This window comes from Ectothiorhodospira shaposhnikovii, assembly GCF_022227765.1.
In the GTDB taxonomy this organism is placed as follows: Bacteria; Pseudomonadota; Gammaproteobacteria; order Ectothiorhodospirales; family Ectothiorhodospiraceae; genus Ectothiorhodospira.
On record NZ_JAJMLZ010000002.1, the window covers coordinates 285291 to 499085 of the forward strand.

Below are 213795 nucleotides of genomic sequence, written 5' to 3' on the forward strand. Positions count from 1 at the left end.
GCGGTCAGCACATCGGCCAGCAGGGTTTCCTCATCCGACTGCAGCGGCCGGGGGTCATCGATGCAGCGGGCCTGGATCACGTCCCGCAGTCCGTGCAAGAGGGTCACTTCGTCCGCCAGATTCAGCCAGGCCAGCACACCCGACAGACCATCCAGGGTGCGGGGCACCTCGCCCACCACGGCGGTATTTCCGGGGTCATGCACGAAGGTATTGAGGGCGTCCTTGACCCGGGCAAGATCGGCCAGCGCCTCTCCCATGAGGGAGTGCATGAGGGCGCGTGACTCCGTCGGCGACAGGGCCCCGAGCGTGCCGGGCAGCCCCTCCTCCCCCCCTTCGTCTCCCCGACCTTCCGCCGCGGAACGGATCGCCGCTTCCATGTTGAGCATGTCGGCGGCGGCCTGCATCAGGACCGTCTCTTCCGGGGCGGCATCGCCGTTCATGATGGCTTCAAGAATGTCCGCCTCGCGCAATGCAATCTCGCGGGGCTCCGCCATCCCCACCATGGCCAGGGTGTCGGCCATGCTGCGCAGCTTGCCCACCAGGGGCCGCAGAGCCTCCCGCTGTCGTCCGCCGGTGTGCATGAACACGTCCAGGTTGTCCTTGACGTCCGCCAGATCCTCCCGAATGGCGCGGGATACGGTCAGCATGAGTTCCCGGTTGGGTGCGCTGAGCCCTTCCTGGGCGGCGCGCAGCTCCGCCTCGTCGGGCAGCAGTTCCCCGAGACGATATGCCTCCCGCACGGCGGTGACCAGGGGGCCGCGGGAAGTGGCCCGCCCCGCGTAATACAGCAGATTGCGCAGCAGATCGTCGGGAATCCCCGCCGCCATGGCGGCTTCATCGTTCTCGATCAGGAAACGTATCTGGCGATCCACCTGCCCCAGCAACTGCTTGACGGCAGCGCCGGGCTCCAGCCCGCCGGAGCGGAGTGCCTCGCTGATCGCTCCCACCACCCAGAAGAAACGTTGCACCTCGGCCCGCCGGGCACAGCGGCGCAACCCGGCCACGGCCTTGTCGATACGCTGCGCCCCCGCCTCGATCTGCGCCCCCCTGAGCAGGCTGACCAGGCCGAGTTGATACTGATGCCGATAGACACGGGCCAAGGTCTGGATATCCACCCCTTGCTCGGTCGGCAGGAGCGGTTCTTCCAGCGGCTTGGCGCTGATCGAGGCCAGGTCAGGGAAGAAGAAGACGGTTTCGCTCAGCAGCGATGCCTTGCGGACGGTGCGCAGGTCATTGAGCAAGGGCAGCAGGACCAGCGGCACATCCCGGTGGCCGGTCCGCAGGTGTTCCAGATAATCCGGCAGCTGGAGCATGGCCCTGGTCACGGTTTCCAGGGCCTCTTCCCGCCCGGTCACCTCGCCGGCGAGCAGTGCCCCGACCAACGCGGACATCTCCCGTGCCAGCATGGCGGCACCGTGGAGATCCAGCATCCGTAGGGTGCCTTCCACCTGATCCAGCAACCTGCGGGCCTCTTCCAGGCTGTCCGTCCGCCCGGCATCATCGCTGAAGGTCTCAAGGGCAGCCCGTGCTTCCGTCAACAGGGCATCCAGTTCCTTCTTGACCCAGCGCAGTGCAGTAAGTTGTTGGCTGTCTACTGTCATGGTCCACCCTGTGCCCATGATCATGGGCCTATGCCGATCCAGACCTCAAGTTCAGGACTTGCCGGAAGCGGCGGTATCCGTCGGCCCGAGCACCACCGTTTCCAGCTGTTCGGACTGCGGCAGCTTGAAACCGGAGACCGACTTGCGCAATTCCGAGGCCAGATTGGCCAGATTGCCGATGGAGACCGCCGTCTCGTTGGTGCCGTCGGAGGTCTGCATGGTGATTTCCTGGATGACCGTCATGGTATTGGAGATGTTCTGGGCCGCTTCGGCCTGCTGACGGGCAGCCTTGGAAATGGTGGCGATCAGCTCCGCCAGCTGATGGGACACCCCTTCGATTTCGGCCAGGGCATCGCCGGCATCAAAGGCCAGCTTGGCGCCACTGACGACGTTGGCGGTGGAATGCTCCATGGAGATGACCGCCTCGTTGGTATCGGCCTGAATGGTCTTGACCAGGGCCTCGATCTGCCTGGAAGCATTGGAGGAACGCTCGGCAAGCCGCTGAACCTCGTCCGCCACCACCGCAAAGCCGCGTCCCGCCTCGCCGGCGGAGGAGGCCTGGATGGCGGCATTGAGGGCCAGGATATTGGTCTGGTCGGCGATGTCGGTGATCAGACTCACGATATCCCCGATCTCCTGGGAGGACTCACCCAGCCGCTTGATGCGCTTGGAGGTCTCCTGGATCTGCTCGCGGATGGTGTCCATGCCATCGATGGTCTTGCGCACCGTCAGGGCGCCCTTGGAGGCAATGGCCACGGACTTCTTCGCCACGTCGGCGGAGGATTCCGCGGAGCGGGAAACCTGCTCGATGGAGTCGGCCATGTCGGTGATGGCGCCGGAGGCGGAAGCGATCTCACGGGCCTGGAGATTGGAGGCATCCGCCAGACGCAGGGCGGTGGCCTGGGTCTTGACGGCGGAGCCGGAGACCTGCATCGCGGTCTGGTTGATCGTGGTCACCAGGCTGCGCAGGGCGTCGATGGCATAGTTGACCGAGTCGGCAATGGCACCGGTGATGTCCTCGGTCACCGTGGCATGGACCGTCAGATCCCCCTCAGCCAGGTTGGTCATCTCGTCCAGAAGACGCAGGATAGCCCGCTGGTTGCGCCGGTTCTGCTCCGTGGTGACCGCCAGGCGGCGCTGGGCATCCTGGTAGAACAGGTAGGCCAGCAGGCCCAGCACCAGCACGGCGGCCAGGGCGAACAGATAGCCGGCATACATCCAGAGGCTGCCGCTCCTGGCCCGCTGATCCAGATCCTGCTGCAGCGCCGCAACGGCATTGAGCAGGGCCGGCGACTGCGCCTGAATGCGACGGGAGGCCTCGGCCACCTGGCCCAGCCGGCCCGTCTGGGCCAGCAGGGCCTCCACGTCGGGACGCACGCCGCTGAACACGGCGGCAATCTCCTGCACCAGGTCCCGCACGTCGGCCGGCAGACCGGCCCCGGTCTGCAGTCGGCCAAGTCCGGTCTGGAAATCGGCGGCATCCCGCTCCAGGCGGCCGGCGGTCACGGCCAGGTCGTCACCGGCCAGGATCCGGTTCAGATCCCGCTCCATGCGCTGGGCCAGGATGGCCTGTCGCGCGGCCAGATGGACCAGCCGGGCATCAATCCCCGACTCCGCCAGCCGGTCGGTCAGGGTATCGGCACGGAGCTGCAGCCGGGGCAGTCCCTGCGCCAGGGCGGCGGCATGGGTGGTGACGGCGGCAATGACGGTTTCATTATCCACCAAGACATTGACATGGCCCCGATACGTGCTCCAGGCGGATTCGGCGTTCCGCAAGGCATCGGCCACGGCCTCCGGTGCCGGTGGCAATCCCCGCCCGGAATCTCCCTCGCGCAAGTAGGTCAATCCCAGATCCAGTCGATCCCGCAGCCGGCGCAGCTCCACAAACACCGCCGGCTGGCCCGTCATCGCATCCCGCGACAACGCCGCCAGTCGCTGGGACATCAGTCGTTGTTCGGAGGCCAAGGCGGCATGCTCGCGGCTGTTGCCCACCTGCCCCGTATGCAGCACGAAAGCCATCACGGTCAGCAGCATCAGGACGACCAGCAGGCCGGCAAGCAACAGCATCCCCCGGCTGATTCCCAGCCGACCTGTCGCGTCACTTGAAGACGATTTCATCAGATTGATTCCTCGACCCATTGCGCCGCGGAAGACGGCTCAACACCCTGCATGTATCCGCGGCTACGCGGAGATGTTCATGAAATCCGGATCATCCACCAGCTTCCAGGGGCTGAACACGGCCAGATGCTCGGCACCTCGCCGGCATGCCCCCGTCAGGTAGGGCCTGAACGGCTCGTCCACCAGCGGCAGATCTTCCGTGCGCTCCTGTTTCCAGTAATGCTTCATTCCCAGCACCGCCTCCACCATGAGACCGGCATACACGCCCTGATGACTCATCACCAACAGACGGTGACGCCGCGTTTCGCCGGCAAGGTTCTCGCCGAACAGGAAACCGTGCAGGTCCATCATAGGCAGCAGATTGCCGCGCATGTTGGCGACGCCCAGGGCCCAGTGCTTGACGCCCGGCACACGGGTGCAGGGAGGCGGGGTCACGATTTCCGCCACCTGATCCATGGGCGCCAGCAACAACCGGCCATGCAACTGGAACATGACGCCTTTCCAAGCACCGCGCAGCTCGTCCTGGATCGGAAACTGCCCGCCCAGGGAACGCCCCTTGCGCTCCACTTCGAGCAGATAGGAGAACGGGTCCGTCATCGCGTTCGTGGTCACGCCGCCCCCTTCAGGACAGGATTTCCTTGAGGCTTCTGATCAGTTCCTTCTCGCGTACCGGCTTGACGATGTAATCCCGAGCCCCCTGCCGCATGGCCCAGACCTTGTCGGTTTCCTGATCCTTCGTGGTCACCATGACGATGGGAATATCGGCGGTGAGCGGATCCTGGGAAAGCTGGCGGGTGGCCTGGAATCCGTTCAGGCCCGGCATGACCACATCCATCAGCACCAGATCGGGCTTGATCTCCCGGGCGCGGGACATGCCTTCCTCACCGGAGGAGGCCGTGACCACCGTATAGCCATGCCTTGCCAGCATGGTGCTGATCACATGAAGTTCGGTGGGGGAGTCATCGACCACCAGGATGCACGTCATGACAACGTCTCCGAATTGAAATTCCGCCCCGGATCAGGTTACGCGGGGCCTGTACATGCATGAACCTTTACTGTTTCCGGACGTGCTGGCGAATGGCCCCCAGCAGATCATCCCGGGTGAAGGGCTTGGTCAGGTACTGCTCCGAACCCACGATCCGGCCCCGGGCCTTGTCAAAGATGCTGTCCTTGCTCGACAGCATGATCACGGGCGTCTGCCGAAATACCCGGTTATGCTTGATCAGCGCGCAGGTCTGATAGCCGTCCAGGCGGGGCATCATGATGTCCACGAAAATGATGTCCGGCTTATGCTCGGCGATCTTGGCCAGGGCCTCGAAACCGTCCGTGGCGGTCACCACCTCGCAGCCGTGTTTCTTCAGCAGCGTCTCGGCGGTGCGACGGATGGTCTTGCTGTCGTCGATCACCATGACCTTGAGGCCGGAAAGATCCTCTTGGCCGGCGTTGTCATCCTGGGTGTATTCGTTCACACCGCCCCCGATACATCAATGTTTGCAGACAGGGTCTTGAATTTACTCCATGGTCTGGAGGGTATCAAACAAAACTGCCGGCGTGGATCACGGGGCCAGGTGGTGAGAAATCCCGCTCAGTCATTTATCTTGTGCGCATGTCGAACGAATTGCACCCACTCCCCCCCAGATCGTGCGAGGTTGCCCGATGAACGGCTCTCAGGTCCGCCTGGGCGTGGTCATGGACCCCATCCAGACCATCCAGGTCAAGAAGGACTCCACCCTGGCCATGCTGTTGGCCGCCCAGGCAAGGGGCTGGCAACTGCATTACATGGAACCGCAGGACCTGTGGCTGACCGATGGCCGGGTCCATGCCACCTCCCGACCGCTGACGGTCAGGGACGACCCTCGCCGCTGGTTCGAACTGGGCAGTCCCGAAGAACATCCCCTGGCGACACTGGACGTGGTGCTGATGCGCAAGGATCCCCCGTTCGACATGGAGTATGTCTACAGCACCTATCTGTTGGAACTGGCGGCTGCCGAGGGTTGCCTGGTGGTGAACCGACCCGCCAGCCTGAGGGATGCCAACGAAAAGCTCTATACCGCCTGGTTTCCCCAGTGCTGCCCCCCCAGCCTGGTCACCCGCAACCCGGCCCGCATTCGCGACTTCATGGCCCGGCAGGGCGAGATCGTGGTCAAGCCCCTGGACGGCATGGGTGGGGCATCGGTATTCCGCCTGATCCCCGGCGACACCAACATCGGGGTGATCCTGGAAACCGTCACCGACCATGGGCGTCGCAGCGTCATGGCTCAGCGTTTCCTGCCCGAATATCGCCAGGGCGACAAGCGCATCCTGCTGGTGGATGGCGAACCCGTGCCCTATGCCCTGGCCCGCATTCCGGCGGAGGGCGAGGGGCGCGCCAACCTGGCCGCCGGCGGCCGGGGCGAAGGGGTGCCGCTGACCGAGCGGGACCGCTGGATCTGCAGCCAGGTGGGGCCGACCCTCAGGGAAAAGGGGCTGATGTTCGTGGGTCTGGACGTGATCGGCGATTATCTCACGGAGATCAACGTCACCAGCCCCACCTGCATCCGGGAACTGGATGCCCAGTTCGGACTCGATATCGGTGGCCAACTGATGGACGCCATCGCCGGCCACCTGGGGGCCCGTACATGAGCCCTCGTCACGCACTGTCAGCCGGCATGCACGGCCTCCGGGCACTGGCGATCCTGGGCCTGATCCTGCTGCTCGGCGCCTGCGAGCGTCCGGAGATCCATCGGGACCGATTCATTGCCTTCGGCACCCTGGTGGAACTGAACATCTATACATCGGACCGGGATCTGGCTGCCCGGGCCGCCGAGTCGGTTCGGGCCGACCTGGAGTACATGCACCGGGCCTGGCATGCCTGGGAACCCGGTCCCATGGGCCGGACCAATGAACTGCTGGCCACCGGCCTGCCGTTTTCCGCCAACCCCTCCGTCCTGCCCCTGATCCTGGACGCCCAGCGCCTGTATGCAGCCAGTGATGGCCTGTTCAATCCGGCCATGGGCGCCCTGTTCGCTCTCTGGGGCTTCCAGACGGACGAACCCCAGGGGCCACCCCCGGCGCCGGAACAGATCCGGGCCATCCTGGAGCAGGCGCCGAGCATGGCCGATATCGAGATCGACGGCATCCGCATGCGCAGCCACAACCCGGCGGTACGGCTGGACCTGGGCGCCTACGCCAAGGGCTACGGCATCCATCAGGCCATGGAACACTTGCGCGGGATGGGCGTGGAAAACGCCATTCTCAATGCCGGCGGCGACCTGCGGGCCATCGGCCGTCCGGGTAACCGTCCCTGGCGCATCGGTGTCCGCGCCCCGGACGGACAGGGCGTACTGGCCTCCATCGAGACCCGGGGAGACGAGGCGATCTTCACTTCAGGAGATTACGAGCGCTACTACCTCCACGAGGGGGAGCGCTACCACCATATTCTGGACCCCCGCAGCGGACAGCCGGCCCGCGGCACCCATTCCGTGACCGTCATCCATGACAATGCCGCCGAGGCCGATGTCGCCAGCACCGCCCTGTTCATTGCCGGCCCCGGGGACTGGCCCCGGATCGCCGCGCAACTGGGCGTCGACAAGGTGATGCTGATCGATCACGCCGGCATCGCCCACCTGACGCCGGCCATGGAGAAGCGGGTGAAATTCGAAGGGACGCCGCCGGAGATCCGCGTCACTCCGCTGCCATGATGACCCGCGCCGATGCCTTCGTGATCCTGATGGCCGTCCTGCTGGTGGCGGGCAGTTATGCCTGGCTGTGGACGCCGGCCACCCCCGCCACCCAGGTGCGGGTGGTGGCCGGCGACCGGGAAATCGCCCGCCTGCCCCTGGATCAGCCCCGGCAACTGGAAGTCTCCGGACCCGCCGGCATCACTGTGGTGGAAATCCGGGACGGCGCCGCCCGCTGCGCCGCCTCCCCCGGCTCCCAGGGCATCTGCCAGCAGGCCGGCTGGCTGCGCCAGGCCGGCGACATGGCCGTGAGCCTGCCCAACCGGGTCATCATCGAGGTACTGGGAGACGAGTGGGTGTTCGACAGCGTGAATTATTGATGCAGCTGCCGACCACCCGGGAAGATCATCGCATTGCCTGGCTGGCCGCACTGGCCATCGCCGTGCACATCCTGGAGGCCGCGATTCCAAGCCCCCTGCCCGGCGTCAAGCCGGGGCTGGCCAACGTCATCACGGTGCTGGTGCTGATGCTGTTCGGCTGGCGCATGGCGGTCTGGGTCACCCTGCTGCGGGTACTGGCGGGCAGCCTGGTGATCGGCACTTTCCTCAGCCCCACCTTCCTGCTCAGTGCCGCCGGCGCCGGATGCAGCCTGGCCGTGCTGGGCCTGGCCCATCGCCTGGCGGGCGCCCGGCTCAGCCCCCTGGGCCTGTGCGTGCTGGCGGCGCTGGCCCACATGACGGGGCAGTTCCTGCTGGCCTGGTGGTTGTTCATCCCCCACCCGGCCTTGCTCAAGCTACTGCCGGTGCTGCTGAGCTTTTCCCTGGTGTTCGGCCTGGTGAGCGGTACAATAGCCGCCATGATGTACCAGCAGGTGTCCCGATCCCCGTGAACGCCATGACGGCCAACGCCGCTCCCATCACCGCCACCGACCGACTGGGCCTGGCCCTGTTCGTGGCCGCCGCCCTCCACGGCATCCTGATCTTCGGTCTGGGGTTCCAGTTTTCCCCCGGTCAGCCCCAGGTACACAGCCCCGCCGTGGATGTGGTCCTGGTCCGGACTCGGTCGGAGACACCACCGGATACGGCGGAACTGCTGGCCCAGGCGGACCAGCAGGCCAGCGGCAGGGAAGATCCCGAAGGCCGCCCCGGTAGCCCGGTCACCGCGCCCCTCCCCCTGCCCACCGACGGCCTGGCCCAAGAGCAGATGCGGGCGGCCGCGCCCGATCCGGTACCCTTGGAGCAGACCGAGGTGATCATGACACCCGCCCCCCAGGCCCCGCCGCAGCCCGAACAGATCACGCAAGCCCCCATGCCCGAACAGCCCCTGAGTGCGCGGGAGCTGATGGAACGCAGCCTGGAGATGGCCCGGCTCAGCTCGGAACTGACCGAACGGGACCGCTACCAGGCCCCGCGTGCCCGCACCCACTATGTGGACGCCCTGAGCGCCAAGTCGGCGGTGGAGGCCGCCTATGTGGATGCCTGGGTACGCAAGGTGGAACAGGTCGGCAATCTCAACTACCCGGACGAGGCCCGCCGTCAGCGCCTCAACGGCTCCCTGGTGCTGAGTGTCCTCATCGACCAGGAAGGCCGGGTCCTGAGCATCGAGGTCGGCGCCAGTTCCGGTGAGCGGGTCCTGGATGACGCCGCCCGCCGCATCGTGGAACTGGCAGGCCCCTACGCCCCCTTCCCCGCCGAGATGCGCAGGGCCTACGACCAGCTGATGATCACACGCACCTGGGTATTCCAGGGCAACCAGGGGGTCAGAACCCGCTAAGACAACCGGCGCAACGGACTAGATCCGGAATCGCCCTACCCGATCCTGTAGTTCCGCGGCAAGCCGGGCCAGCTCGTCGCTAGCGGCGGCGATCTGGGTGGAACCATCCGCCGCCTGTTCCACCCCGCTACTGATGCGGACCAGGGAGCGGTTGACATCCTCCGCCACCGCCGACTGCTCCTCGGCCGCGCTGGCGATCTGGGTGTTCATGTCATTGATGGTGCCGATGGTCTGAGTGATGGTCCGCAGGGCCTCGGCGGCCCGCTCGGCCGAGGCCACGCCGTCACTGGCCTTGGCATGCCCCGCATCCATCACCCGGGCGGCGGCCCGGGCGGCGGACTGGAGCTTTTCGATGATCCCATGGATCTCCTGGGTGGAAGCCTGGGTCCGGGTGGCCAGGCTGCGTACTTCGTCCGCCACCACGGCGAACCCCCTTCCCTGCTCCCCGGCCCGGGCCGCTTCGATGGCGGCGTTCAGGGCCAGCAGGTTGGTCTGTTCGGCAATGCCGCGGATCACTTCCAGCACAGTGCCGATGGACTCGGCATCGTCCTGAAGGTGATGGATCACCGCCGCCGCCTCCTGGACCTCCCGAGCCAGTTCCCCCACCTCCCGGGCGGTCTGCCGCACCACCCGGGCGCCATCCTGGGCGGCCCGGTCCGAAGACGAGGCCGCATCCGCGGCCAGGGAGGCGTTGCCTGCCACCTGGGTGACGGTGGCGGCCATCTGGGTCATGGCGGTGGCCACCTGCTCGGTCTCCGACTGCTGCCGCAAAACCTGCTCGCTGGTCTGGCGACTGGACACCGCCAACTGCTCCGCCGCCGCGCCCAACTGGCCGGTGGCCACGGAGACCTGCCTCACCAGGGTATGCACCCCGCTCACGAAGGTGTTGAAGCTGCGCGCCAGATCGCCGAATTCATCGTGGCGGTTGTCCCGCAACCTCTGGGTCAGGTCCCCATCTCCGGCGGCAATCCGGTCCAGAGCCAGCCGGGTTTCCGTCACCGGGCTGACAATCATCCGCGCCACCAGAAGAATGATGCCCGCCAGTAACAGCAATGTGATCACGAATACCAGTGCCAGGGTCAGCGTCAGCTCCCGGGCCGTGGCCATCAGGTAGTCGGCGGGAATGGCCACGGCCATGGACCAGCCCGGCGTATGGGGAATCGAGTGATAAGCGACCTTATAGGCACGCCCGTCATGCAACGCCAGGTCCGCCAACCCCTGCTCACCGTCCACCATGCGCCGGGCCAACCCCGCATAGTCCTGTCGGCGGGACTCCAGGGCATTGGAGGTCATGCGCAGATCGGCATCGGGGTGGGCCATGTAAACGCCCTGGGAACCCAGCGCCCAGGCAATGGCGCCGGGCTGATCCACGGCGCCACCGACGATATCCGTCAGGGTATCCAGTGTCACCGTCACCGCCACCAGACCGATGACTTCACCCCGGTCATCCTTGACGGCGTGAGCAAATACCGTGATGGCATTCCCTGTGCTGCGGGAGTAGACCGGATCGGTCACCAGCGCCTCGCGGGCCCTGTCACGCACGATCTGCTGAAAATAGGCCCGATCGGCCAGATTGGAGCGGTGACGATTGTGGTAAAAGGCTTCCCCTTGCGTGTTCACGAAGAACAGCACCTCGTACTCATCGCTCATATGCGCGCCGAAATGTTCCAGCAGCCGCGAGATGGCGTCCGTATCTCCCGTACTCAGAATTTGAGTCCGGGCCAGGGTGCGCACCACCGCCATGTGGGATTCCACCCACCAGCCCACGCTTTCGGCACCCCCCGACGCCATGCCCGCGGCAGAGTCCTCCATGATCGCCACCACCCGGTGATTAACCTGGGAAATGACGATGACCGCCACCAGTCCAAAAGCCAGCGCCATCGGCACACCGAAAAGAACCAGCATTTTGGGCAAAAGCCGGAGTCGATTAAGCATGTCACCATCCTGAAAAAAAGCGCCGCTCAACACATGGCGGCACCAGGGCCGCGGATGCCATCGAACATCCTTAGTGACACTGTCGGCCCCACGACCGGAATCTTGAGATTCGGGCAATATCCTCGTCGAACGTCAAGAGGGGACACGCCGTGGCCGACGGCGTCGAGCCGAACCGGACCGGCCGACAATCATCGGTGACGCTACGACCGGACATGGGGAAAGTGTACACTAGGTGTCGTACTCAGCCGCGACACCCGACTCATGCGTAGCGCGAACTTCACAGACCAGTTCCTGATCGCCATGCCCACCCTGGCGGACCCCAATTTCCACCATGCCGTCACCTACCTGTGCGAACACACGGACGAGGGGGCCATGGGCATCGTCATCAACCATCCCACGGACCTCACCCTGGAGATGGTGCTGGACCACATGGGCATCAGTCCCAAGGTGCCCACCGACCGGATTCCGGTCTATAACGGCGGCCCGGTACAGCCGGACCGGGGCTTCATCCTGCATCCGGCCGACCGCCTGTGGACCTCCACCATGCAGGTCAGCGAACACATCGCCGTCACCACCTCCCGGGACATCCTGGAAGCCATGGCCGAGGGCAGCGGTCCCGACGCCTACCTGATCGCCCTGGGCTATGCCGGCTGGGGTCCGGGACAGCTGGAACAGGAGATCGGCGACAACGCCTGGCTCACCTGCCAGGCGGATGCGGACATCCTGTTCCGGCAGCCGGCGGAAAAACGCTGGCAGGCCGCCGCCGGCCAGTTGGGGGTGGACCTGTCCCTCATGAGCGGCCAGGCAGGTCATGCCTGATACCCGCGCCCGGCGCGGCAAAAGGGAGCGGGACATCGGCATACCGGACACGGTCCTGGCTCTGGACTACGGGGAAAGACGGATCGGCGTGGCCGTGGGCAACGGCATCACCCGCACCAGCACCCCCCTGGAGACTCTGACCGCCGGCAACGGCATCCCCGACTGGCAACGTCTGGACGCCCTGATTCGGGAATGGCGGCCGGCCCTGCTGGTGGTGGGCCTGCCCGGCACCCCGGATGGCAGCGAGCACCCCCTGGCCCGCCGCATCCAGGCCTTCTGTGATCGCCTGCGGGCCCGTTATGCCCTGCCGGTACGGCAGGTGGACGAACAGTTCAGCTCCGCCGAGGCGGAGTCCCATCTCAAGTCCCGGCGCCGGGAAGGCCGGCGCGGGCGCATTCGCAAGGAAGACATCGACGCCGTCGCGGCGGCCGTCTTCCTGGAACACTGGCTTGCCCAAGAGACCGCTTCATGACCGAACCTGTCAGCACCCTTCTGGACCGCATGGCCGATGCCCTGCGCCACCACCTGTCGGAGCAGCACGTCACCGACCCCGCCCTGGTGGGTATCCATACCGGCGGGGTCTGGGTGGCCGAGCAATTGCACCAGCGCCTGGGTCTGAACGAGCCCCTGGGAAAACTGGACATCTCCTTCTACCGGGATGACTTCAGCCGCATGGGCATGCATCCCCAGGTGCGCCCCTCCTCCCTGCCCTTCGCCGTGGATGGCCGCCACATCCTGCTGGTGGACGATGTGCTGTTCACCGGTCGCACCATCCGCGCCGCCATGAACGAACTGTTCGACTACGGTCGCCCGGCCTCGGTGGTGCTGGCCGTGCTGGTGGAACGGGACGGACGGGAACTGCCGATCCAGGCCCAGGTGGTGGGCCGGCATCTCGAACTTCGAAGCGACGAGCAGGTGAAGCTGCGGGGACCCGATCCCCTGCGTCTGGACATCGTCAAACTGGAGCCCGAGTCATGATCGATCAGGATAGCCCGGCCAGATCCCGGCTCGCCGCCGGTCCCCTGCCCCCCTCCCTGCAGTTCAATGCCCAGGGACGGCTACGGCATCTGCTCACCATCGAGGGACTCTCCGGTGCCCTGATCACCGAGATCCTGGACACCGCCGAGTCCTTTGCCGGCATGAATGCCCAGGCGGTAAAGAAGGTGCCCCTGCTGCGTGGCAAGACGGTGATGAACCTGTTCTTCGAGGCCAGCACCCGGACCCGCACCACCTTCGAACTGGCGGCCAAGCGTCTGTCGGCGGACGTGCTGAACATCAACATCAGCACCTCGGCCACGGTCAAGGGCGAGAGCCTGCTGGACACCCTCAGAAACCTCCAGGCCATGTATGTGGACATGTTCGTGGTGCGTCACGCGGACAGCGGCGCGGCCCACTTCATCGCCCGCCACGTGGCGCCCCATGTGAGCGTGCTCAACGCCGGCGATGGTCGCCACGCCCACCCCACCCAGGCCCTGCTGGACATGTTCACCATTCGCCGCCACAAGGGGGACTTCACCCGCCTGAAGGTGGCCATCGTGGGCGACATCCTGCATTCCCGGGTGGCTCGCTCCCAGATCCATGCCCTCAACCTGCTCAATACCGGAGAAGTCCGGGTGATCGGCCCCAAGACCCTGCTGCCCGCCTACGTGGAGGACCTGGGGGTGCATGTGTTTCACGACATCCGCGCCGGCCTCAGGGACGTGGACGTGATCATCATGCTGCGGCTGCAGAAGGAACGCATGGAAAGCGGCCTGCTGCCCTCCGAGCACGAATTCTTCCAGCTCTGGGGACTGACCGAGGAACGCCTGGCCCTGGCGGCGCCGGACTGCATCGTCATGCATCCGGGCCCCGCCAATCGCGGGGTGGAGATCGACTCCCGGGTGGCGGACGGTCCCCAGTCGGTCATTCTGGAACAGGTCAGCAACGGTATCGCCGTGCGCATGGCGGTCATGTCCACCATCATGGGCGGCAGTATGAATCAGGGGTCTGGCGCATGAAACTGCTGATCGAACAAGGCCGGGTGATCGACCCGGAAAACGGCGTGGACCAGGTCACGGACCTCTACATCCAGGGCGAGGAGATCGTCGCCCTGGGCGCCCCCCCCAGCGAGGATTACAGCCCGGACCGGCGCATCAACGCCCGCGGCCGCTGGGTGCTGCCCGGCCTGGTGGATCTGTCCGCCCGCCTGGGAGAGCCGGGGCACGAACAGAAGGCCACCATCGCCTCGGAAACCCGCGCCGCCGCCAGCGCCGGCATCACCACCCTGGCATGCCCACCGGACACCAGCCCGGTGGTGGACTCCCCGGCCCAGATCGAGTTGATCAACCGCCGCGCCCGTCAGGCCTGCGGCGTCCGGGTCCATGCCCTGGGCGCCCTGACGGCGGGCCTCAAGGGGCAGCAGCTGTCCGACATGGCGGCCCTGAAACGGGCCGGCGCCCTGGGCATGAGCCAGGCCCTGCGGCCCATGGGCAGCCACCTACTGCTGCGCCGAGCCCTGGAATACGCCGCCAGCCACGACATCACGGTCTATCTGCACCCCATCGACTGGTCCCTGGCGGGCCAGGGTTGTGCCCACGAAGGTGCCGTGGCGACCCGTCTGGGCCTGCCGGGCATCCCGGAAGCCGCGGAAACCGCCGCCCTGGGCGTGCTGCTGGCCCTGGCGGCCCAGACCGAAGCCCGCATCCATGTCTGCCGGCTGTCCACGGCGCGGGGAGCCGCCATGGTGGCCCGGGCCGTGGAGGACGGCTTGCCGGTCAGCGCCGATGTCTGCGCCCATCAGCTGTTCCTGACCGAAATGGACGTGGCGGATTTCAACAGCCTGTGTCACGTGATCCCCCCCCTGCGCACCCTGCGGGACCGGGACGGGCTGCGCAAGGCCGTGGCGGAAGGGGCCATCGAGGCGGTCTGCTCGGACCATCAACCCCATGAGGCGGACGCCAAGCTGGCCCCTTTCCCGGCCACCCTGCCGGGTATGTCCACCCTGGAGACCCTGCTGCCCCTGGTATTGCGACTGGCGGAAGAAGGGGTGCTGCCCCTGCCCGAGGCGGTGCGCCGGGTCACCGCCGGTCCGGCCCGCATCCTGGGCCTGAAGGTGGGTACCCTGGGTGTGGGTGCCCGGGCGGACATCGCCATCGTGGACCCGGAACGGGGGCATGCGCCAGGGCCGGACAACTGGCTCAGCGCCGGGCGTAACAGCGCCTTCTTCGGCTGGGACTTCCGGCCCCGGGTAACCCACACCCTGGTGGCGGGACGGGTGATCTTTGAATTGCAGGCCCGGCAGATCTGAGCAGGGCCTTTTGCGGAGAAACATGATGAACAAATCCCATCGCGGCACCATCTTCGTGGAAGATGCCCCGATCCTGTCCCATACCGCCCACCCGGGCGACCAGCACATCCTGCGGGTCCAAGCCCCTCAGTGCGCCGCCCACGCCCGGCCGGGCTGCTTCGCCCATCTGCAGTGCGACCCCCAACTGCCCATGCGCCGCCCCCTGTCCCTCATGCGGGTGGACCCGCATGAGGGCTGGGTGGAATTTCTCTACAAGGCGGTGGGCAAGGGGACGCGTCTACTGGCCCGGCGCCAGGTGGGCGAGAAGATCAACCTGATGGGTCCCATCGGCAAGCCCTTCACCCTGCCCCATGGGGACCGCCCCCGCGCCCTGCTGCTGGGCGGCGGCGTGGGTATCCCGCCCATGGTATTCCTGGCGGATGCCATGCGCAGGGATCCGGTGAGCGAGCCGTTCGTGATCATGGGATCGGAAGTGCCCTTTCCCTTCAAGGCCTCGCCCTCCCGCATCCTGGTGCCGGGCATGCCGGACGGGGTGATTGCCGCCATGCCCCTGCTGGAGGACTGGGGGGTGCCCTCCCGGCTCACCAGTCTGGCGGGCTTTCCCGGTTGCCATGAGGGCTATGTGACCGATCTTGCCCGTCACTGGCTGGACGCCCTGTCACCGGAACAGCGGCGCCAGGTCCAGGTCTATGCCTGCGGCCCCCATGCCATGCTGGACGCCTGTGCCGCCCTGGCTCGGGAGTACCATCTGCCCTGCCAGGTCTCCCTGGAGGAGTACATGGCCTGCGCCGTGGGCGGCTGCGCCGGTTGCGTGGTCAAGGTGCAAACGGATCAGGGCAGCAACATGAAACGGGTCTGCGTGGACGGACCGGTATTCGAGGCGGAATCCGTGTTCGGCTGAACGGGACCCTGTCGCCGCCACCCGCTAGTCCTTGATCTTGGTTTCGGACAATGGCCGCAGGGTTTCTTCAAAGCCCTTGCGGCCATCGTTCCTGCCGCGGACGGCGGGATCGGCGTCTCCCGGCAGCAACAGGTCATCATCTTCCTTCTTGAGGCTCTTCACCCCGCCACCGAAGTGGATGCGCCACTCCAGATCACCGCGGGAGTCGGCCTTGGCCAGGGCTTCGGGCAGGGTCACCAGTCCGGCCTTGTAGAGCTCGAACAGAGACTGGTCAAAGGTCTGCATGCCCACCGAGCCCCCCTTTTCCATGACATGCTTGATGGCGTTGATCTCTCCCTTGCGGATGAGTTCGGAGATGTAGGGGGTGTTGACCAGCACCTCCACCGCCGGCAGCCGGTTGCCATCCTTGCCCACCAGCAGACGCTGGGACACGATACCCCGCAGATTGAGGGACAGATCCATCAGGATCTGCTGCTTGGACTCCGGCGGGAAGAAGTTGATGATGCGATCCAGGGCCTGGTTGGCGTTCACGGCGTGCAGGGTGGACAGGGCCAGGTGACCGGTATCGGCATAGGCGATGGCGGCCTTCATGGTATTGAGATCCCGCACCTCGCCGATCATGATCATGTCCGGGGCCTCGCGCATGGCTTCGCGCAGCGCATTGTCATAGGACAGGGTATCCAGGCCCACTTCCCGCTGACCGATGATGGACTTCTTGTGGGTGAAGCTGTATTCGATGGGGTCCTCGATGGTCAGGATGTGACCGGAAACCATGGTGTTGCGATGATCGATCATGGAGGCCAGGGTGGTGGACTTGCCCGAGCCGGTGGCCCCCACCACCAGGATCAGGCCGTTGTCATGCATCACCAGCTCCTTGAGCACCGGCGGTAGCTTGAGCTGCTCGATGGTGGGGATCTCGCTCTTGATGAAGCGGATCACCATGGAGACCTCGCTGCGCTGCACGTAGATGTTCACCCGGAATCGTCCCAGCCCCTCCACCGAGATCCCCAGGTTCATTTCCTTTTCCCGCTCGAAGGTCTCGATCTGGCGCTCATCCATGATGTCGTAGGCCATCTCCTTGACGGCCCCCGGCTGCAGGGGTTGCCGACTGATGGGCCGGATGTCCCCTTCGATCTTGACGCTGGCGGATGCCCCCGTGGTGAAGAACAGATCGGAGGCGTTTTTCTGGGCCATCAACTTCAGATAGGGTTCGATCAGCATGGTCTTTCAGGCACCGTTCATTTGAGCAGCCCGGACTCCTCCGGGGTGGCCTCCATCTCCAGACCTTCCGTGTCGTCCAGCAGGTTCTGGCTGCGGGCGCGCTTGCTGTCCAGCTTGATGCGCAGACGCAGGTCGTTGACGGAGTCGGCGTTGCGCAGGGCATCCTCGTAGGTGATCCTGCCGGTCTCGAAGAGCTGGAACAGGGCCTGGTCGAAGGTTTGCATGCCCGCCTCGTTGGACTTGGCCATCAGCGCCTTCATCTCGTGGATCTCGCCCTTGAAGATCAGATCCGACATCAGCGGGCTGTTGATCATGATCTCCACCGCCGGCACCCGCCCCTTGCCGGTGGCCAGCGGGATCAGACGCTGGGACACCACCGCCTTCAGGTTCAACGACAAATCCATCAGCAGCTGCTGGCGGCGTTCCTCGGGGAAGAAGTTGATGATGCGGTCCAGGGCCTGGTTGGTGCTGTTGGCATGCAGGGTGCTCAGGCACAGGTGACCGGTCTCGGCGAAGGCAATGGCGTAATCCATGGTTTCGCGGTCGCGGATCTCGCCGATGAGGATCACGTCGGGGGCCTGGCGCAGGGTGTTCTTGAGGGCGATCTCGTAGTTTTCCGTATCCACCCCCACCTCCCGCTGGGTCACCAGGCAGTTGACGTGGGAGTGAACGAACTCGATGGGATCCTCGATGGTGACGATGTGCCCGTAACTGTTCTGATTGCGATAACCCACCATGGCGGCCAGGGAGGTGGACTTGCCGGAACCGGTCCCCCCCACGAAAATGACCAGACCGCGCCGGGTCATGGAGATGTCCTTGAGCTGCATCGGCAGACCCAGATCGTCCAGAGACGGGATCTCCGAGGTGATCACCCGCAGCACCATGCCGGAAGAACCCCGCTGGGTGAAGGCATTCACGCGAAAGCGGGAAATCCCGGGCAGACTGATGGCGAAGTTGCACTCCTGGGTCCGTTCGAATTCCGCCGCCTGGCGGTCATTCATGATGGAACGCACCAGCACCTGGGTATGGGCCGGCGACAGCGGCTGATTGGTGATGGGGGTCATCTTGCCGTCGATCTTCATGGACGGCGGCGCACCCACGGTAATGAACAGGTCGGAGCCCTTCTTGCTCAGGAGGGTCTTGAGCAAGTCGTGCATGAAGCGTATGGCCTTGTCGCGATCCATGGAACTGCACCTCGTGCGATCAATTGCGGGTGGCCGGGGCGGGTTGCTACAGGTTGTCCGGGTTGGCGGCCTTGCGGCGGGCCTCTTCCTTGCTGATCAGGCCCCGCTGCAGGAGCTCCTTGAGACTCTGATCCAGGGTCTGCATGCCCACGCCCTGGCTGGTCTGGATGGCGGAATACATCTGCGCGATCTTGTTCTCGCGGATGAGGTTTCGCACCGCCGGGGTACCCAACATGATCTCGTGGGCGGCGCAGCGACCGCCGCCGATCTTCTTCATCAGGGTCTGGGAAATGACCGCCCGCAGGGATTCGGACAGCATCGCCCGCACCATGTCCTTTTCCGCCGCGGGGAAGACGTCGACGATACGGTCGATGGTCTTGGCGGCGGAACTGGTGTGCAGGGTACCGAAGACCAGGTGACCGGTCTCCGCTGCCGTCAGGGCCAGACGGATGGTTTCCAGATCCCGCATTTCCCCCACCAGGATGGTGTCCGGGTCCTCGCGCAAGGCGGAGCGCAGGGCCTCGTTGAAACCCAGGGTATCCCGGTGCACTTCGCGCTGGTTCACCAGGCATTTCTTGGACTCGTGGACGAACTCGATGGGATCTTCCACCGTCAGGATGTGGCCGTACTCGGTCTCGTTCTTGTGATTGATCATGGCCGCCAGGGTGGTGGACTTGCCCGAACCGGTGGGGCCGGTCACCAGCACGATGCCGCGGGGATATTCGGAAATCTTCTCGAAGATCTTGGGACAGCCCAACTCTTCCAGGGTGAGGATCTTGGTGGGAATGGTACGGAAGACGGCGCCGGCGCCCCGGTTGTGATTGAAGGCATTGACACGGAACCGGGCCAGCCCCGGAATCTCGAAGGAGAAGTCGGTTTCCATCCGCTCCTCGTAGTCCTTGCGCTGCTTGTCGTTCATGATGTCGTACACCATGCCGTGGACGTCCTTGTGCTCCATGGCGGGCACATTGATGCGGCGAACATCGCCGTCCACGCGGATCATGGGCGGCAGGCCCGCGGACAGGTGCAGGTCGGAGGCACCGTTCTTGACGCTGAACGCCAGCAATTGGGTGATATCCATCCAGCCCTCCATGTAGGATTCGACGCCCCGTGCCGCACCGTATCCGCGAGGCCCGATCACGGACCCTTCGGGACCCGACAGGTGCAGTGCAACAGGTGACGCAAGTTTCAGGCGAATATAGCATAGCCCCATGAACCAGATATGCGAACGTATCCAGGCCATGCATGGCCGTATTCAGACAGCCGCCGAACGGTTCGGACGGCGCCCCGAGGACATCCGGCTGCTGGCGGTGAGCAAGACCCAGCCGGCGGAGGCAGTGGCCGCCGCCCTGGCCTGCGGACAGCAGGCCTTTGGCGAGAACTACGTCTCGGAACTGACGGACAAGGCCCGCGCCCTGGCGGACCGGGGCGTGACCTGGCATTTCATCGGCCCGATCCAGGGCAACAAGACCCGCGCCATCGCTGAGACCGCCCAGTGGGTCCACTCCGTGGATCGGGAGCGGATCGCCCGTCGCCTCAACGATCAGCGCCCCGAGTCGCTCCCGCCCCTGCAGGTCTGCATCCAGGTGAACATCAGCGGTGAAGCCACCAAGTCCGGTGTCGACGAAGCGGCCCTGCCGGCCCTGGCCGAGACGGTGGCCGGCCTGCCCCGGCTGCGGCTGCGCGGCCTGATGGCCATCCCCGCCCCCAGTGACGACTTCGACACCCAGCGACGGGCCTTTGCCCGCCTGCGAGAGGCCCGGGAAGACCTGATACGGCGTGGTCACACCCTGGACACGCTCTCCATGGGCATGAGTGACGACCTGGAGGCCGCCATTGCCGAAGGCGCCACGCTGGTGCGCGTGGGAACGGCGATCTTCGGCAGCCGTTCAGGTTAACATTGCCCCACACCCATCCCGCGGTCCAAGGAAACAATGAACGAAAACATCGCCTTTATCGGGGCCGGCAACATGGCCCGCAGCCTGATCGGCGGACTGGTGGCGGACGGCTGGAACCCCAGTGCCCTGTGGGCCGCCGATCCCAGCGAAGATCAGCGCGCCCTCGTCGGCCGGCACTGGCCGGACATCCACGTCACGGACGTCAATGCGGAGGCCATCGCCCACTGCGAGGTGCTGGTACTGGCGGTCAAGCCCCAGGTCATGGCCGAGGTGGCCCGGGCCATGGCCCCCCAGGTACAGGCCCGCAAGCCGCTGGTGGTCTCCATCGCCGCCGGCGTGCGCAGCGAGGATATCGAGCGCTGGCTGGGCGGCGACCTGGCCGTGGTTCGTTGCATGCCCAACACGCCGGCCCTGGTGGGCAGCGGTGCCACCGGACTGGCGGCCAATACCCGGGTGGATGCCCGGCAGCGGGATCTGGCGGAATCCCTGCTGCGCGCCGTGGGCATGACCGTATGGCTGGAGGATGAAGCCCAGTTGGACGCCGTCACCGCCCTCTCCGGCAGCGGCCCGGCCTATTGCTTCCTGTTCATCGAAGCCCTGGAAGACGCCGGTACGGCCCTGGGCCTGCCCCGGGAAACGGCTCGCCTGCTGGCCCTGCAGACCGCCTTCGGCGCCGCCAAACTGGCGCTGGAATCCGATGAGGACGCCGCCACCCTGCGCGCCCGGGTGACCTCCAGGGGCGGCACCACCGAGCGGGCCCTGGCGGTGCTGGAAGCCGGCGAACTGCGCGAACTCATGCAGCGCGCCCTCACCGCCGCACGGGACCGTTCCCATGAACTGGCCGACCAGTTGGGTCGGGACTGAGGATCATCCATGTCACACGCCTTTCAAAACGCCGCCGTCTTCCTGATCGGCACCCTGTTCAGCCTCTACATCCTGGCCCTGATGCTGCGCACCCTGCTGGCGCTGTCCCGGGCGGATTTCTACAACCCCATCTCCCAGTTCCTGGTGACCATCACCAATCCGCCGCTGCGCATCCTGCGCCGGTTCATCCCGCCCATCGGTCCGGTGGACAGTGCGGCCCTGGTGCTGATCCTGGTCCTGAAAATGCTGGAACTGTTCATCGTCGGCGTCATCCTCGGCGTGATGATTCATCCCTTCACCCTCTTCATCGCCGGCATCCTGGCCATCCTGCGGCTGGTGATCTGGATCTACATCATCAGCATCATCATCCAGGCGGTGATGAGCTGGTTCCAGGCCGGCGGCATGAGTCAGAACCCGGTGGCAGGCCTGGTCTACAGCCTGAACCGCCCCCTGCTCAACCCCATCCGCAAGGTGATGCCGCAGACGGGCATGGTGGATCTGTCTCCCCTGGTGGCCATCATCGGCCTGAACGTGCTGCTGATCTTCATCAGTGCACTCTGAAGCGGCAGGCAGCAATCGCTGGTGGCAATGGCGGCACGACACCTTGGTGCTGCGGCTGAAGCTGCAGCCCCGGGCCTCCCGGGACAAGCTGGGAGAGCCCCTGGGTGACCGGCTCAAGGTCTACGTCACCGCCCCGCCGGTGGAGGGGGCCGCCAACGAGCGGCTCCTGAAACTGATCGCCCGCCACTGCGGCGTGGCCCGGTCCCGGGTCACGCTGGAGGCAGGCGCGACGAGCCGGGAAAAAAGCGTCGCCGTGGATGCCCCCGAACACCTGCCGCCGCCACTGGATGTCTGCCGCCCCGCTACCAGGTAACCAGCAGCATGTAGATCCCGTAACCGGCTACGGCCGCCCCCGCCAGCCCCCGCACCCAGGCCTTTTGCACCACCGTTGCCAGACGGGCCGCAAACACACCCATCAACAAAAGGTTGGGCAGGGTGCCCACGCCAAAGGCCAGCATCAGGGCCGCCCCCTGGGCGGCACCACCGGCGGCCAGGGACCAGAACAGCACGCTATAGACCAGACCGCAGGGCAACCAGCCCCAGACCAGCCCCAGGCCCAGGGCCTGAGCCGGGGAACGCACCGGCATCACCCGTCGCCCCAGGGGTTCCAGTCGCCGCCACAGCAGGCCGCCGGCCCGCTCCAGGTACACCAGCCCGTGCCACCAACCGGCGAGATACAACCCCAGTGCGATCATGAACAGACCCGCCAGGACCTGCAGCACCTGCTGCGCCTGGTTCACGTCGGCAAGGTGAGCGGCAAACCAGCCCACACCGCCGGCCAGGGCACCGGCCAGGGTATAGCTTGTCATCCGCCCCAGGTTGTAGGCCAGCAAAAAGGGCGCGGGCCGGGCCCGCTCACCGGGCACTGGACCACGAATCCCCAGGGTGAGCGCGCCGACGATGCCGCCGCACATCCCCATGCAGTGCACCCCGCCCAGCAGGCCGATGACGAAAGCGGCAATCAAAGTCCCCGCTTCCATGCCCCTCTACTCCGGCATCAGGTCGCGAAAATCCCGGATGGCGGCAAACTCACCGGTATCCACCTCCGCGGCCCGGGAATCCGGACGACGCACCGCCCGCAAATGCGCAATCCCGTAGCGCTCCGCGGACCGAAGCACATCCAGATTGTCGTCCACGAACAGGGTACGACGGGGATCGAAAGGCTCCCGCCCCTGCAGACAATCCCAGAAACGGGGGTCTTCCTTGGGGCGTCCCAGTTCATGGGCGCAGATCACCCGATGAAAATGTCCCTCCAGGGCAGTCAGGGTCAGCTTCAGGTCCAGCCCACCCCGATGGGCATTGGTCACCAGCACCAGCCGCCGCCCCAGGCGCCGCACGGCGGCCAGAAAATCCGGCACATGCTCGTGGACGGCGATCAGATGGGCCATCTCCCGTTTCAGGGCGATGATGTCCATGTCCAGTTCATGACGCCAGTAATCCAGACAGTACCAGTCGAGGGTACCGCGAACGCCGGCATAGCGCGCCATCAGCTCGGACCGTGCCCGGGCGGGTTCCAGTCCACGAATGTCCCCGTAGCGCCGGGGCAGGTACTCCAGCCAGAAATGATTGTCGAAGTGAAGATCCAGCAGGGTGCCGTCCATGTCCAGGAAAACGCTGTCCACCGACTCCCACGCCAGGGGAGCGGCCGAGGGTGATCTGCTTGTCATCATCATTGATGTCCATGGTGTCTGAAAAACCTGACCTTGGGTGATTCTTCCCAAGCCGGACTGAGATAGTACAATCCCCAGGATATCCCGTTCCCGACGGAGGGCGACAGCATGCCGATCCACCCCCGCCAGCCGCGGCTCGCCCGAGCCCCGAGCCTGCCCAGCCGGTATTGCCGTCATGCCTGAAAAACCCAGCATCCTCACCCGCCGCACCGTGGCCCGCAGCCGACTCTTCCACGTGGAGGAGATGGAACTGCTGTTCGCCAATGGCGCCCGGCGCTGCTTTGAGCGGCTGGTGGGCTCCGGGCATGGCGCGGTGCTGATCGTGCCCATGCTGGACTCGGACACGGTACTGATGATCCGTGAATATGCCGCCGGCACCCAGCGCTATGAACTGGCCCTGCCCAAGGGGCTGGTGGAACCGGGAGAGGACCTGCTCGACGCCGCCAACCGGGAGATCATGGAAGAAGTGGGCCACGGCGCCCATCAACTCACCCATCTGACGTCCTTCAGCATTGCCCCGGGCTACCTCAGCCACACCACCCACATCATCCTGGCTCAGGATCTCTATCCGGAGCGCCGGCCGGGAGATGAACCCGAGGATATCGAAGTCGTTCCCTGGCGTCTGAGCGATCTGGACAGTCTCGTCGGCCGGGAAGATTGCACTGAAGCCCGTTCCATCGCCGCCCTGTACCTGGTACGCGACCGACTCAAGAGATAAGCCATGTCCCTGGATGACCTGAACCTGGAATACCTGCTCAACAATGCCTGCCGCATCGCCCGGGAAGCGGGCGACCGCATCATGGAGATCTACGACGAAGGGTTCCAGGTGGAGCAGAAGTCCGACCGTACCCCCCTCACCGAGGCCGACATGGCCGCCCATCGCCACATCGTCGCCGGTCTGCGGGACCTGAGTCCCTGCCTGCCCATCCTGTCGGAAGAATCGGACCGGATTCCCTTCAGTGAGCGCGCCCGCTGGCAAACCTACTGGCTGGTGGACCCGCTGGACGGCACCCGGGAATTCATCAAGCGCAACGGCGAGTTCACGGTGAACATCGCCCTGATCCACGAGCATGAACCGGTGCTCGGTGTGGTGGCGGCCCCGGCTCTGGATCGGCTTTACAGTGCCGCCCGGGGCATGGGGGCCCATCGCCATGAACCGGCGGCGACCGTCGGGGAACGGATCCAGGTCAACCGGGACCGGCGCACGAAACCGGTCATTGCCGGCAGCCGTTCCCACGGGACCGAACGCATGCAGCAGTTCCTGGAGCGGGTGGGTGAACACGAACTCGTCAGCATGGGCAGTTCGCTCAAGTTCTGCCTGGTGGCGGAAGGCAAGGCCGATCTCTATCCCCGACTGGGTCCCACCAGCGAGTGGGATACCGCCGCGGCCCAGTGCGTGGTCCACGAGGCCGGCGGGGTGGTCACGGATCTCCATCTGAGCCCACTGCGGTACAACACCCATGAAGGCATACTCAATCCGGAGTTCCTGGTCATGGCCGACCCGACACGGGGCTGGGAAAGACATCTGCCGGATTGAAAAGCGCCCCGTGGGAGCGGCCCCTGGCCGCGAAGGGATGTGTCGGCCCTGACGGCACGGAGCAATAACAGCCTCAGATACGCCGCATCAGCGCCGCCTGCTGCATCAGCTGGGCGGCGATCTCCTCCACGGACATCTGAGTGATGTTCAGGCAGGGAATCCCCTCCCGCTTGAGCATCCGCTCCACCGCCTTGAGTTCCTTGTTGCACTGCTCCACGCTGGCATACTGACTATTGGGGCGACGCTCGGTGCGAATCTGATGCAACCGCTCCGCGTCCACGGTCAACCCGAACAACTTCTTGCGATAGGGTTCCAGGGAGGCCGGCAGCGTGCCCCGGTCAAAATCATCATCCGCCAGGGGGTAATTGGCCGCCCGGATGCCGTAATTGAGTGCCAGGTACATGCAGGTCGGGGTCTTGCCGGTCCGGGAGACGCCCATCACCACCACATCGGCGTTGGGATAGTCCCGGGTGGTCGCGCCGTCATCGTTCTGGATGGCGAAATGCAGGGCATCCATGCGCTCGGCATAGGTCCGCATGTTGCCCATGCCATGGGAACGCCCGGCCACATGCTGGGCGGTCACCCCCAGTACCTCTTCCAGGCGGGGCGTAAAGGCATCGAAGAAATCGAAGATCAGACCCCGACAGTGGGCCAGTTCTTCCCGACGCCGGGCATCCACCAGGGTCGAAAACACCAGGGGCGGCTCGCCGTCACTCTGGGCGGCCCGGTTGATGCGCTGCACCGCCCAGTCCATCTTCTCCTTCGAGTTGATGAAGGGCAGGCTGACGGTGTTGAAGTGAATCTGCTCGAACTGGGTCAGCAGGGTGTGTCCCAGGGTCTCGGCGGTGATGCCGGTCCCATCGGAGACATAGAAGACGGAGCGGGTCATGGAACGAAACGGGCCTCGTCAAGGACCGGGCCTTAAGGCCCGATCCCGGAAAGATGCGGGCATCCGGTGCCCGGCTGAGCCGGGAGCCGGATGCCCTGGGGACGTACTCAGGCGTCCTGACGACCGTTGGCATCCCCGGCCAGACGCAGCCAGGTTTCCACCACGGTGTCCGGGTTCAGGGAGATGGACTCGATCCCCTGCGCCATCAGCCACTCGGCCAGATCCGGGTAGTCGGACGGTCCCTGACCGCAGATACCCACATACTTGCCGGCCTTGCGGGCCGCCTGGATGGCCAGGGACAGCAGCTTCTTCACCGCCGGATCCCGCTCGTCGAAGGTGGCCGCCACCAGGCCGGAATCCCGGTCCAGACCCAGGGTCAGCTGGGTCAGGTCGTTGGAGCCGATGGAAAAACCGTCGAAGAACTGCAGGAACTCGTCGGCCATCACCGCGTTGGAGGGGATCTCGCACATCATGTAGACCTTGAGGCCGTTCTCGCCCCGCTTCAGGCCCATCTCGGCCAGCAGGTTGATCACGCCCTCGGCCTCGGCCAGGGTCCGCACAAAGGGCACCATGACCACCACGTTGGTCAGGCCCATCTCGTCACGCACCCGACGCACGGCACGGCATTCCAACTCGAAGCAATCGCGGAAATCGTCGGACAGATAACGGGAGGTGCCCCGGTAGCCGATCATGGGGTTCTCTTCGTCCGGCTCGTAGCGCTCGCCCGCCAGCAGGTTGGCGTACTCGTTGGACTTGAAGTCGGACAGGCGCACGATCACCGGCTCGGGATGGAAGGAGGCCCCCAGGGTGGCGATGCCTTCCGCCAGCTTGTCCACGTAGAAGCTGACCGGGTCCGGATAGCCGGCAAAGCGCCGGGCCACTTCATCCTTCAAGTCCGCCGGCAGGGTGTCGAAGTTGAGTAGCGCCTTGGGGTGCACGCCGATCATGCTGTTGATGATGAACTCCAGACGGGCCAGACCCACCCCGGCGTTGGGGATGTTGCGGAAGTGGAAGGCGCGACCGGGGTTGCCCACGTTCATCATCACCTTCACCGGCACCTCGGGCATGGAGTCGGTACGGGTACGCAGCACCTCGAACTCCAGCTCACCCTTGTAGATGCGGCCTTCGTCGCCTTCGGCACAGCACACGGTCACGGCATCGCCTTCCTTGAGGCGGGCCGAACCATCGCCGCAGCCCACCACTGCCGGGATGCCCAGTTCACGGGCGATGATGGCGGCATGGCAGGTGCGGCCACCGCGGTCGGTGACGATGGCGGCGGCCCGCTTCATCACCGGCTCCCAGTCGGGGTCGGTCATGTCGGTCACCAGCACGTCGCCGGGCTGCACCCGGTCCATCTCGTCCAGGTTCATCACCACGCGCACCTTGCCGGCGCCGATCTTCTGGCCGATGGCACGGCCGCGCACCAGCACTTCGGTACGGGGGGAGCGGATGCGATAGCGCTCGATCACCTGACCGTCGGCCCGGCTCTCCACGGTCTCGGGACGGGCCTGCACGATGTAGAGCTGGCCATCCACGCCGTCCAGGGCCCATTCGATGTCCATGGGACGGCCGTAGTGCTGCTCGATGATCATGGCCTGACGGCCCAGCTCTTCCAGCTGCGCGTCGGTAATGCAGAAACGCAGGCGGTCATCCTCGCCGACCTGTACGGTGCGGGTGGACTGCCCGTTCTCGCCGAAGACCATCTTGATGGCCTTGCTGCCCAGATGACGGCGCAGCACGGCGGGGCGGCCGGCCTTCAGGGCCGGCTTGTAGAGATGGAATTCATCCGGGTTGACGGAACCCTGCACCACGGTCTCGCCCAGGCCCCAGGAGGCGGTGACGAAGACCACGTCGCGGAAACCGGACTCGGTGTCCAGGGTGAACATCACGCCGCTGGCGCCGATGTCCGACCGGACCATGCGCTGGACGCCGGCGGACAGGGCCACGTCGGCGTGATCAAAACCCTGATGAACCCGATAGGAAATGGCGCGGTCGTTGTAAAGGGAGGCAAACACCTCATGGATGGCCTTGAGAACGCCGTCCAGCCCGCTGACATTGAGGAAGGTTTCCTGCTGCCCCGCAAAGGAGGCATCCGGCAGGTCTTCCGCGGTGGCGGAGGAGCGCACGGCGACGGTGAACTCGCCCTCGGTCTCGGCCACCATTTTATTCCAGGCCTCGGTGATGGCCTCGTTCAGGGCCGGCGGGAACGGGGTTTCCACCACCCAGCGGCGAATCCGGGCACCGGCTTCCCGCAGGGCGCTGATGTTGTCCACGTCCAGATCGGCCAGCAGGCCGTTGATGCGATCCGCCAGGCCCTCATGCTGGAGAAACTCGCGGAAGGCGTGGGCGGTGGTGGCAAAACCACCCGGGACGCGAACCCCGGCTTCGGACAGGCCATGAATCATTTCGCCCAGCGAGGCATTCTTGCCGCCCACGCGGGGGACATCGTTCATTCCCAGGTCCTGAAACCAGATAACGTACTTATCCATACTCCTGCCCTATGCATACGTGAAACGGCAATTGTAGCCGGGACCATGGCCTCAAGACGAGTATTCAGCGAAGCTATCAGCCCCAAAAAGACACTTTTGACCTTTAATACTAACAATCGACCGGGGAAGATTCATGGGGTCCGTCCCGAATCTCTATTACAAGCAGAATCGCCTCAAACAGCTCAGGGCCTTCTGCCGTGCCGCCCGCCTGGGCAGCATTTCCATGGCGGCGGAGTCCCTCTTTCTAAGTCAGCCCGCCGTCTCCCTGCAGATCCAGGCCCTGGAACGGGAGTTCGAGACCGTGCTGTTCGAGCGGCGCGGCCCTCAGATCCGGCTGACCCCCGAAGGCGAGACCCTCTACAAACTGGCCGACCCCTTGGTGGAAGGCATCGACAGACTCCAGGAAACCTTCGCCGCCAGCTTCGGTCGCCTGGAGTCGGGAGAGCTGAACGTGGCAGCCGGGGAGTCCACCATCCTCTATGTGCTGCCGGAACCCCTGCGCCGTTTCGCGGAGGTCTATCCGCACATCCGCATCAAGCTGCATAATGTGACGGGCCGTGACGGTCTGGCCATGCTGCACCGGGATGAGGTGGACTTCGCCGTGGGCTCCATGCTGGAGGTTCCGGAGGACATCACCTACCAGCCCATCGTGACTTACCACCCCAAGCTCATCACCCCGAAGAACCATCCTCTGGCGTCCCTGGGTGAGCGGATCGAGCTGGAGGACATCAGCCCCTATGGACTCATCCTGCCGCCCCGCCATCTGTCCACCTGGCGTATCGTGGACCTGGTGTTCCGGCAGCATAACGTGGACTACCACGTTTCCCTGGAGGCCGGCGGCTGGGAAGTGATCAAGAAGTATGTGGAACTGGGTCTGGGCATTTCCATCGTCACCGATGTCTGCCTGACGGGCAAGGAACAGCTGGCGGCCATACCGCTGGACCGTTTCTTCCCGGCCCGCAGCTATGGGGTCGTGCAGCGGATCGGTCGGCACCTGTCCCCCCAGGCCAAGCGCTTCATCACCATGATGGAAGCCGCCTATGCCGGCCCGAAAATGGGGTCCTCGTCACCGTCCGGGCGGGGAGAGAGCGTTTAAAATTGTGAACCATTACCGAAATTACCGGAGGCATTCATGCATTACCCCCTGCTCCCCGCACTTGCCGCCCTGCTCCTGTTCCTGATACCGGTACAGGCCCCGGCCGACGCAGAGCAGGTCCACCCGACACAACAGCAGATCATGGGCTGGGTGGAGCGGGTGGAGATTTTCCCCGAAGGTATCCAGCTCAAGGCCAAGATGGACACCGGCGCCACCACATCCTCGCTCAACGCCCTCAACAAGAAGATCTTCGAACGGGACGGTCGGGAGTGGATCGCCTTCGACATCATCGACCCGGAAAACGAGCAAAACACCGTTCGCATCGAACGCGAGATCAGCCGCTACGTGCGCATCATCCGCCACGACGGCAATCATCAGCGTCGCCCCGTGGTCCGCATCGGCCTGTGCATGGGCGAAGTCTACCGCGAGGCGGAGATGAGCCTGATCGATCGCACCCAACTCACCTACCAGGCCCTGGTGGGCCGCAACCACATGCGGGGGGCCATCCTGGTGGATTCCTCCCGCACCCGCACCCAGCCGCCGGCCTGCGTACCGCCGGACTTGCCGACCACGGACGAACCATCGGACGAAGACACCCCAGACATGGATATGGACATCGAGCAGGATGAAGAAGACCCTGAAGACCGCTGATCACAACAAGGACCGCCCATGTTGAAGCGTTTCCACCTCCCCCTGGTGATATTGGTGCTCTGCAGCGCCAGCCTGGGCATGTTTTTCCACAAGGTCTACAACCTCGGCTTCCCCCTGCTGCCGGCGCAGACCGCCGATAACTGGATTGTGGAGGCGCGCGTGAGCTTCGAGCCCACCGGCGGGGCCGTGACCGCCCGGGTCTTCATCCCCAACGAGCCCAAGCGTTTCGCCCTGCTGGACGAGAACTTCATCTCCCGGGGCTACGGCCTCACCACGGATCTCTCCGGCGAGAACCGGGAAGCCATCTGGACCACCCGCCATCCCAGTGGCCGCCAGACCCTGTACTATCGCACCACGGTGTCCCAGCTGGAACGCGAACGTCGGATGGAAGCGCCCTACCCCGGCCCGGTCAGCATGCCCAACCTGGAAGAACCCTATCGCTCCGCCGCCGACGCCGTGGTCCAGCGGGTGAGGGAACGTTCCGCCGACATCACCAGCTTTGCCACGGTGCTGATCCGGGACATGAACAACACCCCGGACGAGAACATGGCCCTGTTCGTCTCTCGCGCCGATACGGATCGGGACAAGGTCCGGACCGCCATCCAACTGCTGGCCGGCGCCCGCATTCCCGCCCGCATGGTGCACGGCATTCCCCTCACCGACCGTGCCCGCGACCTCCAGCCCCAGGTCTGGCTGGAAGTCCACAATACCCGGCAGTGGGTGGCCATCAATCCCAATACCGGTGCCGTGGGTTACCCCCCCAACTTCCTGGTCTGGTGGTACGGGGATCAGGATCCGGTCCGCCTGCAGCGGGCCCGCAACCCCCAGATCAGCTTCGCGGTGACGCAGAACTTCCAGGATGCCGTGGACGTGGCCCAGCAACGGGCCCAGATGATGGACTCCCGGGTGGTGGACTTCTCCCTGTTCGGCCTGCCGATCCAGACCCAGAACATGTACCGGGTGCTGCTGCTGGTGCCCGTCGGGGCCATGCTCATCGTCCTGCTGCGCAACATCGTCGGTGTCCAGACCTTCGGCACCTTCATGCCCATCCTCATCGCCCTCTCCTTCCGGGAAACGCAGCTGCTGGGAGGGGTGATCCTGTTCACCCTCATCGTCTCCCTGGGACTGGCCATCCGCTTCTACCTGGAACGGCTCAAGCTGCTCCTGGTGCCACGACTGGCGGCGGTGGTGATCGTGGTCATCATGATCATGCTCGCCCTCAGCATCCTCAGCCATAACCTGGGCATCGAGCACGGCCTGTCCATCGCTCTGTTCCCCATGGTCATCCTGGCCATGACCATCGAGCGCATGTCACTGGTGTGGGAAGAACACGGCCCCTCGGATGCCATCCGGCAGGGCATCGGCAGCCTGGCGGTGGCGGTGGCAGGCTACCTGCTGATGATCAACCCCTACATCGATCATCTGTTCTTCGTCTTCCCCGAACTGCTGCTGATCGTGCTGGCCGTGACCCTACTGCTGGGCCGCTACACCGGCTACCGGCTCTCGGAACTGCTGCGCTTCCGGGCCCTGTCCGGCAGGGGTAACCCATGAAGTGGTTCATCAGCCCGAAGGAACTGCGACGGCGTGGGGTCGTCGGCATGAACCAGCGCAACGCCTGGTTCATTGCCGAACTCAATCCCCGCCGCAACTACCCCCTGGTGGACGACAAGCTCCTCACCAAGAAGCTGGCACTGGACGCGGGCATCGCGGTGCCCGAACTCTACGGCGTGATCGAGACCAACCACGACATCCGCAATCTGGCCAGGATCGTGGGTAAACATGACGACTTCGTCATCAAGCCGGCCCACGGCTCCGGCGGTAACGGCATCATGGTGATCGTCGGCCGCATGCGGGGGCATTTCCGCAAGGCCAGCGGCCAGATCGTGGATCAGGCCAGCATGGCTCACCATGTCTCCAACATCCTCAGCGGCATGCACAGTCTGGGGGGGCAGCCGGACAAGGCGATGATCGAGTATCGGGTGCACTTCCACCCCATGTTCGAGGAAGTCAGCTTCCAGGGCGTGCCCGACATCCGCACCGTGGTCTACAAAGGCTACCCGGTGATGGCCATGGTACGACTGCCCACCCGGGACTCGGACGGCAAGGCCAACCTGCACCAGGGCGCCGTGGGGGCCGGCATCGACATGGGTAGCGGGCGCACCGAACACGGGGTCTGGCACAACCAGATCATCGACCTGCACCCGGACACCGGCGCCCCCATCGGCGGATTGGAAATTCCGGGCTGGGACCGTCTGCTGGAACTGGCCGCCGGGTGCTTCGAACTGACGGGTCTGGGCTATCTGGGCGTGGACCTGGTGCTGGACCGGGATCGCGGCCCGCTGATGCTGGAACTCAACGCCCGCCCCGGCCTGGCGGTCCAGCTGGCCAACGGCATCGGCCTGGGCCACCGCATTGCCATGATCGATGCCGCCATCGGCAGGGACGGTAAGCCGACCGCCTCGCCGGCGGAGCGGGCGGCCTTTGCCCAGGCCCGCTTCAGCGCCGAAGCCGCCCGACACTTCACCCCCTGAGTCGGCCTAAAATTCACCGTGGCCCAAGACCGAAGCCGCCGGGCAGGCTATCATGTGCCCACCCCGCCATCTGCGTGCCATCGGAGATCGCGGGCAGGGTCCGGTCTGGCGAGGCACTTTTGCGACGTCAGGAAGGCTTGTACCTGACAGCAACGCTCAAGTATGTTAAGGCCGTGTCCACCCGGCAGGGACCCTCCCTGCCGTTTCCGCGGCCGTTCTAAGGTGAATCCATGTCCTCGACCAACGTGATGAACATCAAGGAACTCAAGCAGGCGTGCAAGGCCTGCAGCCTGCGCGACCTGTGCCTGCCCCTGGGTGTGTCCGTGGAAGACCTGTCCATGCTGGAAGGCATCATCAGTCGCAAGCGCCCGGTGCAGCGGCGAGACGTGATCTACCAAGCCGGAGATCCACTGACCTGCCTCTACGCGGTGCGAACCGGCTCGGTCAAGACCTTCGTGCTGACCAACGACGGCGAAGAACAGGTCACCGGCTTCCACCTGCCCGGCGAGTTGCTGGGCCTGGATGCCATCAACGACGGAGTTCATCCCTGCACGGCCCTGGCACTGGAGACGGCCAGTGTCTGCGAGATTCCCTTCGACCGACTGGAAGAACTGGCCGGGCGCACCCCCGGTCTGCAGCATCAGCTGCTGCGCATCATGAGCCGGGAAATCCAGACCGACGAACACCTGATGACCCTGCTGGGACACCGCACCTCCGATGCCCGGCTGGCGGCCTTCCTGCTGAACCTGTCACGGCGCTTCGGCATGCGGGGCTTCTCCCGCCATGAATTCAACCTCACCATGTCCCGCTGCGAGATCGGCAACTACCTGGGCCTGGCGGTGGAAACCGTGAGTCGCATGCTCAGCCGGTTCCAGGAGCAGGGGCTGATCCAGGTACAGCGCAAGTTCATCACCATCCTCGATGCCGACGGCCTGCGGGAGATCGCCGGCATCCATGGCCATGATGCCCGTCACCAGGAACAGGCGTCAGGTCACTGAACCGATGGCTCAGTCCAGGCTGGAAGCCAGCACCTGCCAGGCGATGTTGCCGAAGGCCACTTCATACTCCAGCAACATGCGCCCCCGGATGTGGCCGTCCTCGAAGGCGGCCAGCACCCAGCGGTCACTGAGCACATGGATTTCCTCCGGCACGAAGTGCATGCTCCCCCCGAGCACGCCCCCGTGACCGATCAGCTCGGGCTGGGCGGCCAGATCCGCCACCAGCTGCACCCGGGGATCATTCAGCCCCAGGCGTTGCAGCCGCCTGGCCTCGCCTTGCGTCAGCCCCACGGGCGCGGATTCAAGCACCTGCCCGGCGGTCAGGGAGGCCAGACGCATCTGCAGCGCCAGCACCTCCTGATTGGCGGCCGACACATCCCGCTCCAGGCCGAAGCCCCGGTAGATGTGGATCATGGCAACGATGAGCAGGAACAGCATGAAGCCGAACCAGACCAGACGTTCGGCATGGGGCAGGAAGCGAGAGGACGTTGTCATGGAATTTCCCTATGGGGTCAACGAGTCGGGAAAGCGGATCTCCAGCTGACGCCTGGCGCGGCCGGCCGCATCGGATTGACCCAGGGCTTCATGGGCCTCCACCATCACGGCCAGGGCACCGGCCAGGGCCTGCGTACCACCGAAATGCTCGCGCACATACTCCGCCCGCGCCAGGGCCTGGCGGGGATTTCCCTGGGCCAGCTGTGATCGGGCCTGGCGGATCTCGGCTGCCGCCATGCCCTCGCGCAGGGCCATCAGATAGGCGGCCACTTCGTCACGGTAACGGGAATCAGGGAAACGCTGCACCAGCTCCCGGAACAGGATGAAGGACTCCCGCGCCAACGCAATGTCCTGTCGGGGTTCCGGCGGCATCTCACCCTCCGCGTGCAGCGCCTTCCAGCTGCCGTAACGGGCCATGGCCCGCAGATAGAACCCGTAATCCAGATCCGGATGGGCGGGGAACGCCTGAATGAAACGACGGCTTTGCTCGTAGGCCGAATCCGGCATATCGGATACCAGGCACAGGAATGCGGTCTCCAGACGGGCCCGAGCCACCCCATCACCCGGCGAATCATGACGGGCCAACCCATCCACCGCCTCCTGAGCTGCCGCGCAGTCCTGGCCTGCCAGTGCCCTTTGCAGCGCGCGCCGATCCCCATCAGGGTCGGGGCCGGCGGGCAGCGAGGCACAGCCCGACAGCATCACGATCGAGACAAGCAAAGTCGACGCTGGATATTTGAGCAAGCGGATGTATGGTGTCATAAGATTCATCGGTGTCGGAACATCATCATGCAAACGTTATCATGCCTGGAGTTTGATGACGCCGGACTATCCACCCCGAAGGTGCATCAAACTCCCCGCAGATAGCAGACCGCCGCCCTCAAGTCATGCAAAGATATCTCTCCCGACGCAAGCATTCATTCGGCCCTCCCGTCACCAAGGGACCTCCAGCCTTGACAAGACCCCTGCAATGCCTGGCCCTGTGCCTGGGCCTGCTGGCACCCGTCCTTTCCGGACAGGTGTCGCAGCCTCCGCCCCACTTGGACACCCCACATCCCCCGCAGGCCCGGGATGACACGAGGATCGAAGCTGAGGATATCCTCATCCAGCTCAAGAATGATCCCGACGCGGCCTTTGTCATTGCCGCCCGCAAGGATGACCTCGGCCCCAGAACCCTGCGCCGGGGATGGCGTCGGGCGCACATCCCCCCCGGCATGGATCTGGAATCGGCAATCCTCTGGTACCGCCAGCAACCCGGTGTCGCCCATGCCGAACCCAACTACCGTGTTCGCCTGACCTCCCTGTATCCCAATGACCCCCTGTTCAATGAGCAGTGGGCCCTGTTCGACAGTGACAATCCTCATCATATCCGGGCACCGGAAGCCTGGGGCCTGTCCACGGATGCGGCGCGGATCGTGGTCGGTGTGCTCGACTCAGGGATCGACTACGAACACGAAGACCTACGCGACAACATCTGGCAAAACCCGAATCCACAGACCGAATTCGACTGCCCCGGGCGTCGGTCCGAAGGACTGGAGTGCTATCCGGATGACCGTAATGGCTGGAACTTCGTCAGCAATCGTTCAGCCACCCCTCCCGGCAACGATCCAATGGATGACAACGGGCATGGCACCCATGTCGCCGGCATCATCGGCGCACGGGGCGACAACGCACAGGGGATCACAGGCATCAACTGGCGGGCAAGCCTGCTCCCGCTCAAATTCCTCGCGGCGGACGGCACCGGCCTGGTCTCTGACGCAATCGAAGCGATCTACTATGCCGCCGAGAACGGCCGAACGCACATCATCAATGCCAGCTACGAGTATCGCGGTAGCTCTCAGGCCGAATATGAGGCCATCGCCTACGCCCGCGAACAAGGGGTCATCCTGGTGGCGGCGGCCGGCAACAGCGGCCTGGATCTGGATCGGAGCCCCGTCTTCCCCGCCGCCCACCGACTGGACAACATCATCGTGGTTGCAGCCAGCACACGGGATGGCGCCAGGCTACGCTCCAGCAACTACGGCGCCGGCACCGTCCACCTCTCCGCGCCCGGCCAGGACATCCTCAGCGCCTGGCCGGTGACAAGAAGCTGCGGCAACTCACCGGCACCGGGCTACTGCCGCCAGACCGGCACTTCCATGGCCGCCCCCATGGTCACCGGCGCGGCCGCCCTGCTCTGGGCTCATGACCCGGCGCTGACCCGGGCGGACTGGAAGCTGGTGCGGGAGCGGGTATTACTGACGGTCGCGCCCATGGCCCCCCCGCATCCCACCCTAAGCGGCGGCCTGCTTGATCTCTCCGCACTGCTCCACACCGATCCTGCCACCCTGCCCCCGTTTCAACCCACCCACCTGCAAGGTGCCGGTACCTCATCGGGCATACAACTGGAATGGCTGACTAACAGCACGCGGGCGGATCACCTGGAAATCCAGCGCTGCCTTCGTCATGGGACAACCGAGGGTCGCTGCGAAACCAACGATTTTCTGCCCCTGGTGACACACGCAGATGGTCAGATGACACACTACCTTGACCCATCCGCCCAGCTCTCGGAAGCCACCGCCTACGAATATCGGATACGTGTCGGGAACAACGCGGGCCTGTCGGACTGGTCCCCGGTCCTGAGCCTTGAAACGCCGCCCCTGCCCCCCTCCGCACTGACGGTGGAATCCACCCGTGACGGCATTCGGTTGCGCTGGCGCAACCATTCCGAACACGCCCAGTGGCTGCAAGTGGATCGACGCATCGGGAACGGTGCCTATCAGGCGCTGGCCCGCCTCTCACCCCGAAACGACACCTATCTGGATCCAGCGGGCGACATGGGCGATGTCCAATTACGCTACCGACTCTGTGCCGGCCATGACGCCACCGGCTGCTCCGAATACCTGTTCAGCCGTTCCGTTTCCACCCTGCACGGTGATGACGGCAAGATCGGTGGTAACCGCAGTGATGATCGCCAGCGATGCCTGGCATCCGCCGCGCTAGGAGGTAGTCAGCATGCCCGGGCGGAAACCGCACTGACCGAGCTTCGCAGCTTCCGGGATGAAAGACTGGCCTCGACAGCCTGGGGTAGACGGATCATCGCGGAGTACTACCGCATCAGCCCGACTCTGGTCCGCTGGATGGACAGACATGAGACCCTGGAAACCCTGGTCGGCGGCGGACTCATCGCGGCAGGAGTCAGCCTTAGTAAAATTCCCTGAATTTTCAAAATCATGCATCCAAGGGTTTACAAAAGGTCGACACCCTGAGCCATCAGGGTGACACCCAGTCGACTGTCCGGATTTGCCGTCCAGGCCCATAGTCATGGGCAATGATCATCTTCCATGACATCGAGGGGGTCATACCGATTCGGATCGGCACCAGGCCGGATTCGGATACCTGCCTCTTATCCTCAGACACCCCACCGACAGCACCGCTTATCGGTGCGACCGACCCTTTTGTCCACAGTTCATGGGGATATGGGGAACTCGGTGCTAGCTATTTAGCAGAGTCCGGCTTTTTCGGCGCTTTTTCACGCTCGCTCCCGCGTTTTTCTCAAAGACACCCGCTTTCGCCAGACAAAATCGGGTGTCGTACATGCCTCGGCCATTAAGGAGACACACCCGATGACCGTACCAAATCAAAGAAACAGGGCAAGATTCACGCCCCATGGCGCGATCACCGCGCTCAAGATCAGCAGCTCACTGGCGCTGATGGTCACACTGGCCGCGTGTGGCGGCGGTGGTGGTGGTAATGACCCAAAACCAGAGACCCCCACTCCGGGAGAACCGCCGGTATCATCGGCCGGCACCGCATTCCAGGTATCCGGCCAGATCATCGCGGGGGATGATCGCAGTGGTGCCGCCGGCGCCACCGGTGCCATTGCCTCCCAAGCCACGATGGGCGCGCGCAATCTGCGCGCGGCGCCCATCGAGGATGCCACCATCCGCGTCTGGCTCTACAACGGCTCCACCAGGGATCCGGCCAATCGGCTCAACGATGAGCCCGTCACCGGCACCACCGACGAGAACGGTCGCTTCACCCTGATCGTACCCGAAGCGTTTGGCAACGCCGACCGGATCCTGGCGGAAGTCGTTCGTGAAGGCTACATCCAGACCAGCCGAATCTTCCGCGACCTGCAGCCCGGCACCCAAGTCACCCTGGATCTGGCACTGGCGGCAGAGCAGGTGGCCGTGCAGGCCGTGGACAACGTGGTCTTCAATGCCAGCGGACAGGCCGTCCTGCAGTTCGGCGTGGTACGCCGGGGTGACGGCAGTCGTGCCGTCGTGGCCGGCGGGGCCTTGGCCGCCGCCAGCGACGATGATGTCGAGGTACAGCTGGAAATTCCGGCAGCCCGAGTGGGTGAGGGTACCAGCGCGGTGACCGCCGCCATGGCCTACTTTGATCCCAGCGTGGCCGCCGACGCGGAGGCCTTCCCCGGCGACTTTGTCGGCACCGGTAATTTCGGGGCCGAACTGGACGGCGTCACCCTGGACCCGGACGCCATCGGCAGCGGTAGCGCTTCCGGGGCACAGGAAGTGCCTGAAGAGTATCGTCTGATTTCCACCGCCTTCACCCAGCTGCGTCTGTCGGATCAGGACGGCAACAATCTGGCGGTGGACTTCGGCAACAACGACCCGGCCATCGCGTCGGAGGGCAACCCGTCGGTGCTGCTGCGCGTCCCCCCCGGCACCTACAACACCATCACCCAGGACCATGATGAAGACATGGCAGGCATCCAGGTCCCCATCTACCTGTACACCGGCGGAAGCTGGAAATATGCCGGGCCGGCCACCCTGGAGACGGACCGTGACGGCACCCTGTACGACGGTGGCGTCGATCCGGTGGCCTTCGATGGCACCCTCTACGCCCGCCTGGAGATCAACGACGGCAACAGCTGGGTCAGCTGGCTGAACATCGACTGGCCCATCGTGGTCGGTGATGTCACCGATTACTGCGCCGCGGCCGACATCCGCTTTGGCCAAGGCGATGCCACCACGCCCTTCAGCGGCACGGTGAACATCTCGCTGCCGGATGGGGGCCGCCAGTGGACCCATGTGAGCAACGGGCAGCTGCGCTTCACCACCCTGGCCGCCGACAATCTCTCCCTGGATGGCTGGGAGTTCACCCTCTGGAACCCCAGAGCCCTGCGGACGGAAACCCTGGCGATCACGCCGATCCAGGGTACTGACTGCGCAGCGTCGACCATCACCCTGGAAAACCCCTATACCTGTCGTCTGGAAGGTCAGGTCCTGCGAGGGGACACACCGGTCGCCAACCGCTCCGTCACCGCCCAGGGCGGCCGTTTCTGGCAATCCACTCGTTCCGGTCAGGATGGGGGATTTGACTTTGATGTGCCCTGCGGCGTGGACATGAACGTACGTACGGGCAATGTCCAGGCAGACTTCAACGTCAACGGCACACTCACCAATCCGGAGCTGACCGACGACGGCATCACCGTCGAAGTGGCCCTGGAGGTGCCCAATCAGGCGCCGACCCTGAGCATGTCCGCTCCCGCCACGGGCATTGTGGGCCAGTCCCTTGGCCTGCAGGTGACCGCCTGGGACGCCGACGGCGACACGATCACTCTGACCTGCGTCAGCAATAATTGCGGTGATTTCACCTCGCAGACCGCGGAAGGCGGCTACCTCAGCCGTACCATCCGGTTTGCACCAGACGCGGCGGGTGGACTGGATGTGGTGCTGGAAGCCACCGACAGCCAGGGCGCCAGCTCCGGCGAACTCAGCCGCACGATCCAGATCGATCCAGTGGGTAACCGCACCCCGCGCATCACCCGAGTCAGCCGGACCGTCGACGGACAGACCGCGGACCTGCGCTGCAGCGGCACCAGCTTCAACCTGAGCTGTGTGGACAACGGCGTCCGTGAAGGCCGCGATGTCACCTACACCGCCTATGCCCATGACCCGGATGGCGACACCCTGAGCTTTGACTGGACTCAGGGTGAACAGCCCATGGCGGTTTCGGTTCAGAGCGATGCCTTCACGATCATCGATGCCGCCAGCGGACGGATCACGGTGACGGCCAACGATGGCCAGGCTACCGCCACGGCCAACATCAACCTCACCGTAGTAGAAAATCAGCCACCGGAGATCCTCTCCGCCTCGGTCACCCCCAACACCGTTCCCGCCACGGAAACGGCGCCCGAGCGCAACGCACAGGCCATCCACCTGCGGGCACGGGCCATTGATGATTTCACCCCGGATGACGCCCTGGACTACTTCTGGGACGTGATGCTGGATGACGTCGTGGCCTGGCAGGGTGAAGGCGCCGAAACCACTATCCCGACCGGAGAACTGGCGCCGGGTCGTTACACCGTCAGACTCACCGCGGTCGACGGCGACGAGGCCGAAACCACCCGCGATCTCAGCCTGCGGGTCACCGCCGACCGGGCCGATGTGGAGGTGATCATCCAATGAGCATCCATACACAGACACCGCCCACTCTGAAAGCTCAGAACAAGGAGACAAGGGCCATGCAGACGCAGATCCCTTTCCGCAAGACCCTGCTGGCCACCCTGGTGGCCGCCGGGATCGGCCTGACCGGGTGCAACTCCGACACCGGCAACACCCAGGCACAGTCAAACGCCAACCTGCCGGGCAGTGCCGTGGTGGCGGTCAGCGCCAGGCTGCCGGGCAGCGGCGATGCCCAGGCAAGCTACATCGATCCCGCAACCCAACTGATCGAGGTCCGTGCCTTCCCCTTCCCCTACGGCTCCTGGGATGAACTGGCGGAGCGCCTCGGCGACTTCGACCGTGGCTACCATGGTGATCAGGAAGGGCTTTGGATAGACTGGGAAAATCCAGTCAACAGCACGACCCTCACTGCCGACAACCCCCGAGGCGAGATCGCCCTTACCCCGGGTACCTACCTGATTGTGGCCGGCAGCTGGTCTGATGGCGACACATCGGGCGACCCCCTCTCGGGCAGCGCGACCCTGGTGAACCTGGACAAGGGCGAGCATCAGGTGGCGTTGAACATGCTGCGTGCCACCTGGGACATCGACGGCACCCTCAACCTGCAGGAACTGAACAATGCCCGGGGGTTTGACTGGGCGCCGGGCCGCGCCGGCACCCAGAGCCCGGCGGCGATGCTGGGCCTGGGCAACCGGCTCACCGGAGTGCACATCCTGTTCAAGGGCGGGGACGAGCACCATTACGACTGGGAAGACAGCTTCTTCGGCCTGGGATTCCTGCCGGGCCTGTCCCAGGGCGTGGTCTGGGGCACCAACACCGACCAGGGCTGGGTGACACCCGGCTGGGGCTGGGATGAGGCATGGGACGAAGACGACGAATTCAACGATGAAGAATCCGTCGGAATCGACTGGTACGTGGGCAGTACCGGCGCCCTGCTCCAGGACTATGCCCCGGAATCCGGCAACCGGGCCTTCGTGGTGCTGCCCGAGATGTATATCGAGGCCTATCGCGACAACTGGCAAGAGGATGAATGGCAATGGCGGGAAGCCGGCCTGTTCGCCCTGAGCCTCCCCATGCTGGAAATGCTTGATGGAGACAACGAGTACTCCAGTACCTACCAGACCCAGGTCTGCGACCCGGACGGTCTCAACTGTGAATTACGCTGGGTCGCCTGGCAGTCGGTGGATCAGGACCTGTCGGATCTTCCCTTCGATCCGGCCACCTTGCCGGCAGGGGCCATCACCAATGGTGACACCATCGAGGTGACCTTGGTCGAATGGCAGGACCTTGACTGGGTCACGGACGGAACATGGGTGGAAAGGGACGCCCCCCCCACCCTGGATCGGGATGCCCCGAGCCCTGCCCGAGCCACGGCCGCCGCCCAGCGCCAGGCCCATCAGGCAGACAAGCAGACGCGTCTTGGCCAGGCCCTACAACGGGCCAGGTTTGCCCAACAGCAGACCCCCGGCAGTGCCGTCACCACCAATTGCTACACCATCGCGTTCGAGGACCTTTACTGGAACGCGCAGTTCATCTGGGACGAGGAACGTGGCCAGTGGATACCCGGCACACTGGAGTGGACATCCTTCGGTCAGGCTTTTTTCCATGAAAACCAGTTCCGTGACCCGGAAACCGGTGAACTGCAGGACACGTTCTTCGCCGAGACCAGCAGTGGCGAGACCCGTGCCTGTGTCCACGAAGTCACCCTCAAGGCCAGACAGCTGGATGCCGGCTTCCAGGAGAGCTTCCCCGGATTTTTCGGTGACGGCTCTGACACCACCCCGATACTTCGGTGACGCCGCCCCTGAAACCTCACGGGGCTAGCCACTGACATTCCGACGACACCAGGCCCGGCTCAGTCCGGGCCTTTTTTGCGCCTGAATTCACGCATGAAAAAAGCCCCGACACTTTCGTGTCGGGGCTTTTTCGATACTGGTCGGAGTGAAAGGATTCGAACCTTCGACCCCCGCCTCCCGAAGACGGTGCTCTACCAGGCTGAGCTACACTCCGTAAACTGACTCTCGGGCCGTTGGCCCCGGGAAGCTGCGTATTCTGCTACGAGATGCGTAAAAAGTCCAACATCTCATTCAATGCTAGAACACACGCCCCACGGAAAAATGGGCCAGGGCAGCCATGGCATCCCGGTGGGGGCTGGGGGGCAGCACCGACAGGCTCTCCACCGCCCGCCGGGCCTCGGCCTCGGCCACCTGGCGGGTGTAGTCGATGGAGCCAGTGGACTGGATGACTTTCAGCACCCGGTCCGCATGCTCCCGCCCGCCCTGCTCGATGGCTTCGCGGATCACGGCGGCGTCTTCGGCATTGCCCACTCGCATGGCATGGATCAGCGGCAGGGTGGGCTTGCCTTCGGCCAGGTCGTCGCCCATGTTCTTGCCCATCTCCTCCTTGCTGCTGCTGTAGTCCATCACGTCGTCGATGAGCTGGAAGGCGGTGCCCAGATGCATGCCGTAGGCCGCAAGGGACGCTTCCGCCGGATCCGGCAACTCCGCCAGCACCGGCCCCAGACGACTGGCGGCATCGAACAGCTTGGCCGTCTTGGACTGGATCACGTGCATGTAGCGCGCTTCCGTGGTGTCCGCGTCGTGGCAGTTGATGAGCTGCATCACCTCGCCCTCGGCGATGGTGCTGGTGGTATGGGAGAGGATCTGCATGGCACGCATGTTGCCGATGGCCACCAGACGCTCGAAGGAACGGGAATAGAGATAATCCCCCACCAGGACGCTGGCCTCGTTGCCGAACAGGGCGTTGGCCGTCTCGCGCCCCCGGCGCAGTTCCGAAGCGTCCACTACGTCGTCATGCAGCAGCGTGGCGGTGTGAATGAACTCGATCACCGCCGCCAACTCGATGTGATGTCGGCCCTGGTAGCCACAGGCACCGGCGGAAAGCAGCACCATCATGGGCCGCAGCCGCTTGCCGCCGCCACTGATGATGTAGTGGCCCAGCTGGTTGATGAGCACCACCGGAGAGGACAGCAGCTCCAGGATGCAGGCATCCACCGCCTTCATGTCATCGGCGATCAGGTCGCGAATCTGGTTAAGGTCCATGGGTGGTAATCGTTCGCTCGGGCAGGAAACCTCGGGCATGCTAGGAAGCGAGCTGTTCAGTGTCAAGGCGTGTCCTGGGGTTTTGGTGTTTTCAGTATTTGACCACTGCTTGCGGTCAAGGTAAACTTCCGCGTCTTTGGATTCGACCCTTTCTGGAGATCAACAAGATGTACGCGGTTATCGCTACCGGTGGCAAGCAGTACCGGGTTGCCCAAGGTGACGTGATCCGGGTCGAGAAGCTCGACGCGGAATCCGGCGCCTCAGTGGAATTCGACAACGTCCTGCTGGTCGGCAGCGGCGAAGACGTCAAGGTTGGCGCACCCTTCGTGGAAGGCGGCAAGGTGACCGCGTCCGTCAAGTCCCATGGACGTGCCGACAAGGTGGAAATCATCAAGTTCCGTCGTCGCAAGCACTCCCGCAAGCGCATGGGGCATCGCCAGCATTTCACCGAGGTGGAGATCACTTCCATCTCCGGTTGATGAAGAGGTAACTTGAAATGGCACACAAGAAGGCAGGCGGCAGCACTCGTAACGGCCGCGACTCAGAAAGCAAGCGCCTTGGCGTCAAGCGCTTCGGCGGTCAGATCGTGCTCGCGGGCAACATCCTGGTCCGTCAGCGCGGCACCCAGTTCCACCCCGGCGTGAACGTGGGCTGCGGCAAGGATCACACCCTGTTCGCCAAGACCGACGGCAAAGTGGTGTTCGAGACCAAGGGTCCGAAGAACCGCAGGTTCGTGAGCGTGGTACCGGCCTGACCGGTCACCCGCAGGGTCGAGACATACCCTCGAAAAGCCCCGGTTTCCGGGGCTTTTTTCGTCACGGACCTCGACCCGACGGCCTGACAGGACCGGCCGATGGGACTATCATCCCGACTCAAGTATCGCGCCTTACCCACCCAACCCAACCGGTCATGCCATGAAATTCGTCGACGAAGCCACCATCAAGGTCAAAGCCGGTGACGGCGGTAACGGCTGCGTCAGCTTTCGCCGTGAAAAATACGTGCCCTTCGGCGGCCCCGACGGCGGCGACGGCGGCGACGGCGGCTCCGTCTACCTGGTGGCCAGCCACGACCTGAACACCCTGGCGGACTTTCGCTTCCAGCGCTTTTATGAAGCCCAGCGGGGCGAGAACGGCCGCAGCCGCAACATGACCGGCCAGTCCGGCGCCGACCTGGAGGTATCCGTCCCCGTGGGCACCCTGTGCCACGACGCGGAAACCGACGAGCTCATCGGCGACCTGGTGGAGCACGGCCAGCGCCTGCTGGTGGCCCAGGGCGGCTTTCACGGCCTGGGCAATGCCCGCTACAAGAGCTCGGTGAATCGCGCCCCGCGCCAGTCCAAGCCCGGCACTCCCGGAGAGTTGCGCCAGCTGCGCCTGGAGCTGAAGGTACTGGCGGACGTGGGCCTGCTGGGTCTGCCCAACGCCGGCAAGTCCACCCTGATATCCCAGGTCTCCGGCGCCCACCCCAAGGTGGCCGATTACCCCTTCACCACCCTGCACCCCAACCTGGGCGTGGTGCGGGTGGGCCCCCTGCAGAGCTTCGTCATGGCCGACATCCCCGGCCTGATCGAAGGCGCCGCGGACGGGGCCGGCCTGGGCATCCAGTTCCTCAAGCACCTGTCCCGCAATCGGCTGTTGCTGCACCTGGTGGATATCGACCCACCGAACCCGGACGATACCCCGGAGCGGGCCGTCCGGATCATCGAGCACGAGATGCAGCAGTACGACCCGGAATTGCTGGAACGCCCTCGCTGGCTGGTGATCAACAAGGTCGACCTGATCCCCGCCGAAGCGCGGGAGGCACGCTGCCGGGCACTGGTGGAAGCCCTGGAGTGGACCGGCCCGGTATTCACCCTCTCCGCAGCCACCGGAGAGGGCACCGAAGCCCTGATTCAACATGTCATGAGATACCTGGAAGAACATGGCACCGACACGTCAACAGCTGGGTAAGGCCCGCCGCTGGGTCGTCAAGATCGGCTCGGCCCTGATCACCGATGAAGGCCGGGGCCTGGATCTGCCGGCCCTGGAAGACTGGGCCGAGCAGGTGGCCCGGCTGACCCAGGCCGGCCACGAAGTGGTGCTGGTGTCATCCGGCGCCGTGGCCGAAGGGATGAGCCGCCTGGGATGGATCGAGCGCCCCCACGCCCTGCACGAACTGCAGGCCGCCGCCGCCGTGGGCCAGATGGGCCTGGTGCAGGCCTACGAAAGCCGCTTCCAGCGTCACGGCCTGCATGCCGCCCAGGTGCTGCTCACCCACGAAGACCTGGCGGATCGGCGCCGCTACCTCAACGCCCGCAGCACCCTGCGCACCCTGCTGCGCCTGGGGGCCATTCCGGTGGTGAATGAAAACGACACCGTGGCCACGGAAGAAATCCGCTTCGGTGACAACGACACCCTGGCGGCCCTGGTCTGCAATCTGGTGGAAGCCTCGCTGCTGGTGATCCTCACCGATCAGCAGGGCCTGTATGACCGTGACCCCCGCACCCGGCCCGACGCCCAGCTGGTTTCCGAGGGGCTGGCTTCGGACCCGGAACTGCTCAAGCTGGTGGCCCCTACCTTCGGTCGCCTGGGCCGGGGCGGGATGGCCACCAAGCTCACCGCCGCCTCCCGCGCCGCCCGCTCCGGCACCCACACCCTGATCACCTCCGGCCGCAACCCGGCGGTGCTGGAGCGGATCGCCGCCGGCGAGGCGCTGGGCACCCTGCTGCGTCCGGACCGGGAGCCCATGGCGGCCCGCAAGCAGTGGATTGCAGGGCAACTGGTGTCCAAGGGTGAGCTGATCCTGGATGCCGGGGCCGCCCGGGTGATCCGCGAAGCCGGTCGCAGCCTGCTGCCGGTGGGCGTGACCCATGTGAAGGGTCGCTTCTCCCGGGGAGACGTGGTGACCTGCCTGGACCCGGATGGGCGGGCGGTGGCACGCGGGCTGGTGAACTATGCCGCGGACGAGGCGCGCCGGATCATGCGCCGCAAGGCGGAAGAGATCGAGTCCATCCTGGGCTATGTGGATGAGCCGGAGCTGATCCACCGGGACAACCTGGTCCTGGTTTAGGGCGGGCCGAAGGAAGAAGAGACAAAGAAAAAGCCCGGCATCAGCCGGGCTTTTTCCGAGAGATCCATCGTGACGGCCGGTAGAAACCGGCCCGCCGGCATCACATCTGGCGGATGCGGGCGTTCAGGCGGCTCTTGTGACGCGCAGCCTTGTTGGCATGAATGATACCCTTGGTGACGGTCTTGTCGATCACCGGCACGGCGGCCTGGTAGGCGGATGCCGCACCGTCCTTGTCGCCGGCACGCACGGCCTTCAGCACCTTCTTGACGGCGGTGCGGAAGCGCGAACGCGTAGCCATGTTGCGCTGGCGATTGGTCTCGGCCTGGCGGGCACGCTTGCGAGCGGAGGCGATGTTAGCCAAGGTGAATCTCCTGAAAAATCGGGTCAGTTCCGGAAAAGGACGGAAGTTTGCATGGAATGCAAGGGGATGTCAACCGCGAGCCATGCTGGGCGGGGTTATCGCGGCAGCATAACGCAATCACGGGCGGCATGGCTATCGTCCCGATGCCCGCAAGCCGACATGACCCGAACCTGAACCAAGGACAACAACACCCATGGAAGGTCATCACCACCAGAGGAGCACATACATGTCATACACCCTGTCATCCCCGGCCACCCGGCACCGGCGCGCCATCCCGGCCTGGCTGCTGCTCGGCCTGCTGGTCATTCCCCTGGCATTACCGACCTGGCAGGCCCGGGCGGCGGAGCCGGAGGCCCGCGTGGTCTATCACGCGGATTTTGCCGATCCGCGCCGCTTCAGCGCCATGCTCACCAGCATCAACAACATGGCGGTACATTATGAAAATCAGCTGACCGATCACGACATCCGTATCGTCTTCGTCGCCCACGGCATCCGCTTCCTCACCGACGATCCCATGACCGACACCCCGTTTGCCGAGGACGAGGCCCTGGCCGCCCAGCGGGAGAACCTGAAGGGACGGCTGGGCAGCCTGGTGGCGGTGCATGGGGTCAAACTGGAGCTGTGCGACATCACCCGATCCTCGGTGAACCTGCATCGTGACGCGCTCCACGAAGGCGTCACCCTGGTGCCTTCCGGCGTGGTGCGGATCGTCGAACTGCAGAACCGCAAGGGATTTGCCTACCTCAAGATCGAATGACCGGCTGACCGGGTGTGCCCCGCGTCCCGCGGGCGCACCCGACACACCGAACCCGTGATCCTGTATCGTATCGCCCCGGTCCCAGCCACCCTCCACCCCGATGAGCCGACTCCTCAAATCCACCGCCGTGGTCAGCGGCATGACCCTGATCTCCCGCCTGTTCGGCTATCTGCGGGACATGGTGCTGGCGGTGAATTTCGGCGCCAGCGGGGCCACCGACGCCTTCTTCGTCGCCTTTCGCATCCCCAATTTTCTGCGCCGCCTGTTCGCGGAAGGGGCGTTTTCCCAGGCCTTCGTGCCGGTGTTCGCCGAATACCGGGAAAAGCGCGGGGCCAAGGAACTCAAGGATCTGCTCGATCATGTCAGTGGCGCCCTCACCCTGGTGCTGTTCCTGGTCACCCTGCTGGGCGTGCTGGCGGCACCCTTGCTGATCAGCCTGTTCGCCCCGGGGTTTCACGGCGAAGACGGACGCCATGCCCTGGCCTCGGAGATGCTGCGCATCACCTTCCCCTACCTGCTGTTCATTTCCCTCACCGCCATGGCCGGCGGCATTCTGAACAGCGTGGGTCGCTTTGCCGTGCCCGCCTTCACTCCCGTGTTCCTGAACCTCTCCCTCATCGCCGCCGCCATCTGGGGCGCCCCCCTGTTCGCGGAACCGGTGGTCGCCCTGGCCTGGGGTGTATTCATCGCCGGCGCGGTACAGCTGGCCTTCCAGATCCCGTTCCTGATGCGCGTGGGCCTGCTGCCCCGCCCTCGCCTGAAACGGGCCCATGACGGGGTCCGGCGCATCGGCCGGCTCATGTTGCCGGCCATCTTCGGTACTTCGGTGGTGCAGATCAACCTGCTGGTGGACACCCTGATCGCCTCCTTCCTGGCGGCCGGTTCCATCACCTGGCTGTATTTCTCGGACCGGTTCGTGGAGCTGCCCCTGGCCCTGTTCGGCATCGCCATCGCCACGGTGATTCTGCCCCGCCTGTCCCGGGAGCATGCCGGGGAGGACCCCATGGCCTTCAGCCGCACCCTGGACTGGGCACTGCGGCTGTCGCTGCTCATCGCCATCCCCTGTGCCCTGGGCCTGATCCTGCTGGCGGCGCCGATCCTGTCCAGCCTGATCCAGTACCAGGAATTCCTGGAGAGCGACACCCGCATGGCGGCCATGTCCCTGATGGCCTACGCCGCGGGCCTGCCGGCCTTCATCCTCATCAAGATCCTGGCCCCGGGCTATTTTTCCCGGCAGGACACGAAGACACCGGTGAAGGTGGGCATCATTGCCATGGTGGCCAACATGGTGCTGAACCTGGTCATCGTGGTGCCCTGGGTCTGGATGGACTGGCCGGGTCCCCATGCCGGCCTGGCCCTGGCCACCGCTCTGTCGGCTTACCTGAACGCCGCCCTGCTCTATCGGGGCCTACGGCGGGACAAGGTGCTGCACATCCTGCCGGGCTGGACGGGGCTGTGGTGGCGGTTGCTCCTGGCGACGGGTCTGATGACGGGGCTGCTGCTGATGTTCACCCCGGAGTTGTCCCAGTGGAGTGCCTGGATCGCCCGGGAACGGGTGCTGATGCTGCTGGGCCTGATCGGCCTGGGTGCGGCCACCTATGGCGCGGCACTGCTCGCCATGGGGGTCCGACCCAGGGCCTTCCTGCTGAAATGACCGCGCAAGCCTGTCAAAGCCCGGCCGCTCCTGAGTATACTCAGCACTTTTGCGACCAACTCCCATGGAACTGATTCGCGGTGCCCACAATCTGAGGCCCCGCCACCGGGGCTCAGTAGTCACCATCGGCAATTTCGACGGCGTCCACCTGGGGCACCAGGCCGTGCTCGGGCAACTGGCCGAGAAGGGGGCGGAACTGGGCCTGCCCACCACGGTGGTGAGCTTTGAACCCCTGCCCCGGGAATATTTCACGGGCGGCGGCGCGCCGCCCCGGCTGCAGCGTTTTCGGGACAAGCTCCTGGCCATGCGGCGCTTCTCCGTGGACCGTCTGCTGTGTCTGCGCTTCAATGCCGCCCTGGCGCGGATGTCCCCGGAAGATTTCATCCGCATCCTGCTGGTGGAAAAACTGGGGGTGCGCTACCTGGTGGTGGGAGACGATTTCCGCTTCGGCAGGCAGCGCGGTGGGGATTTCCAGACCCTGAAGGATGCCGGCAGGGTCCATGGCTTCGAGGTGGCCCACATGCACACCTTTCACATCGACGGCGAACGGGTCAGCAGCACCCGCATCCGGCGGGCGCTGGAACTGGGCCGGATGGCGGAGGCGGAAAAACTGCTGGGACGCCCCTACCGCATCAACGGCCGGGTGATCCACGGCGACAAGCGAGGCAGGCCCCTGGGCTTTCCCACCGCCAACCTGCGCCTGGGACCAAGCCCCATGGCGGTGCGTGGGGTCTACGCGGTCGAGGTCTTCGGCCTGCCGGGGGAACCCCTGCAGGGGGTGGCCAACGCGGGCACCCGCCCCACCCTGGGCGGGGTACAGAACCGGCTGGAGGTCCATCTGTTCGATTTCGACGGGGATCTCTACGGCCGTCACCTGCACGTGGATCTGCTGCACCGCCTGCGGGACGAACAACGCTTTCCTTCACTGGATGCCCTGCGCGCGCAGATCACCCTGGACGCGGCACGGGCCCGGCAATTCTTCGCGGCCCCCACATCACCGGCGCCACGCGGGACCGACTGAGGTAATACGACATTGGCTGACTACAAAGACACCCTGAACCTGCCGCAGACCGACTTCCCCATGCGGGGCAACCTGGCCCAGCGGGAACCCAAGATGCTGGCGGACTGGCAGCAGCAGGATCTGTACCGGCAGATCCGCCAGGTCAGCGCGGGGCGTCCCCGCTTCGTCCTGGCGGACGGCCCGCCCTACGCCAACGGCGACATCCACATCGGCCACGCGGTCAACAAGATCCTCAAGGACATCATCGTCAAGAGCCGCACCCTGGCGGGTTTCGACGCCCCCTACGTCCCCGGTTGGGACTGCCACGGCCTGCCCATCGAACTGCAGGTGGAACGCAAGCTGGGCAAGACCGCCCGCGGCGCCGATGCCGCCAGCTTCCGTCAGGCCTGCCGCGCCTATGCCCATGAGCAGGTGGATCGCCAGCGGGAGGACTTCAAGCGCCTGGGCGTGCTGGGCGACTGGGACAACCCCTATCTGACCATGGACTATCCGGTGGAAGCGGACATCATCCGTGCCCTGGGGACGATCATCGAGCGGGGGCACCTGCTCAAGGGCGACAAACCGGTGCACTGGTGCGTGGACTGCGGCTCCGCCCTGGCCGAGGCGGAAGTGGAATACGAGGACAAGACCTCCCCCGCCATCGACGTGCGGTTCCGCACCCTGGACGACGAGGACGTCCTGCGGCGCCTCACCGTGCTGGATGACGCCGCCACCGGCCCTGTCTCGGTGGTGATCTGGACCACCACCCCCTGGACCCTGCCCGCCAACCAGGCGGTGGCCCTGCACCCGGAACTGGAATACGCCCTGGTGGCGGTCAACGGCGAGCGCCTGCTGCTGGCCAGAGACCTGGTGGAAACCGCCATGGGGCGCTACGGCTTCGAAGACTGGCGCATCGTCGGCCATGCCCGGGGCGCCCTGTTCGAGGGGATGCTGCTGCAACACCCCTTCTATGACCGCCAGGTACCGGTGATCCTGGGCGATCACGTCACCCTGGAAGCGGGGACCGGCGCCGTTCACACCGCCCCCGGCCATGGTCAGGACGACTACGTGGTGGGCAGTCGCTACAACCTGCCGGTGGATAACCCGGTGGGCGGCGACGGTCGCTTCCTGCCCACCACCGAGCTGTTCGCCGGTCAATCCGTGAACGAGGCCAACGGCCACATCCTCCAGCTGCTGCAAGACCGGGGCATGCTGGTGAAGATGGAGAAGATCCGCCACAGCTACCCCCATTGCTGGCGCCACAAGACCCCCATCATCTTCCGCGCCACCCCCCAGTGGTTCATCAGCATGGACAAGGCGGAGCTGCGGGAAACCGCCCTGACCGCCATCGACAAGGTGCGCTGGGTGCCCGACTGGGGCCGCGCCCGCATCGAGGGCATGGTGGCCAACCGCCCCGACTGGTGCATCTCCCGTCAGCGCAACTGGGGCGTGCCCATCCCCCTGTTCGTCAACAAGGAAACCGGCGCCCTGCACCCGGATACCCCTGCCCTGATCGAGGCCGTGGCCCGGCGGGTGGAACAGGCCGGCATCGAGGCCTGGTTCAGTCTGGACCCGCGAGAGCTGCTGGGTGAGGACGCGGACCGCTTCGACAAGCTTGGCGACACCCTGGACGTGTGGTTCGACTCCGGCGTCACCCACGCCACCGTCACCGAGCGCCGGGCCGGGCTGGGACTGCCGGCGGACCTCTACCTGGAAGGCTCCGACCAGCACCGGGGCTGGTTCCAGTCCTCCCTGCTCACCGCCGTGGCCATGCGGGGCGAAGCCCCCTACAAGGCGGTGCTGACCCATGGTTTCACGGTGGACGCCCAGGGCCAGAAGATGTCCAAGTCCAAGGGCAATGTGGTGGCGCCGCAGAAGGTGATGGACACCCTGGGGGCGGACATCCTGCGCCTGTGGGTGGCAGCCACCGACTACAGCGGCGAGATGGCGGTGTCCGACGAGATCCTCAAGCGTACCGCCGACGCCTACCGGCGCATGCGCAATACCACCCGTTTCCTGCTGGCCAACCTCAACGGCTTCGATCCGGCCCGGGATCTGCTGCCGCCGGAACAGATGCTGCCGCTGGATCGCTGGGCGGTGGACCAGGCCCTCAAGGTGCAGCGGCACGTGACCCAGGCCTACGAGCGCTACCAGTTCCACCAGATCTACCAGCGGGTCCACAACTTCTGCTCGGTGGAGATGGGCAGCTTCTACCTGGACGTGATCAAGGACCGCCAGTACACCACCCAGGCGGACAGCCGCGCCCGCCGTTCGGCCCAGACCGCCATGTACCACGTGGTGGAGGCCATGACCCGCTGGCTGGCCCCCATCCTGAGCTTCACCGCCGAGGAGATCTGGCAGCACATCCCCGGGGAGCGTCCGGCCTCGGTGCTGCTCACCACCTGGTATGAACACCTCTCCCCACTGCCGGAGGACGGCCCCCTGAGCGCTGCCGACTGGCACCGGGTGCTGGAAGTGCGTCAGCTCGTCAGTCGGGAACTGGAGAAGCTGCGGGCCGACGGTGGCATCGGCGCCTCCCTGGATGCCGAGGTGGACCTGTACTGTGACGGCCCCCTGGGGGAGATCCTGTCCCGTCTGGGCGATGAACTTCGGTTCGTGCTGATCACCTCCTATGCCCGGGTACAGGGCCGCGACCAAGCCCCCGCGGATGCCGTGACCACCACCCTCCCGGAGGGAGACGACCTGGCCATCCGGGTATCCCGGTGCGAACATCCCAAGTGCCCCCGCTGCTGGCATCACCGGGCAGATGTGGGAGCCGATGCCGGGCATCCCGAACTGTGCGGACGCTGCGTGGAGAATGTCGCGGGCGCAGGGGAACGCAGGACCTTTGCCTGATCGACACATCAGCCCTCACCCCACCCCCTCTCCCGCCCGCGTGAGAGGGGCGCCAACGGAAAGCGGAAAAAACATGATCAAATGGCTATGGCTGTCTTTTGCCGTGATCGTCCTGGACCAGATCACCAAGCGGATCGCGGAATACCAGCTGGTGCAGTTCGCACCCATGGAGATCCTGCCGTTTTTGAACTTCACCCTGGTCTACAACCAGGGGGCGGCGTTCAGCTTCCTTAGTGACGCCGGCGGCTGGCAGCGCTGGTTCTTCACCGTGCTTGCCATCGGCGTCAGCGTGATCCTGGTGTGGTGGATGGCCAAGCTCAAGCGGGAGGAAGTCGGAACCGCCGTGGGCCTGGCTCTGGTGGTCGGCGGCGCCATCGGCAATGTCATCGACCGGATCTGGCATGGTCATGTGATCGACTTCATCGACATGCACTATGCCGGCTACCACTGGCCCGTGTTCAACATCGCCGACAGCGCCATCACCGTGGGCGCCGTCTGGCTGATTGCCGCCAACCTGCTGCAGGGGGTCAAGCCTCCGCCCAAGGCCTCATGATCCGCCCCGGCAGCCGGGTCCGCATGCATGTCCGCCTGTGTCTGGACGACGGCACCGTGGCGGACGATACCCGCGCCGACGGGGATGAACCGGTCACCTTTACCGTGGGCGCGGGCGAACTGCTGCCGGGCCTGGAGGCCGTGGTCATGGGTCTGGCCACCGGTGACCGCCACACGGTCACCCTGCCCCCGGAACAGGCCTACGGCTTTGCCTCGCCCCGGGCGGTGCAGACCCTGCCCCACGATGATTTCCCCCGGGACCTGCCCCTCAAAGAAGGCTTGGTGCTGGGTTTCGATACCCCCACCGGGGAGCAGATCCCGGGACTGATCCGCCGGATCGGGGAAGACGGCGTCACAGTGGACTTCAATCACCCGCTGGCGGGACAGGCCGTGACGGTGACGGTGGAGATCCTGGCCGTGGACACCACCTGTTTATAACCCCTCTCTCCCCTGACAAAGGACCAATTTCAAGCAGTAAGCTGAAGAGAGTGTTTGAAGCGTCTGATGGTAAGCTGTGTAGTCTGAAGTACAATCCTACCCTACGGGTCCGGTCTCTCGGAGCCCAGGGGAAGGAGTGAAGGTTCCCCTGCTTTAGCTCAGGCCCAATCGCAGATTCTCGCGCCAAAACCCCGGCTTGATTTTATCGTATCCAATGTGATCGTCAGTTTACGTCACCCTTGGAAGACTAAATTTCGTGGGAGGGGATCTCAGTTCTGCCGCCGCTCTGTCCGAGAGCGCTACCGATTTTAGGTGAGAACTCGTAGAGCCTAAAATTTACACATATCCGAGCCTATTCCCCTTCCTCATTCCTTAAGTCGATAATCGTCGATACACTGTCTCAAGAGCGCCACTCCTTGCCATGAAGGCGGATGCCCGTGCGCCAGAGCGTTTCGCAATCGAAAAGCACGTTCGTCTCGAGGGACTACTTGTCCGTAGCTGAGAAATCCTGGCCAGTCATCAGGCCCACAGGGTGCTATTCGGCTAGTACTTGGATAAAGCAAGCGCTCCACAATGAAATCACGATCGCAAAATTCTGAATGCATTTTCTTGGCTTTATCAATAATGGCTTGATCAAGCCTGTCGATCGCGTTTTTTGTGTGTTTGGGCCGCTGTCTATATTCAATTTCGAGCGTGGCCGAGAAAAGGCATCCAATCAAAGGTTGACATACGGTTGCCGATCGAATCGCGTCTTTCAGGTCGCTTGCAATTGATATCGATCTGTTCAGTAAAATCGCTCTCGCAACATATGGCTTGAGATATCTTGTGGTTGCCTGGGGGCGCCATGTTAACAAGTCACGATGCTCCTGAGTGATAAAAGCGTCCTGCCCACGAAGCCAACGCTCCAATATCCGAATGCAGGCATCGGCGGAAAGGCCATGCTTGGACAACGCAATGCTTGCCTGGCGATTCAGTAGCTCCTCAAAGGCATTGTCATCCCCAATTTCCATTCCTGCAGTCATTGAGGCAAGCTCACTTGCGCTATCTACCTGACCACCCACTTCCCAGGCAACACGGTGGTGCAGGTAGGCGTTCCACGCGAATTCGTCAGGACCTGAAAGGAGAGGGTCGGGACTGACTACTGGCAGTCCACGGGTGACATCGAGCTGATAATTGTCATGAGTCGGGCAAAAACAGACGAGGCCTAGGCTCAGGCCTGTCTGGTCGGCAGCGCGGATTTTGTCCAGGTCTGAGTAAAGTTGTGAAAAAACGCCAGATATCTCCTCTGACTCATCCTGAGAGGTTAGGATGGCAATAATTGCGGTTGGGCCGTTCCCGCGTAACTCACGGTCCATGTGATGGAGAAGTTCAATCTTCGAACTCGAATCACAGCCGTGAAGTTGCCGGTTGAGGGATTGAATCGGGGAGACCGTAGAATTGATATCCCATGGGATGGAGAGGCATGTCCAGTCCAGGTTGCGCACAATACGGATCACCTGATTGACGATGTCGTTCTTGGGAGAATGGCCAATCTGGACGGTAGACAAGAATAGCTGCCCTGATCCGCATTTTGATGCAGCCGAGTGAAAAAAATTGAATGATCCAGGAAAACGCCAGGGAAGACGAATTCCAGCCAGGGACTGCTCAATCAGCACTCTGAGACCTCTGCTTGATCACGGCACGGATGGGATCGTCCATCGCGATCTTTCCGAGAGACTCCCAAGGGAGCATGTGGGAAAAGGACGCAGACTGTGATACAGGGAGCAGGCCGAGTCGGAGGAGCACTACAAGCTGATCCTTCCTACGATCTGTATCGATTGGCTCGGCCGCAAGAGCTTTATCGATGCAGAATCCTTTGAGCATCTCTGCGTCACTCAGAACCGACTGGATGCTTGGGCCATCAAAGTCTCCATCCTGAATGGCGCAGATTCGCACCAGCAGATCCAATTCTTGGTCGGTCAAACCAAGCGAAGACGCACCGCTCAGTTGCTGCCAGGCAGACCGGTACATTTCATCCTTGTAATCCAAAATCTGTTGCAGGCTGTCATTGGAAATAGAGCACTCATCAATAAGCCTGGAATCGAGGGACTTACAGAGGACTGGAATTCCACCGGTCAGACCATAAAGTTGCTCCCTTAGGCTGGCGTCGTCGAACAGGATACCTCTGTCCCTGGCGAGGCGTCGCTCGAACAATCCGCGACTAAGGCGCCCGAGAAATGGGATGTAGTCTGAGTCTGTAGGCGACCGAATAATGCTAGGCCCCCCAATGAAAATTCGGAAGCCATCAGGATTCTCGCGATGTTCCTTGATGTTTTCGAAGGATGCATTCTCTGTGATGTGGTCGCCGATGAGGTCGATGCCCTCACAGGACTTGATTCCACAGGAACCGTCGATTCCGCTGTAGAGTTCTGGCCATTGCGAGGCGATAATCGATCGCTGACAGATGCCATCTAGCCCATTATTGGCAAGATCCACGATGTCTCTCAGTGATTGGCCATCGAGAGAGCGCGGAAGTGGGCCTCTGGTTTCAGCCGATTTACCAAGGGCAGCGATCTGACGTTGGATGTCTCTTTCGATGGTGGTGGACCACAAGCTGGGCAGGTGATGAGGGAATTTCAGTGCGTACCCGCTTGCGAGGGAGTTGGAGTCCTTCACTGGGATGATCAGATTGCGTTCAACAAACGCGGTAAGTAGTCGATCAATCCGACCTCTTGGATCCTCAGATCCAAGCCAGGAAAGATCTTCGCCCCCAATTGACTGCAGGCGGTCAATGACATCACTGACGGCATCGTAGATCGGCTCAAAGGCGGGCATCTCATGGAAAGCATGGATCATAGCCAAAAAGACGGCGCGCGCTGCAAGGTCATCCTGGAAATTATTCAGTGTAACATTACGAATCTCGGACTGGACGTCGATTGAATGGAAAATAGCGTCTGCCAGCTCGGTCGAGATCCGCGGCCTTGAGCCTGGCTTTCTGGCTATCCTCTTGTCCAGAGACTCAATCAGCGATCGACCAAAGGCATGGATGATTGCTGGCTGGTATCCGCACAAAAAGGCGACCGAATCGGCAATTTCACTGGCATCGATACCAATCTTGGCCAAGGGTTCGGCCACGAGCTCCCTGCCATCGGATTCGTCGAGTGGACTGAGGCGAAGAATTCGCCCCCAGTTGATCCAGGGTCCATCGCTCGTGTTGGTTGTCACGTAGCCCGCAACCAGGAAGCGCACGGAACGATGTGCGCGGGACATTGCCATTGAGAGCGTCTGATTCTGGTTGACTCCCTTGTGGTATATGCTTTCAAGCTGCGCCCGGACAAACTCGTCGGCCTCGTCAAGTACAAAGAGTACATGTTGATCAGGTTTTTTCTCGCTGAACTTGGTGATAAGTGCGGTAAGTTTTTCAAATGGCCTCTGCTCAGCGGCATGACTGTCGAGGTTGATGCCATATCGCTCGGAAAATGCGCGGGCGATGTTTTCGAGGATCGTTGATTCGCTTTCAAGTCCGAGAATCTGAAGATAGACAACTCCAAGAGTTATCTCGGAGGACAACTTGTGGCCATCGTAGGTATCAGAGACGTATCGCAAAAGTGCTGACTTGCCGAGTTTTCGTCCCGAAAATATTCGGCTGAAATCTTGAGTTTGAGCAATGTCGCGAGCTTGCTCTCTACGTCCCACGAACACTTCGGTGCGCATTTTGGATCCGTCAACCATGCTGAATGGATGAAGAAGCCCGAAGCGAATCTGCTCAAAGACACATTCCATGAGACCTGCGAGGCGATTGTCGCAGTACATCAGCCGCCTAAAGTCGATGTCGTCGATTATGGCGCCGAAGAACGATTTTTCCTGCATCCAGCTGATAGTAGTTGCGCGAAGTTGAGCAGGTATTCGCGGGGCAATACAAACGGTAATGGAGCGGGCGCCAGTCGCTTGTGACTTTAAGTACTGAGAGACATCCCGGGAAAAGGTCTCGCTGCAATACTGGTGTGTACAGCTCACTAGCACGATGTTATCAAAGTCGTGAAGTTCTGGCAGATGGCACGCTCGGTCTTGGCTGAACCTGTTAAGGAGTTCCAATAGCTTTTTAGCAGCGAGCGTCGCCTTGGTTTTCGTGCTCTTCAACTCTGCCGCCTGTTCGCTGAAGTCTCTCCTGAGTAGATCGACGATGATCGTATGTGCTTGCTTCCCAGATGGCTTGCCTTGATTCCATCCCCGCCAATCATCAACAATTGATTGATCGCCAGAGGTGTCAGGCGGCGCCACGGGCGTGTCGCCATTCCATTCGCGCTCAGCCTCATCTCGCCACATGGTAGATCGATAGCGAGCCTTGATCTGGTTGCTGGTGCCTGTCTGGCTGATCGCAATTGCATCAACATAGCGCTTATCTGCCAGCGCGACCTCCGCAGCCTTGCGCTCGCTGACGGATTCGATGCGTGCTATGCAATCGCGGATACGTTCCACTTGAAGTGAAATGCGACCCTGCGCCCATATCTTGGTTACAGAGCACCAAGCATCAACCAGTGATGGCTCCGGGAACCTCGGGCAGGTGTCTGTATCGGGAAAGAGGCCCGTCTCGAATCCAGTGATGATCTGTTCACAATCACTGAGAGGCTGTTCATGCTCAGAATCAGCAAGACCGCGTAGCGCCTGAATCTCGTGCTTGAGCTGAACACATGCCTCGCGTGACTTGAAGATCGCCGCATTGGTCTGGAGCTGGAGTTCCTGGATCTCAGTGCCAACCTGACTCATGCCACGGATGAGGCGACTAGCTAGCGCATGCATGCGAGCATGTCGGGCCAGATTGGTAACAACATTGCCAATCAAATGCTGTTGGTCGACGGTGAAATCCTCGACGCCATCATCAAGGCCCTTTATGAGAAGGCTGCTAGCTACCCACTGAGGTTGAATCATGTCTGCAGTGAGGTCTGGAAGGCTGCGAGCCGAGCTGTCTTCAATAAAATACTCAGCGGCTCCCGGAGTCATTCCACCGAGTATATGGGGAAGAGAGCAGACGACGGGCGCATTAATGGTGAGGGACGGAGGTGTGTAATTAAAGCCCTTGTAGACAAGTGAGGCAACCAGATTGCGTAGCGTGCACTCGAGCGGATCAGAAATATCCTCATCGCGCATGGCAAGCCACGCGTCATGATCAACATCAATTTCCTCCTCCTCCTTGGTGCTCCTTTCAAATGCAATGGCATGATCCCACAGGGCGTCGTATTGTTTCAGCAGGAGAGCAGATCGCTTGTCCATCTTGCCACGGGATTGGTACTTTGCCTGCATCTTGTCGAAGGTCTTCTTGCCGTCACTGGCAATCTTCTTCGAGCGCACGAGGGATCCATCGTCAAATGTGTACTCTGAGATCAGGCGTTGAACCGCAGCACTTAACCCCTCGAAAGAGGTCCTCCAGGTAGTCATCCAAGTTTCCCATGCCTCTCGGCAATGGGTTTGGTGTACAACAGCACCAATGGAGCGGTTCTCGTTAAGAGCCTTTTTCCATTGAGTAAGTTCGGCCTGGAGTCGGTCAACCCGTTTCTCGATGCGTTCCTTGGGAGCTTGCTGGAGCTTCTGCGATACGGTGGTCAGAGCAGACGAACCAGCACGGGATATCTTAAGAAGTTCACAAAGGGAGGATCGGAGTGCTTGCGACTTGAATTTGGCAGCACCGACGAACTCATCAGGGTCGATCTTTGGCGGACAAGAACCATGCAAGGCCAGTGCGGTGCAGCAGATCTTGCACCCATCATGGTAAGCCAACGCATTGTCATCCAGGTCTGAGCGCCCAGTAATGAGATGCTCAATGGCTCCGCTTGGGGTGGGCAGCTTTATGCCAGAATCCTCGGCAGCACGGCAGTAGATGTAGGACCGCCAGAGATCGCCCGCTTCCAGTGATGTACGGAACTGTTCTTCAAACGAGGTTTGCCATTTCTCTGAAGACCAGGGAGCCAACTCAACCTCGCCTGATGGTGAGATCCAGTGGCGCTTTGAGAATTCAGCCCAGGACTGGTAGTGCGTAGAAGTTGCTTTGGATGGAGGTGGCTCGGGAGTTGCTCGGGAATGGGTCGGGTCGCAAATCTTCTCATTCGATTCGCCGGATTGGATGATCTTTTCTTTCGTCTCTGGCAAATCATTTTTCTGTGGGCTCTGTGCCGCTCTGACTTGGTCGGATTCGACAAGAGACTCTTCCTCATCATGGAGTTCGATCGGCGGCTCCGCTATTTCGGGTATCTCTGGCACCTCATAGACAGCCTCGATTGCATGATCTTCCTCGGCCGCATCGATTTCGTCCGTCGACGGATTGTTGTCACCTTCTTGTTTATCATCCGAGTTGTCATTCGCGATGGCCTTGGTCTCTCGCATGCCACCAACGTCACGGACAGCATGCTCAATATCGTCGATTTTGGCCTCCAGTTGCGCGAAAAGTGGTTTCTGCTCCTTGCGAGAGGCGGCACGATGTTTCGTGTCAAGTTCGACGGCTTGGTCGATGCAGTCAATGATATGCTGGGTCTGCTCTATGACTGTCTTCAATGCATGAGGATGGAAGTCAGTGGTCCGCCATTCCAGGCAATCATAGAGGCAATCAACCTCAAGAGATTCGGCTCGTGGAATAGAGTTTTCCTGCAGCTGCTCTAGGACTTCTTCGAGTTGAAGCTTCACTTGGTTGGCGGCCTTCGATTCGCGTAAGTTGGCTGCCTTCTTCTTCAGTTCCCCCAGTAATTTCTCTAATTGCTCTTGGTCCCAAGCCTCGCTTTCAGTAGGTACATTTCGGTCGATGTATTCAAAAACCTGAGACCAATCAGAGTGGAGTCCCTGTTTCGGATTGGACGCTGGACCTGATGTGCCGGCATTTGAATCTGATGCAACTTCTGGCGGGCTCGCCTTCTGTATCGTGTGCTCCTTAGGCGAGGAGTAGCCTCCTATGAGCCCAGTGCCAAGAGGTGCGGACCTAGCTGGAAATATACCATCTTGAACAACCGACTGGATTAAATGCGCCATGCTTGCCTTCTTCATGCCCGCTTCTAATAGTTCCTTCTCGATATCGCTGCGGCTGTCGTCGTTGCTCATAGCCTGCCTTCCGTTTGTTCGATTGTAGCTGTTCACGCTGTCGCAGCCAGCCGGAGAAATTTGAAGGGGTTCTGTCCGCGTAGCTTGCTGGTTTCCCATACCGAGCGAATGATGCAGAAAGCCCGAGTGCCACCCATGGCCCGGAAGCCGCCGATGACTTTCAGCTTCACCTTGATGGGGCGCACCATCCGCTCGGCGAGGTTGTTGGTGAAGGGGATTCGCCAATCAGTCAGGAAGCGCCAGATGGACTCGCGAAAGTCACGCAGCCTCACGAGCAGGTTGGTGGCGGGATGCTGCTTGATACGGCGCCGGCTGCCATCATCAGGCACTTTGACCGGCTTGGCCGCCAATCCCTCGGCCACCTGCTCGTCGTAGGCCTTGAGAAAGGCCGCGACCTGGTCGCTTGGCAAGCGGGTCAGGCCTTTTGCCTTGGCCTGTGTCACGGCGTCGTTGGCCTGGATCAGCGACTCTCGGAGCCGTCGCGGCCAAAGATGGCCGGTGAGTTCATCGCTGTAGTTCAATTCTCGAAGATGATGGGCATTGCACAGAACATGCGCGCAGTCCTTGTAGCGCCAGTAGGGAGCCCAGTGATCATGCACCGCCACCCCTTTAAAATGGGGAAGGATACCGGCCTCATTCATGGCCTCATGCCCCCGCTTGGTGTGGGCCGTGTAGTACACCGCATCGGTCGTAGCCGCGACGTGGAGCCAGTGCAGCCGACCCTGCACCCGCAACCCACTCTCATCGAAATGGGCCACGGCGGCCCGACGAATCTGCTCACCGGCCGCCTGATAGGTCGCCTCCAGTCCATCGGCCATCCCCAGAATCCAGTTCTGCAACGTCCCTGCGGACGGCGCCACGCCATACTGGTCTCCCAGAATCTGACGGGTACGCTGCAAGGCGACAAAATGCCCCTGGTTCAGGCCAATCGCATAGGCCTTCAGGCGCGGACCATAGCTCACGTTGGGCGTTACCCCCGCCGGAAACTCACCCAGATGACGGCGGCCACAGCCGCACACCACCTGCATCCGGCGGAATTCGGTACAAATGGACCGGAGTTCGGGAATTTCAATCTGCTGGCGACGTTCCTTCATCGTGGCCGGCAAGACTCCCAGTTCGCAACCACACGCGCAGCGACCCCGGGGCAGCAGCTCCTCCACCGCATCGGGGTTATCCACCATCTGCCGGGTAGCGCCTTTGTGGCCTTTTTGGCCGCCATTGGCTCTTTGGCCCTTTTGCCGCAGCTGCGCCGGACCTTTGCGCAGGCCATCCGAGGATGGCGGCTTGCTGGAGTTGCGGTGTTCTTCTCGACCTTCGCCTCCAGGGCCGTCAATCGGGCACTAAGCATCTCCAAGGCATCGAACAACTGCACGATCAGCGCATCCTTCTGCGCATGGGTCATGCCGTCGAGTTCTGCTTGCGTGGGGCGTTTGAACTTCATGCAGGACAAGATAGCCTATCGAAGGAGAAATGGGCAGACTGCGGGCGGGGAGCCTGAACAGCTACCTGAACCGTGACCTGAAAGCGGGCTTTCACAAAGGTCCGCCAGCACATCCTTGTTTGAAACAAGGATCAATTGAAACAGAAAGCACTGTCCCATCTTCGCAAACTGCAAAAACTGCCCAAGCGGGTTGCGAGCTATTTTCAAGCAAAAACAATTCAGCACGCAGCAGCGTAGCTATTTGGCTGCCGGGTTAATAACTGCTTGGTCGACCATAATGACACCCCTGTTGAGTAGGGCTATCATCAGGACACCGCAGATTTCCCAACATTATGAGAAATCCTGCCTTCCGACGCAGACAAACTAGGGTTAAACGGTGCATCACCCCGCCCACAGAGGGAATGGGGCCATTCGAAGCCCATGGGGCAATGTTGTACACTCATCCCCCTGCCAACACACCCACCGGGTCTGACCATGCATATCCTCCTCGCCAATCCCCGCGGATTCTGCGCCGGCGTCGACCGGGCCATCGAGATCGTCGAACGGGCCCTGGATCTGTTCGGCACCCCCATCTACGTTCGTCACGAAGTGGTCCACAACCGCTACGTGGTCAATGAACTGCGGGAAAAGGGCGCCATCTTCGTCGAGGAACTGGATCAGGTCCCGGATGGGGCCACGGTCATCTTCAGCGCCCACGGCGTACCCCGCACCGTGCGCGACGAGGCCCGTCGCCGGGGCCTGCGGGTCTTCGACGCCACCTGTCCGCTGGTGACCAAGGTCCACATGCAGGTGGCCCGTCATGCCGCCCGGGGCGAGGAAGTGGTCCTTATCGGCCATGCCGGTCATCCCGAGGTGGACGGCACCCTGGGCCAGTATGACCGCAGCCAGGGCGGCGAGATCTATCTGGTGGAAAACGTCGAGGCCGCCTCCCGGCTGGACGTGAAACACCCCGAAACCCTGGCCTACGTGACCCAGACCACCCTCTCCATGGACGACACCCAGGGCATCGTGGACGCCCTGCGGGCGCGCTTTCCCCACATCCAGGGCCAGCGCCGGGACGACATCTGCTACGCCACCCAGAACCGGCAGGACGCCATCAAGGCCCTGGCCGCCGAATGCGACCTGATCCTGGTGGTGGGTTCTCCCAACAGTTCCAACTCCAACCGGCTGCGGGAGATCGCCGAAAAGCTGGGGGTGGAGGCCTACCTGATCGACGGCGCCGAGGACATCCAGCCCCAGTGGCTGGAAGGCCGTCGGCGGATCGGCGTCAGTGCCGGCGCCTCCGCGCCGGAGCTGCTGGTGCAGCAGGTGCTGGATCACCTGCGGCCCCTGGGGGTGGAGACCATCGTGGAACACGAGGGACGCCCGGAAAAGGTGACCTTCTCCCTGCCCAGGGAACTGCGTCTCAAGGAGGGCTGAGGGCAGGTTACCGCCGATGCCCGGCCCGGCACCATGAAAAAAAGCGGGCGCCGATGGCGCCCGCGATCACTACACTGCCTGCAGGGATGGGACGGTTACTTGCGTCCGGCGGTGAACTCCGGATAGGCCTCCAGACCGCACTCGGCGATGTCCACGCCCTTCAGTTCGTCTTCCTCGCTCACCCGGATACCCATGGTGTACTTGAGGATCAACCAGAAGAGGATACTCATGGTGAAGACGAAGGCGAAGATGGACAGGATGCCCACCAACTGGGCCACGAAGCTGGCGTCCGGGTTGGACAGCAGCACCGCGAACACACCCCAGATACCCGCCGTACCGTGGGCGGAGATGGCGCCGGCCGGATCGTCGATCTTGATCTTGTCCAGCAGGACGATGGAGAACACCACCAGCACGCCACCGATGAAGCCGATGGTGGTGGCCAGCAACGGATGGGGCATCAGCGGTTCCGCCGTGATGGCCACCAGGCCGGCCAGGGCGCCGTTCAGACCCATGGTGAGGTCGGTCTTGCCGAACAGCAGACGGGAGGTGATCAGGGCCGCCACCACGCCGCCGGCGGCGGACAGGTTGGTGTTGGTAAAGACGCGAGCCACGGCGTTGGCGGATTCCACGTCGGACACCTTCAGCTCCGAGCCGCCGTTGAAACCGAACCAGCCCAGCCAGAGGATGAAGATACCCAGGGTGGCCAGGGGCATGTTGGCACCCGGCAGGGCGTTGATCTGCCCCTTGGGACCGTACTTGCCCTTACGAGCGCCAAGGAGCAGCACACCGGCCAGGGCCGCCACCGCACCGGTCATGTGCACGATGCCGGAACCGGCGTAGTCCAGGTAACCCAGTTCGTCCAGGAAGCCGCCGCCCCAGCTCCAGAAACCCTGGAAGGGATAGATGAAGCCGGTGAGGATCACGGCGAAGATGAGGAACGCCCAGAGCTTCATGCGCTCTGCCACGGCACCGGAGACGATGGACATGGCGGTGGCAACGAAGACCACCTGGAAGAAGAAGTCCGACAGATTGGAGTAGTAGATTTCCCCGTCGCTCAGCAGCACCTCTTCGACGGAGTTGTCCACGCTGCTCAGGATCGGCATGAAGCTCGGGATGAGGGAATTGAAGCCGTCTCCGTACATGATGTTGTAGCCGATCAGCATGTACATGATACAGGCGATGGAATACAGCGCGATGTTCTTGGTGAGAATCTCCACGGTGCTCTTGGAGCGGACCAGACCCGCCTCCAGCATCGTGAACCCTGCGGCCATCCACATGACCAGTGCGCCGGATACGAGGAAATAGAACGTATCCAGGGCGTATGCGATTTCTATGACTTGGCTTTCCACGGTATGTCCCCCGCCGACGTTGATCGGCTTATGGTTTTACAGTGCGTCGGAACCGGTCTCTCCGGTACGGATGCGGATGGCCTGCTCCAGCGGGAAGACGAAGATCTTGCCGTCCCCGATCTTGCCCGTGTTGGCCGACTTGCTGATGGCCTCGATGACCTGATCCACCAGGGCATTGTCCACGGCCACTTCCAGCTTGACCTTGGGCAGGAAGTCCACCACGTACTCGGCCCCCCGATACAGTTCCGTATGACCCTTCTGACGCCCGAAGCCCTTGACCTCCGTGACGGTGATGCCCTGCACCCCGATCTCGGAAAGCGCCTCGCGCACGTCGTCCAGCTTGAACGGCTTGATGATGGCAGTGACTAGTTTCATGTCGGGTGCTCCCGGGAAACGGCCCGCGTCCGGCGGGCCGTGTCCTGATGTGATTGAGAGGTTCCTGGTTCTCAGAAGCTCATGACGAAGGAGACGTTGAAGCGCGGATCGTCGTCCTCGTCGGTATCGTTCTGGGTGTAGGCGAAGGTGAAGTCACCCATGGAGGTGGCCTTGGTCAGGTAGAGGGACCACCAGGTGTAGTCTTCCCCATCGCTATAATCCCAGTCCACGTAACCGATGGTGGCACCCAGGGCAATGTCCGGGGTTGCATCGAAGCTGTAACCGATCTCGTAAGCGAGAGAGCTTTCCAGATCACTGTCGTCGGCATTGGTCACGTAGTTGATCATGCCGTACAGCCCCATGAAATCCAGGGCGCCGTAAATTTCACCAAAATTGGCATCGTCGGCGCTTTCGGCACCCGGATAGGCGTAGTAGATATAACCCACATCAAAGCCCACGCCGGAAGCGCCCACTTCGCCGGTGACACCAAAATAGACGTCCACTTCATAGCCGCCCCGGTCCTCGGAGCCATCCAGGCTGGAGGTCCAGGTACCGATGTAGAACCCACCCTCATGTTCAAAATCGATACCACCCTGAACAGCGGCCCGGTCATCACTTTCGCTCGCGCCCCGGAACAGGTAGTTGCTGGTGAAGCCGATATTGGCGCTGATCTCGGCGGAAGCCGTGGACGTCACCAGCCCACCGGCCAGCAGGGCGGCGGTCACGGCGCTGGTGATGGCGGCCTTCTTGAACGTGCTGTGCATGTGTCGATCTCCTGAGCAAGGGTTTTGCTGTGGTTGAAAAACTGCTTCAACGGAGCATAAGCAGGGAGCATGCCAGTTTTTTTTATCAGCCATTTCAATGGATTGGCCACATACCGCAGAAAACAGTCCCGGCAGGCGCGCCGTTTTGGGCAAATGCACCCCATGAGCGCACCAAAATGGGGCGCCCGCCCACCACTCGCCCATCCCCTACCGGGACGACTAGAATAGGGTTCAATACACAAAAGACCACGGAGGAAACGGCCATGATCGACAGCAAAAGCCTGGATGAGATGGCACGCAAGCTGAGCAGCATGATGCCCGAGTCGGTGCAGCACGTTCAGGCGGACATCGAGAAGAACCTCAAGGCGGGCCTGTCCGGTGCCCTGCAGCGGATGGATCTGGTGACCCGGGAGGAATTCGAGGTGCAGGCCGCCCTGCTGGAGCGCACCCGCGAGCGCCTCTCCGCCATGGAGGCCAGGGTCAAGGCCCTGGAGAAGGAATTCCTGGTCCCCCGCACCCGGGGGGACGACACCGTGGGCGAGGTGTAACGGCGGCGTTTTCCCCTCACCCCAACCCCTCTCCCCCAGGGGGAGAGGGGAACCCACCACTCATTTACGCTCCTCCTGATACCCGGTCACCATGGACTTGAGATAGGCATACCAGGGATGACCGGTGGTGGAGGCCATGTAGATGTGGCCGATCAGGAACACCATCAGGGCGAAGGTGGCCGCCACGTGGGCGTAGGCCACCCAGGCCAGGGGCAACAGATCGCCCATGAACGTCCCCTTCCAGGCGGCATAGGTCAGCAGCAGCAGACCGGATACCCACAACGCCGGTGCAATCGCCGCCTTGAAACCGAAATAGGCCAGTCGCTGCAGCGGATTATGCTTGCTGGACGGTGATGTCACGAAGGGCTTGGCTTCGCCGGAGAAGATCCCGTAGGCGTAGTACAGCATCACCGCCGGCAAGCCCCGGTGGGTGGGCACATACTGGCGCCACTCCCCCGTCACCACATGCCAGAAGATGGCAAAGGCCCACAGACCGATCAGGCTCAGGGCCATGACGATATGGACCTTGAGGGCCGTGTCATAGGCCATCAGGCCATGACTGCCATGCAGTGCCAGCCCGGTGAACAACAGGCCGAAGATCAGGATCGTCTGCGCCCAGTGCCAGAAACGCTCGAACAGCGTGAAGATGCGTACCTTGCTCATGCAGCCCCCCTCATCCGGCGACGGTGGATCAGATAGCGTCCCAGGCCGTGAGCCACCACCGACAGCAGGGTCAGCCATACCGCGAGCCAGCCGAAGGGTTCCCAGGGATGCCGGTCACGGCCGGGGATATAGACCCCCGGCAGATCCGCCAGCCGACCGTCCACGCTGTGGCAGGATTCACAGCTCAGGGCATCCTCCCTGGGCGCCACCATGTGATTGACCGGCCAGTACATGCGGGTGTCCACAAATCCGTACTCGCCGCTGAACCCGGCCTCGGTCTGGCCCGTGCGGCGGGCGGTGGCCATGCCCGATGCCAACGCCGCATCCCAGTCGTAACCCCGCCAGAAGGCGTTTTCGTCCCGTCCGAACAGGTGCGCCACCAACAGGGTGTTGTAGTGGGTATCGTAGGGTTGACGCCCCGCCATGATCTTGAAAGGCCAGATCCGGGCGCCGGGCTGCCCCGGTTCCCCCAGGGGCCGGTTCACGGGCACCGGCGCGGAGGGATCAATGGGATCCCCCAACAGGGTGTAGTGCATGTTGCCATCGAACCAGCGGTACTCCGGCACCAGATTTTCCTCCCACTGGAAGGCGCCCTTCATGCCGTCATAGACCACCAGACCGTCTTCCATTTCCACCACGGGGCGCCCCTGTTCGTCCCGGCGCCCGGCCACGGACCAATCCCAGAGGGTCTTGGTGGGCAGCCCGCCCCGGGCAATGGCCGGTACATGGCAGGTCTGACAGGCAATGAATTCGGCATGTTGGTTGAGCTTGTTGTGGATGACGGTGTCATGGGGCGCGGCGCCGTGGCAGGATTGACAGGCCGGTCGGTCGCTCTCCCGCCCCGGCACCGCAACACCCGCCTCAGGGGCGGCCTTGAGCTGGTAGCGGCTGCCCTGCTGGATATGGCCGGTAAATTCATGGCAGGTGGCACAGGAAAAATTCAGGCCGTCGGGATCCATGTGCACATCCACATGGCGGGGTGGCGCCAGCAGGGAGCTGTCCAGATCGCCGTGCTTGACCGCGTCGCCCCCGCCCCCTTCAAAGTGGCAGGTGCCACAGGTTTCCCGGCTGGATCGACCCACATGGCGGGCCACATGGGCCAGATCCGGGGCCTTGAACAGTCGACCCCGGAACGGGGTATCCTCGTAGGGGGGATGACCGGCCCCGGTGGGAAATTTCACATAGGTGCCCGTGGTGTCGTGACAGACCAGGCAGTCCACCCGATCCTCGGCGGTGAAATCGAAATGCTCGTCCTCCCAACCGTAGCCCACGTGGCAACTGCTGCAGCGCTCATAACTGCCGGCAATGCCCTGGCACAGATTGTTCAGGGCAAACCGCTTGCCCAGGGTCTGGCCGGTTTCCGGCTGCTCGAAGCGCCAGGTCCAGTGGATGCTGCGGTGAACCTGCAGCGCGGCTTCCGTGTGGCATTCCAGACAGGCCCGGGTGACTTCCGGGCCACTATGGAACGGACCGGCCAGTTGCTCGAACTTGCGATGATCCGCCGTGGAGGACAAGGATGTCTCCGCGGGCAGGGCGGGGATCTCGTCGGCCGGTATCTGCAAGGGGAGCAGTACCAGCGAAAGGATGAGAAGACCTGAGCGTATCGACACGTGTCACTCCGGGACGTGAATGGCAAACCGGAGACCATTAGCAGGCACTAATAATCTAAAGTGAGTGTGACACAACCGCCACGCCTGCGTCCTTGATAATCATCAGGACGCCCTCAGCCGGGCCGGCACCAGTCATCGCCGGCGGCATCCTCGCGGTTGCGTTCACGCACCACATAGGAGCGGATCCGCCCCGACTCGAAATAGGTCCGCGCCATCAGTTCGCTCAGCACCCCGGTGGTGAGCAGCTGCACCGAGACCAGCACGCACATCACCCCCACGAACAACAGCGGCCGGGTGCCGATATCCGCTTGCAACAGCACCTTGATCAGCAGCAGATAGCCCAGAATGGCCGAGCCCAGGGCGCCAAAGAACAGGCCGATGGAACCGAAGAAGTGTCCCGGGCGCGCCTTGTAGCGCATGAAGAAGTACACCGACAAAAGGTCCAGGATCACCCGGAAGGTGCGGGAGATCCCGTACTTGGAGTCGCCGTGGGCACGGGGGTGGTGGGTCACCACGTGCTCGCGGATGCGCCGCGGCGAGGTCTGGGTGGCGAACCAGGCCGGGATGAAGCGATGCATCTCGCCGTAGAGACGGACCCCCTTGAGAACCTGGGCCCGGAACACCTTGAGGCTGCAACCGTAGTCGTGCAGGTTCACCTTGGTGGTCCAGCGGATCAGCTTGTTGGCGATGCGGGACGGTACCTTGCGTTTCCACAGATCGTCATGGCGGTCCTTGCGCCAGCCCGCCACCATGTCCAGATCCTCGTCCAGCAGTCGGCGCACCATGACGGGGATATCCGCCGGATCGTTCTGCAGGTCGCCATCCAGGGTGGCGATGACGCTGCCGCGGGCATGGTCGATCCCCGCCTGCATGGCCGCGGTCTGGCCGAAATTGCGCTGTAACGTGAGTACCCGCACATGGCGTCCATACTGTTCCCGGGCCGCCAGCATGCGGTCCGGCGTGGCGTCGGCACTGCCGTCATCCACCAGCACCACCTCCCAGGGCATGGACAGGTCACCCAGGGCCTCATGGATACGGGCCACCAGGGGGGCCACGTTATCCTCTTCGTTGTACATGGGAATGACCAGGGACAGGCTCAGGGCCTCCTCGGTGCGGTAGACGGCGTAGCCCTGATCATCGGTGACGGCCTGCGCCGTCGCGGCATCGCCTTCGGGTTTGACGGACATGATGGTCTATTTCTCTTTGTTGGCCGCCGGCAGCCAGGGCAACAACAGCCCGCCGGCAAGCGTGGATCCAAGCAGGAAAAGATGCAGGTTGACGGCGCCCACCAGGGCCTGTTCCGCCGATACGCCGAAAGGCAGCAGGGCCGCCATCACACCGGCTTCATAGGTACCGGCCCCTCCGACCCCGTGTACCGGCAGGACACTGGTCAGATCACCGGCGATGACCGCCAGCCACAGGGCGGCGGCGGGGGCCTCCAGGAACAGGGCCAGCACCCAGACAAAGACGGCCAGTTTGACGCTCCAGTTCAGCGCCGTCCAGGCCCAGGCACGCCAGAAGTCCCGGGGAGAGGACGGCAAGGCCTCCAGGGCCCGCAGGACCCAGTCCCCCCATCGCCCCCGGACACGCGGCGCCAGCCAGTGCCGCAGCAGGGGCGAGACGCGGCGCACCAGCGGCAGGCCCGACAACCACAGGACCGTGGCCGCCAAGGCCGCCGGCCATCCCACCAGCCAGGTACCGACCGCCGCCAGGCCGAAGGCGGCGAGCACATGCAGGTCCATGAGGCGAAACCAGAGCAGCACCGGCACGGAATGCACCGCCGGTACCTGGAAGTAGCGTGCCATCAACACCGGAAAGCTCAACTCGCCGGTACGCATGGGCAGCAGATTGTTGAGCAGATTGTGAATCAGCGTCAGGCGCAGACAGGCCGGGAAACGGCCCCGCATCGCCGACCGGTAAAAGTCATAGACCCGCCAGGCACGCAGGGCATAGGTGAGCAGGGTGAGCAGACCGGCCACCAGCAGGGCCATCGGCGACAGATCCCGCCAGGGTGCCAGGATGCCCCCCCAACCATGGAAGACTTCCACCAACCCGACAAAGACCAGGAAGATGGCGATGGAAACGAGGGTTCTGGCGCGAGGCCTCAACATCCGGAAATATCCCAACACACCCGCCACCCGTCGACAAAGCAAAACCCTGCCGCCGACACCACGACCGGGTTACACTGCGCACATTCCATCCAAGCCCCGCAAGCCGACATCGTGCCACGCATCCATACCTATTACCCGACGGACCTGCAGGAACTGTCACCCCGCATCCTCTGGGCCTTCCTGACGGCGGCCCTGTTCACGGCCTTCTTCTACAACCTGCACGGCGTGCCGCTATTCGACCTGGACGAAGGGGCATTCAGTGAAGCGACCCGGGACATGCTGGCCCGGGGTGACTTCATCGCCACTTACCTCTATGGCGAGCCGCGGTATGATAAGCCTATCCTGATTTACTGGCTACAGGCCCTGAGCGTGAGCGCCTTCGGGCTCAACGAACTGGCCCTGCGACTGCCCTCGGCCCTCGCCGCCACCGGCTGGATGCTGCTGACATTCGCCTTCGCGCGGCGGGTCTGTGACCGTCATACCGCCCTGGCGGCCGCCATCATCGGCGCCACGTCCCTGGGGGTGATCATCATCGGCAAGGCGGCCATCGCCGATGCCGCCCTGCATCTGTTCATCGTCGGCGCCATGTTCGCCATCTACCTGCATTTCAAGGAAGGCGGGGTTCGCTGGGTCTATCTGGCATTCCTGTGCATGGGCCTGGGCTTTCTGACCAAGGGACCGGTGGCGGTGGTGATCCCGCTGGCGGTCAGCCTGATCTTCTATGGTCTCAAGGGCGAGTGGCGGTCCTGGCTGCGAGCGGCCTTCAATCCCCTGGGGATCATGCTGTTCCTGCTCATCGTGCTGCCCTGGTATCTGGCCATCACCTGGCGGGAAGGGCCGGGGTTCCTGATGGGCTTTTTCCTGGAGCACAACCTGGGCCGTTTCCAGGCCCCCATGCATGGCCATGCCGGTCCCTTCTACTTTTATTTGCCGGTGCTGCTGGTGGCCCTGCTGCCCTATACCACGGTGCTGATCCGGACCCTGTGGGAAGTGAGGGAGAGCTTCCGCGAGGACCTGCACGGGTATCTGCTGACCTGGTTCCTGTTCGTGCTGGTGCTGTTCTCGGCGGCCGGCACCAAGCTGCCCCATTACATCTTCTACGGCATCACCCCCCTGTTCATCCTGATGGCCCTGCACCTGGACCGGGTCCGCGGCCGGTTCTGGCTGTTCCTGCCCCCGGCCCTGCTGTTTGCCGGGTTGCTGGCCCTGCCCCATCTGGTGGACCTGATCAAGCCCCATCTGGACGACCCCTTCATTCTCGCCCTGCTGACGGACCACCATGTGCATTTCGGCCCCCTCTGGCATGCCTTCTTCGTCATCGCCCTGGCGGCCTGCCTGTTCTTCATGCTGGATCGACGCATCCAGCGCGGCTATCGCCTGTTCCTGATCGGCCTGACCCTGAACGTGGGCGTGGCGGGACTCCTGCTGCCGGCGGTGGCCGGTGTACAGCAGTCCCCCATCCGCGATGCCGGCCTGGCGGCCAGGGATCTGCCGGAAACGGTGGTGATGTGGCGCCTGAACAACCCCAGTTTCAGCATCTATGCCAACCGGGGCGTGGAGCGGCGCATGCCGGAGCCGGGAGAAGTGGCGGTCACCAAGGAGGACTCCCTGGACAGGCTGGCGCACCTCCCCCATGAAGTGCTGCACGCGCGCAACGGGGTGATCCTGGTGCGGATACTCGAAGCCCCATAGGGAGTTCGCTCGGGTACCGGCTTTGGGTTATAGTCCGGGCATCAGGGACGAGCCCCATGGAAGGAGCCATGCAACTTGCCGTCATCCGCAGCCGTGCCCAACTGGGCATCCAGGCCCCGCCGGTTCACATCGAAGTCCATCTGGCCAACGGCCTGCCCAGCTTTGCCATGGTGGGCCTGCCGGAAGTGGCCGTGAAGGAAAGCCGCGACCGGGTCCGGGCCGCCATCCAGACCAGCGGCTTCGAATTCCCGGCCCGCCGCATCACCGTCAATCTAGCACCGGCGGATCTGCCCAAGGAGGGCGGTCGCTTCGACCTGGGGATCGCCCTGGGCATCCTCGCCGCCTCCGGACAGATCCCTCTCAAGGCCTGCAATGGCCTGGAATTCCTGGGAGAACTGGGCCTGACCGGTGAACTGCGCCCGGTACGCGGCGTACTGCCCGCGGCCATGGCGGCGGCGCAAGCCGGACGCACCCTGATGCTGTCCCGGGGCGATGCGGACGAGGCGGTGCTGGTGGACGGTGTGGTCGTGATACCGGCGGACCATCTGCTGGAAGTCTGTGCCCACCTGCGCGACGAAGCGCCCCTCTCCCCCCATGCACGGATCCCCTCGACCACGGATGACCCGGCCACGCAACCGGATCTGACGGACGTGCGCGGCCAGCCCCAGGCCCGCCGCGCCCTGGAAGCCGCCGCCGCCGGCGGCCATCACCTGCTGATGATCGGACCACCCGGCACCGGCAAGACCATGCTGGCCAGCCGCTTGCCGGGACTGCTGCCGCCCATGAGCGAAACCGAAGCCCTGGAAACCGCGGCCCTGCATGCCATCAGTCACCACGGCATCGACCCCGCCCGATGGCGTACCCGTCCCTTCCGTACCCCCCATCACACCTGTTCGGGGATTGCGCTGGTGGGTGGTGGTTGTCATTTCCAGAAATAATTGCGACACTTTAGAAATAGATGCGACATGGTGGCCGCGTGAAAATCTCGCTCATTCCAACCAAAACATTCGAACTCAATGACTCGTCGGTGCGCGAGGCTGAAAATTGGGTCGTTTGGTGGTATGGCCCGATTACCAAGAATGTCCGAGATCGAACGGTACCAAAAGTGGATGTTGTCTTTCGGATTCTTGATCCTGATGGGAACCTGACTCAAGCAACACGATGTCGTAAAACGGGCCTCACTCACCTTGGTTTTCTTCGGATCGGGTCAGTTTGGAACAAAGGAGTCAGTCATTCGCAAATACGCTATGAGGCAAGAACATTCGATGTCTCATTTTCACCAGGCGACTGGGAAATAATTTCACCTAGTAGATCAGCCGATTATAAAAGTGGACGCCCGCTAATTCCTGCCCCTGAATGCCCCCAGTATCTTCGCAGTGAAAATAACTACATCATTCGATTCAAGCTACCGGACGGGAAGGTGTTATTTGTTCCCTGCATGGAATTCTTTATCCGTTGCTACGGGCGATCAAAAGAAATACAGCGAGTATTGACCGTATACCCATGGGAAGAGGCTAAACAGCGCCTCTATGAGGCTGATGACCTACCCAAACTAGAAGATGCATGGCCAATAAGGCTGGGAAAGCACCTAACCAGACATGATGCGGTATTTCTTGCCCACCTTCTTTATGACCCCTATGCACAGAAGGTGGCGAGAGGGATCTACAATCAATTAGTTTCCGCTTTAAATGATGCAGATGATTACGTATTTTTGAAGGTTGCTCCCTGGTTCCAGGGACCAGCAAAACTCAAGGTGTATGGAACTGCTTCAAATGACGGCCAAACCTTTAAAGCCAACTGTATTCTTGGCTGCAGCGATCCACTCGGGAAACTGGTTTTATACGAGCAAGTGAGCAAAATCAGAACACAGGGTGACGAAACCTCGGAAGGTGACTATCAAGAAGAGATATCGAAACCTGTAGTAAAGATTCAACGCAAGTTTCCGGAAATCATCAATCTAACAGCTGATGATGCGCCCGACCATGGTTCATCCTTACAGGAGTTCCTTGACCATGACTTCGAGGTGCTTGGGCCACCGCGCCCGGTCAAATATGTTCGTAAAATAAGCAAAGGTAGCCAAGGCAAATACCGCGCCATAGAAGCAAATGATGATGTATCATCTACCGGCGAACCTTATGGCACGGGCAAAGGCGTTGGACAAGCATTAGTTCAGGCACCCATATTATTGGACTCAAAAGGGGTTCTGCGGGACATGTGGAACGCGGTATGCCACTTGAGAGACGAATGGCCAGATGTCTTTCATTCCGCTGAGTGGTTTACCTTCGAAGACGGCTTTCAAGACGACCCCGAACCGAGACTCATTGCACTGAAACCCTTCGACCAAAAAGATGAAGTGAGTGGCGCGACTCAAAAGTGGGTGTATTACAACCTGGATACCCAGACACCGAGAGGAGCGCTAGTGATTAAAGTTGAAACAAGTCATAAGACGGTCTACATCTTAGAGATCCAACGCAGGCCAATACGATCCAAAAATGACGAAAGCGATGAAAAAAATAAGGAAGAAGCTTTCAAGGGGCTTGTATTTGTGCTTGATGATCCGCAAGCATTGGCCGACTGGCTGAGGCTTTTTCTGGCCGAAATACGTTTAACTAGGGGTATTATTATGGCTCAACTGACGACTGCATGCCCTGGCACCGCGCTGACATTCAAGCATGCGCCCTCCATCCATGATAATGTCCCCTGTGAGGCAGCGGTTAAAAACGCTCTGGGGAAGGCAGGTGTGTCCTGGTGAGTCAGTTTTGGGCTCGATAGCCTCTTAACACCTCAGTATTGTTGCTGCACAGAGGTTGGCGGCGGACTAGATGTATGTGATCGAGGAGAGGCGAGCCTCGAAGTCTAGTGGGAGCGTCCGATGCCTTGACCCAAGAACAAAAGCGGGCTCAGGGCTCCGGTTATCCTTTAACAAGGAAAATAAGGAGATCATCTGTGGCACTCAAACCGCTCGAAGGTGGCCTGAATAAAGTACAACGTGAAAGCATTGAAATCGAACGTTTTATCTTCCATATCATCGATCAGGAAGCTGAGAGTCATTACAATGTCGTCCACCTCGACGAAGTTGTCCTCCAACCCAAGCAAAAGCAGTTCTTTATCGAACGAATGCGCGACATCGCCGAAGGCGCACAATATGTATTCAAGCAGGATGCCGTGCATTTAAAAGAAAAGTGTAACCAACTGTTTGCCGAACCCGATAATTTTATTCAACTCTCACGTCAGATCACGACAGACTTCGCGGGGCGCCATAAGGGATCGATGTCGGCTGGCGTCTTCATCGTCTCGGTGGCGAGGTTTTTAGTCTCCGCACATCACTGGCATCAACTTGTTTTCCTGGTGAAGATGGATAAGCAATCCACCTTCAGCTATAGCTACAGGGAAGAAGGTGGTCGGCGCATTGCAACAATTGAAGAAAACGAAAATTCTCTCATCGAAAGCAAGAGCGCAATTCAAAAGAGCGCACTGATCGATCCATCCAGTCTGTTTGCATGGGACGCTTTGGCCTTCGACCGGGTCAGCAAGCCCGATCTTGGCCACTACTACCAAGCGTTTTTGGGGGTGATCCCGCGCCAACAGGATTCCGACCTGACCAGGGTAGCTCACGGAACAGTTCGCCGATGGATTAAGAAACTGCCGAAAGAGGACCTTCCTGAAGACGAAAATATGAATACCTTTGCGGGGCGGGCGCTCGACTATCTCAAGGCGCATGAGGTTTTCGACACCGACAGCTATTTGGAGGCTGTTGTTCGCGGCAAAAATTCAGAGCATAAGGCGAAGCTCACGGAGTCCTTGCGCGACGCGCTTGCCGAGGCGGGTGTCGCCGGGCAACAATTCAGACCCATGCCTGGCTCGCTCAGAAAGGGTGAAACGAAACAGGTCTATCAGACTGCTGAGGGTGTTATGATCACTTTTGAAGGCGATCAAGCGCGTGCAGGCATGACTATCCAAAATCTTCCCAATGGACGCACACGTATTACGATTGAAACCCTTCGACTGGATGTTCAAGGCTGATTGATCATGACTACAATCGCAGAACTCCTGTCTGCCCTTGATGATCTGCGGCAGTATGCTTCGGAAGTGGTTGAGGAGAGTTACAGGCTTACCATTGTCGGCGAACAGCTCGATAGCCGTGTGCGAATTGAATTGCTTCGCGTATTCAGCATCGTTTCTCATCTTGTCGGAGAGAGGCCCTCCCTCCTGGCTTCGGATGGAATGGTGGATGAACACGATCTTTCGGGGGTAGATTACGATAATGAGCCTTGGCGACTGATTGTTTCCAAAAAGATGCTTGCACAATCTATACGTGCACGCGATGAGGAAAACACACTGCTGTTTTTCTCGGTAGAAGGTTTTCACCAGTGGCTGCGTTGGTTTGATCCCTTCCTATTTCCAACCTCCGATCTTGAACCCGACCTAACCCAACCAACGACAATCAGAGTGCATGGTCTCACGGAAGGGTTTGGCGGACCCATGCTTTGGGTGCTACCTCCTGGTGCTTCCGCGCCCCAGCCCGAGCCAATGAAGCTGCCCGATGCCACCAAGGTACGGAACATAATTCATATCAGCGCGAACAAGGCCTTGCGGGTGCATCCTGCTGCTTTTTCCTTAAGCTGGGGCAAGCTGGACTCGTCCGCCGCTACCCCCATGCTCCGCATGAGCGCCAGTGTGCTTGCCGCATCCATAGTTCATGAACTGAAGTTGGCCGATGACGGTTATTCGGTAATATTGCGCGGAGCCAAACGCATCGAGCTTAAGCTTGTTAATGAGGATGAGGCTATTTCGGAAGAGACCCTGCGCAAGTTGATCGAGACCGTACAGTGGGCCTACGCTGAGCGTGAAGAGACGCGCTTAAGCTTGCTTATGGACCGTCTATCGATTGACATTGAGCAGGGAGTTTCCTTACTTTCAGGTGTCGAAAAATTCCTTGATCCTGCCCTTCAGCAAGCGCGAGACAGTTATGCCTTTGTGATTCTTGAACGCAAGGATGCCTACCACAAGGAAATTCGGGACTTGATGAAGGACATGAAGTCTCAGGCCGACCTGTATGCTTCCAAGGTCCGCGATCTAATCAGCGGCCTTACGCGAGACATACTTGGCATACTGGCCTTCATCAGCCTTACTTTCATTGCTAGGTTCGATCACAACAACCTTGAATCGCTACTGAGAAGTTCGGAGCTTGGCCTGCTGACCAAAGCTCTGGCGGGCTATCTAGCTTTGTCATGTGTGCTTCAGTTCAGTGCCCACGCCCGCGATGCCAAGCTGGCCTATGATGAAAGCCGGGGCTGGTTGGACGTGCTGCAGCACTACGCTTCTCAAAGAGACAAGGCTGAACGATTCCTAGAGCCCATCGAAAAACGCCGGGATGCCCTTTTCTCAGTGATGTACATCATCGGCTTCATATATGTCATGTTGATTGCCACTACATGGCATCTTCCAGCGCTCGTTCTATCGTTGATCGGTGCTTGATTCATCATTTGCAGTTTCAATTCTGATGCCCCACCAACACAATATTCATCGATGCGTTTCCCCTGCCACAAAGCCGACTTTCTACGCATTACTAGTGAGGGGTGCATGCTGGCGATTTTCTTAGGTCCTCACCAGAACATCCCATATCACCCCGAACATCGGGAAGAATAGTATGGTGATGCCGACCCACAAGGCCAACGATTCCGGCGCAAGCCGAAACATGACTCGCCCCACGGAAACCCAGTGCAAAAATAAGACGATCACGCTGATTGCCAACAAAATATCCAGCACGGTTTTCCATCCATGGGTTGCCGCAAAGAAAATAATGGCCACGCAAGACACGAAATAGATGAAAACCAAACCAAGAACTTCGTTGCCCCACTGCCTTTTGAGCCCGTGAAGTCTTGCGGTTCTATCCTTCTTATAAATATGATAAAGAACCAGGATGGGCGTTACAAAAAACATAAAGCCTAGCATGAACCAGCTTAAAGGAGGCTCCACCACCAAATACAAGGGAGGCGTTAAAAGGTTGTGCATGGTCTGCTCAGAACTGAATGTGCCAATCCATGCGATCAGATCAGCAATCCAGGGTTCGCCTTGAAATAATTGATTGTCGGTATTCATCATATTGGTCCTTAAAATGAAATGACGGCCACCTTCAGGCCAGATTGTTTGGCTCGCTCAATCATGTTTTTCGTGTCCGAAGACTGGCCATCCCAAAACGCGCATAAACGCGCATAAACGCGTGCTGTCCCAAGCCATCAAGTCGTTTCTCCAATGACCAGCGGCCTTCCCACATTCCCAGTCAGCCGGGAATCGCTTGAAGGGAAGTCCCCGCGCAATGGCGTATAACTCGCCCAGGGTATCGGCACCCCTGGCTCCCCCGGAGATCACCACCACGATCACACGGAGAAGAGCACCCGAAATCAGCAAGAATTGCCATATTGCAGGCTGGATGACGTTCTCTGGCGCGCGCTCCAGTGGAGCGGTCTTGCCTGCCCATGAATCACTCACGGGTTTCTTAGGACCCCTCTGCAGACTGGGGCCACACCATTGGATTATGCTGAATGTTACTGTACATTGCAGTACATTATTAGTCCGCTCGTTCGAGGACGAAAAATGGCCACCACCAAGACCGCGACGCTGACATTCCGTATCGAGCCCAACTTGAAAGAAGCGCTGCGCGAGGCCGCAAATCGTGAACACCGATCAATCGCCAATATGGTGGAGTTCTTAATCCGAGATTATTGCGACCGGAAGGGGATCGCGATTCACAGGCAGGGAGCTTTGTTCGATGGTGAAAAAAAGTCCACCGACGACGGCAGGTGAAGTGGGAAGGCGGCGTGCCCCCTAACGTATTGCAGGATAAACAATGACCGACGAAAGCAAGACCATCGTATCCCCGAACCCAGCCGACGAGCGCCGCGCGAAGCTGGCCGAGCTGATTCCCGACGCATTTTCTGAAGGCAAGCTTGACGTGGCTGCCCTCAAGCGAGCGCTGGGCGAATCCGCTGTCATTGAAGGCGGGGAACGCTATGCGTTGACCTGGGCTGGGAAGGCCGGCGCCTATAAAGTCCTGCAAACACCTTCTACCTCCACACTCCGGCCGGAGCGCGTCAAGTCGGTGAACTTCGATACGGCGCAACACGTATTCATCGAAGGTGAGAACCTGGAAGTGCTCAAGGTCTTGCAGAAGGCCTATTTCGGAAAGGTCAAGCTGATCTACATCGACCCGCCCTACAACACCGGTTCCGACAGTTTCATCTACCCCGACCGCTTTCAGGAGAGCAAGGAAGAATACCTGCGACGCATCAATGAACTGGCCGACGACGGCACCCTGATGCGCGAGGGCTTCTTCCGCAAAAACAGTAAGGAAAACGGCCACTATCACAGCAACTGGCTGTCGATGATGCTACCACGCTTGTACATCGCACGGAATCTGCTGCGCGAGGATGGGGTCATCTTAGTGTCCATCGACGACAATGAGGCGGCCAATCTAAAATTGCTAATGGACGAAGTGTTTGGCTCGGAAAATTTCATTACTAAATTGGTCTGGGAAAAAGGAAGAAAGAACGACGCAAAGCTCGTGTCTGTCGGCCATGAATACATGCTGATCTATGCCCGTAGCATGACCAAACTGAAAGAAAACAAGACGGTCTGGCGCGAACCCAAGCCGGGTGCCAAGGAAATAATAGAGAAGTGGCGAGAGTTGAAGGCTAAACACGGTGAGGCCAATTACGAAGCGCAGCAGGAAAGTCTTCGTGAGTGGTATAAGTCCCTACCTGACTCTCATCCCTCGAAGAAACTCAGCCGCCATAAATGGGTGGACAAGTGGGGTCCCTGGCGCGATCGCGACATTTCATGGCCTGGAGGTGGCGGCCCTCGTTACGATGTTCTTCACCCTGTTACGAAGCAACCATGCAAAGTTCCTGAACGCGGCTGGGTCTATTCTTCGGTAGAAGAAATGAAGCGTCAAATCAAGCTAGGGATTGTCGAGTTCCGCGATGATCATACTGAACCGCCATATCGAAAGGCACATCTACTACCGTTATCTTACGAGCTACTTGAGGATGAAGGTGCTGATTTCGATGATGACGAGGTGTCTGACGATGATATCGGGTTGCAGGTTCTAGGTAGCGTCATCTACAAGCAGTCGCAGGTTTCGGTGAAGTACCTGCGGAAATTGATGGGCGGGAAGCTCTTCAATAACCCTAAGGATCATGAAGTGCTCGCACGACTGATCCGTTACTGCATGGGTGACGATGACAACGGCCTAGTGCTAGATTTTTTTGCCGGTTCCGCAAGCACAGTCGAAGCCGTACTCGCCCTGAATGCGAAAGAAGGTGGGAATCGGCGCGTAGTGGCGGTTCAGCTCCCGGAACCGTGCGATGAAAAGAGCGCGGCATTCAAGGCCGGCTATCCAACGATTGCCGCATTGAGCAGGGATCGCATTAATCGCGTCATTCAGAAACTCTTGAACGAAGCGGGTCTGGTGGCACCAATACCTGCCGATCTTGGTTTCAAGTCATTCCTTCTCGCCCCTTCCAACTTCAAGCAGTGGCGCGGCGACGGCCTCGACACACCGGATCAACTGGCCGAGCAGATTCAACTGTTCGCCAAGTCCGAGAAGGAAGGTGCGGCCGTCGAGGACATGCTCTACGAACTGTTGCTGAAGTTCGGCCAAGAGCTGACCACGCCCGTCCAAGCGCTGGAGGTAAACGGCGGCAAGGTGTTTGCCATCCACGAGCGCAAGATGCTGTTCGTCCTAGAGTCATTCAGCGAAGCCATGATTCAGCCATTGGTGGAATTGAAGCCCCGCGAGATCATCGCCATCGACGGGGTGTTTCTCGACTCGGATACGCTGAAGACCAATCTGGACCTGCAATGCCGCGACGCGGGCATTAAGTTTACCTGTCTGTGAGGTGGTGATGAAATTACAGTTCGACGCTAATCAAGACTACCAGCTCGAAGCGATTCAAGCGGTTGTGGATTTGTTCGATGGCCAGCCGGACGCCTCGCAGAGTGCGGTGACGCGAGACGATGAACTATCCAGCCTGAAGCTAACCGAAGTTGGGGTAGCCAATCACCGGGTCATTACCGATGAACAATGGCTGGAAAATCTGCGCGCGGTACAGAAGACGCACGGTATCGATCCGTCCGAGGCGCTGGAGATGATGACGTTGGAGGACGGGACGTCTATCGGCGCCTTTCCTAATTTTACCGTGGAGATGGAGACCGGGACGGGCAAGACCTACGTTTACCTGCGAACCATTCACGAGCTTGCCAGGACCTACGGCTTTCGGAAATTCGTTATCGTAGTGCCGTCGGTAGCGATCCGCGAGGGCGTGCTTGAAGAGCCTGCAAATCACCAAGGAGCACTTCCAGACGCTCTACGACTACGAGCGCACCGAGTTCATGGTGTACGACTCCACCCGCATCAGCCAGCTTCGTAATTTCGTCCTGTCCGACTCCATCCAGATTCTGGTGATCAATATCGACGCCTTTGCCAAGGATGCGAGCGTGAACGGTAACGAGACAGGCAAGAGTGCCAAGAAATCCAAGGGAAATGTAATCAACCAGGTGCGGGAAACCGGTGTCGCCCCCATCGAGTTCATTCAGGCGACCAATCCGATTGTGATTCTGGACGAGCCGCAAAACCTGGAGACGGATATTCGCAAACAGGCCATTGCCCGACTCAACCCTATGTGCACGCTGCGCTACTCCGCGACCCATCGCAACAGCTACAACCTGATTCATTCGCTGGACCCGATTCGGGCCTACGAGTTAGGGTTGGTGAAGCAGATCGGCGTGGACTCGGTGATCGAACTCAAGGACGCCAATCAGGTGTATGTGGAAATCGACAGTTTCAAGACCGGCAAGCGCAGTGTCTCCGCCAAGCTGATCATCTGGAAGAACGAAGCCGGCGGGCCAGTCAAGAAGAAGGTGACGGTCCAGAACGGTGACGATCTCTACGCGGAGAGGTTCTCCAACAAGCGGGAGATTTATCGCGACGGCTTCATCGTCAACGAGATCGATGCCGGAGAGGGCTTCGTGACCTTTGCCAATGACGTTCGTGTGCGACTGGGGCAGCCGCACGGCGCTCTTACCGACGCAATCCTGCGCATGCAAATCGAGGCCACCGTGCGCCGTCATTTCGAGAAGGCTTTGCGGCTGCATCCCATGGGTATCAAGGTGCTTTCGGTGTTCTTTATCGACCGGGTAGCGAACTATCGAATCTACGAAGAAGACGGCTCGGTCGGTAAGGGCAAGTTTGCGGAGTGGTTCGAAGAGATTTTCGAGCAGTACCGCCAGCATCCGGATTTTTCCGGCCTGATGGAGCACGATGCCGAACAGGTTCACAACGGCTATTTTTCCCAGGACAAGCGCGCCGTTTCACCCTTCGAGACGGTGACCAACAAGACCAAGGCCGATGCAGAAGCAAGTACCTTCGAGCTGATCATGCGGGACAAGGAACGGTTGTTGGATTTGAACGAACCGCTGGCGTTTATTTTCAGCCATTCCGCGCTGCGCGAGGGTTGGGACAACCCGAACGTGTTCCAAATATGCACCCTCGCCGAATCGAGTTCCGACATCAAGAAGCGCCAGGAGATCGGCCGGGGGCTACGCCTGTGCGTCAACGAGAACGGCGAGCGCGTGCGTGATCGGGCGATAAACTGCCTGACGGTGATCGCCAATGAGAGCTACGAGGACTTCGCCAACCAGTTGCAGACCGAAATGATGGATGCTGGTGTGAAGTTCAAGCGTGAGATGGTGCAGAACGAACGCGAGAAAGTCTCCATACGACTGAAGAAGGGCTACGACACAGACAACCGTTTTCTGGAACTTTGGGAGAAGATCCGATCACGAACGCGCTACCGAGTTCATTACAGCACGGCGGAGTTGATCACCAAGGCGGCAAAACGAATCAAGGACAAAATGCCCACGATTGAACGGCCAAAGATCGCGCTCACCCGAGCTAACATCAAAATCAGCCAATCAGGCATCAAGGGCACACAGACTGGCTTTCGTACTCAGACCATTGAAGCGAAATACGTTATGCCGGATTTCGTGGGCCAGGTTCAGGCTAAAACCGGCCTAGCCAAGTCAACAGTCGCAAGCATCCTCATGAACTCCGGGCGCCTTGCCGATGCGATGAATAATCCCCAAGCATTCATCGACCATGCAGCCCAAGTAATCAACGGTGTCAAGCGTGAGTTTCTGGTGTACGGGGATGGCTCCGAGGATAGTGGGGTCAAGTACCTGAAGCAGGATAATGCTTACTACGAGATGCGCCGCTTCGAGAACGATGATCTAATGGAGGCGTTCAAATCGAATGTTAAAGCGGTGAACGAGCAGGACAAGACGCTGTTCTCGCATATCGTCATCGACTCCAACTCCAGCCCTGAGCGCCAATTTGCGGAAGCCTGTGAAGACAACGAGGACGTGCTTTTCTATATCAAACTTCCTCGCTGGTTCCAGATCGAAACGCCGGTGGGGCCGTACAACCCGGACTGGGCAGTCACCTATCGGAACGACCAAGTACTTTACTTTGTGGCGGAAACAAAAGGAACGGGCGGGGATCATGTAGATCAGTCGATGTTGCGGCCAATAGAGGACTTGAAGATTGAATGTGGTAAGCGGCACTTCAAGAATTTCGAGGAAGTTCAATTCCGCGTGGTCAACTCGTTGACTGCGCTCGTGAGTTAATCGTAGGATGCACGCCGTCACTGGGGCCGCTAGTTGGCCTCCGAACAGTTTTCTCCAGTTAGTAGAAGCTGCTGTATCTAGGCACCCAAAACCGCCCTCCTTCCCACACAATGGCCCATCCTTCACGGTCTTTTCTGATATCCGTGTCTTTCACCTTGGCGCCTACACACACCGGAAGCCCATGGAAGTACGCCAGCGTGATAGAGATCCAGCGTCGAAAGGGAATCTCGCCGTCTCGTGCCTGCCGCATCATCTCCAACATTTCCTGCTCCAGTTTCTTGCGTTGCGCTCGTTTGGCACCCACTGCTGTAACGCTCGGCAGCTCAATCTCGACACCATGATGGTCACGCAGGTGCCGGACAAAACCAGAAATAGCAGCCCGCTGGCCGGGTTTGCCTGACAGGTAGCAGTTCAATATCGACTGGTCGGGTGGAAACAGGCTCTCCTCCCTGGCAAGCTGTAGAAGCGCAATCGCCGGGGTCAATGCGAGCCGAATAGATCTTACCGAGGTGTTGGTCTTGCCGGCCATGTGCTGGTAGTAGCCCTGCAGTATTTTGCCTTCGGGACTATCTTCGTCAAAGACGGACAGCTTCTCTCGAATGCGGCGCTGATCCGCAGCGTCATATTTTTGCTCCCGACTCAGGCTAATTCCTTCGCTTTCCAGCCATTGGCCAATCAAGAGCACCTTGCGTAATCTGATGGTACCGAAATGCTCAAGCAATTCTTCCGCTTTTGGTAGATTGCTGCTCCAGGTCTTCTCCATTTCCAGGAAAAACGGCACATATCGCTTGAGTGAAATTGCCGCTTTGTTCGGCCCAACTTGATCGCCCAGCCACTGAGAAAACTTCTGCATTTGGTCAGCCATCTCGGGGTGGCTGAAAGCGGCTCGATTGACATCAATGCGCTTGGTAAGAAGTGCTTTCCAATAGCAGATATTGCACTGTTTGCCACAGCCTGCGGGCATCAGCTCACCGCAAACAGGACAGGGGATCTTGCCCTGGTCCTTGCATTTTTTGCATTTTTTCTTCCCATCGTCTGATTCGTAGAGCAGTCGATGCTTGTGACAACTCGTACAGGTGCCATGGTGCGCACTGGCACATTGAGGACATAGGCGAAGGTCATGGCCTTGCCGGGCAACTCTCGACAAGCGTGGCGAGAGGGTGCCGCAGACTTCACAAGGTTCCGGCTCCTTGAAGTAAGGTGCGCAGGAGGCGCAGGCTGGGCCATAGGGCGTGATCTTGCCAAGCCGGTACTCTGTTTTTCCGCATCGCACACAAGGCTTGTTGTTCTCGCATCGTCGGCAGACCGCCGAAGGATCATTCTTGGGCAACCGTGCCATCTCTGCACATTGAGGACACGCACGGTGCTTGAAAACACGGTTGTAGCATGCGCCACAATAACGATGACCTTTACGAATCCGCCAGATTTTATTTACCTTGCGACCACATTCATCGCACATGATTGCAGGTTTGCTTGATTGCGAGGGAGCGGTCACAGTGAGCTATTCTCAACCTTCCGGACCAGACGTTTCATCATCCGGACCACTTCATGCCGTGGACGGGGTGTCGGGAGCCGGGTTGTTCTGGCTTGGCGAGTTACAGACCGGTCCAAAAGATCTTGAGCCAGGCCCTCAATAATTTCTGGTGGTGAGAAACCCTTTGGGATAAGGGCCTGTCGGCTGACGCCGTGCTCCAGTAAAGAGCGAACCAGTTCACCGCGACGGCTCGACATGAACCGAAAGAGAATCTGCAGGATCAATTGACGGTCTGAGTTGCGGAGTCCCTCAAGGGGTGTCCCGGGGTGAAGGCTAAGATCCTGGGGACTGACACCACCCACCTCCTTCATAAAATCGGACAACGCATTTTCTCCAATACTCCGACTCGCGGGTCTAACCAGCATCCCCATGTAATGGGCCAACTCAAACCATCGCGATGCACTGATCTGCTCGCCAAGGACTCTCCCATAACCGGTTCGGATAACCCGGTCTGCCCAGCGCTGGAATGCCATGGCATCTTCAGAAAACAGTCGAGGGTGCGTCTGTCGAAGGTCTGCTCCGCAGCTCGCACAGATCGCTAGGTTACCATCCTCTGGCTGTAGTCGATGAGGTTCTAAAGGCGAATCGCAGTGCCAGCAGCGATCCAACAAAGAGTTACCGTGTCGCTCACAGCCGACATGCCACACAAGACGCCAATGAACCCGATAAAACGGCGCGTGATCTTCAGTCAGGCAGTGAGGGCAATATTGGAGGCCCCCTTTACGCGAATGCCCCCGCGTACCCAGTGTAAGTAGCCATCGCCACTTCATTTTTTCGCTAGGCGGAGTGGGAACAACGCGATCTGCGATCCATCGTAAGGCGGCTTGCTCGATGGCTTCTTCCGAGACGCCCGACACCGCGGCCAGGGCAGATGTGCGTTCCTCGTTGTACCCTCGGTCCGGATCGGCAGTCCATACCCGCCAGGTAGGCCATATTTGCTGGGTCAGTGTCTTGGGGTCACAACCAAATGTCATAGCCGCGCGAATCAGCCAGGACGACAGCAGTTCGTCCGGATTTAGGGCAGGCATCAGCGGCCACTGTGGGTTTACAGGGCGACTTCCCGAATGCCACGAGTCGGTCGTACCCATGTATTGCCCTCAATGATGGTCTTGTCGATCTGCTCTTGGCCATTGTTGATTGCATCCGTTGCGCAGACAACCAGTAGGCGATGCAGGTCGCCTAAGTTACCTCCACTGAGAGCATGAAGCCGCTGAGCCAGCTCAGGACGGTGGAGCATGGATCGTTTTTTAAGCGGCAGCACCCTCTCAAAGCCCGCCAATAAATGCTGAAAATCCTTATCCAGCTTCCATGCCGACAACGCAATGACATCGAATCGGCTAGCGTGTTGCGGATCGGTGTGAAGGACTCGAACTGCATCCCGTGTCCCAACCCCGACAATGGGAATGGCCAGCTCATTGCAAAGCAGTTTGAGCGTATTCATGACCTCACGCTGCTTGATGGCCGATCCGGTCAGCAGTGAGTGAAATTCGTCGATGACCAGCACTCGGGTTTGGCACAGCCGCAGCAAGTGAATTACCTGGTATCGCAGGCGGGATTTGGAATCTGTGGGGCGATAGGGGGTGAAGAATCGCTCCAGGATTGAAATGTACAAACCCTTTTCGTCGGCGCTAGGCGGTGCTTCTGCCAAGACCACGGGCTTTACCGGCTCTGAGTTTTCATCCACATAGCCTTCGCCGTGCAATTCCTTAAATCTTCGGACAATCGTGGTTTTACCATTATTGGAATCCCCCACAATTAATAAATTTGGCATCCGAGGACGCTTGGGCTTTTCCATCAGTCCCCGCAGAGTATCCAGGATGTTGTTGGCTAAAGGGTAGGAAATCCATCGAGGCTGATCCATGAAGGCAATTCGATCCGCATTAGACATACCCATGATATGACGGAAGTCGGAGTGAATATGATCAAAGTCCATCATGAAATATCACCCATGAAGTCAATCTCTCCGTCAATTAGCCCGTCCAAAATTGGCTGCTGCACGGTATCCGATTTCTCCTTTACAATGGGGGCGGCAGGAGTGGTTTTCTTTTCATGCTCCACACGCCGTTGGGCTTGCCTGCGGGCCTTCTTAGTTTTCCCCTTTGCCTCATCCACTTTGCCGCGCAACTCCGTGAGAGCGGCGAAGATCTGTTGTTCATTCACGCTTTCGGCACCTTGTTTTTTGAGCAATTCACGCGCTTGGCGATATTCCCAAATACTCATGGCAGGCAGCGTCAAATCAGCAAAGGGGATCTTGAAGTATTGCTTCAAGTCAGGATCAAAGAACCAGATCGCACTGATATCCCGGGGATCTCTGCGAAAAACAAACTCACGTTTCTTTTTGGGATCGTTTGCGCTGGTTGCGTTGATCCATGGGCGCAATGCCTCATCGTAATAGTGCATCCCATCAATGGTGACCCCGAAGGTCTGGATGGTACGATGAAAGGAGGGCAAGAAATCCAGGTAGACCGTATGACGATCTGCCGGGCGCGGTGGAATGCCAATGCCTGCCAAGTCGCCAACACCAAAAACACCAATTTCCCACTTCTTGAGAGGCGACATCCCAATCCCCGAATGCAGTCGATGGTGGTAGACCTTGCAGATAAGGGTGACAAGCCATTCTTCAAATTCCGAAAGAGTCATCGCTGCATGCTTTTCGGATTCGTAGCCTTCTTTGTGTTTCACCGATGAGAAAGTGGTTCCCGGTAGGTCGTGAATATCTCGAAGCAACGTGCCAAGCAGTCGTTCGATGTGTCCACCGTACTGGGGCTGCCCGACGGGCCGAAACTCCAGTTGGATGCCATGTGCCAAGCATGACTTCTGGAAGTTGTCGGATCGAAAATCTGCGCCATTATCGACATGGATCTTCTTTGGGTAACCCCATACGGGCCAATCGGCGTCCACTTTGTGAAGTAGAAGCCATTCTTCCTTGGGCAACATGGACTGGGATACGCACATAGCCACGGAAGTTTCCGAGGGTGGGTCAAAGGAGAGGTAGTAGCCAGTGACCATGCGGCTATAGATATCCATGGCAAGGGTAATCCACGGCCTGCCAATGGGCTTACGATGTGCATCATCCACCAGAATGATGTCTGCTGGGGTATGGTCAATCTGGATCACCGCCAAAGGGTAGTCCGCATCTGGGAAGCGCCCCGGGGTGGGTATGAACTTGTTTTTTGCTCGTTCCCTGTATCCGCGTTTACGCAGCCGCTCTTTTTCTGGAATGCGGCTGATTCGTGAGCGGATCGTTCCGGGGCTGGGGGGCGATACACCCCGTTCGGCGCAGATTCTTTGCACCTCAGTGACCGCCTTCTGATCAGTTGAACGCTGGTGGGTTAAGTAATAATTTTGAATCACCTCTTCGATGATTTTTTCAGCAAATTCACCAATTCGACTTTTGCCGCGTTTCCACCCTCGGGTCATCGGGATGAGTGCGGTCATGGACCCGTAGGCGTTGTAACGCTTGATCCATCGATACAGAGTGGCTGTGTCCACCCCCACCTCTTGGGCGCGTTTACTGACCTCGGATCGCCCTAACAGAGTACCCTGCCTCAGCAATGGCTTGATAGCCTCAAATCGTCGTTCCGCCTCACGCCAATCCTTATCTCCTATTTCTAATAAGTCGTTGCGCTGCTGTGAGTGGCTGTTATTCTCCAGAGGACGCAGATCAGAGATGCGTAACGGTTGGCTTTGAAGGGTTTCGACATCGACACCGATCACCGATGAGAAATCCAGTATCTCAGTAATTCGATAAACTTTCCCATTGATTTGAACATAGGCCCCTATCTTGACATCGACCTTTTGCCGCTTGGGCGCAAAATCTGGACCATCAAACGCCATATCTATTTCGTATCCACAGGAATCACTCATCGTTGGCCACCCACAATACGGTGTGTTCATTCAGTGGTCGGTAAATGTCGCAATCAAGCTGGCGGGTCGCCAACAAGTGCCATAGGTGAGAAATCCCCTCGGCTCGATACAGGCCCATGAAGTATCGTGCCAAAAGATAATGAAAAGGAGCCGACCCCATACGGGCCAAGCCTTGGATAATCCAATCGCTTTCCTCCCTCGGAAATACCATACGCTTATATCGTTCCAGAAACTGGATATTGGCAAACATCTGATCCCGGATTCTGGATTCATCGTGGATATGAAACTCCCACTCTTCCTGCTTGGCGTACCGGTAAGCGGCTTTCCATTTGGGTAGCCAGTCTCGCCAATGCTCGCGCCACTGTGATTCCGGTTTGACTTCAACCAATAACGGCCTGGGGAAGTCAGAGTGCGTCCGATTTCCGAGGCGGAAGTACACGAGGAAGTCCGGCGTGTAGGTATACTCTCGACCGCCCCGAAGGCTAAAGCGGATTTGGCAGGGCTGGGGGATGATGTCCAGAACCGTCCGGTTAAACTCATTTCGTGCGATAAAATCACGCTCTAACGTCGATTCGTAAGGAATGGCGGTCTCACCCCGAAAGGGGTAAATACCCGAAACACTTCGTCGGGTCGGTTTAATGGTTCGAGCCTGTGTCGGGATCATGGCTGTCGCACCTATTTTTGGAAAAAAGCAACGAAGTCGCGCCTATTTCTAGCAAATTCGTCGCATTAATTTCTGAAAAAGCGCCCTAAGCTGTTGATTTTTGGTTACGCCTGTCGCACTTTATCTAGTATATGACAGTGGTTCACGCCCCAAACCCGGAGAGATTTCCCTGGCCCATAACGGAATTCTGTTCCTGGACGAACTGGCGGAGTTCGACCGCAAGGCCCTGGACGTGCTGCGTGAACCCCTGGAGACCGGCCGCATCTCCATCTCCCGCGCCGCCCGGCAGGCGGAGTTTCCGGCCCGTTTCCAACTGGTGGCGGCGATGAATCCCTGCCCCCAGGGCTATGACTGCGACCTGGGACCCCACTGCCGCTGCACGCCGGAACAGCGTCGGCGGCACCGGGGGCGCATCTCGGCCCCGCTGCTGGACCGGATCGACCTGTCCATCGAGGTGCCCCGGCTGCCGCGGGATGTGCTGATGGATCCGGGACCGCCCCCGGAATCCACCGAGCAGGTCAGGTCGAGGGTGGCCGCCTGCCGGGACCGGCAACTGGCACGGCAGGGGAAACTGAACGCGGCCCTGTCCGGGCGGGAAGCGGAAGGAATCTGTACGCTGGCCCCGGCCCACCAACAGTTGCTGGAAACGGCCATGGACCGTTTCAGGCTCTCGGCTCGGGCCTATCACCGCATCCTGAGGGTTGCCCGCACCCTGGCGGACATGGATGGCGCGCCCCGGATCGAGGCGCACCACCTGATGGAAGCCCTGAGCTACCGGGCCATGGACCGCTGGCGGGCCAGTGAGGCCTGAGCATTCACGGCCGGGACTGGACGGATCAGCCGCCGCTGGCGCGGGAGGCGCGCTTGCGCTCGTGCTCCAGCAACAGCTTCTTGCGCACCCGGATCGCCTTGGGGGTGACTTCCACCAGTTCATCGTCCTCGATGAATTCCAGGGCCTGCTCCAGGGACAGGCGCAGGGGCGGCGTCAGGATGATGTTCTCGTCGGAACCGGCGGCGCGGATGTTGGTGAGCTGCTTGGCCTTGAGGGGGTTCACCACCAGGTCGTTGTCCCGGGTGTGGATGCCGATGACCATGCCCTCATAGACCTCTTCACCGGGGCCGATGAACATGCGGCCACGCTCCTGCAGGTTGAACAGGGCAAAACCCAAGGCCTTGCCGTTGCCGTTGGCGATCAGTACCCCGTTGTTGCGGGGGGCCACCGCGCCGGCGCGGAACTCGCCGTAACTGTCGAACACATGATGCAGGATGCCGGTGCCGGAGGTGGCGGTCAGGAATTCGGTCTGGAAACCGATCAGGCCGCGGGAAGGCACCCGGTAGTCCAGACGCACCCGGCCCTTGCCGTCGGGGATCATGTCCAGCAGTTCGCCGCGGCGGCTGCCCAGCTTTTCCATAATGCCCCCCTGGTGCTGCTCCTCCACGTCCACCGTCACCATCTCATAGGGCTCTTCCTTGATTCCGTCGCGGGTGCGCACGATGACTTCCGGGCGGGACACGCCCAGCTCGTAGCCCTCGCGGCGCATGTTCTCGATCAGGATGGACAGGTGCAGCTCTCCCCGGCCGGACACCCGGAACTTGTCCGGATCGTCGGTCTCTTCCACCCGCAGGGCCACATTGTGCTTGAGCTCCTCCATCAGACGCTCGCGCAGGTTGCGGGAGGTGACGTACTTGCCGTCACGTCCGGCGAAGGGCGAGGTGTTGACCTGGAAGGTCATGCTCACGGTAGGCTCGTCCACCGTCAGGGCCTTGAGGGGCTCCACCGCAGCCGGGTCGCAAATGGTATCGGAGATATAGAGTTCATCCATGCCGGTGAAGGCGATGATGTCACCGGCACGGGCCTCGGGCACTTCCATCCGGTCCAGCCCCCGGAAGCCCAGGATCTGGAGCACGCGCCCGTTACGCACGTTGCTTTCCCGGTCCATGACCTTGACGGCGGTATTGGTCCTGATCTTGCCGCGGGTGATACGGCCGATCCCGATCAAACCCTGATAGGTGTTGTAATCCAGGGAGGACACCTGCATCTGGAACGGGCCTTCCGGGTCCACGCTGGGGGACGGCACCTTGTCGATGATGGTCTGGAACAGAGGATCCATGTTGCCTTCGGTCACACCCGGCTCCAGGCCGGCGAAACCCTTGAGAGCGGAGCAATACACCACGGGGAAGTCGAGTTGTTCCTCGCTGGCGCCCAGGCGGTCGAAGAGGTCGAAGATCTGATCCACCACCCAGTCGGGACGGGCGCCGGGGCGGTCGATCTTGTTCACCACCACGATGGGGCGAAAGCCCATGGCGAAGGCCTTGGCGGTGACGAAGCGGGTCTGGGGCATGGGGCCGTCGACCGCATCCACCAGCAACAGCACGGAATCCACCATGGACAGCACCCGCTCCACCTCGCCGCCGAAATCGGCGTGGCCGGGGGTATCCACCACATTGATCCGGTAGCCGTTCCACTCCAGGGCGGTGTTCTTCGCCAGGATGGTGATGCCCCGCTCCTTTTCCAGCGCGTTGGAGTCCATCATCCGCTCCACCACCTGAGCCCGGGCGTCCAGGGTCCCCGAATGCTGCAGCAGCTTGTCCACGAGGGTGGTCTTGCCATGGTCCACGTGGGCGATGATGGCGATGTTGCGAAGCTTGTCGGTCATGGGGAAAACGGCCTGCCGCCGGGGGATTGTTGGGCAAAGGGGGCGAGGATTATACAGCCCGCGGGGTTGCGCGGATATGGCAAGGCCATGGATTATCCGCACGAAAACGGGTATTCCGCGGGGAAATTGGGCATCATGAGGCCCTGCAACCCCTGTGCACAGGAGGCCTTCCCATGAAGACCCGTTATCAGGACATTGCCCCCTATCAGACGCTGGACGGATCGGAAATCCGGGAACTCATGCATCCCCGCCTGAATGGGGAGGGCGCGCTGAGCCTGGCGGAAGCCCTGGTACAGCCCGGCGCCGACACCCGCCTGCACCGCCACATGCAGACCGAGGAGCATTATCACTTCACCCAGGGCGAGGGGATGATGTATCTGGGAGATCAGGCCTTCCCGGTCAATGCGGGAGATACGGTCAGGATACCGCCCGGGGTCGCCCACAAGGTCCGGAATACCGGTGATGTGCCCCTGCGCATCCTGTGTGCCTGCGCGCCCCCCTATCGCCATGAGGACACGCAGGTTCTGGACTGATCAGGCCGGTGTCTCGTTCTCCGCCGGCATCTGCAGATGAAATCCCCGGCTTCTGAGGTTTTCCATTACCTGGGCGGCATCCTCCCGGGCCAGCCTGCGTTCGGGGGTCAGTTCGAACTCCAGGGCAAACACCGGCGCGCCGAACACCCTCATCAGGGCCTCCGGCAGGGATGAAAAATCATCCTTGGCGGGCAGGTAGAGATAGGTATCCTGCTTGCGGCTGCTGCGATAGACGTAGCATGGCATGCCGTGGGTGTCGTGACTCAAACCATGTTCTCCTTCGCTCAAGCATCAATACGTTGGCAATCATACATTGGCAATCCCGCAACCGCCCGTCATTCCCCCCCGCATCTGACCCGGCGCAAATTCCGTGCAAACCACGACAAGGACTCAATCCGCCTCGAAGATCACATCAGGCTCATCGGACGGGGGCTGCACTTCAGCCGGCGGCGGTAACCGGGGCGCGGCGCCCACCCGGTCCCAGACCTCCATGCGCTGAATATCCCGGCGCCGGTACTCAAAGGCCACGTGGCCGCCCATGACGACCTGCTGCAGGTAGAGACTGGTGGGGGTGGTCGCAATCAGATTGCCCTCCCGAACCACCCCGTCACCCAGTACCAGCCGCATGCGCGCGCCCTCAAGCCGGGGCAGTTCGGCCGGCAAGGCCGTGCGATAGGCCCTGGGCACGGGCGCGGGATCGGCCTCCAGCCGGAAGCTGGAAGCCGGCGGCAGGGGCTGGACCGGTGCAAAGGGGTCGTACTCGGCAATCTCCAGCGGTTGCCCGATTTCTTCCTCAATCCGACGGATCAGGGCCTGATTGGGTAACTCCACATCCCAGGGGCGGGTGACGGGCATCTGGATTTCCACCCCCACGCCGAACCGATCCAGGGTTTGCTCCACGGTCCGATCCGCACCGCCGTACAGGGCTCCACCGAGTACCAGCAGCCCCATCACCGACACCAGAAAGCCGGTCCGGGCCCGACGCCAGTGCAGCAACACGAAGGCCAGCGAGACAATAGGGACGAGATTGATCACGCCCCAGATGAATTCCCGGCGAAATCCGGCCCGGACCACCAGCAGGTAACCCAGGAGCACCAGTGCCGACCCTGCCAGCAGGGCGCCGTCCAGTACCGTCATGCGCAGACCCTCGAACCGCCACTCAATCGCAGGATTATAACAGCGCCCATACCGGCCATTGTCGCTTGTCCCTACCACCCGCCCGGGTTAAGCTGCCGATCAGCGGTCAGAACCTCAAGGAGAGAGGCGCATGTCCAGGGAATACGGCCTGACACTCACCGAACTGCTCATCACGCTCGCCGTTGCCGCGGTGCTTGCCACCCTTGCCATCCCCGGTTTTGCGGGCATGGTGCGGGAGCAGCAGTTGATTACCACCACCAACACCTTCATCAGTGCCCTCCACACGGCCCGCTGGGAAGCCGTGAAGCGAGGTCGCCACGCCCTGCTCTGCCCGTCCACGGACGGGCAGCAATGTACCGACACCTCCTATGCGGAAGGCTGGATCGTCGGCGTGGTGGAACACCCGGTCACCGGACCGGTGATCCAGCCCGCCACGGTCATTCGTCATTTTGGCCCCGTGCCCGCGTCGGTGACCATCCACACCAATGGCACAATGGGGGAATACATTGCCTATCGCAACGACGGCCAGACCCGTCGTCTGAACGGCGCGCTGCAGATGGGGTCGGTGTGGCTATGCCATGGGGAGACGGGGCGGCGGATCGTCATCAGCCGAACCGGACGGGCGAGAGTGGAAATCACGTCCTGCTAAGTGAGGCAGGCTCATCGGAACCGCCCGGGCCTTGGGCCGGGCGGTTCCTGTCGGGGATTTAACGGGCCACCCAGGCGGTGCACCAGCCGTTGGCGGATACCAGTTTGCCGGGGAACACGGAGCAAGGACCCCAGTCCTGGGCGCTGGCATCCGTGTACAGCAGGCAGTTCAGGCAGGTCTGCCCTTCCTCATAAGCGGGATGCTGCACACTTGAGGCATCGTGCCGGTATTCCAGGGCCTGAGCAGCGGGATCATCCTCGCTCAGGCGCTCCATGGCCTTGGCCGTCGTAGTCCAGCCCAGGCCTGCCACTGGCACGGCCAGCAGACCATAACTGCCGAACTTCAGAAAACGGCGCCGACTCAGGGTATTGTCGCGATCTTTCATCGTCTCTTCTCCTGTGTGTTCGTCGTGTCAGTCTCGCAGCATGCCCCTGGCATTCGAGTCCCGCGCCGGTCCCTGATATTCTGTTGTCCCGCCTTGGCAGCGCAGGCTTACCACCTACATAAGCTGGGGGCACCGGATTCACCCTAGCGAACCCCGGCCATGGGCGCAAGTCTCCCGGAGACCACCTTCACGACCCTTATAATGAATCGATTTCGCTCCTCGGAACCTCATCCCTCCCCTACCCTCACGGAAGATTCGCCGGACACGCCCTTGCTGCTCCAGATCCAACAACTTCACACCCCCCAGGTCGGCCCCCTGGACCTCGCCCTTGGCGCCGGAGAACTGGCCCAGGTGGCCGGTCCGTCCGGTGCCGGCAAGTCCCTGCTGCTGCGCGCCATCGCCGACCTGGATCGCAATGAAGGCCTGATCCGACTGGAAGGACAACCCCGACAGGCCCTGAGCGGGTCCGACTGGCGACGCCGGGTGGGCTACCTGCCGGCGGACCCGGCCTGGTGGGCGGACACGGTGGGTGAACATCTGCAACCGGGCGGTGAACACTGGCTGGAAGCCCTGGGTTTCGGCCCGGATGTGCGCACCTGGACCGTGGACCGGCTCTCCAGCGGAGAACGGCAACGTCTGGCGCTGGTGCGGGTACTGCAGAACCGGCCCCGGGTCCTGCTGCTGGACGAACCCACCGCCAATCTGGACCCGGACAACACCCTGATCATGGAAGGCCTGATCCGGGATTATCTGCGCGACAGCGATGCCGCCGCCCTGTGGGTCAGCCATGACGCGGAGCAGCGTAGCCGCCTGGGCGGCCGCCTCCTCCTGATGGAAAGCGGTCAACTGATGGAGTCAAACGGATGAACGTCATCGCCCTGTCACCCCTGGACCTTACTCTGGCGGCCCTGCTGGTGATTGCCCTGGCGGCGCTGACCAGCCGGGTGGGCATGGGGCTGTCGAAGAGCCTGCTGGTCTCGGCCGCCCGCACGGTGGTGCAACTGCTGCTGATCGGCCTGGTGCTCAAGACCCTGTTCGAGCATGCCGCCCTGCACTGGGTGGCCATCATGGCACTGGTGATGCTGCTGGTGGCGGGCCGGGAAGTGGTGGCCCGACAGGGGCGACGATTCACCGGCTGGTGGGCCTACGGCATCGGTACCCTGGCCATGTTCGTGTCCGCCTTCACCGCCACGGTGTTTGCGTTGACCGTCATCATCGGCCCGGCACCCTGGTGGGAGCCCCAGTACGCCATCCCCCTGCTGGGCATGCTGCTAGGCAACACCATGACCGGGATCGCCCTGGGCCTGGACCGTCTCACCCAGTCCGCCTGGCAACAACGCCGGGTGATCGAGGGCCGCCTGATCCTGGGGCAGACCTGGACCGAGGCGATTCGGGACATTCGCCGGGATGCCGCCCGTAGCGGCCTGATGCCCATCATCAATGCGATGGCGGCGGCGGGCATCGTCAGTCTGCCCGGCATGATGACCGGTCAGATCCTGGCGGGCACACCGCCCATGGAAGCGGTGAAATACCAGATTCTGGTGATGTTTCTCATCACCGCGGGCACCGGATTCGGTACCCTGGGGGCCATTTGGCTGGGATCCCGGCGCCTGTTCGACGAGCGGGAGCGACTGCGGCTGGACCGCCTGAAGGCCGGATGAAACCCATCGAGCCACCGGCTGTCGAAAAGCCCGTTGCAGGCTCCCCGGCGGCACGGCATAGGGAGTATCATACGCCCGCTTTACCGGGTCGGCGTCCCAGCGAGGCCGCCCCTTCATTCGCGCTGATCGACAAGGCCCATCATGACAGATTGGACGACGGATAACGCCCGCCAGACCTACAATATCCCCCACTGGAACGGCGACTACTTTCACATCAATGAGCAGGGCCGCGTGATCGTCCGGCCGCCCGCCCATGCCCGGCATCCGGGCGTGGACCTGTTCGAACTGGTGAACCATGTATCCGGCCTGAACATCGACGTGCCGGTGCTGGTGCGCTTTCCGGACATCCTCTGCGACCGCGTGAAGCGACTCACCGAGGCCTTCGATCAGGCCATCGAGGACAACGAGTTCCCCGGCCGCTACACCGCCGTCTATCCCATCAAGGTGAATCAGCAACGCAGCGTGGTGGAGCGCATCCTCACTTGTGGCGGCGAGCGGGTGGGCCTGGAGGCAGGCAGCAAACCGGAACTGATGGCGGTGCTGGCCCTGGCCCGCCCCGGCGGGGTGATCGTCTGCAACGGCTACAAGGACCGGGAATACCTGCGTCTGGCCATGATCGGCCAGCTGCTGGGACACCGGGTCTACATCGTCATCGAAAAACCCTCGGAGCTGAACGGCGTCATCGAGGCCGCCCGCGACCTGGGGGTCCGCCCCTCCCTGGGCATGCGGGTGCGGCTGGCCTCCATGGGCAAGGGCAAGTGGCAGAACACCGGTGGCGAAAAGGCCAAGTTCGGCCTCTCCGCCGCCCAGGCCCTGAAGCTGCTGGACCAGCTGCGGGACCACGACATGCTGGACTGCATGCAGCTGCTGCATTTCCACATGGGTTCCCAGATCGCCAACATCCGCGACATCCAGTCAGGCATGTACGAAGCCTCCCGCTTCTTTGCCGAACTGCATCGTCTGGGCGCCCCCATCCAGGTGGTGGACGCCGGCGGCGGCCTGGGGGTGGACTACGAGGGCACCCGCTCCCGCAACCTGTGTTCCATCAATTACAGCCTGCAGGACTATGCCGACAGCCTGGTGCGCATCCTGGCCAACACCTGCCGGGAATACGACCTGCCGCCACCGGAGATCTTCACCGAGTCCGGTCGTGCCATGACCGCCCATCACGCGGTGCTGATCACCAATGTGATCGACACCGAGCGTGCGCCGGTGGCCGCCGACATCCAGCCCCCCGACGAGGAGGCCCCGGCGGTACTGCTGGACATGTGGAGCCTGTTCGAACGCACTGCCGAGAGCGCCCCCACCGAAGTCTTCCACACCATGGTGGACTGGCTGCGGGAAGTGCAGTCCATGTTCACCCACGGCCTGCTGGACCTGGAGCACCGGGCCTTGGCGGAGCAGATCTACTTCGCCACCTGCCGACGCCTGCTGACCCGGCATGCCCAGCGCCTGCCCCGGGATATCGCCGACGAACTCACGGAAAAGCTCTCGGACAAGTATTTCTGCAACTTCTCCGTGTTTCAGTCCATCCCGGACGTCTGGGCCATCGACCAGATCTTCCCCATCATGCCCCTGCACCGGCTGGACGAGCGCCCCACCCGGTTGGGGGTGCTGCAGGATCTCACCTGCGACTCCGACGGCCACGTGGACCGCTACGTGGACGGCGAGACCATCGTCCCCAGTCTGCCCCTGCACGAGTTCCGCCCCGGGGAACAATATCTGCTGGGGATCTTCATGGTCGGGGCCTACCAGGAAATCCTGGGCGACCTGCACAATCTGTTCGGCGACACCGACGCCATCAACGTGGTGCTGACCCGGGACGGCGGCTACGAGGTGGTGGAACCGGAACAGGGAGACACGGTGGAGGAGCTGCTGCGCTACGTGCACTTCGACACCGAGTTGCTGGCGAGCGCCTATCGCACCAAGGTGGCGGCCGCGGGCCTGGACGAAGCCACGCAGCGGCAGATCCTCCAGGAACTGGACAACGGCCTGTCCGGGTACACCTACCTGGAAGACTGATCCGGCGCGGGACACCCCCCGTCAGTGGGCGGTCATGCCCCCGTCCACCAGATAATGGGCGCCGGTGATGCCACTGCCGGCGTCGGACAGAAGCAGCGCGGCCACGGCGGCGATCTCCTCGTTGGTGGAATAGCGCCCCAAGGGGATGCGGGTGACGAAGTCGTGCTTGACCTCGTCGCCGTGTCCCGGGTTTGCCTGCTCCTCGATGGAGCGCATCATCCGGTTGTCCACCGGACCGGGGTTGACCGTGTTCACCCGGATGCCCTCCGGCCCCAGTTCCACGGCGGCGCAGCGCATCATCCCCATCACCGCGTGCTTGCTGCTGACATAGGGCGCCAGCCCGGCCGCTCCCCGTACTCCGGCCACGCTGGCGGTGATCAGGATGGCGCCCCCTCCGGCCCGACGCAGCGCCGGTACCGCCGCCTGCAGGCCATGACGCACCCCGTGCAGATTGACCGCGAAGACCCGCTCCCAATCCTCATCGGTGGTGGATGCCAGCGGCCCCACACGGCCCTCGATGCCGGCATTGAGGAATACGCCGTGCACCGCCCCGAAACGCTGTTCCGCCGCCTGGATCATGGCCTGGTTCTCCTCCCGTCGACTGACATCCACGGCCATCCCCGCCGCCCGCTCCCCCAGCGCCGCGGCCAGCGCCTCCACCCCATCCGCCTCCCGGTCCGTCAGCAGCAGCCTGGCCCCCTGGGCGTACAGCAGACGGGCGGTGGCCTCACCGATGCCCCCCGCCGCGCCGGTGATGACGATAACCTTGTCATTGAATTGGCTCATGGTGATGCCTCCTCCGTTGAACGGTCTGTGTTGAGTCCTGACGCCTCATGCACTAAACTTAGCAGCCTTTCCACGCACCTGCCGCGCCCCTTCCGGCGGTCTGTGCAAGGATCCAACCGGTTTCGGTGCCCGCCGGCATAGCTCAGTTGGTAGAGCAGCGCATTCGTAATGCGAAGGTCGTAGGTTCGACTCCTATTGCCGGCACCATTTGCAGTGATGAAAAGCCCGGCAATGCCGGGTTTTTTTTCGCTCCGTGACCAGGATATGCTGCGGGAAACCCATGCCTTTCCCCCTCTCTCACGGAGCGCTCCCCATGGCCGCCGCACCCGGCACTGTCCATACCTTCGAGGCCGACGACATTCAGGGCCGGACCCGCGCCCTGTCAGAATTCCAAGGCCGCGTCCTGCTGATCGTCAACGTCGCCAGCCACTGTGGATTCACCAAACAGTACAACGGCCTGCAGGCCCTGCAGGATCGTTTCCATGACCGGGGATTCGACGTACTGGGCTTTCCCTGCAATCAGTTCGGCAACCAGGAACCGGGCAACGAGGCCCGGATCGCCGACTTCTGCACCACCCGCTTCCAGGTGAGCTTTCCCATGTTCGCCAAGGTGGAGGTCAACGGCGCCGGCGCCCATCCCCTGTTCCGTCACCTCAAGGCCGCCGCGCCAGGTCTGCTGGGCTCCCAGGGCATCAAGTGGAACTTCACCAAGTTTCTGGTGGACCGCCACGGCCGGACCGTCCGGCGCTATGCCCCCAATGTGCCGCCGGAAGCCATCGCGGGGGACATCGAGCGACTGCTCGAAGCGCCACCGACCTAGTCGGCGCGAGGTTGTCACGCGCAACCGGTTTGGTTCATATTCCAAAAAACAACATCACAATGAACCCACCACCGAGGAGCATCAAGGCCATGTCCATCAAGCGTCGTGATTTTCTCAAGGCCGGCACCGCCGTGGCCACCGGAGCCGCCATCATCGGGGCACCGGCCATCGTCAAGGCCCAGGAGCGTTTCAACTGGCGCATGACCACCACCTGGCCCGCCGGCCTGCCCTTCTTCCAGACCGGCCCCGGCAGCGCCACCGACTTCGCCCGACGGGTGGAGGAGATGTCCAATGGCCGTATCCGCATCCGGGTCTATTCCGCCAATGAACTGGTGCCCGCCTTCGAGGGCTTCGATGCCGCTTCCTCCGGCCGCCAGGTCCAGCTCAATCACGGCTGCGCCTATTACTGGGCCGGCAAATCCTTCGCCGCCCAGTATTTCACCACCGTCCCCTTCGGCATGACCTTCCAGGGTCACAACGCCTGGCTCAACGAGGGGGGCGGCTATGAACTGTACGAGGAAGTCTACAAGCCCTTTGACCTGGTCCCCCTGGTGGTGGGCTGCACCGGGGTGCAGCCGGTGGGCTGGTTCCGGCGCCCGGTCGAGGGTCTGCGGGATTTTCGCGGCCTGAACATCCGCATGCCGGGACTGGCCGGAGACATCTACAATGCCATCGGCGCCAATGCCCGCCTGCTGCCGGGCGGTGAGCTGTTTGCCGCCCTGGAGCGGGGCGCCATCGACGCGGCGGAGTGGGTGGGTCCCTACTCCGATCGTGAACTGGGGCTGCACCGGGCCGCCAAGTTCTACTATTCCTCCGGCTGGCACGAACCGGCCACCAGCACCGAGGTGGTGGTCAACCGCCGTGCCTGGGAGTCCCTGCCCAAGGACCTGCAGGCCATCATGCGCAATGCCGCCGCGGCCTGCAACATCACCTCCCACACCTGGCTGGAGGCCAGAAACGCCGATGCCCTGGACGACCTGGTGACCAATCACGGGGTGCAGTTCGGACCGCTGCCCGACGACGTGATTCAGGCCTTGCTGGAGGCCACCCGGGACATCCTCGGCGACCGGGCAGCCAGGGATCCCCTGGTGCGCAAGGTGCACGAGAGCTATTTCCGCTTCAAGGCCCGCCATGACCGCTGGCAGCAGAACTCGGAAACGGCCTTCCAGACCCAAATCCGGGACCTGGGAGGAAAGATCCTGGCCTGAGCCTGCTCCGGAGCCCCACCCACGGGGTGGGGCTCCTCCGACCCACTGACGGGATCATCGGAGATCGTCATGTCCCGCCTCCTCCTTCGCTTCGAGCATGTGCTGTACCGGATCACCAGTCTGGCCGGTGGAATCTCGGCCATCGCCATGGCTGCCATGATCCTGCTGATCTTCGGCAACATGACCGCCCGCTACGCCCTCGGCACCGGCGCCGTGTGGCTGCAGGAACTGGAGTGGTATCTGCTCTCCCTGAGCGTGATGACCGGCATTGCCTATGCCATGCGTTCCGATGAACACGTTCGGGTGGACGTCTTTTCCCATCGTCTGAGCCGCGTGGGCAAGCTGTGGCTCAACGGCATCACCATGGTGCTGGTGGCCATCCCCATCGCGGCCCTGGTCCTGTTCTACACCTGGCCCTTCGTCAGCATCTCCTATGTACGCGGCGAGGGCTCGCCCAACGCCGGCGGCATGCCCTGGCTGTTCCTGCCCAAGGCCATGATCCTGCTGGGCTTTGCCCTCATTATCAGCGAGGCCCTGCGGCAGACCCTGAGCATCGGCCGCCGCCTGCTTTTCCATTACCGTCGCCCCGGGTCCCGCCGGAGGATTGCCCATGCCCCTTGAGTACATCGCGCTGATGATGGTGGGCGCCTTTTTCATCCTGGTGCTCACGGGGATGCCGGTGGCCTTCGCCATTGCCGCCGTGGGGTTCGTGTTCGGCTTCATCGGGTTCGAGGGCTGGCTATTCGAGCTGCTGCCCTCACGGATCTTCGGCACCATCACCAACTACACCCTGCTGGCCATCCCGCTGTTCGTGTTCATGGGGGTGATGCTGGACAAGACCCGGGTGGCGGAACGCATGCTGGAAGTGATCGGCCATGCCAGCGGCGCCCTGCCCGGCGGCATGGCCCTGGCGGTGATCCTGGTGGGCGTGCTCATGGGCGCGGCCACGGGCATCGTCGGGGCGGCCATCGTTACCCTCACCCTCATGGCCCTGCCCACCCTGATCCGACGGGGCTACAAGCCGTCGGTGGCCTGCGGCACCATCTGTGCCTCGGGCACCCTGGGGCAGATCATCCCCCCCAGCCTGGTACTGCTGGTGCTGGCGGATACCATGAACCTGTCCGTGGGCAGCCTGTTCGCCGCCGCCCTGGTGCCGGGCCTGCTGCTGGCCGGACTCTACGTGCTCTACCTCCTGTTCCTGGCCTGGTACAACGCGGCGGACGTACCGGCCATTGACGCCGCGGAACGGGCCACCATGAGCAAGGCCCAGCTCTGGAAGGATCTTTTCACCTCGGTACTGCCGCCCCTGGCCCTGGTGGGGGCGGTGCTGGGGGCCATCATCGGCGGCATCGCCGCCCCCACCGAAGCCGCCGCCGTGGGAGCCGTGGGCGCGGTGGTGGTGGCGGCGCTGATGCGGCGCCTGAGCCTGCCGGTGTTCAATGAGGCACTGATCATCACGGTGCGCATCACCGCCATGGTGTTCTTCGTGCTGATTGCCTCCCAGGTGTTCGCCCTGGCGTTCCGGGGGCTGGACGGGGAGTTCCTGGTGGAGGCCATGTTCGACTGGGTGCCCGGCGGCCCCTACGGCACCCTGCTGTTCATGATGCTGCTGATCTTCCTGCTGGGGTTCTTCCTGGAGTGGATCCAGATCACCTACATCGCCGTTCCCCTGTTCATGCCCTTCCTGGCCGGCTATCCGGAATTCTCCATGGTGTGGATTGCCATCCTCATCGCCATGAACCTGCAGACCTCGTTCCTGACACCGCCCTTCGGGTGGTCGCTGATCTTCATGAAGGGGGTGGCGCCCAGGGGGATACGAACCGCGGACATCTACCGGGGGGCGATCCCCTTCGTGATCATCCAGCTGCTGGCCCTGGGGCTGCTGATCCTGTTCCCGGGAATCGTGCTGTGGCTGCCGGGGGCGATCGGGTGGTAGGCCGCGGTTTGACGTCGAATCAATGTAAAAAGAACAGCACCGTGGTCACCGCGCCGACCACCACGATGCCGTTGCGCAGGAGTGCCGGCGGCAGTACCCGGCCGATGCGGGCACCGGCCAGGCCACCCAGGACCGCCGCCAGGGCCATGGGGGGGATCTCGGGCCAGGAGATGGCGCCGCCCCAGGCATAGATGACCACCGCCATCAAGGTGAGCACGGCGGAGAGCAGGTTCTTCAGCCCGTTGGCCACGTTCAGGTCATTGACCCCCAGCAGGCGGAACATGGCCAGCATGACAATGCCCATGCCGCCGTTGAAATAGCCGCCGTAGCCGCACACGCCCAGCACGCCGAGTCGCCCCCAGAAGCCGCCGGTGCCGTGGCTGCGTCGCGCCAGGTACTGGTTCAGACGCGGCCCGAAGGCAAACAGCAGGGTGGCAAAGAGCAACAGCCAGGGCACGATCACCCGGAAGGCCTCGTTGGAGGTCGCCAGCAGCAGCAAGGCCCCCACCGCGCCCCCGGCCGTACCGATGAGCACCACCCCCAGCACGGTCATTCCCCGGGGCGCCCGGATCAGGTCCCGGTAGGCCCAGGCGCTGGCCAGATAACCGGGCAACAGCGCCGCAGTGCCGGTGGCGTTGGCGGCCACCGGGGGCACGCCGGTAAAGACCAGGGCCGGCAGGGTGAGAAAACTCCCCCCTCCCGCCAGGGCGTTGATGATGCCGGCCACAAAGGCGGCGATCACGATCAGGGCAAGATCAAGCAGTTCCAGTGTCACGGGAATGGACATCCTTCAGGGGGCGGCGGCGGCCGGGAGGGAACAACGCCCGGCAAGATGCGCTCCAATGATAACAAGCCCGGAGGACCTTCCCATGGACATCCCCCTGTTGATCATCGGCGCCCTGCTGCTGGGCACATTGACGGCCTGGCACGTGGGGATGTTCCCCTACCCGGTCGGCTGGCTGCTGCTGAGCGTGTTCTTCATCGCACGCTTGATCCAGATCAGCCAGGGCTGAACCCGGTAAACGGGCAAATCTTCCGCAAAGCCTTTATAATCATCCACAATCACCCGCACGGCCTTTCGTCTGTCAAGCAGGCCATACTGCCGGTCAGGCCTTGAAAGACCACGGACAAGGCACCATGAATCATCAGACCGTCGAGTCCCGGACCCGACGGTGATGCGGCCCCGCCTTCCCGGACGGGAAATGCTGTATTGCCGCCCGGGCGGCGTTAGGCGGATCATGACGTCCGCATACCGGTGACACCGGCACCCCAACAGAATCTCCCAGTCGGACCCGGCCCTGTCCGGGATAACGGGGTGTCAGCCCAGCCGATGGGCACCGTTCGTCCACATCATGAATGGCGACACGATGAACCCTTGTACCACCCAACCAGCCCCTGGAGCGATGCCATGTCCCTGAGCCGACGCCGTTTCAACCAATTGCTTGCCGGTGGCCTGGGGGTCGCCCTGGCGCCCAACGTCCTGGCGGGACTGGTGGAAGGACAGGACTGGCGCGCCATCGCCCGGCCCCAGTCGGAAGCCCCCGAAGGCAAGATCGAGCTGGCCAAGTTCTTTTCCTACGGCTGCCCCTTCTGCGGCCAGCTGGCCCGGGTGATGAAGCCTTGGCTGGCGGAACTGCCCGACGACGTGGTGTTCCGACGCATCCCCATCTCCTTCAACCGTGCCGCCTGGGCCAATCTGGCCCGCCTGGCACTGGCCCTGGAGGAAACCGGCCTGGCCGCTGAACTGGATCAGGCGGTATTCGACGCCGTCGGCGTGGACCGGGAACCCCTGTTCACCGAAACCGCCATTCTGGACTGGCTGGCGGACAAGGACGTGGATACCGAGGCATTCCGCCAGGTGTTCAATGCCTCCCATATTCGTGCCCAGGTGGCCCGCAACGATCGCCTGCAGGCCCGCTTCGGCATCAACAGCGTCCCCACTCTGGTGGTCGACGGCCGTTTCGTCGTGGTCGGCGAACAGGCCCGCAGCTTCGACGACATCCTTGAGATTGCCGGGGAACTCATTGACAAGGCCCGGGCCTGACCCGGACCGCTCTTCCTCCGATGAACAGGAGTCATGACCATGACAGATGCCCTGTCCCAGTCTTTTCCCGCAGCGCCCCAGGCGCCCAACCCCATGATGTCCTAGCCATGAACGATACTTCCCAAGCGATTTCACCCCGTCGACGCCTGCAGACCCTGCTGGCAATCCCCGACAACCAGCGCACTGAGGAGCAATGGGACGAGATCATCGAACTGGAGATCTCCCTGGCGCCCGTCAACCAGGTCTCCGGCGGTGAGAAGCAAGCCGCCGAAACACGCGGCAGCAGTCCGCGTCAGGCCCGCGGGGCCAGACAGCCAAGATCAGGAAGCAGCGGGAACGGTCCCCGCGCCAAAAAGACCTTCAAGAAGCCGGCGGGCGCCTCCAAGGGCGCGGCCCGAGGCGCCGTCAGCAGCGAATGACGGCTGGGTGACAGCCAGCGGGGCCAGGACACCCTGCCCGGCCCCGAAAACCCCGCCCTCATCTCGCCCGGCTCGTCAGCCTCTGGCGCGAGCGATGCGCAGGACCTCGGGAATACGCCTCAGGCGACGCATGATGTCCGCCAGATGCTTGCGGTTACGGACGCTCAGGGTGAAGGTGATGGTGGTGGCGTGACCATCCCGTTCGTCGAAGGAAACGTGCTCGATATTGGAGCCCATGTCCGCGATCCCCGCCGCCAGACTGGCCAGCACGCCCCGCTTGTTGGCGGTCTGGATACGCACGCTGGCGGCATATTCCTGGCTGCCGTCCGGCGCCCACTCCACCGTGATCCACTTGTCCGGCTTGTCCCGGTAATCGGCCACGTTGCGGCAGTGTTCCCGGTGGACCACCAGGCCGCGCCCGGTGCTCATGACCCCGACGATGGGATCGCCGGGGATGGGATTGCAGCACTTGGCAAAGGACAGCACCATGCCTTCGGTGCCCTTCACGGCCAGGGGCCGCCCCATGCCCGCCGGAGTGGTTTCCATGGCCGAGGCATCGGCATCCTCCGTCACGGACAGGCGTCGGGCCACCAAGGCGGCCATGCGATTGCCCAGCCCCACGTCCGCCAGCAACGCCTTGACGTCCGGTAGCTGTAATTCTTCGAGCAACGCCCTCAGGCGTTCCTCGGGCACCTGTTCCAGGGACAGTTCATAGACCGACAGGGCCTTTTCCAGCAGCCGGCGGCCAAGGCCGACCGCCTCGTCCTGCTGCAGGTTCTTGAGGTAATGCCGAATGGCCGTGCGGGCCTTGCCGGTGACCACGAAGTTCAGCCAGGCGGGATTGGGGCGAGCACCGGGAGCGGTGATGATCTGTACCGTGCGACCACTCTCCAGCGGGGTGGAAAGCGGTGCCAGGCGACGGTCGATCTTGGCCGCCACGCAGGTGTTGCCCACGTCGGAATGTACGGCGTAGGCAAAATCCACCACGGTGGCGCCCCGGGGCAGTTCCATGATGTCTCCCTGCGGGGTGAAGATGTAGACCTCCTCGGGGAACAGGTCCACCTTGACGTTTTCCAGGAACTCCATGGAGTTGCCGGCGGCCTGCTGGATCTCCAGCACCCCCTTGAGCCACTCCCGAGCCCGGTCCTGGGCGGTGGCGGAGTGCCGGTCCCCGGCCTTGTAGAGCCAGTGGGCGGCGATGCCGGTCTCCGCCACCCGGTCCATCTCCTCGGTGCGGATCTGCACCTCGATGGGGATGCCGTGAGGCCCGAACAACACCGTGTGCAGGCTCTGATAACCGTTGGCCTTGGGAATGGCGATGTAGTCCTTGAAGCGCCCCGGTACCGGCTTGTAAAGATTGTGCGCCACCCCCAGGGCCCGGTAACAGGTATCCACGTCGGCGACGATGATGCGGATGGCGAAGACGTCATAGACCTCCGAGAAGGACAGACGTTTCTGCTTCATCTTGCGGTAGATGCTGTAGAGGTTCTTTTCCCGGCCGACGATGCGGGCCTCGATCCCCACTTCCTCCATGCGACCGCAGATGGCGGTCTCGATCTTCTGCATCACCTCCTTGCGATGGCCCCGGGATTTCTTGACCGCGGCATCCAGCACCTTGTGGCGCATGGGATAGTGGGCGGCAAAACCGAGCAGCTCCAGTTCCCGACGAATGGCATTCATGCCCAGGCGCTGGGCGATGGGGGCGTAGATATCCAGGGTCTCCCGGGCCACCCGCCGGCTCTTGTCCGGCCGCAGTGCGCCCAAGGTGCGCATGTTGTGCAGACGGTCGGCCAGCTTCACCAGGATCACCCGCAGGTCGCGGGTGATCGCCAGCATCATCTTGCGGAAATTCTCGGCCTGGGCCTCGGCCTTGGAGCGAAACTTGAGGTGGGTGAGCTTGGAAACACCGTCCACCAGCTCGGCCACGTCCTCGCCGAACTCCTCGATGATGCGTTCCTTGCTGATGTGGGTATCCTCCATGACATCATGGAGGATGGCGGCGATGATGCTCTTGTAGTCCATCCGCATCTCGGCCATGGTCTTGGCCACGGCCAGGGGATGGAAGATGTAGGGCTCGCCGCTCTGACGGGTCTGCCCTTCGTGGGCCTCCGCTCCGAACAGATAGGCCCGATAGACTTCCTTGATCTGCTCCGGCTCCAGATAGCATTCCAGATACGCGCACAGGTCGCCGGCCATGAATCGGGTGGAATCCAACGGCTGCGGGCTGGGTATCGTGGGGGTGGGGGCGCTCTCGACCATGGCGGCTGTCACGCGGAGTGGCCCTGTTGCGGTTCCCGGAGCAATCCGCAGACGGGGCTAGATCTCCGAGTTGACCTCCTCGTCACTGATCTTGGACTGTGCGGCGTGGTCACGGGCGGCCACTTCGTCCAGGACTTCCGGCCCCACCAGACCGGCGGCGATCTCCCGCAGGGCGACCACGGTGGGCTTGTCGTTCTCCCACTCCACCTGGGGGTTGGTGCCTCCGGCAAGCTGACGGGCACGCTTGGCGGCCACCAGTACCAGGTGGAAACGGTTTTCCACGTTGTCGAGACAGTCTTCTACGGTCACTCGTGCCATGGCCGGCAGTACTCCTGAAAAAACGGCGGGAAAACGTTCAATATTAGGGGTTCGGGCACCGGGATGCCAGCAATTCGCTCAGCAACGCCCGTTTGCTGTGGTGCTGGGGCCACATGCGCAGCCGGTTGGCGGTAAAGATGGCCTTCAGGTCCGCCAGGGCATCCTCGAAGCAGTCGTTGACCACCAAGTAGTCGTATTCCACATAGTGAGTCATTTCTTTGACCGCGTCCTGCATGCGCCGTTCGATCACGGCGGCGCTGTCCTTGCCCCGGGCCTGGAGTCGGGCACGCAGGGTGTCCCGGGAGGGCGGAATGATGAAAATGGACTGGCAGTCGGGCATCAGCTGACGGACCTGCTGGGCGCCCTGCCAGTCGATCTCCAGGATCACGTCCCGGCCCTGATCCAGTTCCGCCTCCACCGCGGCCCGGGACGTGCCGTAATAATGGTCAAAGACCCGGGCATGCTCCAGAAAGGCCTTGTCCTCGATCATGCCCAGGAACTGCTCCGCATTGACGAAGTGATAGTGGGTACCGTCCACCTCCCCCTGCCGGGGCGGACGGGTGGTGTGGGAGACGGACACCACCAGATCCGGACGGGCCTCCAGCAAGGCAGCCACCAAGCTGGTCTTGCCGGCCCCGGAGGGTGCGGACACGATGAAGAGGGTTCCCTTGACCAAGATGCAGACTCCCGGCTTGACGACTGGATGACCCGCTAGGGTAACTCAAGGCGGGGGACCGATGCAGCCCGGACAGGGATCAGTCCATCAGATCCACCTCGATCCCCTGCTCATAGAGGGACTGGGCGCGCCGGTCCAGGTAGCGCTGCAGCTCCGGCTCGTCCCGGTAGGCGCCGGTGAGCACATATTCCATCAGGGATTGCACATGGAAGGTCCGCAGATAGCCTTCGGCCCGGATCACCTCGCCGTCCTCGGGGGTGTAGAAAGCCAGCGTGGGGGTGTAGAGCACACCGCTGTCCCGTGCCCAGGCCGCCGCGCTGGTCTGCTCGCCCTCGGGGGTGATGACCCTGTCACGGCCGGCGACATCGATCTGCGCCACCTGGAACCGGGCCAGCAGCGCCTCGCTGTCGGGGCGGGCCAGGATATCCAGGTGCAGTTCATCGCAGGCGGAGCACTGGGCCTGCTCGAACAACACCAGCAGGGGCCGGCCATCCTCTCTCAGGGCCGAGGCCAGGTCATGGGGCGGCTGCAGCCAGCCGTCGCGGGCATGCAGCACCCCCGTGGCGGGCTCCGGCGACAGTTGTTCGAAATACGCCTGGAAGCTGATGTCGTTTTCCCGCCGCTCCCCGATCCAGGATAGCGCCGCGCGGAATCGATGGGGCTCGAAATAGCCGTTGATCCGTCCGACCACCTGGAACTCCTCGTTGAACATCAGCAGGGTGGGGGTGAACTGGACATTCAGATCCCGGGCAAAATCCTTCTCGGTGGTGTCGTGCCCGGCCATGTCGGTGACTTCCCGATCCCCCCACATGTTGATGGCAATGACGTTGAAATGCCGCCGGGTCAAGTCGGCGATGTCGCGCTGGCCGAAATTGTCCCGCACCAGCTTTTCGCAGTAGGGACAACCGTCCTGATAGAAATACAGCATGAGTCGCCGACCGGCATCCGTGGCCTCCTGAACGTCTTCCCGAATATCCAGAAAGGACTCATGGAACCAGGGCGGCGGTTCAACCCAGCCCGGGTTGACCATGCCCGGCTCCAGACGGGCTTCCTGGGCCGGTGCGACGCTCCAGGCGGACAGCGCGACCAGCAGCAACACCGGGATGAGCGTGAACGATCGAACAGGGTTCATGGCAACCTCCTGGCCCGCTCGGGGCCGCTACGGTGGATGTTCCCCAAAACGGCGGGACCCGGCAAAAGCCGGGTCCCGGTGACATCATTCGTGGTGATAGGCGGTCACCCGCTCCACCTCGTGGCGCGACCCCAGCACCACCGGCACCCGCTGGTGGATGTCCTCGGGGTTCAGGGACATGATGCGCTCCCGTCCCGTGGTGGCGGCGCCTCCGGCCTGCTCGATGATGAAGCCCATGGGATTGGCCTCATACATCAGGCGCAACTTGCCGCCCTGGCCCTTGGCCTGAATTTTGGTATCCATGGGGTACATGAAGATGCCGCCCCGGGTGAGGATGCGATGCACCTCGGCCACCATGGAGGCGATCCAGCGCATGTTGAAGTCCTTGCCGCGGGGACCGTCCTTGCCTTCCAGGCACTCGCTGATGTAGCGCTTCACCGGCGCCTCCCAGAACCGCATGTTGGAGGTGTTGATGGCAAATTCCTGAGTATCCGCCGGGATCTGCACGTTGGAATGGGTGAGCAGGAATTCACCGAAATCCCGGTCCAGGGTGAACATGTTGGTACCCCGCCCCGTGGTCAGCACCATCATGGTGGAAGGGCCGTAGAGACAGTAACCGGCGGCCACCTGCTCGGTGCCGGGCTTGAGGAAGTCCTCCTTGGAAGGATTCTTCACCCCCGGCGGGGCCTTGAGGATGGAGAAGATGGTCCCCACCGAGACATTGACGTCGATATTGGAGGAACCGTCCAGGGGATCGAACAGCACCAGGTACTTGCCCCTGGGGGCGCTCTCCGGCAGGTGATGGACATCATCCATCTCCTCCGAGGCCAGGCCGGCCACATGGCCGTTGTGGGCCAGGGCCTCGATGAAGATCTCGTTGGAGATGATGTCCAGCTTCTTCTGCTGCTCCCCCTGGACGTTCTCGGACCCGGCGGTGCCCAGCACCCCCACCAGATCCCCCTTGTTGACGAGATCGGAGATCTTCTTGCAGGCCACCGCGATGTCGTTCAGAAGGCCGGTGAACTCGCCGGTGGCCCCCTCGAACTGGCGCTGGGTCTCGATGATGAAATTGGTCAGCGTGGTACCGATATACATGGATGGTGTTCCCTTGGTGGTGTTGAAGCCGTCCGGCGCGGCACTGTTATTGTGATGTTCCCCTATCGGGGAGCCGCGCCTTTGTGACGGTTATACTATCAGAACCATCCGGCAGAACCATCCGGGCTTACGCCTATTCCACGGTCACCGTGATCTGCTCGGACACCACCGGCGGATCAAAGCTGGCATGGCGATAATCCATGAACAGCAACTGCAGGGTATGCCGGCCCGGCGGCAGACTCACCTCGGCCTCGGTCTGCCCGCCGCCGAAATGCAGGGTGTGGTCGGTGAACGGCAGCGGCATGTCCAGATTCACCGCGTCCAGATCCTTGTTGACCAGCAGATGGTGATGACCGGTATCGGGACGATCCACACCGGCGGGCGCCACGCCGGCCCCCTTGAGCCCCATGCGCACGGTAAAGGGCGAAGTGACCGTATCACCGTCGGCCGGGCTGATGAAGTAGACCGAGGCCCCCTCGGGCGGAGCGATGCGCCCCAGGTCCGCCTGGGCGGTGCCCAGTGTCAATAGAGCCGGTATCGACAAGATGATCAATGCGGTCAGGATTTGACGATGCATGGAGAAAACCTCCCGGGATTGATGAACCATCAAAAGTTGATCATGCCGCCAGGATTATAGCCCTTCTCCTGATTTTGGCCGACGTCGCTTGAGAAACCCCCGGCACCCATGGATACTCCCAGGCTTCAAGAAGATCATTGATGAGGGGATCCCCCCTCGGTCAGCCAACGCATCCGCAGGAGTTGCCGCCATGTCCAGGACGATCACGTCACAGCCCTCGATCCAGTTTGCCCAGGCCGTCACGGGCGCTGCCGACAAGACCGGCACCCAGGCCCCACCGTCCCCACTGCCGTCGGCCCTGAGCGGCGAGCGACGCACCCTGGACAGCAAGGCGGGCTTGCTCTGTTACTACCAGGGTGGCCCGGCCCGATCCGAGGCACAGCACACCGTGCCCCTGCTGCTCATTCACAGCGTGAATGCCGCCGGCTCCGCCTACGAAATGAAACCCCTCTATGACCACTACAGCCGCCTGCGGCCCGTCTTTGCCCTGGATCTGCCCGGCTTCGGCGGCTCGGACCGCAGCGACCGGCCCTACACGCCCCGCCTCATGACCGATGCCGTTCATGCCATGGTGCAGGAGATCCGCCGGCTGATGGGCGACGGCCCCATCGATGCCATCGCCCTGTCCCTGGGCTCGGAGTTCCTGGCCCGGGCCGCCGCCGAATCCGCCGACGATTTTCGTACCGTGGCCCTGGTCAGCCCCACCGGCTTCCGGGGTACCGGTCGCCTGGACGGCCCACCGGAAAGCACCCGGGGCATGCCCTGGCTGCACACCCTGCTCACTCGGGGTCCCTGGAACCAGGGCCTGTTCAACGCCCTGACCAAGCGCAGCGTGATCCGCTACTTCCTCAACAAGGCCTGGGGTTCCCGTCGCATCGACCTGGGCCTGCTGGAGTACAGCGTGGCCACCACCCGCCAGCCCGGCGCCCAGCATGCGCCCTATCATTTCCTGGCGGGCAACCTGTTCAGCAAGGACATCACCCGGGTCTACGAATCCCTGACCCTGCCGGTGTTCATGTGCCACGGCGAGCGGGGCGACTTCGTGGATTATCGCGGCAAGGCCGCGGTGGAACGCCTGCCCAACTGGCAGGTGGAAGAACTGCCGACCGGCGCCCTGCCCTTCTATGAACTGCCCGACGAGTTCACGCAGAAGTATGATGCCTTCGTGGAAAAGACCCTGGGCACCACGGGCGAAGCCTGATCGGGACTGAGCACCGATGGAATTCCTGTACGAGTACGGCCTGTTCCTGGCCAAAGCGGTCACCTTCGTGGTGGCCGCCCTGATCCTGCTGGGCAGCATCACCGCCGCCGCCGGCGGATCCCGGGAACGGGGCCAGGAACACCTGAACGTCCGGCATCTCAACCAGCGCTACCGGGACATGGAAAAGACCCTGGGCGAGCATCTCAAGACGCCCCGCAGCCTGGGTCAGCGCCTGCGGCGACTGGGCCGGAAACAGGATGACAAGAAGCCCTCCCCGCCGCCGGACCCGGATCGCAGCCGCATCTTCGTGCTGCGCTTTCACGGCGACATTCGCGCCTCCCGGGTGGAAAACCTGCGGGAAGAGGTGTCCGCCATCCTGACCCAGGCCCGCAAGGACCTGGACCAGGTGGTGGTCTGCCTGGAGAGCGGCGGCGGCATGGTGCCCCACTACGGCCTGGCGGCCTCCCAGCTGGTCCGGCTGCGGGACGCGGGACTGCATCTCACCGTCACCGTGGACCGGGTGGCCGCCAGCGGCGGCTATCTGATGGCGGCGGTGGCCCACCGCATCGTCGCCGCGCCCTTCGCCATCGTCGGCTCCATCGGCGTGGTGGCCCAGCTACCCAACCTGCACCGCTGGCTCAAGCGCCGGGAGGTGGACGTGGAACTGCTCACCGCCGGCGAATACAAGCGCACCCTCACCGTCCTGGGTCAGAACACCCCGGAGGGACGGGCCAAGTTCCAGCAGGAGCTGGACGAGGCCCATGCCCTGTTCAAGGCATTCCTGGGCCGTTACCGGCCCCAGCTGCACCTGGAAACAGTGGCCACCGGGGAGCACTGGTACGGGGAGCAGGCCCTGCCCCTGAATCTGGTGGACGCCCTGAGTACCAGCGACGATGAACTCATGCGCCTGTCCAGGGAGTTCGACCTGTACGAGGTCACCTACCGCCGCAAGCAGCCCCTGGGCAAGCGCTTCAGCGGCGCCGTGGACGGGGCGCTGGACCGCGTGATGCGGCTTCTCGGCAGAACCTGAGATTCCAACCAACCCATGACCCAGACCAGCAACCCACCTTCCGCGGTGAAAACCCACCGGATCGGTCCCATCTATCTGGCACCGGGCATCCTGCCCCTCCACGGCTGGACCTTCTTCTACGGTGGCTTCGTCTCCATCGGTCTGCTGGTGTTCATCACCATCGGCCAGACCTACATCCTCAACGAGCACCTGAACATCCCCCTGGACCAGCAGGGCACCCTCACCGGGGATCTGGTGTTCTGGACCGAGGTGGTGGCCCTGCTGCTGTTCATACCGGCGGGGATCCTCATCGATCGCATCGGCCGAAGGCCCATCTTCATTGCCGGCTTCATGCTGCTGGCGGCCACCTATGTGCTCTATCCGCTGGCGGGCTCCAGCGATGACCTGTTCCTGTATCGGGCCATCTATGCCATGGGCATCGTCGCCATTGCCGGCGCCCTGTCCACGGTGCTGGCGGATTACCCGGCGGAGCGTTCCCGGGGCAAGCTGGTGGCCATCATCGGCATGCTCAACGGCCTGGGGATCGTCATGATCGGCCAGATGTTCGGGGTGCTGCCGGAGGTGTTCACCGCCCGCGGGGTCAGCGGCACCGATGCCGGGCTCTACACCCATCTGCTGGTGGCGGGGCTGGCGGTGGTCTCCGCCATCATCATCGGCTTCGGTCTCAAGGGCGGGGTGCCACCCACCCGGGAGGCCCGCCCGCCGGTGCGCAAGCTGCTGGTCACCGGGGTGACCGAGGCCCGCAACCCGCGCATCCTGCTGGCCTACGGCGCGGCCTTCATCGCCCGGGGCGACCAGTCCATCAATGCCGCCTTCGTCGTGCTCTGGGGCACCACGGTGGGCATCGGCATGGGCATGAGTTCGCCCGAGGCCATCAAGCAGGCCACCCTCATCTTCGTCATCACCCAGGTGGCGGCCCTGCTCTCGGCGCCGCTGCTGGGGCCGCTGGTGGATCGCCTGAACCGGGTCACCGCCCTCGGCGTCTGCATGGGCCTGGCGGCCCTGGGCAACTTGGCGGTGATCTTCATGGACAATCCCCTGGGCGGCGGCACCACCTGGATCTTCTTCGTGCTGCTGGGCATCGGCCAGATGAGCGTGTTCCTGGGCGGGCAGTCCCTGATCGGCCAGGAAGCCCCCAAGGCCACCCGCGGCTCGGTACTGGCCATGTTCAACATCAGCGGCGCCCTGGGCATCCTGCTGATCATGATGATCGGCGGCCGCCTGTTCGACCACATCGATCCCCGCGCCCCCTTCGTCCTGGTGGGCGTCATCAACATCCTGATGATGCTGGCCAGCTTCTATGTCCGGGCCAAGGCCCCCGGCATGAGCATCTCCCAGGTGGAAGCGGAGCGGGACGGCATGACCTCCATGGAGTCCCAGGACCCATGGATCGACCCGGCCCACCGGCCGCGGGATCGCAAGACCTGACCTTTTTCGGAGCACTTTCCATGAGCATCACCCAACAGTTCGACAACGTCACCCTGAACACCCAGGCCAATGTGTACTTTGACGGCAAGTGCGTCAGCCACGGCTTCACCCTGGCGGACGGCACCCGCAAGTCGGTGGGGGTGATCCTGCCCGCCCGCCTGACCTTCAACACCGGGGCGCCGGAGATCATGGAATGCGTGGCCGGTGCTTGCCGGGTCCGCCTGCCGGGAGAGGATGCATGGCGCAGCATCGCTGCCGGAGAGTCATTCCCGGTGCCCGGCGACGCCAGCTTCGATATCGAAGTGGACGGCGAGCCCTTCCACTACATCTGCCACTTCGGATAATCGTTGCCGCGACGGCGGCTCAGAAGCGTCCGGACAGGTTCAGGGGAACCCTGCCTTCCGCGTCCGGCCGCCCCATGAAGCCCAGGGCCTGGGACAGCTCCCGACGGGCGCCTTCCCGCGTCCCCAGGCGCAGACGCAGCTGGTAGGCCCCGTCCGGGGCCAGTCCCGCCGTGCCTTCCGCGAACAACGGCCCGCCCTGATCGCGGATGACGGCCTCCAGATGACCCGCCTCGGTGGCGGTCAGGGTGGCCCGCAGATCCCCCAGGGGGAGGGGTTCGGGCAGTCCCGAGGCGGCATTGAGCCAGCCCACCACGCCCTCCACCTGACTGAAACGCCCCTGCCGGTCAAGCCGCAGGCTGGGGATGTCCGCCAGGACCCGCCCCTGCACGATCACCGGCAGGGTCAGATAGGCCTCGGCCAGTGCCGCCGCCGGCAGGTCGGCCCGCAGATCCCGCAGGCGCAGGCCCGAAGGGTGAAGACCCAGGCGGCCGGCGGCCGTCCCGCCCGCCGGCCGCAGGGTGACATCCACCCGCAACTCCCCGCGCAGCCCCGCCAGGGGACGTACCCGCCATTGCAGATCCGACAGCATCAGTTCATCCAGCCGGACCTGTCGCGCCTGCCCCTGCCAGAGGGTGCCGGACATCCCCGCCGGCTCCACCCCGTCAGGCACCAGTCCCCGGTCACGGGCCAGTTGCCAGGCGAAGGATGCCGGCAGGGTCACCAGCAGGAAGATCAGATAGGCGATTCCCCCCAGTACCAGGTAATGCCACGACTTCAGACCCGACTTCACGCCCCCTGCCCCTCCAGCACCAGTCGTGCATTGACCCGGCCGGCGGCCGGCTGGCGGTCCACGACCAGACCGCTGACCTGAATCCCGTACTGCTGCCCCAGCCCGTCCAGCCAGCGTAACAGGTCATCGAAGGCGACATTCTCCATCCACACACGGACCGTCCCCGTCCCCTCCGGCTGGACCCGCCGCAGACTGGAGGCCAGGTTCGCCTGCCTGGCCGTGGCATCCACCAGCCCCAGCAGGGACTGGGTGCCCTGGGCCGCGGGCGCGGGACCGGACTGCCCCCTGGCGGCCCGCACCTGCGCCGAGGCCGCCTCCATCCAGCCCAGATCCCCCTGCAGTCGCTCCACCGTTCGCGCCGTGGCCTCCACCCGGTCATTGAGAGGTAGCCAGATCAGGCCATAGGGCAGGATCAGCGCCAGGCACAGACCTCCCAGGGTCAGGATCCGCCGGTCGCGGGATGAGAGTGTTTGCCACCACGGGATCATGACTCGTTGCTCCGGATCAGGATGCGGCTGTCCACCCGGTCTTCCCGGGTGCTGGCGGACTGGATCTCCACGCTCCAGCCGGGATTCGACTCCAGTTGCCGTCGCAGGCGGTCCAGACTCTGGAGGTCGGCCAGATGCAGGTCCAGATCCAGTCGACCCGGCTGGTAGCGCAGACTCTGGATCATCAGCCCCTGCTCGGCGGCCAGGGCCGGGCCGGCCACCGTCAGCAGGGCCTCCAGGCCGGAGGCTGTCGGGCCGCCGCCCTGGCCCTGGTGCAGGCTGTTGAGGGCGCTCTGCATCTGGCGCCGGGGGTCCACCACGCGGCTGCCGGGGAAAGTCCGCTCAAAAACCTGAGTGATCTCCCGCTCCAGCCGGTCCCGCTCCGCCTGCAGGGTGTGCAATTCCCACCCCAGGGCAATGAACTGGACCACGACCAGCGCCAGCAACAGGGCCGCCGCCGGACGCCAGGGGCGCCACCACCGGCCCAGGCCGTCGCGGGGACTGAAGGCACCACTGGCCAGATTGAAGGGTGCCGATTTCGGCCAGGCTTCGACAATGGCGGCCGCCAGACCCGCGGCGGCAACAGGGCGTGCGACCGGTATCCCGAGCGCCGGCTCCAGGCGTTCCAGGGCCTGATCCTCGGGCAGTGCCGATCCATGACGGCGGATCTCCAGGCGCTCGGGACGCCGCTCCGGCGGGGTTTCATCCCAGTGCAGTTGCAGCAGGAAGGCAGCGTTGTCCCGCTCCATGGCCATGCCGTCGCCCTCGGCCGTGGCCAGCCAGGCCAGGCTTCCTTCCAGCCAGATCGTCCAGGCATCCGGCGCCGTGGGCAGGACGGCGGTCTCGGGCACCATCAGCCGAGGTTCCAGCCCCTGCCCGCGCAAGGCTTCCCGCCAGGCCCGCATGTCCTCCACGGACACCACGGCCACCCGCAGGCGTCCATCCGGGTCCCGGGCGCCGGGGACGAAATGCAGGCTTTCCACATCGTCCGCCAGCTGGTCCTCCAGGGCATAGGGCAACGCCTTCATCATCGCCCGGCTGTTGCGAGTGGGCATTTCCACGCGGGTGAGCAGGACCCGCGATCCGGGAACCAGCATGATCAGACGACCGGCCGGGAGCTGCCCCGCCAGCACCTCCAGCCCCGCCGGGGACAGGGCCTGCACGGTGCCGTCCGTCATCTGCAGCAGGGCTTCCCAGGGCGCCCCGGGATTGCCGGCATCGGTGGGTCTCAAAAAGACCTGGCTGGGGTTCACGGATCGTCTCCGGTGATCGGGCAAGAAGGCATCATCATGGCAAATTTCATCAGGATCTGCAGGGGGCTTCAGGGCCCGCAGGCGGTCTGCTCCCGCAACACCACCCGCTGTTCCCGGGTATCCAGCACACTGCAGAGCAGGAAACGCCGCCCGGCCAGCTCCGTGCGAACCGCCAGACGGAAGTACCGGGACTCCACCGTCGTGTCCTCGGCGGTGCCGAAGGCCCGCTGCAGGATTTCCGGGGCCTCGTGCAGATTCATGATGGAGGTGGTCTCCGGCAGGGCGGTCACATAGGGGGCCACGGCCCACCAGACCGGTGTCGTCACCCCCAGCACCAGCCGCAGTTCGCTGGGGCTGAGCATGGACCGGTTCCCGCTCAGGTAGGGCGGGTCCAGGGCCCGATAGGCGGGGTCATCGGTCTCCGGATCGAGCCAGTCGGTGAGATGGACCAGCAGGCGTTCGGGATCCAGGCGCAGGTCCGGGGTTTCCCGGGCAATCTCCTCCAACAGCCGGACAAATCCCTGCCGCAGTTCCTCGTCTTCCCGGGCCAGGGCATTGAGATTGAAGCGGCAATGCAGGTCTTCCAGCAGGACGACCAGCTCCGCCCCTTCCAGATAGACGGGAATCGCCGGAGACACACACCCCTCCCAGGGCAGTTCATCATCCTCGTCGCGCTCCCCCAGCAGGCGCAGGGCATAGGCTTCCGCCCCCAGGGAGAGCTGATAGGCCTGGTCATGGGTGAAGACATTGGTGGTCCGGCGGATATCCAGATGCTGCCGGGTGGCCATGGAGACGGCGGCGATGGTGGCCAGGGCCACCACCAGCAGTGCGGTGATCAGGGCGACGCCCCGTTGACGGCGATACATGGCGGCGGTCACCGGCGGGTCATGAATGGGTCACGGGAAACAGCCGCGATACCCGGCCGATCCCTTCCAGGTCCAGGATGATCTCCACCGCCAACGGCAGGGCCATGTCCTGTGAATCCCCCCCCAGGGGCGGCCAGAAGGCCGATGTGGTCAGGCCCTCGATCCCGTCCCGATGATGGAAGCGCAGCTCCCAGTCCCGCAACCCGAACCCCTCCCGGCGCAGGATCACGGGCATGCGGCCGACGGGAGTCTCCCCGCCCCCGTCCAATGCGGACCAGTAAAGCCGATACAAACTGCCCTCATCCATCTCCCAGGCCACCCGCTGCAGGCTGCTGCGACCGGCACCGCCCCGCACCCCGGCGCGGATCACCTCCAGCCGCGGCGGCACCCGGAGGCCGTCATGACGGATCGGCGGCTGGAACTCTCCCAGGCCGTCCCGGGCCGGGCGACGGGCCACCTGCTCCAGATCCCGCCCCAGCAGGGTCATGGCCATCTGCACCTCCGCCAGACGGGCGGCGGACTCATCCGTCAGGGCCCGCGCCTCCAGTACCGCCCGCAGGCCGCCGTAGGCCATCACCGAGACCAGGGCAAACACGGCCAGGGAGACGATCAGCTCCAGCAGGGTGAAACCGCGTCCGTAGCGTGCAGAAGGGGGGCGACGGAGGCTCATTGCCAATTCAGGTACCCCACCAACCGGGCCAGGGGGGAGGTGTCCGGATCATCCCGGTCACGGACGCTGATCTCGATCCGGGGCACGGGTCCCAGTTCAAAACCGCCCACATCCAGCATGGCCGGATCCAGACGCGCCTCCCAGAACCATTCCCGTTCCGCCATCATGCTGCTCCCCCGCACCACGGCCTCGGCCGGGGCATCCAGCCCGGCCCGATAGCGGTCCATGACGTTGGAGGCCACCCAGTGGGCATAGGTGCGGTCACGCAGTTCGGCGGCGATGCGGGCGTTGTCACTGCCCAGCTTGATCACCGCGCCCAGGGCCACCGCCAGGATGGTGACCGCCACCAGCACCTCCAGCAGGGTGAAACCCTGTTGCGGCCTCAGCGCCATGGCCGCAATTCCCTGCCGTGAGGGTCCGCCGGTTCCAGTATCTCGATCCGCCCCCCGGGATGACCTCGAATGACGAAGCGGGGTGTGCGGGCCTGATCGGTCAGCCACTGCAGTTCAAAGGGGGTGATCTCGCCGCTGATGCCCAGGTATACATGGGGCGCCGGATTGGCCGGCTCCCGCTCCAGGCTCACCGGCTGCCCCTCCAGAGACAGGGCCAGCTCGATGCCCAGCCCCCCGAGCTCGCGCCATTGCAACGGTCGATCCCCCGGCACCGGGAGCCACTCGTAGCTGCGGGCATCCACCTGATATTCGCGCAGAAAGCCGTACCCGTGCCGACCCACGCTCAGGGCGGTCTCCTCGGCGGTGAGGATGCCCTCGTCCCGGGCCAGGTCGACCAGGGCGACAAAGCGGCGCATTTCCTGTTCGATGTGACGATCGCGGCCGCCGTCGCCCACCGCGATCACCGCAAAGGTGACCATGATGCCGACGATGAACAGCACCACCACCACCTCCAGCAGGGTGAAGCCGCGACAGGAATGGTCGGGGCCGGACGGGGACATCCGGATCACTGACCCCAGTTGCCGATCTCTGCGTTGATGCCTTCACCGCCCGGACGGCCGTCGGCGCCGAAGCTGTAGAGATCGAAATCGCCCCGGGTACCTGGATGCAGATACTGGTAAGGGTTGCCCCAGGGGTCCATGGGCAGGCGGTCGATATACCCGCCCTGGCGCCAGTTGCGCGGTTCCGGCTGGCCCGAGGGCCGCTGCACCAGAGCCTGCAGGCCCTGATCCGTGCTGGGGTAGACGAAATTGTCCAGACGGTAGAGGTTGAGGGCACTCTCCAGGGCGCGAATGTCGTTCTGCACCTTGGTGATACGGGCCTCGTCGGGACGATCCATGATCCGGGGCACGACGATGGCCGCCAGGATCCCCAGGATCACCACCACCACCATGACTTCGATGAGGGTGAAACCGCCTTGTCTGTGTGGATGGATGTTCATGCGCATGCAATCCCCTTGTTGAATATGACCACTAATTGACCAGCTGGTTGAGTTCGAAAATGGGCAACAGGATGGCCAGCACGATGACCAGCACCACCAGCCCCATCACCAGGATCAGCACCGGCTCCAGGATGCCCATGATCATGGCGATGCGGGTTTCCAGTTCCCGCTCCTGGTTCACCGCCGCCCGCTCCAGCATCTCGTCCAGGGAGCCGCCGGCCTCGCCGCTACGGATCAGGTGGACGGTCATGGGCGGGAAATAGCCGGACCGCTCCAGGGCCACGCCGATGCCGGAGCCCTCCCGCACCCGCTGGGCCACCGCCTGTACGGCTTCGCGCATGGGCCGATTGGAGATCACCTCGGCGGCGATGCGCAGGGATTCCAGCACCGCCACGCCGCTGGCCGAAAGAATGGACAGGGTGCGGGCGAAGCGGGCGGTATTCATGCCCCTGGTGAGGCGCCCCACCAGAGGCAGGCGCAGCAACAGGCGGTGCCAGGCCCGTAGCGGACCGGGCCGGCGCAGCAGATACCGAAACAGCAGACCGGCCGCCACCAGTGCCGCCAGCAGGATCAGACCATAATCCCGCAGGGCATCACTCACCGCGATCAGGGTGCGGGTGAGCCAGGGCAATTCCTGACCGATGCCGCTGAACACCTGGACCACCTCGGGGACCACGTAGGTGAGCAGGGCCACGGTCACCAGCACCGCCATGGTGGTGAGGATGGCCGGATAGAATAGGGCCAGCTGTATCTTCTGGCGCATCTGCTGACGATTTTCCGTGTAGTCGGCCAGACGCTCCAATACCACATCCAGGTGCCCGGACTGCTCCCCGGCGGCGACCGTGGTGCGATAGATATCGGGAAAGACATGGGGGAAATCCCCCAGGCCGCGGGCCAGGGAATGGCCTTCCATCACCCGGGTGCGCACGGCCATGAGCATGCTGCGAATGCGGGCCTTCTCACTCTGGCGGGCCACCGTGCCCAGGGCCTCCTCCAGGGGCAGCCCCGAACGCACCAGGGTGGCCAGCTGACGGGTGAGCAGGGCCAGATCCATGGCACTGATGCCCCGAGACAGGCCCGGCAACCGTTGCCGCCGGCGTTCCCGCAACTGCACCGCCTCCACCGACAGCGGGGTCAGACCGCTCTCCCGCAGTTGCTGGCGGACCTGGCGGGGGGTATCCCCTTCCAGCACCCCGCGGACCTGACGTCCGGTGGGTTTCAGGGCTGTGTATTCAAAGGCGGGCATGATTCGGTACGGGTATCCAGGGACGCATCGGCGGTCAATCTTCCTTGGTGACCCGCAGGACCTCCTCCGGCGTGGTGTGGCCGGCCAGGATGCGACGAATGCCGTCCTGGCGGATGCTGGCCGTACACTGGCGGGCGTGGCGTTCCATGGCCTGCTCGCCGGCGCCGTCATGGATCAGGGTGCGGAGGGTCTCGTCCACCTCCACCAGTTCGTAGATGCCGGTACGGCCCCGGTAGCCCAGGTGATTGCATTCGGGGCAACCCACGGCACGGAACAGGGTGTGTTCCCCCGGCGGCAACCCCAGCAGACGGCTGTCGGCCGCGGAGGCCCGGTACGGGGCCTTGCAGTGATCGCAGAGCAGGCGCACCAGGCGCTGGGCCAGCAGGCCCACCAGGGTGGAGGACAGCAGGAAGGGCTCCACGCCCATGTCCCGCAGCCGGGTCACCGCCCCCACCGCGGTATTGGTATGCAGGGTGGAAAAGACCAGATGGCCGGTGAGACTGGCCTGGACGGCGATGTGGACCGTATCCACGTCACGGATCTCCCCCACCATCACCACGTCCGGGTCCTGCCGCAGGATGGCCCGCAACCCCCGGGCGAAGGTCATGTCCACCTTGCTGTTGATCTGGGTCTGGCCGATGCCGTCCAGATAGTATTCGATGGGATCTTCCACCGTGAGGATGTTGCGCTTGCGGTCATTGAGCTGGGACAGGGCCGCATAGAGGGTCGTGGTCTTGCCCGAACCGGTGGGGCCGGTGACCAGGATGATGCCGTGGGGCCGTGCAATCACCCGCTGCATCACCGTCAGGGTGGCGGGGTCCATGCCCAGATGGCTCAGGTCAAGGCGCCCGGCCTGCTTGTCCAGCAGGCGCAGCACCACCCGCTCGCCGTGGCCGCAGGGCAGCGTGGAGACGCGCACGTCCACCGCCCGGCCCGCCAGCTTCAGGGAGATGCGCCCATCCTGGGGCAGACGTTTTTCCGCAATGTCCAGACGGGCCATGACCTTGATCCGCGAGGTGATCAGCGGTGCCAGGACCCTGGGCGGTTCCAGCACTTCACGCAACACCCCGTCCACCCGGAAACGCACGGTAAGACGGTTCTCGAAGGGCTCGATATGGATGTCCGAGGCGTTTTCCTTGATGGCCTCGGTGAGCAGGGCATTGATGAGACGAATGATGGGGGCGTCATCTTCCGTCTCCAGCAGATCTTCCGGTTCGGCCAGGCTCTGGGCGACGCTGTCCAGGTCCTCGTCTTCTCCCATGCCTTCCATCAGCTGCATGGCGTCGTTGCTGCTGCTCTCGTAGCGGGTGCGCAGCAGGAGGTCGAACTGTTCCGCCGGCACCGTTTCCAGGATCAGGGGGCGCCCCAGATGGCGACGCAGCTCGGCCAGGGTCTGACTGGCGACACCCGGTCGACAGACCACCCGCGGGACTCCGCCCGAGTCTTCCATGACCACGACCCCGTGACGCCGGGCAAAGCCGAAACTCACCCCCCGCACCGGGGACGGAGCCGAGGCATCCCCATCCAGTGGAGTGACGGACAGCGCGTCCACGGCCTCCAGCGCGCCGCGGGCGTTCATTGACGCCCCGGTGGCGGCTGGATGGACAGGCCCCGCACCGTGGCGGCCGCGGAGGCCTCGAAGGGCGGTGGCAGATGCAGCAACGCTTCCCAGTCAGGCAGCACCGGCACCGTGTCGTCGGGCATCATCAACACCCCCTGGGCACGGGACCGCAGCTGCTCGGCCCGGATGTAGTTGTACTTGGCCGCCGTCTGTCCGGTCATGTCATTGTGGTCCCGAATGATCACCGGATGCAGGAAGACCATCAGATTGCGTTTTTCCTTGCTGGAGGTGTCGTAACGGAACAGCCGCCCGAGGCCGGGAATGTCGCCCAGGCCCGGCACCTTGTTGCGGGTCTGTACCAGGACATCATCGATCAGCCCGCCCAACACCACCATCTGCCCGTCGTCCACCATCACGCTGGTGCGCAGGCTGCGTTTGTTGGTGATCAGATCCGCGGCATCCTGGCCGCTGATCCTGGGGGCCACCTGGGAGACTTCCTGCTCGATCTCCAGTTTCACCGCATTGCCCTCGTTGATCTGGGGACGGACCGTGAGCTTCACCCCCACGTCCTGGCGCTGGATGGTGTCGAAGGCCTGACCGGACTGTTCGATGGCCCGACCGGAACGAAAGGGGACGTTCTGGCCGACGATGATCTCGGCCTCCTCGTTGTCCATGGTCAGCAGGCTGGGGGTGGAGAGGATGTTGCTGGCGGAATCTCCGGCCAAGGCCCGGATCAGGGTGGCGATGGTGGTCCCGCCGGACTGGCCGATGCCCCCCAGGGTCAGGCCATCCCCCAGGCTGGGCAGGTCCGTGCCGCCGGCCAGGAAACCCCGGGTCAGCTGATAAAGCCCGGAACCGGAGCTGCCGAAGTTGATGATCCCGACGCCGTCGCGCTCGGAGCCGATACCCCACTGAACCCCCAGTTCCCGGGCGCGCTCGGTGGACACTTCGGCGATGATCGCCTCCACCAGGACCTGGGCGCGGCGCACGTCCAGCTGCTGGATCACCGCGCGCATGTCCCGGATCACATCCGGCGGCGCACTGATCACCACCGCATTGGTGCTCTCATGGGCTTGCACATGAATGCTGCCTCCTCGCCCGGCACCGGCCCCACCGCCGCCGGCCGCCTCCATGGAGGCGGCCAGCCCCCGAAGGACCTCGGCCACGTCCTCGGCCTTGGCGTAGCGCAGATAGATGACCCGGGTGTTGCCTCCCTCCATGGGAATATCCAGATGGGAAATCACCGCCCGCACGGGGATGCGGCGCTTGGGATCGCCGCTCAGCAGGATGCTGTTGGTGCGCTCGTCCGCCATCACCTGCAGGCGCGAGCCGGGGCGTTGACGACCTTCGGCCCCCTCCATGGTACTGATGATCCGCGCCACCTCCGCGGCGGCGGCATGCTGAAGCGGAATCACCTCCATGTCCTCCCGGCTTTCCTGGTCGATCCGGCCGATGATGCCCACCAACCGATTGACGTTGGCGGCGGTATCGGAGATGACCAGGGTATTGGATTCCGGGGACGCGGCCAGATGACCGCTCTGGGGGATCAGGGGCCGGAGGATGGGTACCAGCTGGGCCGCGTCCACGTGGGTCACCGAAATCACCCGGGTGACGTACTCATCCCCCTGCAACGGACTGCGCTCGGAGGCGGTGGGGACTTCCGCCTGCTTGGCGATGGCATCGGGTACCAGCTTGATCACTCCGTCGGTCTGGACGGCGGCAAAGCCATGAACCCGCAGTACCGACAGGAAGATCTCGTACAGTTCCGCGCGACTGACCGGACGACCCGAGACCAGGGTGACCCGACCGCGGACCCGGGGATCCACGATGAAATTGGTCTGGGTCTCCTCGGAGACGTAGTTGATCAGGGCCTGGATATCCACGTCCCGGAAATTGAGGGTGGCGCCGTTTTCCTCGGCCACCGGCACGACCGGCAGCAGGCAGGTGATCGCCAGCAGGCACAGGATCAAACACTTTCGGCAACGTCCACTCATGTAATGCAGCTCTCCATCACTGCCCGATGGGCAGGGTCAATGACATGGCGCGGCCCTGACGCTCAAGGTCCAGGGTGACCTCGGTGACCTGTGCCAACTCGGCCATCAGGGCCTGGGGATCGCTGATGGCGTTGACCGGGGTGCCGTTGATCCCGGTTACCACATCGCCGGGGCGAAGTCCCGCCTGGCGGAACAGGGCCGGATCCCTGCGGGGGGAAACGGCAAACCCCTTCATCACCCCCTGCTCCATCACCGGCCGCACCCGGATGCTTTCCATGAACTGGGAAGGTTCCTGCAGCCAAGTATCCCGTCGCGTTGCCAGGCTGGCCGCCAGCCCCGCATCCCGCAACGGCGGTGCCGGCGCGGCGGTGCCGACCTGGGCGGGTTGAGAGGCCGGCACCACCGCCGCACTGTCCAGGGTCTCTCTGGGCAGGCGCAGCATTTCAAAGCGGCCTTCACGGGAGAGGATCACCCGATCACTGAAAATCTGTTCCAGCCGGGCACCTCCCGGCAACTCCGCGCCCACCCGGTAATGCCGCTCATTCTGGCGATCATCGGCGATCAAGGCCACGCCCAGGACGGGCTCGGCAGAGGAGGCCACCACGCCCTTCAGCGTCAGGCGCAGGCGGGTTTCCGGTGCCTCCGTGGGCACCACCGGGGCTTCGGCCACGGCTTGCGCATGGCCGAACAGTTGCAAATCGGCCACGGCGGCCAAGCGGTGGACCTCATCGGCTCGGGACGTCGCGGCAAGGGGGTATGAAGGCAAGTCCCGCGCCACCGGCAGGGGCCCCGTCTCCCGCGGCGCAAACAAGGTCCAGGTGAGCTGCGCCAGTGTCCAGGCCAACATCACCACCAGCAACAGGGCCAGCCACTTCCCCAGGCGAGCCATGACCTCCGGGGTCGGGCCGGCGCCGTGTGCGGAAATGATCCTGGATGCGCTCAACATGGCGATAACCTGATGAGAAATAAGGCCAAGTGCAGCCGATCCTAGCATGGGGACGGACCCTGCCACCATGCCAAGTCCGTGACAGCGCCCCAGGTTTGCCCACGGACGATTGGTTTATACTGAGACGGTTTACATCTTGTCGCGGAGCACACGGGCATGGATCTCAGAAGAAAGGGAGAGCGACGTCGCTACGAAAGACGCCCCAACTACCCGTTTCGGGACAGCTCCGGTGAATGGGTCACCAAGAATCGGCGCCGTCTGGTGGATCGCCGCAGCGGTGACGTCACCGAGGATCGGGAACACACAACAGCCCCAGTCAGTGCACCCAAGCCCTCAAAGTCCGCCGAACAGCCGTCCGGCGGCAGCCTGCTCCTGCATTACCGTGACGCGGTGGTCAATCTCCAGCCCACGGATGAGAGTTTCATGATGGGACGGAACCGGCAGTGCGACCTGGTCGTGCCCAAGGAATTCGTCTCCCGCCGCCATGCCCGGGTCGAATGCCGCGATGGCGGGTTCGTACTCATTGACCAGAGCCTCAACGGCACCTACCTGCAGGACAAGACCGGCAAGATCCGTTTCCTCCACCAGGATGCCGCCCCCCTCACCGGATCCGGCTATCTGAGTCTGGGCTCTCCACTGACGGAAAACGCCGACAACCTGGTGTATTTCTACTGTCGGGAAAGCGCGCTCGTCACCTGACGAAGGTATCGAGCAGCAACGACCTGCCGGTCATCTCCCGGGGCTGATCCAGCCCCATGAGCTGCAGCACAGTGGGTGCGATGGCGCTCAGGCCCGCGCCGGTCAGCAGATGCTTGACTCCGCTGTCGATGATCAGACAGGGCACCGGATACATGCTGTGCTGGGTGTGGGGTTCGCCGGTGGCGGGATCGATCAATTCCTCGCAGTTGCCGTGGTCGGCGGTGAGGATCACGGAATACCCCTTTGCCACGGCCACGTCCAGCACCCGTCCCACGGCGGTATCCAAGGCTTCCACCGCGCTCACCACCGCTTCATAGACCGCGGTATGCCCCACCATGTCGCCATTGGCGAAGTTCACCAGGATGAAATCGTACTGACCGCTTTCCAGGGCCTGGATGGTGGCGTCGGCCACCTCGGGGGCACTCATCTCCGGCTTGAGATCGTAGGTGGCCACCTTGGGCGAAGGGATCATGACATGTTCTTCACCTTCAGCGGGGGCCTCCACGCCACCATTGAAGAAGAAGGTGACATGGGCGTATTTCTCCGTCTCGGCGCAATGAAACTGTTTCAGGCCCGCCTCGCTCAGGACCCGTGACAGGGTCACCCGGGGACGCTCGGGCAGAAAGGCCACCGGCAGTTCATAGCGGGCATCATAGAGGGTCAGGCAGGTCACGGCGGCCGGGGTGAAATCGCCCCGATCGAAGTGGGCGAAATTCGGGCCGCTCAGGGCTTCCGTGAGCTGGCGGGGACGGTCATTGCGGAAGTTGAAGAACAGCACCGGGTCGCCGCCGCGAATCAGACCACTCTTGTCGATGACCCGGGGCTTGATGAATTCATCGGTTTCGCCCGCCTCGTGGGCGGCGGACAGGGCCGCGGCCGCACTGGAGGCCCGCGCACCCTTGCCGTGCACCATGGCATCAAAGGCCAGCTGGGTACGGTCCCAGCGCTTGTCGCGGTCCATGGCGTAATACCGGCCCGTCACGGTGGCGATCTGACCACCGCAGGATTTCAAGGCCTTTTCCAGCGCGGGAACATAACCGGGAGATGACTTGGGCGCGGTATCGCGGCCGTCGGTGATCATGTGGATCGCCGGCCGGGCACGATGGCGGGCGCACAGATCGATCAGGGCGTGCAGGTGACGAAGGTGGCTATGCACCCCACCGTCGGACACCAGCCCCACCAGATGCAGGGGACGGCCGGCAGCGGCAGCGGCCTTTGCGGCTGCCGTCAGGGCCTCATTGTCCATGAAACTGCCGTCCTCGATGGCATCATCGATGCGCACCAGGTCCTGCCGGATGACGGCGCCGCAACCCAGGGTCAGGTGCCCCACCTCGGAATTGCCCATCTGCCCGTCCGGCAACCCCACGGCCCGGCCCGACGCCTCCAGCAAGGTATGGGGGTGGTTGGCGAAATACTGATCCAGCCGGGGCGTGGCGGCATCGTGATAGGCGTTGTTGAGCTTGCCCGGATTGACCCCCACCCCGTCCATGATGACCAGCAACGTGGGACGACGGGGGGTGTTGAGGGAAGGCTGCGTCATTCAGTTGTCCTGTTTTGGCTTGGGATTATCCGAACCACCCCGTAGCCGACGCTCCTCCGCCTCGGCCTGATCCAGGGCTTCATCCATCTCAGACGCCGAAAGTGGCTGATCGGTTTCATTTCCGCGACCTTGGCGGGCACGGGCGGCGGCGGTGGCGGCCTTGGCGCGGGCCTTGGCGGCGGCCGCCGCGGCCCTGGCCGACAGGTCGGATGCCTCTTGCGCGGCGGCGGGGCGACCCGGCGGATCATCGGCGGGCGGAGGGTCTTCCCCTTCCGCTGCCTCCCGGGCTGCCTTCTTCTTGACCAGAATCTTCGACAACACGATCCCGATCTCGAACAGCAACCACATGGGCAACGCCAGCAGGGTCTGGGAAATGATGTCCGGCGGGGTGAGGATCATGCCGACCACGAACACGCCGACGATGACATAGGGCCGCTTGGCCGCCAGCTGCTGAGGCGTGGTCAGCCCCATGGCCACCAGCAGGATGGTGGCGATGGGCACTTCGAAGGCGATGCCAAAAGCCAAAAACAGCAGGATGACAAAATCCAGGTAGCGGGAAATGTCCGTCATCACCGCGACCCCTTCCGGGGCCGAGGCGGTGAAGAAGGCGAAGATCAGCGGGAAAACCACGAAATAGGCAAAAGCCATCCCCAGATAGAACAGGATGGTGCTGGAGATGAGCAGGGGCATGGCCAGCCGCTTCTCGTGCCGGTACAACCCCGGAGCGATGAACGCCCAGGCCTGATACAGCAGGAAGGGCACCGAGATCACGATCGCCAGCATCAATACCAGCTTGAAGGGGATCAGGAACGGCGCCGCCACCTCGATGGCGATCATGCTGCTGCCTTCCGGCAGGTGCACCATCAGCGGCCCGGCCAGGAAGGTGTAGATGGGATTGGCAAAGGGGAACAGCACCAGGAAGACCAGCAGGATTGCCAGCACGCTGCGCAGCAGCCGGGTACGCAGTTCCACCAGATGGGACAGCAGGGTCCCCTCGGCCTCGTTCCCGGCCTGGGGGGACTCGGAATTATGATTCATGGTCTGATTTCCGGGTCTGATCGGACTCGGGGGGCGTCGACGAGGCGGGAGGTTTACCGGCCCCGGCATCACCAGACGCCGCCGGAGCGTTGCCTTCCTTGACCTCATCCTCCACGGACCTGACCCGATCCCGGGTCTTGTCCACCGACCGACGCAGATCCTGCTCCGTATCCTGCATCATGGTCTTGAGGCGGCCGATCTCCCGCTCCTGGTCCTCAAGCATCTTCTTGAGTTCTTCGGTCCGCAACTCCTGTTCGATATCGGAGCGCACGCTGCTGACGAAACGACGGATCTTGCCGACCCAGCGACCGATTTCACGGGCCAGCTTGGGCAGGCGTTCCGGCCCCACGACCAGAAGCGCCACCAGGCCGATGACGATGAGTTCCCAGAATCCGAAATCGAACATGCGTCCGTATCAACCGCCGCGGTTATGAGGATGGGTCGGGCGGGGCCTGACGGCCGCCGCCCGGCATGAAGACCTGTCGGGAATCAGGAGTGACGCTCGCCTTCCCGGGTCTTGTTCTCGGTGGTGGCCTCGGCCTCGAATACGCGACCGGGCTTGTCTTCCAGGGGCTTGTGCTGCGTATCTTCATTACCCTTGTCGGCCTCGGCTTCGCCTTCACGGACCGATTGCCGGAAATTCTTGATGGCGCTGCCCAGATCGCCGCCCATGTTGCGCAGCTTCTTGGTCCCGAACAGCAGGACCACGATGACCAGGATGATGAGCAATTGCCAGATGCTGATGCCGCCAAAACCCATGAGATGCCTCCAGATGTGTCAGTAATGTATCCGCTGTGATCCGTATCGTGAGCGGCGGACTAGCGGGCGCCGCGCGCCGCCTTCTCCTCCAACCCCGACAGACCGAAACGCCGTTCCAGTTCCGCCAGCACCTGGCCCGGACCCAGCCCCTGCTGTGCCAGCATCACCAGGGTGTGGAACCACAGATCGGCGGTCTCATGGATCAGCTGCTCGGGATCGCCGTTCTTGGCGGCCACCACCGTCTCGGTGGCTTCCTCGCCCACCTTCTTGAGGATGCTGTCCAGCCCCTTGGCATACAGACTCGCCACATAGGAACTGGAGGCATCCGCGCCCTTGCGGGACTCCAGCACCCGAGCCAGCTGTTCGAGGATGCGATCATCGGCCATGGGAAGGGGCCTCCTCACCGTAGATGGCCGCCGGATCCTTGAGAACCGGATCGACTTCCACCCATTCACCGTCCCGATACTGATGATAGAAACAATGGCGCCGACCGGTATGACAGGCGATGCCGCCTTTCTGCTCCACCTTCAGCAGGATCACGTCGCGATCGCAGTCCAGCCGCAGGTCATGCACCACCTGCACATGCCCCGAGCTTTCCCCCTTGTGCCACAGCCGGGCCCGGGAGCGCGACCAGTAGACCGCCTCGCCGATTTCCAGGGTACGGGCCAGGGCCTCGCGGTTCATCCAGGCGACCATCAGCACGCAGCCATCGGCATGGTCCTGGGCGATGACGGGGACAAGACCGTCGGCATTCCATCGAATCATGTCCAGGGGAGTTTTCAGGGTCATGCACCAAGTCTGGGGATATAGGTATCGGGCATGTACTTTAAACCGTTGGCGGGGGAATTTACCAGCAACCGGGGAACATGCCCCCAAGGAAGTTCTACCCCGAAGGCCCTTTTGCCGTCCTCCCGCGAAGGCGGGAGTCCAGGATGTTCAATCCGCCGCTGGATTCCCGCTTTCGCGGGAACGACATGCCCAGAGGCGCCGATGACCTGCCCCGAAACGAAAATGACCTCTTCAGGTCACCCTACAGGCGAATCTCGACACCCCGTTCGGCCATGTATTGCTTGGCCTCGCCCACGGTGTGCTCACCGAAATGAAAGATGCTGGCGGCCAGTACCGCGTCCGCGTGCCCCTCGGTGACCCCCTCCACCAGATGCTGAAGATGCCCCACGCCGCCGGAGGCGATCACCGGTACCGTCACCGCGTCGGCGATGGCCCGGGTGAGCGGCAGGTCGAAGCCCTGACGGGTGCCGTCCCGGTCCATGCTGGTGAGCAGGATCTCGCCCGCTCCGTTGTCCACCATGCGCCGGGCCCAATCGATGGCATCCAGCCCGGTGGGCTTGCGACCGCCGTGGGTGAAGATCTCCCAGCGCAGGGGCTCCCCCGGCGCGGACACCTGCTTGGCGTCGATGGCCACGACGATGCACTGGGAACCGACCCGGTCCGCCGCCTCGCGCACGAAATCCGGGTTGAAGACCGCAGCGGTATTGATGGACACCTTGTCCGCCCCCGCATTGAGCAGGCGCCGGATGTCTTCGACCCGGCGAATGCCGCCCCCCACCGTCAGGGGGATGAACACTTGTTCGGCCACCTGCTCCACCACGTGCACGATGGTTTCGCGCTCATCGGAACTGGCGGTGATGTCCAGGAAGGTGAGTTCATCGGCCCCTTCGGCATCATAGCGCCGGGCGATCTCCACCGGATCACCGGCATCCCGGATCTCGACGAAGTTGACGCCCTTGACCACGCGGCCACGGTCCACGTCCAGACAGGGGATGATTCTCTTGGCAAGCATGGTCGACCCTGGGCTCAGGCGGCGTTCTGGTCCGCCAGGGCCTGGGCCTCGGCAAGACTGAGGGTACCTTCGTAAAGGGCGCGCCCGACGATGACGCCAGTGACTCCCTCGTCTTCCACCGCGCACAGACGGCGGATATCCTCAATATTGGTGACGCCGCCGGAGGCGAATACCGGGATGTTCACCGAACGGGCCAGGCTCACGGTGGAGTCCACGTTCACCCCCTGCATCATGCCGTCGCGGGAGATGTCGGTGAAGATGATGCCGGCCACGCCGTCCTGCTCAAAGTGCCTGGCCATGTCTTCCACATCGTGATGGGACAGCTTGGACCAGCCGTCGATGGCCACCTTGCCGTTCTTGGCATCCAGCCCGACGATGATGCGTCCGGGAAACTCCAGGCACAGGTCATTGACGAAGTGGGGAGCGCTGACGGCCTTGGTGCCGATGATCACCCACTGTACGCCCGCATCCAGATAGGCCTGCACCGTGTCGTCGTCACGGATGCCGCCACCCACCTGCACCGGCAGGTCGGGGAAGCGCGACACGATCTCGCCGATGATGTCCGCGTTGCGGGGACGGCCGGCGATGGCGCCGTCCAGATCCACCAGATGCAGCCTTCTTGCACCTTCGTCCACCCAGCGCGCCGCCATCTCCACCGGGCTTTCGGAAAATATCGTCGAGTCATCCATGCGCCCCTGGCGCAGCCGCACACACTTGCCGTCCTTGAGGTCGATGGCCGGGATCACCAGCATGATCTAATTCCCCTGATTGACTGATTTCAGACGCCGCCGGTCCAGTGCATGAAATTGCGCAGCAGGGTCAGACCCGTGGCGGCGCTCTTTTCCGGATGACACTGGATGGCGAAGATATGGTCCTTGGCGATGGCCGAGGTGAACGGCATCCCGTAGTCCGTGGTACCCGCCACCACCTGGAGGGCGGCCGGCTCGACATAATAGCTGTGCACAAAATAGAAACGACTGTCCTGCTCGATGCCGGCCCACAGTGGATGGGCATGGACCTGGTGGACCCGATTCCAGCCCATGTGGGGGATCTTCAGGCGCTCGCCCCGGGCATCGGTCAGATCGACGCCAAACCAGTGCACCCGCCCCGGGACGATCCCCAGGCACCGGGTACCCCCGTTTTCCTCACTGTGATCCATGAGCACCTGCATGCCCATGCAGATGCCCAGGAACGGCCGGGTCAGCGCCGTCTCGCGCAATACCCCCGACAATCCCCGCTGATCAAGGGCCTGCATGCAGTCACGGGCCGCCCCCTGGCCGGGGAAGACCACCCTGTCCGCTTCCAGGATGTCAGCGGGGCGATCCGTAAGCAGCACCCGGGTGCCGGCCGGGGCCGCGTGCTCCAGGGCCTTGACCACGGAGCGCAGGTTGCCCATGCCGTAATCCACCACCGCAACAGTATTCATAAAGGGTTCTTCGAAAGTCGGGCCGGGAAGACGGATACGTTCAGAGCACGCCCTTGGTGGAGGGCATCACCCCCTGCATGCGGGGGTCCGGCTCCAGCGCCATGCGCAGGGCGCGGCCGAAGGCCTTGAACAGGGTTTCGGCGATATGATGGGCGTTCCTGCCCCGCAGACAGTCCAGGTGCAGGGTGACGCGGGCATGATTGACGAAGCCCTGGAAGAACTCCTCGAACAACTCCACCTCGAACCGGCCGATGCGATCCCTGGGGTAGGTCACGTGATACTGCAGGCCCGGGCGACCGGAAAAGTCGACAACCACCCGGGACAGGGCTTCATCCAGGGGCACATAGGCATGGCCGTAACGGCGTATCCCCTGCTTGTCCCCCACCGCCTGGGCCATGGCCTGCCCCAGGGCGATACCGATGTCTTCCACCGTATGATGGTCATCGATATGGCGATCGCCGTCCGCCTGAATGGACAGGTCGATACAGCCGTGGCGGGCCACCTGATCCAGCATGTGGTCCAGGAAGGGGACGCCGGTGGCGAATTCGCCGCGACCCTGGCCGTCCAGGTTGAGGGTGACCTGGATCCGGGTTTCCAGGGTATCGCGCGTGATCTGGGCTGTACGGGAAGTCATGGGCGCTGAAGCACTAATGAAGATTCAATGGGCCATCCTACCACAGCCTTGCGCCCACGGTGAGTCCTGCCGGCTTGTCTCCCGGCCCGGCTTTGGGTAAGGTGCCGAGTCAGTGCGTACCGAACCTCGGCAATGAGCTGGCGGCCGAAAGGCTGCAGGAGTGGTTGAACCCGCATGTCCGCCCCGAAGATCCTTGATCTAGGCAGTCTCAAGCAAGCCTGCAAGAGCTGCAGTCTCCACGATCTGTGCCTGCCCCTGGGGGTCGGCGATGAAGAGCTGCAGTTGCTCGAACGGATCATCAACCGAAAACGACCCCTGCAGCGCAAGGATCACCTCTATCGCCCCGGCGACCGTATGACATCCATTTACGCCGTTCGTTCCGGCACGGTGAAGACCTACACCCTCACCGATGACGGCCAGGAACAGATCACGGGCTTTCACCTGCCCGGCGAACTGCTGGGCCTGGACGCCATCAGCGACGGCGTCCATCCCTGCGCCGCCCGCGCCCTGGAAACCACCAGCATCTGCGAAATCCCCTTCGACCGTCTCGAGGAGCTTTCGGTTCGCATCCCGGGACTCCAACACCAGCTTTTTCGCATCATGAGCCGGGAAATCCAGACCGACGAGCACTTCATGATGCTGCTGGGCAAGAAGGCCTCCGATGCCCGGCTTGCCGCCTTCCTCCTCAGCCTTTCCAACCGCCTGGGCATACGTGGGTTCTCGCGCACGGAATTCAACCTCACCATGTCGAGAAACGACATCGCCAACTACCTGGGCCTGGCGGTGGAGACGGTGAGTCGACTCTTCACCCGCTTCCAGGCCGCCGGACTGATCCAGGTACGACGCAAGTTGATCACCATCTACGACCTGGATGGACTCTATACCGTGGCAGGCACCCAGCCGGTGGAAGACCTGCGCAACCACCACAACGGTAACGGCAAGTCGCCCCCGGCATGAGGGACGGCCAACGGCTCAAGGTGATCTAGCGGGCCTCGATCCAGAAGGTCACGGGGCCGTCGTTGGTGAGGGATACGGCCATGTCGGCGCCGAACCGGCCGGTGGCCACCCGCGGCCAGACTTCCCGCGCCCGGACCACCAGTTGATCGAACAGAACCTCCCCGGCCCGCGGATCCGCCGCCGGGGTAAAGCTGGCCCGCATGCCCTTGCGGGTATCCGCCGCCAGGGTGAACTGAGGCACCAGCAACAGGCCGCCCCCGGTCTCCCGCAGACTCAGGTTCATGCGCCCCTGCTCGTCCTCGAACAGGCGATAACCCAGCATCCGCTCCAGCAGACGCTCCACCTGGGCGGGACCATCCTCCCGCACCACCCCCACCAGGGCCAGGATGCCGGGGCCGATCTCGCCGACGGTCTCGCCGCTCACCACCACCCGGGCCTGACTCACCCGCTGCAGCAGGGCGATCATGTCAGGCGATCCGCCAGCGCCTGGGTTGCCCTCACCAGCGCCTGGGCAATCCCCGGCTCACCGGCGGAATGGCCGGCGTCCGGCACGATGGTGAACTCCGCCCGGGGCCAGGCATGGTGCAGAGCCCAGGCCTGATCCACCGGGCACACCACGTCATAACGTCCATGGACGATGTAACCCGGAATCTCCGCCAGACGATGGGCGTCGCGCAGTAGCTGCCCCGGCGCCAGGAAGGCCTGATGCCGGAAATAATGGCACTCGATGCGGGCCAGACTCAGGGCGGTGAAAGGGTTCTGAAAATGCCCCACCACGGCGGGATTGGTGATCAGGGTCGCCGTGCGCCCTTCCCACTCCGACCAGGCCTTGGCGGCCGCCATGCGGGCCACCTCGTCCGCACCGGTCAGACGCTGGTAATAGGCGGCCACCATGTCACTGCGCTCCGCTTCGGGAATCGGCGTCAGATAGTCGGCCCAGTAGTCGGGGAACAGGCGTCCGGCGCCCTCCTGGTAGAACCATCGGATATCCTCGTCACGGCACAGGAAGATGCCCCGCAACACCATGCCCAGCACCCGCTCGGGATGGGTCTGCGCATAGGCCAGGGCCAGGGTGGAACCCCAGGAACCGCCGAACAGGACCCAGCGATCGATCCCGAGCGACTCGCGAATGCGCTCCATGTCCGCCACCAGATCCCAGGTGGTGTTGCTTTCCAGGCAGGCATGCGGCGTGGAACGTCCGCACCCCCGCTGATCAAACAACACGATGCGATAACGGTTGGGGTCGAAGAAACGCCGATGCCAGGGTTCACACCCGGAGCCGGGTCCCCCATGAAGAAACACCACCGGCAAACCCGCTTCAGACCCGCACTCTTCCAGATAGAGACGATGGGGAGGATCCACATCCAGATGCCGGGTGCGATAGGGGCGAATGTCGGGGAACAGGGAATCAACGGACATGGGCACAAACCTTCTCCGGGTTCAGAGGGAGGCTCAAGGCACGCGTGTAAGAAAATCCCTACAGGTTTTCCGCCCTGAACCTCGTTTTTCATGGCTTTTGGGGAGTGTTCGCCGCCCCCGCCATTGTGAAATCATATACCCATGGTGCACGAAGCGCCTCCCAGGGATCCTGGGTTGATGGGGTAAGGGATGTCTCCGGACCAGGCGTGGAATGGATCCACCAGGCAGGCAGGGAGCGCCGCTTCAATCACCGGACCCGGGATGGTCTCGCTCCCACCAGGGATGGTGGGAGTTTTTTTTCCCACGGAAAGACTTGCCATGGATTCCGCCCAGTGGGTATCTTCGGCGGCCATGTCCAGCCCGATTCAACCCCCTCGTTCCCTGATCCGGGATACCGGTCGCGCCATCGGCGATTTCCGCATGATCCGGGACGGCGACCGCATTCTCCTTGGCCTGTCCGGCGGCAAGGACTCCCTGACCCTGCTGCACCTGTTGTTGTATTTCCGGCAACGGGCACCGGTTCGTTTCGAGGTCGGTGCCGTCACCATCGATCCCCAGACAGGTCTGACCGACAAACGCGCCCTGATCCCCTACCTCCAGGCACTGGGCGTACCCTATGCCTATGTGAGCGAGCCTATCCTGGCGCGGGCCGAAAAGCACCTGGACAACCACTCCTACTGTTCCTTCTGCTCCCGCATGCGGCGGGGCCTGATTTACCGCACGGCCCGGGAACAGGGCTACAACGTCATCGCCCTGGGACAGCACCTGGATGATCTGGCGGAGAGCTTTCTCATGAGCGCCTTCCACGGCGGCCGACTCAAGACCATGAAGGCCCATTACCGGATCGAGGCCGGAGACCTGCGCGTGATCAGACCTCTGGTCTACGCCCGGGAGCGGCGGATCCGCGACTTTGCACACAAGGCGGGACTGCCCATCATGGAGGAAAACTGCCCCACCCGATTCGGCAAACCCACCCAGCGGCCCCACATGAAGGCCCTGCTGGCCCGGGAGGAGCAGGACAATCCGGGACTGTTCAAGAGCCTGATCCGCACCCTGACGCCGCTCATGTCGGTGGGACTGGAGGATGTCCCCGACACCGCCGGGGCTCTTGCGAACGCCCCCCAGGCGGAATCGCCATGGAATTCCTGATCCGCCTCCTGTTTGCCCTGCTGGCCCGCATGCCCTTGCGGATGAACCATGCCCTGGGCGCCCTGCTGGGCTGGCTGGCCTGGATACTGAGAACCGAGCTACGCCGCATCTCCCTGATCAACGTGGCCGCCTGCTTCCCGGAACAGGATGCCGACTGGCATCACCGCATCGCCCGTCAGAGCCTCATGGAAACCGGCAAGGCACTGACGGAGGCCCCCTGGCTCTGGCATGCCGGCAGCGCGCGGGTACAGGCCCTACTGAGGGGGGTGGAGGGCGAGGAACACCTGAATCAGGCACTGGCACGGGGCCGGGGCGCCTTCCTGGTCTCGCCCCACCTGGGGAGCTGGGAGTTCGCGGGGCTGCACGCGGCCGGCTTCGGCACCATGACCAGCCTGTTTCGCCCCCCCCGACTGGCCGCCCTGGACCGCCCCCTGAGGGAGGCCAGGGCAGCCACCGGCGCCCGCCTGGTGCCGACGACGATGGCCGGCATCAAGGAAATCCAGCGGTCAGTCGCCCGCGGTGAGCTCATCGGCATGCTGCCGGACCAGACACCCAAGGGCGCCCGCGGCATCTTTGCCCCCTTCTTCGGGCGCCCCGCCCTCACCATGACCCTGCTCAACCGGCTGGCAGGGCCACGACGGGTGCCGATCGTGTTCGCGTTTGCGCAGCGCCTGCCGGCCGGAAAAGGATACCGCTATCGCTGCATTCCGGTGCCGGAAGCCGTGTACGCAGCGGATCCGCAAGTCGCGGCCCGCGCCATCAACGAGGCCGTGGAAACGTTGATCAGGCTGTGTCCCGAACAATACGTCTGGAGCTACAAGCGCTTCGCCACCCGCCCGCCCGGAGTGGACCGAATCTACTAGGGAAGGAACTCCACCGCCACCCCTTCCGGCAGGCGCCTGACCACCCGGGCGTTGACCAGAGGCGGCGCCTCGCCATCCCCGAGCTGCCCGCAGACCCTCACCTTCACTTCGGCCCCTTCCGCGGGAACCGATCCCTCCGGGATCAGCAGCATCACGCCGCCACCACTCAGATCAATGGTCTGCACGCGCCGGGGCGGTTCATCATCACAGTGAAGCTCCACCGTGATTTCCATGGGTACCCGTGGGTGTCTGCGCTGATCATGACTCATGGGTAGGCGTCTCTTGCATCCGCGGTCTGTGGAAAACTCATGCCCATAGGTTCTTATATCCGGATTATTGTGTATTAGCGGTATTTACCAGAGCAAATATATATTGCCCTTGAAGCCGTCCGCCGCCGGGACCATGACCCCGCATCAGTTGACACAAATCAATTCCCAAATGCCATGAAAGATTAAGTATATGTCTCGAAGTTATCATCAAGGAACGGAAGCGGATACACGGAGCCCGCCACCTTACATAAGGAGGACACTGAATTCCATGAAACAGACCGTTTTGCGCCACACAGGCCGCGCCCTCGCAATCTTCCTGGTCGGCATGGGGCTGACCCAGACAGCAACCGCCGAAATCTCCCGCGGGGCCCTCATGGCCACCACATGCTATGCCTGCCACGGCACCGACGGACACAGTGCCGGCAGCATCCCCAGCATCTACGGGTATCCTCCGGAGATCATGATCTCGCAGATGAAGGCATTCCGGGACGGCACCCGGCCCGCCACCGTCATGGATCGCCATGCCACCGGTTACACGGATGAGGAAATCAAGCTCATCGCCGAATATCTCAGCACCCTGCGCTAGGAGAGGCACAGCGACCATGAGACAGATGTCACGCAGAAATTTCCTCCGCGCCCTGGGCGCCGGCGGTGCCGCCACCGCACTGGCCGCCTGCGGCACCCTCCCGGACGGCCGCAAGGGCAAGGACCAGGTCGTGGTGATCGGGGGCGGCTCGGGGGGCGCCACGGCCGCCAAATATCTGAAGCGATTCGAGCCCGGCCTCAGGGTCGTGCTCATCGAGCCGAATGCACGCTATCACACCTGTTACGGCTCCAACTGGTATCTGGGTGGGCTGACCCGCATGGAAAACCTGGAGCAGACCTACGGGGCGCTTCGTGACAAGCACGGCGTCGAGATCATCCATGACACCGTCACCGCCATCGACCGTGATGCCCATACCGTGCATCTGGCCGGCGGCGAGCGGCTCAGCTACCGGAAACTGGTGCTCTCGCCGGGTATCGACTTCCGCTACGATGCGGTGGAAGGTTACAGCCGGGACGTGGCGGAGGAGATCCCCCATGCCTGGAAGGCCGGTCCCCAGACCGTGACCCTGCGTCGCCAGCTGGAAGCCATGCCGGACGGTGGGGTCTTCGTCATGGTGGCGCCGGGCAACCCATTCCGCTGCCCGCCCGGGCCCTATGAGCGGGCCGGCATGGTGGCCCACTATTTCAAGCAGCACAAGCCGCGCGCCAAGATCATCATCCTGGACAACAAGGAAGCCTTCTCCAAGCAAGGCCTGTTCATGGACGGCTGGAAACAGCTTTACGGCGACATGATCGAATGGGTGCCCAGTTCCCAGGGCGGGCAGGTGGAGCGGATGGACCCGGCCACCCGGACCGTCTACTCGGACGGCGGCCTCACCCGCTTCCGGGCGGATGTGCTGAACTTCATCCCTCCCCAGATGGCGGGCAGTATCGCCCGGGAGGCGGGGCTGACCGGCGCCACCGGCTGGTGCCCGGTCAACCAACTCACCTTCCAGTCGGAGATGGACCCGGACATCTACGTGATCGGGGATGCCTGCATTGCCGGGGAGATGCCCAAGTCCGGCCATTCCGCCAATACCCAGGGCAAGACCGCCGCCGCCGCCATTGTCCGCGCCATGGCCGACCAGGACATGCTCGCCCTGTCGACGGTGAATACCTGCTACAGCCTGGTGGGACCGGAGTACGGTATCAGCATTGCCGCCGTCTACCGGTTCACCGACGGCACCATCACCGGCGTCCCCGGCTCCGGCGGCGTCAGCCCCGCCGACGCGGGTCCCAACTTCCGGCGCCAGGAAGCACGCTATGCCCAGGGCTGGTACGACAGCATCACCGCGGATATCTGGGGATGACGCCCTGAGGACACCGGTCGTCGGTGGTTCCACCGACGACCGGCATTTCAGGCATTCAGATCAGGGATGAGACGACTCTCCAGCCGGGCGATCACATCCCTGAGCTGAAGCTTGCGTTTTTTGAGGCGGGTCAGCCGGATCTGATCCACAAACGGCCCCTCCGCCAGACGGTGAATCGCATCGTCCAGCGCACGATGTTCTTCCTTGAGTTCGGCCAACCGGCCGCGCAGCGGCTCCAGATCTTCTGTATTCAAACCGTTCTCTCCGGCAACACTGACCCGGACATCATCCCAAAACCGGCATCTGGGCGCCATGTTCAGGCGCTCACTCGCCCCAGGACTGACGCAAAGCACCCCTCGGCGCGCCTGGCCCAGGCCTCGGCCTGCTCCGCCTCCACCGCTGGAGAAAACAGGTAGCCCTGGCCGACGGTACACCCCAAATCCAGCAGACGGGCCACCTGCTCGGGGGTTTCCACGCCCTCGGCCACCAGTGACTTGTCCAGTTCCCGGGCAATCGCCGTCACGCCCCTGACAATACCCACATGACGAGGATCGCTGGTCAACCGATGCACGAAGGACCGATCGATCTTGACCACATCGAAGGGCAGATCCCGCAACTGGCTCAAAGAAGAATAGCCGGTACCAAAATCGTCCATGCACAGGTCGATACCGATGTCCTTCAGGGCTCCCATGACCTCAAGGGCCTGGGCTCCGTTCTCCATCACGGCACTTTCGGTGAGTTCCACTTTCAGACAGCGCCCGGAGATGCCGTGGTGCTTCAGGGATTGCTGAATGACGGATACCAGCTCCGGATCACGGAACTGCTTGCCGGAAACATTGATGTTGATGGGAAGAACGCCTCCGGCGGAAGGGAGTCCCATCCGTTGCCAACGTGCAGCCTGTTCAATCGCAAGCTCCACGACCCACCGTCCCATGGGAATGATGAGACCGGTCTGCTCCGCCAAGGGGATGAAATCCGCTGGTGATACCGGCCTGTCTCCCAGACGAGGCCAGCGCAGCAGGGCTTCGAAACCCAGCAGGCGCCCATCCTCCATGGAAACCAGCGGTTGATAATGCAGAACGAACTGATGTCGCTCCAGGGCATGGCGCATCGCGGTTTCCAGACTGAGCCTACGGACCGCACTGGCCCGCATGCTGCCGCTGAAGAACATGCTGTTCCCGGGGTTGTGGATCTTGGCCTGGTACATGGCGGTATCCGCATTGCGCAGTACATCATCCGCGCTCCGGTCCTCGGGACTTCCCAGAGCGATACCCACGCTGAAACCGACGAAGATGTCCTGATCACCCACCCGGACGGGTGTCTGCATGGCGGACTGCAGCCGGGCAACCACCTGCCTCACTTCCTCCTCGGACGTGATGTCCTCCAGCAGCAGCACGAACTCGTCGCCGCCAAAGCGAGCCACGGAATCCCCTGGACGCAGGCACTGCTGCAGACGCCGGCCCAGCTGGATGAGCATCTGGTCGCCGAGGATATGCCCCAGGCTGTCATTGACCGTCTTGAAGTTGTCCAGGTCCAGAAACACGACGGCATACCCGTTGCCGGATCGACGGTAACGGGAAATGGCGCGCTGCAAACGATCCACGAACAGGGTGCGATTGGGCAACCGGGTCAGATGATCATGCAATGCGTCATGGCGCAGCTGCTCCTCGATGCGACGACGCTCGGTCACATCGCTCATGGAACCGGCGATGCGGTGGACCTTGCCGGCGCCATTGCGCACTCCAAGTCCCCGGAAATGCATCCAGCGATAGCCATCGATCGCATGACGCATGCGACACTCCATTTCCAGGCAGGGGCTACGGCCGGTCAGATGCGATTCCAGTTCCTGCTGCAGCTGGAGCCGATCATCCGGATGCAGGCGCCCAAACCATTCGTCGGGATGGCTCGTCAACTCACCCGCCTCATACCCCAGCATGGTCTGCCAGCGGGGAGAATAGAAGATTTCATCGGTTTCCAGGTTCCAGTCCCAAATCCCGTCATTGGTGCCGGCCGCCGCCAAGGCGTAGCGCTCCCGCTCGATGGAAAGCTCCCGTACCTTCAGGTCCAGGGAGTCCCGCTGGCGGCGAACATCGGCCTCCAGCCGCTCCAACCGGTCTGCCAGCCTGAGCGTGGTACTTTCCAACAGACTCAGTTCGTCCGGGAAGAAGGGGCGCAGGGGACTTGCCAACCCGTTTCGGAACGCATCAAAACGCCGTTCGGCCAGCAACGGCAACTGACGCGCCACACGACGCAGACGCACAAGCGGCGTTCGTGTCATTGCCACGACCGCCATGGCAAAGAGCATCAGCCCGGCCACGCCCATGAGCACATTCTGGCGCTGGGCGATGGTGATCTGGCGCCGTGCCTGTGTCACATCGGTGATCACCACGGCGAGGATCTGGTGGGCCGAAGCATCGTCCAGCAACAGAAAGGGGGTCAATTCCAGCTCACGACGACCATCCAGCTGAAATAACGTCACCACGCCAGGCGACAACGACTCCAGGACACCGGATTGCAGCAGGGGCTCCAATCGGTCACGGCTGGTAATCCCCATCAACCGGGGTTGCCGGGCACCGGCCTCCACCTCTGCCGCGGCATTCAGGCTGAACATGGCCACGTCCAGGGCGGACAACTCGTTGAAGGACACCACCAGGTGAGACATGGGACGCGCCAGCACCACGGCCCCGACCGTCCGGCCATTGGCCAGCACCGGCGCCACGGCGTAGCTCAGGCAGAGAGGGTTGCAATCGGTGAACGTACTGGGTACTTCCGCCAGAAGCGCCTGGTCCACCGCGGACCACAGGCGTGGCGGCCATTCATGAGCCGCATCCAGGATCTGCACTTCCACCAGGAACCGGCCGTGAGCATCGATAAAACCCGCCATGACCAGATCCGTATCCACCTGCAGACTGGCCCACTGGGGTGCAAACAATCGACCCAGTTCCCCGGCATCTCCCAGTTTTAGCGCCTGCCGAAGCCCGGACAAAGACGGAATGAGGTGCGCCAGGTTGAGCAGATCCGTCTGAGACTGCTGCAACAGACCCTGCAACTGCATGCGGGAACGCTGCTGCTCCATGGCCCGAAGTTCCTCGTACTGGCCTTGCAGACTCTGGTGATTGAGCACGGCAAAGCCGGTGAACAGCCCCGCAAGCAGCACCCCCATCACCAGCAGCAGTTTCCATTTCAGACTCAAGACCTCGCCATCCTTTTATCGGTCAGGGAACTCATGCTCAGAAGGTGAAAGATGCCTGCAAGGCAAACAGATTCCAGCGCGCCCGTCCGCCGGCCTCATCGAATACCGGATTATCGGCCAGGGGAGTCAGCGCCGTACCGTCCACATGGTGCCACTCGGCCCGCAGCAGCCATTGCGGCGTGATCCGCCAACCCGTGCCCAGGGTCCACTGATGCTGATAGAAACGATGGGGCGCCTGCGGGGCCAGGGAGCCCGGCCCCAGCGACTCCAGGGACTGACGCCGCCCCGAGCGGTCCGTGCGGTCGTTCCAGTGGGTGTCGTAGCGCAAAAAGGCCTCCCAGCCGTTGCCCAGACGATAGGTCCCCTGGATGTAATAACCCTGTTCATAGCGGGTGGCATCGGGTGCGGCCGGGATAAAGCCGCTGCGGCGGATGCGGCGATGGACCGCCTCGGCCATGAGGCTGAAGTCTTCCCGGTTCCATTCCACGCTCAGCACCAGGGCATCCACCGGCGCAAGCCCGCGCTGCAGAAAGTCCGGCTCGGCCGGCCGGTACTCGGTGCGCACCCGCGAATAGGTGGCCGCCAGCCTGAGCTGACCTCCATCCTGTTCATAGAGTGCCCGAAGACTCTGTCCCGAGGTGAGACGCAGATCGCCCGGCGCCGATACGGTGCGCAGGAAAGCGGCCTGCGTCTCGTCCTGCAGGGTGGTCGGCACGGCAATGCCGAAATCCAGCTGCAGGGTGGATCTGGGCAGGAACCACTCTCCGTAAGCGGCCAGACCATCCACACCGATATAGAAGTCGCGGATGCCCAGACCCTCGACATAGATGGACTGAGGCAACAAGATACCCGGACGGGTGGTGGCCACGTCCCGGGTCTCGTTGTGGAAGCCGATGGGAATCTTGACCCTGCCGAGCCGGACGCCGCCGTAACCCTCCAGCGAGGAATAAAGACGATAATCCACAAAGGCGTAGTCGATCCGGGGATCGCCGTCATACAGTTCCCCGGCCCGGCGGCTGACCACCTGGGCCGCCAGGGACACGGGCGCGACGGGAGAGTGGAAGACATTCACCCCCAATTCCGTCAGATCGAAACTGCCCTGGGTGCTGTTGCCGTAATAATTGTTATGGGTGGAATACAGATAGCCCTGACTGACAAAGCCGTGGACATGAAGCGGCCGATCCGCGGCCTGCAGCGGTGGCACACACACCACCGACATGAATACTGCCATGGACCAGGACGCTGCCTTCCAGGGGCAAATCATGGATGACTCCCTTCAATGTTCAGAACCCGGATACCGGCACCGGTGACCGGTTGACTCAGATATCCGATGCCGCCCACGGTATTGGCCACGCGACGGCGCATTTCCGCTTCGGAACCCACGATCACCGGTCCCCTGCTGGCACCGGAAAAGATGCTTCGGTTCCAGGCGGCCTCAAGCTGGTAGGGAAAGACGCCCAAGACATCCTTGCTGAAGGCCGCATGAACCGGATCCCTTGAATCCAGGACGAACACAGTGACCTTGTGCCCGTTGAGTGACTGTACGCGCAGACTGAAGATGGCCCGCACCGTGGCCAGGGGCAAGGCATTCTGTGTGATGGAGTCATTGACCACAACGACCTGGGCGGCGGCAATGGTGCCGGGCAGCAGGGCCGTGCCGACCCACAGCAGGCAGGTCAGGGTGACCAATCGCCGACCGGAGGCCCCCCATCCCCGACACCTCCGATATAAAACATCCCTCATGTCCCCTGCCACCCCGCAACACCCACTTCCCTCACTCCATCACCTATAGCACATGCCTCAAGCGCTTTTGCCAATCACAATAGCCCGGCGTCAGAGTCGAGTCCATACCGGGGATCCGGCGTATTGCCCCTGATATCCCATGATCTGTGATATACCCTGGCGACACCGTCGCAGGCACACACCCGTTGGACATGACCATGCCAGACATCGCCGATCCCGGCCACAACCATGCGGCCTGCATCACCCAGGCCCTTGAATCCGCCGAACGCCTGTGCTCGGCGCGCGGAGCCAGACTGACGCCCCTGCGACGCCGGGTACTGGAACAGATCTGGCAGAACCACGAGGCCATCAAGGCTTATGACCTGATCCATCAATTAAGTTCTGATGACCATACGGTGAAACCACCCACCGTGTACCGGGCCCTGGACTTCCTGCTGGCCCAGGGCCTGATTCACCGCATCGAAAGCCTCAACGGCTATGTGGGCTGCGCAAGGCCCGAGCACGAACATCGCTGCCTGCTGCTGATCTGCCGACGCTGCGGCGTGGTCACGGAGATGGAAAACCCGGCCATCAACCGGGCGCTGGAAGACCAGGCGCGCAGGCAGGGTTTCCTGCTGGAGCATCAGATCATGGAAGGGCGGGGGCTATGCGCCCATTGCCGGGAACAGGGGCAGGCGCACGCCGGAGGGCAGGAAAACGCGGCGCTGAAAAGGTAAGCCCCATGACTGGATTCCCGCTTGCGCGGGAGTGACGGACGGTTTCGGGCATGACCCGGGATATCCCAAGGTCACCGCGCCCCGCGTCTACCAGTAGTTTTCCGTGGTGATGTGACCGGGTTCACGACGCCGGTTCCTGGTCATGCCCCGTCCCTTGAGGACCTCGCTGGTATCCCGGACCATGTCCGGGTTGCCGCAGATCATGACCTGGGCGGCATCCGGGGTCAGCGGCAGTCCCGTATGCCGCTCCAGCAGGCCAGACTCGATGGCGGCGGGGATACGCCCGGGCAGGGCCCCCGGACTTTCCTCACGACTGACGAAGGGCACGAACTGGAACCGTGCTCCATGATCACGAAATGCGTCGATGGTGTCCTGATAGGTCAGTTCCTCCCGGGTCCTGACCGCGTGTACCAGCACGATGCGCTGAAAACGCCGCCAGGGCGCCTCGGTCTTGAGGATGGACAGGTGGGGACCCAGCGCGGTCCCGGTGGCGAACATCCACAGCACCTCACCATCGGGAACCTCTTCCAGGGTGTAAAAGCCGTTCGCCTTGGCCATCACGTCCACGGTGTCTCCGGGAGACAGAGTGACCAGGTGATTGGTAAGGGGACCTTCCGGAACGGTGATGAAGTAAAAATCCAGCGGACGCTCATCCGGGGCATTCACGTAGGAATAGGGGCGCGCCACCCGCTCGCCGTCCACCATCACCGAGAGCCGGTTGAACTGACCAGCCCTGAAGGGATCCACGGGGGCCTCCACACGCAGGGAATAGAGTCGCTGCGTCCAGCGCTTGAGTTCCACCACCTCACCACTGAGCCATCCTGCCATGGTTCCACCCTTAAATTATCCGGAGAATAGTCGTGGGATGATCCGGCCGCCGACGATATGCCCATCCGGGCGTATTGATCGATGGCGACCGAACAACCCTCCAGGGGTGTTCTGGACAAGTCATCCCCGCGCAAGCGGGAATCCAGTCACAGACTGGAAACCCTGGACTCCCGCCTTCGCGGGAGTGACGACAAAGGAACCTTCGTGGAATCACAACAAGGAACCTTCGCGGGGTCACGCAAGGTGCTTTTCCAGAACTTTCCCAGCACCATAAGGTGACGCCGCGGACGGGATTTTTCAACACCAGGGGAAGTACGCCTTTGTCCAACCGCCTGCACGGAGTGAAGCCATGCTCATCGACAGCCACTGCCATTTCGACGTCCCGGCCTTTGACGCGGACCGGGAAGACTGCCGGCGACGTGCCCGGGAGGCGGGCGTGGAGGCCATGATCATCCCGGCCATCACGCGGGCCGGTTGGACACGACTCAGGGAAGTGGCGACCTCCCTGCCCGGACTTCATCCCGCCTACGGCTTGCACCCGGTCTATCTGCAGGCCCACCGACCGACCGATATCCAGGCCCTGGATGACTGGCTGCGGCGCGAACCGGCCGTGGCGGTCGGGGAGTGCGGCCTGGATTTTTTCGTCCAGGGACTGGATGAAAAAGCCCAGCAGGCCTGTTTCAGGGCACAACTGGATCTGGCGCTGACCCATGACCTGCCCGTCATCATCCACGCCCGACGGGCGGTGGATCAGGTCACCCAGGCCCTGCGGCAACGACCGGGGCTCAAGGGTGTCGTACACAGCTTTTCCGGTAGCCGGCAACAGGCGGAAAAATTGCTGGAACTGGGATTTTTTCTCGGCCTCGGCGGCCCCCTCACCTACCCCCGGGCACAGCGCCTGCGCGCACTGGCGGCCTGGCTGCCGGCCCGTGCCTTGCTGGTGGAAAGCGACGCCCCCGACCAGCCGGGGCTGGCCCATCGGGGACAACGCAATGAGCCTGCCTGGCTGCCGGAAGTGGTCCGGACCCTGGCCGAACTGAGGGACGAATCCCCACGGGAGATCGCACGGATCACCCGCGACAACGCCATCCGGCTGTTCCGCCTGGACAGACCGGGCGGCATCCCCGATGATCCGCCCCTGACTCATCAGCCGCGGACAACACCTTGAGCCACCCCAACCCCCTCCACGAACGCACCGAACTGCTGATCGGACCGGCCGGGCTGGAGCGACTGGCCCGGTGCCATATCTTCATCGCCGGCCTGGGCGGCGTGGGCGGCAGTGCCGCCGAGGCCATCGCCCGCGCCGGCATCGGGCGCATCTCCCTGCTGGATCACGACCGGGTCGGTCCCTCCAATATGAATCGCCAGCTGGTGGCCCTGCATTCCACCCTGAACCGATCCAAGGCAGAGGTGATGGCGGACCGGATCCAGGATATCAATCCCGCCCTCAAGGTCACGGTGCTGGGTGATTTCCTGACACCGGACAATGTGGATGCGCTGTTGCCGGCGGACGTGGACCACGTGCTGGACTGCATCGATTCCATCGCCTGCAAGGCCGCCCTGGTGCATGCCTGTCAACAACGGAAGATACCCGTCATCTCCAGCATGGGGGCGGGCGGACGCCTGGATCCGACGGCGGTACGCATCGGACCACTGGCCGAGACCGACAAGTGTCCCCTGGCCCGGGAGATGCGCAAGCGGCTGCGCCGTCTGGGGGCGCATCTGGATTATCCCGTGGTGTATTCCACCGAAACCGCCGTCAAGGGCACCGAACATCGTCCCATTGAAGGCCCCGTCAGCGGTCGTGCCCGGGCGGTCAACGGCACCATTTCCTACATGCCCGGACTGTTCGGGCTGATGCTGGCCGGACAGGTGATCCGCACCCTTGCCACCTGCCGCCCTTAAAGGACATGACGCCCGGCGCGGATTTTTGCAGTATAGTCTGCGAAAGCGGCCCCTGAACCGCCGGCAACGACACACCGGGGACCGGCCGTCTCTTTATCAAGGCAAGGGACATGATGCAAGACGCGCCTCCCCCTCCAGCGGCAAAGCGGCCCGACCCGGCACATCTGGCGCAACGACTGCACCAGTTGCTGGACAACGCCCCCTCGCCGCTGTTTGCCGTGGACGAACAGGGTCTAATCACCTACGTGAATCAGGCAGCCCTGGGCCTGCTGGGCTTTGCCCGCCCCGCCCTGCTCGGCCAGTCGGCCCATGCCCTGCTGATGAAGGCCGCCCAGGACGGCACACCCATCCCCTGGGAAGACTCCCCCATCCGACGGGTGCTGTGTGATGGGCAGCCCCTGGAACGGCTGGAAACCGTGTTGTGGCGCAGGGATCGCCATCCCCAACCCGTCCACCTGTCCATCACCCCGCTGCGACAGGGCGCGGGCATCGGCGGTGCGGTGATCAGCTTCAGCGATGCCACCGAATTCCGCTCCCTGGTCACCCAGCTCAACTACCAGGCCAGTCATGATCCCCTCACCGGACTGCTCAACCGACGCGAACTGATGTTCCGGCTGGAGCGGGCGATCCACGATGCCAGAAAATACAATCACCAGCATGCCCTGATCTATCTGGATCTGGATCAGTTCCGGCTCATCAATGACACCAGCGGCCATGTGGCCGGCGATGAACTGCTGCGCCGGATCGGCAACCTGCTCAGCGAGCACATGCTCCTTGGCGATTCCCTGGCCCGGTTGGGTGGAGACGAATTCGCGTTGCTGCTGCAGACACTCCCCCTGGAACGGGCGCTGGCCCGCGCGGAAAGCCTGCGTGAAGCCCTGCAGGGTTTCACGTTTCAATGGGAAAACCGCACTTTCAGCCTGAGCGCCAGCCTCGGCGTGGTTCCCGTCACATCCGGCAGCACCAGTGGTATCGCTCTCATGGCGGCGGCGGATACCGCCTGCAATGCCGCCAAGGACAAGGGACGCAATCGGGTCAGTGTCTTCAAGCAGAATGACACCGGACTGCTCAGGCTCCAGGGAGAAATGCAGTGGGTCAACCGGATCCAGTCCGCCATCAAGGAATCCAGGCTGATCCTGTTTGCCCAGCCCATCCAGGCCCTGTCGACGCAGAAGGACCATGGCACCCACTTCGAGGTGCTGATGCGCCTGCGGGAGGACCAGGACAGCCTGATCAGTCCCGGTGACTTCCTGCCGGCGGCGGAACGCTACAATCTGGCCACCGCCATTGATCGCCATGTCATCCGCCAGTGCCTGACCTGGCTGGCGGATCAACGCCCGCTGCTGGACCTGCTGGATGCCTGTGCCATCAATCTGTCGGGGCACTCGGTGGGAGACAACGTCTTTCTGGATTTTGTGCTGGAGACGCTGGAGTACGCCAACATCCCCCCCGAGAAGCTCTGCTTCGAAGTGACGGAAACCGTGGCCATCGCCAACCTGGACAACGCCAATCATCTGTTTTCACGTCTGAGCCGGCTAGGCTGCCGTTTCTCACTGGATGACTTCGGTAGCGGCATGTCGTCCTTCGGCTACCTGCGCACCCTGCCGGTGCAATACCTGAAGATCGACGGCATCTTCGTGCGGGACGTGGTTCAGGATGCCACCGACCGGGCCCTGGTCAGTTCCATCAACGACATCGCCCACCTCATGGGCAAGCAGACCATCGCCGAATATGTGGAATCGGAAGCCATCCTGAAGATCCTGCAGGACATCGGCGTGGACCACGTGCAGGGCCATTTCATCGGCCAGCCGAGGCCGCTGGAATCGGTGGTACTGGGGCGCTGACCCCTGGCGCCCTACTCCCGGCGCAGGACCCGATCCACCAGAGCGCCCACGACCCGCCGGGGCCGGAAGGCCTTTTTCAGGGCCCTGCGGTCGTAGCGGGTATCCACCCATTCCAGCAGGGACATGGGGGAATCCGCCGTATCCAGCAGATAGGCCTCGAAGAAGTGATCCAGCAGGCCGGTCTTGGCCCAGCGGTAATGGAAATAGGGCCACAGGCGCAGTTGTCGCGTCTGCGCCAGGGGCACCCCCTCCATCCAATGCAGATACAGGGTCCCCATCAGCCCGGCCCGGTCCGCCCCGGACTTGCAATGAAACCAGACCGGATAGGCGATGCGATGCAGCAGATCATGGGCCTCGTGAATCGCCTCCGGGGTGGGCAGATCCCGGGAGTAGAGTTTCAGAGAGTGCAACGCCACGCCCAGGCGTGCACAAGCATCCGCCTCCAGGGCCAGCATGGGATTGTCCGGTTCTTCCCCCCGCAGGTTCACCACGGTACGAATGCCGTGACGGGGAATGCGCCGGTACAGATGACGCGGCGAGGGCTGGCCCGAGCGCCAGGCCCGGTCGGAAATCCGGTGAAAATTGGACAGGCCATATTCCCTCACCCAGCCGTCATCTCGCCACAAGGCATGCAGGTAGGCCCGGCGACGGCCGGATCGGGTGCTCAGATCCCAACCGGGTGGGGTTTCATTCATGGGAGTGATTCGCATCCGACCCGGACAGTCCGCACAGCACCGCAGTGCGGGATTCGATCCAGGTTTGGACATCCTTCATGATGGCCTCGGGCTTTCTGCCCTCGGTGGGGATGGGCGGTCCGATCTCCACCTGGATGGTCCCCGGATACTTGATGAAGCTGTTGCGGGGCCAGAACAGACCCGCATTGTGGGCCACCGGGATCACCGGACGACCGCTGCGTGCCGCCAGCACCGCCCCGCCCACCTTGTAACGGCCCTGATGGCCGGGCGGCGTCCGGGTTCCCTCGGGAAACAGGACCACCCACAACCCCCGGTCGAGCCGATCCAACCCCTGGGCCACCAGCTGATCCATGGCCTTGCGACCGGCGGCCCGGTCCAGGGCGATGGGTTCGAGCATGCCGATGGCCCAGCCGAAGAAGGGGATGCGCATCAGCTCCTGCTTGAGTACCCACACCTGGGGCGGAATGAACTGCTGCAGGGCCAGGGTCTCCCAGGCCGACTGGTGCTTGCACATCAGTACCCGGGCCTCACCGCCCAGATGCTCGGTGCCAGTCACGGTATGACGCAGCCCGCAGGTCAGTGTCAGCCACCACAGATTGAAGCGGGTCCACTGGGACAGCACCCGGAAACGCCCATGCCATTTCAGCGGCAGCAGCAGGGGGCTGAAGAGGGCAAACAGGACCGTGGACAGGGCCAAACCGGTCCAGAACAGGCCCGCGCGCAGATAAAGCCATGGCGTGGCCGGAGGGTATTCAGTCATGGGCTTGATCCGTTTCAGTCAGCAGATATTCCACCACCTCGGCCAGATCCGCAAAGACCGGCGTGCCCGCGGGTACCTGCCCTTCGGCGAGGGCCTTGAGACCGTTGCCGGTCCGCACCAGGATCGGGGTACAACCGGCGGCGGCGGCGGCCTGGAGATCGCGCGGAGAATCGCCCACGGCAGGAACCCCGGCCAAGGGCACGCTGAATGCCCGGCCGATCCGTTCGAACAGACCCGGCAGGGGCTTGCGGCAGTCACAACCCTCGTCCGGACCGTGGGGACAGTAAAAGATCCCGTCGATGCGCCCTCCCAGGGGCGCCAGGGCCGCCTCCATGCGCCGGTGGATGGCCCGCAGGGTGGGCAGATCGAACAGCCCTCGGGCCAGGCCCGACTGGTTGGTGGCCACCGCCACGCACCAGCCGGCCCGGTTCAGACGGGCGATGGCCTCCAGGCTTCCGGGCAACGGCACCCATTCCGCCGGTGACTTGATGTAGTCGGGGGAGTCCCGGTTGATGACCCCGTCCCGGTCCAGGATGACGAGCTTCACGGCAGCCGGGACAGGTCCGCCACCCGCAGGAACAGCCCCGCCAGGCGATTGAGCAGCGCCAGCCGGTTATCCCGCAGGGCCGGATCCTCGGCCATCACCATCACCTGATCGAAGAAGGCGTCCACGGGACCGCGCAGGGCCGCCAGCCGGGTCAGGCCATCGGTGTACTCGCCCGCGTCCAGATGAGCGGCCACCGCCTCCCGTAATCCTTCCAGGTGGCGATGCAGATCCTGCTCCGCCGACTCCGCCAGCAGGCGGGTTTCCACCCGGTCGGGCAGGCCGCCCTCCACCTTGCGCAGGATGTTGTGAATGCGCTTGTGAGCCGCCGCCAGGGCCTCGGCTTCCGGCAGTCCCAGGAAATGCTCCACCGCCCGCACCCGATGGTCGAAATCCAGAGGACGGGTGGGCCGCACCGCCAGCACCGCCTCGAACACCTCGGGGCGGATACCCCGGTCCAGGTAATAGGCCCGCAGACGCTCCATCACGTACTCCAGCACCTGGGGCACGGCAGGGACGGCCGGCACCCGGCCCTCGTAGCCTTCCGCGCTCTGTTGCAGCAGAGTCTCCAGATCCAGGGGAAGCTCCAGTTCCACCAGGATGCGCAGCACCCCCAGGGCGGCCCGGCGCAGACCGAAGGGGTCCTTGGCGCCGGTAGGCTTCTGGCCGATGGCGAAGATCCCCACCAGGGTATCCAGACGGTCCGCCAGGGCCAGCACCCGACCCACCGGGCCGGCCGGCAGGGCATCCCCCGCGTGGCGGGGCAGATACTGTTGTTCCAGGGCCGCGGCCACCGCCTCCGGCTCGCCGTCATGGGCGGCGTAGTAGCGCCCCATGGTGCCCTGCAGCTCGGTGAACTCGAACACCATCTGGGTCTGCAGGTCGCACTTGCTCAGCAGGGCGGCCCGGCGGGCCTGATCGGGATCGGCCCCCATGTCCCGGGCCAGCAACCCCGCCAGACGTACCACCCGCAGGGTCTTGTCGTGCAGGCTGCCCAGCTTGTGCTGGAATACCACCGTCTTCAGGGCCTCCAGATGGCTCTCCAGGGGACGGCGGCGATCCTGGTTCCAGAAGAATTCCGCGTCGGAGAAGCGGGGCCGGATCACCCGTTCGTTGCCCTCCCGCACCCGCTCCGGCGCCCGGGAGTCCACGTTACTGATGGTGATGAAGTGGGGCATCAGGCGCCCTTCCCCGTCCACCACCGGGAAGTATTTCTGGTTGTCCTGCATGGTGGAGATCAGCGCCTCCTGGGGCACTTCCAGGAAGCGGGCCTCGAAGTGGCCCACCACCGCCACCGGCCATTCCACCAGGGCGGTCACCTCGTCCAGCAGATCCGACTCGATCACCGCCCGACCGCCCAGCTCGGCGGCGGCGGCCTCCACCTGGCCGCGAATGGCGGCGCGACGGGCCTCGAAGTCCACCTTCACCCAGCCCTGGGTCTCCAGCAGCGGGGCATATTCGGACGGCGCGGACAGGGCCAGGGTCGCGGGGTGATGGAAGCGATGCCCCCGGGTCTCGCGACCCGCCGGGATGCCCAGGATGGGGGCCTGGATGACCTCGGAACCCAGCAACATCACCACCCAGTGCACCGGACGCACGAATTCCGCGTCACCATCGCCCCAGCGCATGCGCTTGGGAATGGGCAGGGCCGCCAAAGCGGCCTCGACGATGGCGGGCACCAGGGCGGCGGTGTCACGCCCCGGCTCCAGGTGACGGTGCACCAGCCAGGCGCCCTTGTCCGTTTCCAGACGCGCCAGGTCGGTCACCGCCACGCCGCAGGAGGCGGCAAACCCCTGGGCGGCACGGGTGGGGTTGCCCTGGGCATCGAAGGCGGCGGCCAGGGCCGGCCCCCGGCGCTCCATGGCCTGATCCGCTTGGCGCGGCGGCAGGCCCCTGACCCACACCGCCAGGCGGCGGGGCGCGGCATAGGCCACGTGGTCAACGGGGTCAAGGCCGGCATCCGCCAGCCCCTTGACGACACCGTCCGCAAAGGCATCCCGCAGACCCTTGAGGGCTTTGGGCGGCAGCTCTTCGGTGCCGATCTCGATCAGAAGATCCTGTGTTTCGCTCATGATGTTGATCCAGTCCCAGGTCAGGTGCGTTCGGCCTTGGCCGCGTCGGGGAGCATGGGGAAACCCAGCTGTTCACGGGCGGCGTAGTAGGCCTCGGCGACGGCGCGGGCCAGTTCACGCACCCGCAGGATGTAGCGCTGCCGCTCGGTGACGGAGATGGCGCGCCGGGCATCCAGCAGGTTGAAGGTATGGGAAGCCTTGAGCATCTGCTCGTAGGCCGGCAAGGGCAGGCCCTGGGCGATGAGGTGCTTGCTCTGTTGCTCGCAGGTCTCGAACCAGCCGAACAGGGAAGCCACATCGGCATGTTCGAAATTGTAGGTGGACTGTTCCACCTCGTTCTGGTGGTAGACGTCACCGTAGGTGACCACACCCTGGGGACCCCGGGTCCAGACCAGGTCGTAGACACTCTCCACCCCCTGCAGGTACATGGCGATGCGCTCCAGACCGTAGGTGATCTCGCCGCTCACCGGCCGGCAGTCCAGGCCGCCCACCTGCTGGAAATAGGTGAACTGGGTCACCTCCATGCCGTTGAGCCAGACCTCCCAGCCCAGGCCCCAGGCGCCCAGGGTGGGGGATTCCCAGTTGTCTTCCACAAAGCGGATGTCATGGATCAGGGGGTCGATGCCCAGGGCCTGCAGGGAACCCAGGTAGAGTTGCTGGATGTCCGGCGGCGAAGGCTTGAGCAGCACCTGAAACTGGTAATAGTGCTGCAGCCGGTTGGGGTTTTCCCCGTAGCGGCCGTCGGTGGGACGGCGGGAGGGCTGTACATAGGCGGTGCGCCAGGGTTCCGGGCCGATGGCCCGCAGGAAGGTGGCGGAATGGAAGGTACCCGCTCCCATTTCCATGTCGTAGGGCTGGAGCAGCACGCAACCGTGGCCCGCCCAGTAGTCCTGCAGGGCCAGGATGAGGCCCTGGAAGGTAGAGACGTCGTGAGAAGACATGAGGATCGACCCGAGTGATTCGTGGATGGCGCGACCCCGAGCATGGGTCGTGCAAAGCCTGACAGTATAACGGCGGCCGGTGGCGGGCGCCCAGTCCCGTGCATGACCGGGAAACCTCCGACGGGTGGCGGGGCTGGGCGACCGTGTCACCAGGGTTTACAATCCCGCTTCCCCAAGCCGCGCCCACCCGGGCCAGGATCAACGAGGCCCTCATGTCAGCCGGGCTCCCCAGCGAACAGCGTTATCAGGCCATGCGTCGTGTCACCCTCGTCGGTGCCGTGACCAACCTGACCCTGGCGACGGCACAGATCATCGGCGGCTGGATCAGCCATTCCCAGGCCCTGATCGCCGACGGAGTGCATACCCTCTCCGACCTGGCCAGCGACTTCGTGGTGCTGTTTGCCGCCCGCAAGGCCAACGAAGCGGCCGACGCCAACCATCCCTACGGTCACGGCCGCATCGAAACCCTGGCCACCGTGGTCGTGGGTCTGGTACTCGCCGGCGTGGCCGTGGGCATCATGACCGATGCCGCACGACGCCTGCTGAACCCGGAAGAACTCCTGAGCCCCACCCCCCTGGCCCTGATCCTGGCGGCGGTCGCCATCATCAGCAAGGAAACCCTGTATCACTACACCATGCGGGTGGCCAAAAGGGTTCGCTCGCGCATGCTGGAAGCCAATGCCTGGCATCACCGCTCCGATGTGGTCTCGTCGGTGGTGGTGCTGGCGGGCGTGGGCGCCACCCTGGCCGGCCTGCCCTTCATGGACGCCGTGGCGGCCATCCTGGTGGCGCTGCTGATCGGCCACATGGGCGTCAAACTGATCTGGAACAGCGCCCGGGAACTCATCGACACCGGGGTGGAAACCCAGGAGCAGGAACGCATGCTGGAGGCGGTGCGCCGGCTGGACGGCATCCAGGGGGTTCACGACCTGCGCACACGGCGCATGGCGGGCACCCTGCTGGCGGACGTCCATGTTCAGGTCGCGCCCCGCATCAGCGTCTCCGAAGGCCATCACATCGCCGATGCCGTCTGCGTGGCCATGCACGGGGTTCAGGACGAACTGGGCGACATCCTGGTCCATATCGATCCGGAGGATGACCAGCAGGGTGCCCCCAGCAGCCATCTGCCCAACCGCACCGAGATGCTCGAACGCCTGCGCGCGCAGTGGCACGACGTACCCGCATCCCGGCATGTGGATCCGGTGGTGATCCATTATCTGCAAGGACAGGTACACCTGGAACTTCAGTTGCCCCTGCGGGCCTTCGACAGCCTGGCCGAGGCCGAAGCCGCCGCCCGACAGTTGGTGGCATCAAGCCTGCGGGCGGAGGATGTAAGTCAGGTACAGGTGCTGTTCCGGTACTGACAGGCACCGCCGATGGGCGCCCACCCATCATCAAAACGGATTTCGCGCCCTAAAACAGCGCAAAATACTTAAAAACGCACTAAGATTGTGCATGCAATCATCAAGCAGCCCCCGAAATCCGCCTCAAATGGCCTCCGCAACCCCATTCAACGCCATGGCACGCTTCATGCTTTCCATGGTTCGACCGAATTGAACGCCCGCCCCGGCGGGGATCCGTTTCAACAGGCCTCACTCATTCAAGCCCTGGAGGAGTACGCATGTCAGCAGCAGACGTTCTGAATATGATCAAGGAAAACGGCGCCAAATTCGTCGATTTCCGCTTTGTGGACAGCCGCGGCAAGGAACAGCACGTGACCGTGCCCGCCCACACCGTCGACGAGGACGTACTGGAAGGCGGCAAGATGTTCGACGGCTCCTCCATCGCCGGCTGGAAGGGCATCAACGAATCCGACATGATCCTCATGCCCGATGTGGACACCGCCGTCATGGATCCCTTCTTTGACGAGCCCACCCTGAACCTGCGCTGCGACGTGGTGGAACCGGCCACCATGCAGGGTTATGACCGCTGCCCCCGCTCCCTGGCCAAGCGCGCCGAGGCCTATCTGGCCAGCACCGGCATCGCAGACACCTGCCTGTGGGGTCCGGAAAACGAATTCTTCGTCTTTGACGACATCAAGTGGGGCAACTCCATCCAGGGCGCCTTCTTCAAGATCGACTCCGACGAGGCCTCCTGGAACTCCGAAAAAGTGTTCGAGGACGGCAACATCGGCCACCGTCCCTCCGTGAAGGGCGGCTACTTCCCGGTCCCCCCGGTGGACAGCCTGCAGGACCTGCGTTCCGCCATGTGCCTGGTGCTGGAGGAAATGGGCCTCAAGACCGAAGTGCACCACCATGAAGTGGCCACCGCCGGCCAGTGCGAGATCGGCGTCGGCGCCGGCACCCTGACCCGCAAGGCCGACGAGGTGCTGATCCTCAAGTACGTGATCCAGAACGTGGCCCACAACTACGGCAAGACCGCCACCTTCATGCCCAAGCCCCTGGTGGGCGATAACGGCAGCGGCATGCACGTGCACCAGTCCCTGGCCAAGGACGGGCAGAACCTGTTTGCCGGCGACAAGTACGGCGGCCTGTCCGAAACCGCCCTGTACTACATCGGTGGCATCATCAAGCATGCCCGCGCCCTGAATGCCTTCACCAACGCCTCCACCAACAGCTACAAGCGCCTGGTGCCCGGCTTCGAAGCCCCGGTGATGCTGGCCTACTCCGCCCGCAACCGCTCCGCTTCCATCCGGATTCCGTGGGTCTCCAGCCCGAAGGCCCGCCGCATCGAGGTGCGCTTCCCCGACTCCACCGCCAACCCCTATCTGGCCTTCTCCGCCATGCTGATGGCCGGCCTGGACGGCATCCAGAACAAGATCCACCCCGGCGAGGCGATGGACAAGAACCTGTACGACCTGCCCCCCGAAGAGGAAAAGCAGATCCCGCAGGTCTGCCATGCCCTGGACCAGGCCCTGGACGCCCTCGACAAGGATCGCGCCTTCCTCACCGCCGGCGGCGTGTTCACCGACGACATGATCGATGCCTACATTGATCTGAAGATGGAAGAAGTGACCCGTCTGCGCATGACCACCCACCCGGTGGAGTTCGATCTGTACTACAGTCTGTAAGTACAAGACGGGTTGAACGCTGGAAGTACCGAACCCCCGGCTTGCCGGGGGTTCTTTTTTCCGGCCACCGCCCCGGAACAGAGGATATCAAGGACATCGCCATGCCCCTGTTGCTCCTGTTGCTGATGCTCGCCCTGCCCGCCCAGGCCCAGATCTACCAATGGACCGATGAGCAAGGACGCCCCGTCTTCGGTGACACGCCACCGGACGGGGTCGATGCACGACCGATCCGGGTGGAGCGGCCCGCCACCCTGCCCGGCCTGCCGGAGGCTCGGGACATTCTGCAACAGCCCCCCCCTTCCGCAACGGAGGAACCAGGAGATGCCTATCGGCAACTGGCCATCAACCGCCCGGAACGGGACGGCGTGGTACGCTCCAATTTGGGGCAGGTCGACGTCGCTCTGAACCTGAGTCCAGCCCTCAAGACGGATCTGGGGCACCGCATCCGGCTCCGCCTCAACGGCGATACCGCCGTGACCACCCAGGCCGACCAGGTCACCCTGGAAGAAGTCCCGCCCGGGACCCACACGGTCCAGGCGGAGGTCGTGGATGACGATGGCAACACCCTGATCCGCTCGGACACCACCACCTTCCACCTCCTGCGCACCACCGTGCAGCAGCAATCCCGACCGCGACCCTGACCCGCCGCGTCACCCGCGCGAGCCCGCCTCGCACCATCATGGTGCATGCTATGCTCCAGAGGCGCCGGAACAGGCCGCGCCACCGCTCCGGCGAGACCCCGAAAGCGTCGTCCCGTGACCACTTTGCGGGGCGATTGCACGATTCCCGTGCGCGGCATGATTCTGGTTCATTTCTTGCTACAGGGAATCCGTATGCCGCCCGATCACAACCTGCATCGACAATTGCTGGAAACCCTGACCACCGCCGTGCTGGTAGCGGACGGCCAGTTGCGCCTGGTCTACATGAACCCGGCGGCGGAAATGCTGATGGAGATGAGCCTGAACCGGATCCATGGCCTGCCGATTCAGGGCCTGTTCCGGGAGGACGAAACCTTCATCGCCAGCCTGCGGCAATCCCTCGACACCGGGCATCCGTTCACGGAGCGGGAGCGGCTGCTGGCCCTTCATTTCGCCCGGGAGGTGACGGTGGACCTGACCGCCTCCCCCATTTCCGAACCGGGACACGCCAGACAACTGCTGGTGGAACTGATCCAGGTTGACCGGCAACTGCGCATCACCCGGGAAGAGCAGTTGCTCAATCAGCAGTCCGCCACCCGGGCCCTGGTCCGCGGCCTCGCCCACGAGATCAAGAATCCCCTCGGGGGGCTGCGCGGCGCGGCCCAGCTCCTGGAACGGGAACTGCCGGACCCGGATCTGCGGGAGTACACCCGGATCATCATCGGCGAAGCGGACCGCCTGCAGAACCTGGTCAACCGGATGCTGGGGCCCAACAGCCTGCCCCACTGCCGCCCCCTGAACATCCACCGGGTCCTGGAGCATGTCCGCAGCCTGGTCAGCGTGGAGGCGCCGGAAGAGATTCGCATCCGCACCGATTACGACCCCAGCATCCCCGACGTCAACGCCGATCAGGACATGCTGATCCAGTCGGTACTCAACATCGTGCGCAACGCGGTTCAGGCCCTCGGCGACAGCGGGGAAATCCGCCTGCGGACCCGGGTACGACGCCAGTACACCATCGGCCAGATCCGCCACAAGCTGGTGGCCCTGATCCAGGTGATCGACGACGGGCCGGGCATCGGTGACGACATCCGCGAGCGCATTTTCTTTCCCATGGTCTCGGGTCGCGCCGGCGGCACGGGGCTGGGGCTCTCCATCGCCCAGTCCCTGATCAATCAGATGGGCGGCCTGATCGAGTGTACTTCCCGTCCGGGGCAGACGGTGTTCTCGCTGCTGATCCCCGTGGAGCTTATGGATGACTAGACGTGAACATATCTGGGTCATTGATGACGACCGATCCATCCGCTGGGTGCTGGAGCGGGCCATGAACAAGGCCGGTATCGAGGTCACCTCCTTCACCTGCGCCGCCGAGGCCCTGGAATGCTTCGAGCATGACGTGCCGGATGCCCTGGTGACGGACATCCGCATGCCGGGCATGGACGGCCTGGAACTGCTCAGCCGGCTGCAACGGGAACACCCCGAGCTGCCGGTGATCATCATGACCGCCCACTCGGACCTGGAAAGCGCGGTCTCCGCGTACCAGGGGGGCGCCTTCGAATACCTGCCCAAGCCCTTCGACGTGGACGACGCGGTCTCGCTGGTGAAGCGGGCCTGCCAGGCCCGGCGGGAGCGGGGCCGGGAGGAACCCTCCGGCAACAGCAAGACCCCGGAGATCATCGGCGAGGCACCGGCCATGCAGGAGGTGTTCCGCGCCATCGGCCGGCTGTCGCGCTCCAACATCACCGTCCTCATCAACGGCGAATCCGGCACCGGCAAGGAACTGGTGGCCCATGCCCTGCACCGCCACAGCCCCCGGGCGCACATGCCCTTCATTGCCCTGAATACCGCCGCCATCCCCAAGGATCTGCTGGAATCGGAACTGTTCGGTCACGAGAAGGGCGCCTTCACCGGCGCCCAGAGCGCCCGACGCGGACGCTTCGAGCAGGCGGACGGCGGCACCCTGTTCCTGGACGAGATCGGCGACATGCCGGCGGAACTGCAGACCCGGTTGCTGCGGGTATTGGCGGACGGCGAGTTCTACCGGGTCGGCGGGCACATGCCGGTGAAGGTGGATGTGCGCATCATCGCCGCCACTCACCAGAACCTGGAAAGCCGGGTCCAGGAGGGCCTGTTCCGGGAAGACCTGTTCCATCGGCTGAACGTGATCCGCATTCACGTCCCGGCCCTGCGGGAACGGCGCCAGGACATCCCCCTGCTACTGAATCACTTTCTGGGCACCGCGGCGGCCGAGCTGAACGTGGAACGCAAGGTGCCGCTGCCCGAGGTGCTGGACTACCTGACCGCCCTGGACTGGCCCGGCAACGTGCGCCAGCTGGAAAACCTGTGCCGCTGGCTCACGGTGATGGCCTCGGGACGGGAAATCCACGTCAACGACCTGCCGCCGGAACTGCACGAGCGCTCCGGCAACACCCACGGCGGCGGCTGGGAAGAGGAACTGGCCCAATGGGCGGAACAGGAGCTGGCCCGGGGCAATGCCTCCCTGCTGGACCGGGCCACGCCTGCCTTCGAACGCATCATGATCCGGGCAGCCCTGAAAAAGACCGGCGGACGGCGACAGGATGCCGCCAAACTGCTGGGCTGGGGGCGCAACACCCTCACCCGCAAGATCAATGAACTGAACATGGACGAGGGCGAGGACCTGGGGGCCTGAAGCCCCTCAGTTCAGCTGCAGGGCCCCGGTCAGCTCCGACACATGGCCCAATCCATGGCGTTTCAGGTAATCCTGAATGCCCTGGTTGATCTTCTGGCACAGCAGCGGATCGTAGAACAGCCCCGTTCCCACCCCGACCGCGGTGGCACCCGCCAGCAGGAACTCGATGGCATCCGTGGCACTGGCCACCCCGCCCTGACCGATGATGGGCACCCCGTGGGGCCTGGCCACCTGATAGACCTGATGCACCCGCAGCAGGGCCACCGGCTTGATGGCCGGGCCGGACAGGCCGCCCTGATTGTTGCCGATCACGGTACGGCGACGCTCGGCATCGATGGCCATGCCCATCAGGGTGTTGATGGCGGAGAAGGCATCGGTACCGGCCTCGATGCAGCGGCGGGCGTTGGCGGCGATGTCCGTCTGGTTGGGGGACAGCTTGGTGATCAGCGGCTTGCCGGTGGCCTTGCGGCAGGCCTCCACCACCCGGGCGGACATATCCGGATCATTGCCGAAGGCCACCCCGCCTTCCTTCACGTTGGGGCAGGAGATGTTGATCTCGATGGCATCCACCGGGGAATCGTCAAAACGGCGGGTGACCTCGATGTATTCCTCGATGGTGGAACCGGAGACATTGGCGATGAAGCGGGTCTCGTCATAGTCCAGACCGGGCAGGATCTCGTCCACCACGAAGTCCACCCCGGGATTCTGCAGGCCGATGGCGTTGAGCATGCCGCCAGGGGTCTCGTAAACCCGATGAGGGGCGTTGCCCGGACGGGCCTGACCCGTGGTGCCCTTGAGGCAGATGGCGCCCACATGGCGATTGGAGAAACCCGCCACACGGGTATACTCCTCGCCGAACCCCACGCAGCCCGAGAGCAGCACCAGGGGGGAGGCCATGGAAAGCCCGCAGAAATCGATCGCAAGGGCCTGTTTAGGGGAAGTGTCGACTGGCATGTTTCACATCGTCCTGTATCAACCGGAGATACCGCCCAACACGGGCAACGTCATGCGCCTGGCGGCCAATAGCGGCTGCCGGCTGCACCTGATCCACCCGCTGGGGTTCACGCTGGATGACGCGCGCCTGCGGCGCGCAGGGCTGGATTATCGGGATCTGGCTCCGGTGACGGAGTATGACAGCCTGAGGGCCTTCTCGGAAGCCGTACAGCCACGACGGGTGTTCGCCCTGTCCACCCGAGGCAGCCGGATTTACGGCGAGGTGGCGTTCCAACCGGGGGATGCCTTCCTGTTCGGCCCCGAAACCCGGGGCCTGCCGGATGCGGTGCTGGAGCACCTGCCCGGGGAGCAACGCCTGCGCATCCCCATGGTGCCGGGAAGCCGCAGCCTCAACCTGTCCAACTCGGTGGCCGTGGTGGTGATGGAGGCCTGGCGGCAGCTGGGCTACCCTGGTGCCGCCGTGGACTGAACGGCTTAGAACTCCGGCTTGGGATCCCGGCTCAGCAGCGCTTCCACCGCCGCCGTCGGCGCCAGCCCCTCATAGAGGACACGGTACACCTGCCGGCAGATGGGCATATCCACGTTCAGGGCCGCCGCCTTGGCCACCGCCACCCGGGCCGTGCGTATTCCCTCCACCGCCTGACCGATGGCGGCCACCGCCTCGTCCATCCCCTGCCCCTGGCCCAGGGCCAGGCCGAGGCGACGGTTGCGGGACTGATTGTCGGTACAGGTGAGCACCAGATCACCCAGGCCCGACAGACCCATCAGGGTCTCGTTGCGGGCACCGGCGGCGGCCCCCAGACGCATCAGCTCCGCCAGCCCCCGGGTGATCAGCGCCGCGCGGGCATTGGCGCCGAAACCCAGGCCATCGGACACCCCGGCGGCAATGGCCAGCACGTTCTTGAAGGCGCCGCCAAGCTGCACCCCCACCACGTCGTCGCTGGTGTACACCCGCAGGGTGCCGCCCGCCAGCCAGGCACGGGCATCCTCGGCAAAGATCGGGTCCGGCGATGCCAGGGTCAGCGCGGTGGGCAGACCCCGTCCCAGCTCGGAAGCAAAGGAAGGACCGGAAGCCACCCCCCAGTGCACGTCGCCGGGCAATGCCTCCAGCACCAGTTCATGGAGCCAGCGGGTGGTTTCCAGGTCCAGGCCCTTGGTGGCCCACACCAGCCCGCGCCCCGAAAGCTGCGGAGCGATACGGTGCAGGATGTCCTGAAAGCCGCTGCTGGGCACGGCCAGCAGCACCCGGTCGGCCGTGGACACCAGGGCATCGAGATCATCCACGGGGGTGAGGGTTGCGGGAAACGGGGCATCCGGCAGATAGCGGACATTGCGACCGGCGGCCCGCATCTCCGCCATCCGGCCGCCGTCACGGCCCCACAGACCGACCTTCAGCCCCTTGCGGGCAAGATGAATGGCCAGCGCCGTCCCCCAGGAACCGGCGCCCAGCACCGCCACATGACGCACGTCGCGCATGGAGGCGGAAGCTCAGTTCAAGGGAGTCGGCGCGGCGCCGGCATCACCACCCTGGGCCGCCTGCTGCTCGTTTCGCAGTTTCTGCGCATAGAGGGCATCGAAATTGACCGGGGCCAGCAGCATTTGCGGGAAGCCACCGCGGGTGACCAGATCGGAGATCGCTTCGCGGGCGAAGGGGAACAGCAGGTTGGGGCAGTAAGCCGCCAGCAACGGCCCCATCTGATCCTGGGGGATGCCCCGCAGCACGAAGGCACCGGCCTGCTTCACTTCCACCAGATAAGCCGACTTATCCTGGGACTTGGTGGTCACGGTCACCGTCAGCTCCACCTCGAAGAGTCCGTTCTCGTCCAGGGGGCGGGCCTGGGAATTCAGCTGCACCTGGGTCTCCGGCTTCCACTCGCGGGTGAAGACGGCGGGGGAGTTGGGGGACTCGAAGGAGATGTCCTTCACGTAGATCTTCTGCAGCCCGAACTCCTGCTGCGGCTGTCCCTGGGCGGCGCCGTCGGCGCTGGGTTTCGGTGCCTGATTTTCCGTCATGATGACTCCGGTGACTGGTTGGGTACGATTGGGTCAGGCGGACAATGATAGGGGGGCGGTGCGAGGGCTGCAAATGACGGGACAGCGACAGGGCAACCGCTAAAGCCCGCGCCCCTCCTCCAGCCCCAGCAGGGCGTCCAGTTCACCCTCCCGATCCAGCGCCACCAGATCCGTATACCCTCCCAGATGCCGATCGCCGGCAAACACCTGGGGCACCGTCTCCCGTCCCGAGCGCCGCTCCATCACCTCGCGCTGAACCGGATCCTTGTCCACCCGGATCTCCTCGAAGCTGACACCCTTGCCCTTGAGCAACCGCCGGGCCAGCATGCAGAAGGCGCACGATCCGGTGCCGTAAATCACTACCGCAATACCCGGGGAAGAGGACGAGGCCGCCACGGGAATCGCCTTATTTCTTGCTCAGGGGCAGACTGGCGGACTCCCAAGCCAGGATGCCGCCCTGGAGATTGACCACGTTTTCGAAACCGCTCTTGACCAGGGTGTTGCAGGCCTGGCCGGAACGGGCACCGGTCTGGCAGTAGACAATGATGGTCTTGTCCTTGAACTTGCCGATCTCGCTGACACGATCCTTGAACTTGGTCAGGGGAATGTGACGGGCACCGCTGATCTTGCCGGTCTTGCGGGCCTCGGCCTCCTCACGGACATCCACCACCACGGTCTGATCCTGGTTCATGATCCGGACCACGTCAGCCGGCCCGAGCACCTTGTACTTTCTCGTCAGGCGGGCATATTCGGTATAACCGATGGCACCAATGACGGCCGCCAGCAGACCGAACAGGAGGGGGTGATTGGCAATAAACTCCAGGTATTGGTCCATGGATCGCTCAAGACTCGTGAATCATTGGGAAGGGCGCATTCTGAAGCCATGCGCCCCCGCGGGCAAGTCGGTCGGACCCGCCCGGGCACCGGAAGCCCTAAAGGGAGCGGCAGAACACGTCCTGCATCATGCCGATCAGGCGCAGGGTTCTGGCATCACTGACCCGGTAGTAGACCCGATTGGCATCCTTGCGGGAAGCCAGGATGCCCTTGTCGCGCAGGATGGCCAGGTGCTGGGATATATTGCTCTGGGAAGTCCCCACATGATCGACGATTTCCTGCACGCTCACCTCCCTGTCGCCCAGGACACAGAGGATCTTCAGGCGCAGGGGATGGGCCATGGCCTTGAGGGAGCGGGAGGCACGCTCGATGTCTTCTTCCTTGTTCAGGAGATCAGGAATCATGTCGGATACTGTGTTCATGGGGGCTTGGGGCTCGATGGAGCGCCACCTTGGCATGGGTTCGGGGCCGATATATTAGTATTGGATGATTCGATTATGATCTTTATCAAAAATATTTCAACGACTTTGCGTACCCGCCACCCATGATACCCCGGTCGCGTCTTCTTGTGATGGCCCTGCTCATTCCCCTGTTGGGCCTCCCCGCCCCACTCCCGGCCGGCACGGAACGGGAAGAGGCCGTGCGGCGCCTGGAGCAGGTGCAACGGCAGATCCAGCAGGTCCGGGGACGTATCGAGGCGGCCCGGGGCGAACAGGGTCGACTGGAGGCGCAGCTACGGGAAACGGAACGCGCCATGGGCCGGACCGCCCGGGATCTGGCCACCAGCGAAGCGGCCCTCAAGACCACGGAGACCCGTCTACGGGAGCTGGAGCGCCGGCAACGGGACGAGATGGCCAGACTGGAGACCCATCGCACCGCCCTGGCCACCCAGCTTCGCAGCGCCTACCAGACCGGCCGGCAGGACCATCTGAAACTGCTGCTCAACCAGGAAGACCCGGCCCGGGTCGGCCGCATGCTGATCTATTACGAGCACTACAACCGGGCCAGACACGCCCGCATCGAAGCCGCCACCCAGGCCCTGGCGGCGCTGAACGAGACCCGCCACCAGCTGGACCTGACCCGCCTGCAGCAGACCGAACAACGCCGCACCCTGCTGGCCCACCAGGAGCAGCTGGAACGGCAACGCCGGGAGCGGGGCCAGGTACTGGAAAAACTGCGCCGGGAAATCGCCCAGGCGGGCACGTCACTCTCCCGCCTGCAGACGGACCAGGAGAGCCTTGAAGAGCTTCTCAAGACCCTGGACCGGGTCCTGAGCGACATCCCCGACGACGCCCTGCCGAACCAGGCCTTTGCCGACCGCCGGGGCACACTGCCGTTTCCCGTCCAGGGCGAGATCATCCACCGTTTCGGCAGCACCCGGGACAGCGGCACCGGACGCCGCTGGCAGGGCCTGGTCATCGGTGCCCGCGAGGGCGAACCGGTCAAGGCCATTCACCACGGCCGGGTCGCCTTCGCCGACTGGATGCGAGGTTTCGGCATGCTGCTGATCGTCGACCACGGCGGTGGTTACATGACCCTCTACGGCCATAACCAGGCGCTCTACAAGTCCCCGGGGGACTGGGTGCAGGCCGGCGACCTGATTGCCCGGGTGGGCGACAGCGGCGGCAGTGAACGGACGGGCCTGTATTTCGAGATTCGTCACAAAGGCAACCCGGTGAACCCCTCCCAATGGTGCGACTCTAAGCTCCCAGTGGTAGGCTCTCGCTAACAAGCGCACCATAGGGGCCATCCGGACACCTGATCCGCATCGATCAAGCCCTCAATCTCCCGCCAAAGTCGGAGAGCATCATTTGGAGTTCAAGGCTATGAGTACCCAAACCCGCGTCGGCGCCGGCCTGTTGATGGGCCTGATCCTGGGCGTTGCACTGAGCATCTCCTTCGGCGTCATGGCGGATCGCCAGCAGCACGAGGCTGACGCCCTGCCGCTGGAAGACCTGCGCGCCTTCACCGATGTCTACATGCGCATCAAGCGCAACTACGTGGAAGAAGTCGAGGACTCCAAGCTGCTGGAGAATGCCATTCGCGGCATGCTCTCCGGACTGGACCCCCACTCGTCCTATCTCACCCCCAGCGAGTTCTCGGAACTCCAGATCGGCACCAGCGGCGAGTTCGGCGGCCTGGGCCTGGAGGTGGGCATGGAAGACGGCTTCGTCAAGGTCATCTCTCCCATCGACGACACCCCCGCCAGCCGGGCCGGTATCCAGGCCGGCGACCTGATCATCCGCCTGGATGACAACCCGGTGAAGGGCATGACCCTGAACGAGGCCGTCAACAAGATGCGCGGCCCCCGCGGCAGCAAGATCACCCTCACGGTGGTCCGCGAAGGGGTGGATCGTCCCTTCGAAGTCACCCTGACCCGGGACACCATTCGCGTGCGCAGCGTGCGCAGCGAGATGCTGGAGCCGGGCTTCGGCTATCTGCGCATCACCACCTTCCAGTCCAAGACCGCTCAGAATCTGGTGGAAGAGGTCCGTAAACTGCAGCGGGAAAGCGGCGGACTCAGGGGTCTGGTGCTGGATCTTCGCAACAACCCCGGCGGCGTGCTCAACGGGGCCGTGGGCGTGTCCGACGCCTTCCTCACCGAGGGCCTGATCGTCTATACCGAAGGCCGGGTCAGCGATGCCCAGTTCCGCTATACCGCCTCGCCGGGCGACGTGCTCAAGGGCGCCCCCCTGGTGGTGCTGGTGAACCAGGGCTCCGCCTCCGCCTCGGAGATCGTCGCCGGCGCCCTGCAGGACCACCAGCGCGGCATCATCATGGGCACCCCCACCTTCGGCAAGGGCTCGGTGCAGACCATCCTGCCCCTGAATCAGGGCAAGGCCCTCAAGCTGACCACCGCCCGTTACTACACGCCCTCGGGCCGCTCCATCCAGGCGGAAGGCATCGAGCCGGACATCAAGCTCGAACCGGTCACCGTGGCCCGGGCGGAAACCCCGGATGTTCGCCCCATCACCGAGGCCCAGCTCAACCGTCACCTTCAGGGCCGCGAGGGTGCCACCGAGACCAGTACAACGGACGGCGATGACAAGGAACCGCTGGCCCAGCGGGACTTCCAGCTCTACGAGGCCCTGAACCTGCTCAAGGGCCTGGATATCCTCCAGGCTCGCCGGTAAGGCCAGACCCCGTGCGAACCCCGGGCCTGAGCGCCCTGGCACTGTGCCTGTGTCTGTTCACCGGTCCCCTGTGGGCCGGTGAACGCCTGCCCTTCATTGCCATCATCATCGATGACCTGGGCAATGACCTGCGGGAGGCTCGCCGCACCACCAGCCTTCCGGGCGCCGTCACCTGCGCCGTGCTGCCCCATCTCCGCTTCTCCGCGGCATCGGCCGATCTGGCTCACCAGCGGGGCAAGGAAGTGATGCTGCACCTGCCCATGGAGGCGGACAGCGGCAACGATCCCGGCCCCGGTGCGATCTTCCATCACCTGGATGAGGAGGAAACCCGTCTGCGCGTTCGCCGCGCCCTGGATTCGGTGCCCCATGTCCGAGGCGCGAACAATCACATGGGCAGCCGCCTCTCCCGGGAATATCATCACCTGGCCTGGGTGATGTCGGAACTGCGGGCCCACGACCCCGCTCTGTACTATGTGGACAGTCGCACCCATGTGGAGACCCTGGGGCGCCATGTGGCCGAGTGGGCACGCCTGAACGCCACCCAGCGGGATGTCTTCCTGGACTCCCGCCCCCATGACGCGGAATTCGTCCGCATGCAGATGGAACACCTGATCCGGCTGGCACGGACCCAGGGACATGCCCTGGCCATCGGCCACCCTTACCCGGCCACCCTGCAGGTGCTGGAAGACATGCTCCCCACCCTGGCATCCCGGGGCATACGTCTGTTATCGGTGAGTGAATATCTCAAGCAGAAGGAGGAAGTTCGCCAATGGCACGCATCCTTATCCCCCTCGCCAACGGCTGCGAGGAACTTGAAGCCGTCACCCTGATCGACCTGCTGCGCCGGGCCGACTTCGAAGTGGTCACCGCCGGCCTGGAACCCGGCCCCGTCACCGGCGCGCACGGCATCGTACTGATGCCGGACACGGAACTGGAACAGGCCCGGCACGAGTCATATGACCTGATGGTGCTGCCCGGCGGCCTGCCCGGCTCGGACCATCTCAACGATGATCCCCGCATCCACGCGCTGCTGCGCAAGCTCCATGATGAGGGACGCTATGTCGGAGCCATCTGCGCCGCGCCCAAGGTGCTGGCCAAGGCCGGGCTGCTGGCGGATCGCCGGGCGACCGCCTACCCCACCGTCCTGGAAGGCATGGAGCTTACCGATACCCGACTCACCGGGCAGCCGGTGGAGGTGGACGGCAACGTGGCCACTTCCCGGGGTCCGGGTACCGCCATGGAGTTTGCCCTCGCCCTGATCGAACTGCTGGCCGGTGCCGACAAGCGCAAGCAGGTGGAAGACCCCCTCTGCCGTTGCTGAGGCCATGCGGGGCCGCCCCTGGCATTGCCGGGGTGGTCACCGTTCGCCTTTCTTGCACCGCGACATGGCAAGGGGTAGTGTGTGGACAAGGATCATTCCCCCGGTGAACGCCATGCCCCGCCCTTTTCTTGCCTTCATCCTGCTAACCCTCCCCGCGCTGACCCTGGCGCAGGCGCCGGAACCACCCCCGGACCACAGACACCTGGTGGAAATGCCCACGCTGCAAAGGGAACTGCTCCGGGAGGAAATGCAGGAACACCTGATCGCCTATCAGCGAATCCTTGAACTACTGGCTCGGGGAGAGCTGGCACAGGCGGGGGAAATGGCGGAGAACACCATGGGCATCAGCACCATGGGCAAGCATGCCGCCGCCACACGGGGCCTGGGAGGACCGGGACGATTCATGCCCGACGCCATGCGGCAGATGGGGTTTGCCATGCATGAATCCGCCACCGAATTCGCCAAGGTGGCTGAACAGGGAGATCTGCAGGAGGCCTTGAAGGCCCTGCACGAACTCACGGCCACCTGCGTGGCCTGTCACATGTCCTTCCGGACACGTTGAAAGTTGGGGGATGAACGGGTATCCCACCGTCACTCCCGCGAAAGCGGGAGTCCAGGGAGGCGTTGCCAGACTGGATTCCCGCCTGCGCGGGAATGACGGCGGCACCACAAGGCAACGCAAGACTTACTTGATGACCTTGCGAGCCACGGACAGATACTCCTCGCCCTTGGCCTTCACCAGGCCGAAGTCGTTCTCCTCGGAAGCCACGTGCAGCTCTTCCAGGGTCTCGGCCAGCTCTTCCAGCTCTTCACTGATCTTTTCCAGCGCCACTTCCAGGGTATAGGTCAGCTCGTGGATCTCGGCCACCTTCTCAAAGGTCAGCTCGCCGGCCAGCACGGCCTCCAGCTTGGCGTTGTATTCACTGAAATTCTTGACCGCCTGCTCCAGGGTTTCCGAAGGCGTCCCCTTGAAGTGCTCGACGCGATCGGCCATGACACTGCCGGAAGCCAGGCCCAGGCCGGCGGCCAGGGCGACGGTGAGGAGGGTCTTTTTCATGATCTGCTCCAAAAACTCATCGGTTGAAATGGCTGAAACGGACGCAGGCAGACGCCTGCCGCCGACTTAGAACTCTGCCGCCAGTTGCACCACGAAGGCATTGGCGGAGTCACCGGTACCGCCATGGCGCTCGCGGTAATCCCGGTCATGGCTGTACTCGAAGGACAGGGACAGCTGGTCCATCAAGGCGACGGACACACCGGCCAGATAGCGGTAGCGCGGCAGTTCCAGCGCATCCTCCTCAATGAATGCCTCGCTGCTGCCCTGGGCGGCGGCCGCCAGGGTCACCGGACGCTGCAGGCCGTCCAGCTCCCAGGCCAGCTCCACACCCCAGACGCTGGGACGGGCGCCCTTGCCGTTGAATTCAAGCTGTCCGGCGTCAAAACGCTTTTCCGCCACCACGTACTCGGCGGCCAGGGTGAAGGGGCCATGGACGGCGGTGACATAGGCGTTGTAGCCGCCCACCCGTTTGCCTTCGACCACCGCTTCCACTTCCTGCAGGGTGTCGGAATCCCCGAGGGTGCTGGTGTAGGCCACACCCAGATCCATTTCCACGGGGCCGGCATCGAACAGCATGCCCAGGTTCAGACCCACGCCGTTCAGATTGTCACGGGTATCGCCGCTGAACACCCAGGCGGCCCCGTAGAACTGATCGCTCTCCCAGCCCAGCAGGGCGGCGGTCTCGCGGGTTTCCGCCAGTTCCAGGGCCAGCGGGTCGGACACCAGGGCGGTCTCGAAGCGGCCAAACGGCACGTATTGGCGCCCGACCTCCAGGTAAGCGCCCGGCATGGCCGGCAGCCCCAGGGAGATCACGGCCTCGTCCACCTCCACCTCGGAGTCTTCGCCGTCATCTTCGTAGAGCAGCAGGACGCGGGCGGACAGGAGTTCGTTGAAGCGGGCCTCCAGACCCAGTTCCACGGTCGCTAGATTCAGATCGCTTCCGGAACCGCCCTCGTAATCCTCGGCCCAGTTCGCCTCGATCTCCAGCAGACCGGACCAGGTCAATTCGGGCATCTGTGCCTGAGCACTCGTCACGGTCACGGCCAGGGCACCCCCCAGTGCCAGCGCCACACCGCGGGCCAGCTTGTTTTGCCCGCCCCGCATGATGATTTCACTCTTCATGAAATTCCCCCATTTCAAGATAACGTCGTCACAATGCACGCCGAAGTCGTCATTCCCGCAAAAGCGGGGATGACGGCGATGTGCCTTCGCCAATTCGAAAACATGACCGCAATGGCAGTGGCCGGGACGCAGTGTAGCAATAAAAAATGCAAACTTGAACGATAATCTATCTTATTAACATCATATTGCCGGACATTATTTGTTTATAGCGAGACAGACGAAAACCGTACTTAAAGACTTCCTGCTACACTGCCCTCCCCGACCTGACCATGACGCCCATGAGAGAATTCCTGCTGATCGGCATCGGTGCCGGCGACCCGGACTATCTGACCCTGCAGGCCATCAAGGCCATCAACCGGGTGGATGTCTTCTTTGTCCTGGACAAACGGGCTGAAACGGCGGAGTTGACCCGCTTCCGCCGGCAGATCTGCGAGCAGTTCGCCACCGACCGCCCATGGCGTTTCGTCACCCTGCAGGATCCGGTGCGGGATCAGCGCCGGGGGAGATACGCCTCGGTGGTGGAAGCGTGGCACGATGCCAGGGCAGTCCTGCTGGAGCAGGCCATCCGGAACGAACTGGAGGAAGGTCAGTGCGGCGCCCTGCTGCTATGGGGTGATCCTGCCCTCTATGACAGCGCCATGCGGCTCATGGAGATCATTCAGGCTCGGGGCAATCTGGCGCTGGACTACCGGGTCATCCCCGGCATCACCAGCGTGCAAGCCCTGGCGGCGGGCCACCGCGTCCCCCTCAATCGCATCGGTGAGCCGGTGCACGTCACCACGGGTCGGCAACTCGCCAAGGGCTTCCCCGAAGACCTGGACGCAGTCCTGGTGATGCTCGACGGGGATCTGAGCTATCGCAAAGTGATGGAGGAGGACATGGAGATCTTCTGGGGGGCCTATCTGGGAACCGAGGACGAGATCCTGATCTCGGGTCCGGCGAAAACCGTCACACCGCGGATCGAACAGGCACGCCAGGCAGGCCGGGCCGCCAAGGGCTGGATCATGGATACCTACCTGCTACGTCGCCCCCGGCGATCGGATTAGGGCCGCATTTTCAACCCGAGGCCACCACTACCCGGTTACGTCCCGTGTGCTTGGCTTGGTAAAGGGCCTTGTCCGCCCGGGTGAACAGGGTTTCCACCGTATCGCTTTCCGATGCCGGTGCCACGCCCGCGGAAATGGTGAAGCCTTCCACTACCGTATCATCCTGCCGGTTCACCAGCCTGAGGCGTTCCACCACCTCCCGCGCCTGCTCAGCAAGGCCAACGGCCTCCTGCACGGAATACCCCGACAGCAGGGCGACGAATTCCTCGCCGCCAAAACGCACCAGCACCGCGTCGGCGGGAAGAACGCGACGCAGGGAAGCAGCCACCTTACGAATCACCACGTCACCGACCGCATGTCCATAACGATCATTGATGGATTTGAAATGGTCGATATCCATGACCAGCATGGTATTGCAGAGCTCATCCGCAGCCATGAGGACACGGGCCATCTCCGTCTCCATGCCCCGACGATTGAACAATCCCGTGAGGGGATCGGTGATGGAGGCCTTGCGATGCTTTTCCAGCTCATGGCGCAGATGCCGAGCCTCCAGCTCCGCCTCTTCAAGATTTTTCTGCAAGGCCCGGTTATCGGAACTGGCCGTGACCACCGCCGCCGCCAGACGTTGGGCGATGGCCTTCAGGCCTTCGGGATTCTCTACCTGATCCAGGGCCTGAAGATTGTCCGTCAGGCTTTCATGAAAACCCGCCGTACTGCGCTCGGCGTTTCGAAGCAGGCTGATGACCCCCCCCAGCAATGCTTCCAGTTCATCTCCCATGCCACTGAAGCGGGACAGACTCTCACCGGCCACGTAGCGCTCGAACAGATCATGCAGGACAAAGGAGTCCAGCTTCCTGCCCGCATTGAGCTGCTCACTGACCGCCTGTACCAGTTCTTCGTTGGCGGCCTGAAGATAATCGTGAAAGATCCAGTAATGGATGGGGGAAGGCCCCAGGCCATGCCCTTCAAGCAACCTGAGAATGCGATATCCGAAATCAGTCTGCAGATCCGGGCGGGAATCACCGGGTGTTTTTCCTGAAGTCATGGAGGGGATCGATTCCTCTGCCCGTCGGGATACGGCATAAAGACAGCGGTCTGCTAAAGTAGCGCCTCTGGTCTTGCAGAACAAGAGCAGGGGCAGGATATCCCGAACCCCGTGTCAACATGGGTCTTTTTTGATGGAAAAAGTGTTTGTGGGCGTGGGCTGCACCCCGGGCCTCCACCCCGATGTCATGATGACCGCGGTACTCCGGGCGCTGCGCAAGGTGGGCCTTGCACCGGATGCGGTCGGCGGCCTGGCCACCATCGCGCAACGCCGGGACGAACCGGCCATCGTCCTCACGGCGCGCCACCATGGCTGGGACATTCAGGCATTTTCCGCCGAAGCCCTGTCCCGGGTGCCCGTCCCCAATCCTTCCGAGCGTGTCAGGCAGGTGATGGGCACACCGGCCGTGGCCGAGGCGGCTGCCCTGCTCGCGGCCGGGACACGGGATCCGAAGCACCTGCTGCTGGAAAAACTGGTTCACCGCGACGGCGAGCGCAGGGCCGCCACGGTTTCCATCGCCCGCCGACAATCACATGCGAAAGCGCAGCACCAACCCCTGTAACTGATCCGCCAGGGTGGAGAGATCTTCCGCGGCCCGGGAAGTCTCATCCATGCAACACCGGGTCTGTTCGGAAACCGCGTGGATCTGCTGCATGCCACCATTGATGGCCCGGGCCGTGGCACTCTGCTCCTCGGCGGCACTGGCGATCTGCCGGATCACGTCACTGATATGGGTCACGGAGGCGGTAATCCGGTCCAGGGAATCCCCTGCGCGGATCGCCTCATCCACGCTCCGCACCGCCTGGTCACGGCTGACCACCATCACTTGGGCGGCATTCCTGGCACTGTTCTGTAGCCGATGGATCATGCTCTGAATGTCGGCCGTGGATTTCTCGGTGCGCCCCGCCAGCGTCCTGACCTCGGCGGCCACGACGGCAAACCCCCGCCCCTGCTCCCCGGCCCGGGCCGCCTCAATGGCCGCATTCAGGGCCAGCAGGTTGGTTTGTTCCGCCACGTCCCGGATCACCTCCAGCACGGTGCCGATGCGCTCGGCATCCTCCCGCAGGGACTCCATGGCCAGGGCCGAATCGCTGACGTTTTCCGCCAGGGATTCGATGTTGGCCATGCTGCGCCCCACCTCCGTCTTGCCGGCCTGAACCTGTTCCAGGGCGTCCTGGGCCAGGTGGGCGGCCGACTGGGTATTCCTGGCCACCTCGTCCACGGTTGCCACCATCTGGTTCATGGCCACCACCGCGCCATCCACCTGTTCAGTCTGTTGCCTCAACCCTTCGTCGGTGTCCACATTCACCCGGGAAAGGCGCGAGGCGGCGGAACTCAGCCGCTGGGAAACGTCGACGATCTCACCCACCATCTCCCGGAGCCGAACCTGCATGGCGCCGATGCCGGCCGCCAGGCTGGACGAGCCACCCGTCCGCCCCCTGACCGGTACGCTCAGATCTCCCCCGGCCACCCGCCGTACCGCCCCGGCCACGTCGACAGGCTCGCCGCCGATGATGGCATTGATGGTACGCACCACCAGCAGGGTCAACGCCATGGACACGGCTATCATCAGGCCGGCGATGACGGCCAGGCGGACCAGCATGGCGTGCATGTCCGCAAAGACGGGACCCGCCTCCCGCTCCAGGATCAGCCCCCAGCCCAGCAACGGTATGTGGGTGTAACTGCCGATCACCTCCGTTCCCACCCCATTGGGGTAGCGCCCCACGCCGCTCCTGCCTTCCCGGATGGCCCGGGCCGCCTCGGTGTCCAGGGGTACATCGGCATCCTGAATGGAACGCGCCGGGGTTACCGGTCGGCCATCGGCGCCGTCCACGAGAAAGATATCCCCATCCGTGTCCGAGGATAACGCCCGCACCCGCTCAAACACGCTCTGCAACCGCACCGCGCCGCGCACCACCCCCACCACCTGCCCATCCCGGCGGATGGGGACCGCCACGGGGCTGACGTGATAACCGGTGAAACGGGAATGCACCGGCATGCCGATCACCTCCGTCCCGGCCAACACCTGGATGAACCAGGGACGGTTGTCCAGACGGAAGCCGGCCACCTGGTCCGCCGGCAATGCCCGGGCCTGACCGTCGTGGGATACGCCGGCAATGCCATGCCCCCTGGGATCCACCACCATGATGGTGTCGTAGTAGCCGTTGGCCGCCATGGCCAGCAGCAACGGGGTGAGGCCGACCGGATCCATGTCCACGGCCTCGTCCAGACTTGCCAGATAACGCATCTCGTCCTGACGCACCTGGAGCCAGTCCATGAAGGACTGGGTGTTCATGGACGCCGTGGACTGGAGTTGTTGCAGTGTCCCCTGGATATAGGCCTCCCGGTACTGCATGAAGACCATCCCGGTCACCACCAGGATGCTGGTCAGGACCAGTGTTCCCATCAGCATGGTCAGCCCTCCGGCAAGACCGGTCCGTTCCAGCAAGACTCTCATCCATACACTCCCTTGGCATTGGGTGTTATGCCATTCCAGATCACTAAATGAGAATAATACTGGATATTGGTTTTAAGGCGATGACTGACCGCGCGATATATTCTCCACCCATCGTCCTTGCCGGACCGGTCATCCGAATCCGCCGGACCAGGATTCTTGCCCACCCCCGACAGATGTGCGAGCATCGTTCCATGCTGCGCTCGCGTGCCATCATCCTGCTGGTGATCGCATCCCTTCTGGCGATGCCGATGCACCATGTGCTGGCGGCCTCGCCCGCCACCGTGGGCAAGGCCTGGATGCACCAGGGTCATCATCAGAATCACGCCCCCCCTGTCGGCACGGGCCATTGCGGTGAAACCGGGGACGAGCAGGCCGAAACCAGCCAGGATCAGTGTGCCTTCTGTGCCGCCTGCGCCCTGGCAATGGCCCAGGAACCACCCGTGGAACAGCGGGCCTGCCCGCCCGCCCCGGGCGGCATCATTCATGCCCCGCACTCCCGGATTCCCCAGCTGGAACACCGACCTCCCAAACCCCACCTCGCCTGACCCCCGGGCGGCCACGGGCCGCCGGATACCGGTCGTCCCTCCAGCCTTCGTCACAGGCCGCCGGCCCATGCGGGCGCCGCCCCGTGCCTGAAGGCCACCGGGTCGACCCGATGCAACGGGGTCGCTCACGACCCCATGGCGAGGACATCGATTCATGCCATCCCAGAGTCCCGGCAGTCTGCCCGGCCTGCTGCTGCTTCTGTTGCCGGGGGCGCTCCCGGCAGCCCCTCCACTTTTGCCCCTGGGCCCGGCAGAGGCCGAAACCCTGGCCCTGGACCAGGACCCCCTGACCGCCCGTTATCGGGAGCAGGCGACGGCGCGGGAGGAGTCCGCCATCAGCGCCGGTGCCCTGCCGGATCCCATGCTGATCATCGAATGGATGGATCTGCCCGCGGAGCGCCCGCGGCTGGAAGGCGATGACATGACCCAATTCCGGCTGGGCCTGCGCCAGACCTTCCCCCGGGGAGACAGCCGGGCGCTACGCAGTGAACAGGAACGGCTGCGCGCCATGGTCTTCCACGCCCGGGCGGAGGCGGCCATGCGGGAAACCCGCGCCCAAGTCCGCCAGGCCTATGTGGAACTGCATTACCAGCGCCGGCTCCTGAGTCTGCTGGAGGCCAGCAGGGATCAGCTGCGCGAGCTGCTGGAAGTCACCGAACGGGAGTTTGCCGCCGGACGGGGGACACACCAGACACTCCTGGAGACCGAACTGGCACTGGAAAATCTGGCAGACCGCCTTGACGCTGGCCTGGCCGAGGCAGCCGGGGCACAGGCCCGCCTGGCACGATGGATCGGCACGGAGGCCGCTCGCCGCCCCCTCCCGGGCGACCTCCCCGAACTGCCGACTCCGAACCTGGCCGACGACATCGATCAACACCCCCTGCTGCGCGCCCAGGACCTGATGGTCAGCGAGCAGCAGCGGGGGGTGACCCTGGCCAGACAGGGGTACCGACCGGAATGGTCCGTGGAACTCACCTACGGCACACCGACCCGCTCAGACAGGAACGACGCGGATCGGCTCTCGGCCATGGTGATGCTCGATCTGCCCCTGTTCACCCGCAATCGCCAGGACCGGGATGTGGCCGCCAGCCTGCGGGAGGCGGCGGCTGCCGGGCACGACCGGGAAGCCCAACGCCGTGAACTGCGGCAGTCACTCACCCGCGATCATGCCGCCTGGCAGCAACTGCTTGAACGGGAACAACGCCACCGGCAACGCCTGCTGCCCCTGGCCGAGGAGGCCGTTCGCGCCGCCGGGGAAGCCTACGCCGCCGGTACCGGGGACCTGCCCGGCCTGGTGCGCGCCCGCATCAACCACCTGGAGTTGCAGATCACCGCCGCCGCCGTCACCCGGGATCGCCAAATCGCCCAGGCCCGTCTGCTGTCCCTGCTGGGGGAGGACCCGTCATGAAAATCACCCCGCTGCTACTGAGCCTGTCCCTGGGCATCGCCCTGGGTGCCGGCGCCATTCTCTGGCACCACGGAGGAACCGCCTCCCGGGCCGAAAACGGTGACGGCCGGACCGTGCTCTACTACCGTCACCCCCACAACCCCGCCATTCGCTCCGACGAGCCCCGCAAGGACGAGATGGGCATGGACTTCATCCCCATCTATGCCGGAGACACGGACCCGGCGGATGAGGACGGCGTGCGCATCAGCCCCCGGGTGATGCAGAACATGGGGGTGCGCACCGCCGCCGCGAAACGGGGCGAACTGACCCCGGAGATCCGCACCGTCGGCTTCGTGACCGAGGATGAAGCCGGTCTCGCCCACATCCACCTGCGCACCGAGGGCTGGATCGAGGACCTGCGGGTGCGTACCACCGGCGAGGCGGTGCAAGCCGGTCAGGTGCTGTTCCGGATCTATTCCCCCCTGCTGGTGAACGCCCAGGAAGAACTGCTGCAGATCCTGCGCCGGGGCGGCCCGGCGGAACCGGCCCGGGAACGGCTGCGGGCCCTGGGGCTGAGCCGGGACACCATCCGCGAGGTGGAGTCCCGGGGACAGGCATTGACACGGGTGCCGGTCACGGCCCCACGGGACGGCATCGTCACCGCCCTGAATGTCGCCGAAGGGATGTTCGTCACCCCGAGCACCGAGGTGATGCGGATCAGCGACCTGTCCCGGGTCTGGGTCATGTTGGACCTGTTCGAGCCGCAGGCCGCGGCCGTCTCCCCGGGAAGCCATGTCACCCTGAGACTGCCCACCCATCCGGACAGGGTCCTGGAAGGCCGCCTGGACTACCTCTACCCCACCCTGGCCCAGCCCACCCGCACGGTGCGCGCTCGCCTGGGACTGGATAATCCGGACGGCATCCTCAGGCCCGGCGCCTGGGTGGAGGCCCGTCTCGCGGCCACCTCCACCGGCGAGGTGGTCCATGTCCCGGTGGAGGCGGTGATCCGCACCGGCCACGAGGATCGCGTCGTCCTCGCCCTGGAAGAAGGCCGTTTTCAGGTCAGGCAAGTGGCGTTGGGGCAACGTGCCGGGGGCCGGCTGGAGATCCTGGCGGGCATCGCAGCGGGGGACAAGGTGGTGGTCTCGGGCCAGTTCCTCATCGACTCGGAGGCCGCCATGAGCGTGGCCCTGGCCCGTCTGGAGACACCCGATGCCGGCAGTGACGCCCACGACGACGGCGTTCCCGCCGAAGGCCGCATCAACCGGGTGGACGGGGAGGCTCGGCGGGTGAACCTGTACCACGAACCCATTCCCGCCCTGGGCTGGCCCGCCATGACCATGGACTTCGAGGTGGCGGACGGGGTCAGTCTGGAAGGGCTGTCCCCCGGCGATGCCGTGCACATCCGCATTCGGGAACGGGAGGAATACGTCTATGAACTGACCCACATCGCCCCCCGCCGGGGAGATGCGCCATGATCGATCGCATCATCCAGGCCTCCCTGGACAACCGCCTGCTGGTCCTGCTGCTGACGGCGATCTTCATCACCTGGGGCCTGTTCTCCCTGCGGGACATGCCCCTGGACGCCATCCCGGATTTATCGGACGTGCAGGTGATCGTCCATACCGGCTATCCGGGCCAGGCCCCCCAGATCGTCGAGGACCAGGTGACCTACCCCTTGTCCACCGCCATGCTGGCGGTGCCCGGCGCCCGGGACGTACGGGGCTTTTCCATGTTCGGGGATTCCTACGTCTACGTGATCTTCGAGGACGGCACCGATCCCTATTGGGCCCGGTCCCGGGTGCTGGAATACCTGAGCCAGGTCGCACCGGACCTGCCGGACGGGGCCCGTCCGGCCCTGGGGCCGGACGCCACCGGTGTGGGCTGGGTCTACCAGTACGCCCTGGTGGATCGAAGCGGCACCCATGACCTGGCGGACCTGCGCAGCCTGCAGGACTGGTTCCTCAAATACGAGCTGCAGTCGGTGCCCGGCGTGGCCGAGGTGGCCACCCTGGGGGGCATGGTCAAGCAGTACCAGGTGGTGCTGGACCCGAACCGGGCCCGGGCCTTCGACCTCACCCTGGAACAGGTCCGCGGCGCCATCCAGGCGGGTAATCGGGAGGGGGGCGGCTCGGTGCTGCAGATGGCCGAGGCCGAATACATGGTACGCACTCGGGGCTATCTCACCGGCGTTGAGGATCTGGCCAGCATCCCCGTGGGTCGAACCGCCGACGGCACCCCGCTGCTGCTGGAGGACGTGGCCGAGATCCGCCTGGGTCCCGAGGCCCGGCGCGGTCTGGCGGACCTGGACGGGGAAGGCGAGGTGGTGGGCGCCCTGGTGGTGATGCGCCATGGGGAAAACGCCCTGGCCACCATCGAGCGGGTGAAGCAGCGCCTGGACGAACTGCGTCCCAGCCTGCCGGCGGGGGTGGAGATCGTCGAAACCTATGACCGCTCCACCCTCATCCGGGCATCAGTGCACAACCTGTCCACCAAGCTGTGGCAGGAATTCCTGATCATCGCCGCCGTCTCCCTGGTGTTCCTGCTGCACCTGCGTTCGGCCCTGGTGGCCATCGTCAGCCTGCCCATCGGCATCCTGGCGGCCCTGATGATCATGCAACAGCAGGGCATCAACGCCAACATCATGTCCCTGGGGGGCATCGCCGTGACCATCGGTGCCATGGTGGATGCCGCCATCGTCATGGTGGAGAATCTGCACAAGCGCCTGGAACGGGTCCGCCCAGACGAGGACCGCTGGGCGGTGGTGGCCGAGGCGGCCAAGGAGACCGGCCGCCCCCTGTTCTTCGCCCTGCTCATCATCACCGTGAGCTTCCTGCCCCTGTTCGTGCTGGAAGGACAGGAAGGCCGCATGTTCAAGCCGTTGGCCTTCACCGGCACCTATGCCATGGCGATCGCCGCCGGGCTGGGCATCACCCTGGTGCCCGTGCTGATGGGCTACCTGGTACGGGGACGCATCCGGCCCGAGGCCCGGCATCCCCTGAGCCGACTGCTGATCGCCCTCTACCGTCCCCTGCTGCGGGTACTGCTGCGCCATCCCTGGACCACCGTGGCGGCGGCCCTGCTGCTGGCCCTCACCCTGCTGTGGCCCGGCACCCGACTGGGCAGCGAGTTCATGCCCGAGCTGGACGAGGGCGACCTGATGTACATGCCGTCCCTGAACCCCGGGGTCTCCCTGGACAAGGTGCGGGAGTTCCTGCAGCAGACCGACCGTCTGATCGCCTCGGTGCCCGAGGTGGAGCAGGTATTCGGCAAGGCGGGCCGGGCGGATACCGCCACCGACCCGGCCCCCATCGGCATGCTGGAGACAGTGATCCGCTTCAAGCCCCGGGATCAGTGGCGGGAAGGCATGACCAAGGCGGACATCATCCGGGAACTGGACGCGGCGGTGCAGTTTCCCGGCGTGGCCAACGTCTGGGTGCCTCCCATCAAGACTCGCATCGACATGCTCTCCACCGGCATCCGTTCCCCGGTGGGGGTGAAGATCTCCGGCCCGGACCTGGCCGGGATCGAGCGCCTCGGCCGGGAGATCGAGGCGGTGCTGACCCAGGTGCCCGGCACCGCCTCGGCCTTCGCCGACCGGGCCGCCACCGGCCGCTACGTGGAAGTGGAGATCCATCGACAACGGGCGGCACGCCATGGAGTGAGCGTGGCCGAGTTGCAGTCCCTGGTGCAAACAGCGGTGGGCGGCATGAACATCACCGAGACCGTGGAAGGCCGGGAACGCTATCCGGTGAACCTGCGTTATCCCCAGGACTGGCGGGACAGCCCCGAGGCCCTGGAGGCGCTGCCCGTGGTCACCGCCGGCGGCGCCCATGTCCCCCTGGGCAGTCTGGCCACCATCCGCATCGTGGACGGCCCGGCCATGATCCGCACCGAAAACGCCCGTCTCAACGGCTGGGTGGTGGTGGACATCCGTGACCGGGACCTGGGTTCCTACGTGGCCGAGGCCCGGCGGCTGGTGGCCGAACAGGTGACGCTGCCCCCCGGCTACGCCATCGCCTGGTCCGGCCAGTACGAGCACATGGAACGGGCCCGGGAGCGTCTGGGTTACCTGATCCCGGTGACCCTGGTGCTGATCTTCCTGCTCCTGTACCTGTGCTTTCGCAGCGGCCCGGAGGCGCTGATGCTGATGGGCGCCCTGCCCTTCGCCGCGGTGGGGGGAATCTGGCTGGTGTACTGGCTGGGCCACGACCTGTCGGTGGCGGTGGCGGCGGGCTTCATCCTGCTGATGGGGCTGGCGGCGGAGTTTGCGGTGGTGATGCTCATGTACATCCGCAATGCCGTGGCCCGGCAACGGCCCACCGACCGGCAGGCACTGGAAGAAGCCATCATCGCCGGGGCGGTGATGCGGGTGCGCCCCAAGGCCATGACCTCGCTGACGGTGGTATTGGGGCTCTCCCCCCTGCTCCTGGACAGCGGCCCCGGCTCCGAAGCCATGCAGCGCATCGCCGCGCCGGTGATCGGCGGCATGATCACCGCCCCCCTGGTCTCCCTGCTGCTGATCCCGGTGCTGTACTGGCTGTGGCAACGCGGGCCTCTGCCCGACAACCCCGCCCCAGCAAGGGGGCGGACCCATGACGTCAATCCGTGAACCATCCCATGCAACCAAGAAGGAGTTCCATCATGTCCCATGCACGTCCCGTATCCACCCTCGTCCTGGCCTGTGCCCTGGGCCTGTCGGCCCCGGTGCTGTCGGCCGCCGACAACCACCACTATCATGGCCATACCGGCCAGGCCGCCCTGACCGCCCAGGCGGAAGGGGTGCTGGAAGCCATCGACCGGGAGGCGGGTACGGTCACCCTGAGCCACGGCCCCATCCCGGCCCTGCGCTGGCCGCCCATGACCATGGACCTGCGTCTGCGGGATGCCGCGTTGGCGGACGGCGTGGCGGCCGGTGATCGCATTCGCTTCACCCTGGAGCAGGTGGGGCCGACGGACTATGAAATCATCGAGCTGAAGGCCCTGGATTAACGGTACCGAGGCTCAGGTGGTCGGGCCGGGCATGTCGGAAGGCATGTCCGGCGCCGCCTCCCGCTGCCAGCCCCCGCCCAGGGCCTTGTACAGATCCACGGCGGCCACCAGGCGGGACAGACGCAGCTGGACCGCCTGCTCCTGGGCCTGGAACAGGGTGCGCTGGGCATCCAGCACGCTGGTGAAATCCCCCGCCCCTTCCCGATAGCGCAACTCCGCCAGCCTCAGGCTGCGCTCGGCCTCCTCAATGGTGGCCTCCTGCACCCGCTCCTGCTCCCCATGACGGGCCACGTCCCCCAGGGCGTCCTCCACCTCCCGAAGGGCGGTGAGCACGGTGCGCCGATAGCTCTCCAACCCCTCCCGGCGCCGGGATTCGGCGCTGCCCACCTGGGCCCGCAGGCGGCCGCCGTCGAACACCACCTGGGCCAGGCTGGCCCCCAGGCTCAGGCTCTGGGTGGGATCGGCAAGGGAAAACAGCGCCGTACTGGCCAGTCCACCGGAGCCGGTGAGGCGGATGCTGGGCAGCAGGGCCGCCCGGGCAACCTGCAGGTTGGCGTCGTTGGCCAGCAACTGCGCCTCCGCGGCGGCGATGTCCGGGCGCCGGACCAGCAGTTCCGAGGGCAGCCCCGGTCCCACCTCGGGGACCGACAATCCCTGGATGGACTCGGGTTCCACCTCGAACCCCTGGGGTGCCCGGCCACTGAGTACCGCCAGCGCCGCCAGGGCCTGTCGGGCCTGCACCTCCAAAGGCACCAGGGCCGCCTGCTGGCTGAGCACCGCCGTGCGCTGGCGACTCACGTCCAGGGCCGTGGCCACCCCATGGCGGTGACGGGATTCCACGATGTCCAGCAGGCGCTCGGCGGTTTCCAGGTTCCGGCGGCCGATGCGCAGCCGCTCGTTCAGGGACAGCCACTGGAAATAGCCGCTGGCCACCCCGGCCACCAGGCTCAGGCGCACGGCCTCCTGGTCATGGCGGGTGGCCTGCAGACCGGCCTGGGCGGCGTCCACGCCGGCACTCAGCCGACCCCACAGGTCCACCTCGTAACCCACACCCAGGGACAGACTGCTGGAACGGCTGGTGGCGGTATCGCCCCCATCCGTCCTCGTCTCGCGGAAGGTGCTGCCGCCGGACAAATCCACCGACGGGAACAGGGAGGCACCGGTGCTGCGCAGTTGCAGTTCCGCCTGCACCACCCGTTCCCGGGCAATGGCCAGGTCGGGACTGTATTCCAGGGCCGCCAGCACCAGGGATTCCAGCAACGGAGACTCAAAGGTCCGCCACCAGTCGGGCTGGACCTGGGCCGCCTCCGAGACATCGCGGCCGTAGACCTCGGGCATGTCCAGAACCGGCCCCGTCAGCGGCGCCGTGGTGGCGCATCCGCCCAGAAGCAGCCCGACCACCACCATCGCGCCCGCGACAAAACGTTTATCGGTATTGACCGTCATGAAGTTCACTCCGAGGCCAGTGCCACCACCGGGTCCAGCCGGGCGGCCTTGCGGGCGGGCAGGTAACCGAACACCAGACCGGTGGCAAAGGCACAGCCGAAGGCCAGCACCACCGGTGTCGGACTGTATTGGATGGGCGTGCCCAGATGCCCGATCAGGGCCGCCACCCCCAGACCGACCACCACCCCGATGGCCCCGCCCAGGGCGGACACCGTCACCGCCTCGATCAGGAACTGCTGCTGGATGTTGCGCATGCGCGCCCCGGTGGCCATGCGGATGCCGATCTCCCGGGTCCGCTCGGTGACGCTCACCAACATGATGTTCATCACCCCGATCCCGCCCACCAGCAGGGAGATGGCGGCAATGGAAGCCAGCAGGATGGTGAGGGTGTTCTGGGTTTCGCTGGCGCTGTCCAGCAGGGAGGCCATGTTGCGGATCTGGAAGTCTTCCACCCCATGGCGCTGCAGCAGCAGGGCGTGCACCGCCGCCTGGGTCTCGTCGATGCGGGAGACATCCTCCACCGCCACGGTCACGTTACGCAGGTTGCGCTGGCCGAATACCCGCAGGCTGCCGGTATGAAAGGGCATGAACACCACATCATCCTGGTCCTGCCCCATGGGCGAGGCGCCGCGAGGCGTCATCACGCCGATCACCTGGAACAGGATGTTGTTCACCATCACGAACCGGCCCAGGGGATCCTCCCCGGGAAACAGCGCCCGGGCCACGGTATCGCCCAGCACCGCCACGGTGGCATAACTCTGCTCATCCATCTCATCAAAGAAGACCCCGTGAGCCACCGGCCAGTTGCGGGCCGCGACAAAGCTTGCGGAGGTGGCCGTCACCGAGGTGGACTGATCCCTGCCGGCGTATCGCAAGGTCACATTGCCCGTCAGTTCCGGCACCGCGGCAATGATGTTGTCCAGTTCGTTGATGGCCACCACGTCCTCGTGGACCAGGGTGGTGATGCCGAAACCGCGCATGTTCGGCGCCCAGGGACGCACCAGCAGCAGGTTGGTGCCCATGGCGCTGATGCGGTCCACCACCACCTGTTTTGCCCCGTCGCCGATGGCCAGCATGGAAATCACCGAAGCCACGCCGATGACGATGCCCAGCAGGGTGAGGATGGAACGGAATAGGTTGGCGCTCAGGGCCCTGAAGGCGGTACGGGTGGCCTCGAACACTTCCCCCGGGAGGGAGGACTGCCCATTGATCACGGGCTCCGGCAAGGCTTCGGCCACCCGGGATGCGCCGGTATCGGACAGCACCCGGCCATCACGCACCTCGATCACCCGGTCCGCATAGGCGGCCACTTCCGCCTCATGGGTGATGAGGATGATGGTATGGCCCTGGGCCGACAGATCCTTGAGCAGTTCCATCACCTCCTTGCCGCTGCGGCTGTCCAGGGCCCCGGTGGGTTCATCGGCAAGGATGATGCGGCCCCCGTTCATCAGCGCCCGGGCGATGGATACCCGCTGCTGCTGACCGCCGGACAACTGGGCGGGACGGTGTTCCAGACGCTCTCCCAACCCCAGCCGGGTGAGCAGGGATTCGGCACGCTCATGGCGTTGCGCCGGAGCCAGACCCGCATACAGGGCGGGCACCTCCACGTTCTCCCGGGCGGACAGACCCTGGATCAGGTTGTAGCTCTGGAACACGAAGCCGAAGGCCTCCCGGCGCAGGGCCGCCAGATCATCCGGGGCCAGCCCGGAGACGTCCTCTCCCATGAAGTGGTAATGCCCCCCGGAAGGCCGGTCCAGGCAACCGATGATGTTCATGAGGGTGGACTTGCCGGAACCGGAGGCGCCGACAATGGCCACGAATTCTCCGGCCTGGATCTCCAGGTCGATGCCGTGGAGTACCGGCACCTCCAGATCCCCGTTGACGAAGCAGCGGGTGACGCCGGAGAGCCGGATGAGTGGGTGCGTGCCGGCGGTCGTCATCAGCGCAGCCCCGGCCCCATGCCGGTGGGACCCAGCCCCGGGATGCGGTCACCGCCGGCCTGGCGGGGCGTCGTGGACGGGGCCGTGGGCGCGCGACCGGCCAGCACCACCGTCTCGCCCTCCTCCAGACCGGACAGCACCTGGGCCTGCACCCGGTTGCTGACCCCGATCTCGACCACCCGTTCCTCGATGCGTCCATCGTCCTTGAGCACCGTGACCAGACCGCGACGCGCCCGGACGACGGGAGGTTCTTCATCCCCGGACCCCGGCCGGGCCTCCCGCATCCCGGGACGGCCCGTGCGACCCGCGGCCGGACCGGTCAGGGTCAGCGCCGACATGGGCACCAGCAGGGTGTCCCGCGCCGCCGATTCGATGAAGAAGACCTGCGCCGTCATCTGGGTCATGAGGAAGTGGCGCGGATTGGGCACATTGAACAGGGCGTTGTAGAGCACCACGTTGTTGGTGACCGTCGGCGTGGGCTCGATACGTTCCAGACTGCCGTACCAACGACGTTCCCCCCCACCCAGGGTGGTGAAATAGACCGCCATGCCGGGCTGCAGACGGGAGATATCCGCTTCCGAGACCTGGGTCTGCACGGTCATGGTGGACAGTTCCGCAATTTGCAGAATGATGGGGGCCTGCTGGTTGGCATTGAGGGTCTGCCCCTGACGGGCAGTGATGGACACCACCGTACCGGCCATGGGGGCCAGGATCCGGCTGTACTCCAGATTGGCCTCGTCGGCCCGCAGGCTGGATTCGGTTTGCTCGATCTGGGCCTTGAGCATCTCGATCTGGGCCTGGGCCGACTTCAGACCGGCCTCGGCGGTCTGCAGGGACTCCAGGGTGGTGGCGTCCTCCGCATACAGGTTGCGTTGCCGGGTGTGGGTGATTCGGGCCAGGGCCAGCTGGGCCTCCCGGTCCTGCAGCTGGGCACGCTGGTAGCGGAGCTGGGCGCGGCTGGCATCCACCCGGGCCAGATAGACCGTGGGATCGATCTCCGCCAGCAACTGCCCCTCCTCCACCTGGCTGCCCACCTCCACATGGATGGCCATCACCTGACCGGAGATCTGCGCCCCCACATCCACATAACTCCTGGGCTGCAGGGTGCCGGTGGCGGTCACCAGATTCTCGATGTCACCCCGACTGATCTTGGCGGTCAGCCGGGTGGTTTCCTCGTCCTTGCCGCCGCCGAGCCAGTTCCAGGCACCATAGGCCCCACCAGCCAGCAGGAGCAGGACCATCAGCAGGATGAAGGCACGGCGGCGCGGCCGACGCCGTTGGGAACGGATGGGCGGATTCATGGGGCGGTTCAGGCTCCGGATGGCGACTGGGTCATCGACTGGGGGGAAGCATCCCCCCTTCAGTACACATCACGCCGATAGCGGGCATCCGTTGACAGGGTTTCGAACCTTTCTTCGCCCAGAATCTCCCGGAGGGCTTCATCCACCGCCGGCGCCATGGTCAGGGCACTGCCGCAGACCAGCACCACCGCTCCTTCATCCACCCAACGGATCACGTCCTCGGCACGGGCCCGCAACTGATGCTGGACATACTCCCGCTGTTCCCCGTCTCGGGAAAAGGCCAGGGATAGCATGGGTAGTCCACCCTGGGCCTGCCATCTTCGGATCTCGTCCTCATAGTAGAAATCATGGGCCCGCTGGCGCTCCCCGAAGACCAGCCAGTTGGTTTGCTGCCCAGCGGTGATCCGCGCCACCAGGTGGGCACGCAGGGCGGCCAGGCCGGTCCCGTTGCCGATCAGGATCAAGGGACGGGTCTCCTGGTCGAGACGGAAATTGCGATTGGGACGAAGGCGCAGGGATACCGACTGCCCCGGCTCCAGCGTGGCCGTGAGATAGCCCGATCCCAGACCCAGTCGACCGTCCTCGCCACGGACCTGCCGCACCAGCAGGTTCAGACAGCCTTCGGCGGGCACGGAGGCGATGGAATACAGGCGAGTGACTTCGTGTCCCCCGGTGACGGCGGCGGGGACATGCACCTCCACCAGATCACCGGCCTGCCAGTGTGCATCCGCCCCCGGGTCCGGCCTGAAGGACAGGTGGAAAGTGGAACCGCCCACGGAACCGGGATTGAGTTCCCGCCGCTCCGTCAGGGTCCAAGAAGTCGGCGGCGACATCTCCCCGTTCAAGTCCATTTCCGCGGCCCCCAAGGAACGGAGCAATACCTGCCACTGGCCCAGGGCGGCGGGCTCGGTACTGTCCACCTCCACCCGGGGGGCCACGGCGATGGCGCCGCAGGATCGCAGCCATTCATCCAGGGCGCGGCCGAAAGCGCAGAAGTGGCAGTAACCCCGGTCGCCCAGAGCCAGCAGGGCATATTCCATTGTGCTCAAATCCGGATGCTGCCGGTCCATCAGCCGGGCAAAGGGACGGGCCGGATCGGGGGACTCACCTTCCCCGTAAGTGGAGGCGATGAACAGCACGCGCCCCATGTCCTTGAGGTCATTCGGGGTCAGGGTGCCCAGTGGGTGGACTGCCACGGCAAGGCCGGCGGCCTGGAACGCACCGGCTGTCTTCCAGGCCTGGGTCTCGGCGTTGCCGGTCTGGCTGGCGAAGACCACATGGATGCGCTCGCCCTCCCCGATCCCGCTGTCGCCCGAGGGCTTCAGCCCGGCCTGAAGCAGGGCCGACCGGGCCACCTGGGCCTTGCGGCGGCGATCGATATACAGCACCAGCCCCGTGATGGCGAACAGGGGCATGATCAGACTGGCCACCATCATGGCGATGCGGCCGGGCATGCCGAAGAACGAGCCGCTGTGCAGCGGCAGCATGCTGGACATGAGCTTTTCATTCAGGGGACGGTCCGCATAGCGAACATGGTTTTGCACGTCGCCGGTGCCGGCCGCCAGGGTCAGGCGGTTCCAGGCCCGCTCATGGGCCGGCCGGGGGTCAAAATACATGAACTGATAGTCTCCCCCCGGCTGGGGCAGACGCAGGGTGGCGGTGGAATAGCCCAAAGGTGCCGCCTGCTCGAAGGCCTGCCAGATGGCGTTCACCTGTGCAAAACGGTCAGCCGCCGGCTCCCGGGGCGAAGATGCCTCACGGCCCATGCGGCCACGGGGAGCCTCTTCCCCGCTCCGGGCACCGCCGGCCCGGGCATCGGCGTTATCCTCCTGGGCGGGCTGCGGCGGACCCGGGCGCACCGGCATGGGGACACCGCTGAGCTCATGCAGACCCGCCCGGTACCAGTCATAGGACCAGTACAGGCCCGTCAGGGCCGCCAGCAGGTACAGAGGCAACACCCAGGTACCCACCACCCCGTGCATGCTGGAGACGAACCCGCGCCCCGAGCGGCGAACACTGAAAGTGAACCAACCGGCCAGGGCCTTCCAGGACCGGGGCCAGCGCAGGTAGATGCCCGACAGCACCAGGATGATCAGCATGATGGTGGCCGCCCCGGTGATCTGCTTGCCCACATCCCCCATCAGCAGCCAGCGATGCAGGCGCTGCAGGGTGCGGAAGAAGGCCTGTCCCTTGAGTTCGGCGCCGATCAGTTCCCCGGTGTAGGGATTGAAATAATGATTGACCCCGCGGCGGGCCTGCGGCCCGTCACCGGCCACATTCACGGTGGCCGCATCCCGGGGATCGGAAGACAGGCTCAGGGAATTGATCTGCCGTTCCGGCAGGGCCTGCTGGGCCTGTCGCAGCAGGGCTTCCGGAGACAGGCGTTGTGTGTCCAGGGGCTCCACCCGCAGAACATCACTGTTGATGGCGCGGATGATCTCGCGCTCGAAGGTCAGCATTCCCCCGGTCACGCCGAGGATGATCAGCACGACTCCGACCGTGATGCCCATGAACCAGTGAAGCTGGAACCAGAGTTTGCGTAGCATGGGGCGCCTCAGAAGTCGTAGGTGGCGGACAGCCACAGACTCCGACGGTCCAGATACACTCCGCTGGTGGCGGCACCGGTCTGGGTGTAACGATAGGCGTGGTAGGTCTGACCGTTGTGGACATAGCTGTCCGATTTGCCGAAATCCTTGTCCAGCAGGTTGTAGACGGTGCCGGTCAGGCGCACCCGGTCGGACATGCGATAGGTGGCACCCAGATTGAACACGGCGTAGCTGTCCAGCTTGTTACCCAATTGCTGATACAGGGAAAGGTTCTGACCCGAGGTGGGCAGCCCGCCGCTAAAGCGTTCACGGGAGGAATAGAACTCCCCGTCCAGGCGAGCCGACAGCCGGTTGCTGACGTCCCACAGCAGTCGGGTGGTCAGGGCGTGCTCCGGCGTGTTGGTCAGCAGCAGGCCCTTCTGGTCACCGGAGCGGATCTCGGTGTCCGTGTAGGTATAGCCGCCACTGATCTCCCAAGCCGGGGCAAAGCGATAACGGGCGCTCAGTTCCACGCCCTGGGAAATGGCGCGATCGATGTTCACCGACTGGGAGAACTCTTCCTGCTCGGTGAAGTTACCGATGCTCAGACAGCCCGGTATCCCGGCATGGGGCTGGTTGCCGTTCTCATCCACATACTGGCAGTTGAGGATCCCTTCACCACTGGCAATCCGATCCGTGAAGCGGGTATGGAAGAGCGTGACATCCGCGGACAGTCCGGTCCGGTTGTCAAAGCCCGCGCCCAGCTCATAGTTGGTGGTCTTTTCCGGCTTGAGATGGGGAGAACCGATGGTGATCGTCCGCCCCTGGTTGGTGAAACCGGTAATGCCGTCATGGAGCTGGTTCAGGGTGGGGGTCTTGTACCCCCGGCCGACGCCGCCCTTCAAGGTCCACTGATCATCAGCCTTCCAGACCAGATAGGCGCGGGGGCTGAAGTGTCCGTCAAAGGCATCATGGTTTTCATAGCGGGCACCCAGGGTGAGGGCCAGATCATGTCTGAGCCACCACTCGTCCTCGACGAAGACCGACCAGTTGCTCTGCTCGAAGGCCTGACTGCCTGCCGCGCCGTCTTCCAGCCTGGAATCCACATACTGTCCACCCAGGGTCAGCATGTGATCCCCGGCGGGCATCACCCACTTGCCGTCCACCACCAGGTCGCGGTTCTCCAACAGCCTGGGTTCGCCGCCCACAGCCTCATAGCCATAGTCCGGCGCGCTGCCCGCGGGCAGGGTGCGCCCCAAGGTCTCCGTGGTGATGCGGGTCACGCTGCCTTCCAGGGTACCGGCCTCGAAATGACCGCGATAACCCAGCACGGCCTGGTCCCGGTTGAAGCGCAGTTCATCTTCATAGCCCCAGACCGTGCCGGGCTGGGGGGCGCAGGTATTGCGGTTGGTCCCATCCAGGGTGCCCAGACGGCAGTTGTCATTGGAATAGGTCTGCCGGGCACGTTCCAGATCCAGCCAGACCTGCTGATCGTCCACGGGGGTCAGGGTCAGACGACCGCCCAGGGAGTGGATCCGCGCCTCCGGCGGGCGGGGATCACGTCCGGCACTGTTTTCGATCAACCGGTCCGAGGCATCCCGGTCGAACAGGCGCCCACGCACCTGCAGACCCAACCGGTCTTCCACCAGCGGTCCGGTGGTGAAAACGCTGATGCTGGAGCTGTTGCCGGCAGTGCGGTCTTCCTGGAAGGTGTTTTCCACCGTGACGCTGCCCCCCCACTGCCGGCTGACCGGGCGGGTGATGATGTTGATCACCCCGCCCATGGCATCCGATCCATACAAGGTGGACATGGGACCACGGATCACCTCGATGCGCTCGATGGCCGACAGCGGCGGCAGGAAGCTGGTGGAGGTCTCGCCGAAGCCATTGGGGGTGACATTGCCGGAGGTGTTCTGGCGGCGGCCATCGATCAGGATCAGGGTGTATTCACTGGGCAGGCCGCGGATACCGATGTTCAGTCCGCCGGTCTTGCCCACGCCCGCCCGTACATCCACCCCCGGCACATCCGCCAGGGCCTCGGCCAGGTTGGAAAAGCGTTTCTGCTCCAGATCCTCCCGGGTCACCACCGAGATGCTGGCGGGGGCATCCCGCAGCGCCTGCTCAAAACCCGCGGCACTGATGACGGTGATCTCGTCCAGCCTGAGGGTTTCCGAAGCCAGGACGGAACCGGCCATACCTCCCAGGGCCAGGGCCACGGCGGTCCGTAGCATCAGGGGGCGAAGGGTCGGAAATGAAGATACCGAGGGTCGGGCGGGTGAAACCATGACGTGACAACTCCCATTTCATGCGGATTGAACTGTTCTGGCAGGCTGCATGCCCTGACCTAGAGACATCCCGCGTCAGGGACAGGACTGGCTGGCTGACAGCAACAGGAGGAAGAAATAAGGGTGCGAATGTTAATCGATATCAATTAATATTATCAGCGTCCGCGCCCCTTCCACCGACCCGGGCGGCGCATCTTCACACAATCTCCACAATCCTCATGGACTTCCCTTCGACGGCATGTCTGCTATCCCAATCCCCCAGCCCGACATCCACCCCATGACCCGCGCCCATGTCCTGGTGGTGGAAGACGAACCCAAGATCGCCGCCCTGCTCTCGGATTACCTGCATCGGGACCACTACACGGTCAGCCTGCTGGACAGCGGGCAACCGGTGATGGACAGGCTTCGTGCCACCCCCCCCAACCTGATCCTGCTGGACATCATGCTGCCCGATATGGACGGGATGCGCCTGTGCCGGGAGATCCGGCAGATATCCACCGTACCCATCATCATGCTCACCGCCCGGATCGAGGAAGCCGATCGGCTCAGGGGCTTTGAACTGGGCGCGGATGACTATGTCTGCAAGCCGTTTAGCCCCCGGGAGGTCATGGCCCGGGTCCGGGCCCTGCTGCGTCGGGTGGGACAAGAGCCGATACCACCGTCGATGCACACCCAGGATGCCTTGGGACTGCATCTTGAACCCGCCTGTCACCGGGCCGTGTTCAACGGCCGGGAACTCACCCTCACCCCCGTGGAATTTCGTCTGCTGCAACAGTTTCATGATCAGCCGAACACCGTCCTGAGCCGGGAAAGCCTGCTCGACGGTCTCTACGATGACCATAGGGTGGTAACGGCACGCACGGTGGATAGCCACATCAAGAACCTGCGCAGGAAACTGCAGGCGGCCGCGCCGGGACACCGCCTGATCCAGGCGGTCTATGGTGTCGGCTACCGCTTCACTTCCTTGGCACCCTGAATCATTGGCTCAACTTCACCCACCCGCCCCTGGGCTGCGCACCAAGCTGTTTCTCGCCATGGTGATCACCTTCGCCATCCTGACCCTGGCCATCATGGGCGCCACGCGCCTGAGCTTCCAGCAGGGACTGGCGGGTTATCTGGCGCAGGTGGAGCAGGAACAGGCGCACAATTTCACCCGCACCCTGGCGGCGTATTACCGGGTCAACGGCAGTTGGGAGTCCCTGGTACAGAATCCGCGCCTGTGGGGGCGCCTGCAGCGGATGGCCGACGGCGCGCCGCCGGCCTATCCGTCCGAAGACGCGGTACTTCAGGATCTGATCCGGCGACCGGGACGTCTTGCCCTGCTGGATGAGACGGGCCGCAGGCTGATCGGACCGCCCCTGCCGTTCCCGGACGAGGGCAAGCGTTACCCGGTGCAGGTGGACGGCACCACCGTGGGCATCCTGTATGTGATGCCGTCCACCCACATCACCGACGGGCTGGCCCAGCAGTTCGAGCGCCAGCAGGAACGGATTCTGGGTCTTATCGGCCTGATCGCCCTGCTGGTGGCCGCCATCGCCTCCTACCTGCTGGCCAACCGCCTGCTGGGTCCGCTGCAGGCCCTGACGGGCGGCACCCGCGCCCTGACCACGGGCGACTACTCGGCCCGGGTACGACTGCGCACCCGGGATGAATTCCAGACCCTGGCCGAGGACTTCAACCAGTTGGCCCTCACCCTGGCGCGGAATGAAGCGGCACGGCGCCGCTGGATCGCCGACATCTCCCATGAACTGCGTACCCCCCTGTCGGTACTGCGGGGAGAAATGGAGGCGCTGGAAGACGGCATCCGCACGCTGGACATGCAAGCACTCCAGTCACTGCAGGCGGAGGCGGCCCTGCTGGGAAAACTGGTGGATGACCTCTATCAGCTGGCCCTGTGCGATGTGGGCTGCCTGGACTGTCACCGGGAAAGCGTGGACATGATCGCCCTGCTGCGGGAGACCGCGGTCCAGCACCAGACCCGTTTCACCCAGCAACGGCTGACCATCACCCAGGCACTGCCGCCCGCCCCGGCCTTCGTCCAGGCCGACCCGACCCGCCTGAAGCAGTTGCTGAACAACCTGCTGGAAAACACCCTGCGTTACACGGACCCCGGCGGCAGACTGCATGTGGAGGCCCGGCAACAGGATCGGCAGCTCATCATCACTCTGGATGACACCGCCCCCGGCGTACCCGCGGACGCCCTGCCCCTGCTGTTCGAACACCTGTTCCGGGTGGAGCCCTCCCGCAGCCGGCGCCACGGCGGCGCGGGCCTGGGTCTGGCCCTGTGCCGGCGCATCGTGGAAGGTCACGGGGGGCGGATCACCGCCGCGCCCTCCCCCCTGGGCGGACTGCGGATCAGCGTCTGCCTGCCGCTGACCAGGCCGTGATCGGAGAGCTGTTTCCCTCGATCAGTCCACCACACCGTGCTCCGGCAACAGGCGATAGCGCCGTTTGCCGTCCGGGTATGCCGACTCCAGCAGCATGACGGTATCACCCACCACGGGCGGACGGCCCAGACCCTGGACCCGGGTTTCCTCGCCGGTTTCCAGACGGACCCGCAGGGTCACCAGAGTGACGGACTGACCGGAGCGCAGTCCGGTGGCGGTGCCTTCATTGACCTCCAGCACCGTCGCGCTCACCTGTCCCGTGACCGGGGCACCCTGGGGCAGCAGCCACAGCCCGGCCACCAGGGCAAACCCCATGACCACCACCAGAAACCTCAGGCGGTTGCTCACGTAACCAAACCCATCGGCCATGGCCACCCCTCCCCGGACAGGACTTACCAGAACATGAAGATCAGGAATGCCCCCAGCAGCAGCCGGTAGATGACGAAGGGCAAAAAGCTCATGCGGGCCAGCAGCTTGAGGAACAGGTGAATACACAGATAGGCGCTGATCCCGGCCACCAGGGCGCCGATCAGAATCATCGACCAGGCGACGTTTTCCTCCGGGGCCTGGATGAGCCCCCAGGTCTCATAGCCACCCGCCAGGGCGATGATGGGAATGGAAAGCAGGAAGGAGTAGCGGGCTGCCGCCTGACGGTTGAACCCCATGAACAGGGCGGCGGTCATGGTGGCACCGGAGCGGGAGACCCCGGGGATCAGCGCCAGGGCCTGGGCCAGGCCGATCACCAGCACATCCAGCCAGCCGATCTGGTATTCATCCCGCCGCCGCCGACCCACCCAGTCCGCCAGCCCCAGCAGCAGGGCGAAGGTGATGGTGGTGAAGATGATCACCTCCACCGAACGCAGGCTGGTGGAGATCACGTCGTGGAACAGGAGTCCCGCCAGGCCCGCCGGAATGGTCCCCAGACCCACGGCCCAGGCCAGCTTGGCATCCGGGGTAAAGCCCCTCCCCACCAGCGAGCCGGCCCAGTGGGTGGCCATGCGCCGCAGCTCGGCGCGAAAGTAGAAGATCACGGCGGCCAGACTGCCCACATGGGTGGCCACGTCAAAGGTGAGCCCCTGATCCTCCCAGGCGGTGAGCTCGGGCACCAGGATCAGGTGGGCGGCGCTGGAAATGGGGAGAAATTCCGTCAGGCCCTGTACCAGGGCAAGGACCAGGGTCTGGAAGAGATCCAAGGCGAGGCTCCATTCGTGGGTTCCGGGGGAACATTATGGCGAAATCATGCGCCCCCACGACACCCCGGACCGCTGATCCGGCTCGTGCCACCGGTCTGGGGGGTCACCTGGATGCGGGTGGCAATGCGTTCCTTCAGTGCGGATACATGGGAGATCAGGCCGATCAGCTTGCCCTCTTCCCTCAGCCCCGCCAGGGTCTGCAGGGCCGTATCCAGGGCATCGTCGTCCAGGGTGCCGAACCCCTCGTCCAGGAACAGGGAATCCACCCGAACCTGACGCCCCGCCATACGGGACAAGCCCAGCGCCAGGGACAGACTGACGATGAAACCCTCGCCGCCGGAGAGGTTCTTGGTGGAACGGATCTCGCCCCCCTGGTAGCTGTCGATCACGTTCAACTCCAGCGGCTGGGCCTCGTCGCGGATCAGCAGATAACGGTCCGTCATTTTCTGCAACTGCCGGTTGGCGTGGCCGATCATCAGGTCGAAGGTCAGCCCCTGGGCAAAGTTGCGGTATTTCTTGCCGTCGGCGGACCCGATGAGTTCATGCAACTGATCCCAGCGGTCACACTCCCGTTGCTGTGCCTCGATGGCCGCCGTCTGCTCCCGATACCGGTGCCGCAGGGTGTCATTGTCCGCCAGGCGCTGACGCAGTCCGCCGATCGCCTGCTGCACCGCCTGATGGGCACGGATCTGCTCCGTCAGCTGTTCCCGCAGTACCACCAGGGGCTGATCGGTCAAAGCCTGTTCCCGGGCCGTCGCCAGCAGACGGCGGGTGTCCTCGGCGCGGGCGTCCAGGGCCACCCGCTCCGCCTCCAGTGCCTGGGCCTGTTCGCTCAGTGCCCGGCGCTCGGGTTCCGGCAGACAGGCGGCCTGGAAGTCGGCCTCATCCGCCAGGCCCAGCGCCTCCAGGCGTTGCCGGAAGGCCGTCTCCGCCTCCCGCAGCCGGGGTTCCCGCTCCGTCAGGGCCGTGCGCAGATCCTCCAGCCGGATGCGCAACTGCCGGCATTCATCCCCCGTCCGGCGGGCCTGTTCCCGGGCCGACTCCAGCGCCCCGTCCGCCGCTTCCACGGCGGCCTCCAGCTGTTGCTGTTCCGTCTCCGGCGACTGCTCCCCCAGTAACCGCCGGCGCTCGGCCCAAAGGGCCTCGGTCGACTGTTCCAGGGTGTCGGCCTGGGTGGACCGCTGATGCACATCCTCGACGCTGTCCCGGATCTGTCCGGCACGATGGGTCATGCCGATCTCCAGGGCCTTGAGTTCTCCCTCCAGGCTCGCCAGGGCCTGCCGGCGGGACTGCCATTGATCATGACGCTGTTCCAGTTGTTCCAGCAGCGCGGGCAGGGATGCCCGATCGACGGACCGGATACCCAGCGGCTGCACCGAATCCAGCAGCAGATCCTGCTGCCGGGCCAGGCGCGCCCGCAACTCCGACAGCTCCCCGTCCAGTCGCCGGACCGTCGCCGCTTCCCCATCCCGGCGATGACCGGCGGCCATCAAGGCCTTTTCCGCCTCGACCAACGCCTCCCGGGCCTGCTCCAATGCCTGTCGACGCCCCTCCAGCGCCGTCTGGTCCGCCTCCACCGCCGCAATGCGCGAGGCGACGGCCTTCAGTTGATCGGCATTCTCCCCGGCCAGGGACTCCAGTCGCCCGGGCCACTCGGGGTCCGCCGGCGCCAAGGCTTCCCCATGGCGGACCAGTTCGGTGGTCCACGCCTCCAGAGCCGTGGCCTGGGTCTGCCGTTCCCGGGAAATCCGTTCCAGATCCTTATCCACCTGGGCCCGTCGAACCCGCAGATCCGTGTCCTGTTGCCGCAGGGTCTTCAGTTCGGTCCTGACCCGCTCAAGGGCCTCCCGGGTCTCGTCCCCCGCGGGCACATTGCCTCGTGCATAGGGGTGGTCAAGGGCGCCGCACAGGGGGCAGGGTTCCCCGTCCCGTAACTGCCCACGCGCCGATTCCAGGGCCTCGATGCGCTGCAGCAGACCCTGCTGGGTCTCCAGCAATGTCGCCTTCTCCTCCAGCCCGTGGAGCCGTTCGGCCAGGGTTCCGGTCTCCCCGCCCAGGCGCTCAAGGTCTACGGACAGTCCCTGCTCCTCCACCATCAGGGCCGCCAGCCGGGAGTGAGCCTGATCCCGGGCCGCCAGGGCCTCCCCGGCCTGCCGGATCCGCGTCTCCCGCGCCTGCAACGCCGCCAGATCCGAGCGCCAGTCGGCCAGGGTCCGGCCCTGCAGCCGGGTTTCCATGACCTGGTGGATCTCCCGCCACCCGGCCTGCAGATCCTGCTGCGCCAGGGTCAAGGCTTCAAACCGCTCCTGGCAGGCCTGTCGCTCCGCCTCGGCCCGTTCCTGGGCCTCCCGACACTGCCGAAACGCGGTGATCCCCTCATCCTGCTGTCGATGCAGGGCCTCCAGGGCATTGGCCTGCTCCCGGATGCCGGTCAGCCGCCCCACCAGGGTTTCATCGGCACAGGTCCGGTCCAGTTCACCACGCAATGCCTCGATCTGTTCCCGACCCGCCTGCAACCGCGCTTCCGCCCCGGTCTGCTCCGAGCGTAGCGCCTCCAGACGCTGCTTCGAAGTCGCCAGCGTCTCATGGGACTGGGCCAGGGCGGCACGACGGTCGGCAACCTGCAGATCCAGTTCCCGTACCTTCTGCAGCACCGGCAGACGCGCCCGCAACGTCCCGCGGGCGGTGTTCAGTTGTTCCTGCGTTTGCTGCAGGACGGCTTCCGCCTGCCGGACCGCCGCCTCGGCACCGGGCAACTCGGCCTCACCGGCAACCTGCCGCGCCCGATCCCGTGCCTGACCCTGGCGCAACTGGATCAAGGCGGCATGATCGCCCGCCAACTCCAGGGCCTGCCGGGCCCGGTGCAGCCGCTGCCGATCCGGGGCGAAGGCCTCGATACGGGCCTCAAGATCCGCTGCCTCCTCCCGGATCCGCGCCTGGGCGGCCTCCAGTGTCGCGATCCCCTCCAACCAGTCGACGGCCTTGCGCTGCTGTTCCAGCTGTGCGTGCAAGGCCGTCTCCTGGGCCTGCCGCGCCGCCAGTTCCGCCGACAACTGCTGCTCTTCCTCCAGGCTGAGCAGACGCATGCCTTCCAGCGCCGTCCGTAGATGCTCAAGGGTGCGGCGGGCCTCGCCGCGACGCTCATGCACGGCCACGGAGATGCGGCTGTAGATCTCCGTGCCGGTGATCTGCTCCAGGATCGGCGCGCGCTCGTCCGGCGGCGCCTGCAGGAAGGCCGCAAAACCGCCTTGGGCCAGCAGCATGGAACGGGTGAAACGCTCGAAATCCATGCCCGTGGCCTGTTCGATCTGTTCCGCCACCCCCCGGACCTTGGCCTCGAAGATCTCCCCGGTGTCCGCATTGGCGATCTCGTGGCGGGGGGCCTGCAACTCTCCGTCGGGCCGCCGTCGGGCCCGGTGCTGACTCCAGTGGCAACGATAGCGCCCCGCCGGCGTCTCGAAGGTGACTTCGGCAAAGCAGTCACCCGTGTGCCGGGACATGACCTCGTTGCCGCTGCGGTTGACCCGGTGCAGGCGCGGCGTGCGCCCGTACAGGGCCAGGCAGATGGCGTCCAGCAACGTGGTCTTGCCGGCGCCGGTGGGACCGGTGATGGCAAAGATGCCGTCGGCGGTGAAAGCGGGATGGGTCAGGTCGATCTCCCATTCACCGGCCAGGGAATTGAGGTTCTTGAAACGTATCTGCAGGATGCGCACGGGGCAGAGTCCTATTCCGCAAGCGGGTCGGCATCATGGAGGGCGGCCACGGTCTCCCGATAGGCCAGGCGCAGGGACGGCCGCTGCGTGTCCGGCACTTCATGCCGGGTCAGGCAGCGTTCGAAGACATCATGGACATCCAGATCATCCAGGGTTTCCCGGTCGTGGCACTGCGCCAGCACACGGTCGATGACCCGGGCATTCTTCAGCCGCAGGACCTCCAGACGGCTGCCCGCCAGGATCTCGTCCAGCCTTGCCCGCAGGTCACCGATCACCGCCTCCCCCTCGTAGATGACCTCCAGCCAGGCCCGCGAGTCGGCGGCAACCAGTTCCCGCAACCGGGCCTGGATCGCCTCCCAGTCGCCACGCACCCGGGCCAGGGGTTGGAACACCGGCACCTCCGGACAACGCACTGTCAGAAGACTGCCGCCCGCCTCCAGTTCCACCAGACAGACGCTCTTGCGCTGCCCGGCCTCGCCAAAGCCCATGGGCAGGGGCGAGCCGCTGTAGCGCACCCGCTCCGAGCCCTGCACCGTCTGCGCCACGTGCAAATGGCCCAGGGCCACATAGTCCAGACCATCAGGGAAGATATCGCGACCCACGTGGGCCAGAGACCCCACATACAGATCCCGCACGCCGTCGCCGTCCATCGTCCGGCCACCGGCGGTGAACAGATGGCCCGTGGCGAGCATGGGCGGATGCCCGTCCAGTTCGGCCCGGCGCCGACAGGCCAGTTCGACCACAGTGCGGTAATGGTCACGGATCCCCTCGATCAGCTTGCGATCCTTGTCTTCCACGCTCTCCCCCGCCTCCACCCGGCGGATATCCCGGTCCCGCAGATAGGGCACGGCGCAGACCACCAGTTCCGCCATCCCCGTCTCCGGGTGATGCAGGACCAGCACCTCGTCGGCAAGGTCGTCGGGCACGGCGCCGATCACATGCACATCCAACACCTTCAGCAGTTCGCGGGGGGCATCCAGAAAGGTGGGGGAATCATGATTGCCGGCCACCACCACCACATGCCGACAGCAGGAACCGGCCAGTCGGCACAGAAACCGGTAATACAGGGACTGGGCCCGGTTGCTGGGGGTGCTGGTGTCGAACACATCCCCGGCCACCACCAGCACATCCACCCCGGCGTCCTCGATGAGCACGGCCAGCCAATCCAGAAAGGCCTCGAATTCCTCATAACGCTGGCGGCCGAAAAGACGTCGGCCCAGATGCCAGTCGGAGGTGTGGAGGATTTTCATCGCACCCCTCCCATCGCCTGTCTCTCCCCGATGCCGGCACCGGCACGGCGGTTCGTCTTCACCGCGCGCCCGACATTGATGAAAACCACCAGCCCGGCCATTCCCTGCACCATCAACACGGGTGCCATCTCCCAGGTTTTAAATGCGGGGAGGATAACCCGCGAATGGCAGACCGGGGTATCCGGAGGCATGGGTCCCCACCCGAAGACCCAAACAGCCATTCGATTAATTAAAACTATCACCAAAATGGAAACCATTTATTTGAATATATCACCCATACCCTCTATAACTTAATAACGAAAGCAGGGCGAACGGATTAACGCGAGTCACTCCCGGCAACAATCACCGGGGAATCTGGTCTCGCACAGCCGCCTGAGCGGGTTGCCCTGCCCCGAACGGGGACTGAATTGACGGATCAAGACCAACCAACCAAGCAGCAAATGGGGAGATAGACATGGCCGGAAATAACGTCAGCAGTGGAGGCAAGTGCCCGGTGGTACACGGCGGCAACACCGCCAGCGGGGCTTCCAACATGGAATGGTGGCCCAATGCACTGAATCTGGACATCCTTCATCAGCATGACACCAAGACCGACCCCCTGGGCGAGGACTTTGATTATGCAGAGGAATTCAAAAAGCTGGATCTGGAAGCCGTAAAGCGGGACCTGCGGGCGCTGATGACGGACAGCCAGGACTGGTGGCCGGCCGACTGGGGACACTACGGCGGCCTGATGATCCGCATGGCCTGGCACGCCGCCGGCACCTACCGCATTGCCGACGGCCGCGGGGGGGCCGGGACCGGCAACCAGCGCTTTGCGCCGATCAACAGCTGGCCTGACAACGTCAACCTGGACAAGGCCCGTCGCCTGCTGTGGCCGATCAAGAAAAAGTACGGCAACCAGCTCTCCTGGGCCGATCTGATCATTCTGGCCGGCAACATGGCCTACGAGTCCATGGGTCTGAAGACCTTCGGCTTCGCCGGCGGCCGCGCGGACATCTGGCACCCGGAAAAAGACATCTATTGGGGTTCCGAGAAGGAATGGCTGGCACCCACCGACAACCCCAACAGCCGCTACTCCGGCGAGCGCGACCTGGAAAACCCCCTGGCCGCCGTGATGATGGGCCTGATCTACGTCAACCCGGAAGGGGTGGACGGCAATCCCGACCCACTCAAGACCGCCCATGACGTGCGCATCACTTTTGCCCGCATGGCGATGAACGACGAGGAAACCGTGGCCTTGACCGCCGGTGGCCATACCGTGGGCAAATGCCATGGTAACGGCGATGCCTCCAAGCTGGGCGCAGACCCCGAAGGGGCCGGCGTCGAGGAACAGGGTCTGGGCTGGCATAACCCCCAGGGCAAGGGCTGTGGCCGTGAAACCATCACCAGCGGCATCGAAGGCGCCTGGACCACCTACCCCACCCAGTGGGACAACGGCTACTTCAAAATGCTGCTGGAGCACGAATGGGAGCTGAAGAAGAGCCCGGCCGGTGCCTGGCAGTGGGAACCTGTCGATATCAAGGAGGAAGACAAGCCGGTGGACGTGGAAGATCCGTCCATCCGCTACAACCCGATCATGACCGACGCCGACATGGCCATGATCAAGGACCCCATCTATCGGGAGATCTCCGAGCGCTTCTACAAGGATCCTGAGTATTTCAACGAGGTCTTCGCCAGGGCCTGGTTCAAGCTGACCCACCGCGATCTGGGGCCGAAGAGCCGTTACCTGGGTCCGGACGTGCCCCAGGAGGACCTGCTCTGGCAGGACCCCATCCCCACCGTGGATTACACGCTGGATGATGGCGAAATCGCCGACCTCAAGAACAAGATCCTCGCCAGCGGCCTGAGCGTTTCCGAGCTGGTCGCCACTGCCTGGGACAGTGCCCGTACCTTCCGTGGTTCCGACTACCGGGGCGGCGCCAACGGCGCCCGGATTCGTCTGGCGCCGATGTGCGACTGGGAAGGCAACGAGCCGGAACGTCTTAAGAAGGTACTGGGCGTGCTGGAAGGCATCCAGTCCGGCCTGAGCAAGCCGGTGAGCATGGCCGACCTGATCGTGCTGGGCGGCACGGCGGCGGTGGAAAAGGCCGCACGGGATGCCGGCGTGGACATCACCGTGCCCTTTGCACCGGGCCGTGGGGATGCCACCGAGGAGATGACCGACACCGAGTCCTATGCCGTGCTGGAACCCATCCACGACGGCTACCGCAACTGGCAGCAGAAGGACTATGTGGTCACCGGCGAGGAGCTGTTGCTGGACCGCACCCAGCTGATGGGGCTGACCGCCCCGGAAATGACGGTGCTGGTGGGCGGCATGCGCGTCCTGGGCACCAACCATGGCGGCACCCGGCATGGTGTGTTCACGGACCGCGTGGGCGTGCTGAGCAACGACTTCTTCGTCAACCTCACCGACATGCGCTACAGCTGCAAGCCGGCCGGCAACAACCTCTACGAAATCCGTGATCGCAAGAGCGGCGAGGTGAAGTGGACGGCCACCCGGGTCGACCTGGTGTTCGGTTCCAACTCGGTCCTGCGTTCCTACGCCGAAGTCTATGCCCAGGACGACAACCGGGAGAAGTTCGTCAAGGACTTCGTCAAGGCCTGGGTCAAGGTGATGAACGCGGATCGCTTTGATCTGAAGTAAGCCTCGTGTGATGGAGGCACCGTCTCCATCATGCTCCCAAAAACCCTCGGGCGCAGCCGTCTTCCGGCCGCGCCCTTTTTTCATCCGCCGACCCTGATCTGCTGAAAGTCCGTGACTGGATCCCCGCCTCACCAACTTTTCCATCAAACAGAAAACTTTCCCGCACCGAACCATTCTTATCTGGAAAGACCCATCCCCTTCCCGGCGCATGAGGCTCCACCCATGAAAGTTCTGGTATTGGGCAGTGGCGTGATCGGTGTCACCAGCGCCTGGTATCTGGCCAGGGCGGGACACGAAGTGACGGTGATCGACCGGCAGGAGGAACCGGCCATGGAAACCAGTCACGCCAATGCGGGCATGCTGTCGTTCGACCACTCCACCCCCTGGGCCGCACCGGGCGTCCCCTTCAAGGCCATCCGATGGCTGACGCAGGACCTCGCCCCCCTCTACATCAACCCAAGGGCCATCGACATTCGGGCATTGGGCTTTCTGGTCAGGATGCTGGGGCAGTGCACCAGCTCGGCCTTCACGGTGAACAAGGAACGCATGCTGCGAGTGGCCCGTTACAGCGCCGAATGCTTCAAGGCACTGCGGGAAGAACTGCCGCTGCACTACGATGGCCGTCAGAAGGGCACCCTGGAACTGTTCCGCACGGAAAAGGATCTGGCGGAGGCCGGCGACAATGTGGCCATCCTGGAGCGCTGGGATATTCCCCACGCCGTGCTGGACGTGGACGCCTGCATCCGCCATGAACCGGCCCTGGCCCACGTGCGGGAAAAGATCGCCGGAGGCGTGCTGCTGCCGGGAGACGAGACCGGTGACTGCCGCAAGTTCACCCTGGCCCTGGCAAAGGCCTGTGAAACCCTGGGCGTGACCTTCCTGATGAACACCTCGGTCGAGGCCATCGACACCGGCAACGGGACAATCACCGGCGTCAGGACTTCCACCGGCACCCTGACCGCCGACCGCTACGTAGCGGCGCTGGGCTGTGAATCACCCAGGGTACTGGGCGGGATCGGCATCCATCTGCCCGTCTATCCCCTCAAGGGCTACTCCCTCACCATGCCGATCCTGAACGAGGACCGGGCACCCCAGTCCACGGTGATGGACCAGAAGTACAAGGTGGCCGTCACCCGCTTCGACCACCGCATCCGGGTGGGCGGGATCGCGGAGATCGCCGGCGACAACAAGGACCTGCCGCAGCGGCGGCGGGCGGCCATCGAATTCGTGGTGCGCGACCTGTTCCCCGGCGGCGGCGTGGTGGAGGCGGCGGAGTTCTGGACCGGACTGCGCCCCATGACCCCGGACAACGTGCCCATCCTGGGCGGGACCCGCTACGACAACCTGTTCCTGAACACCGGCCACGGCACCCTGGGCTGGACCATGTCCCTGGGCTCGGCAAGATTCGTGGCCGATCTGGTCAGCGGACGTTCCCCGGACATCGACCCCGCCGGCCTGGGGGTGGATCGTTACCGCTGAACGGCATCGGCCTCGATCACCGCAAGCTTCTGGCCGCGATAGATCAGCACATAGTCGGCGATGTCCTGCCTGGCCCGTATGCCGCCGCCCTGCAGCCGACCGAGGGTGATCACCTCACGCCGCACCCGGCTGGCCTCCATCACACCCCACCCCGCCTCCTTCAGGGCCGGGTCGATGAGTTCAGCGCGGGTTTCGGCTTCGTTCATAGGTGCTCTGGCTTGCTTGCAGCAAAAAATGACCGGGTCTTGAGCGATAATCAATAGTCAATCAAAAAAATTGCGCCCTTTATAATTCTATAATTTATTGTATTTTATGGGTTTTCTTCATTTTCCCGGGCTAAAAGCCGCGCGAAATCAAAACCCGATCAAGAAATCAGGCCCACCACGGCACATAGCCAGCTCGCGGGTGTTCAGGGTCCGCCGCCCGGATCAGGCCCGCTTCCAACGCCTTTTTGAGGACCCCGGAAGCCTGGGAAGCATTTCGGCTTTCGATACCAAAGCGCTCGCACAGGGTGGCATTTTTCATGCGCTCACCGCTCAAGAATTTCAGGATCGAATGATGATAACAGGCCCGGGTTCTTTCATCGGGGGTCATCTGCGCGAAGGTTCTTGGACCATATAGCACCACCTGCATGGCGTCGCCTTCCTCGCGGAATAGTGGCGGCGGCAGTTGGAACAGCTCCACCGAGGCAATGACTTTATCCAGTCCGCTCCCTTGTTCCTCGCACATTCCCATGCGACGCATCAGTGCCGCCAAAGCTTCATTGCGCGAACGCGGTGGCAGGTCAATCATCCTCTCAGTCGGCACCAGCGGCTTGCCCGGGTTAGTGATTTCCATGCGATCAACAAAGACTTCAATCTGCGGCCCGGCACCCGATATAGTCATATCCTGGTGAATCAACGCATTGGCAATGAGTTCTCGCACCGCGATGGTGGGAAACAGGGGTTGCTCGGTGCGCAATGCAGTATCAATATGCTCATTCTTTGGCAGGAGGCCGTTGATAAATTCGATCAGACCTTCAAAACCTATTGCGTAGCCCTTATTGCCATCGGCTCGATGAGTCACGGTTGCGGCGCGATTCCGCCCCCCATAGGCAATAAAACGCACTGCCTTGCGAGCCAAAGAAGAGTTGAACGCTGCCAGGTTGGAACCAAACAGAATCGCGCCAAGATTTGTAATATTCCATTTGTCGCCTACATCCTTGCCGATCAACCCTTCAGCGCTGAGCTTTTCAAAAATTCCCGCTCTGTTATCTGGCAAGGGTTGCCGAGTCAGCTTGAAATAGCTGCTGTAATCAAGTAATTCGAGCACTTCATCACCGGTCGCATATTGCCTGGCCAGCGCATGCTCCCAAGTATACGGACGAAGCTTCTCGATCAGCTGTTGATAGCGTTCCGGGTAATCGGTCAGCTTTGGCGTGGCGCTGCCAATCCGGATATACGGAATATTCTTGAAAGCGACTGGCGCCGACGTGGCAGCGGGAATTTCCAGCAGTCGTATCTGCCCATCAGGGTGAACCACCGTCCTGAACTCGAATGCAACACTCGGTTGGAGCTGGCGTGCGAGCCAGAACGCCAATTCCTGACCATGCGCCTTCTGAGTATCTGGGTTAAAGACAGTGCCAATAACTCTGAGGCTCTGATCTTCCACACCCCACAGCATATAGGCCCGGTCCTTGCCGGCAAGTCGGGCGGCATTGGCAAGGGCCGAGCAGCGGACACCGATGCTGTCCGGATCCACATTGTCTTTTTTGAACTCCAGCCAAGATGTCTCCGATCCAATCGCCAGTAACTCATTAATCAGGTCCACATCACGCTGGGGATTCATGAGTCACCCGTTCTGCGGAACCATCCAGAAATTCCGGACAGTTGCTTCATGCTCAAGCTCGCTTTCGAGTTGAACTGGTAAAAACTCAAGAGTGCCTGTCCACTGCCCCTGTGCCCCTGTGCCCCTGTGCCCCTGTGCCCCTGTGCCCCTGTGCCCCTGTGCCCCTGTGCCTCAGGATGGCATCCGGCCGTCTTCCAGGGTGGGGAGTTGACGGGTGATCAAGCTGATATCGCGCGAAATTACCAGATATCGGAACTATCCTACCTTAAGGACGAAATTACCCGGAGGGCACTGGAAAAAAAGGCAATTCATGCCCAATATTAGATTTGCTCTAAATCGGAGTTGCTTGGGGCAGGCTACTCGCGCTTTATGTGACGTGCGGATTTTTCGGAATCCTTATCCAGGGGAAAACACTGAACCAGTCCCCTGTCGTCACATCGCTCCCGCAAACGGGGAATCTGGAGTGCCCGGTTCGTGACCGGATTTCTGCTTCTGCGGGAATGATTGATAGAGCATCCCGGCAGTCTTAATCAATGCCGAATGGGCCAGACATCGTCTCGATCAAGGTTTCCATCGGGGGAGGGGAGCATGAAACACCTGATTGCATGGTTGGGTTTTGGCCGAAGTCTGATCATGATCCTGGTTACCCTGGTGCTGGCGAGCATCCTGTCGGTTTCCGTTGCGGTCTATTTTCAGTACCGGGCGGCCTTCACCTCGGCGGTTGAAGAGGAGCTTCAGGGCATCGGGGCAATGAATACCGAGGCATTCTCCCGCTGGCTGATGGTTCGCCAGGACGAGATGCGTTTCCTGGCCGGGCTGGAATCGGCGCGCGCCATGGATGCCGATGCGCTGGAGCCATTGCTGCAGGCGATGGCCCAGTCCGGTTTCTATGACACCATCATTGTGGTTGACCCCCGTGGGCAGGGCATCGCCGGCGCCGCTTTCGAGGGACGCAGTCGGGTCATGTCCCGCAGCGAGGTAAGTGATTTCCAGGTGCCGGATCGTGACTGGTTCCGGCGTGCCATTGCCGGCGAGGATGTGTTTTCCCGCCCCGTCCTTTCCAGGGCTACCGGTAATCTGGTGAGCACCGTGGCGATCCCCATCCGTGAAGGGGAGCGCATCGTTGGGGTCATGCGGGGTGCCGTGCAGTTACAGACGATCTTTGCCCAGGTCAGAGCCCTTAGCGTGGGAGAGTTCGTGGAAGTGTATCTGGTGAATGGAGCCGATGGCATGCCGCTGACCCCGGCGGCGTCCATCGGCCAGACCAATGCGCCGGTGGATACCATGGCGGTGAGGGGGATTCGTCAGTCGCAAACCGGTCTGGGCCATTATCTTAACGCCGCCGGCGTCCCGGTCATCGGCAGCTACAACTACATCCCGATGCTGGGCTGGGGGCTGATCCTGGAGGAAGAGGAATACCATGCTCTGGCCGAAGTTCGGGAGATGATGCGTAATCTGATCATCATTGCCGGAACCATGGTGATCATCGCGGTGATCATCAGCCTGCTCGTGGTGCGGGCAGTCCGAGGCATCCTGGGGGGGGAGCCTGTTTATGCGGCCCAGGTGGTGCAACAGGTGGCCTCGGGAGACCTGACCAGCCAGGTGAATCTGCAACCGGGGGACAGCGGAAGTCTGCTGGCCAGCATTGCGAGAATGCAGGGCCAGTTGCGCAGCATGATGAGCGACATCACCAACTACGCCAATGAAGTGGCGGCCGCATCCACCGAGCTTTCCCAGATCAATGCAGAAACGGAACGGGGCATGGACCAGCAGGCGCATCAGATGGACAGCGCGGCGGTGGCCATGAACGAGATGACTGCTACCGTGGAAGAGGTGGCCCGGAGTACCCAGTCCACGGCGGACAGTGCCCTGCAGACCCTGTCCGACGTCAGGGGCGGCAAAACGGTGGTGGACACGACGGTTGGTGCCATCCGGAAACTGGCGGGCGATGTCACGCGAACGGCGGAAGCCATGGAGGCCCTGCGCCGGGATACCGAAAGCATCGGCTCGATTTTACAGGTGATCCGGGATGTGGCGGAACAGACCAACCTGCTGGCGCTCAATGCCGCCATAGAGGCAGCACGGGCGGGAGAGCAGGGCAGGGGATTTGCGGTGGTGGCGGATGAGGTCAGGACACTGGCCAGCCGCACGCAAAAATCCACCTCGGACATTCAGAGCATGATCGAGAAACTGCACGCCAGCGTCAGATCCGCCGTAAATGTGATGGAAGAAAGCCGGACCGGCGCGGATCACAGCATGACCCAGGCTGGTGAGGCGGGCAGTACCCTGGATCGCATTACCCAGGCGGTGACCCACATCAATGACATGACTCAGCAGATCGCCAGTGCGGCCGAGGAGCAAAGTGCCACGGTCCATGACATCAACCAGAGCATCCACCGGATCAACGAGGTGGCGCAGCATGCCAAGGAAAACGTGCTGCAGACCTCCCAGGCAAGTCATGACCTTTCCAAACTGGCGGAAGAACTCCGGCTGGTGGTGGGACGTTTCAGGATTTGATCGGCATCGTGCCTGGCGGGCTGATCCGCGGCTGCCCGTCGGGTACGGCGGCGCGCAGGAGATGCTTGGCTTCGTACATGTCCATCCAGTGCCGATTCGCCATCAGCCACCACCTTTGTGCTCCAGAGTGCCTGTCCCTAACTCATGCTGCGATTCGACGGGCCGGTGAAACCGCTGCTGCCGTTTGAAGGCGCATTCGCCGAGTGGGAACAACCCGGCATCCCGTTTGCCTTCGAGGATTATCTCGCCCTGGTGGACTACACCGGTCGGGCCATCGACCCGAGAAAGAAAGGCGCCATCGCCAATACCCTACCCCCGATCCTGCAGCGGCAGGGACTCACCCCGGATCAGTGGCTGGCACGGAGTACACAGTTCGAGGCCCGGTACCGGCAACAGCGACGACGATCAGCGGCCTGATAGCCCTCCCCCCTGTCTCAATGGTTTCCATTCTGCGGTCATGTGCCGAGGATTGTCCTTGGACACGGCTCCATCTTGACGATGTGCGCACAAATCGCGCACATTTGACAAATTGAGCCTCCCCACGGCTAAAGCCGGAGGATTCCCGTTCTTGCTACGTCACCGCTTTCGCGGTGATTTCGCGTACCGGGTTCAGGGCTGGCCCATGCAGCCCACCCATCGAATCCTCAAGAATGAACTACCATCCCTAAACCGCTTGAGCGGTTGTAGGCATGGTTTCCGGTTTCGATGATCTGTGCGCAGTTGGGC

The 213795-nt window shown here is 63.5% G+C and carries 196 protein-coding genes, 2 tRNA genes and 4 pseudogenes (1 of these 202 cut by a window edge); 98 read left to right on the forward strand and 104 right to left on the reverse strand.

The window, feature by feature from the left end:
- The 5 genes from LQD11_RS03915 to LQD11_RS03935 all read right to left on the reverse strand — a co-directional run.
- A protein-coding gene (locus LQD11_RS03915) for a hybrid sensor histidine kinase/response regulator (RefSeq protein WP_238616350.1) crosses the window boundary here: on the reverse strand, window positions 1-1601 show its beginning. Its footprint begins 3841 nt before the window's first position; 1601 of the gene's 5442 nt are visible here — the first part of the coding sequence; it begins with the start codon at window positions 1599-1601; its stop codon lies beyond the left edge, outside the window.
- 51 nt (window positions 1602-1652) lie between these two features.
- A complete protein-coding gene (locus tag LQD11_RS03920) occupies window positions 1653-3719 on the reverse strand; it encodes a methyl-accepting chemotaxis protein (RefSeq protein ID WP_238616351.1) in 2067 nt (688 codons plus the stop codon).
- 63 nt (window positions 3720-3782) lie between these two features.
- A complete protein-coding gene (locus tag LQD11_RS03925) occupies window positions 3783-4331 on the reverse strand; it encodes a chemotaxis protein CheW (RefSeq protein ID WP_238616352.1) in 549 nt (182 codons plus the stop codon).
- A 10-nt stretch (window positions 4332-4341) separates the two neighbouring features.
- Window positions 4342-4704, reverse strand: a complete 363-nt coding sequence (locus tag LQD11_RS03930; protein ID WP_238616353.1) for a response regulator — start codon at window positions 4702-4704, stop codon at window positions 4342-4344.
- 67 nt (window positions 4705-4771) lie between these two features.
- Window positions 4772-5128: a response regulator gene (locus tag LQD11_RS03935; protein WP_050814207.1), complete on the reverse strand. Its 357-nt coding sequence runs from the start codon at window positions 5126-5128 to the stop codon at window positions 4772-4774.
- Window positions 5129-5375: 247 nt separating this feature from the next.
- Between LQD11_RS03935 and gshB the strand changes: the two genes are divergently transcribed.
- From gshB to LQD11_RS03960, 5 genes are read left to right on the forward strand one after another with little or no spacing between them, the layout of a single operon-like run.
- A complete protein-coding gene (gshB, locus tag LQD11_RS03940) occupies window positions 5376-6341 on the forward strand; it encodes a glutathione synthase (protein WP_238616354.1) in 966 nt (321 codons plus the stop codon).
- Window positions 6338-7399 (forward strand): FAD:protein FMN transferase, encoded by a 1062-nt coding sequence (locus tag LQD11_RS03945; protein ID WP_412851916.1) that lies wholly within the window; start codon window positions 6338-6340, stop codon window positions 7397-7399. The genes gshB and LQD11_RS03945 overlap by 4 nt, the downstream gene beginning before the upstream one ends.
- A complete protein-coding gene (locus tag LQD11_RS03950) occupies window positions 7396-7758 on the forward strand; it encodes a NusG domain II-containing protein (protein WP_008931375.1) in 363 nt (120 codons plus the stop codon). Before LQD11_RS03945 ends, LQD11_RS03950 begins: the two co-directional genes overlap by 4 nt.
- The gene (locus LQD11_RS03955) at window positions 7758-8267 is read left to right on the forward strand and encodes a Gx transporter family protein (RefSeq protein ID WP_238616355.1); all 510 of its coding nucleotides are present in this window, start codon (window positions 7758-7760) and stop codon (window positions 8265-8267) included. The genes LQD11_RS03950 and LQD11_RS03955 overlap by 1 nt, the downstream gene beginning before the upstream one ends.
- Window positions 8268-8272: 5 nt before the next feature.
- The gene (locus LQD11_RS03960) at window positions 8273-9151 is read left to right on the forward strand and encodes an energy transducer TonB (protein WP_238616522.1); all 879 of its coding nucleotides are present in this window, start codon (window positions 8273-8275) and stop codon (window positions 9149-9151) included.
- 18 nt (window positions 9152-9169) lie between these two features.
- Here LQD11_RS03960 and LQD11_RS03965 read toward each other — a convergent pair whose 3' ends face one another.
- Window positions 9170-11086, reverse strand: a complete 1917-nt coding sequence (locus tag LQD11_RS03965; RefSeq protein ID WP_238616356.1) for a methyl-accepting chemotaxis protein — start codon at window positions 11084-11086, stop codon at window positions 9170-9172.
- Window positions 11087-11347: 261 nt separating this feature from the next.
- Between LQD11_RS03965 and LQD11_RS03970 the strand changes: the two genes are divergently transcribed.
- Genes LQD11_RS03970 through LQD11_RS03995 form a run of 6 tightly spaced genes read left to right on the forward strand, consistent with a single transcriptional unit; the run spans window position 11348 to window position 16092 of the window.
- A complete protein-coding gene (locus LQD11_RS03970) occupies window positions 11348-11905 on the forward strand; it encodes a YqgE/AlgH family protein (protein WP_238616357.1) in 558 nt (185 codons plus the stop codon).
- Window positions 11898-12377 carry a Holliday junction resolvase RuvX gene (gene ruvX, locus LQD11_RS03975; protein ID WP_238616358.1) on the forward strand — a complete coding sequence of 160 codons (480 nt, stop codon included), beginning with the start codon at window positions 11898-11900 and terminating at the stop codon, window positions 12375-12377. Before LQD11_RS03970 ends, ruvX begins: the two co-directional genes overlap by 8 nt.
- Window positions 12374-12883, forward strand: coding sequence for a bifunctional pyr operon transcriptional regulator/uracil phosphoribosyltransferase PyrR (gene pyrR, locus LQD11_RS03980; protein WP_238616359.1), 510 nt, complete (start codon window positions 12374-12376; stop codon window positions 12881-12883). Before ruvX ends, pyrR begins: the two co-directional genes overlap by 4 nt.
- Entirely contained in the window at window positions 12880-13902 is a 1023-nt protein-coding gene (locus LQD11_RS03985) for an aspartate carbamoyltransferase catalytic subunit (protein WP_008931381.1), read from the forward strand. Before pyrR ends, LQD11_RS03985 begins: the two co-directional genes overlap by 4 nt.
- Window positions 13899-15191 carry a dihydroorotase gene (locus tag LQD11_RS03990; protein ID WP_238616360.1) on the forward strand — a complete coding sequence of 431 codons (1293 nt, stop codon included), beginning with the start codon at window positions 13899-13901 and terminating at the stop codon, window positions 15189-15191. Before LQD11_RS03985 ends, LQD11_RS03990 begins: the two co-directional genes overlap by 4 nt.
- Window positions 15192-15216: 25 nt before the next feature.
- Window positions 15217-16092 (forward strand): dihydroorotate dehydrogenase electron transfer subunit, encoded by an 876-nt coding sequence (locus tag LQD11_RS03995; RefSeq protein WP_238616523.1) that lies wholly within the window; start codon window positions 15217-15219, stop codon window positions 16090-16092.
- Window positions 16093-16116: 24 nt separating this feature from the next.
- Here LQD11_RS03995 and LQD11_RS04000 read toward each other — a convergent pair whose 3' ends face one another.
- The 3 genes from LQD11_RS04000 to LQD11_RS04010 are packed head-to-tail and all read right to left on the reverse strand — an operon-like array spanning window position 16117 to window position 19578.
- Window positions 16117-17313 (reverse strand): PilT/PilU family type 4a pilus ATPase, encoded by a 1197-nt coding sequence (locus LQD11_RS04000; RefSeq protein WP_238616361.1) that lies wholly within the window; start codon window positions 17311-17313, stop codon window positions 16117-16119.
- 17 nt (window positions 17314-17330) lie between these two features.
- Entirely contained in the window at window positions 17331-18497 is a 1167-nt protein-coding gene (locus tag LQD11_RS04005; RefSeq protein ID WP_238616362.1) for a PilT/PilU family type 4a pilus ATPase, read from the reverse strand.
- Between the two features lie 46 nt (window positions 18498-18543).
- Window positions 18544-19578, reverse strand: coding sequence for a type IV pilus twitching motility protein PilT (locus LQD11_RS04010; protein ID WP_238616363.1), 1035 nt, complete (start codon window positions 19576-19578; stop codon window positions 18544-18546).
- Between the two features lie 130 nt (window positions 19579-19708).
- Here LQD11_RS04010 and LQD11_RS04015 point away from each other — a divergent pair, with 130 nt between their 5' ends.
- From LQD11_RS04015 to LQD11_RS04030, 4 genes are read left to right on the forward strand one after another with little or no spacing between them, the layout of a single operon-like run.
- Entirely contained in the window at window positions 19709-20395 is a 687-nt protein-coding gene (locus tag LQD11_RS04015) for a YggS family pyridoxal phosphate-dependent enzyme (RefSeq protein ID WP_238616364.1), read from the forward strand.
- Window positions 20396-20431: 36 nt separating this feature from the next.
- A complete protein-coding gene (gene proC / locus LQD11_RS04020) occupies window positions 20432-21259 on the forward strand; it encodes a pyrroline-5-carboxylate reductase (protein ID WP_238616365.1) in 828 nt (275 codons plus the stop codon).
- A 9-nt stretch (window positions 21260-21268) separates the two neighbouring features.
- Window positions 21269-21820, forward strand: coding sequence for a YggT family protein (locus LQD11_RS04025; RefSeq protein WP_238616366.1), 552 nt, complete (start codon window positions 21269-21271; stop codon window positions 21818-21820).
- Window positions 21810-22133: a DUF167 domain-containing protein gene (locus tag LQD11_RS04030; RefSeq protein WP_008931390.1), complete on the forward strand. Its 324-nt coding sequence runs from the start codon at window positions 21810-21812 to the stop codon at window positions 22131-22133. The genes LQD11_RS04025 and LQD11_RS04030 overlap by 11 nt, the downstream gene beginning before the upstream one ends.
- On the opposite strand, the gene LQD11_RS04035 is transcribed toward LQD11_RS04030, so the two are convergent.
- A complete protein-coding gene (locus tag LQD11_RS04035; protein ID WP_238616367.1) occupies window positions 22123-22800 on the reverse strand; it encodes a sulfite exporter TauE/SafE family protein in 678 nt (225 codons plus the stop codon). The genes LQD11_RS04030 and LQD11_RS04035 overlap by 11 nt on opposite strands.
- 6 nt (window positions 22801-22806) lie before the next feature.
- On the reverse strand, window positions 22807-23493 hold the full coding sequence (yrfG, locus tag LQD11_RS04040; protein WP_238616368.1) for a GMP/IMP nucleotidase: 687 nt from the start codon (window positions 23491-23493) through the stop codon (window positions 22807-22809).
- A gap of 172 nt (window positions 23494-23665) precedes the next feature.
- On the opposite strand from yrfG, the gene nudE reads away from it, so the two are divergent.
- Both nudE and cysQ read left to right on the forward strand, forming a co-directional pair.
- Window positions 23666-24208: an ADP compounds hydrolase NudE gene (gene nudE / locus LQD11_RS04045; RefSeq protein ID WP_238616369.1), complete on the forward strand. Its 543-nt coding sequence runs from the start codon at window positions 23666-23668 to the stop codon at window positions 24206-24208.
- Window positions 24209-24211: 3 nt separating this feature from the next.
- The gene (gene cysQ, locus LQD11_RS04050) at window positions 24212-25027 is read left to right on the forward strand and encodes a 3'(2'),5'-bisphosphate nucleotidase CysQ (protein WP_238616370.1); all 816 of its coding nucleotides are present in this window, start codon (window positions 24212-24214) and stop codon (window positions 25025-25027) included.
- A gap of 73 nt (window positions 25028-25100) precedes the next feature.
- Here cysQ and ppsR read toward each other — a convergent pair whose 3' ends face one another.
- A complete protein-coding gene (gene ppsR, locus LQD11_RS04055; RefSeq protein WP_008931395.1) occupies window positions 25101-25916 on the reverse strand; it encodes a posphoenolpyruvate synthetase regulatory kinase/phosphorylase PpsR in 816 nt (271 codons plus the stop codon).
- Window positions 25917-26023: 107 nt separating this feature from the next.
- Window positions 26024-28405: a phosphoenolpyruvate synthase gene (gene ppsA, locus LQD11_RS04060; protein ID WP_238616371.1), complete on the reverse strand. Its 2382-nt coding sequence runs from the start codon at window positions 28403-28405 to the stop codon at window positions 26024-26026.
- 133 nt (window positions 28406-28538) lie between these two features.
- Between ppsA and LQD11_RS04065 the strand changes: the two genes are divergently transcribed.
- From LQD11_RS04065 to fnr (LQD11_RS04085), 5 genes are all read left to right on the forward strand, one after another.
- Window positions 28539-29501: a LysR family transcriptional regulator gene (locus LQD11_RS04065; RefSeq protein ID WP_238616372.1), complete on the forward strand. Its 963-nt coding sequence runs from the start codon at window positions 28539-28541 to the stop codon at window positions 29499-29501.
- Between the two features lie 36 nt (window positions 29502-29537).
- Complete coding sequence (locus LQD11_RS04070; protein ID WP_238616373.1) at window positions 29538-30152, forward strand: ATP-dependent zinc protease family protein; 615 nt, start codon at window positions 29538-29540, stop codon at window positions 30150-30152.
- Window positions 30153-30173: 21 nt separating this feature from the next.
- The gene (locus LQD11_RS04075; protein ID WP_238616524.1) at window positions 30174-31703 is read left to right on the forward strand and encodes an inactive transglutaminase family protein; all 1530 of its coding nucleotides are present in this window, start codon (window positions 30174-30176) and stop codon (window positions 31701-31703) included.
- Entirely contained in the window at window positions 31700-32683 is a 984-nt protein-coding gene (locus tag LQD11_RS04080) for an alpha-L-glutamate ligase-like protein (RefSeq protein WP_238616374.1), read from the forward strand. Before LQD11_RS04075 ends, LQD11_RS04080 begins: the two co-directional genes overlap by 4 nt.
- A 230-nt stretch (window positions 32684-32913) precedes the next feature.
- Complete coding sequence (fnr, locus tag LQD11_RS04085) at window positions 32914-33681, forward strand: fumarate/nitrate reduction transcriptional regulator Fnr (RefSeq protein ID WP_008931401.1); 768 nt, start codon at window positions 32914-32916, stop codon at window positions 33679-33681.
- 9 nt (window positions 33682-33690) lie between these two features.
- On the opposite strand, the gene LQD11_RS04090 is transcribed toward fnr (LQD11_RS04085), so the two are convergent.
- Both LQD11_RS04090 and bamD read right to left on the reverse strand, forming a co-directional pair.
- Window positions 33691-34176, reverse strand: coding sequence for a hypothetical protein (locus LQD11_RS04090; RefSeq protein WP_238616375.1), 486 nt, complete (start codon window positions 34174-34176; stop codon window positions 33691-33693).
- A gap of 9 nt (window positions 34177-34185) precedes the next feature.
- Window positions 34186-34947: an outer membrane protein assembly factor BamD gene (gene bamD, locus LQD11_RS04095; RefSeq protein WP_338081467.1), complete on the reverse strand. Its 762-nt coding sequence runs from the start codon at window positions 34945-34947 to the stop codon at window positions 34186-34188.
- Between the two features lie 182 nt (window positions 34948-35129).
- On the opposite strand from bamD, the gene LQD11_RS04100 reads away from it, so the two are divergent.
- The 3 genes from LQD11_RS04100 to LQD11_RS04110 all read left to right on the forward strand — a co-directional run bounded on the left by LQD11_RS04100 (window position 35130) and on the right by LQD11_RS04110 (window position 42385).
- On the forward strand, window positions 35130-37376 hold the full coding sequence (locus LQD11_RS04100; protein WP_238616377.1) for a S8 family serine peptidase: 2247 nt from the start codon (window positions 35130-35132) through the stop codon (window positions 37374-37376).
- A 405-nt stretch (window positions 37377-37781) separates the two neighbouring features.
- A complete protein-coding gene (locus LQD11_RS04105) occupies window positions 37782-40592 on the forward strand; it encodes a hypothetical protein (RefSeq protein ID WP_238616378.1) in 2811 nt (936 codons plus the stop codon).
- Window positions 40593-40648: 56 nt separating this feature from the next.
- Entirely contained in the window at window positions 40649-42385 is a 1737-nt protein-coding gene (locus LQD11_RS04110; RefSeq protein WP_238616379.1) for a hypothetical protein, read from the forward strand.
- A 137-nt stretch (window positions 42386-42522) separates the two neighbouring features.
- On the opposite strand, the gene LQD11_RS04115 is transcribed toward LQD11_RS04110, so the two are convergent.
- Both LQD11_RS04115 and ispB read right to left on the reverse strand, forming a co-directional pair.
- Window positions 42523-42599: transfer RNA gene (locus tag LQD11_RS04115), tRNA-Pro, on the reverse strand.
- Window positions 42600-42682: 83 nt separating this feature from the next.
- Window positions 42683-43651 carry an octaprenyl diphosphate synthase gene (gene ispB / locus LQD11_RS04120; protein WP_238616380.1) on the reverse strand — a complete coding sequence of 323 codons (969 nt, stop codon included), beginning with the start codon at window positions 43649-43651 and terminating at the stop codon, window positions 42683-42685.
- Window positions 43652-43818: 167 nt separating this feature from the next.
- Here ispB and rplU point away from each other — a divergent pair, with 167 nt between their 5' ends.
- The 4 genes from rplU to proB all read left to right on the forward strand — a co-directional run bounded on the left by rplU (window position 43819) and on the right by proB (window position 46699).
- Entirely contained in the window at window positions 43819-44130 is a 312-nt protein-coding gene (rplU, locus tag LQD11_RS04125) for a 50S ribosomal protein L21 (protein WP_090207490.1), read from the forward strand.
- A gap of 17 nt (window positions 44131-44147) precedes the next feature.
- Window positions 44148-44405 carry a 50S ribosomal protein L27 gene (gene rpmA / locus LQD11_RS04130; RefSeq protein ID WP_238616381.1) on the forward strand — a complete coding sequence of 86 codons (258 nt, stop codon included), beginning with the start codon at window positions 44148-44150 and terminating at the stop codon, window positions 44403-44405.
- Window positions 44406-44565: 160 nt separating this feature from the next.
- Window positions 44566-45600, forward strand: a complete 1035-nt coding sequence (cgtA, locus tag LQD11_RS04135) for an Obg family GTPase CgtA (protein WP_238616382.1) — start codon at window positions 44566-44568, stop codon at window positions 45598-45600.
- Entirely contained in the window at window positions 45572-46699 is a 1128-nt protein-coding gene (proB, locus tag LQD11_RS04140; protein WP_008931408.1) for a glutamate 5-kinase, read from the forward strand. The genes cgtA and proB overlap by 29 nt, the downstream gene beginning before the upstream one ends.
- Window positions 46700-46799: 100 nt before the next feature.
- Here the strand turns inward: proB and rpsT are convergent, their stop codons facing one another.
- On the reverse strand, window positions 46800-47060 hold the full coding sequence (gene rpsT / locus LQD11_RS04145; RefSeq protein ID WP_008931409.1) for a 30S ribosomal protein S20: 261 nt from the start codon (window positions 47058-47060) through the stop codon (window positions 46800-46802).
- A gap of 226 nt (window positions 47061-47286) precedes the next feature.
- Between rpsT and LQD11_RS04150 the strand changes: the two genes are divergently transcribed.
- The 6 genes from LQD11_RS04150 (at window position 47287) to LQD11_RS04175 (ending at window position 54317) form a co-directional block, all read left to right on the forward strand.
- Window positions 47287-47817 carry a DsrE family protein gene (locus LQD11_RS04150; protein ID WP_238616383.1) on the forward strand — a complete coding sequence of 177 codons (531 nt, stop codon included), beginning with the start codon at window positions 47287-47289 and terminating at the stop codon, window positions 47815-47817.
- Between the two features lie 100 nt (window positions 47818-47917).
- Window positions 47918-49471 (forward strand): murein biosynthesis integral membrane protein MurJ, encoded by a 1554-nt coding sequence (gene murJ / locus LQD11_RS04155; RefSeq protein ID WP_238616384.1) that lies wholly within the window; start codon window positions 47918-47920, stop codon window positions 49469-49471.
- Window positions 49472-49535: 64 nt separating this feature from the next.
- Window positions 49536-50492 carry a bifunctional riboflavin kinase/FAD synthetase gene (gene ribF / locus LQD11_RS04160; protein WP_238616385.1) on the forward strand — a complete coding sequence of 319 codons (957 nt, stop codon included), beginning with the start codon at window positions 49536-49538 and terminating at the stop codon, window positions 50490-50492.
- Window positions 50493-50504: 12 nt separating this feature from the next.
- Window positions 50505-53327 carry an isoleucine--tRNA ligase gene (gene ileS, locus LQD11_RS04165; protein ID WP_238616386.1) on the forward strand — a complete coding sequence of 941 codons (2823 nt, stop codon included), beginning with the start codon at window positions 50505-50507 and terminating at the stop codon, window positions 53325-53327.
- Between the two features lie 73 nt (window positions 53328-53400).
- Window positions 53401-53880 carry a signal peptidase II gene (lspA, locus tag LQD11_RS04170; protein WP_238616387.1) on the forward strand — a complete coding sequence of 160 codons (480 nt, stop codon included), beginning with the start codon at window positions 53401-53403 and terminating at the stop codon, window positions 53878-53880.
- Complete coding sequence (locus LQD11_RS04175; protein WP_238616388.1) at window positions 53877-54317, forward strand: FKBP-type peptidyl-prolyl cis-trans isomerase; 441 nt, start codon at window positions 53877-53879, stop codon at window positions 54315-54317. The genes lspA and LQD11_RS04175 overlap by 4 nt, the downstream gene beginning before the upstream one ends.
- 365 nt (window positions 54318-54682) lie before the next feature.
- Here LQD11_RS04175 and LQD11_RS04180 read toward each other — a convergent pair whose 3' ends face one another.
- From LQD11_RS04180 to tnpC, 3 genes are read right to left on the reverse strand one after another with little or no spacing between them, the layout of a single operon-like run.
- Window positions 54683-55972: a hypothetical protein gene (locus tag LQD11_RS04180; protein ID WP_238616389.1), complete on the reverse strand. Its 1290-nt coding sequence runs from the start codon at window positions 55970-55972 to the stop codon at window positions 54683-54685.
- Window positions 55962-61379, reverse strand: a complete 5418-nt coding sequence (locus LQD11_RS04185; protein ID WP_238616390.1) for an ATP-binding protein — start codon at window positions 61377-61379, stop codon at window positions 55962-55964. The genes LQD11_RS04180 and LQD11_RS04185 overlap by 11 nt, the downstream gene beginning before the upstream one ends.
- Window positions 61380-61411: 32 nt before the next feature.
- Window positions 61412-62713 (reverse strand): IS66 family transposase, encoded by a 1302-nt coding sequence (gene tnpC / locus LQD11_RS04190; RefSeq protein WP_338081473.1) that lies wholly within the window; start codon window positions 62711-62713, stop codon window positions 61412-61414.
- A 581-nt stretch (window positions 62714-63294) separates the two neighbouring features.
- Here tnpC and ispH point away from each other — a divergent pair.
- Window positions 63295-64239 carry a 4-hydroxy-3-methylbut-2-enyl diphosphate reductase gene (gene ispH / locus LQD11_RS04195; protein ID WP_008931416.1) on the forward strand — a complete coding sequence of 315 codons (945 nt, stop codon included), beginning with the start codon at window positions 63295-63297 and terminating at the stop codon, window positions 64237-64239.
- A gap of 95 nt (window positions 64240-64334) precedes the next feature.
- Here the strand turns inward: ispH and LQD11_RS04200 are convergent, their stop codons facing one another.
- The 3 genes from LQD11_RS04200 to LQD11_RS04210 form a co-directional block, all read right to left on the reverse strand.
- A complete protein-coding gene (locus LQD11_RS04200) occupies window positions 64335-65588 on the reverse strand; it encodes an ammonium transporter (protein WP_238616392.1) in 1254 nt (417 codons plus the stop codon).
- Window positions 65589-65624: 36 nt separating this feature from the next.
- On the reverse strand, window positions 65625-65963 hold the full coding sequence (gene glnK, locus LQD11_RS04205) for a P-II family nitrogen regulator (protein ID WP_008931418.1): 339 nt from the start codon (window positions 65961-65963) through the stop codon (window positions 65625-65627).
- Window positions 65964-66034: 71 nt separating this feature from the next.
- Window positions 66035-66727, reverse strand: coding sequence for a TorF family putative porin (locus LQD11_RS04210; RefSeq protein ID WP_238616393.1), 693 nt, complete (start codon window positions 66725-66727; stop codon window positions 66035-66037).
- Window positions 66728-66990: 263 nt separating this feature from the next.
- On the opposite strand from LQD11_RS04210, the gene LQD11_RS04215 reads away from it, so the two are divergent.
- Window positions 66991-67275, forward strand: coding sequence for an accessory factor UbiK family protein (locus LQD11_RS04215; RefSeq protein WP_238616394.1), 285 nt, complete (start codon window positions 66991-66993; stop codon window positions 67273-67275).
- Window positions 67276-67335: 60 nt separating this feature from the next.
- On the opposite strand, the gene LQD11_RS04220 is transcribed toward LQD11_RS04215, so the two are convergent.
- The 4 genes from LQD11_RS04220 to LQD11_RS04235 all read right to left on the reverse strand — a co-directional run bounded on the left by LQD11_RS04220 (window position 67336) and on the right by LQD11_RS04235 (window position 71659).
- A complete protein-coding gene (locus LQD11_RS04220; protein WP_238616395.1) occupies window positions 67336-67938 on the reverse strand; it encodes a cytochrome b/b6 domain-containing protein in 603 nt (200 codons plus the stop codon).
- A complete protein-coding gene (locus tag LQD11_RS04225; RefSeq protein WP_238616396.1) occupies window positions 67935-69548 on the reverse strand; it encodes a tetrathionate reductase family octaheme c-type cytochrome in 1614 nt (537 codons plus the stop codon). Before LQD11_RS04225 ends, LQD11_RS04220 begins: the two co-directional genes overlap by 4 nt.
- Window positions 69549-69661: 113 nt before the next feature.
- Window positions 69662-70735, reverse strand: coding sequence for a glycosyltransferase family 2 protein (locus LQD11_RS04230; RefSeq protein ID WP_338081468.1), 1074 nt, complete (start codon window positions 70733-70735; stop codon window positions 69662-69664).
- 6 nt (window positions 70736-70741) lie between these two features.
- The gene (locus LQD11_RS04235; RefSeq protein ID WP_238616397.1) at window positions 70742-71659 is read right to left on the reverse strand and encodes a lysylphosphatidylglycerol synthase transmembrane domain-containing protein; all 918 of its coding nucleotides are present in this window, start codon (window positions 71657-71659) and stop codon (window positions 70742-70744) included.
- Between the two features lie 111 nt (window positions 71660-71770).
- Between LQD11_RS04235 and LQD11_RS04240 the strand changes: the two genes are divergently transcribed.
- From LQD11_RS04240 to LQD11_RS04260, 5 genes and pseudogenes are all read left to right on the forward strand, one after another.
- A complete protein-coding gene (locus LQD11_RS04240) occupies window positions 71771-73351 on the forward strand; it encodes an ArnT family glycosyltransferase (protein ID WP_238616398.1) in 1581 nt (526 codons plus the stop codon).
- Between the two features lie 68 nt (window positions 73352-73419).
- Window positions 73420-74271 (forward strand): annotated as a pseudogene (locus LQD11_RS04245) (YifB family Mg chelatase-like AAA ATPase); the annotation flags it as partial.
- A 56-nt stretch (window positions 74272-74327) separates the two neighbouring features.
- The gene (locus tag LQD11_RS04250) at window positions 74328-76103 is read left to right on the forward strand and encodes a hypothetical protein (RefSeq protein WP_238616399.1); all 1776 of its coding nucleotides are present in this window, start codon (window positions 74328-74330) and stop codon (window positions 76101-76103) included.
- 194 nt (window positions 76104-76297) lie between these two features.
- On the forward strand, window positions 76298-77374 hold the full coding sequence (locus LQD11_RS04255) for a nucleoid-associated protein (RefSeq protein ID WP_238616400.1): 1077 nt from the start codon (window positions 76298-76300) through the stop codon (window positions 77372-77374).
- 6 nt (window positions 77375-77380) lie between these two features.
- Window positions 77381-78829: a hypothetical protein gene (locus LQD11_RS04260; RefSeq protein ID WP_238616401.1), complete on the forward strand. Its 1449-nt coding sequence runs from the start codon at window positions 77381-77383 to the stop codon at window positions 78827-78829.
- A gap of 120 nt (window positions 78830-78949) precedes the next feature.
- Here the strand turns inward: LQD11_RS04260 and LQD11_RS04265 are convergent, their stop codons facing one another.
- Both LQD11_RS04265 and LQD11_RS15750 read right to left on the reverse strand, forming a co-directional pair.
- Window positions 78950-79453, reverse strand: a complete 504-nt coding sequence (locus LQD11_RS04265) for a hypothetical protein (protein WP_238616402.1) — start codon at window positions 79451-79453, stop codon at window positions 78950-78952.
- A 57-nt stretch (window positions 79454-79510) separates the two neighbouring features.
- Window positions 79511-80035 (reverse strand): SLOG family protein, encoded by a 525-nt coding sequence (locus tag LQD11_RS15750; RefSeq protein WP_420828246.1) that lies wholly within the window; start codon window positions 80033-80035, stop codon window positions 79511-79513.
- Between LQD11_RS15750 and LQD11_RS04270 the strand changes: the two genes are divergently transcribed.
- The 4 genes from LQD11_RS04270 to LQD11_RS04285 are packed head-to-tail and all read left to right on the forward strand — an operon-like array spanning window position 79949 to window position 85036.
- A complete protein-coding gene (locus LQD11_RS04270; protein ID WP_238616403.1) occupies window positions 79949-80158 on the forward strand; it encodes a type II toxin-antitoxin system antitoxin in 210 nt (69 codons plus the stop codon). The genes LQD11_RS15750 and LQD11_RS04270 overlap by 87 nt on opposite strands.
- A 43-nt stretch (window positions 80159-80201) precedes the next feature.
- Window positions 80202-82250: a site-specific DNA-methyltransferase gene (locus tag LQD11_RS04275; protein WP_238616404.1), complete on the forward strand. Its 2049-nt coding sequence runs from the start codon at window positions 80202-80204 to the stop codon at window positions 82248-82250.
- A gap of 7 nt (window positions 82251-82257) precedes the next feature.
- Entirely contained in the window at window positions 82258-82782 is a 525-nt protein-coding gene (locus LQD11_RS04280; protein WP_238616405.1) for a DEAD/DEAH box helicase family protein, read from the forward strand.
- Window positions 82679-85036, forward strand: coding sequence for a restriction endonuclease (locus LQD11_RS04285; protein WP_238616406.1), 2358 nt, complete (start codon window positions 82679-82681; stop codon window positions 85034-85036). Before LQD11_RS04280 ends, LQD11_RS04285 begins: the two co-directional genes overlap by 104 nt.
- Before the next feature lie 58 nt (window positions 85037-85094).
- Here the strand turns inward: LQD11_RS04285 and LQD11_RS04290 are convergent, their stop codons facing one another.
- The 5 genes from LQD11_RS04290 to LQD11_RS04305 form a co-directional block, all read right to left on the reverse strand.
- The gene (locus LQD11_RS04290; RefSeq protein WP_238616407.1) at window positions 85095-86000 is read right to left on the reverse strand and encodes a hypothetical protein; all 906 of its coding nucleotides are present in this window, start codon (window positions 85998-86000) and stop codon (window positions 85095-85097) included.
- Between the two features lie 527 nt (window positions 86001-86527).
- Window positions 86528-87658 carry a TniQ family protein gene (locus LQD11_RS15755; RefSeq protein ID WP_420828247.1) on the reverse strand — a complete coding sequence of 377 codons (1131 nt, stop codon included), beginning with the start codon at window positions 87656-87658 and terminating at the stop codon, window positions 86528-86530.
- Entirely contained in the window at window positions 87616-88506 is an 891-nt protein-coding gene (locus LQD11_RS04295; RefSeq protein ID WP_238616408.1) for a TniB family NTP-binding protein, read from the reverse strand. The genes LQD11_RS15755 and LQD11_RS04295 overlap by 43 nt, the downstream gene beginning before the upstream one ends.
- Window positions 88503-90437 (reverse strand): Mu transposase C-terminal domain-containing protein, encoded by a 1935-nt coding sequence (locus tag LQD11_RS04300; protein ID WP_238616409.1) that lies wholly within the window; start codon window positions 90435-90437, stop codon window positions 88503-88505. Before LQD11_RS04300 ends, LQD11_RS04295 begins: the two co-directional genes overlap by 4 nt.
- Window positions 90430-91101, reverse strand: coding sequence for a TnsA endonuclease N-terminal domain-containing protein (locus LQD11_RS04305; protein ID WP_238616410.1), 672 nt, complete (start codon window positions 91099-91101; stop codon window positions 90430-90432). Before LQD11_RS04305 ends, LQD11_RS04300 begins: the two co-directional genes overlap by 8 nt.
- 139 nt (window positions 91102-91240) lie before the next feature.
- Here LQD11_RS04305 and LQD11_RS04310 point away from each other — a divergent pair.
- Window positions 91241-91912: pseudogene (locus LQD11_RS04310) on the forward strand (ATP-binding protein); the annotation flags it as partial.
- A gap of 25 nt (window positions 91913-91937) precedes the next feature.
- Here LQD11_RS04310 and typA read toward each other — a convergent pair.
- Window positions 91938-93758, reverse strand: a complete 1821-nt coding sequence (typA, locus tag LQD11_RS04315; protein ID WP_238616411.1) for a translational GTPase TypA — start codon at window positions 93756-93758, stop codon at window positions 91938-91940.
- Window positions 93759-93931: 173 nt separating this feature from the next.
- On the opposite strand from typA, the gene LQD11_RS04320 reads away from it, so the two are divergent.
- On the forward strand, window positions 93932-94291 hold the full coding sequence (locus LQD11_RS04320; protein ID WP_238616412.1) for a cupin domain-containing protein: 360 nt from the start codon (window positions 93932-93934) through the stop codon (window positions 94289-94291).
- On the opposite strand, the gene LQD11_RS04325 is transcribed toward LQD11_RS04320, so the two are convergent.
- Together LQD11_RS04325 and LQD11_RS04330 are read right to left on the reverse strand one after the other, a co-directional pair.
- Window positions 94292-94537, reverse strand: a complete 246-nt coding sequence (locus LQD11_RS04325; protein ID WP_040405112.1) for a YcgL domain-containing protein — start codon at window positions 94535-94537, stop codon at window positions 94292-94294.
- Window positions 94538-94681: 144 nt separating this feature from the next.
- Window positions 94682-95428 (reverse strand): hypothetical protein, encoded by a 747-nt coding sequence (locus tag LQD11_RS04330; protein ID WP_238616413.1) that lies wholly within the window; start codon window positions 95426-95428, stop codon window positions 94682-94684.
- A gap of 130 nt (window positions 95429-95558) precedes the next feature.
- Between LQD11_RS04330 and LQD11_RS04335 the strand changes: the two genes are divergently transcribed.
- Window positions 95559-96077 carry a GspH/FimT family protein gene (locus tag LQD11_RS04335; RefSeq protein WP_238616414.1) on the forward strand — a complete coding sequence of 173 codons (519 nt, stop codon included), beginning with the start codon at window positions 95559-95561 and terminating at the stop codon, window positions 96075-96077.
- 58 nt (window positions 96078-96135) lie between these two features.
- On the opposite strand, the gene LQD11_RS04340 is transcribed toward LQD11_RS04335, so the two are convergent.
- Window positions 96136-96462, reverse strand: a complete 327-nt coding sequence (locus LQD11_RS04340; RefSeq protein ID WP_238616415.1) for a high-potential iron-sulfur protein — start codon at window positions 96460-96462, stop codon at window positions 96136-96138.
- A 270-nt stretch (window positions 96463-96732) separates the two neighbouring features.
- Here LQD11_RS04340 and LQD11_RS04345 point away from each other — a divergent pair, with 270 nt between their 5' ends.
- From LQD11_RS04345 to speA, 3 genes are all read left to right on the forward strand, one after another.
- On the forward strand, window positions 96733-97329 hold the full coding sequence (locus LQD11_RS04345; protein ID WP_238616416.1) for an ABC transporter ATP-binding protein: 597 nt from the start codon (window positions 96733-96735) through the stop codon (window positions 97327-97329).
- Window positions 97326-98123: an ABC transporter permease gene (locus LQD11_RS04350; protein WP_238616417.1), complete on the forward strand. Its 798-nt coding sequence runs from the start codon at window positions 97326-97328 to the stop codon at window positions 98121-98123. The genes LQD11_RS04345 and LQD11_RS04350 overlap by 4 nt, the downstream gene beginning before the upstream one ends.
- A 141-nt stretch (window positions 98124-98264) precedes the next feature.
- Window positions 98265-100145: a biosynthetic arginine decarboxylase gene (gene speA, locus LQD11_RS04355; RefSeq protein WP_238616418.1), complete on the forward strand. Its 1881-nt coding sequence runs from the start codon at window positions 98265-98267 to the stop codon at window positions 100143-100145.
- Window positions 100146-100166: 21 nt separating this feature from the next.
- Here the strand turns inward: speA and LQD11_RS04360 are convergent, their stop codons facing one another.
- Window positions 100167-100931: an SDR family NAD(P)-dependent oxidoreductase gene (locus LQD11_RS04360; protein WP_238616419.1), complete on the reverse strand. Its 765-nt coding sequence runs from the start codon at window positions 100929-100931 to the stop codon at window positions 100167-100169.
- A 131-nt stretch (window positions 100932-101062) separates the two neighbouring features.
- On the opposite strand from LQD11_RS04360, the gene LQD11_RS04365 reads away from it, so the two are divergent.
- From LQD11_RS04365 to LQD11_RS04385, 5 genes are all read left to right on the forward strand, one after another.
- A tRNA-Thr gene (locus LQD11_RS04365) sits at window positions 101063-101138 on the forward strand.
- A 106-nt stretch (window positions 101139-101244) separates the two neighbouring features.
- Entirely contained in the window at window positions 101245-101751 is a 507-nt protein-coding gene (locus tag LQD11_RS04370; RefSeq protein ID WP_238616420.1) for a glutathione peroxidase, read from the forward strand.
- A gap of 89 nt (window positions 101752-101840) precedes the next feature.
- A complete protein-coding gene (locus tag LQD11_RS04375; RefSeq protein ID WP_008931438.1) occupies window positions 101841-102959 on the forward strand; it encodes a TRAP transporter substrate-binding protein in 1119 nt (372 codons plus the stop codon).
- A 69-nt stretch (window positions 102960-103028) separates the two neighbouring features.
- The gene (locus LQD11_RS04380; protein ID WP_008931439.1) at window positions 103029-103580 is read left to right on the forward strand and encodes a TRAP transporter small permease subunit; all 552 of its coding nucleotides are present in this window, start codon (window positions 103029-103031) and stop codon (window positions 103578-103580) included.
- Window positions 103570-104895 carry a TRAP transporter large permease gene (locus LQD11_RS04385; RefSeq protein ID WP_008931440.1) on the forward strand — a complete coding sequence of 442 codons (1326 nt, stop codon included), beginning with the start codon at window positions 103570-103572 and terminating at the stop codon, window positions 104893-104895. Before LQD11_RS04380 ends, LQD11_RS04385 begins: the two co-directional genes overlap by 11 nt.
- 19 nt (window positions 104896-104914) lie before the next feature.
- Here the strand turns inward: LQD11_RS04385 and LQD11_RS04390 are convergent, their stop codons facing one another.
- Complete coding sequence (locus tag LQD11_RS04390; protein WP_008931441.1) at window positions 104915-105682, reverse strand: sulfite exporter TauE/SafE family protein; 768 nt, start codon at window positions 105680-105682, stop codon at window positions 104915-104917.
- Between the two features lie 82 nt (window positions 105683-105764).
- Between LQD11_RS04390 and LQD11_RS04395 the strand changes: the two genes are divergently transcribed.
- The 3 genes from LQD11_RS04395 to LQD11_RS04405 all read left to right on the forward strand — a co-directional run bounded on the left by LQD11_RS04395 (window position 105765) and on the right by LQD11_RS04405 (window position 107358).
- Window positions 105765-105908: a hypothetical protein gene (locus LQD11_RS04395; protein WP_238616422.1), complete on the forward strand. Its 144-nt coding sequence runs from the start codon at window positions 105765-105767 to the stop codon at window positions 105906-105908.
- A 395-nt stretch (window positions 105909-106303) separates the two neighbouring features.
- On the forward strand, window positions 106304-106939 hold the full coding sequence (locus tag LQD11_RS04400; RefSeq protein WP_238616423.1) for a thiol:disulfide interchange protein DsbA/DsbL: 636 nt from the start codon (window positions 106304-106306) through the stop codon (window positions 106937-106939).
- A gap of 107 nt (window positions 106940-107046) precedes the next feature.
- A complete protein-coding gene (locus tag LQD11_RS04405; protein WP_238616424.1) occupies window positions 107047-107358 on the forward strand; it encodes a hypothetical protein in 312 nt (103 codons plus the stop codon).
- A 75-nt stretch (window positions 107359-107433) separates the two neighbouring features.
- Here the strand turns inward: LQD11_RS04405 and spoT are convergent, their stop codons facing one another.
- From spoT to LQD11_RS04435, 6 genes are all read right to left on the reverse strand, one after another.
- Window positions 107434-109617: a bifunctional GTP diphosphokinase/guanosine-3',5'-bis pyrophosphate 3'-pyrophosphohydrolase gene (spoT, locus tag LQD11_RS04410; protein ID WP_238616425.1), complete on the reverse strand. Its 2184-nt coding sequence runs from the start codon at window positions 109615-109617 to the stop codon at window positions 107434-107436.
- A 57-nt stretch (window positions 109618-109674) separates the two neighbouring features.
- Window positions 109675-109935, reverse strand: coding sequence for a DNA-directed RNA polymerase subunit omega (gene rpoZ, locus LQD11_RS04415; protein WP_238616426.1), 261 nt, complete (start codon window positions 109933-109935; stop codon window positions 109675-109677).
- A 43-nt stretch (window positions 109936-109978) separates the two neighbouring features.
- Window positions 109979-110611, reverse strand: coding sequence for a guanylate kinase (gene gmk, locus LQD11_RS04420; RefSeq protein ID WP_008931447.1), 633 nt, complete (start codon window positions 110609-110611; stop codon window positions 109979-109981).
- Window positions 110612-110690: 79 nt separating this feature from the next.
- Complete coding sequence (locus LQD11_RS04425; RefSeq protein ID WP_238616427.1) at window positions 110691-111743, reverse strand: thioredoxin family protein; 1053 nt, start codon at window positions 111741-111743, stop codon at window positions 110691-110693.
- Window positions 111744-111827: 84 nt separating this feature from the next.
- The gene (locus tag LQD11_RS04430) at window positions 111828-112838 is read right to left on the reverse strand and encodes a class 1 fructose-bisphosphatase (RefSeq protein ID WP_008931449.1); all 1011 of its coding nucleotides are present in this window, start codon (window positions 112836-112838) and stop codon (window positions 111828-111830) included.
- Window positions 112839-112971: 133 nt separating this feature from the next.
- Window positions 112972-113415, reverse strand: coding sequence for a DUF4399 domain-containing protein (locus LQD11_RS04435; protein ID WP_338081469.1), 444 nt, complete (start codon window positions 113413-113415; stop codon window positions 112972-112974).
- A 190-nt stretch (window positions 113416-113605) separates the two neighbouring features.
- Between LQD11_RS04435 and LQD11_RS04440 the strand changes: the two genes are divergently transcribed.
- The 4 genes from LQD11_RS04440 to ppnP are packed head-to-tail and all read left to right on the forward strand — an operon-like array spanning window position 113606 to window position 117418.
- Complete coding sequence (locus LQD11_RS04440; protein WP_238616428.1) at window positions 113606-114616, forward strand: alpha/beta fold hydrolase; 1011 nt, start codon at window positions 113606-113608, stop codon at window positions 114614-114616.
- A gap of 16 nt (window positions 114617-114632) precedes the next feature.
- Complete coding sequence (gene sohB, locus LQD11_RS04445; protein WP_238616429.1) at window positions 114633-115646, forward strand: protease SohB; 1014 nt, start codon at window positions 114633-114635, stop codon at window positions 115644-115646.
- A gap of 15 nt (window positions 115647-115661) precedes the next feature.
- The gene (locus LQD11_RS04450; RefSeq protein ID WP_238616430.1) at window positions 115662-117074 is read left to right on the forward strand and encodes an MFS transporter; all 1413 of its coding nucleotides are present in this window, start codon (window positions 115662-115664) and stop codon (window positions 117072-117074) included.
- Window positions 117075-117094: 20 nt separating this feature from the next.
- Window positions 117095-117418, forward strand: a complete 324-nt coding sequence (ppnP, locus tag LQD11_RS04455; RefSeq protein ID WP_200173731.1) for a pyrimidine/purine nucleoside phosphorylase — start codon at window positions 117095-117097, stop codon at window positions 117416-117418.
- Between the two features lie 19 nt (window positions 117419-117437).
- Here the strand turns inward: ppnP and LQD11_RS04460 are convergent, their stop codons facing one another.
- The 12 genes from LQD11_RS04460 to gspC all read right to left on the reverse strand — a co-directional run bounded on the left by LQD11_RS04460 (window position 117438) and on the right by gspC (window position 128624).
- Window positions 117438-118208 (reverse strand): type II secretion system protein N, encoded by a 771-nt coding sequence (locus LQD11_RS04460; RefSeq protein ID WP_238616431.1) that lies wholly within the window; start codon window positions 118206-118208, stop codon window positions 117438-117440.
- Entirely contained in the window at window positions 118205-118696 is a 492-nt protein-coding gene (gspM, locus tag LQD11_RS04465) for a type II secretion system protein GspM (protein WP_008931456.1), read from the reverse strand. The genes LQD11_RS04460 and gspM overlap by 4 nt, the downstream gene beginning before the upstream one ends.
- Entirely contained in the window at window positions 118693-119949 is a 1257-nt protein-coding gene (gene gspL / locus LQD11_RS04470; protein ID WP_238616432.1) for a type II secretion system protein GspL, read from the reverse strand. The genes gspM and gspL overlap by 4 nt, the downstream gene beginning before the upstream one ends.
- A gap of 68 nt (window positions 119950-120017) precedes the next feature.
- Window positions 120018-120815, reverse strand: coding sequence for a type II secretion system minor pseudopilin GspK (gspK, locus tag LQD11_RS04475; protein WP_040405118.1), 798 nt, complete (start codon window positions 120813-120815; stop codon window positions 120018-120020).
- 19 nt (window positions 120816-120834) lie between these two features.
- Entirely contained in the window at window positions 120835-121485 is a 651-nt protein-coding gene (gene gspJ / locus LQD11_RS04480) for a type II secretion system minor pseudopilin GspJ (protein ID WP_238616433.1), read from the reverse strand.
- On the reverse strand, window positions 121482-121877 hold the full coding sequence (gene gspI / locus LQD11_RS04485) for a type II secretion system minor pseudopilin GspI (protein WP_238616434.1): 396 nt from the start codon (window positions 121875-121877) through the stop codon (window positions 121482-121484). The genes gspJ and gspI overlap by 4 nt, the downstream gene beginning before the upstream one ends.
- Window positions 121868-122437 (reverse strand): type II secretion system minor pseudopilin GspH, encoded by a 570-nt coding sequence (gspH, locus tag LQD11_RS04490; RefSeq protein WP_238616435.1) that lies wholly within the window; start codon window positions 122435-122437, stop codon window positions 121868-121870. The genes gspI and gspH overlap by 10 nt, the downstream gene beginning before the upstream one ends.
- Before the next feature lie 5 nt (window positions 122438-122442).
- Complete coding sequence (gene gspG, locus LQD11_RS04495) at window positions 122443-122877, reverse strand: type II secretion system major pseudopilin GspG (protein WP_238616436.1); 435 nt, start codon at window positions 122875-122877, stop codon at window positions 122443-122445.
- Between the two features lie 31 nt (window positions 122878-122908).
- Window positions 122909-124123 carry a type II secretion system inner membrane protein GspF gene (gene gspF / locus LQD11_RS04500; RefSeq protein ID WP_238616437.1) on the reverse strand — a complete coding sequence of 405 codons (1215 nt, stop codon included), beginning with the start codon at window positions 124121-124123 and terminating at the stop codon, window positions 122909-122911.
- 34 nt (window positions 124124-124157) lie between these two features.
- A complete protein-coding gene (gene gspE / locus LQD11_RS04505; protein WP_238616438.1) occupies window positions 124158-125702 on the reverse strand; it encodes a type II secretion system ATPase GspE in 1545 nt (514 codons plus the stop codon).
- Complete coding sequence (gspD, locus tag LQD11_RS04510) at window positions 125699-127678, reverse strand: type II secretion system secretin GspD (RefSeq protein ID WP_238616439.1); 1980 nt, start codon at window positions 127676-127678, stop codon at window positions 125699-125701. Before gspD ends, gspE begins: the two co-directional genes overlap by 4 nt.
- 16 nt (window positions 127679-127694) lie before the next feature.
- Window positions 127695-128624 carry a type II secretion system protein GspC gene (gene gspC, locus LQD11_RS04515; RefSeq protein WP_238616440.1) on the reverse strand — a complete coding sequence of 310 codons (930 nt, stop codon included), beginning with the start codon at window positions 128622-128624 and terminating at the stop codon, window positions 127695-127697.
- A gap of 156 nt (window positions 128625-128780) precedes the next feature.
- Here gspC and LQD11_RS04520 point away from each other — a divergent pair, with 156 nt between their 5' ends.
- Entirely contained in the window at window positions 128781-129323 is a 543-nt protein-coding gene (locus LQD11_RS04520) for an FHA domain-containing protein (RefSeq protein WP_008930913.1), read from the forward strand.
- Here LQD11_RS04520 and gpmI read toward each other — a convergent pair.
- The 10 genes and pseudogenes from gpmI to hisB form a co-directional block, all read right to left on the reverse strand.
- Window positions 129316-130863, reverse strand: coding sequence for a 2,3-bisphosphoglycerate-independent phosphoglycerate mutase (gpmI, locus tag LQD11_RS04525; RefSeq protein WP_238616441.1), 1548 nt, complete (start codon window positions 130861-130863; stop codon window positions 129316-129318). The two genes, LQD11_RS04520 and gpmI, sit on opposite strands and share 8 nt — an antisense overlap.
- A complete protein-coding gene (gene tatC, locus LQD11_RS04530; protein WP_238616442.1) occupies window positions 130864-131901 on the reverse strand; it encodes a twin-arginine translocase subunit TatC in 1038 nt (345 codons plus the stop codon). It abuts the gene before it with no gap.
- A 118-nt stretch (window positions 131902-132019) separates the two neighbouring features.
- Window positions 132020-132307, reverse strand: a pseudogene (tatB, locus tag LQD11_RS04535) (Sec-independent protein translocase protein TatB); the annotation flags it as partial.
- 83 nt (window positions 132308-132390) lie between these two features.
- Window positions 132391-132660, reverse strand: coding sequence for a Sec-independent protein translocase subunit TatA (gene tatA, locus LQD11_RS04540; RefSeq protein WP_238616443.1), 270 nt, complete (start codon window positions 132658-132660; stop codon window positions 132391-132393).
- Between the two features lie 59 nt (window positions 132661-132719).
- Window positions 132720-133046 carry a phosphoribosyl-ATP diphosphatase gene (locus LQD11_RS04545; RefSeq protein ID WP_008930908.1) on the reverse strand — a complete coding sequence of 109 codons (327 nt, stop codon included), beginning with the start codon at window positions 133044-133046 and terminating at the stop codon, window positions 132720-132722.
- Window positions 133036-133449 (reverse strand): phosphoribosyl-AMP cyclohydrolase, encoded by a 414-nt coding sequence (gene hisI, locus LQD11_RS04550; RefSeq protein WP_238616444.1) that lies wholly within the window; start codon window positions 133447-133449, stop codon window positions 133036-133038. The genes LQD11_RS04545 and hisI overlap by 11 nt, the downstream gene beginning before the upstream one ends.
- A gap of 241 nt (window positions 133450-133690) precedes the next feature.
- Window positions 133691-134461 (reverse strand): imidazole glycerol phosphate synthase subunit HisF, encoded by a 771-nt coding sequence (gene hisF, locus LQD11_RS04555; protein WP_238616445.1) that lies wholly within the window; start codon window positions 134459-134461, stop codon window positions 133691-133693.
- A gap of 14 nt (window positions 134462-134475) precedes the next feature.
- Window positions 134476-135213, reverse strand: a complete 738-nt coding sequence (gene hisA, locus LQD11_RS04560; RefSeq protein ID WP_238616446.1) for a 1-(5-phosphoribosyl)-5-[(5-phosphoribosylamino)methylideneamino]imidazole-4-carboxamide isomerase — start codon at window positions 135211-135213, stop codon at window positions 134476-134478.
- A gap of 26 nt (window positions 135214-135239) precedes the next feature.
- Window positions 135240-135887, reverse strand: coding sequence for an imidazole glycerol phosphate synthase subunit HisH (hisH, locus tag LQD11_RS04565; protein ID WP_238616447.1), 648 nt, complete (start codon window positions 135885-135887; stop codon window positions 135240-135242).
- Between the two features lie 40 nt (window positions 135888-135927).
- Window positions 135928-136521 carry an imidazoleglycerol-phosphate dehydratase HisB gene (gene hisB, locus LQD11_RS04570; protein WP_238616448.1) on the reverse strand — a complete coding sequence of 198 codons (594 nt, stop codon included), beginning with the start codon at window positions 136519-136521 and terminating at the stop codon, window positions 135928-135930.
- A gap of 174 nt (window positions 136522-136695) precedes the next feature.
- Between hisB and fnr (LQD11_RS04575) the strand changes: the two genes are divergently transcribed.
- A complete protein-coding gene (gene fnr / locus LQD11_RS04575) occupies window positions 136696-137478 on the forward strand; it encodes a fumarate/nitrate reduction transcriptional regulator Fnr (protein ID WP_238616449.1) in 783 nt (260 codons plus the stop codon).
- Between the two features lie 25 nt (window positions 137479-137503).
- Here fnr (LQD11_RS04575) and dtd read toward each other — a convergent pair whose 3' ends face one another.
- On the reverse strand, window positions 137504-137944 hold the full coding sequence (dtd, locus tag LQD11_RS04580; protein WP_238616450.1) for a D-aminoacyl-tRNA deacylase: 441 nt from the start codon (window positions 137942-137944) through the stop codon (window positions 137504-137506).
- Window positions 137941-138897: a prolyl aminopeptidase gene (pip, locus tag LQD11_RS04585; RefSeq protein ID WP_238616451.1), complete on the reverse strand. Its 957-nt coding sequence runs from the start codon at window positions 138895-138897 to the stop codon at window positions 137941-137943. Before pip ends, dtd begins: the two co-directional genes overlap by 4 nt.
- Before the next feature lie 318 nt (window positions 138898-139215).
- On the opposite strand from pip, the gene LQD11_RS04590 reads away from it, so the two are divergent.
- Both LQD11_RS04590 and LQD11_RS04595 read left to right on the forward strand, forming a co-directional pair.
- The gene (locus LQD11_RS04590; protein WP_412851948.1) at window positions 139216-140046 is read left to right on the forward strand and encodes a tRNA 2-thiocytidine biosynthesis TtcA family protein; all 831 of its coding nucleotides are present in this window, start codon (window positions 139216-139218) and stop codon (window positions 140044-140046) included.
- The gene (locus LQD11_RS04595; RefSeq protein WP_238616452.1) at window positions 140034-140909 is read left to right on the forward strand and encodes a lysophospholipid acyltransferase family protein; all 876 of its coding nucleotides are present in this window, start codon (window positions 140034-140036) and stop codon (window positions 140907-140909) included. Before LQD11_RS04590 ends, LQD11_RS04595 begins: the two co-directional genes overlap by 13 nt.
- On the opposite strand, the gene LQD11_RS04600 is transcribed toward LQD11_RS04595, so the two are convergent.
- Window positions 140906-141178: a PilZ domain-containing protein gene (locus LQD11_RS04600; RefSeq protein WP_238616453.1), complete on the reverse strand. Its 273-nt coding sequence runs from the start codon at window positions 141176-141178 to the stop codon at window positions 140906-140908. The two genes, LQD11_RS04595 and LQD11_RS04600, sit on opposite strands and share 4 nt — an antisense overlap.
- 268 nt (window positions 141179-141446) lie before the next feature.
- Here LQD11_RS04600 and LQD11_RS04605 point away from each other — a divergent pair, with 268 nt between their 5' ends.
- Window positions 141447-141764, forward strand: a complete 318-nt coding sequence (locus LQD11_RS04605) for a c-type cytochrome (protein ID WP_238616454.1) — start codon at window positions 141447-141449, stop codon at window positions 141762-141764.
- A 16-nt stretch (window positions 141765-141780) separates the two neighbouring features.
- Window positions 141781-143073 (forward strand): NAD(P)/FAD-dependent oxidoreductase, encoded by a 1293-nt coding sequence (locus LQD11_RS04610; protein WP_238616455.1) that lies wholly within the window; start codon window positions 141781-141783, stop codon window positions 143071-143073.
- A gap of 47 nt (window positions 143074-143120) precedes the next feature.
- Here LQD11_RS04610 and LQD11_RS04615 read toward each other — a convergent pair whose 3' ends face one another.
- Genes LQD11_RS04615 through LQD11_RS04630 form a run of 4 tightly spaced genes read right to left on the reverse strand, consistent with a single transcriptional unit; the run spans window position 143121 to window position 147955 of the window.
- Window positions 143121-143387: a YdcH family protein gene (locus LQD11_RS04615; RefSeq protein WP_420828248.1), complete on the reverse strand. Its 267-nt coding sequence runs from the start codon at window positions 143385-143387 to the stop codon at window positions 143121-143123.
- 2 nt (window positions 143388-143389) lie between these two features.
- Entirely contained in the window at window positions 143390-146266 is a 2877-nt protein-coding gene (locus LQD11_RS04620; protein WP_238616457.1) for a bifunctional diguanylate cyclase/phosphodiesterase, read from the reverse strand.
- A 37-nt stretch (window positions 146267-146303) separates the two neighbouring features.
- A complete protein-coding gene (locus LQD11_RS04625; RefSeq protein ID WP_238616458.1) occupies window positions 146304-147530 on the reverse strand; it encodes a hypothetical protein in 1227 nt (408 codons plus the stop codon).
- Window positions 147527-147955, reverse strand: coding sequence for a type 2 periplasmic-binding domain-containing protein (locus tag LQD11_RS04630; RefSeq protein WP_238616459.1), 429 nt, complete (start codon window positions 147953-147955; stop codon window positions 147527-147529). Before LQD11_RS04630 ends, LQD11_RS04625 begins: the two co-directional genes overlap by 4 nt.
- A gap of 260 nt (window positions 147956-148215) precedes the next feature.
- On the opposite strand from LQD11_RS04630, the gene LQD11_RS04635 reads away from it, so the two are divergent.
- Entirely contained in the window at window positions 148216-148725 is a 510-nt protein-coding gene (locus LQD11_RS04635) for a transcriptional repressor (RefSeq protein ID WP_420828250.1), read from the forward strand.
- An 87-nt stretch (window positions 148726-148812) separates the two neighbouring features.
- Here LQD11_RS04635 and LQD11_RS04640 read toward each other — a convergent pair whose 3' ends face one another.
- Window positions 148813-149553 carry a ferredoxin--NADP reductase gene (locus LQD11_RS04640; protein ID WP_238616461.1) on the reverse strand — a complete coding sequence of 247 codons (741 nt, stop codon included), beginning with the start codon at window positions 149551-149553 and terminating at the stop codon, window positions 148813-148815.
- A gap of 349 nt (window positions 149554-149902) precedes the next feature.
- Between LQD11_RS04640 and LQD11_RS04645 the strand changes: the two genes are divergently transcribed.
- The 3 genes from LQD11_RS04645 (at window position 149903) to LQD11_RS04655 (ending at window position 153302) form a co-directional block, all read left to right on the forward strand.
- Complete coding sequence (locus LQD11_RS04645; protein WP_238616462.1) at window positions 149903-150721, forward strand: TatD family hydrolase; 819 nt, start codon at window positions 149903-149905, stop codon at window positions 150719-150721.
- Window positions 150718-151458, forward strand: a complete 741-nt coding sequence (locus LQD11_RS04650) for a tRNA threonylcarbamoyladenosine dehydratase (RefSeq protein ID WP_238616463.1) — start codon at window positions 150718-150720, stop codon at window positions 151456-151458. Before LQD11_RS04645 ends, LQD11_RS04650 begins: the two co-directional genes overlap by 4 nt.
- Before the next feature lie 110 nt (window positions 151459-151568).
- Complete coding sequence (locus LQD11_RS04655) at window positions 151569-153302, forward strand: EAL domain-containing protein (RefSeq protein ID WP_238616464.1); 1734 nt, start codon at window positions 151569-151571, stop codon at window positions 153300-153302.
- Window positions 153303-153313: 11 nt separating this feature from the next.
- On the opposite strand, the gene LQD11_RS04660 is transcribed toward LQD11_RS04655, so the two are convergent.
- From LQD11_RS04660 to glyQ, 5 genes are read right to left on the reverse strand one after another with little or no spacing between them, the layout of a single operon-like run.
- Window positions 153314-153997 carry a protein tyrosine phosphatase family protein gene (locus LQD11_RS04660; protein ID WP_238616465.1) on the reverse strand — a complete coding sequence of 228 codons (684 nt, stop codon included), beginning with the start codon at window positions 153995-153997 and terminating at the stop codon, window positions 153314-153316.
- Window positions 153990-154757 carry a lysophospholipid acyltransferase family protein gene (locus LQD11_RS04665; RefSeq protein WP_238616466.1) on the reverse strand — a complete coding sequence of 256 codons (768 nt, stop codon included), beginning with the start codon at window positions 154755-154757 and terminating at the stop codon, window positions 153990-153992. Before LQD11_RS04665 ends, LQD11_RS04660 begins: the two co-directional genes overlap by 8 nt.
- A complete protein-coding gene (gene gmhB / locus LQD11_RS04670) occupies window positions 154750-155304 on the reverse strand; it encodes a D-glycero-beta-D-manno-heptose 1,7-bisphosphate 7-phosphatase (RefSeq protein ID WP_238616467.1) in 555 nt (184 codons plus the stop codon). The genes LQD11_RS04665 and gmhB overlap by 8 nt, the downstream gene beginning before the upstream one ends.
- Window positions 155301-157373 carry a glycine--tRNA ligase subunit beta gene (gene glyS, locus LQD11_RS04675; protein ID WP_238616468.1) on the reverse strand — a complete coding sequence of 691 codons (2073 nt, stop codon included), beginning with the start codon at window positions 157371-157373 and terminating at the stop codon, window positions 155301-155303. The genes gmhB and glyS overlap by 4 nt, the downstream gene beginning before the upstream one ends.
- Before the next feature lie 20 nt (window positions 157374-157393).
- Window positions 157394-158314 (reverse strand): glycine--tRNA ligase subunit alpha, encoded by a 921-nt coding sequence (gene glyQ, locus LQD11_RS04680; protein ID WP_008930881.1) that lies wholly within the window; start codon window positions 158312-158314, stop codon window positions 157394-157396.
- Window positions 158315-158526: 212 nt separating this feature from the next.
- Between glyQ and LQD11_RS04685 the strand changes: the two genes are divergently transcribed.
- The 5 genes from LQD11_RS04685 to ntrC all read left to right on the forward strand — a co-directional run bounded on the left by LQD11_RS04685 (window position 158527) and on the right by ntrC (window position 164654).
- Window positions 158527-159678 carry a cation diffusion facilitator family transporter gene (locus LQD11_RS04685; protein WP_238616469.1) on the forward strand — a complete coding sequence of 384 codons (1152 nt, stop codon included), beginning with the start codon at window positions 158527-158529 and terminating at the stop codon, window positions 159676-159678.
- A 257-nt stretch (window positions 159679-159935) separates the two neighbouring features.
- Window positions 159936-161345: a glutamate--ammonia ligase gene (gene glnA, locus LQD11_RS04690; protein ID WP_238616470.1), complete on the forward strand. Its 1410-nt coding sequence runs from the start codon at window positions 159936-159938 to the stop codon at window positions 161343-161345.
- A gap of 101 nt (window positions 161346-161446) precedes the next feature.
- Window positions 161447-161986 carry a DUF4124 domain-containing protein gene (locus tag LQD11_RS04695; RefSeq protein WP_238616471.1) on the forward strand — a complete coding sequence of 180 codons (540 nt, stop codon included), beginning with the start codon at window positions 161447-161449 and terminating at the stop codon, window positions 161984-161986.
- Window positions 161987-162178: 192 nt separating this feature from the next.
- A complete protein-coding gene (gene glnL, locus LQD11_RS04700; RefSeq protein ID WP_238616472.1) occupies window positions 162179-163246 on the forward strand; it encodes a nitrogen regulation protein NR(II) in 1068 nt (355 codons plus the stop codon).
- The gene (gene ntrC / locus LQD11_RS04705) at window positions 163239-164654 is read left to right on the forward strand and encodes a nitrogen regulation protein NR(I) (protein ID WP_238616473.1); all 1416 of its coding nucleotides are present in this window, start codon (window positions 163239-163241) and stop codon (window positions 164652-164654) included. The genes glnL and ntrC overlap by 8 nt, the downstream gene beginning before the upstream one ends.
- 6 nt (window positions 164655-164660) lie before the next feature.
- On the opposite strand, the gene LQD11_RS04710 is transcribed toward ntrC, so the two are convergent.
- Complete coding sequence (locus tag LQD11_RS04710) at window positions 164661-165608, reverse strand: dihydroorotate dehydrogenase (protein WP_238616474.1); 948 nt, start codon at window positions 165606-165608, stop codon at window positions 164661-164663.
- Between LQD11_RS04710 and LQD11_RS04715 the strand changes: the two genes are divergently transcribed.
- The gene (locus LQD11_RS04715; protein ID WP_238616475.1) at window positions 165607-166077 is read left to right on the forward strand and encodes a tRNA (cytidine(34)-2'-O)-methyltransferase; all 471 of its coding nucleotides are present in this window, start codon (window positions 165607-165609) and stop codon (window positions 166075-166077) included. The two genes, LQD11_RS04710 and LQD11_RS04715, sit on opposite strands and share 2 nt — an antisense overlap.
- 5 nt (window positions 166078-166082) lie before the next feature.
- Here the strand turns inward: LQD11_RS04715 and LQD11_RS04720 are convergent, their stop codons facing one another.
- The 5 genes from LQD11_RS04720 to LQD11_RS04740 form a co-directional block, all read right to left on the reverse strand.
- The gene (locus LQD11_RS04720; protein ID WP_238616476.1) at window positions 166083-167084 is read right to left on the reverse strand and encodes an NAD(P)H-dependent glycerol-3-phosphate dehydrogenase; all 1002 of its coding nucleotides are present in this window, start codon (window positions 167082-167084) and stop codon (window positions 166083-166085) included.
- Window positions 167085-167096: 12 nt separating this feature from the next.
- Window positions 167097-167621: a protein-export chaperone SecB gene (secB, locus tag LQD11_RS04725; RefSeq protein WP_008930872.1), complete on the reverse strand. Its 525-nt coding sequence runs from the start codon at window positions 167619-167621 to the stop codon at window positions 167097-167099.
- A gap of 99 nt (window positions 167622-167720) precedes the next feature.
- Complete coding sequence (gene grxC, locus LQD11_RS04730) at window positions 167721-168017, reverse strand: glutaredoxin 3 (protein WP_238616477.1); 297 nt, start codon at window positions 168015-168017, stop codon at window positions 167721-167723.
- A gap of 10 nt (window positions 168018-168027) precedes the next feature.
- Window positions 168028-168456: a rhodanese-like domain-containing protein gene (locus LQD11_RS04735; RefSeq protein ID WP_008930870.1), complete on the reverse strand. Its 429-nt coding sequence runs from the start codon at window positions 168454-168456 to the stop codon at window positions 168028-168030.
- 97 nt (window positions 168457-168553) lie between these two features.
- Window positions 168554-168859 (reverse strand): ArsR/SmtB family transcription factor, encoded by a 306-nt coding sequence (locus LQD11_RS04740; RefSeq protein ID WP_238616478.1) that lies wholly within the window; start codon window positions 168857-168859, stop codon window positions 168554-168556.
- 167 nt (window positions 168860-169026) lie between these two features.
- Here LQD11_RS04740 and LQD11_RS04745 point away from each other — a divergent pair, with 167 nt between their 5' ends.
- The 5 genes from LQD11_RS04745 to LQD11_RS04765 all read left to right on the forward strand — a co-directional run bounded on the left by LQD11_RS04745 (window position 169027) and on the right by LQD11_RS04765 (window position 173472).
- Window positions 169027-170184, forward strand: coding sequence for a murein hydrolase activator EnvC family protein (locus LQD11_RS04745; RefSeq protein ID WP_238616479.1), 1158 nt, complete (start codon window positions 169027-169029; stop codon window positions 170182-170184).
- Window positions 170185-170281: 97 nt separating this feature from the next.
- Complete coding sequence (locus tag LQD11_RS04750; protein WP_238616480.1) at window positions 170282-171589, forward strand: S41 family peptidase; 1308 nt, start codon at window positions 170282-170284, stop codon at window positions 171587-171589.
- Between the two features lie 11 nt (window positions 171590-171600).
- Window positions 171601-172419, forward strand: a complete 819-nt coding sequence (locus LQD11_RS04755; protein WP_238616481.1) for a divergent polysaccharide deacetylase family protein — start codon at window positions 171601-171603, stop codon at window positions 172417-172419.
- The gene (locus LQD11_RS04760) at window positions 172359-172910 is read left to right on the forward strand and encodes a DJ-1 family glyoxalase III (protein ID WP_238616482.1); all 552 of its coding nucleotides are present in this window, start codon (window positions 172359-172361) and stop codon (window positions 172908-172910) included. The genes LQD11_RS04755 and LQD11_RS04760 overlap by 61 nt, the downstream gene beginning before the upstream one ends.
- Before the next feature lie 112 nt (window positions 172911-173022).
- On the forward strand, window positions 173023-173472 hold the full coding sequence (locus tag LQD11_RS04765; protein WP_238616483.1) for a cytochrome c: 450 nt from the start codon (window positions 173023-173025) through the stop codon (window positions 173470-173472).
- Between the two features lie 123 nt (window positions 173473-173595).
- On the opposite strand, the gene LQD11_RS04770 is transcribed toward LQD11_RS04765, so the two are convergent.
- Together LQD11_RS04770 and LQD11_RS04775 are read right to left on the reverse strand one after the other, a co-directional pair.
- On the reverse strand, window positions 173596-173967 hold the full coding sequence (locus LQD11_RS04770; protein WP_238616484.1) for a DUF6746 family protein: 372 nt from the start codon (window positions 173965-173967) through the stop codon (window positions 173596-173598).
- A 66-nt stretch (window positions 173968-174033) separates the two neighbouring features.
- Entirely contained in the window at window positions 174034-175089 is a 1056-nt protein-coding gene (locus LQD11_RS04775; protein ID WP_238616485.1) for an LbtU family siderophore porin, read from the reverse strand.
- Window positions 175090-175358: 269 nt separating this feature from the next.
- Here LQD11_RS04775 and cobF point away from each other — a divergent pair, with 269 nt between their 5' ends.
- A complete protein-coding gene (gene cobF, locus LQD11_RS04780; RefSeq protein WP_238616486.1) occupies window positions 175359-176135 on the forward strand; it encodes a precorrin-6A synthase (deacetylating) in 777 nt (258 codons plus the stop codon).
- Window positions 176136-176145: 10 nt separating this feature from the next.
- On the opposite strand, the gene LQD11_RS04785 is transcribed toward cobF, so the two are convergent.
- Window positions 176146-177180, reverse strand: coding sequence for a GGDEF domain-containing protein (locus LQD11_RS04785; RefSeq protein WP_238616487.1), 1035 nt, complete (start codon window positions 177178-177180; stop codon window positions 176146-176148).
- Between the two features lie 133 nt (window positions 177181-177313).
- Here LQD11_RS04785 and LQD11_RS04790 point away from each other — a divergent pair, with 133 nt between their 5' ends.
- The gene (locus LQD11_RS04790; protein ID WP_238616488.1) at window positions 177314-177742 is read left to right on the forward strand and encodes a cobalamin biosynthesis protein; all 429 of its coding nucleotides are present in this window, start codon (window positions 177314-177316) and stop codon (window positions 177740-177742) included.
- On the opposite strand, the gene LQD11_RS04795 is transcribed toward LQD11_RS04790, so the two are convergent.
- On the reverse strand, window positions 177710-179638 hold the full coding sequence (locus LQD11_RS04795; protein ID WP_238616489.1) for a methyl-accepting chemotaxis protein: 1929 nt from the start codon (window positions 179636-179638) through the stop codon (window positions 177710-177712). The genes LQD11_RS04790 and LQD11_RS04795 overlap by 33 nt on opposite strands.
- A gap of 191 nt (window positions 179639-179829) precedes the next feature.
- Here LQD11_RS04795 and LQD11_RS04800 point away from each other — a divergent pair, with 191 nt between their 5' ends.
- From LQD11_RS04800 to LQD11_RS04820, 5 genes are all read left to right on the forward strand, one after another.
- A complete protein-coding gene (locus LQD11_RS04800; protein ID WP_238616490.1) occupies window positions 179830-180183 on the forward strand; it encodes a hypothetical protein in 354 nt (117 codons plus the stop codon).
- Between the two features lie 154 nt (window positions 180184-180337).
- Window positions 180338-181591 carry a TolC family protein gene (locus LQD11_RS04805; RefSeq protein ID WP_238616491.1) on the forward strand — a complete coding sequence of 418 codons (1254 nt, stop codon included), beginning with the start codon at window positions 180338-180340 and terminating at the stop codon, window positions 181589-181591.
- Entirely contained in the window at window positions 181588-183048 is a 1461-nt protein-coding gene (locus LQD11_RS04810) for an efflux RND transporter periplasmic adaptor subunit (RefSeq protein WP_238616492.1), read from the forward strand. The genes LQD11_RS04805 and LQD11_RS04810 overlap by 4 nt, the downstream gene beginning before the upstream one ends.
- On the forward strand, window positions 183045-186182 hold the full coding sequence (locus LQD11_RS04815) for an efflux RND transporter permease subunit (RefSeq protein WP_238616493.1): 3138 nt from the start codon (window positions 183045-183047) through the stop codon (window positions 186180-186182). The genes LQD11_RS04810 and LQD11_RS04815 overlap by 4 nt, the downstream gene beginning before the upstream one ends.
- A 32-nt stretch (window positions 186183-186214) precedes the next feature.
- Window positions 186215-186562 carry a copper-binding protein gene (locus LQD11_RS04820; RefSeq protein WP_238616494.1) on the forward strand — a complete coding sequence of 116 codons (348 nt, stop codon included), beginning with the start codon at window positions 186215-186217 and terminating at the stop codon, window positions 186560-186562.
- Between the two features lie 12 nt (window positions 186563-186574).
- Here the strand turns inward: LQD11_RS04820 and LQD11_RS04825 are convergent, their stop codons facing one another.
- From LQD11_RS04825 to LQD11_RS04845, 5 genes are read right to left on the reverse strand one after another with little or no spacing between them, the layout of a single operon-like run.
- A complete protein-coding gene (locus tag LQD11_RS04825; protein WP_238616495.1) occupies window positions 186575-188008 on the reverse strand; it encodes an efflux transporter outer membrane subunit in 1434 nt (477 codons plus the stop codon).
- 5 nt (window positions 188009-188013) lie between these two features.
- Window positions 188014-189948 carry a MacB family efflux pump subunit gene (locus tag LQD11_RS04830; RefSeq protein WP_238616496.1) on the reverse strand — a complete coding sequence of 645 codons (1935 nt, stop codon included), beginning with the start codon at window positions 189946-189948 and terminating at the stop codon, window positions 188014-188016.
- A complete protein-coding gene (locus LQD11_RS04835) occupies window positions 189948-191249 on the reverse strand; it encodes an efflux RND transporter periplasmic adaptor subunit (RefSeq protein WP_238616497.1) in 1302 nt (433 codons plus the stop codon). The genes LQD11_RS04830 and LQD11_RS04835 overlap by 1 nt, the downstream gene beginning before the upstream one ends.
- 59 nt (window positions 191250-191308) lie before the next feature.
- Window positions 191309-193795 (reverse strand): PepSY domain-containing protein, encoded by a 2487-nt coding sequence (locus tag LQD11_RS04840; RefSeq protein WP_238616498.1) that lies wholly within the window; start codon window positions 193793-193795, stop codon window positions 191309-191311.
- A gap of 8 nt (window positions 193796-193803) precedes the next feature.
- Complete coding sequence (locus tag LQD11_RS04845; protein WP_238616499.1) at window positions 193804-196059, reverse strand: TonB-dependent receptor domain-containing protein; 2256 nt, start codon at window positions 196057-196059, stop codon at window positions 193804-193806.
- Between the two features lie 238 nt (window positions 196060-196297).
- On the opposite strand from LQD11_RS04845, the gene LQD11_RS04850 reads away from it, so the two are divergent.
- Together LQD11_RS04850 and LQD11_RS04855 are read left to right on the forward strand one after the other, a co-directional pair.
- Complete coding sequence (locus LQD11_RS04850) at window positions 196298-197035, forward strand: response regulator (protein ID WP_238616500.1); 738 nt, start codon at window positions 196298-196300, stop codon at window positions 197033-197035.
- Window positions 197036-197093: 58 nt separating this feature from the next.
- The gene (locus LQD11_RS04855) at window positions 197094-198446 is read left to right on the forward strand and encodes an ATP-binding protein (protein WP_238616501.1); all 1353 of its coding nucleotides are present in this window, start codon (window positions 197094-197096) and stop codon (window positions 198444-198446) included.
- Between the two features lie 21 nt (window positions 198447-198467).
- Here LQD11_RS04855 and LQD11_RS04860 read toward each other — a convergent pair whose 3' ends face one another.
- From LQD11_RS04860 to LQD11_RS04885, 5 genes are read right to left on the reverse strand one after another with little or no spacing between them, the layout of a single operon-like run.
- Complete coding sequence (locus LQD11_RS04860; RefSeq protein ID WP_238616502.1) at window positions 198468-198815, reverse strand: hypothetical protein; 348 nt, start codon at window positions 198813-198815, stop codon at window positions 198468-198470.
- Window positions 198816-198838: 23 nt separating this feature from the next.
- Window positions 198839-199639 (reverse strand): undecaprenyl-diphosphate phosphatase, encoded by an 801-nt coding sequence (locus tag LQD11_RS04865; RefSeq protein WP_238616503.1) that lies wholly within the window; start codon window positions 199637-199639, stop codon window positions 198839-198841.
- A 44-nt stretch (window positions 199640-199683) separates the two neighbouring features.
- A complete protein-coding gene (locus LQD11_RS15560) occupies window positions 199684-203352 on the reverse strand; it encodes an AAA family ATPase (protein WP_338081471.1) in 3669 nt (1222 codons plus the stop codon).
- 11 nt (window positions 203353-203363) lie between these two features.
- Complete coding sequence (locus LQD11_RS04880; RefSeq protein WP_238616504.1) at window positions 203364-204602, reverse strand: exonuclease SbcCD subunit D C-terminal domain-containing protein; 1239 nt, start codon at window positions 204600-204602, stop codon at window positions 203364-203366.
- Window positions 204599-204793 (reverse strand): hypothetical protein, encoded by a 195-nt coding sequence (locus tag LQD11_RS04885; protein ID WP_238616505.1) that lies wholly within the window; start codon window positions 204791-204793, stop codon window positions 204599-204601. Before LQD11_RS04885 ends, LQD11_RS04880 begins: the two co-directional genes overlap by 4 nt.
- 263 nt (window positions 204794-205056) lie before the next feature.
- Between LQD11_RS04885 and katG the strand changes: the two genes are divergently transcribed.
- Both katG and LQD11_RS04895 read left to right on the forward strand, forming a co-directional pair.
- The gene (katG, locus tag LQD11_RS04890; RefSeq protein WP_238616506.1) at window positions 205057-207246 is read left to right on the forward strand and encodes a catalase/peroxidase HPI; all 2190 of its coding nucleotides are present in this window, start codon (window positions 205057-205059) and stop codon (window positions 207244-207246) included.
- A 222-nt stretch (window positions 207247-207468) separates the two neighbouring features.
- Window positions 207469-208725 (forward strand): D-amino acid dehydrogenase, encoded by a 1257-nt coding sequence (locus tag LQD11_RS04895; RefSeq protein WP_238616507.1) that lies wholly within the window; start codon window positions 207469-207471, stop codon window positions 208723-208725.
- Between the two features lie 2 nt (window positions 208726-208727).
- Here the strand turns inward: LQD11_RS04895 and LQD11_RS04900 are convergent.
- Window positions 208728-208931: pseudogene (locus tag LQD11_RS04900) on the reverse strand (hypothetical protein); the annotation flags it as partial.
- A gap of 166 nt (window positions 208932-209097) precedes the next feature.
- Window positions 209098-210552: an ATP-binding protein gene (locus tag LQD11_RS04905; protein ID WP_238616509.1), complete on the reverse strand. Its 1455-nt coding sequence runs from the start codon at window positions 210550-210552 to the stop codon at window positions 209098-209100.
- A gap of 588 nt (window positions 210553-211140) precedes the next feature.
- Between LQD11_RS04905 and LQD11_RS04910 the strand changes: the two genes are divergently transcribed.
- Both LQD11_RS04910 and LQD11_RS04915 read left to right on the forward strand, forming a co-directional pair.
- Window positions 211141-213069, forward strand: a complete 1929-nt coding sequence (locus LQD11_RS04910; protein WP_238616510.1) for a methyl-accepting chemotaxis protein — start codon at window positions 211141-211143, stop codon at window positions 213067-213069.
- 144 nt (window positions 213070-213213) lie between these two features.
- On the forward strand, window positions 213214-213486 hold the full coding sequence (locus LQD11_RS04915) for a hypothetical protein (RefSeq protein WP_238616511.1): 273 nt from the start codon (window positions 213214-213216) through the stop codon (window positions 213484-213486).
- The last annotated feature ends 309 nt before the right edge of the window (window positions 213487-213795 follow it).

What these genes read in the sequence shown, in the direction of transcription:
- LQD11_RS03920 (WP_238616351.1), bottom strand. Translation starts at nt 3,719, where the DNA reads ATGAAATCGTCTTCAAGTGACGCGACAGGTCGGCTGGGAATCAGCCGG.
- LQD11_RS03930 (WP_238616353.1), bottom strand. Translation starts at nt 4,704, where the DNA reads ATGACGTGCATCCTGGTGGTCGATGACTCCCCCACCGAACTTCATGTG.
- LQD11_RS03935 (WP_050814207.1), bottom strand. Translation starts at nt 5,128, where the DNA reads ATGGTGATCGACGACAGCAAGACCATCCGTCGCACCGCCGAGACGCTG.
- gshB (WP_238616354.1), top strand. Translation starts at nt 5,376, where the DNA reads ATGAACGGCTCTCAGGTCCGCCTGGGCGTGGTCATGGACCCCATCCAG.
- LQD11_RS03945 (WP_412851916.1), top strand. Translation starts at nt 6,338, where the DNA reads ATGAGCCCTCGTCACGCACTGTCAGCCGGCATGCACGGCCTCCGGGCA.
- LQD11_RS03950 (WP_008931375.1), top strand. Translation starts at nt 7,396, where the DNA reads ATGATGACCCGCGCCGATGCCTTCGTGATCCTGATGGCCGTCCTGCTG.
- LQD11_RS03955 (WP_238616355.1), top strand. Translation starts at nt 7,758, where the DNA reads ATGCAGCTGCCGACCACCCGGGAAGATCATCGCATTGCCTGGCTGGCC.
- LQD11_RS03960 (WP_238616522.1), top strand. Translation starts at nt 8,273, where the DNA reads ATGACGGCCAACGCCGCTCCCATCACCGCCACCGACCGACTGGGCCTG.
- LQD11_RS03965 (WP_238616356.1), bottom strand. Translation starts at nt 11,086, where the DNA reads ATGCTTAATCGACTCCGGCTTTTGCCCAAAATGCTGGTTCTTTTCGGT.
- LQD11_RS03970 (WP_238616357.1), top strand. Translation starts at nt 11,348, where the DNA reads ATGCGTAGCGCGAACTTCACAGACCAGTTCCTGATCGCCATGCCCACC.
- ruvX (WP_238616358.1), top strand. Translation starts at nt 11,898, where the DNA reads ATGCCTGATACCCGCGCCCGGCGCGGCAAAAGGGAGCGGGACATCGGC.
- pyrR (WP_238616359.1), top strand. Translation starts at nt 12,374, where the DNA reads ATGACCGAACCTGTCAGCACCCTTCTGGACCGCATGGCCGATGCCCTG.
- LQD11_RS03985 (WP_008931381.1), top strand. Translation starts at nt 12,880, where the DNA reads ATGATCGATCAGGATAGCCCGGCCAGATCCCGGCTCGCCGCCGGTCCC.
- LQD11_RS03990 (WP_238616360.1), top strand. Translation starts at nt 13,899, where the DNA reads ATGAAACTGCTGATCGAACAAGGCCGGGTGATCGACCCGGAAAACGGC.
- LQD11_RS03995 (WP_238616523.1), top strand. Translation starts at nt 15,217, where the DNA reads ATGAACAAATCCCATCGCGGCACCATCTTCGTGGAAGATGCCCCGATC.
- LQD11_RS04000 (WP_238616361.1), bottom strand. Translation starts at nt 17,313, where the DNA reads ATGCTGATCGAACCCTATCTGAAGTTGATGGCCCAGAAAAACGCCTCC.
- LQD11_RS04005 (WP_238616362.1), bottom strand. Translation starts at nt 18,497, where the DNA reads ATGGATCGCGACAAGGCCATACGCTTCATGCACGACTTGCTCAAGACC.
- LQD11_RS04010 (WP_238616363.1), bottom strand. Translation starts at nt 19,578, where the DNA reads ATGGATATCACCCAATTGCTGGCGTTCAGCGTCAAGAACGGTGCCTCC.
- LQD11_RS04015 (WP_238616364.1), top strand. Translation starts at nt 19,709, where the DNA reads ATGAACCAGATATGCGAACGTATCCAGGCCATGCATGGCCGTATTCAG.
- proC (WP_238616365.1), top strand. Translation starts at nt 20,432, where the DNA reads ATGAACGAAAACATCGCCTTTATCGGGGCCGGCAACATGGCCCGCAGC.
- LQD11_RS04025 (WP_238616366.1), top strand. Translation starts at nt 21,269, where the DNA reads ATGTCACACGCCTTTCAAAACGCCGCCGTCTTCCTGATCGGCACCCTG.
- LQD11_RS04035 (WP_238616367.1), bottom strand. Translation starts at nt 22,800, where the DNA reads ATGGAAGCGGGGACTTTGATTGCCGCTTTCGTCATCGGCCTGCTGGGC.
- yrfG (WP_238616368.1), bottom strand. Translation starts at nt 23,493, where the DNA reads ATGATGATGACAAGCAGATCACCCTCGGCCGCTCCCCTGGCGTGGGAG.
- nudE (WP_238616369.1), top strand. Translation starts at nt 23,666, where the DNA reads ATGCCTGAAAAACCCAGCATCCTCACCCGCCGCACCGTGGCCCGCAGC.
- cysQ (WP_238616370.1), top strand. Translation starts at nt 24,212, where the DNA reads ATGTCCCTGGATGACCTGAACCTGGAATACCTGCTCAACAATGCCTGC.
- ppsR (WP_008931395.1), bottom strand. Translation starts at nt 25,916, where the DNA reads ATGACCCGCTCCGTCTTCTATGTCTCCGATGGGACCGGCATCACCGCC.
- ppsA (WP_238616371.1), bottom strand. Translation starts at nt 28,405, where the DNA reads ATGGATAAGTACGTTATCTGGTTTCAGGACCTGGGAATGAACGATGTC.
- LQD11_RS04065 (WP_238616372.1), top strand. Translation starts at nt 28,539, where the DNA reads ATGGGGTCCGTCCCGAATCTCTATTACAAGCAGAATCGCCTCAAACAG.
- LQD11_RS04070 (WP_238616373.1), top strand. Translation starts at nt 29,538, where the DNA reads ATGCATTACCCCCTGCTCCCCGCACTTGCCGCCCTGCTCCTGTTCCTG.
- LQD11_RS04080 (WP_238616374.1), top strand. Translation starts at nt 31,700, where the DNA reads ATGAAGTGGTTCATCAGCCCGAAGGAACTGCGACGGCGTGGGGTCGTC.
- fnr (WP_008931401.1), top strand. Translation starts at nt 32,914, where the DNA reads ATGTCCTCGACCAACGTGATGAACATCAAGGAACTCAAGCAGGCGTGC.
- LQD11_RS04090 (WP_238616375.1), bottom strand. Translation starts at nt 34,176, where the DNA reads ATGACAACGTCCTCTCGCTTCCTGCCCCATGCCGAACGTCTGGTCTGG.
- bamD (WP_338081467.1), bottom strand. Translation starts at nt 34,947, where the DNA reads ATGAATCTTATGACACCATACATCCGCTTGCTCAAATATCCAGCGTCG.
- LQD11_RS04105 (WP_238616378.1), top strand. Translation starts at nt 37,782, where the DNA reads ATGACCGTACCAAATCAAAGAAACAGGGCAAGATTCACGCCCCATGGC.
- LQD11_RS04110 (WP_238616379.1), top strand. Translation starts at nt 40,649, where the DNA reads ATGCAGACGCAGATCCCTTTCCGCAAGACCCTGCTGGCCACCCTGGTG.
- ispB (WP_238616380.1), bottom strand. Translation starts at nt 43,651, where the DNA reads ATGGACCTTAACCAGATTCGCGACCTGATCGCCGATGACATGAAGGCG.
- rplU (WP_090207490.1), top strand. Translation starts at nt 43,819, where the DNA reads ATGTACGCGGTTATCGCTACCGGTGGCAAGCAGTACCGGGTTGCCCAA.
- rpmA (WP_238616381.1), top strand. Translation starts at nt 44,148, where the DNA reads ATGGCACACAAGAAGGCAGGCGGCAGCACTCGTAACGGCCGCGACTCA.
- cgtA (WP_238616382.1), top strand. Translation starts at nt 44,566, where the DNA reads ATGAAATTCGTCGACGAAGCCACCATCAAGGTCAAAGCCGGTGACGGC.
- proB (WP_008931408.1), top strand. Translation starts at nt 45,572, where the DNA reads ATGGCACCGACACGTCAACAGCTGGGTAAGGCCCGCCGCTGGGTCGTC.
- LQD11_RS04150 (WP_238616383.1), top strand. Translation starts at nt 47,287, where the DNA reads ATGTCATACACCCTGTCATCCCCGGCCACCCGGCACCGGCGCGCCATC.
- murJ (WP_238616384.1), top strand. Translation starts at nt 47,918, where the DNA reads ATGAGCCGACTCCTCAAATCCACCGCCGTGGTCAGCGGCATGACCCTG.
- ribF (WP_238616385.1), top strand. Translation starts at nt 49,536, where the DNA reads ATGGAACTGATTCGCGGTGCCCACAATCTGAGGCCCCGCCACCGGGGC.
- lspA (WP_238616387.1), top strand. Translation starts at nt 53,401, where the DNA reads ATGATCAAATGGCTATGGCTGTCTTTTGCCGTGATCGTCCTGGACCAG.
- LQD11_RS04175 (WP_238616388.1), top strand. Translation starts at nt 53,877, where the DNA reads ATGATCCGCCCCGGCAGCCGGGTCCGCATGCATGTCCGCCTGTGTCTG.
- LQD11_RS04185 (WP_238616390.1), bottom strand. Translation starts at nt 61,379, where the DNA reads ATGAGCAACGACGACAGCCGCAGCGATATCGAGAAGGAACTATTAGAA.
- ispH (WP_008931416.1), top strand. Translation starts at nt 63,295, where the DNA reads ATGCATATCCTCCTCGCCAATCCCCGCGGATTCTGCGCCGGCGTCGAC.
- glnK (WP_008931418.1), bottom strand. Translation starts at nt 65,963, where the DNA reads ATGAAACTAGTCACTGCCATCATCAAGCCGTTCAAGCTGGACGACGTG.
- LQD11_RS04210 (WP_238616393.1), bottom strand. Translation starts at nt 66,727, where the DNA reads ATGCACAGCACGTTCAAGAAGGCCGCCATCACCAGCGCCGTGACCGCC.
- LQD11_RS04215 (WP_238616394.1), top strand. Translation starts at nt 66,991, where the DNA reads ATGATCGACAGCAAAAGCCTGGATGAGATGGCACGCAAGCTGAGCAGC.
- LQD11_RS04220 (WP_238616395.1), bottom strand. Translation starts at nt 67,938, where the DNA reads ATGAGCAAGGTACGCATCTTCACGCTGTTCGAGCGTTTCTGGCACTGG.
- LQD11_RS04230 (WP_338081468.1), bottom strand. Translation starts at nt 70,735, where the DNA reads ATGTCCGTCAAACCCGAAGGCGATGCCGCGACGGCGCAGGCCGTCACC.
- LQD11_RS04235 (WP_238616397.1), bottom strand. Translation starts at nt 71,659, where the DNA reads ATGTTGAGGCCTCGCGCCAGAACCCTCGTTTCCATCGCCATCTTCCTG.
- LQD11_RS04260 (WP_238616401.1), top strand. Translation starts at nt 77,381, where the DNA reads ATGACTACAATCGCAGAACTCCTGTCTGCCCTTGATGATCTGCGGCAG.
- LQD11_RS04265 (WP_238616402.1), bottom strand. Translation starts at nt 79,453, where the DNA reads ATGAATACCGACAATCAATTATTTCAAGGCGAACCCTGGATTGCTGAT.
- LQD11_RS04270 (WP_238616403.1), top strand. Translation starts at nt 79,949, where the DNA reads ATGGCCACCACCAAGACCGCGACGCTGACATTCCGTATCGAGCCCAAC.
- LQD11_RS04275 (WP_238616404.1), top strand. Translation starts at nt 80,202, where the DNA reads ATGACCGACGAAAGCAAGACCATCGTATCCCCGAACCCAGCCGACGAG.
- LQD11_RS04280 (WP_238616405.1), top strand. Translation starts at nt 82,258, where the DNA reads ATGAAATTACAGTTCGACGCTAATCAAGACTACCAGCTCGAAGCGATT.
- LQD11_RS04290 (WP_238616407.1), bottom strand. Translation starts at nt 86,000, where the DNA reads ATGCCCGCAGGCTGTGGCAAACAGTGCAATATCTGCTATTGGAAAGCA.
- LQD11_RS15755 (WP_420828247.1), bottom strand. Translation starts at nt 87,658, where the DNA reads ATGGGTACGACCGACTCGTGGCATTCGGGAAGTCGCCCTGTAAACCCA.
- LQD11_RS04295 (WP_238616408.1), bottom strand. Translation starts at nt 88,506, where the DNA reads ATGATGGACTTTGATCATATTCACTCCGACTTCCGTCATATCATGGGT.
- LQD11_RS04300 (WP_238616409.1), bottom strand. Translation starts at nt 90,437, where the DNA reads ATGAGTGATTCCTGTGGATACGAAATAGATATGGCGTTTGATGGTCCA.
- LQD11_RS04305 (WP_238616410.1), bottom strand. Translation starts at nt 91,101, where the DNA reads ATGATCCCGACACAGGCTCGAACCATTAAACCGACCCGACGAAGTGTT.
- typA (WP_238616411.1), bottom strand. Translation starts at nt 93,758, where the DNA reads ATGACCGACAAGCTTCGCAACATCGCCATCATCGCCCACGTGGACCAT.
- LQD11_RS04320 (WP_238616412.1), top strand. Translation starts at nt 93,932, where the DNA reads ATGAAGACCCGTTATCAGGACATTGCCCCCTATCAGACGCTGGACGGA.
- LQD11_RS04325 (WP_040405112.1), bottom strand. Translation starts at nt 94,537, where the DNA reads ATGCCATGCTACGTCTATCGCAGCAGCCGCAAGCAGGATACCTATCTC.
- LQD11_RS04330 (WP_238616413.1), bottom strand. Translation starts at nt 95,428, where the DNA reads ATGACGGTACTGGACGGCGCCCTGCTGGCAGGGTCGGCACTGGTGCTC.
- LQD11_RS04335 (WP_238616414.1), top strand. Translation starts at nt 95,559, where the DNA reads ATGTCCAGGGAATACGGCCTGACACTCACCGAACTGCTCATCACGCTC.
- LQD11_RS04340 (WP_238616415.1), bottom strand. Translation starts at nt 96,462, where the DNA reads ATGAAAGATCGCGACAATACCCTGAGTCGGCGCCGTTTTCTGAAGTTC.
- LQD11_RS04350 (WP_238616417.1), top strand. Translation starts at nt 97,326, where the DNA reads ATGAACGTCATCGCCCTGTCACCCCTGGACCTTACTCTGGCGGCCCTG.
- speA (WP_238616418.1), top strand. Translation starts at nt 98,265, where the DNA reads ATGACAGATTGGACGACGGATAACGCCCGCCAGACCTACAATATCCCC.
- LQD11_RS04360 (WP_238616419.1), bottom strand. Translation starts at nt 100,931, where the DNA reads ATGAGCCAATTCAATGACAAGGTTATCGTCATCACCGGCGCGGCGGGG.
- LQD11_RS04370 (WP_238616420.1), top strand. Translation starts at nt 101,245, where the DNA reads ATGGCCGCCGCACCCGGCACTGTCCATACCTTCGAGGCCGACGACATT.
- LQD11_RS04375 (WP_008931438.1), top strand. Translation starts at nt 101,841, where the DNA reads ATGTCCATCAAGCGTCGTGATTTTCTCAAGGCCGGCACCGCCGTGGCC.
- LQD11_RS04380 (WP_008931439.1), top strand. Translation starts at nt 103,029, where the DNA reads ATGTCCCGCCTCCTCCTTCGCTTCGAGCATGTGCTGTACCGGATCACC.
- LQD11_RS04385 (WP_008931440.1), top strand. Translation starts at nt 103,570, where the DNA reads ATGCCCCTTGAGTACATCGCGCTGATGATGGTGGGCGCCTTTTTCATC.
- LQD11_RS04390 (WP_008931441.1), bottom strand. Translation starts at nt 105,682, where the DNA reads ATGTCCATTCCCGTGACACTGGAACTGCTTGATCTTGCCCTGATCGTG.
- LQD11_RS04395 (WP_238616422.1), top strand. Translation starts at nt 105,765, where the DNA reads ATGGACATCCCCCTGTTGATCATCGGCGCCCTGCTGCTGGGCACATTG.
- LQD11_RS04400 (WP_238616423.1), top strand. Translation starts at nt 106,304, where the DNA reads ATGTCCCTGAGCCGACGCCGTTTCAACCAATTGCTTGCCGGTGGCCTG.
- LQD11_RS04405 (WP_238616424.1), top strand. Translation starts at nt 107,047, where the DNA reads ATGAACGATACTTCCCAAGCGATTTCACCCCGTCGACGCCTGCAGACC.
- spoT (WP_238616425.1), bottom strand. Translation starts at nt 109,617, where the DNA reads ATGGTCGAGAGCGCCCCCACCCCCACGATACCCAGCCCGCAGCCGTTG.
- rpoZ (WP_238616426.1), bottom strand. Translation starts at nt 109,935, where the DNA reads ATGGCACGAGTGACCGTAGAAGACTGTCTCGACAACGTGGAAAACCGT.
- LQD11_RS04425 (WP_238616427.1), bottom strand. Translation starts at nt 111,743, where the DNA reads ATGAACCCTGTTCGATCGTTCACGCTCATCCCGGTGTTGCTGCTGGTC.
- LQD11_RS04430 (WP_008931449.1), bottom strand. Translation starts at nt 112,838, where the DNA reads ATGTATATCGGTACCACGCTGACCAATTTCATCATCGAGACCCAGCGC.
- LQD11_RS04435 (WP_338081469.1), bottom strand. Translation starts at nt 113,415, where the DNA reads ATGCATCGTCAAATCCTGACCGCATTGATCATCTTGTCGATACCGGCT.
- LQD11_RS04440 (WP_238616428.1), top strand. Translation starts at nt 113,606, where the DNA reads ATGTCCAGGACGATCACGTCACAGCCCTCGATCCAGTTTGCCCAGGCC.
- sohB (WP_238616429.1), top strand. Translation starts at nt 114,633, where the DNA reads ATGGAATTCCTGTACGAGTACGGCCTGTTCCTGGCCAAAGCGGTCACC.
- LQD11_RS04450 (WP_238616430.1), top strand. Translation starts at nt 115,662, where the DNA reads ATGACCCAGACCAGCAACCCACCTTCCGCGGTGAAAACCCACCGGATC.
- ppnP (WP_200173731.1), top strand. Translation starts at nt 117,095, where the DNA reads ATGAGCATCACCCAACAGTTCGACAACGTCACCCTGAACACCCAGGCC.
- gspM (WP_008931456.1), bottom strand. Translation starts at nt 118,696, where the DNA reads ATGATCCCGTGGTGGCAAACACTCTCATCCCGCGACCGGCGGATCCTG.
- gspK (WP_040405118.1), bottom strand. Translation starts at nt 120,815, where the DNA reads ATGTATCGCCGTCAACGGGGCGTCGCCCTGATCACCGCACTGCTGGTG.
- gspJ (WP_238616433.1), bottom strand. Translation starts at nt 121,485, where the DNA reads ATGAGCCTCCGTCGCCCCCCTTCTGCACGCTACGGACGCGGTTTCACC.
- gspI (WP_238616434.1), bottom strand. Translation starts at nt 121,877, where the DNA reads ATGGCGCTGAGGCCGCAACAGGGTTTCACCCTGCTGGAGGTGCTGGTG.
- gspH (WP_238616435.1), bottom strand. Translation starts at nt 122,437, where the DNA reads ATGTCCCCGTCCGGCCCCGACCATTCCTGTCGCGGCTTCACCCTGCTG.
- gspG (WP_238616436.1), bottom strand. Translation starts at nt 122,877, where the DNA reads ATGAACATCCATCCACACAGACAAGGCGGTTTCACCCTCATCGAAGTC.
- gspF (WP_238616437.1), bottom strand. Translation starts at nt 124,123, where the DNA reads ATGCCCGCCTTTGAATACACAGCCCTGAAACCCACCGGACGTCAGGTC.
- gspE (WP_238616438.1), bottom strand. Translation starts at nt 125,702, where the DNA reads ATGAACGCCCGCGGCGCGCTGGAGGCCGTGGACGCGCTGTCCGTCACT.
- gspD (WP_238616439.1), bottom strand. Translation starts at nt 127,678, where the DNA reads ATGAGTGGACGTTGCCGAAAGTGTTTGATCCTGTGCCTGCTGGCGATC.
- gspC (WP_238616440.1), bottom strand. Translation starts at nt 128,624, where the DNA reads ATGTTGAGCGCATCCAGGATCATTTCCGCACACGGCGCCGGCCCGACC.
- LQD11_RS04520 (WP_008930913.1), top strand. Translation starts at nt 128,781, where the DNA reads ATGGATCTCAGAAGAAAGGGAGAGCGACGTCGCTACGAAAGACGCCCC.
- gpmI (WP_238616441.1), bottom strand. Translation starts at nt 130,863, where the DNA reads ATGACGCAGCCTTCCCTCAACACCCCCCGTCGTCCCACGTTGCTGGTC.
- tatC (WP_238616442.1), bottom strand. Translation starts at nt 131,901, where the DNA reads ATGAATCATAATTCCGAGTCCCCCCAGGCCGGGAACGAGGCCGAGGGG.
- tatA (WP_238616443.1), bottom strand. Translation starts at nt 132,660, where the DNA reads ATGGGTTTTGGCGGCATCAGCATCTGGCAATTGCTCATCATCCTGGTC.
- LQD11_RS04545 (WP_008930908.1), bottom strand. Translation starts at nt 133,046, where the DNA reads ATGGCCGATGATCGCATCCTCGAACAGCTGGCTCGGGTGCTGGAGTCC.
- hisI (WP_238616444.1), bottom strand. Translation starts at nt 133,449, where the DNA reads ATGACCCTGAAAACTCCCCTGGACATGATTCGATGGAATGCCGACGGT.
- hisF (WP_238616445.1), bottom strand. Translation starts at nt 134,461, where the DNA reads ATGCTTGCCAAGAGAATCATCCCCTGTCTGGACGTGGACCGTGGCCGC.
- hisA (WP_238616446.1), bottom strand. Translation starts at nt 135,213, where the DNA reads ATGCTGGTGATCCCGGCCATCGACCTCAAGGACGGCAAGTGTGTGCGG.
- hisH (WP_238616447.1), bottom strand. Translation starts at nt 135,887, where the DNA reads ATGAATACTGTTGCGGTGGTGGATTACGGCATGGGCAACCTGCGCTCC.
- hisB (WP_238616448.1), bottom strand. Translation starts at nt 136,521, where the DNA reads ATGACTTCCCGTACAGCCCAGATCACGCGCGATACCCTGGAAACCCGG.
- fnr (WP_238616449.1), top strand. Translation starts at nt 136,696, where the DNA reads ATGTCCGCCCCGAAGATCCTTGATCTAGGCAGTCTCAAGCAAGCCTGC.
- dtd (WP_238616450.1), bottom strand. Translation starts at nt 137,944, where the DNA reads ATGATCGCCCTGCTGCAGCGGGTGAGTCAGGCCCGGGTGGTGGTGAGC.
- pip (WP_238616451.1), bottom strand. Translation starts at nt 138,897, where the DNA reads ATGTCCGTTGATTCCCTGTTCCCCGACATTCGCCCCTATCGCACCCGG.
- LQD11_RS04590 (WP_412851948.1), top strand. Translation starts at nt 139,216, where the DNA reads ATGGATTCCGCCCAGTGGGTATCTTCGGCGGCCATGTCCAGCCCGATT.
- LQD11_RS04595 (WP_238616452.1), top strand. Translation starts at nt 140,034, where the DNA reads ATGGAATTCCTGATCCGCCTCCTGTTTGCCCTGCTGGCCCGCATGCCC.
- LQD11_RS04600 (WP_238616453.1), bottom strand. Translation starts at nt 141,178, where the DNA reads ATGAGTCATGATCAGCGCAGACACCCACGGGTACCCATGGAAATCACG.
- LQD11_RS04605 (WP_238616454.1), top strand. Translation starts at nt 141,447, where the DNA reads ATGAAACAGACCGTTTTGCGCCACACAGGCCGCGCCCTCGCAATCTTC.
- LQD11_RS04610 (WP_238616455.1), top strand. Translation starts at nt 141,781, where the DNA reads ATGAGACAGATGTCACGCAGAAATTTCCTCCGCGCCCTGGGCGCCGGC.
- LQD11_RS04615 (WP_420828248.1), bottom strand. Translation starts at nt 143,387, where the DNA reads ATGGCGCCCAGATGCCGGTTTTGGGATGATGTCCGGGTCAGTGTTGCC.
- LQD11_RS04625 (WP_238616458.1), bottom strand. Translation starts at nt 147,530, where the DNA reads ATGATTTGCCCCTGGAAGGCAGCGTCCTGGTCCATGGCAGTATTCATG.
- LQD11_RS04640 (WP_238616461.1), bottom strand. Translation starts at nt 149,553, where the DNA reads ATGGCAGGATGGCTCAGTGGTGAGGTGGTGGAACTCAAGCGCTGGACG.
- LQD11_RS04645 (WP_238616462.1), top strand. Translation starts at nt 149,903, where the DNA reads ATGCTCATCGACAGCCACTGCCATTTCGACGTCCCGGCCTTTGACGCG.
- LQD11_RS04655 (WP_238616464.1), top strand. Translation starts at nt 151,569, where the DNA reads ATGATGCAAGACGCGCCTCCCCCTCCAGCGGCAAAGCGGCCCGACCCG.
- LQD11_RS04660 (WP_238616465.1), bottom strand. Translation starts at nt 153,997, where the DNA reads ATGAATGAAACCCCACCCGGTTGGGATCTGAGCACCCGATCCGGCCGT.
- LQD11_RS04665 (WP_238616466.1), bottom strand. Translation starts at nt 154,757, where the DNA reads ATGACTGAATACCCTCCGGCCACGCCATGGCTTTATCTGCGCGCGGGC.
- glyS (WP_238616468.1), bottom strand. Translation starts at nt 157,373, where the DNA reads ATGAGCGAAACACAGGATCTTCTGATCGAGATCGGCACCGAAGAGCTG.
- glyQ (WP_008930881.1), bottom strand. Translation starts at nt 158,314, where the DNA reads ATGTCTTCTCACGACGTCTCTACCTTCCAGGGCCTCATCCTGGCCCTG.
- LQD11_RS04685 (WP_238616469.1), top strand. Translation starts at nt 158,527, where the DNA reads ATGTCAGCCGGGCTCCCCAGCGAACAGCGTTATCAGGCCATGCGTCGT.
- glnA (WP_238616470.1), top strand. Translation starts at nt 159,936, where the DNA reads ATGTCAGCAGCAGACGTTCTGAATATGATCAAGGAAAACGGCGCCAAA.
- LQD11_RS04695 (WP_238616471.1), top strand. Translation starts at nt 161,447, where the DNA reads ATGCCCCTGTTGCTCCTGTTGCTGATGCTCGCCCTGCCCGCCCAGGCC.
- glnL (WP_238616472.1), top strand. Translation starts at nt 162,179, where the DNA reads ATGCCGCCCGATCACAACCTGCATCGACAATTGCTGGAAACCCTGACC.
- ntrC (WP_238616473.1), top strand. Translation starts at nt 163,239, where the DNA reads ATGACTAGACGTGAACATATCTGGGTCATTGATGACGACCGATCCATC.
- LQD11_RS04715 (WP_238616475.1), top strand. Translation starts at nt 165,607, where the DNA reads ATGTTTCACATCGTCCTGTATCAACCGGAGATACCGCCCAACACGGGC.
- LQD11_RS04710 (WP_238616474.1), bottom strand. Translation starts at nt 165,608, where the DNA reads ATGCCAGTCGACACTTCCCCTAAACAGGCCCTTGCGATCGATTTCTGC.
- LQD11_RS04720 (WP_238616476.1), bottom strand. Translation starts at nt 167,084, where the DNA reads ATGCGCGACGTGCGTCATGTGGCGGTGCTGGGCGCCGGTTCCTGGGGG.
- secB (WP_008930872.1), bottom strand. Translation starts at nt 167,621, where the DNA reads ATGACGGAAAATCAGGCACCGAAACCCAGCGCCGACGGCGCCGCCCAG.
- LQD11_RS04735 (WP_008930870.1), bottom strand. Translation starts at nt 168,456, where the DNA reads ATGGACCAATACCTGGAGTTTATTGCCAATCACCCCCTCCTGTTCGGT.
- LQD11_RS04740 (WP_238616478.1), bottom strand. Translation starts at nt 168,859, where the DNA reads ATGATTCCTGATCTCCTGAACAAGGAAGAAGACATCGAGCGTGCCTCC.
- LQD11_RS04745 (WP_238616479.1), top strand. Translation starts at nt 169,027, where the DNA reads ATGGCCCTGCTCATTCCCCTGTTGGGCCTCCCCGCCCCACTCCCGGCC.
- LQD11_RS04750 (WP_238616480.1), top strand. Translation starts at nt 170,282, where the DNA reads ATGAGTACCCAAACCCGCGTCGGCGCCGGCCTGTTGATGGGCCTGATC.
- LQD11_RS04760 (WP_238616482.1), top strand. Translation starts at nt 172,359, where the DNA reads ATGGCACGCATCCTTATCCCCCTCGCCAACGGCTGCGAGGAACTTGAA.
- LQD11_RS04765 (WP_238616483.1), top strand. Translation starts at nt 173,023, where the DNA reads ATGCCCCGCCCTTTTCTTGCCTTCATCCTGCTAACCCTCCCCGCGCTG.
- LQD11_RS04770 (WP_238616484.1), bottom strand. Translation starts at nt 173,967, where the DNA reads ATGAAAAAGACCCTCCTCACCGTCGCCCTGGCCGCCGGCCTGGGCCTG.
- LQD11_RS04775 (WP_238616485.1), bottom strand. Translation starts at nt 175,089, where the DNA reads ATGAAGAGTGAAATCATCATGCGGGGCGGGCAAAACAAGCTGGCCCGC.
- cobF (WP_238616486.1), top strand. Translation starts at nt 175,359, where the DNA reads ATGACGCCCATGAGAGAATTCCTGCTGATCGGCATCGGTGCCGGCGAC.
- LQD11_RS04785 (WP_238616487.1), bottom strand. Translation starts at nt 177,180, where the DNA reads ATGACTTCAGGAAAAACACCCGGTGATTCCCGCCCGGATCTGCAGACT.
- LQD11_RS04790 (WP_238616488.1), top strand. Translation starts at nt 177,314, where the DNA reads ATGGAAAAAGTGTTTGTGGGCGTGGGCTGCACCCCGGGCCTCCACCCC.
- LQD11_RS04795 (WP_238616489.1), bottom strand. Translation starts at nt 179,638, where the DNA reads ATGAGAGTCTTGCTGGAACGGACCGGTCTTGCCGGAGGGCTGACCATG.
- LQD11_RS04800 (WP_238616490.1), top strand. Translation starts at nt 179,830, where the DNA reads ATGCTGCGCTCGCGTGCCATCATCCTGCTGGTGATCGCATCCCTTCTG.
- LQD11_RS04805 (WP_238616491.1), top strand. Translation starts at nt 180,338, where the DNA reads ATGCCATCCCAGAGTCCCGGCAGTCTGCCCGGCCTGCTGCTGCTTCTG.
- LQD11_RS04810 (WP_238616492.1), top strand. Translation starts at nt 181,588, where the DNA reads ATGAAAATCACCCCGCTGCTACTGAGCCTGTCCCTGGGCATCGCCCTG.
- LQD11_RS04815 (WP_238616493.1), top strand. Translation starts at nt 183,045, where the DNA reads ATGATCGATCGCATCATCCAGGCCTCCCTGGACAACCGCCTGCTGGTC.
- LQD11_RS04820 (WP_238616494.1), top strand. Translation starts at nt 186,215, where the DNA reads ATGTCCCATGCACGTCCCGTATCCACCCTCGTCCTGGCCTGTGCCCTG.
- LQD11_RS04825 (WP_238616495.1), bottom strand. Translation starts at nt 188,008, where the DNA reads ATGACGGTCAATACCGATAAACGTTTTGTCGCGGGCGCGATGGTGGTG.
- LQD11_RS04830 (WP_238616496.1), bottom strand. Translation starts at nt 189,948, where the DNA reads ATGACGACCGCCGGCACGCACCCACTCATCCGGCTCTCCGGCGTCACC.
- LQD11_RS04835 (WP_238616497.1), bottom strand. Translation starts at nt 191,249, where the DNA reads ATGAATCCGCCCATCCGTTCCCAACGGCGTCGGCCGCGCCGCCGTGCC.
- LQD11_RS04840 (WP_238616498.1), bottom strand. Translation starts at nt 193,795, where the DNA reads ATGCTACGCAAACTCTGGTTCCAGCTTCACTGGTTCATGGGCATCACG.
- LQD11_RS04845 (WP_238616499.1), bottom strand. Translation starts at nt 196,059, where the DNA reads ATGGTTTCACCCGCCCGACCCTCGGTATCTTCATTTCCGACCCTTCGC.
- LQD11_RS04850 (WP_238616500.1), top strand. Translation starts at nt 196,298, where the DNA reads ATGTCTGCTATCCCAATCCCCCAGCCCGACATCCACCCCATGACCCGC.
- LQD11_RS04855 (WP_238616501.1), top strand. Translation starts at nt 197,094, where the DNA reads ATGGTGATCACCTTCGCCATCCTGACCCTGGCCATCATGGGCGCCACG.
- LQD11_RS04860 (WP_238616502.1), bottom strand. Translation starts at nt 198,815, where the DNA reads ATGGCCGATGGGTTTGGTTACGTGAGCAACCGCCTGAGGTTTCTGGTG.
- LQD11_RS04880 (WP_238616504.1), bottom strand. Translation starts at nt 204,602, where the DNA reads ATGAAAATCCTCCACACCTCCGACTGGCATCTGGGCCGACGTCTTTTC.
- LQD11_RS04885 (WP_238616505.1), bottom strand. Translation starts at nt 204,793, where the DNA reads ATGCCTCCGGATACCCCGGTCTGCCATTCGCGGGTTATCCTCCCCGCA.
- katG (WP_238616506.1), top strand. Translation starts at nt 205,057, where the DNA reads ATGGCCGGAAATAACGTCAGCAGTGGAGGCAAGTGCCCGGTGGTACAC.
- LQD11_RS04895 (WP_238616507.1), top strand. Translation starts at nt 207,469, where the DNA reads ATGAAAGTTCTGGTATTGGGCAGTGGCGTGATCGGTGTCACCAGCGCC.
- LQD11_RS04905 (WP_238616509.1), bottom strand. Translation starts at nt 210,552, where the DNA reads ATGAATCCCCAGCGTGATGTGGACCTGATTAATGAGTTACTGGCGATT.
- LQD11_RS04910 (WP_238616510.1), top strand. Translation starts at nt 211,141, where the DNA reads ATGAAACACCTGATTGCATGGTTGGGTTTTGGCCGAAGTCTGATCATG.
- LQD11_RS04915 (WP_238616511.1), top strand. Translation starts at nt 213,214, where the DNA reads ATGCTGCGATTCGACGGGCCGGTGAAACCGCTGCTGCCGTTTGAAGGC.